The sequence below is a fragment of the Citrobacter sp. NCU1 genome (assembly GCF_010231475.1).
Taxonomy (GTDB): Bacteria; Pseudomonadota; Gammaproteobacteria; order Enterobacterales; family Enterobacteriaceae; genus Citrobacter_D.
In genome coordinates, this window is the sequence record NZ_NRDO01000034.1 from 57672 (window position 1) to 288357 (window position 230686).

Below are 230686 nucleotides of genomic sequence, written 5' to 3' on the forward strand. Positions count from 1 at the left end.
CGCCTGCAGCGGGTACATGCGGGCGAAACCGCCTTCCATTGTCCAGCGGCGACAGCGATCAAAATCGCGGTAGATCAGCACGTTTTCCCACGGGATCAGCACGTTATCCATCACCAGAATGGCATCGTTTTCGTCAAAACGGCTGGAAAGCGGGTAGTCATACGGAGAACCGGTTGCGCCAGCCACCATTTCATAGGAGGCGCGGGAAATCAGTTTCACGCCGTCGGCGTCCATCGGTGCGACGAACATCAGCGCGAAGTCCGGGTTTTCGCCCATCACCTGCGCAGAACCAAAGCCGATCATGTTGTAGTGGGTCAGCGCTGAGTTGGTCGCCACCACTTTCGCGCCGCTGACGATGATCCCGGCGTCGGTCTCTTTTTCCAGTTTGATGTAAACGTCTTTCACTTCGTCGGCCGGTTTATGGCGGTCGATCGGCGGGTTGACGATCGCGTGGTTAAAGTAGAGTCCGGTTTCCTGAATGCGGGTGTACCAGTTGCGGGCGTTCTGCTCAAACTGACCGTAAAACGCCGGATTGGCGCCCAGCGCGCAGCCAAAAGCGGCTTTGTAATCGGGCGTACGTCCCATCCAGCCGTAGCTCAGACGCGACCATTCAGCGATGGCGTCACGCTGCTGACGCAAATCGTTAGCGCTTTTCGCCACGCGGAAGAATTTGTGGGTGTAGCCGCCGCTGCCGGTGTCGGTGCCCCAGCAGAGGGCGTCTTGCATCTCTGGTTTGTGCAGTGCGTCGTAAAGTTGGGCAACGGATGCCGCTGCGTTGCGAAACGCCGGATGCGTGGTGACATCTTTCACACGCTCGCCGTAGATGTAGATCTCGCGGCCATCCTGCAGACTTTTTAAGTACTCTTCACCGGTTAATGGGCGTTTGGCGTCAGCGCGGAAATCTTCAGGTTTCATAGTCAGACTCTCTTTTCGTCATCGGATGGAAAGCCTGCGCCAACGGGCGTTTCAGGCTTTAATGTTAAATTTATGTTTTGTTTTTGTTGTTTAATTGAAGCGTGATAAGGCGACGACGTGAAGGGACGATTGCGACAACGGCAGGTACTTTTCGGACGGGATTGCGTTTTGTGATCTGAGTGGCTTTTTGGCGGGCGGCGCTGCGTTTACCCGCCGGAGATTCACGATACCGGTACTTTACTTGCCCGATACGCACTTGGCGAACATCCCACCAGCCGATTAAAGAAACGGGCGAAATAGGCGGGATCTTTAAACCCCAGTTGCCAGGCGATCTCATTGACCGCGCTGTCAGAAAACAGCAGTAGCCGTTTGGCCTCGCGCAGTTGTCGGTCAAAGATCAGCCGTTTCGGGGAGCGATTGGCGAAACGGCGGCAGATATCGGTCAGACGAGACTCTGTCAGATGCAGATCGCTGGCATAGTCCGGTACGCTCCAGTGCTGGTGGAAGTGCGTATCGATCATCTGGGTGAAACGCTGGAATACCTTCAGTTCGCCGCGCATCCCGCTTGCCGCATGGTCGTCGAGTTTGGCGTTACGTAGCAGCAGGGTGAAGACCGCCTGCGCCAACAGGACCAGCGTGTGCTCGCGTCCGGGCAGTTGTGCTGTCGATTCCCGCTCAATCAGCTGCCAGTAGTGGGCGAGCGCGGCGAGTTCATCGGGTTTATCCGCCAGCGAAAGGCAAATCCCCGGCAGGCCAAATGTCTCCCGCGTGCCGGGGTAGAGCACTTCTAACAGCGGCCAGATCAGCGCTTCCCGCACTGTCAGCACGTGACCGTCGCTGTCGGATTCGGTGATAAACGCATGCGGAACCGAGGGCGGCGTCAGGACAAACAGCGGCGCCTGGACCGAATAGCGGTGATCGTCGAGCTGGAGTTCGATCTGTCCGGTATCAAGAAAGTGCATCTGAAAGAACTGGTCATGGCGATGTGCCTGCATATCGCGGCCAAAAAATGCCGCCATGCGGGCGAATGACTGGTAATGCACATCGTCGCTGCCCAGGCTTTCGTCATACTCTTTGCTGATGTCGATATTGGTGATCGAACTCTGGCACATATTCGCTCCTTACGGGGTGGCGCGTGGGCGCGATGACTGCATGGGAATTAACCAGATAATGATGGCGCCGACAACCAGCAGCGAGGCCACAAACCACAATCCGCTGTTAAAGCTGCCGGTAATATCTTTCAGCCAGCCGATCATAAAGGGGCTGAGCGCCGATCCAATATTGCCGGTGGCGTTGATCACTGCAATCCCGATCGCTCTTGCCCGCAGGCTGATCGACTGATCCGGCGTAGTCCAGAAAATGGCCATGGCGCAGAACGATCCGGTCGATGCCATGATAATCCCCAGCATCTGGAGCACACTGTTACCGGTGGCGGAGGCCAGCAGCCAGCCCGCAGCGGCAAAGAGATACGGCAGGGCGGTGTGGTGTTTACGCTCCTGACGGCTGTCCGAATGGCGACTCCAGAAGATCATCCCGAAAATCGTACACACCTGCGGAATGGCGGCCAGTAGCCCGATAGTGATGTTGCTGCTGCCCTGGTTAAAACTTTGCAGGATCTGCGGCGTCCAGATGCCGATAGCGCTCAGCGTATTGGTCAGGCAGAAATAGGCCAGCGTATACATCATCACAATCGGGGTGAAGATTTCGCGCCACAGGCTGCGCTGCTGCATGGCGTGATGACTCGCGGCGCCTTCCGGCTGCACCAGCGTCAGGCGGTCATTGTCCATCATCTCCTGCAAACATTTTTTGTCTTCTGCCGTCAGCCATTTGGCCTTTGACGGGGAATCGTCCAGCCAGAACCAGACCAGGATGCCCAGCAGTACCGACGGGAACCCTTCCAGCAGGAACAGCCATTGCCAGCCGCGAAGGTCAAACAGGCCGTCCATCGCCAGAATATAGCCAGAGACAATCGAGCCGAGCGCCGTGGTGACGGGCATGGCTATCATAAACAGGGCGTTGGCGCGGGCGCGGAAAAACGCCGGAAACCAGTAGGTTAAATAGAGCAGTATGCCCGGTAAAAAACCGGCCTCGGTGATGCCGACCAGAATACGCAGTATGTACAGACTGTTCGGCCCGGTGGCAAACAGGGTCGCGGTGGACGCAATTCCCCACAGCACCATAATGGTCGCGATCCAGCGGCGAGCGCCGACGATACTGAGCATGATATTGCTGGGAATACCGAAAATAACGTAAGCGGCGTAAAACAGAGTGGTCGCCAGGCCGAACATGGTGGCGTTTAGCCCCAGATCACGGCCCATCGTTAATCCGGCAAAGCCAATGTTGATGCGATCGAGGAAGGAAAAGATAAACAGCACGAACAGAAATACGATCAGGCGGCGAAACAGCTTGTTGATTACCGACTGTTGCTGTGCCGTCAGTTGTTTATGCTGACTGGCAGGGTTTTGTTTCTCAGGGATTGCAGATGACGTGTCGCTCATTGTTTTTCCTCTAATGGGAATTTTGTAGGGTACGACATGGATTGTGCCGGAGGGCGACAGCGCCTGCTCCGACCTACGTTTCGGTACTGCTGTTTGCCGGATAGCGGCGATGCCTTATCCGGCCTGCGTTTCGGTACTGCTGTTTGCCGGATGGCGGCGATGCTTTATCCGGCCTGTGTTTCGGTACTGCTGTTTGCCGGAGAGCGGCGATGCTTTATCCGGCCTGCGTTTCGGTACTGCTGTTTGCCGGAGGGCGGCGATGCCTTATCCGGCCTGTGTTTCGGTACTGCTGTTTGCCGGAGGGCGGCGATGCCTTATCCGGCCTGCGTTTCGGTACTGCTGTTTACCGGATGGCGGCGATGCCTTATCCGGCCAGCGGGATGCATCGTAGGCCGGATAAGCGCAGCGCCATCCGGCATTAATACACACCGGGTTCTGCGGGTTTGGCGTTGGCGCGTGCGCCAAACCGCTCCGCTAACGCTTCGGCAGCGCGGGCGAGCAGGGTGGTGTCGACGCCGACGGCGACAAACAGCGCGCCGAGTTCAAGATAGCGCTTCGCCAGTTGCTCATTGGCCATCAGAATACCCGGCGCTTTGCCTGCGGCACGAATTTGCGCAATGGCATTTTCAATCGCCGCCTGCACTTCCGGGTGCTGCGGATTTCCGGCAAAGCCCATGTCGGCGCTCAGATCTGCCGGGCCGATAAACACCCCATCCACCCCTTCAACGTCGAGAATCTGCGGCAAATTCTTCAGCGCCTCGCGGGTTTCAATCTGCACCAGCACACACATTTCATCGTTGGCCTTTTGCAGATAATCCGGGATGCGATTCCAGCGCGAGGCGCGCGCCAGAGCGCTGCCGACACCGCGAATACCGGCGGGAGGATAACGTGTGGCGCTCACTGCCAGGCGTGCTTCGTCGGCGTTTTGCACCATCGGCACCAGCAGCGTTTGTGCGCCAACATCCAGCAACTGTTTGATCTGCACTGGATCGTTCCACGACGGACGCACCACCGGCTGGCTGGCATAGGGCGCAATCGCCTGGAGTTGCGTCAATACCGTTTGCACGTTATTCGGCGCATGTTCTCCGTCGATAAGCAGCCAGTCGAAACCCGCGCCCGCCAGCAGTTCCGCACTGTAATTGCTGCACAGTCCCAGCCACAGACCGATTTGCGGACGGCCCGCTTTCAGCGCCGTTTTGAATGCATTTTGCATGGTCGTCTCCTTACACAAAGCGGCAACTGATAGAGCCCATGTTGCCGTAGTCCACATGGAAGGTATCGCCCTTGCTTGCCGTGACCGGGCGAGTGAATGAGCCGCCGAGGATTATCTGCCCTGGCTCCAGTTGCACGTCATACGGTGCCAGCTTGTTGGCGAGCCATGCCACGCCGTTCGCTGGATGGTTAAGTACGCCAGCGGCAACACCAGTCTCTTCAATTACGCCGTTGCGATAGAGCAGGGCGGAGATCCAGCGCAGATCTAACGCATCGGGTTTAATCGGACGACCGCCGAGGATAACGCCTGCGTTGGCGGCGTTATCGGAGATGGTGTCGAACACTTTGCGCGGCCGCTGTGTTTCCGGGTCGATGTTGTGACAGCGGGCGTCGATCAGCTCCAGCGCCGGGATCACGTAATCGGTGGCGTTGTAGACGTCGAACAGCGTGCAGTTCGGGCCGCGCAGCGGTTTTGCCAGTACGAAAGCCAGTTCGACTTCAATACGCGGCACGATAAAACGATCGGTTGGGATATCGCTGCCGTCGTGGAAAAACATGTCGTCGAGCAACGCGCCGTAATCCGGTTCGCTTATCTGCGAACTGGCCTGCATCGCTTTCGAGGTCAGGCCGATTTTATGACCTTTCAGCACGCGGCCTTCGGCGATTTTCAGGCGTACCCATTCGCGCTGAACGGCATAAGCATCGTCAATGGTGATCGCCGGATAATCCAGCGAGATCTGGCGGATCTGTTCGCGGGATTGCTCCGCCTGATGCAGACGCTGCGCAATCAGGGTATGAGTGTGTTTATCGAGCATGATCGTTTCCTTTGTGCTGCTGTTGCCGGGTGGCGCTTCGCTTACCCGGCCTACGGTTTAGCGCGACACCTTACCCGGATTACGGTTTGGTGCTGCTGTTGCCGGGTGGCGCTTCGCTGACCCGGCCTACGGTTCGGCGCTACACCTGATCCGGACTACGGTTTGGTGCTGTTGTTGCCGGGTAGCGCTTCGCTTACCCGGCCTACGGTTTGGCGCGACACCTTATCCGGATTACGGTTGGTGCTGCTGTTGCCGGGTGGCGCTTCGCTTACCCGGCCTACGGTTCGGCGCTACGCCTGATCCGGATTACGGTTTGATGCTGCTGTTGCCGGGTGGCGCTTTGCTTACCCGGCCTACGGTTTGGCGCGACACCTTATCCGGATTACGGTTGGTGCTGCTGTTGCCGGGTGGCGCTTCGCTTACCCGGCCTACGGTTCGGTGCGACACCTTATCCGGATTACGGTTTGGTGCTGTTGTTGCCGGGTGGCGCTTTGCTTACCCGGCCTACGGTTCGGCGCTACGCCTTATCCGGATTACGGTTTGGTGCTGCTGTTGCCGGGTGGCGCTTTGCTTACCCGGCCTACGGTTCGGCGCTACGCCTTATCCGGATTACGGTTTGGTGCTGCTGTTGCCGGGTGGCGCTTCGCTTACCCGGCCTACGGATCGGCGCGACACCTTATCCGGATTACGGTGTGGTGCTGCTGTTGCCGGGTGGCGCTTCGCTTACCCGGCCTACGGTTCGGTGCGACACCTTATCCGGATTACGGTTTGGTGCTGCTGTTGCCGGGTGGCGCTTTGCTTACCCGGCCTACGGTTTGGCGCGACACCTTATCCGGATTACGGTGTGGTGCTGCTGTTGCCGGGTGGCGCTTCGCTTACCCGGCCTACGGTTCGGCGCTACACCTGATCCGGACTACGGTTTGGTGCTGTGTAGGCCCGGTAAGCGCCGCGCCACCGGGCAAAAAGCGCGCTACTTAAATAGCGCGTGCACATTGTTTTGTTTGTAATTCAGCGTCGGGTGCAGCTCGTCGAGTTCAAACGACAGCGCCAGATAGCGGTTGGCCATCAACTCCGCGAAATGGGTTTTGATCAGCGCAAACAGCATCTCGCCCACGGCCTCGCGGCTTTCCAGACTGCGCCCGGCACCGATTTTCAGCGTCATATGGACAAATGCATAGTCGTGCTGACCGTCGGCCATCTGCCAGGTATCCAGCCAGTGCGCGCGGCTGCGGATTCCGCCGAGCGGGAAAATACCCGTGGCGGCCAGCGCCTCGTTCACTTTGGCAAACAGCCCTGGCAAGTCGGCCTGTTCACGGATGTTGTCGGTACATTCAGCGATAAAGTGCGGCATTTTCTCTCCTTAGGTGGGCAGCGGGAAAACGGCGTTCACCTGACCGGTGCCGGAACTGGCGAATAACTCGGTGAGGAACTCCACCTTGCCGTCGTATTTGTCCCAGCCGAGCATCCCCAGCAGCATCACCGTGTCGTGCATATTGCCCTCGCCGTAGCAGTAGTCGGCGTACTCCGGCAGCATGCTGCAAAATTCTTTGAACTGCCCTTCGCGCCACAGCTTGACCACGCGCTCGTCCATCTGGCGATCAAACTCACGGGTGTAGCTGTTCATCCCTTCTTCCGCGCGCTGGTCATCAATGAAACGGTGCGACAGCGAACCGCTGGCCAGCACCGCCACGGTGCCGTCGTACTTTTCAATCGCACTGACGATCGCCTCGCCAAGCCGGCGGCTGTCGGCGAAATCATGCACGGTACAAAAGGCGGAGATTGACACCACTTTGAAATGCTTATCGCTGTTCATGTAGCGCATCGGCACCAGCGTGCCGTACTCCAGCTTGAGGCTCGGGATGTTGTGCGCTTTGGCGCGCACGCCCAGTTTGACCGCTTCGTCAGCAATCAACTGACCCAGCTCCGGGTTGCCGTCGTAGTCGTAGGTCATGTCGCGGATAAAATGCGGCAGTTCGTTACTGGTGTAGATGCCGGAAAAATGGTCCGCACAGTTAATGTGATAGGCGCTGTTCACCAGCCAGTGGGTGTCGAACACGATAATGGTGTCGACCCCCATCTCGCGGCAGCGATGGCTGATCTCTTTGTGTCCGTCGATCGCTGCCTGACGACAACCGTGGTTTTTCCCCGGCAGTTCAGAGAGATACATCGACGGAACATGTGTGATTTTTGCGGCTAACGCTAATCTGCCCATATCAGACTCCCCATTTCGGGATCGGATGGTCGCCCATAGAAATGCAGACGTTCTTCATTTCGGCGAACACCTCAAAGCTGTATTCCCCGCCCTCACGCCCGGTGCCGGAGGCTTTTACGCCGCCAAACGGCTGGCGCAGGTCGCGCACGTTCTGGGTATTCACAAACACCATGCCGGCTTCGATATTGCGCGCCAGGCGCAGTACTTTGCTGACATCCTGGGTCCAGATATAAGAGGCAAGGCCGTACTCCACGTCGTTGGCCAGACGCAGACCTTCCGCCTCGTCTTTGAACGGCAGCAGACACGCGACCGGCCCGAAGATCTCTTCCTGCGCCACGCGCATCCGGTTGTTGACGTCTGCCAGCACCGTCGGGCGCAGGAAGTTACCGTTTCTGAGATGCGCAGGCAGATCGGTCGGTTTGTCCGGACCGCCTGCCAGCAGGGTTGCCCCTTCTTCAATGCCGAGGCGGATATAACCGGAGACTTTTTCCCAGTGCTGCTGGCTAATCAGCGCGCCGACCTGGGTGTTGGGATCGTTCGGATCGCCCACGCGCAGGCGGTTGGCGCGTTCGGCAAAACGTTTGACGAATTCCGGGTAGATACTCTGCTGAATAAAGATGCGTGAACCGGCGGTGCAGCGTTCGCCGTTGATCGAGAAGATGGTGAACAGGGCGGCGTCCAGTGCGCGCTCAATGTCGGCATCTTCAAAAATCAGCACCGGCGATTTGCCGCCCAGCTCCATCGAATATTTCTTCAGTCCGGCGTTTTTCATGATGTTGCGCCCGGTGGCGGTGCCGCCGGTAAACGACACGGCACGCACATCGTGATGGCGCACCAGCGCGTCACCTGCACTGGCACCATAACCCTGCACCACGTTCAGCACACCCGCCGGAATGCCCGCTTCCAGCGCCAGTTCGCCCAGACGGTCGGCGGTCAGCGGCGACAGTTCAGACATCTTCAGCACCGCCGTGTTACCCAGCGCCAGGCATGGCGCAACCTTCCAGGTGGCGGTCATAAACGGCACGTTCCACGGCGACACCAACGCGCAAACGCCCACCGGCTGCACCAGTGTGTAGTTGAGCATCTTGTCGTCGACCGGGTAGGTCTTACCGTTCATCTGCTGGCAGACTTCGGCGAAAAATTCGAAGTTGTGGGAGGCGCGCGGGATCAGCACGTTTTTGGTCTGATGGATTGGCAAACCGGTGTCGGCGGTTTCCATCGCGGCGATCTCCGGCACGTTTTGATCGATCAGATCCCCGAGACGGCGCATCAGGCGCGCACGCTCTTTCATCGGCAGATTCGCCCATTTCGGGAACGCCTCTTTCGCTGCCGCCACGGCCTGGTTGATCTCCGCTTCACCGCCGGAGGCCACTTCCGCCAGCACGTCGCCGCTCGCGGGATTGGTGGTGTGGAAATAGTCGGTGCCTGCAACGTTTTTGCCGTTGATCCAATGGTTTATTTTTTTCATTTCGTGGTTTCCTCACTCACAATTCGGTTGACCAGCCGACCCACGCCTTCCACTTCCACGACGACTTCATCACCCGGCACCACGTCGGAAAGCCCCTTTGGCGTGCCAGTGGCGATCATGTCGCCCGGTTGCAGGGTCATAAATTCGCTTAGATAAGCGATCAAATACGGGATGTTGAAGATCAGATCGGCAGTGGTGCCTTGCTGGCGCAATTCGCCGTTGACGAAGGTGCGTAGGGCTAAGTTGTGCGGGTCCGGGATCGCGGCTTTATCAACGATCCACGGCGCAATCGGGGTCAGACCGTCGCGGCTTTTCACTCGCAGGTTGGGGCGGTAGTAGTTTTCCAGGTAGTCGCGGATGGCGTAGTCGTTACAGATCGTGTAGCCCGCGACATAGTCCATCGCGTCGGCTTCGGTTACGTTGCGCGCGGTTTTGCCGATCACCACCACCAGTTCTGCTTCGTAGTGCATGTACTCGATGTTGTCCGGGCGCACCGAGGTCTGGTTATCGCCGTTAAAAGTGTTCGGCGCTTTGATAAACACCAGCGGCTCTTCCGGCGGTTTGAAGTCCAGTTCACTGGCGTGGTCGGCGTAGTTCAACCCCAGCGCGAACAGGGTGCCGTTAGGGTGCGCAAGCGCAGGGCGGGTTTTGACTTCCGTGATGTCGCGCGCGTTCACCACCGGGTTTTCCAGCGGCGGGAAACCGTCTGCCAGAATCCGCACCTGGTCGCCGGGATGAATGTCCGCGCGAGCGTGCGGGGTGCCGATCAAAATAGCGTCGCCTGGGTTGAGGGTGGCGAATTCGCTGAGTGCGCTGAGCAGTTCGGCCGCGCTGCGTTGCAGGTCGGCGGTGTTCCAGCGGTCGGCTTCGCGACCGTTGATTTCGGTGATAATCGTCAGGTTATCGACGTTTTTCAGCGCCACTGTTTCGCCCATCGGGCAGAAACCGTCGCGGCATTTTGCTTTGATGGCCGGGCGGTAGAAGCTCTCTTCCGGCAGACTAACCTCGTTGGCCAGTGCGTAACCGGCGATATAGTTTTTCGCCTCTGCAACTGAAACGTTACGGGCTGTTTTGCCAACCACCAGCGCGATCGTCGCACCGCTTTGCACCGTCTCGCCCTGTGGATGAGGGATGGCCTCACCGTGACGAATCACGGTGTTTTGCGGTTTGATAAACCAGACAGCCGTCTTCGGCGGCGCTTTATACGGGGCCTGCGTAAACGCGTCGCGCCAGGCATCAAGCTGGCTGCGATGGTTTAACGCGACGGCAAAAACAGTACCTTTCATACACAAACTCCTCAGGGTGAAATACCACACTGTGATTTCATTAATATATTAATGATTTGGTTGTATGCTTTTGCTGCGCGATTGGCAAATGGAAGTGAAATATTTGTGATATCAATAACAATAAATTTACATATGAAATTTAATGTTTATACTTATCATGTGATTAAGAAAATGGTGTGATTTCTGTTAGACTTTTTCGCCTAAAACGGGTTGTTTATAAAAGCATCAAATATGAATTGTTTATCTGTTAATGATTTTTCCAGGGGAAGACCATGCATGACTCTTTAACCATTGCGCTGTTGCAGGCGCGAGAAGCGGCAATGTCTTACTTTCGGCCCATTGTGAAGCAACATAATCTGACGGAACAGCAGTGGCGCATCGTGCGTGTGCTGGCGGAATATCCGTCGATCGACTTTCACGAGCTGGCGTTTCGTACCTGTATTTTGCGCCCGAGCCTGACCGGCATTTTGACGCGGATGGAACGCGATGGACTGGTCCTGCGTTTAAAACCGGTGAATGACCAGAGAAAGCTGTATGTGTCGCTGACGAAAGCGGGCAATGCGCTGTATGAACATGCGCAGTCGCAGGTGGAAGAGGCGTACCGGCAAATTGAAGCGGAATACACGTCAGAGAAGATGCGACAACTGACGGCGCTGTTGGGCGAGTTTATCGCGCTCGGCAATCGCCATATTGCCGAACGCGGGGAAGAAGAGTAACTACGCGTCCGGGTTTGCCAGATGGATAAGCGTTTCGGTTCTGGCTGGGGAAAGCGGTTCACGGGGTTGCGGGAGCGGCCAGTGATAGAGCCAGCGGGCGCTGGTGGCGCAGGTTTTTCCCTGACAGGCGCCCATCCCGCAGCGTGACGCCAGCTTTGCGGTTTGCCAGTTCTTCGCGTCGGCAACGTCGCCACAGCGAACATCTTCACAGCGGCAGAGTAATGTCTGCGGTGTAACGACCTCTTTGAGCGTGTCGGGCAGGGCGAACGTGGCATTGAGCGCGTTGGCAAAACGTTGCCAGTGGTCGCGTTTTTTGAGCGCTTTAGCCGCGCGGTCCGCACAATCCGCCGCAACATATCCGGCAATTTCCCCTTCCGCCAACGCCAGTTCGCTACCGCCAAACCCCGTACACTCACCGGCGGCGAAAATATCCGGCTGACTGGTGCGTTGTTGCGCATCCACGGTGATGGCATTGTCTGCCGTCGCACAGCCAAAAATCAGCGCCGGTTCGAGGTTGGGTACCAGGCCATAGCCAATGGCCAGGCGGTCACAGGCGATTTCGCGGATTTTACCGTGTTGACGCACGGTGACGGCCCGCAGCGTCTCGTCGCCCTGCGCCTGCGTGACCTGGCTTGCCATGCAGTAATGCACTGGCGCGATGCCGAAAAGTTGACGCAGTTTGGCTGGCCAGCGCCACAGTCCCATCGCAAAACGAACCAGCGCAGTACGTGGTGCCTGCTCCACGATCGCGACAACCTGACCGCCCGCTTTACGTACCGTATCGGCAACTGCCAGCAACAGCGGGCCGCTACCGGCAATGACCACCCGTTCACCGTTGAGCGGTAAACCATACTTGATTTGCGCCTGCAAACCGCCAGCGCCGGTGACGCCAGGCAGCGTCCAGCCGGGAAAGGGCAGTGACAGCTCGCGCGCGCCGCAGCATAAAATGAGCCGCTGCCAGTGGACAATCCCGCAACTTTCTGCGGTTTCAAACAGTACGCTGTGTGAGGAGGGACGGGCGATCAGACGGGCGGCGGGCAAATGGGTGATCCGCGAGTCGCTATCGACGGCGTCACGGTAGTGTCTGGCCAGCGGCGGGAGCGCAACCTGTGGCCCGTCGCGCCAGATTTGCCCGCCGGGGCGCGGATTATCATCCAGGATTACCACCTGCTTGCCGCTTTGCGCTGCCGCCAGCGCTGCCGCCAGCCCGGCAGGACCGGCGCCAAGGATCAAAATGTCACAATGCAGTGTGCGCATGGTCGCTCCTTTCTATTTTCATCTCCGGCTGGCAAATCGCCTGGCAGGCCAGTACCCGGTGTCCATTCACCGTGACGCGACACTCCTGACAGACGCCCATTCCACAAAACGGGGCGCGTGGGCTGTTGTGAACCGAGCGGCGCGTCACGGGGTTGCCGCTGATCGCCAGCGCGGCCGCGACGCTGATGTCCGCCGGAACCTGGCAGGGCTGACCGTCAATAAACAACGTGATGATTTTCATGCGCTGGCCTCCTGGCGGATCAGGCGTGCGGGCAGCCAGGCGTCTGGCGCAAAAGCAGGGCGTTCGCCGAGGATCTGTGCGCAGAGCAGCTCGGCGGTTGCCGGTGCGGTGGTCACGCCCAGCCCTTCATGACCGAGCGCCAGCCAGACGCCAGGTCGGGAAGGATGTGGGCCAATCAGCGGATTGCCGTCTGCGGAGGCGGCGCGAAAACCGCTCCAGCAACGGATGATATTCACACTGGCGATGGCCGGTAAAAAATGGCGTGCGCGCTGTAACATCGTCGCCAGCAGCGGCAGATCCAGCTCACGGTCGAGGGTATCGAACTGGCGTGATGAACCAATCAACCACTGTCCGGTAGGGCGCGGCTGCACATTAAACGCCACCGAGGTTCCACCGGCGTGGGCGCTGGCGCCGTAACCCAGTTCCACCAGTTGATGGTTCAGTGTGGCGCTGTAACGATCGGTAATAGCCAGTTGGCCTTTCTTGGGACGCAGCCAGTTTTCCTGCAACAGCGTATTTGCGCCTAAACCGCAGGCGACCACAATCGCGCGCGCCCGCAGACGTTTGCCGCTTTCCAGCACCACCTGGGGCGCGTCTATCGAGATGGCTCCCTCGTTGACACAGGTGATGGCCTGCGCCGCATCGTCAATAAACCAGCGTGCCACATTGGGGGCGTAAACAATGCCATCGCCCGGCACCCACAAGCCTCCCGCCAGATTCGGCGTCAGCAGCGGTTCGCGGGCGGCAACCTGCGCGCGGGTCTGCATTTCGCTGACGACCTCGTACGCTGCCATGCGCTGTTGTTTTTCTTGCGCCAGGGCCAGTTCCTGTTCGTTTTCCGCCAGCCATAACGTTCCGCAGCCACGCCAGGCGCAGGTTTGCGGCATTCGTGGCGTGAGTTCCCGCCAGCGCGCCAGCGACCAGGCCGACAGCGTTAGTTCGGCGGGATCGTCATCCATACAGACCAGATGTCCCATTCCGGCGGCGGTTGCGCCGACGTGCCCGTCGTCAATGAGGGTGACGCGTTGCCCGCGTTTCGCCAGTTGCCAGGCACAGGCTGCGCCCACTATCCCGGCACCGATGACAATGACGTCGCTTTCTGTCACAGCGTGATCCCCCAGCAGAAAGGATCGTCTGGATTGAGGATCAAGCGGTTGTCACCGCACACCCACGCTTCACCGCGGATGGTGGGGATTATCTGAGCGCCAGCGCGGGCATAGTGGGCGGTAAACTGGCTGCCGATAATGCTCGCCTGTCGCCAGATTTCTCCGGGTTGCAATTTGCCGTCATCGGCAAGGCAGGCCAGTTTGGCGCTGGTGCCGGTGCCGCACGGCGAACGATCCCACGCTTTTCCTGGACAGAGGACAAAGCTGCGGCTGTCGGCACGATCGTCACTGGCAAACAACTCGATATGATCGATAACACCGCCATTTTCACCGCAGATCCCTGCCGCATCCAGTCCTTCACGGATGGCCCACGCATAATCGGTGAGGGCGGGGATCTGCGCTGGCGTGATATCAAAGGGATGATCGTTGACGAGGAAAAACCAGTTACCGCCCCAGGCGATATCGCCGCTGACGGCACCGTGTTGGGTGTTCACGCTGACCTGTTTACGCCAGCGATATGACGGCACGTTTTCGACTGAAACGCTACCGTCGTCGTGGAGGGTGGCGGTGACATCGCCCACCGGAGTTTCAATGCGGTGTTGACCGGGTTTAATGTGCCCAAGCCAGGCCAGAGAGGCAATCAGCCCTATTGTGCCGTGACCACACATATTCAGGAATCCGGCGTTGTTGAAAAAGATAACCCCGGCGGTGGCCTCGGGGGAAACGGGTTCGCACAGCAGCGCGCCGACCAGCACATCATTTCCGCGAGGCTCCAGGATGATGGCTTTGCGCCACGCATCGTACTCTTTAGCAAAGCGTTCCCGACGCTGCGCCATCGTGCCATTACCGAGATCCGGAAAACCCGCAACCACCAGACGCGTCGGTTCGCCGCCGGTATGTGAATCAATCACCCTGAGTTCGCTTTCCTGCTGTGTCGTTGCCATGAGATCTCCGAAACGTTAAGTGTTTGTTGCTAAATGCTGGCGCAACCTCTGCGTTCCGGCTTGACTGCTTTCATCACCTGAGATGACGAAATCGGCACAGTGCATCAGTGGGTTTTTGCATGGTGAGTATAATTATTGCTTATTAATCAATTTATTATTTATGTGGTAAACCAAAAGATGTCTCTGCGCCAGTGCGTGAATCAGGGGAAGTTGTAAACCACTGGCAGGATCGCAAAACGCGCGATCGGCGCTTGATTGGTTAATAAAAAGTTAATAAATATCCCTCGTCACTTATTGTGAGGAAGCGTTATGTCCTGTGTTTCTGACGACGTGTCGGGGAAAGCCCCGGCGCAAGAAGTGGGGCTGGAGGTGGGTGAACTCAGCCAGATATGCGAAGGGCTGGCCCGCCAGCGCCCGGAAAACATTCAGACCTTGCTGAATGCGATGGCGCTGATTGCGCCATTGCTCAACGCCATTCCCAACGTGGTCTTTTTTATCAAAGACGTGCAGGCAAGATACCTGCTGGTGAATATGACGCTGGCCCGTCGTTGCGGGTTCAAGAATGTGGTTTCGTTGCTGGGAAAAACCTCGGCGGATGTGTTTCCTTCTGCGCTGGGACAGGGCTATACCGAGCAGGATCTGCGGGTTCTGCGCGACGGTGTGACGCTGCGCGATCAGCTGGAGATGCATCTGTATAACGGTCGCGAGCGGGGCTGGTGTCTGACGCAAAAGCTGGCGCTGCGCGATATTCAGGGGCGGGTGATCGGGATGGCCGGGATCTCCCACGATCTGCTGGAGACACAGGCGCGTCATCCTGCATGGCAGAGGCTGGCGATCGTGGATGATCATATCCGCAAGCACTACCACCGCCCGATCGCAATGGAAGAATTGACCATGCTGAGCGGGATGTCGGTGGCGCAGATCGAACGCTACTGCAAACGCATTTTTCATCTGACGCCGCGGCAAATGATCCACAAAGTCCGTCTCGAAAAAGCCACCGAGTTACTGGCGGGCACGACGCCCATCACCGATATCGCATTGCAATGCGGCTATACGGATCACAGCGCTTTTAGCCGCCAGTTCAAAGCGATGACCGGCTCCACGCCGCGGGATTTTCGCCTGACGCTGGCAAGCTGATCCCCGGTTTGCCCCCTCCCTCAGGGAAGAGGGGAGAATCGCCACTGTGCTAATTTCGTCATCCTGGCAAAGGAAAACCCACAAGCCGCCGAACGCCTTAGCCGTCAATCTGTCAGTGAATATTCACCATTCATTCACCAATGTTTAACAAATTGACGACAAGGAATCGAAAATGAGCAAAAAAGCTATTCACTGGAGCGGCGTATTTCCGGCAGTCAGCACACAGTTTCGCAGCGATTACTCACTGGATTTAGACGCCACCCATACAGTAATGAAAAACCTGGTCAAAGATGGTGTTTCAGGTCTGGTGGTGTGCGGCAGCGTCGGGGAAAACACCTCGCTGACCACCCAGGAAAAATTACAAATTATCGAAGTGGCAAAAGACGCGGCTGGCGGCCAGATCCCCGTGATTGCCGGGGTGGCGGAATTCACCACCGCCTTTGCCCAGAAGATGGCGAAAGAGGCTGAGAAGGTGGGCGTTGATGGCATTATGGTGATGCCTGCGCTGGTCTACTCTTCAAAACCGCATGAAACTGCCGCCCACTTTCGCAGCGTCGCGACCGCCACCGACCTGCCGATTATGGTCTACAACAACCCACCGATTTACAAAAACGATGTCACGCCAGACATCCTGGCGACCCTCGCCGACTGTGACAACATCGTCTGCTTTAAAGATTCCTCTGGCGATACCCGTCGCTTTATCGATCTGCGTAATGCCGTAGGCGACCGTTTTGTGCTGTTCGCCGGGCTGGACGATGTGGTGGTGGAGAGTATTGCGGTGGGCGCTGAAGGCTGGATCTCCGGGATGTCGAACGCCTTCCCGCGTGAAGGCGAGACGCTGTTTCGTCTGGCCAAACAGCAACGCTACGAAGAGGCGATGGCGCTGTACCGCTGGTTTATGCCGCTGCTGCACCTCGATGCGCGTCCGGATTTGGTGCAGTGCATCAAGCTGTGCGAAGAGTTGCTGGGACGCGGTAGCGCCGTGACCCGTCCGCCGCGCCTGGCGCTGGAAGGTGAAACGCGCGCGCAGGTCGTGGCAGTGGTTGAACAGGCGCTGGCAACCCGTCCACAGCTGCCGGATGTCGGCCTCTGAACGCAGGAGTGAACATGACATTACGACAGACTGAACAGGGCTTGCAGTTTATTGCCGGTCAGCGTGTTGGGGGTGGCGACGCCACCCTGCTCAGCCTGCGCGCCGAAGATGGCGAAGCCACCGGTTATCGTTTCCTGACGGCCACCCGTGAGGAGGCCGCACAGGCGGCGCAGGCGGCAGAACGGGCATTCGCCGTCTATTCGCAGACTACGCCTGAAGCGCGGGCGCGGTTTCTGGAGGCTATCGCCAGTGAACTGGACGCGCTGGGCGAGGCGTTTTTTGCCATCGCGCATCAGGAAACGGCGTTGCCACTGGCGCGTTTGCAGGGTGAGCGGGCGCGTACCAGCGGTCAGTTGCGAATGTTTGCCGGGGTGCTGCGTCGCGGTGATACGCACGGCGTGCGAATTGATACGGCGTTACCAGACCGCCAGCCGTTGCCGCGTCCGGATTTGCGCCAGTATCAGGTGGCGCTCGGACCGGTCGCTGTTTTTGGCGCCAGTAATTTTCCGCTCGCCTTTTCAACCGCCGGAGGCGACACCGCCGCAGCGCTGGCGGCGGGTTGCCCGGTGGTGGTGAAGGCGCATCCAGGTCATATGGCGACCGCGGAATACACCGCGCTGGCTGTGTTGCGCGCGGCAGACGCGTGCGGCATGCCGGCGGGCGTTTTCAACATGCTGTTCGGCACCGATATTGGCGCTGAACTGGTGAGGCATCCGGCGATTCAGGCGGTCGGCTTTACCGGTTCGCTGCGCGGCGGGAAAGCGCTGCAACAACTGGCGCAGCAGCGCCCGCAGCCGATTCCGGTGTTTGCAGAGATGTCTGCCATTAATCCGCTGATTATTCTGCCTCAGGCGCTGGCGAAAAATGCCGTCACGCTTGCCAACGATCTGGTGGCCTCTTTCACGCTGGGTAGCGGTCAGTTTTGTACCAAGCCAGGGCTGATTCTGGTGATGCAGGGAGAAGGAGAGAGCCGTTTCTCCGGGGCGTTAGTGGCGGCGGTGGAGCGTGCTCCGGCGCAAGTAATGCTCAATGCCACGACGCTGGCGCATTACCAGCAAGGCGTCAGCGCGCTGGACGCTCACCCGAATATTCAACGCATTGCAGGCCGCAATGAGAACGTCACCGGACGCGCGCAGGCACGCTTATACAACGCGCCGGCTTCGTTACTGTTGGCGAAAGATCCGCTGTTGCAGGAGGAGGTGTTCGGGCCGCTGGCGGTTGTGGTGAGCGTGGCGGATGAGGCCGAACTGTGCGCCATTTTGCGGGTGATTCAGGGACAGCTCACCGTCACCGTTCATGCCGAAGCGGACGACCGACAACTGGCGGCGCAACTGTTACCGATGCTGAGTGAGAAAGCCGGGCGCGTGCTGTTTAACGGGTATCCCACCGGTGTGGAGGTGTGTGACGCAATGGTACATGGCGGCCCGTGGCCGGCGACCACCGATGCGCGCGGCACGTCGGTAGGCAGCAAAGCCATCGAGCGTTTTCTGCGCCCGGTGTGTTTACAAAACGTCCCTGGCGCGCTGTTGCCGCCTGCCGTGCAGGATGCCAATCCATTAAACCTGCTGCGCCTGGTGAACGGGCAGTGGACCCGGGAAGCGATTTCCCCCTCTGTTAACTGAAGGGCACAATCATGACGATTCACTCTACACCGCAAACTCAGACCCGGGTTGTTGAGTCGGGGAAATTTAAAAAGCAGCTGACGTTAACGGATCTGACGTTTATTGGACTGGGGGCGATTTTTGGCTCTGGCTGGCTGTTTGCCGCCAGCCATGTCGCCTCGATTGCCGGACCTGCCGGCATTGCCTCGTGGGTGATCGGCGGTATCGCCGTGTTACTGCTGGGCATTGTGTATTGTGAGCTGGGCGCGGCGTTGCCGCGTGCCGGGGGCATTATTCGTTATCCGGTGTTTTCTCACGGCGAGTTGATGGGGTATTTGCTTGGCTTTATTACGCTTATCGCGTTTTCCAGCCTGATCTCCATCGAAATCGTCGCGGCGCGTCAGTATGCCGCGGCCTGGTTCCCGGCACTGACGCAGCCCGGTTCCAGCGACCCGACGCTGCTCGGCTGGGTGGTGCAATTCTTGTTGCTCTGCTTTTTCTTTGCGCTGAACTACTACAGCGTCAAAACGTTCGCCCGTTCGAACAACATCATCAGCATATTGAAATTTCTGGTGCCGTTGGTGGTGGTGATCACCCTGTTTGCCTTCTTTAAACCCGAAAACCTGCACGCGCAGGGGATAGCACCGTTTGGTATGTCGGGCGTCGAGGCGGCGATCAGTGCCGGTGGGATTATTTTTGCCTATCTGGGGCTGACGCCGATTATCTCGGTTGCCAGTGAAGTGCAAAACCCGCAGCGAACCATTCCGGTGGCGCTGATTTTGTCGGTGGTGCTGTCGACCATTATCTATGTGCTGCTGCAACTGGCGTTTCTGGGCAGTATCCCGACGGAGATGTTAAATGGCGGCTGGGCGGAAGTCAGTAAGCAGTTCTCTTTGCCGTATCGCGATATCGCCATTACGTTGGGGATGGGCTGGCTGGCATTTATGGTGGTCAGTGACGCGATTGTCTCTCCGAGCGGCACCGGCAATATTTATATGAATGCGACGCCGCGCGTGATTTACGGTTGGGCGAAAGCGGGAACCTTCTTTAAAGCATTTACCCACATTGATAAAGAGTCCGGCATTCCCCGTCCGGCGTTGTGGCTGACGTTTGGTTTATCGATTTTCTGGACGCTGCCGTTCCCGTCATGGGAGCAGTTGATCAGCGTCGTGTCCGCCGCGCTGGTGCTCAGTTACGCCATCGCGCCGGTGACGGCGGCAGGGCTGCGCCGAAATTCACCGGATCTGCCGCGTCCGTTCCGCGTTCGTGCATTTCATATTATCGGCCCACTGTCGTTTGTGATCTCCGCGCTGATTGTCTTTTGGTCCGGCTGGGGAACGCTGTCGTGGTTGTTGGGGCTGCAGATCGTCATGTTCGTTGTTTATGTGTTGTGTAAATCCAAAGTGCCGGTGCATACCGTGAGTCTGGCGCAGCAGGTGAAGTCTTCGCTGTGGCTGGTGGGTTTTTACGCGCTGATTATGCTGTTCTCCTGGTTAGGCAGTTTTGGCGGTACAGGGGTGATTGGCCATCCGTGGGATACGGTGATTGTTGCGGTGATGTCGCTGGGAATTTACTACTGGGGCGAGCGCACTTGTCTACCACAAGCTAACTTTACTGGAGACGAAGAAGAGTAAAGTAGAGGAGAAGGCAATGACAATGGTAAACCTCTCGTTAACAGAGGCTTACTCGCTGGCACTTCAGGTGTTACGCGGGAATGGATTCAGTGAAGAGCATGCCACGGTGGTGGCGCGCAATGTGACCAACGGGGAGCGCGATGGCTGCGCTTCCCACGGTTTATGGCGGTTGCTGGGTATTGTCGATACGTTACGCAAAGGCAAAGTGTCGCCAGACGCGCTGCCGGTCGTGACCGACAACGCCCCGGCGATTGTGAAGGCGGATGCCGGCGGCGCGTTTTCGCTGCTGGCATTTGAACAGGCGTTGCCGTTATTGATTGAGAAAACGCGGCATTGCGGAATTGCTGCGCTGGCTATCAATCGTTGCGTCCATTTTTCGGCGCTGTTTGCCGACATTGAACCGCTAACGGATGCCGGACTGGTGGGCTACGCCTGCACGCCAAGCCACGCCTGGGTCGCGCCTGCCGGGGGCACGCGCCCGCTGTTTGGCACCAACCCGATTGCGTTTGGCTGGCCGCGTGGCGAAAGGCCGCCGTTTATCTTTGATATGGCGACCAGCGCGGCGGCGCGGGGAGAGATCCAGCTTCATTTACGTGCCGGAAAACCGATCCCCGAAGGCTGGGGGATCGACAGCGACGGACAGCCGTCAACCGATCCGCAGGCGGTGCTGGATGGCGCGATGCTGACCTTTGGCGGGCATAAAGGCTCGGCGTTTGCCGCGATGGTCGAACTGTTGGCCGGACCGTTGATTGGTGACATGACCAGTGCGGAGTCGCTGGCCTGGGATAACGGCGCCGGAGGGTTACCTTATGGCGGCGAACTGATCCTGGCATTTGATCCGACACGTTTTCTCGGCCAGGAAGCGCATGTTCATCTGGCGCGGGCGGAAACGTTGTTCGATGCGATGCAGAGTCAGGGGGCACGTTTGCCCGGCGAGCGGCGTTTTGAGGCGCGGGCAAAGGCAGAACAGGAAGGCGTGGTCATTACCCGTACGTTGTACGATGACATCTGCGCGCTCCGGTAGGGTCATCAGGCGGTAGTCTGTCATGGCGTTTTTTGCCAACGTTTTGCGCAAAATACCTGTGACAGACATCGCTATTGCATAAAGTTTTCTCATTCCAGGCCGACAACCAGAGTATCTGTCTAGCGGAATGAGAAAACATGTTAAAACGAATTAAGATTGTGACCAGCTTACTGCTGGTGTTGGCAATATTTGGCCTTTTACAACTGACCTCGGGCGGTTTGTTCTTTAACTCATTGAAAAATGATAAAGAAAACTTCACCGTTCTACAGACCATCCGCCAGCAGCAATCCACGCTGAATTCCAGTTGGGTCGCGCTGCTGCAAACACGTAATACCCTCAACCGGGCGGGTATCCGCTACATGATGGATCAGAACAATATCGGCAGCGGCGCGACCGTTGTCGACCTGATGCAGATTGCAAGCACGTCCCTGAAGCAGGCGGAAAAACACTGGGCCGATTACGAAGCACTGCCGCGCGATCCGCGTCAGAGCGAGGCTGCGGCTGTCGAGATCAAACGTAGCTACGATATCTATCACAATGCGCTGGCGGAACTGATCCAGTTGCTGGGCGCGGGTAAGATCAATGAGTTCTTTGATCAACCGACGCAGGGTTATCAGGACGGTTTTGAAAAACCGTATATGGCCTATATGCAGCAGAACGATCACCTGTATGACATTGCGGTCGAAGACAACAATAGCTCCTATAGCCAGGCGATGTGGGTGCTGGTCAGCGTGTTGATCGCGGTGATGCTGGTGATTGTCGCCGTCTGGTTCGGCATTAAACTCTCTTTAATCGAACCCATGAACCGCCTGATCGAAAGCATTCGTCATATCGCCGGGGGCGATCTGGTGAAGCGTATTGATGTGGAAGGTTCTAACGAAATGGGGCAACTGGCAGAAAGCCTGCGCCACATGCAGGGTGAACTGGTGCGCACCGTCGGCGATGTGCGTAATGGCGCTAACGCAATTTACAGTGGCGCCAGCGAAATCGCGATGGGCAACAACGATCTTTCTTCCCGTACCGAACAGCAGGCCGCCTCTCTGGAAGAGACCGCTGCCAGTATGGAAGAGCTGACAGCCACCGTGAAACAGAACGCCGAGAACGCGCGTCAGGCCAGCCATCTGGCGCTGAGTGCCTCAGAAACCGCGCAGAAGGGCGGTAAAGTGGTGGATAACGTGGTGCAAACCATGCGTGATATCGCCTCCAGTTCACAGAAAATTGCCGATATTATCAGCGTGATCGACGGTATTGCTTTCCAGACTAACATCCTGGCGTTGAACGCAGCGGTAGAAGCGGCGCGTGCAGGGGAACAGGGACGCGGTTTTGCGGTGGTTGCCGGAGAAGTGCGTAATCTGGCGCAACGCAGTGCGCAAGCCGCGCGTGAGATTAAGAGCCTGATTGAAGATTCCGTAAGCCGTGTTGATGTCGGTTCAACGCTGGTCGAAAGCGCGGGCGAAACCATGGATGAGATTGTTAACGCGGTGACCCGCGTGACCGATATCATGGGTGAAATCGCCTCTGCGTCTGATGAGCAGAGTCGCGGCATTGACCAGGTGGGTCTGGCCGTCGCGGAGATGGATCGCGTGACGCAGCAGAACGCTTCGTTGGTAGAAGAGTCCGCCGCTGCCGCTGCCGCGCTGGAGGAGCAGGCCAGTCGTCTGACCCAGGCCGTCTCCGTCTTCCGTATTCAGCAGGAACAACAGCGTTCTCGTGACGTGATCGCCGCGAAAAGCGCTTCTGCGCCGGTAGTGCCGCGCAAAGTCGCTGCTACCGATGCCGGTGAGAACTGGGAAACGTTTTAATCGTGCGTTGATGCGCCCTGGTAAACAGGGCGCATCAAAAAAGTATCCCCTGTTATTATTACGTTTATGCTTATTCCTTCGCACGTTTACCTGTCCCGAAAATAATGACCTTATTATTACGACCCGCTTCTTTGGCTATATAGCGCGTTAAAAACAAGGTCACTGCAAGTTTCGGATTGTCATGACTTTCAATCAATTCTCCTCCAGTAATATATCTCTAACTTATTGATAATACATAAAACACTGGCTGGCAAAGATGCCATGCTGGTCGTGTATAACGCTGATATCTTGCTAAAAGGCATTCTTATAAATATTCAAAAAAACTGAGGGTATAATTCGTTTTTTCCTGATTGGTTTGTGTTTTTTATTGTTTTATAGTGAGCGAAGCATAAGGAACTATGCGATATGGCAACTGTTGAAAATACCCCTTAACGACAGACAAACGATAAAGGATTTCATATGACCTTCTCAACTCCCGTCTATTCCAGATAGATAAATTAAGTATCTTTCTGAGTTACTAATATATTGAAGCTTAAGTTTTTATAAGTTTTCAATCTCTGACGTTCATTGATTACACTTTTTTACGAACAGGACTTTACAGGATGTATATCTCAGTCCGTAAAAACAGTCTCGGTACAAAGTGGGCGCTTAATATCTTTACCTCAATGTTATTTGCGTTCAGCCCGGCTGCGATTTCTGACATAAACAGTCAGTATGATATGCTGATTATTGAAGCCCGTAAGGGAAATACTCAACCCGCGTTAACCTGGTTTTCTAAAAATACTGATCTGAATAATAATCAGATTGCTGACTGGTTGCAGATTAGTGCCTGGGGCGGGCAAGACCATCAGGTTGTTGAAATATATAACCGCTATCGTAATCATCATTTACCTGTGCGTGGATACGCTGCAGTTGCTGTCGCGTATCGCAACCTGCAGCAGTGGCAGAAGTCACTCGCCTTGTGGAAGAAGGTTGTCATCCAGGAACCACAAAATAAGGATTATCGGCGGGGGCAGATTCTAACACTGGCTGATGCGGGAAAATACGATGAGGCGCTGAATAAGCTCCAGCAGTTGAAGCGTGAATATCCTGACAATGATAACTTCCTCACGGAAGCCTATATCTACAAACTGGCTGGACGTCACCAGGATGAATTACTGGCTATCACCGAGTCATTACCCGCATCTACTTCACCTGTACGTTATTCCCCGGAGTATGTGCAGGCATTGCGTAATAACCATCTTTCTGCGGCTATAGATGTCAAGAATTTAAACCCGGATGTTCGCGCAGATATTCATGCTGAACTGGTCAGACTCTCATTTATGCCGACCCGCAGTGAGAGCGAGCGGTACGATATTGCCGACCGTGCGCTCGCACTGTACGCGGAATTAGACGCACAGTGGAAAAATAACCCAGAGGTTGCTCATCAGTATCAGCGAATCCAGATTGATCATCTCGGGGCGTTATTAACCCGCGATCGCTATAAAGAGGTCATTGCGCAGTATCAACGCGTAAAACACGCCGGTGAGGTGATTCCGCCCTGGGCACAATATTGGGTTGCTTCGGCTTATCTCCGGGATCATCAACCAGAAAAAGCCCAGGCGATGATGACGGCGCTCTTTTATCGCCAGGATCAACTCGTCACAGGGTTATCAGAAGAGGAGAGCGCGGATCTTTTTTACAGCCATCTGGAAAGTGAAAACTATTCCAGTGCGTTAACGGTCACCCAGCATTCGCTCGATACCACTCCCGCTTACCGCCGGGTCATGGGCTCGCCGCTGGCCATTCCCAATGACAAATGGTTGCAGAGTTATTCATTTCTCTCCGCTATTTCACAATATGGGAATGATTTACCGCACGCTGAAGTACTGACCCATGACCTTGCCAGCAAGGCTCCGGGCAATCAGGGACTACGTATCAATCACGCCAGCGTATTGCAGGCGCGGGGTTTACCGCGCGCGGCAGAAACGGAATTAAAAAAGGCAGAAGTGCTGGAACCTGGCAACATCACACTCGAAGTTGAACAAGCCTGGACCGCGTTAACTCTGCAGGAGTGGCAACAGGCAAAGGTACTCACCGAGGATGTTGTGACCCGCAAACCGCAAGATCCCGCCGTTCAACGCTTACAGCGTGCGGTTGACGTGCATGATCTTGCGGAGCTTCGCGTCGCGGGGTCAGTTGGGCTGGATTCCGATGGCCCGGATAACGGTAATCATGATGTCAATTTAACCAGTGTGGTTTACTCGCCGCCGATCAATGAAAACTGGCGCGGATTTGCCGGTTTTGGTTTTGCGGATGGGCAATTTAGTGAAGGAAAAGGCATCGTTCGCGACTGGTTAACCGGCGTCGAATGGCGTTCTCGTGATCTCTGGTGGGAAGCTGAGTTCTCCGGGCGTTATTTCAATCATGAAACCAAACCCGGTGCACGCCTGTCCGGCTGGTATGATTTTAACGACAACTGGCGTATTGGCACGGAGTTTGAGCGAATCTCTCACCGTGTTCCTTTGCGGGCGATGAAAAACGGCATTACCGGCAACAGTGCACAGGCATATTTGCGCTGGTATCAGAATGAACGTCGCCAGTATACCGGAGGCTGGGCGTTCACCGATTTTTCTGACGGTAACGAGCGTAATGAAGCGTTTATTAGTGGGCAGGAACGGGTGTGGTCCTCACCCAATTTAATTGTCGATTTCCAGCCTTCAATCTGGTACGGGCAGAATACGAAAAAAGACACCCCTTATTACAACCCGGAGAAAACGCTCGATATCGTTCCGGCATTTGAAGTCAACCATTTATTGTGGCGTAACTATGAGAATAGTTGGCAGCAAACATTTAGCGCGGGTGTCGGTACTTCCTGGCAAAAAAATTATGGCACGGATCTGATAACGCAAGTCGGCTATGGGCAACGAGTGGCATGGAATGATGTTATTGATGCCGGTGCAACGTTGCGCTGGGAAAAACGACCTTATGACGGCGACAGGGAACATAATTTATATGTTGAATTTGATATGACATTCAAATTTTAAGGAATATTATGTTACGTAAAGGATTCAAATATCTATTTATGCTGATTAGCATCATTATGCTGTCCGCATGTTTACATCAGCCAAAACACAAATTTACGCCGCCGCAGAATCGAGAAACATTACAGGCCGAACGTCCGTGGCCGCATAATCATTTTGTGGCTATTTCATGGCATAACGTCGAAGACGAAGCGGCTGACCAGCGTTTTATGTCGGTGCGCACGTCGGCCCTGCGCGAGCAGTTTGCCTGGTTGCGTGAAAATGGCTACCAGCCCGTCAGCGTTGCACAAATTCGTGAGGCGCACCGTGGTGGTACTCCTCTGCCGAAAAAAGCGGTACTGCTCTCTTTTGATGATGGCTTCCGGAGTTTTTACACCCGCGTCTTCCCTTTGTTGCAGGCTTTTCAGTGGCCTGCATTGTGGGCGCCGGTGGGCAGTTGGGTAGATACCCCCCTCGATCAGAAGGTACTCTTTGGTGATGAAAAAGTGGATCGTGATTATTTTGCTACCTGGCAACAGGTACGCGAATTATCACGCTCACCGCTGGTTGAGATCGCGTCTCATACCTGGAATTCTCACTATGGTATTCAGGCTAATTCTGCCGGTAGCTTATTACCCGCTTTTGTTAATCGCGCGTATTTAACCCACAGCGGTCGTTACGAAACAGAAGCTGAATACCGCAAAAGAATTCGTCAGGATGCGGTAAAAATGACGGAACAACTGCGTAAACATACGGGGAAAACACCGCAGGTATTTGTCTGGCCTTATGGCGAAGCCAGCGGCATTTCCATTGAGGAATTAAAAAAACTGGGTTATGACATGTTTTTTACCCTTGAACCAGGACTGGGCTCCACAAAGCAACTGGATTCCATTCCACGGGTATTAATCGCCAATAATCCTTCATTAAAAGAGTTTGCCCAATCCATTATCAGCGTTCAGGAAAAATCACCTGAGCGGGTTATGCATATCGATCTTGATTACGTGTTTGATAATGACCGTCAACAGATGGAACGCAATCTTGATCGGTTAATACAGCGGGTCAAAGATATGCAAATTTCCACCGTCTATTTGCAGGCATTTGCCGATCCTGCTGGCGATGGTCTGGTCAAAGAAGTCTGGTTCCCGAATCGTCTGCTACCGATGAAAGCGGATCTGTTTAACCGTGTCGCCTGGCAATTACGTAACCGAGCGGACGTTAGGGTATATGCCTGGATGCCAGTATTAAGTTGGGATTTAGATCCCACATTAGCGCGAGTCGAGTATACGTCGGCAGGAAACCAGACGGCACAGATACACCCGACGCAATATCGCCGTCTTTCTCCTTTCGATGCGAAAGTCAGGGAGCAAGTCGGCTTACTGTATGAAGATTTAGCCGGGCACGCTTCATTTGATGGCATCCTTTTTCATGATGATGCGCTGATGTCCGACTTTGAAGACGCCAGTGCGCCCGCGATTGCGGCATATCAGAAAGCGGGATTTGCAGGTAGCCTGGATGCTATTCGCCAAAACCCTGAGCAATTTAAGCGGTGGACGCGTTTTAAAAGTCAGGCGCTGACAAACTTCACTTTAGAACTTAGCGCGAAAGTTAAAGCAATACGCGGTCCGCAGATTAAGACTGCGCGCAATATTTTTGCACTTCCTGTCATACAACCGGAAAGTGAAGCGTGGTTTGCGCAAAATTATGCCGATTTCTTGCAGAGTTACGACTGGACGGCAATTATGGCGATGCCTTATATGGAGGGCATTGATGAGAAGTTCGCCGATAAATGGCTAACGCAACTGGTGGATCATATCAAAGCGATCCCTCAGGCAAAGGATAAATCAATTTTAGAATTACAGGCACAAAACTGGAAAAGTAATGGTCAGCACGAGGCTATTCGTTCCCGGCAGCTTGCTCATTGGATGAGTCTTTTACAACTGAATGGAATTAAAAACTATGGCTATTATCCCGATGATTTTCTTCGCAACGTCCCTGCAATAGACGTTATTCGCCCTGAGTTTTCCACTGCCTGGTACCCGAAAAATGACTAATCGCATCGTCTCTTTTTTTATATTGTGTCTGGTGTTATTTATTCCTTTAAGTATCGCGTTGTTCCACTCTGGCGAATTAATGATGAGATTCGTCTTCTTCTGGCCATTTTTTATGTCCATCATGTGGATAGCTGGCGGCGTCTATTTCTGGGTATACCGTGAACGCCACTGGGCATGGGGAGAAAATGCTCCCGCCCCGCAACTTAAAGATAATCCGCCAATCTCCATTATCATCCCCTGTTTTAACGAGGAGAAAAATGTCGAGGAAACCATTAATGCTGCGTTAGCTCAACGCTACGAAAATATTGAAGTTATTGCTGTTAACGATGGTTCATCGGATCAAACCGGGGCGATATTAGATCATTTGGCCACGCAATACTCCCGACTGCGGGTTATTCACCTGGAACAAAATCAGGGCAAAGCCATTGCGCTTAAAACTGGGGCCGCCGCGGCGAGAAGTGAATATTTAGTGTGCATTGATGGTGATGCTCTGTTGGATCGCGATGCGGCAGCCTATATTGTCGAACCAATGTTGTTTAACCCTCGCGTTGGGGCCGTTACCGGTAATCCGCGCATCCGCACACGCTCTACCCTGGTGGGTAAGGTGCAGGTCGGTGAGTTTTCCTCCATTATTGGTTTGATTAAGCGGACCCAGCGTGTTTACGGAAACGTTTTTACCGTTTCCGGTGTTATCGCCGCCTTCCGTCGCAGCGCGCTGGCTGACGTGGGTTACTGGAGCGATGATATGATCACGGAAGATATTGATATTAGCTGGAAGCTGCAGCTGAATCAGTGGACTATTTTTTACGAGCCACGGGCGCTGTGCTGGATATTAATGCCGGAAACATTAAAAGGCCTCTGGAAGCAGCGACTGCGCTGGGCCCAGGGCGGTGCGGAAGTGTTCCTGAAAAATCTGACCAAACTGTGGCACTGGAAAAACCATCGTATGTGGCCGCTTTTTTTCGAATATTGTCTGACCACTGTATGGGCTTTTACCTGTCTTATCGGTTTTATTATTTTTGCTATTCAGCAATTTGGTGCACCCGTGAATGTGGAACTGACACATATCGCCGCGACACATACTGCCGGAATATTGCTGTGTGCCCTTTGTCTGCTGCAGTTTATTATCAGTCTGATTATTGAGAATCGCTATGAGCATAATCTGACATCATCGCTATTTTGGATTATCTGGTTCCCGGTTATTTTCTGGATGCTGAGTCTGGCGACCACGCTGGTTTCATTTACCCGGGTTATGCTGGTCCGAAAAACCAGGCGCGCCCGCTGGATAAGCCCCGATCGCGGTATTATGAGAGGTTAATATGAATACGTTAATTATCACGACCCGGCAAAGCACTGCACGGCAAGCTATTGATTATTTTGCAACTTTTCTGCTATGGGCTGCGTTTGCTTTTTTTGCCGTCCATTTCTTCATCGGTCTGATGAATGACTATTTATGGGAAAGCGAAGCCAAAGGCAGGCTGCAGTTCTATTTTTTACTGGCGGTTGCCAATGCCATCGCGTTAATTCTATGGGCTCTCTACAATAAAATACGTTTTCAGAAACACCAGAAAACGAAAGCTATCCGATTTACCCGTCAACAATTGGCTAAAAGTCTGGATATCTCTGAGGACCTTTACCAAAAGATACAGGATAGCCAAAAGTTACATGTGCATGTCAACAGTCATGGGACAATACAAAAAGTGGTATCAGAGACAAGTGCGAAAACGCTATAAATGAGATGCTAAAAAGACCATTAACAGGGTCAGGCATTGATGAAAAATACAGGCGTAGGGTTTTATATTTAATGAACCGATTAAATAATCGTGACTGCCTGTGTCTGATCTGAACAATCGGATACCGGGAGGGTTATCCATACGGATGTGATTGATTGCGCCCTGGTAAACAGGGCGCGACTCTTTTTTACAGTGCGGGCAGGAAAGTTGTCAGTGCCGGAATAAACGTCACCATCAACAACACGAAGATCAGTGCGGTTAACAGCGGTAGCACTTCACGAAGGAAATCAGCAATTTTTGTTCCGGTAATGGAGGTCGCTACGAACATGACCGTTCCCATCGGTGGTGTCAGGCAACCGATGGCCAGGTTGAGGATCATCATCACACCGAAGTGAATCGGATCAATACCCAACATGCGTACCGTTGGCATCAGTAACGGAACCAGTACGATGATGGCAGCATTCCCTTCAATAAACATCCCGAGAAACAGCAAGACCAGGTTCACAATCAGCAAGAAGATGTAAGGATTATCAGAGAATCCTGTCATCACCACCGCCAGATCCTGCGCAATTTGCTCGTTGGTCAGCACCCATGCCAGCGCTGAGCAGGTCATAATGATGAGCATGACGCTGGCTGTTGAGCGTGCCGTTTCCAGTAACGATGCCGCGATATCTTTTACCGTCATTTCGCGATAGAAAAACGCGCCGATAATAATCACAAACACAACGGCAATTGCGCCTGCTTCTGTCGGGGTAAAGATCCCAAAGCGGATCCCGCCGATAATCACCAGAATCAAAATTAATGCTGACGTGGCGCCTTTACCTGCTTCCCAAAGTTCGCGGCAAGTTGGGCCGTGGGCACGGGCGGGGAGGTAACCGCGTTTTTTCGAGATCAAATAGATCGTGAACATCAGTGCGACGCAGCACAAGAGTCCCGGAATGATCGCCGCCATAAACATTTTTCCGATGGAGACATCGGCGACAAAACCGTAAATGATCAGGGCGATACCCGGCGGGATGATCGGCGTGATAAGCGATCCGGCAGCGGTGACGGCGGTAGAAAAACTTTTGCTGTAGCCGAGTTTGGTCATCTCCGGCACCAGCATTTTTGACAACATCGCGCAGTCAGCCAGGTTAGATGCCGACAACCCTCCCATCATGGTACTGAGCAGGACGTTGGACTGGGCGAGTCCACCCGGATAGTGACCGGAGAGCACGCCGGTGAAGCGCAACATGCGGTGTGTAATGCCGGTATAGTTCAACAAGTTACCGAGTAAAATAAAGAATGGGATCGCCAGTAATGTGACGTTTTCCCCCGCGCCGATGATACGTTGAACAGCGATCAGCGGTGAAATGTCGCCCGCCATATAAAAGTAAGTCAGTATGGCGACCAGTACGCTGATGAAAATCGGCGTATTCAGAATAAACAGAAACAATAAGACAATACACGCGATCGCTACTGACATACGACCTCCCTGCGTTTCAGTTTTTGAATATCTTGCCAGAGGTGCTGCAGGCAGAACATCACCATGATCCCAGCGCCTGTCGGCACAGCAAAATCGATGTACAGATAGGAGACTCCAAGAATGGGGGTGATTTTATCGACGGCGATAAGCGACAGTTCATAGCCGAGATAGCCAAATGTTGACAGTGAGACTATGGCAATCATGTGGGTGATGATGGCGCAGGATAAACGCCAGTTTTCCGGCAGCATGGAGGTGAAGGCATCAATACTGACGTGCATACGATGGCCCATTGCTGAGGCCGCTCCGATCATAATCAACCAGATGTAACAGATAATCAGCGCTTCCTCACCCCAGATCAGTGGGGCGTTAAGCAGCCAGCGCATCAAAACGGCCACTACCGTAATGAGCACAATCCCACCTGCCATCAGGCAGGCCAGAATATCGCTGAATTTATTGAGAAACCGAAACATAGTCATACCTATACGGCGATACTTTTCAGGGAGAGGAAAACGCGCAGACAGTGTGCTGCGCGATTACTCCGTTACTGTGCAATGATTTCCTGTGTTTTTTCATACAGTCCTGGCGTCCATTCCGGGAACTTCGTGTAGAACGGTTTTGACGCTTCACGGAACAGATTGCGGTCAACTTCCACGACAGTGACGCCTTCTTGCTTCATCTTCTCAATCAGATCTTTTTCTTCTTTCTGAACGAGTTCAGTCAAGTATTTCCCTGCCTGATCGCCGGAGTTCACCAGTGCGGCCTGAATGTCTGGCGGGAGTTTCTTGTTGGTAGCGCTGCCCATGACCAGGTTGGTCACGTTCTCTACGTGGCCCGTGAGGATCAGGTATTTAGCCGCTTCATGATGTTTTTGTCCGTACAGCACAGGAATCGGGTTTTCTGCGCCATCAATCACTTTCAGGTTCAGCGAGGTGTAGACTTCAGCGAGTGGCAGTGGCGTTGGGGTTGCGCCCATTGCTTTCATGCCTTCAATTTGAATGCGGTTGTTCGGAACGCGAATTTTGAGGCCTTTTAAATCTTCCGGTTTGGTAACCATTTTGGTGGTCAGCATATGGCGCGTACCATACAGCCAGTCTTTAGAGACGATGTGCAGACCTTTGGCATCCAGTTTAGTTTCCAGATCCTTGTACCAGTCTGACTGGTTGAGTTTGAAGATATCTTTATAGCTAGTGCCGACGTAAGGACCAAACATAATGCCGAAATCAGGCACATAGTCAGAGAAGAATGCGCCATCAGCAAGGGTAATCAGCGGACTACCCAGTTTCATTTGTTCAATGACATCCTTTTTCGAGCCTAATTGTGAACTGGGATAAGCAACGAGTTCACCTTTACCGCCGGTTTGTTCATTAAATAAACGTGCCCATTCGCGGATCGCTTTATCAAAAGGTTCTCCTGGATTGTTTTCGTAGGCAACTTTCAACGTATATTCGGCAGCGGCTATCGCAGAATTACTAAAAGAGACAGTGGCGAGTATAGAGCCAACGGCGAATGCTAGTAACGAATTTCTTTTTTTAGACATCAGACTCATTATTACTCTCCATTTTTGTAGTGGGTACTGAGGATATTATTATATTGCCCGGATTTTCCGGGGTGTATTACAGAGTTTCTAAACTATTTATTATTATGCGTGTTGATTATCTTAAAATGTTTATCAGAGCCTAAAATGCTTTATTAATGGATGGTTACTTTTATTAAGAAATTGTGGCTAGGGTAATGGTTTGCTGTTTTTAATCGGTATTTAAAGCCTCGTGGATTTGCGACTTGTTGCGTTGATTGAGTGGATCATGGTCTGCCGGGCGGTTTGCAAATGCTGGCGTAATGCGGCTGTAGCGCTAAGGTCGTTGCGGCAGATAAGGGCGCTGAGAATCGTCATATGCTCATTGACGGCAACGATATTTCTTTGCTTGAGATCGCTCTCATCCCATTGATAATGAAAGTGAAAAATGACAGAGATAATCTCCAGCGATTGATCGAAAAAGACATTTTCGGCGGCGCTGAGAATCAGGTTGTGAAAGTCCCGGTCCAGCAGGGAAAACATGCGATAGTTGTCGCTGATGGTGTCGCGTAATGCACGGTGACGATCGAGTAAATCTCGCGCTTTCTGCCAGCGAATATCCGTGACGGGGAGATTGAGAAAGTGTTGCAGGGCGTGGGTCTCCAGCATTTCCCGTAATTCGAAAAGCTGTTCGGCATAGCGTTGGTCGAACTGTTGCATACGCCACAGGCCGCGTCGTTCGCTGATGATCAGATTGTAACGCCCGAATTTTAAAAGATATTCTCGCACAACGACCGGGCTGACGCCGGCGGCGCGCGCCAGCTGCAGTTCGGAAAATGTTTCACCGGCGCGTAGCTGTCGTTGGTTAATCATGGTGAAAAAGGCGTGCTCGAAAATACGGTTCTGCTCCGCCAGCGAGGCGGTGGTACAGGCGAAACCGTCATCATTATTGGGCTTGCGGGCGATCACGTAGTCGTTGCCAACTGGCGTCAGTACGCCACATTCGCTTAAGTGGCTTAGCATATGGCGCACCGTGGTGCGGCTGATGTTGTACATCTCCGCCAGTGCGCTTTGCGAGGGGAGCGGAGAAGGGATATGGCCGCGAGCCATATCATCGATCATCTGGTTAATGACATTGTGACGTAAATTTTGCGAGCGGCTCATCGGTCTCTCCTTTTGGGCGTATTAAAACCCGATTTAAAACATTTTAATGCGTCGGTATTCACAAATTACGTTTCCTGTCTCTTCGATATTTTTATTTTCATCGATATCTGATGCAACGAAAAACAGGAGAGCAGAATCATGTCAACGATGAACACGCTGATTTGCCAGGAACCGAAACAATTAGTTTGGGAAGAACGTCAAGTTCCTATTCCTGGTGAGGGAGAAGCATTAATAAAAATTAAATCCGTAGGGATTTGCGGTACTGATATTCATGCCTGGGGCGGTAATCAACCTTTTTTCAGTTATCCCCGCGTGTTGGGCCATGAAATATGTGGCGAAATTGCTGGGTTAGGTAAAAATATTCCGCATCTGAAAGTGGGTCAACAGGTTGCTGTTATTCCTTACGTGGCGTGTCAGCAATGTCCGGCGTGTAGCAGTGGGCGTACCAACTGCTGTGAGAAAATTTCGGTGATTGGCGTGCATCAGGATGGCGGTTTTAGCGAGTATTTGTCTGTTCCTGTGACTAACCTGCTGGCAGCGGATGGGATTGATCCGCAGGCGGCGGCGTTGATCGAGCCTTATGCTATCAGCGCACATGCGGTACGCCGGGCGGCGATTGCGCCAGGCGAGCAGGTGCTGGTAGTGGGGGCAGGGCCGATAGGGCTAGGGGCGGCGGCCATCGCCAACGCCGACGGCGCGCAGGTCGTCGTCGCCGATACCAGCCCCGCTCGTCGGGAGCATGTGGCTTCTCGCCTGAAACTCCCGGTAATTGATCCGTCTGCCGACGATTTTGATGCACAGTTACGCGCGCAATTCGGCGGCTCCCTGGCGCTAAAAGTCATTGATGCGACGGGGAATCAGCACGCGATGAACAATAGCGTTAACCTGATTCGCCATGGCGGCAGCATCGTTTTCGTTGGGTTATTCAAGGGGGACTTGCAGTTTTCCGACCCTGAGTTCCACAAGAAAGAGACCACGATGATGGGCAGTCGCAACGCTACGCCGGAGGATTTCGCCAAAGTAGGGCGTCTGATGGCGGAAGGTAAACTGACCGCAGAGATGATGTTGACGCACCGCTACTCCTTCACCACGCTGGCGGAGATCTACGAAAGTGATGTGATTAACAACCACGAGCTGATCAAAGGCGTGATTACGTTCTGACAGGGATAGAGCAATGAAGACATTGAATCGACATGATTTTCCGGGACAGAGCTATCCGACGAAAGTGATTCAGTTCGGCGAAGGCAATTTTCTGCGCGCGTTTGTGGACTGGCAACTGGATATCCTCAATGAGACGACGGATTTGCAGGCGGGTATCACCCTCGTCCGCCCTATTAATACGGATTTTCCGCCGTCGTTAAATACTCAGGACGGGCTGTACACCACGGTGATCCGTGGCCTGAACGAGCAAGGTGAGGCCGTCAGCGACGCGCGTCTGATCCGGTCGGTGAATAACGAGATTAACCCGTATCAGGATTTTGCCGGATATCTGGCGATGGCGCATAACCCCGATATCCGCTTTGTGTTTTCTAACACGACTGAAGCAGGGATCAGCTATCACGCAGGCGACAGTATCGATGATGCCCCGCCAGTGAGTTTCCCGGCGAAACTGACACGTCTGTTACTGGAGCGTTTTAACCACTTCAACGGCGCGCCAGATAAAGGCTGGGTGATCATTCCCTGCGAACTGATCGACTATAACGGTGACACGCTCAAAACGTTAATTCAGCGTTATGCGCAGGAGTGGCAGTTGTCTCCGGCGTTTCTCGACTGGCTGGAGACGGCAAACACATTTTGCTCCACCCTGGTGGACAGAATCGTGACCGGTTACCCGCGCGAGGAGGCACCTGCGCTGGAAGCGCAACTGGGGTATCACGATGCGTTTCTCGACACCGCCGAGCATTTTTATCTGTTTGTGATTCAGGGACCGGCCTGGCTGGCAGACGCACTGAGATTAACGGAATGTTCGCTGAATATTCGCATTGTTGACGACATCAAACCGTATAAAGAGCGTAAGGTCGCCATTCTCAATGGCGCGCATACCGCACTGGTTCCGGTGGCGTGGCTGTGCGGGCTGGAGACGGTTGGCGAAGCGATGCAGGACGAGGACGTGCGCCACTTTGTAGAAAAAGCGATTTATCAGGAGATTATTCCGGTACTGGATCTGCCTGCCGCTGAACTGCGTGAATTTGCCGATGCGGTGACAGGGCGTTTCCAGAATCCGTATATCCGCCATCAGCTACTTTCTATCGCGCTCAACGGGATGACCAAATTCCGCACGCGTATTTTGCCTCAGTTGCTGGCAGGGCAGCAGGGCAATAAATATCCCGTGCGACTCACGTTTGCGCTTGCGGCGCTGATTGCGTTTTACCGCGGCGAACGGGTGGGAGAGACGTATCCGCTCCAGGACGATGAACAGTGGCTCACTCGCTATCAACAGATGTGGCCGCGTGTGGGGGTCGATCTGTCGTTGCAGGAACTGGTCGATGCCGTCCTTCGCGATAACGCGCATTGGGGCGAGGATTTAACGTTGCTGCCAGGGATCACCACCCAGGTGACGGCCTGCCTGGAAAATATCCTGGTACACGGGATGCGCCAGGCGGTGAAAACGCTGGATTAAGGTTGCCATGCAGCGCCCGGAGCCGTGTTGGGCGCTGTTTTTTTCACGGATAAGGAGAGGCACGGTGGCGTAACGCTATCGGGCCAACGTTTTTTACTCGGGGTTATCCTTCGGCATTCACCACTTTGATTTCCACCATGCCGATCCCCAGTTTACGTGGCGAATGCCCTAAAATATTACCCTCGTTGGTAGATTGCGGGTCGGGTGGTGTGATCACCAGCGTGCTGGCCGCGTCCGGATTATCAAAATGCAGTGTGGTCGTGGTGATATCGTTACCTAACCGCAGTATCTGTTCTTCTCTGCCTACACGTACCGGTATGGGGCGATTGGCATTTGCGCCGTAGGCTTTGGCAGTGATCACCAGATCGAATTTTTTGGGCAACGGCGTCTTGTACTCGATTTTGACTTCTTCTCCCAGTTGCGCGTTGGACCAGCGCCCCCAGGATTCCGGGCGAGAGATACCGCTGAACTGCTTCACCTCTTCCGGCGCGCCGGCGACGTTAAAGACAAAGCTGTCTGCTTTGTAGCGAATATCGTTATCGACGATTTTCAGTGTATCCACGTTACCTTTGTAACGTTCCATATCGATGATGGTGTTCTTAAACGCCGTTTTGCCCTTCCACTGTGCTTTATTCACATTCTGTACGACTTGCTCTCCGCCCAACTGACCCTGTGAAACACACCAGTCGGTGGAGAGGGCCAGTTCCGGCGACCACAGTTGTGCCATTTTGTAGCAGCGGTCAACCCAGACAAAGTTGTCGCGCGGGGCGAAATCCGCCAGTTGAAAACGTAGTGGGGCGGAGTATTCGCTTTCTGGCAGCGGTTCAACGCGATTGTCTGAGACGCGCAGCAGTAGCGGCAATCGGAAATGGCTGCCCGAGAAGGCGATCATGTTTTTATCCCGATCGATGGTGAACGTTTTCATCTCTTTGGGGAAATTCCACAAGCGGATGATGTCGGGTTTCCACGCCAGAACTTTCTCTTTAATGTTCAGGAACACCAGAGACATTGATTCGCCGGACAAGCTGCTGCGCCCGAGTCCAATAAAGTTGTCCCCGCCGAGAATATCAAGCACCGTCGCGCCGTTATCCATTGTGTTGCGTTTGACCGCCAGTGTCTCTTGCTGAGGCTGGTCGCCGCGCAGAACGAAAAACAGGTTGCTACGATCTTGCTGATTCAGGTACTTCCATGCGGTGTTGTTCATCGCCAGATGATCGGAAGAGACGACGATGACGGTGTCTTTAAACCACGGCGATGCTTTGATCTTATTGATAAACTGAGCAATGTTTTCCTGGCTGCAACTGACGGCGCTAAATGACTGGTTGGGCTTGCCGTCGACGTCGTAACGTTTACGGTTGCAGGTGCGCGAGATAAATCCATCCGGGTGATGGGTATCGACGGTCAGCGTAAACAGAGAGAAACGCTGACCGGAGCGAGAGAGTTCTTCAAACTTTTTCCAGGCTTCGTCGAGCACTGTATCGTCGTAAAAACCCCAGTCATTACGATACGCAGGGTCCGCGACCACGGTTTTTAACTCTTCGGCGCCGTAGAGATGATCGAAGCCGTGGGATTTCAGGAATACATCTTTGCCTGCAAAACGCAGGTTAGCCCCCTGAACAAAGTAGTTTTGGTAGCCGGAGTTCTTCAGGATATCGCCAAGGCAGATATTCTGCGGGAAAAAGCTGGAAACCGATGCCGAGGCGTTGCCTTCAAAGGGCGCAAACAGAGGAATACCGCACTGAGAGGCGACCATCCCGGCAATGGTGTAATCCGTGCCCGGCAATTGCATGGTTTGACTGAAATCCAGCCCTTCGTTTTTCAGCGCTCCCAGTTCCGGGGTGAGATCCGGGAAGGCGTCATTGTCAAAATAGGTGCGCTCCAGGCTTTCCCCATAGATATAAACCAGATTCAGTTTGGGGTTGGGGATCGTTTTCGATGGCTCTTTGTAATACGCCGAGAAATCAGGATCGCCATCGCGGGACTGTGATTTCATCAGTTCAGTAATTTGGCGAAACGCCGGACTGGCATCTACCGAACCCAGCGCCAGCAACAGGGCCAGCAGGCTATAACCCACATGGTGAGGATGGTGTCGACGGCGGCGAAGAACCCAGCCCAACGCACCAAAAACCAGCGTCAGTGCGAGGATAATTCCCACGCCCGGAAGAATGTATTTACTGACGCCCGCGCCTGTCAGGCTGTTGGTCAACGTGTAGAGCACCGCATCGTTAATGCCGTCGCCGGTAAAGTAGTCGCTGGCATAGAGTGTAATGTTCAGGACAACAAACAGACCCAGCACCGTCAGGGTGGCGGCAAACCACCAGGTGTTACGACCCGCTTTCCAGGCATAAATTAGCACAGAGGCGAGAAACAGAGCGATAGACAGGAATTCAGACAACTCACGATCCTCAGTTATAGCCTGCTCCTCCCGGCTACCTATCAGGAGGGCTAATCTTTTAAGGGGTATATAATGTAATCGCGATGTTACACTGCTGCAATTCTAGTGACATTAAATTACGTTGTTATTCAGAATTGGTTTAGAAAGCGTATTTTTTGATCGCTATCACTGTCCGCGATTCCCGCGAATATCAAGGGGTGAGAGGAAAAAAGAGAGGATTAAGGCCGCGTTTCTTACTGACGCGCTAAAACGCGGCGTATGGAGCCGATCAGGAAATGAAACTCATGCCTTGCTTAAGTACCAAATCGCAGGCTTTGGTTTTGACTTGCTCCGCCAGCGGCGTGCTGCCGATGTTGCTCAGGTTCAACTGTTGCCCATCTTTGGTATTCAGCAGACCCTGAATACCGTCCAGATAGTTGGTATCCTGTTTTTGTTCGGCACTGCTCAGACCCAGTTTATCCAGAACCTGATTTTTGACGTTTTCCGCATCGGTGACGGACGCGAGTTTTTGTTTGGCGCAATACTGCAAAATCCCCGCCGCGTTGTTCATATTGCTGGCGCTCAGCGCGTCAGTGCTGCCATTTAGCAGACTGGTGAGGGAGGAAAGCGACGTGCTGCTTTGTCCTGAGGTGGTGGTGCTTTTGGTGAGTTCGTTGGCTGCGCTGGAGAGCGAATCCTGCCAGGATGAGGCGAAAATGCTGGTGGAGATGAGTGCGCTGGCGGCGATCGCACAGCGCAGAATGCGTTTTGTTGTTTTCATAATAGTAACTCGTATGTGCCTTTTCAGCGAAGTATAGCGCTGCTCGTATTAAGAATGGTCTTAATACTCTTTCCCGGTCACACGGCTACGGTAGCTATCCCAGTTGAAATTTACCCACAAACTGTTGCCCAAACGCATACGATCCATCACACGTTCGCCGAGCAATTTGCTCATCTCTTCCATATTGCTGTTGGTTAACATGCCAGTAGGTCGTTTTGAGGATGAGCGACGATCGACGATCTGATTGATGATCACTTTTTCATAGCGGGATTCGGTTTGCACGCCAATTTCATCGATCACCAGCAGATCGACATTGCTCAGGTCGTTGAGTAACTGTTCCTCACTGGTTTCACGATTCGTGAAGGTTTCTTTCATCGCCGACATAATATCGGCAACGGTAATGATCAGAACGGATTTTCCCCGCAGCAGCAGTTCATTGCAGATTGCCGCCGCAAGGTGGTTTTTTCCGGTGCCGGGCTTACCCGAAAAGATAAAACTGGCGATGTTGCCATCGAACTCTTCTACATACTGCCGGGCTTTGCTGAGCGCATTCATTTGACCGTCGCACTCGACCCGATAGTTCTCGAAAGAGCAGTTTTGATGCAGCGGGCGGATCCCTGAACGATTGAATGTACGCTGCATTTTCATCGCCCGGTTTTCACGGGCCAGCGCGGCAGCGCGAATTTCACCTTGCTCTTTCTGCCATGCCAGCAGTTCTTCGCCTGTTTTAAATGCCGGCACTACATTCGGCGGCATCATTTTTTGCAGACGTTTCATCAGATCGCCAACGTTTTTCATCGTTACCCTCTAAATCCCGGTGGTATGTGGTTGTCAGGTTCGCTAATGCTATTCACATCACGTTTGGGTAGACCACCATTGTTGGCCCGGCCGATCTGGAGGCTGCGTGCCAGCTTTTGCTGCCACTGAACATGATGAAAGACTTTGCCTTCCGCCTGCCAGTAAGCCACGAATGACGCTAACTCTTCCGCTGTCACCGGCTCTCTTAATGCAACGCCCCATAATGCCGCCTGACGCTGAAAATCGGCATCTGGCTGCCAGTCAGGATACATCGCAAATTTCCCCATCGGTACCGCCACGGGCGTGGCCTGTGGTTCTTCGTAAAACTGCGCGTCCAGCGTGACGTCGCTTCCCGGGCGCGCCAGTTTTTCTTCAAGCGCCAGCAATTCTGCCAGACGGGCAGGTGTGACGGCATAAAATGCAGGCACATTATTGGCAAATACCGCAACGGCGCCGCCAGCCGATTTCGTCAGCACCGTGTGGTGATCGTGGACTAATGCGTCAATACCGATGACGTCCGGGGTTAAAATTCTGCAAGACATAATGTTTCTCAATACGGAACAACAACCGAGAAGGGAGACTGTTTTTATAGTAACACACCGATGACCAGAAGCGGCAGGGAGGCGGGATGACCGCCTCTTACTCGTGAAGTGATGTCAGAGGAGGGCCAATCAAACGCGTGGACGTTTGCGGTATAACCATAGTCCCGGAACGGAAAGCCCGATGGACAGCGCGCCAACAATGGAAGATGCTTTCAGGAAATTCGTCAGCAACGTGATCATCAGAGGATCGCTGTAACCAAAATGGCCGATCTTAACGGCGGAAATCATCGCAGTGTAGGCGGAGATCCCCGGGAACATCGGGATAACTGCCGCCACGGTGAAGACCTTCGGGTGCGCCAGATACCAGCGTGACCACTGGATACCGATACTGCCGACCAACAGCGAAGCCATAAAGGTCGACCATTCAATGTTAAACCCGGCGGTCATCATCGCCATCCGCGAGCCGTGGCCCAGCGCACCCAGCAGGGCGCACCAGGGCAGCGCCCGGTGGGGGACGTTAAATACCATCGCGAACCCGACGGCGGGGATTGCCGACAAAATCATGTCCTGCATAAGCGCGAGAACAAACTCGATCACACCCATCCGCGAAGCCCCCATAGCGTTAAAGACATAACGACGCCCACGCAGGTCGCTAGCGTCAACAAGCTGGCGATCGCCCAGCGCGCCAGCCCGGTATTGATGTGGCCCTTAAACATATCTGCGACAGAGTTGATCAGGGGAAATCCCGGTACCAGCAGCAGTACGCTGGCCGCCATCGCGATCGTCGGGGTTTGGCTGAACGTGTCCAGACGCAGTAACAGGCCCGAGATGGTCGTTGCAACAAAGGCGGTAATACAAAAGTTGATTTGCGGGTGGAGATGTCGGTGCGCCAGAAACTGGCGGATATACATAGCTACCATGCTGGCGAAAAAGGTGATCACGGCACCGTCCCATCCGCCCTTATTCAGTTTGCAGAAACAGGCGCAGGAAAGGCCGACCATGAAAGCCACCAGCCATCGCGGATAACGCAGGGGTCTGATTTGGCTAAAACGCTTCTCGACTCCCCGATAGTCCAGGAGTTTGTGTTCGGCCAGAATCACAATGTGTTGAACTTCCGTGACAACGTGCATATTAATGCCACGATCCTGATTCTTCCGCGTCGTCGTTAGACATTGGCCGTCTTTAATGGTGGTGAGTACGATGGCGTTAGAAGAGATGGCGCTTTCTACGTTGTCCATCCCTAGCGCCAGACCCAGACGCGTAGAGAGTTCATCAACCAGTGCGCTTTCTGCTCCGTGCTGTAATAAAAAAAGCCCGCATTGAATACATAACCGTGTAACCGTTCGTTGTAACAACTGCTCTGTTTGCATGACTCGCCCTGATTGAAAGACGGGTAAAAATGACAAAGTCTTCTTTGTAACACGAAGTATAAGTTCGTTGGCTCTGGCCCGGATCAATCTTTGTGTTGAAAAAAACGTCAGGGCGATGGGTTTGCTCATTTGAACGGTGTCGTGACCTGCCCTCTGTTTTTCGGAGTGATTTATCATTGCAGTGCATTGATCAGGTTATGTCAACGAGGAAGGTTGATGCGAAGCGCACCGACGATTTTTCACAACCACATGTTGGTAGCATTATGATTATACGAGGATTACTGATACGACAAACGCCCTCTTTATTCATCATGGAAAATAAGTAAATGTTGATAAAAACATAATGTGAATTTATTAAACGAAATTAATCCGCCTTAAAATATCAGATGATTCAAATGGATTAATTTAATTGTGCGGGAATTGTTTTTATAAAAAATTGTGTGATAATGTTAAGAAGGAACCATACTATGGGGGTTCTGGTATGGTTGCAGTCATAATGCATAAAAAATCATGGAATAATTCACGTCATTAATTAATTTTATTTTTATCTCGTTATTTTTATCTCGTTATTTATATGTGTGATTTATTAATGGCGGTGGAAATAAGAAAGGATGTGAATATGGAGGGAGTATGTTGCCAGGACGCTACAAAAATGCAATTGTTATCAGTAAAATACCCGTTATTCAGGCTGGACTAAGAGGTATCATTCTGGGTCACCTTCCCGATCATGAGTTAACATTCTGCCGTTCGGTCGAAGAGCTCACGTTGTTGCAGCTACGCTGCACTGAACTGGTATTGGTTGATTTAACGGGGGAGAGCAATCAACCTCGCGCTGTTTGTGAACAGTTTTATGCATTGTTAACGCAATATAATGATATTAAATGGATTTTTATCATTCCTCACAAGTACTACCCTTCGGCCGTTGAGATATTGACAGGACCTTCCACGACGTTGCTTTCTGACGAAGATCCGGTTGAAAGCGTGGTTAATGCTATTCGCTCAGGTAATTATAGCGCGGAGCACATCAGTAAAGAGCTTATGTTTCCAGTACTGCAAGACATGACTGAATATGGCGGACAGTCGATGGTTCTTACTTTATCGGAGCGAAAAGTATTACGGCTTCTCGGAAAAGGGTGGGGAATTAATCAAATAGCGTCATTGTTGAAAAAGAGTAATAAAACTATCAGTGCCCAGAAAAACAGTGCCATGCGTCGTTTGTCCATACACAGTAATGCCGAAATGTACGCATGGATTAACAGTTCTCAAGGAGCAAGAGAACTGAATTTACCTTCAGCATATGGAGATACCACGGAATGGAAAAAAGAATCATCAAGAGAAATGTTGCGCTGGTAGAAAAGTGCGCAATGAGCAGTATTGGTATTAAGAGTTTGTTTAATTCAGATCCTGAATGTCTCTATCAACTTCATCTATTTTCTAATCAGTCTGAATTTAAAATGGCGATGGTAAATACGCCTTTTTCTGCGGTTATCTTCTCACTTTCCGCGATACGAGAAGATCGTCGGGTAGGATTGGCGTGCCTGACGGAACTGGCGATTGACTTCCCGCGGATGCGTCGACTGGTCATCGCCGACGACGATAATGAAGCTCGTCTTATTGGTTCTCTGTCGCCATCGCAACTGGATGGCGTATTAAGTAAGTCATCGTCGCTGAGTTGTTTACGAGAACAGCTGTTTTTAGCACTGAACGGTGTACGCCGGGTGACGGAAAACAGCACTAATCTTTGGTGCACCAGTCAGAGTCGTACAATAAGTCCTACTGAACGTGAAATATTACGGTTTATGTCGCACGGTTATTCGATGGTTCAGATAGCCGTGCAGCTTGAACGTAATATCAAAACGATCCGGGCACATAAATTTAATGTAATGTCCAAGCTGGGCGTGAATTCAGATGCCGGATTGCTGGATGCGGCGGATATTTTGCTGTATCTACGCGCCATAGAACCCCGTTCCGCACTGCACACAGCATAGTGCGGTATACCTGGAATGGCGAACGAGGCGTCCCCTTCAGGCTTGACGGCAGATCACTGGCAGACATCAATCCAGGTTGCTGAAGTCAGCTCGGCCATCCTTTCAGGTGCGATTCTTATTGCGCTATGCGTTGCGCCAGCAGCGGGCAATACCTCTGTGTAGTTTCTGAGGGAGACATCGCAATAGACTGGCAGGGGTGTTTCCAGACCAAAAGGGCAGACGCCTCCTGGCGGATGACCTGTTGCACTCATCACCTCATCAAAACTGAGCATACGCGCTTTCGCGCCAAACGTTTCTTTGAGCTTTTTATTGTCCAGGCGGACATCGCCTTTGGCGACAACCAAAATAATGTTGTCCTTCACCTTTAGTGAAAGTGTTTTTGCAATTTGTCCCGGCTCCACATTGTGGGCTTTCGCTGCCAGCTCAACCGTTGCAGTGCTCTGATCCAATTCGATAATTTCAATATCCGGGGCATATTCGGCCAGAAATTGCCGTACAGATTGCAGACTCATTCATTCCTCCTGACACGGTGTAAGCAGCCCTGATCTTCGGATAACTACGAGGCGTAATTTGTCATAAGGACAGTATCGCTGTAAATATTTTAATGTAACAAAGCAGCAACATACTCAAATATTAGATCCTCTTCACAATCGCAGAAACCGGTTACAGTAACCGGTTGCGGTAAGGGTGGTAGAGATTAATACTAAAATTGTCACTTCCTCTGTACTACATAATAAGAGCCATCTATGAAACTTGATTCTCTACGCTGCATCGCGGGTCTTTATTCCGGCACGGTTGCGAAAAGTAGTAATGGATTCTTACGTGGCGGTGTTGTTGCTGCCTGCACGTCTACGTTGTTTTGACAGACTGGAGAACGGATATGTCTACCAACCATGCTGTGTTTAATGTGATTTTTCGGTTTGTTGAAAACTATGTTAGCCCCGTTGCCGGGCGTATATCCTCACAGCGTCACGTGATGGCGATCCGCGATGGGTTTATCTCGGCAATGCCGTTTATGATTGTCGGCTCGTTCCTGCTGGTGTTTGCCTATCCTCCCTTTTCTCCGGATACCACCTGGGGATTTGCCCGTGCGTGGTTGGATATGGCAAAACAGTTCGAAGGTCAGATACTCACGCCGTTTGATATGACGATGGGGATCATGTCCATCTACATTTGCGCAGCCATCGCATACAACCTGGGGAAACACTACGTCAAGTCGTATCAGTTAGATCCTTTTATGTGCGCAATGCTTTCGATCATGGCGTTTTTACTGATTGCAGCACCGAAAACGAAAGGTTCCCTGCCGGTTGACAGCCTCGGAGGCACCGGTATTTTTACCGCGATTCTGGTGGCGATTTACTGCGTTGAAATGATGCGTTTCCTGAAAGCGCACAATATAGGTATTCGGCTGCCAGATCAGGTCCCCCCGATGATCAAAAACTCTTTTGATCTGTTGATTCCTGTGTTGGTTGTTGTCCTCACGCTTTATCCTCTGAGTCTGCTGATCCAGGCGCAGTTCGATATGCTGATCCCACAAGCCATCATGGCGATCTTTAAGCCATTGGTCTCTGCGGCTGACTCCCTGCCTGCGATTTTGCTCGCGGTATTGATTGGCCATCTATTGTGGTTTGCGGGGATACACGGCGCAGCGATTGTCTCCGGAATGTTGCAAATGTTCTGGTTGACCAATCTTGGGATGAACCAGACCGCGTTGGCGCAGGGGGCACCGTTGCCGCACATCTTTATGGAAGCGTTCTGGACATTCTTTATTGTTGTAGGCGGGTCCGGTGCGACAATGGGACTGGTGATCTGTTATCTACGTAGCCGTTCTGTGCACCTGCGCTCCATTGGGCGTTTGAGTGTGGTTCCCAGCATTTTCAACATTAACGAACCTGTCATTTTCGGGACGCCGATAGTGATGAACCCAGTATTTTTTATTCCGTTCCTGCTTGCGCCGATGGTTAATGCGGTCCTGGCCTGGGCTGCAATGAAACTCGACTTGATTGGGCGCGTGATTTCCGTTGTTCCGTGGACCGCGCCAGCACCGGTAGGCGCCGCCTGGGCGTTAGGTTGGGATTACCGTGCTGCAGTGCTGGTGGTGTTGCTGGCGTTGGTGTCCGCCATTATTTATTTCCCGTTCTTCAAAGTTTACGAGAAACAGTTGCTGGAGCAGGAAGCTGAAGAAGCTCAGCGTTCGGAAGAGGAAAGTCAGCAGGTTGCATAAAGAGAAAAAGCAAGGGGCGATGGCTCCTTGCTTATTTTAACGTACAGTCGCCACATTGCTGAACATCAGGAAGGCGATAGCGCTGGCAGCAGGTTCTGCGGACCAAAAGACCTTCGCGTGGAACGACGGTTCGCCACAGAGGGTTATCTTCGCCGCCAGACAGCTTTTTCTCGAAAAAGCAGCTCTGTCGGAGTGTTGCCAACAGCTCTTCTCCCAGTAACGGTTTCATTTCTGTCAGATACCAGTGGATCAAATACCCGGTGTTGCTCCAGATGAGTTTACTATTGATCTCTCCGGTGGCTTCCAGTGCCTGAACGATGGGCATTAGCGCCCGGAGAATCAGCGTTTCCAGCCGTTGCGGGGGAGTGCGTAACGTCGCCTGGTGATCCTGGTGTACGTCAATCCAGAAACAGGCTGCCCGCCCTGTTTCATGAAACTCAACGCTGACATATTCAGGATAAACATCAATCGCTTTTTCCTGAGTGAGCAGGGCAAGCATCAGCGGGGGAACCATCAGTCCGATATACCATTGCGCCCACAGAGAAATCAGTGGTTTATTTTCGCGTGGCTGTGTGGGGTGATTGCGATAGATGTGATCGGAATACACCGCCAGCAATGAGCTCAGAGCGCTGGGGCGGGACCACTGGGCAAGCGTCATGACGCCTTGCGGGGCAGGTTCATCGAGACGAATAAAATCCAGTAAATGCGCTCGGGTTTGCGCGATCGTTTCACGCACAGCATCAGCAAGCGTTAGCTCCCCCGACGGGAGATGAGCTTGCCAGATGATCTCTTCAATCATGGGAGCAGTGCGATAGGCCATAGCGCTATATCTGGATAGTAATCTAAATGAGAATGATTACGAATCCTAGCGATAGAGCGAAACGATGGCAAGTGCTTTGTCGCTATCCTCTGCGTAGTAGCACGATTAAACCATCAGGTGTGGGGTAACTCATCGAAGACCAGCGTGTTATTTCGCCCCTGATTTTTCGCTTCATACAGCGCTTTATCGGCTCGGGAGATCGCGCCATCAATGCCCTGACCGACCAATGGTGCAATGCCGATGCTGATAGTGACATTCGTCGCGGTACTCTGATTAAACATATGCGGAATATCGAGATCGTAGACTTTTTGTCGAATCTGTTCGGCGGTGGCTCGCGCTTGTTGCTGATCGACAGCAGTCAGCAGAACCATAAATTCTTCACCGCCAAAACGCGTAACAACATCCCGTGAACGAACGGCGTCACGAATCGCCGCAGAGACACGAATCAGCGCCTGATCGCCCATCATATGCCCGTAATGATCGTTGTAGGCTTTGAAATGGTCGATATCGAGGAGTAGGACATAGTGCTCGCGGTTGTCCAGGACCAGCAGGGTATCCAGCTTATTTTGCAGACCGCGACGATTGTACAAACCAGTCAACGGATCCAACATGCTCAGACCGTTCAGCGTCTCCCTCTCTTCCAGCAATTTGTACATCAGCTGTTGGGCGAAGCGATCATAGCGTTTTTGGATCACATGCTGAATGGCAATGCCTGCCATCGGCAATGCCATCAAATAGAGGATCCGTAATCCGTGTTGATCGCCGTTAAACCATAAGCAGGCAAATACCGAAGGTAACGAGTGAAGCGTAAACGCGATGATGTTGTTAGCAAAAGCAATGGAGCCAATAAATAACACGCTCAGTAAGGATATGATTAAAAATGAAAAATCGCTGTGCTCTAATATCTTGTATTTCATTGTGATATGGAACGCCCACAGTATTCCAAATATCAGAGATACAAATGGGAGGCTGATTCGTTTATCACTGTATTTTCCATGCCAGACCAGTAATAGCGAGCCTGTGATAATGATAAGAATCGCAGGGACGGAAAGTGTGCTGGTCTCATAAAGAGGAAATGCTAATACAAACAGTGCAGATGCAGCGTTAAGAAACAGAAAAAGGCGGAGTGAAAACTGATATTTCTTGGTGCGCAGTGTTCGCCAGGATTGTGCTGTCATATATAAGTATCGTTATTAATCTGCAGGATACGTTGAGTGGGTTACTAAAATGAAAAATAACGTGCGAGGAGGAAACTCACCTGGGTGTACGTTTTATAGTGTTCGTAAGTTAACCAGTGAGCAATTTAGCACCTTACTAAATTTATGTCATCTATTGTGAGGTTAAACACATGGAAGCGATGAATGCGGCGAGCTGACAGATAAGAAAATATATCATATGATATTGCTTATCATTATCGATTGAAGAGGTGAAACCATGTTGCAACGTGCGCTGGGCAGTGGATGGGGGATATTGTTGCCGGGAGTGGTTATTACCGGACTGGCATTTACCGACCTGTCTCTCGCAGCATGGAAAGCGATGGTTGTGTCAGGATTGCTGTTGACTTCTTTGATGTTATATCACAAACAGTTACGACACTTTGTGTTGCTGCCTTCATGTGTGGCATTAGCGAGTGGCATTATGCTGGTGATGATCAAGGTGAGCCGGGGATAAAACGCAGAGGGGAAAACAACGCGGAAAATAAGATAATTGGTGCGAGGGGGGGGACTCGAACCCCCACATCCTAAGGACACTAACACCTGAAGCTAGCGCGTCTACCAATTCCGCCACCTTCGCACAGTCATCTTACTTTTTGATATCGCCTCGTTGGTGCGAGGGGGGGGACTCGAACCCCCACATCCTAAGGACACTAACACCTGAAGCTAGCGCGTCTACCAATTCCGCCACCTTCGCCCAGTGCGAGCAATATCAACGTGGTTTATGGTGCGAGGGGGGGGACTTGAACCCCCACGTCCGTAAGGACACTAACACCTGAAGCTAGCGCGTCTACCAATTCCGCCACCTTCGCATACCATCGATTCTTAAAAAAGAATCACTACCACGGAGGCGCATTCTAGTGGTTTTCAGCTATTCGTCAATAGTTAATTACGCGGGATGAATTAATTGCTGTAAAAATGGCCTGGCATGAGGCGACCGGACGACAGGCGCGAGCATCAGGTCCGGTCTTCACATTCAGTCACTCAGGCTTTCTTCGCCTGACGGGTCATCACCGTGCGGTACACCTTAAAACGGCCGGTTTGCGCAATGACTTCGTGGAAACCAAATGTCTCATCCAGCACTTTCGGGTACGGCAGGAAGGCGTTGGCGACAATCCGCAGTTCTCCGCCGCTGTTCAAATGGCGAACGGCACCGCGAATTAGTGTTTGTGCAGCGTCAAGACTGGTCTGGATTCCGTCATGGAAAGGCGGGTTGGAGATGATCATGTCAAAACGCCCTGTCACTTCCGAGAACACATTGCTGGCGAATACGTCACCTTCAATGCCGTTTGCTGCAAGCGTTGCACGGCTGGCTTCAACTGCAGGCGCGGAAACATCGCAAAGGGTCAGGCGTACTTTCGGAGAGTGGCTTGCTAGTGCGGCAGACAGCACGCCTGCGCCACAGCCAACATCCAGAACTTTACCTTTAGTGTGTGGTGTCAGCGTTGAGAGCAAAAGTTGACTGCCGACATCCAGACCGTCACGGCTAAACACGCCAGGCAGAGTTTTAATGGCCAGCCCTTCGTAAGGATATTCGCCCCAGAATGCGTCGGCATTAAAGACCGGCTGTTTTTCCAGGCGACCGTGGTACAGACCGCAGCGGCGCGCGCTATCGATTTTATTCAATGGCGCGTATTCAGCCAGCATCTGCTCTGCGCTGCGAACACCGCTACGGTTTTCACCCACCACGAAAATGTCTGTGCCGACAGGCAGCAGTGACAGTATGTTCATCAACTGGAACTGCGCTTCCGGTTTGTTCTTCGGCCAGTAGTAGATAAATGTGTCGCAGTCGGCGACATCGCTGGCTTCTGCCACCAGGCTAAAACGCGCCTGGTCGCCCATCTGACGGCTGAGTGCCTGCCAGTGGTGAAATTGTTGAGTATGCACGCGGCTGGCGGCACTTTCGAAGCAGGCAGGCAGGGAATCCTGCAAATCTCCGGCAAACAGAATACGGCTTTGTTCGAAATCATCACTGTGACGCAGCAAGACTTCACTTGCCGGGGTAAAAGCAGACATGAAAAATTCCTCTATTGTTCCAGGCGGCGATTATAGTTGTTTGTTGGCGCAGATTCGACGAATTTGCTATATTTGCGCCCCTGATTACAGGAGCGTTTCGCTATGACATCCCGACGAGACTGGCAGTTACAGCAACTGGGCATTACGCAGTGGTCGCTGCGCCGCCCTGGTGCGCTGCAGGGTGAGATCGCGATTTCAATTCCTGCACACGTTCGTCTGGTTATGCTTGCCGCGGACTTACCGACGCTGAATGACCCGCTGATGAGCGATATTTTACGCGCGCTGACCCTCAGCCCGGACCAGGTACTGCAACTGACGCCCGACCGCGTCACGATGCTGCCGCAGGGGAGTCGCTGCAACAGCTGGCGGTTAGGGACTGAAGAACCGCTGTTACTGGAAGGCGCACAGGTCTCAACTCCTGCGTTTAATGAATTACGGGTAAACCCAACGGCACGCGCCGCACTATGGCAACAAATCTGCGCTTATGAACACGATTTCTACCCTCAATCCGACTGATCTCCCAGCAGCCTTTCAGATTGAAAAACGCGCCCATGCGTTTCCGTGGAGCGAACACACTTTTGCCAGTAATCAGGGCGAACGTTATCTCAACTATCAATTGACGGTAGACGGAAAGCTGGCGGCCTTTGCCATTACGCAGGTCGTACTGGATGAAGCTACGCTGTTTAATATCGCCGTAGACCCGGATTTTCAACGTCGGGGATTGGGACGGGCGCTGCTGGAACATCTCATTGATGAACTGGAAAAGCGCGGCATTCTGACGCTGTGGCTGGAAGTCCGCGCCTCTAACGTTGCCGCCATCGCGCTGTATGAAAGCTTAGGCTTTAACGAGGCAACGATCCGCCGCAATTATTATCCGACGGCGGACGGGCGTGAGGATGCCGTCATAATGGCACTTCCTATAAGTATGTAATAAAAGAGGCAAGGTGTAATGATGAAGTGGGACTGGATTTTCTTTGATGCCGATGAAACGCTGTTTACATTTGATTCCTTCACCGGCTTACAGCGGATGTTTCTCGACTATAGCGTGACCTTTACCGCTGAAGATTTTCAGGACTACCAGGCCGTCAATAAACCTCTGTGGGTGGATTATCAAAACGGTGCGATTACCTCATTACAGTTGCAACACACACGTTTCCAGGACTGGGCTGAACGTTTGAATGTGCCGTCAGGCCAGCTTAATGACGCGTTTATTAATGCGATGGCGGAAATTTGCTCGCCGTTACCGGGGGCCGTTTCTCTGCTCAATGCCATTCGAGGTAAAACGAAAATTGGCATTATTACCAATGGTTTTACCGCGTTGCAGCAAATCCGTCTGGAGCGTACCGGACTGCGCGACTATTTCGATCTGCTGGTTATCTCTGAGCAGGTTGGCGTGGCGAAACCGGACCCGCGTATTTTTGATTATGCGCTGGAGCAGGCGGGCAATCCTGACCGTTCTCGCGTGCTGATGGTAGGCGATACCGCAGAGTCCGATATTCTTGGTGGTATCAATGCCGGACTCTCTACCTGCTGGTTAAATGCACATCATCGTGAGCAGCCTGTGGGTATTGAACCAACATGGACGGTGACGTCGTTAAGCGAACTGGAGCAACTCCTGTGTAAACACTGATTGCCTCCCCCCTGTTGATGGGTAAAATAGCCGCATTTTTCGTATTCAACATGCGCGGCCTTAGCCGTGCTTACCTAAGAAGATTTGACTATGACGTTGTCTCCTTATCTGCAAGAGGTGGCCAAACGCCGCACTTTTGCCATTATTTCTCACCCGGATGCCGGTAAAACCACTATCACTGAAAAAGTGTTGTTGTTCGGACAGGCTATCCAGACTGCCGGTACCGTAAAAGGCCGTGGTTCTAACCAGCATGCAAAATCTGACTGGATGGAAATGGAAAAACAGCGTGGTATTTCTATTACCACTTCTGTGATGCAGTTTCCGTATCATGACTGTCTGGTGAATCTGCTGGACACCCCTGGGCACGAAGACTTCTCGGAAGATACTTATCGTACGCTGACGGCGGTGGACTGCTGCCTGATGGTGATCGACGCCGCGAAAGGTGTAGAAGACCGTACCCGTAAGCTGATGGAAGTGACCCGTCTGCGCGATACGCCGATCCTCACTTTTATGAACAAACTCGACCGTGACATCCGTGACCCGATGGAACTGCTGGATGAAGTGGAAAACGAGTTGAAAATCGGCTGTGCGCCGATCACCTGGCCGATTGGCTGCGGTAAGCTGTTTAAGGGTGTTTACCACCTCTATAAAGACGAAACCTACCTGTATCAAACCGGTAAAGGTCACACCATCCAGGAAGTGCGCATCGTTAAGGGGTTGAACAACCCGGAACTGGACACTGCTGTCGGTGAAGATCTGGCGCAACAACTGCGTGATGAGCTGGAGCTGGTTCAGGGCGCGTCGAACGAGTTCGACAAAGAGCTGTTCCTGGCCGGTGAAATTACCCCGGTCTTCTTTGGTACCGCGCTGGGTAACTTCGGTGTGGATCATATGCTGGACGGTCTGGTGGAATGGGCGCCTGCGCCGATGCCGCGTAAAACAGATACCCGCACCGTGGAAGCCGAAGAAGAGAAATTCACCGGGTTCGTCTTTAAAATTCAAGCCAACATGGATCCAAAACACCGCGATCGCGTTGCCTTTATGCGTGTCGTTTCCGGTAAATACGAGAAGGGCATGAAGATGCGCCAGGTACGTATCGGTAAAGATGTGGTGATTTCCGATGCGTTGACCTTTATGGCTGGTGACCGTTCTCATGTGGAAGAGGCATACCCTGGTGATATTCTGGGCCTGCATAACCACGGCACCATCCAGATTGGCGACACCTTCACGCAGGGCGAAATGATGAAGTTCACGGGGATCCCAAACTTCGCACCGGAACTGTTCCGTCGTATTCGCCTGAAAGATCCGTTGAAGCAAAAACAGTTGCTGAAAGGGCTGGTTCAGCTTTCTGAAGAGGGCGCGGTACAGGTGTTCCGTCCTATTGCTAACAACGATCTGATCGTGGGTGCGGTAGGCGTGCTGCAGTTTGATGTGGTCGTTGCGCGTTTGAAAAGTGAGTACAACGTTGAGGCGATTTATGAGTCTGTCAACGTGGCGACAGCGCGCTGGGTAGAATGCGCTGATGCGAAGAAATTCGAAGAGTTCAAACGTAAAAACGAAATTCAGCTGGCGCTGGATGGCGGTGATAACCTCACTTATATCGCCCCAACCATGGTTAACCTCAACCTGACACAAGAACGTTACCCTGACGTTCGGTTCCGTAAAACCCGCGAGCACTAATCTACCTTCCAGAGCGCGGTATATCCGCGCTCTGCGACGTTTTTCCTCTTCTCCTTCCGTTACGGAATGTTCTTAAATCCCTCTGTTTTCCTTATGGTTGTCTGTTTTTTAACCGCATTAGCAAGCGATTTTGCGATTGTGATCTATATTTAACAAAGTGATGACATTTTTGACGGACTTTATGACTGCATGGTTTGTTAATTCTGGTTGTTAAAACTGTCAATAATTTTAATCACGATATTAAAAACTGACTCAGAAGGTCTCGTGGCACAGATTCATCATAAGAATTGCTGATTGTGATCTTTGCCATTGACTTCTGAACTGGGTGATTTTCACCACATTCAGCAATGCAGCCTCGTGTTGCCTGAGCTCAAATTATGAGCAAACCATACAGGAATTAATCGATGACTATGACAAGACTTAAGATTTCTAAAACTCTGCTGGCCGTTATGCTGACTTCCGCTGTCGCAACAGGTTCTGCGTTTGCAGAAACCTCTACGATGGATAAGGCGCAATCCGGGGCTGAAAGCGCAGGGCAAAAGATCGATAGCTCTATGAATAAAGTCGGTAATTTCATGGATGACAGTACCATCACTGCGAAAGTTAAGGCCGCACTGGTGGACCACGAAAGCATTAAGAGCACTGATATCTCCGTCAAAACCGACCAGAAAGTGGTGACACTCAGTGGGTTTGTCGAAAGCCAGGCGCAGGCAGAAGAAGCTGTCAACGTCGCAAAAGGCATTGAGGGCGTGACCTCCGTGAGCGACAAACTGCATGTTCGTGATAGCAAATCAGATTCCGTGAAAGGCTATGCGGGCGATACGGCAACCACCAGCGAGATTAAAGCGAAGCTGCTGGCTGACGACATGGTTCCCTCCCGCAAAATCAAAGTCGAGACCACCGATGGCGTGGTTCAGCTCTCCGGTACCGTCGATTCTCAGGCGCAAAGCGAGCGTGCTGAGAGTATCGCCAAGGCGGTTGATGGCGTGAAAAGCGTCAAAAATGATCTGAAAACTCAGTAATTCTTCGTAATTTGCCCTCCTGACTTTGTCGGGAGGCGCACTGTGCACCACACTCAAACTATCGCAAATGAGCAGCCTGAGCGCTCATCTCAAGCGGTCGATATTAACTAGGGTAAGGAGAGGCTTATGTTTCGTTGGGGCATTATATTTCTGGTTATCGCGTTAATTGCCGCCGCTCTGGGTTTTGGTGGACTGGCTGGCACCGCTGCAGGCGCTGCGAAAATTGTCTTCGTTGTCGGGATTATCCTGTTCCTGATCAGTTTGTTTATGGGTCGTAAACGACCCTAGTGCTCAATCCGTAACGTTTTGTTGATACTAAGCCAGTCTGACAGACTGGCTTTTACGGTTTTAGCACAGGCAAAATTGCGTTACTTTGTCGCTCTATAATACAAAAAGAACAGGAAGGCAGAGGTGGGGCAGCGAATACCCGTCACGCTCGGCAATATAGCGCCGCTAACAATAAATGCATTTCGCCCAGGCAGCATGGCACTGGTGTGCGAAGGGGGTGGGCAGCGGGGGATTTTTACCGCTGGGGTGCTAGATGAGTTTATGCGCGCGCAGTTCAACCCCTTTGATCTCTACTTTGGTACATCCGCAGGGGCGCAAAACCTCTCCGCCTACCTCTGCAATCAGCCCGGCTATGGGCGCAAAGTCATTATGCGTTACACCACGAAGCGTGAATTCTTTGATCCGGTGCGCTTTGTGCGCGGGGGAAATCTCATCGATCTTGACTGGCTGGTGGAGTCGAGCGCCGGGCAGATGCCTTTGGCAATGGATAACGCATCGCACTTGTTTGAAATGGGGAAAAAGTTTTACATGTGCGCTTGTCGTGGCGATGACTACTCGCCGGTCTATTTTTCGCCAACGAAACAAAACTGGCTTGATCTGCTTCGCGCCTCCAGCGCCATTCCTGGATTCTACCGAACGGGCGTCGAGCTCGATGGCATCAGCTATCTGGATGGCGGCGTCAGCGATGCGATTCCTGTTCGTGAGGCGGCGAAGCAAGGGGCAAAAACGTTGGTGGTGATCCGCACCGTCCCCTCGCAGATGTACTATACGCCACAGTGGTTTAAGCGCATGGAACGCTGGCTGGGGGAAAGCAGTTTGCAGCCGTTGGTCAATCTGGTGAAGCATCACGAAGCCAGTTACCGCGCAATTCAGCGCTTTATAGAAAAACCGCCGGGTAAATTACGTATCTTTGAAATCTACCCACCAAAGCCTTTACAGAGCATGGCGCTGGGAAGTCGCATTCCGGCACTGCGTGAAGATTACAAAACAGGGCGTTTGTGCGGGCGATACTTTCTGGCGACGGTGGGTAAACTGCTGGCGGAAATACCGCCTCTGGTCCGTCATACGCCGAAGATTGTGGTTCCCGGAAAGGTGGTAGTGCCAGCCGCCCCGGTAGCCAACGACGCGCAGGTGAAAACCATGAGTAGTGCGCCGCAGGCCAATGACACAACGTTCAATAATGAGGATCTGGCGTGAGTGGGTGTTTTATTGATACGCACTGCCATTTTGATTTTCCGCCGTTTTGCGGCGATGAAGTGGCCAGTATTCAGCGCGCTGCAGATGCCGGAGTCGGGAAAATCATCGTCCCGGCAACGGAGTCGGCAAACTTCCCGCGCGTGCTGGCGCTGGCGGAACAGTTTACGCCGCTGTTTGCCGCACTCGGTCTACATCCTATTGTCATTGAACATCATACTGATCACTGCCTGGAGCAGCTCCAGCAGTTTCTGGATAAACGCCCACAGAAAGTGGTCGCGGTAGGGGAGATTGGTCTGGATCATTACCGGGACGATCCTCAGTTCGCAAGGCAAGAGTTCTTACTGGAGGCGCAACTGAAACTGGCGAAACGCTATGATCTGCCGGTGATCCTTCACTCCCGTCGCACGCACGACATTCTGGCGAGGCATCTTAAGCGTCAGAATTTGCCACGAACCGGCGTGGTACACGGTTTCTCAGGTAGCCTGCAACAGGCAGAACGCTTCGTGCAACTGGGCTATAAGATTGGCGTCGGAGGCACCATTACGTATCCTCGCGCCAGTAAAACGCGTGATGTCATGGCGCGGCTTCCGCTGGAGGCTTTACTTCTGGAAACCGATGCGCCGGACATGCCGCTGAACGGTTTTCAGGGTCAACCGAATCGCCCGGAACAGGCTGTCAGAGTGTTTGAGGCGTTATGCGAATTACGCCCGGAGCCTGAAGAGGTGATTGCCGCTGCGCTGTATCGCAATACGACAGCGCTTTTTCATCTCTGATTGCCAGATGGCGGCCGGTGCACGCTGTATCTGTAGGCCGGATAAGACGCACTGCGTCGCCATCCGGCAATTTAAAGATACAGCGCCGGGAAAATCAGGTTATTCACGCCGCGATCCTGTAAGGCGCTCGCCAGGGCCTCCACGTCGCCCGGCGTCGCACTCGGCCAGTTTCTGGCTTCGCCATACACTCCGTGGGCGTGGAAAGCATTCAATCGGATGGGAACATCTCCCAGAGTAGAGATAAACGCCGCCAGCGGGTCGATGTGTTGTAAATAATCACCCTCACCGGGAATGACCAGCAGGCGTAATTCCGCCAATTTGCCGCGCTCTGCCAACAGTATAATGCTGCGCTTAATCAGCGCATTATCCCGCCCTGTGAGCCGTTGGTGGCACTCATTTCCCCACGCTTTAAGATCGAGCATCACCCCGTCACACAGCGGCAGTAATTTCTCCCAACCGGTTTCGCTCAACATACCGTTACTGTCTACCAGACAACTCAGATGACACAGGTGCGGGTCGGCTTTGATTGCGGCAAAGAGTTGCAGGATGAACGGTAACTGCGTTGTGGCTTCCCCACCGCTGACGGTGATGCCCTCAATGAACAATGATGCTTTGCGGATATGGCTTAATACATCGTCAATGCGCATTTTCTGCGCCATGGGCGTGGCGTGTTGTGGGCACATCTGCAGACAAGTGTCGCACTGCTTGCAGACATCAGCCTGCCACACCACTTTCCCGGCAGCGAGACTCAGCGCCTGATGCGGGCAGTGAGCGACACATTCTCCGCAATCATTACAGCGTCCCATCGTCCACGGATTGTGGCAATTTTTGCAACGTAGATTACATCCCTGTAAAAACAAGGCCAGACGACTGCCCGGCCCGTCGACACAAGAGAAGGGAATAATTTTACTGACTAAAGCGCATTTGCTGTTCATGGCTCATCACGCGGGGCTGTCGTTCCAGAATACGTGTATTACGGGCGGCTTCCTCTCCCAGCCAGGTGGTGTTGGTACGGGAGCCTTCGGCACGGTATTTTTCCAGGTCAGACAAACGCACCATATAACCCGTGACGCGCACCAGATCGTTGCCGCTGACGTTGGCGGTAAATTCCCGCATTCCCGCTTTGAACGCCCCGAGGCAAAGCTGTACCAGCGCCTGTGGGTTACGTTTGATGGTTTCATCCAGCGTCAGAATGTCGCTGATCCCGGCGTGATACCACGTATGGTGCGGGGCGACGGTTTGCAGATGGGTAATGGGATCCGGTTCGTCTCCATAGGGCAGACGCGCGCCCGGCGTAGTGCCGATATCTGAACTGATGCCCGATTGCGCATGCAGCATCGCTCTTTGCTTCCAGCCGTGTTTCACCGGTGTCTTTTCGACAAAACCGGCCAGTTGCTCACTGATGCGGTAACCCAGGTCGTTTGCGGCCTCATCTTTTCCATATCGCGCTTTCAGCCCTGCTTTTTCACACAGCAGGTTGACGGCTTCCGCCAGACCATACATACCAAACATGGGCACAAAACGTTGTGGATCGATCAACCCTTCCTGCACCAGGAAGCTATTCTCAAAGAAATGTGATTGTTCGTAGAGGAAGTCACAGCGGGCATCAATGATGGAAATTTGTTTCTGGCAGTAGTGCGGTAGCGTGCGCGTAAAGAAGTCATCAACAGAGGTACTGCGCTCTGCAATCGCTTTCAGGTTGAGCCTGACCAGTGTGCTGCCACCCCCTGCAAGGGGTAAAGAGTTGTAACAGCTGACAACGCCATAACCTCCTTTTGTGAAAATTTTATCATTTTCGGGGCCGTTGGAAATATGGGGCTTGCTGCATTCGCAAATATTTTTCGCAACCTCCAGCAGCAAATCATCGGGTGTGATTTGCGGATCATAAATAAATGTCAGATTAGGCGATACCTGCTTTAGCTCTGCGTCTGCGCGTAAAATTGCTCGTGTGACAGGGGTATCGTCAGGGCCAATATTGGCATGCATAAACGCATCAGGGAGAGTTCTGTCGAGATAGCGCCAGAAACGTTTTATTCGAATGTCGATCTCTTCTTGTGTTAGAATTCTAACATATGGCTGGAGCAGCGTATCGAGCTGACCGAGGTAAACCGGCATCGATGTTACCGAAGGCACATGATGGTACAGAATGGTGAGCAAGGATAATGCGTCATCTAAATCCTGTGCGGCTTCCAGCTCCAGCCACTGTGAACCGTTGGCCAGAAAACGCGCGTAATCAGGCAATACATAGCGGGGTTTGAAGGGGGCATGTCCTTCAAACATATCGCAAATAACGCCGTCATCCAGTGCCTGGCGGGCATCAGCAGGGAGTGGCGGATAAGGCAAGTTGTTCTCGGCCTCCAGCGCCAGGAAATGGCGTTTTTGTTCAGGGCTGAGTACCGGGCTGACCACGATTTGCTGGCAACGTTGTTGCAGGGCGGTTTCGCTTGAAACAGGCATCTTCGTTTCCTTTTTGTACCGAAGGTTTAGCGGCATTGTAGAAAGTTACGCCACGATGGCTTTTGATCCTGATGCGCCTGTCGCATTCTCGTAGGGCCTGAAAAGGTCATTTATTTGAAGTTGATCTCATTAGAGTAATGCAAATTTGTACGTAGTTTTCATTAACTGTGATGTATATCGAAGTGTAATGGCGGGTGAATGTTAGAATACTAACAAATCCGCAAGGTGAAATTTTATACGGCGATGCCGTTGGAGAATCAAATGACCGATTTAAAAGCAAGCAGCCTTCGCGCGCTGAAACTGATGGACCTGACCACCCTGAACGACGACGACACCAATGAAAAAGTGATCGCGCTGTGTCATCAGGCGAAAACGCCGGTCGGCAACACGGCCGCCATCTGCATCTACCCGCGTTTCATTCCTATTGCACGTAAGACCCTGAATGCGCAGGGCACGCCGGAGATCCGTATCGCGACGGTGACCAACTTCCCGCACGGGAACGACGACATTGAGATCGCGCTGGCGGAAACCCGTGCAGCCATCGCCTACGGTGCGGATGAAGTGGATGTGGTGTTCCCGTACCGCGCGCTGATCGCAGGCAATGAGCAGGTCGGTTTTGATCTGGTGAAAGCCTGCAAAGATGCCTGTGCGGCGGCTAACGTGCTGTTAAAAGTAATCATCGAAACCGGTGAATTGAAAGAAGAAGCATTGATCCGTAAAGCGTCTGAAATCTCTATCAAAGCGGGTGCGGATTTCATCAAAACATCTACCGGTAAAGTGCCGGTAAACGCGACGCCGGAAAGCGCGCGCATCATGATGGAAGTCATTCGTGATATGGGTGTTGCCAAAACGGTTGGCTTCAAACCGGCAGGCGGCGTACGCACGGCTGAAGACGCACAGCAGTTCCTCGCGATTGCCGATGAATTGTTTGGCGCAGACTGGGCTGATTCTCGTCACTACCGTTTCGGCGCATCCAGCCTGCTGGCGAGCCTGCTGAAAGCACTGGGTCACGGCGACGGTAAAAGCGCAAGCAGCTACTAAGGTGCTAAGTGCCTGATGGCGCTTCGCTTATCAGGCCTACGACATATCACCGTAGGCCGTATAAGGCGTTAGCCGCCATCCGGCAAAACCGCCTTCAAACTCTTTTCCTCATGGAGGTTACCTTGTTTCTCGCACAAGAAATTATTCGTAAAAAACGTGATGGCCACGCGCTGAGTGATGAAGAAATTCGTTTCTTTATTAACGGGATTCGTGACAACACCATCTCTGAAGGGCAGATTGCCGCCCTGGCGATGACCATTTTTTTCCACGATATGACAATGCCAGAACGTGTCTCGCTGACGATGGCGATGCGGGATTCAGGAACCGTACTGGACTGGAAAAGCCTGAATCTGAATGGCCCGATTGTTGATAAACACTCGACCGGTGGCGTAGGCGACGTGACGTCCCTGATGTTGGGACCGATGGTGGCAGCCTGCGGTGGTTACATTCCGATGATCTCCGGACGTGGCCTTGGTCATACCGGCGGTACGCTCGATAAACTGGAAGCCATCCCGGGGTTTGATATCTTCCCGGATGACAGCCGTTTCCGGGAAATTATTCAAGACGTGGGTGTGGCGATCATTGGGCAAACCAGCTCGCTTGCACCGGCGGATAAACGTTTTTATGCCACGCGCGACATTACCGCGACCGTGGACTCTATCCCATTGATTACAGCATCTATTCTGGCCAAAAAACTGGCGGAAGGGCTGGATGCGTTGGTCATGGATGTCAAAGTGGGTAGCGGCGCCTTTATGCCGACCTATGAGCTTTCTGAAGCGTTAGCCGAAGCGATCGTTGGCGTGGCCAATGGCGCGGGAGTGCGAACTACGGCGCTGTTGACTGATATGAACCAGGTACTGGCTTCCAGCGCAGGTAACGCGGTAGAAGTCCGTGAAGCGGTTCAGTTCCTGACCGGAGAATATCGCAATCCACGTCTGTTTGACGTCACCATGGCGCTGTGCGTTGAGATGCTGATCTCCGGCAAGCTGGCCCGTGATGATGCAGACGCGCGTGCGAAACTGCAGGCCGTGCTGGATAACGGTAAAGCGGCGGAAATCTTTGGTCGTATGGTCGCGGCGCAGAAAGGGCCGACTGATTTCGTCGAAAACTACGCAAAATACCTGCCGACAGCGATGCTGAGTAAAGCGGTGTACGCGGACAGCGAAGGCTTTGTCGGGGCAATGGATACCCGTGCGCTCGGTATGGCGGTGGTAGCGATGGGCGGCGGTCGCCGTCAGGCATCGGACACTATTGATTACAGTGTTGGTTTTACCGACATGGCGCGACTGGGTGACAGTGTTGACGGACAACGCCCGCTGGCGGTGATCCACGCGAAAGATGAGGCCAGTTGGCAAGAAGCGGCGAAAGCGGTCAAAGCGGCAATCAGACTTGACAACGAAGCGCCTGAAATTACACCGACAGTGTATCGTCGAATCACCGAATAGCGATATACTGATCTGATCGCTTTTTTGCAGCGCAAGATGTATGGAGAACAAGATGAAACGTGCATTTATTATGGTGCTGGACTCCTTTGGTATTGGTGCAACTGAAGATGCGGATCGCTTCGGCGACGTAGGTTCCGACACTCTGGGCCATATTGCAGAAGCCTGCGCCAAAGGTGAGGCTGACAATGGTCGTAAAGGCCCACTGAATTTACCGAACCTGACTCGTCTGGGTCTGGCGAAAGCCCACGAAGGCTCTACGGGTAAAATTGCTGCCGGGATGGATGCTAACGCTGAAGTGATTGGCGCCTATGCGTGGGCGCATGAGCTCTCTTCCGGTAAAGATACCCCGTCGGGGCACTGGGAAATCGCTGGCGTACCGGTTTTATTTGACTGGGGTTACTTTAGCGACCACGACAATAGCTTCCCGCAGGAACTGCTGGATAAGCTGGTGAAACGCGGCAATTTGCCGGGTTACCTGGGTAACTGCCACTCTTCCGGTACGGTGATTCTGGACCAGTTGGGCGAAGAGCATATGAAAACCGGCAAACCGATTTTCTACACCTCTGCCGACTCCGTGTTCCAGATTGCCTGCCACGAAGAGACTTTTGGCCTGGATCGTCTGTACGAGCTGTGCGAAATCGCCCGTGAAGAGCTGACCGAAGGTGGTTACAACATTGGTCGTGTTATCGCACGTCCGTTTATCGGCGATAAAGCCGGCAACTTCCAGCGTACCGGTAACCGTCACGATCTGGCCGTTGAACCGCCAGCACCGACCGTGTTGCAAAAACTGGTCGAGGAGAAAGACGGTCATGTGGTTTCTGTGGGGAAAATCGCGGATATCTACGCCAACTGTGGTATCACCAAAAAAGTGAAAGCCACAGGGCTGGATGCGCTGTTTGACGCAACCCTGAAAGAGATGAAAGAGGCGGGTGACAAGACTATCGTCTTTACCAACTTTGTTGACTTCGACTCTTCCTGGGGCCACCGTCGCGATATCGCAGGATATGCGGCGGGTCTGGAACTGTTCGACCGCCGCTTGCCGGAACTGATGGAGCTGGTAGGGGAAGATGACATTCTGATCCTGACCGCTGACCACGGTTGTGATCCAAGCTGGCAGGGCACCGACCATACCCGTGAGCACATTCCGGTTCTGGTATATGGTCCGAAAGTGAAACCCGGTTCGCTTGGCCACCGTGAAACGTTTGCGGATATCGGCCAAACACTGGCGAGCTATTTCGGCACGTCTGCAATGGACTACGGCAAAAACATGCTTTAAACCTGTTGCCCGGCGGCGCGTTGCTTGCCGGGCCTACGATTTTGTAGGTCGGGTAAGGCGTAGCCGCCACCCGACAAAACAACACTTTTAAAAGGATCTGAAGATGGCTACCCCACACATTAATGCAGAAATGGGCGATTTCGCAGACGTAGTTCTGATGCCGGGCGACCCGCTGCGCGCAAAGCACATTGCAGAAACTTTCCTCGAAGATGTTCGTGAAGTAAATAACGTTCGCGGCATGCTGGGTTTCACCGGGACGTATAAAGGCCGTAAGATCTCCGTTATGGGTCACGGTATGGGTATCCCGTCCTGCTCTATCTACACCAAAGAGCTGATCACCGATTTCGGCGTGAAAAAAATCATTCGTGTCGGTTCCTGCGGCGCAGTACGTACTGATGTCAAACTGCGTGACGTGGTGATCGGTATGGGTGCCTGCACCGACTCCAAAGTGAACCGCATTCGTTTTAAAGATCATGATTTTGCCGCGATTGCTGATTTCGGCATGGTGCGTAACGCCGTTGACGCTGCGAAAGCCTTGGGTGTTGACGCTCGCGTCGGCAACCTGTTCTCCGCAGACCTGTTCTACTCTCCGGACGGCGAAATGTTCGACGTGATGGAAAAATACGGCATTCTGGGCGTGGAAATGGAAGCGGCGGGCATTTACGGCGTGGCAGCTGAGTTTGGCGCGAAAGCGCTGACCATCTGTACGGTATCCGACCATATCCGTACCCATGAGCAGACCACTGCGGCTGAGCGTCAAACGACTTTCAACGATATGATCAAGATCGCGCTGGAATCTGTACTGCTGGGCGACCAGGAGTAAGTTTGTTTTGTGCCCGGTGGCGATAACGCTTACCGGGCCTACAAACTCTGTAGGCCGGATAAGGCGTAGCCGCCATCCGGCAACTATTGCAGTAAATTAACGCACTGCCCTGGCGATCCACGCCGACAGTTCCCGCAACACTTCTTCCTGCTCCGGGAAGTCGACTAACAGCGCATCACATTCTTGTTGCAGTACATCTGAACGATACAAACAGCCCTGCAAACGTGCAGCCAGAGCTTCTAACGGCGCCGGGTTCAGGCTATCGGTAAAGATCTGTGTTCGGGTAATGTGGCCTTTCTCAACATCAAAGTGCAACTCTACGCCGCCCCAGCTAAAGCGTTCATCCAGCAGATGCGAAAACGCCGGCGCCTGGCCAAAGTTCCATTCCCAACTGCTTTGACGGGCAAACGTTTCGGCAAAGTTTGGCAGATCTGGCACTTTATCCGGCGAAATCATTTCGGCTTCCACACGCTCACCGTAGTGGGCGAAAAAGGCGTCAGTTATCGCCTCGCACACCTGAGCATGGGTAATGCCCGGCAACAGTTCGGCCAGATTCGCGACCCGCGCCCGCACGGAGGTAATTCCTTTGGCTTCAAGCTTCTTTTTATCCGGATTCAGATAGTTCGCCAGACGACTCAGGTCGGCGTTGAGCAACAAAGTACCATGATGAAAACCACGATCTTTCGTTTCACGATAGGCGGAGCCGGATACTTTGCGCTCCCCATCGGGGGTTTTAACGATCAGGTCGTTACGCCCGGAAGCCTCGGCGGCAACGCCGAGTGAATTCAGCGCATGCAGCACAATGGCCGTTGAAATGGTTTTGTCGTATTCCGGCTTCCCTGCCATAAAGGTAAAACAGGTATTCCCGAGATCGTGGAATACCGCGCCACCCCCGCTGCTACGGCGCGCCAGACGGACGTTGTCTTCCTCCATGCGTCGGGTATTGCACTCCTTCCACGGATTTTGCGCCCGGCCAATCACCACGGTATCCGCGTTACGCCACAGGAACAAAACGCGCTGAGTGGCGGGCATCTGGCGGAAAATACACTCTTCGACAGCGAGGTTGAACCAGGGATCGTAAGAGTCTGAGATAAGCAAGCGTAGTGTCGACATGGCAGATTTCCTTTCTATAACTGACATCTATAGTAATGCTAACGTACTGGCGCTGCACTTTCGCGGCTTACGGATCCTTTTTCTCGTTCTCTTCCTCTTCGGGGATGGACTTGCTGGCGGTAAGCAGGAAAGGGGATTGTTGCCAGCGCGTGCGTTTTCCCTGGAGAAGGGTTCGGGTTAATACCACGCCAATAGCCAGTGACAGGAGCAACATCAGGCGTAGAATATTGGTGGTGTTATCAACCTGCTTTGCTTCGGTGGCTAAGGTGTGCGTGTCGAGCGTCAGACGCAGATAACCCAGTGGGCCATTTTTCCCCTGGATGGGTTCGACAATCTGCTGGTTAAAATAGCCGCCTGCTTTTTTGCCATCCAGCGCCAGCCTGTCGCGCACATTAATGCTTTCGCCTGCGCGGGTAATGAGATCGCCCTGCTCATCGTAAACCCCGGCATCCAGAATACGACTCTCTTCAGTGAGCTGGCGGAGCACACTGGCGATACGTTTTTCATCTGGCGTTTCAGTGCGCATGAACGGTGCGATGTTAAGCGTCACCTGATGCGCCAGCGTACGAGCCAGTTCTTCCAGTTGCGGATTTCGTTGTCGCTGATGGTTTTGACTGAACCAGGACGCACCCTGCATCAGCGCGACAAGCAGTGCGAGACAGAACAAGACAATCACTGCACGATGAAGCCGGAATTTGAGTTTTGCGCGAGCCATATTCCACCTGCTGAAAATTTGAGGCTTAATGTTGCCAGAAGCGATGGTTACAGGGTAGCCTCATGCGTTATTTTCCCCTGGATGTTTCCCGACCCGTACGATTTTACAGGAGCTTTAATGCCTAATATTACCTGGTGCGACCTGCCTGAAGATGTCTCTCTGTGGCCAGGTTTGCCCCTCTCATTAAGTGGTGACGAGGTGATGCCACTCGATTACCACGCAGGCCGTAGTGGCTGGCTGCTGTATGGTCGCGGGCTGGACAAACAGCGTCTGACGCAATACCAGAGCAAGCTGGGCGCGGCGATGGTGATTGTCGCTGCCTGGTGTGTCGAGGATTATCAGGTTATTCGTCTGGCGGGTTCGCTAACGCCGCGCGCAACGAAACTGGCGCACGATGCAAAACTGGATGTCGCTCCTCTGGGCAAGATCCCGCACCTGCGTAAACCTGGTCTGCTGGTAATGGACATGGATTCCACTGCGATCCAAATCGAGTGCATTGACGAAATCGCGAAGCTGGCGGGTACGGGTGAAATGGTGGCGGAAGTGACCGAACGGGCAATGCGTGGGGAACTGGATTTTACCGCCAGCCTGCGTAGCCGCGTGGCGACGCTGAAAGGCGCGGATGCCGATATTCTGCGCCAGGTTCGTGAAAACCTGCCTCTGATGCCGGGTTTGACACAGCTGGTGCTGAAGCTGGAAACGCTGGGCTGGAAAGTGGCTATCGCTTCGGGCGGGTTCACGTTCTTTGCCGAATACCTGCGTGACAAGCTACGTTTGTCGACGGTGGTGGCGAACGAACTGGAGATCATGGACGGGAAATTCACGGGGAATGTGGTTGGCGACATCGTTGATGCGCAGTACAAAGCGAATACACTGACACGCCTTGCGCAGGAATATGAGATTCCGCCCGCGCAGACTGTGGCTATCGGCGACGGCGCCAACGATCTGCCGATGATCAAAGCGGCAGGGCTGGGTATTGCGTACCACGCCAAGCCGAAAGTGAATGAAAAGACGGAAGTCACTATCCGTCATGCCGATCTGATGGGAGTGTTCTGCATTCTCTCTGGCAGCATGAATCAGAAATAACGAGGTAAACCGTGGCAAAAGCTCCAAAACGCGCCTTTGTTTGTAATGAATGCGGGGCCGATTATCCGCGCTGGCAGGGGCAATGTAGCGCTTGCAACGCCTGGAACACCATCACTGAGGTGCGCCTTGCGGCATCGCCGACGGTGGCGCGTAACGAGCGACTCAGCGGCTATGCCGGTAATGCGGGTGTGGCAAAAGTGCAGAAGCTGGCGGATATCAGCCTTGAAGAACTGCCACGTTTTTCGACCGGTTTTAAAGAGTTTGACCGCGTACTGGGCGGTGGTGTCGTGCCAGGTAGCGCCATTCTGATTGGGGGAAATCCCGGCGCGGGGAAATCTACGCTGCTGTTGCAAACGCTGTGTAAACTGGCGGAACAGATGAAAACCCTGTATGTCACGGGGGAAGAGTCTTTGCAGCAGGTGGCGATGCGTGCGCATCGGCTTGGCCTGCCGACGGCAAATCTGAATATGCTGTCGGAGACCAGTATTGAACAGATCTGCCTGATTGCAGAAGAAGAACAACCGAAATTGATGGTCATCGACTCCATTCAGGTGATGCACATGGCGGATATTCAGTCTTCGCCAGGCAGTGTTGCACAGGTTCGTGAAACGGCGGCGTATCTGACGCGCTTTGCCAAAACACGCGGTGTCGCTATCGTGATGGTCGGTCACGTGACGAAAGACGGTTCACTGGCAGGGCCAAAGGTACTGGAGCACTGCATCGACTGCTCTGTATTGCTCGATGGCGATGCCGACTCCCGTTTTCGCACCTTGCGCAGCCATAAGAACCGTTTTGGCGCGGTGAATGAGTTGGGTGTTTTTGCCATGACCGAACAGGGATTGCGGGAAGTCAGTAACCCTTCCGCGATTTTCTTAAGCCGTGGTGATGAAGTGACTTCTGGCAGTTCGGTGATGGTGGTCTGGGAAGGTACGCGCCCTCTACTGGTGGAGATTCAGGCGCTGGTCGATCACTCCATGATGGCCAACCCGCGTCGCGTTGCCGTGGGGCTGGAACAAAATCGCCTGGCCATTTTGCTGGCGGTACTGCACCGTCACGGCGGTTTGCAGATGGCCGACCAGGATGTGTTCGTCAACGTGGTGGGCGGTGTCAAAGTGACGGAAACCAGCGCGGACCTGGCGTTGTTGCTGGCGATGGTTTCCAGCCTGCGTGACAGACCATTGCCGCAGGATCTGGTGGTGTTTGGCGAAGTCGGGCTGGCGGGGGAAATTCGCCCCGTGCCAAGCGGCCAGGAACGCATTTCTGAGGCGGCGAAACACGGTTTCCGCCGCGCCATTGTTCCGGCGGCCAATGTCCCGAAAAAAGTGCCTGAGGGGATGCAAATCTTCGGTGTCAAAAAACTCTCAGATGCGTTAGGCGTGTTTGACGACTTATAATTGCCTATATGTACTCACCTCCCGGGCCTGAAAAGCGTAGCGCCATCAGGCATGGGGTGGTGAAAGTGCTGGACGGCGGTGATGCCTTATCCGGCCTACGATTTTTTTCAGCAGGAGGCACTTTTGTCAGCGTTCGACTACTTAAAAACCGCCATTAAGCAAAAAGGCTGCACCTTGCAGCAGGTGGCCGATTCCAGCGGAATGACCAAGGGGTATTTAAGTCAGTTGCTGAATGCCAAAATTAAAAGCCCCAGCGCACAAAAGCTGGAGGCGTTGCATCGTTTTCTGGGGCTGGAATTCCCCCGTATGCAGAAAAATATCGGTGTGGTGTTTGGTAAATTTTACCCCTTGCACACCGGGCATATTTATTTGATTCAACGCGCCTGTAGCCAGGTGGACGAACTGCATATCATCATGGGCTATGACGACGCGCGTGACCGCGCCTTGTTCGAAGATAGTGCGATGTCCCAGCAGCCGACGGTTTCCGATCGTCTGCGTTGGTTATTACAGACCTTTAAGTATCAAAAGAACATTCGTATTCATGCTTTTGATGAGGCGGGCATGGAACCGTATCCGCATGGCTGGGATGTCTGGAGCAACGGCATTAAGACGTTCATGGAAGAAAAAGGCATTCAGCCTAACTGGATATACACGTCCGAAGAGAACGACGCACCGCGGTTTCTTGAGCATCTGGGTATTGAAACCGTGCTGGTGGATCCGAAACGCACCTTTATGAGCATCAGCGGGGCGCAAATTCGTGAAAACCCTTTCCGCTACTGGGAATACATTCCTACCGAAGTGAAACCGTTTTTTGTGCGCACCGTGGCGGTACTGGGCGGCGAGTCGAGCGGTAAATCGACGCTGGTGAATAAACTTGCCAACATCTTCAATACCACCAGCGCCTGGGAGTACGGGCGTGATTATGTCTTTACTCACCTCGGTGGCGATGAGATGGCGTTGCAATATTCCGATTATGACAAAATTGCCCTTGGTCACGCACAATACATTGATTTTGCTGTTAAGTACGCCAATAAAGTGACGTTTATCGACACTGACTTTGTCACGACCCAGGCGTTCTGTAAAAAGTATGAGGGGCGCGAACATCCTTTCGTACAGGCATTGATTGATGAATACCGTTTCGATTTGGTGATCCTGCTGGAAAACAACACGCCGTGGGTGGCGGATGGTTTGCGTAGTCTGGGGAGTTCGGTCGATCGCAAAGAGTTTCAGACGCTGCTGGTATCGATGCTTGAGAAGAACAATATTGAGTTTGTGCACGTCGAAGAAGCGGATTACGACTCGCGGTTCCTGCGCTGTGTGGAACTGGTCAAAGAGTTGATGGGCGAGCGAGGATAAAAAAATGGCCCTCCGAAGAGGGCCATTCCGATTACTTCGCGATACGCTTGTACTTGATACGCTTCGGCTCCAGCGCGTCTGCGCCCAGCGTGCGTTTCTTATATTCTTCGTATTCGGTGAAGTTACCTTCGAAGAATTCGATCTTACCTTCATCCTGATAATCCAGAATGTGGGTAGCGATACGGTCGAGGAACCAGCGGTCGTGCGAGATAACCATCGCGCAACCCGGGAATTCCAGCAAGGCGTTTTCCAGCGCGCGCAGGGTTTCGATATCCAGGTCGTTGGTGGGTTCATCGAGCAGCAGCATGTTGCCGCCAACCTGCAGCAGCTTCGCCAGGTGCAGACGACCACGCTCACCGCCGGAGAGTTCGCCGACGCGTTTACCTTGATCAACACCTTTAAAGTTAAAGCGGCCCACGTAGGCGCGGCTTGGCATTTCGGTGTTGCCGATCTTCATGATATCCAGCCCGCCGGACACTTCTTCCCATACGGTTTTGCTGTTATCCATCGCGTCGCGGAACTGGTCAACAGAGGCCAGCTTCACGGTTTCACCCAGCGTAATGGTGCCGCTGTCTGGCTGCTCCTGACCGGACATCATACGGAACAGCGTGGATTTACCCGCGCCGTTTGGACCGATGATGCCGACAATCGCCCCTTTCGGTACTGAGAAGCTCAGATCGTCGATCAGTACGCGATCGCCGTAGGACTTACGCAGGTTACTGACTTCAACAACCTTATCGCCCAGACGCGGTCCCGGTGGAATAAACAGTTCGTTGGTTTCGTTACGTTTCTGGTATTCGGTGCTGTTCAGCTCTTCAAAGCGTGCCAGACGTGCTTTGCCTTTGGACTGACGGCCTTTCGCGCCCTGACGCACCCACTCCAGCTCTTTCTCAATGGATTTACGGCGAGCCGCTTCCTGAGAGGCTTCCTGCGCCAGACGTTGGTCTTTCTGTTCCAGCCAGGATGAATAGTTACCTTCCCACGGAATACCTTCGCCGCGGTCAAGTTCGAGGATCCAACCCGCAACGTTATCAAGGAAGTAACGGTCGTGGGTGATGGCCACAACAGTCCCTTCGAAGTCGTGCAGGAAGCGTTCCAGCCAGGCCACGGATTCAGCATCCAGGTGGTTGGTTGGTTCGTCGAGCAGCAGCATGTCTGGTTTTTCCAGCAGCAGACGGCAAAGCGCCACACGGCGACGCTCACCACCAGAAAGGGTAGCCACTTTCGCATCCCAGTCTGGCAGACGCAGCGCGTCAGCCGCGCGTTCCAGTTGTACATTCAGGTTGTGACCATCATGCGCCTGGATTATCTCTTCCAGCTTGCCTTGTTCCGCAGCCAGCTTGTCAAAATCAGCATCCGGGTCAGCGTACAGCGCGTACACTTCATCCAGTCGTTTCAGGGCACCAACCACTTCGGCAACCGCTTCTTCGATAGATTCGCGAACGGTATGTTCCGGGTTCAGCTTTGGTTCCTGCGGCAGATAGCCAATTTTAGTGCCAGGCTGTGGACGCGCTTCGCCTTCGATATCGGTATCAATGCCAGCCATGATACGTAACAGGGTCGACTTACCGGCACCGTTCAGGCCCAGTACGCCGATCTTAGCGCCAGGGAAGAAGCTCAGAGAAATGTTTTTCAGAATATGACGTTTCGGCGGAACCACTTTGCCGACACGATGCATGGTATAAACGAATTGAGCCACGTTGGACTTCGCCTCTATGTTTATCGTGATGAATAAGAGTTTTCAAAGGCGAAGTGTAGCTGTTTTCACTGTCCAATCCCAGCTAGCAGATCTCACTCGCAGTAAAAGTAAAAAAGTGTCCGCAACGTGGCGCAAATGCTGATGACTGGTTAGCATAAATTTATTACGTGGCATGAAGCTGCATTGACGCACATTGATTAGAGGAAGAGCTTGTGGACAAAGCCAAACAATTTACCTGGCGTCTTCTGGCGGCCAGCGTATGCCTGCTGACGGTGAGTAGCGTGGCAAGGGCTGATTCACTGGACGAGCAGCGTAACCGCTATGCGCAAATTAAACAGGCCTGGGATAACCGACAGATGGATGTCGTTGATCAGATGATGCCAGGACTGAAGAATTACCCGCTATATCCCTACCTTGAATACCGTCAGATCACTGACGATTTGATGAATCAACCGGCCGTGACGGTCACCAATTTTGTTCGTGCTAATCCGACGCTGCCACCGGCGCGCACGTTGCAATCGCGTTTTGTGAATGAGCTGGCGCGACGTGAAGACTGGCGAGGGCTCCTCGCATTCAGCCCTGAGAAACCTGGAACCACCGAAGCGCAATGCAATTATTACTACGCGAAATGGAATACCGGGCAACCCGAAGAAGCATGGACCGGCGCAAAAGAACTTTGGTTGACGGGGAAAAGCCAGCCGAATGCCTGTGACAAATTATTTAGCGTATGGCGGGCTTCTGGCACGCAGGATCCGCTGGCCTATTTAGAGCGAATCCGACTGGCGATGAAGGCGGGCAACACGGGGCTGGTAACGGTGCTGGCCGGACAGATGCCCGCGGAGTACCAGACCATTGCCTCTGCCATTATCTCTCTGGCGAATGATCCCAACAGCGTGATGACATTTGCGCGCACCACCGATGCGACCGATTTTACCCGTCAAATGGCGGCGGTCGCTTTTGCCAGCGTGGCGCGTCAGGACGCTGAAAATGCCCGGCTGATGATCCCTTCTCTGGTGCAGGCGCAACAGCTGAATGAGGATCAAACTCAGGAGTTACGTGACATCGTCGCATGGCGACTGATGGGCAATGACGTCACCGATGAACAGGCGAAATGGCGTGATGACGCCATTATGCGATCGCAGTCGACGACGCTGGTCGAGCGCCGTGTCCGTATGGCGTTAGGAAATGGCGATCGCCGGGGGCTGAACACCTGGCTGGCGCGTCTGCCAATGGAAGCCAAGGAAAAAGACGAGTGGCGTTACTGGCAGGCCGATCTGTTGCTGGAGCGGGGCCGCGATGCGGAGGCGAAAGAGATCCTGCATGCGCTGATGCAGCAGCGTGGTTTCTACCCCATGGTGGCTGCACAGCGTTTAGATGAAGAGTACGTCCTGAAAATCGATAAAGCACCTGATAATGTGGATTCGGCGCTAACCCAGGGGCCGGAAATGGCGCGGGTCAGGGAACTGATGTACTGGAATATGGACAACACCGCGCGTAGCGAATGGGCGAATCTGGTGAGCAGCAAAACCAAATCCGAACAGGCACAGCTGGCGCGTTATGCTTTTAACAACCACTGGTGGGATCTCAGCGTGCAGGCGACGATCGCCGGCAAGTTGTGGGATCATCTGGAAGAGCGTTTCCCGTTGGCCTATAAAGATCTCTTTACGCGCTATACCAGCAGCAAAGATGTGCCGCAGAGCTACGCGATGGCCATTGCGCGTCAGGAAAGCGCGTGGAATCCGAAAGTGAAATCCCCGGTGGGTGCCAGCGGGTTGATGCAAATCATGCCGGGAACGGCAACGCATACGGTGAAAATGTTCTCCATTCCGGGGTACAGCAGTCCAAATCAATTGTTAGATCCGGAAACCAATATCAATATTGGCACCAGTTACTTACAGTATGTCTACCAGCAGTTCGGCAATAACCGCATTTTCTCCTCTGCGGCTTATAACGCCGGGCCTGGGCGCGTACGTACATGGCTTGGCAATAGCGCCGGGCGCATTGATGCCGTTGCGTTTGTGGAAAGCATTCCATTTTCTGAAACGCGCGGCTATGTGAAGAATGTGCTGGCTTATGACGCTTACTATCGCTACTTCATGGGTGGTAAGCCGACGTTGATGAGCGACACAGAATGGCAGCGCCGTTACTGATCGCTTTGGTTGTGGTATGCTATCGTACTCGTTAAAGAGTACAATCAGGGGGAGCAAATTCGTTTCCCCCAGCAATATGGCGATATTTTATGACCCAGCAATCCCCCTATTCAGCTGCGATGGCAGAGCAACGTCACCAGGAATGGTTACGTTTTGTTGAGCTGTTAAAACGCGCCTACGAGCAAGATCTGCATTTTCCACTCCTGAATTTGATGTTGACGCCGGACGAGCGCGAAGCGCTGGGGACGCGCGTGCGTATTATTGAAGAACTGTTGCGCGGCGAGATGAGCCAGCGTGAGCTGAAAAACGAACTGGGGGCGGGGATCGCGACGATCACGCGCGGTTCAAACAGCCTCAAGTCCGCGCCGGTTGAACTGCGTCAGTGGCTGGAGCAAGTACTGCTGAAAAACGCCTGACTGGTGATTGCCGGATGGCGGCCTTCTTGCTGCGCGCCGTCAGGCAAAATATTATTGATACACCGCATTATGGAACGGACTTAGCGCCAGAATCACCGCCTGGTGATAGACGCTGGCGCGCGTTAACGTTCCGGCGGTAAACACGCCAATCGCCCCCTCTTTACGCCCAATCTCATCAATGCCGGTATAGTGTGACATCACCGGGCCGAGCGCGTCTCCTGCCTGTACTTTCTCCAGAATGACGGCGGGTAACGGCAGGGTGGCTGAGCGTGATTCCCCGCGTTGTTCGCGGTTTTCGATAACGACCCAACTGAATGTACTGCCTTCATCAATACCCGCTTCAATGGCGACCCAAAAGTCAGCCTGCGGGCACAGAGCGCGCGCGTTTTCTACGCGATTTCGTGCGCCAGCACGCGTTTCCTGACTTCCAAAGGGTTGTTCTGGTACCCCGCTCTCGACGGAGACGGATTCAATATGGCAGGATCCTTCACCGAAAATCTCGTTAAATGCCTGCAGAATTGCCTGAATTTTGGCGGGATTGGTGGTTGCTGAGACAACATGGTGCATAATCAGATTTACTCAGAAAAGAATGTCATCGCAGTATAACGGATAAAAAGCATGTTACAGGTATACCTTGTTCGCCACGGTGAGACGCAGTGGAACGCCGAGCGACGTATTCAAGGCCAGTCTGACAGTCCGCTGACCGCTAAGGGTGAGCAACAAGCAATGCAGGTGGGCGCGCGCGCCAAAGAGCTTGGCATTACGCATATCGTGAGCAGTGATTTAGGTCGCACGCGTCGCACGGCTGAGATAATCGCCCAGGCGTGTGGCTGTGATATCACCTTCGACGCTCGTCTGCGTGAGCTGGATATGGGCGTGCTTGAAAAACGGCACATCGATTCACTCAATGAAGAAGAAGAGAACTGGCGGCGCCAACTGGTTAATGGCACGGTCGATGGTCGTATTCCGGATGGCGAATCCATGCAGGAACTGGGTGAGCGTGTTAACGCAGCACTGATGTCTTGCCTGGAACTCCCGCAAGGCAGTCGACCTCTGCTGGTCAGCCACGGCATTGCGCTGGGTTGTCTGGTGAGTACGATTCTGGGGTTGCCAGCCTGGGCGGAACGTCGGTTACGTCTGCGTAACTGCTCTATTTCCCGCGTCGATTATCAGGAAAGTTTGTGGCTGGCGTCTGGCTGGGTTGTTGAAACCGCAGGGGACATATCGCATCTGGACGCCCCTGCGTTGGATGAGCTACAGCGTTAACGACGAATCGGAATCAGGAATTCGCAGCGCAGGTTAATAGGGCGATCGGCTGCTTTGGCATCATCTGCCGGGAAGTATCGCTCTATATCCTGCCCTTTACGGCGAGTCAGATTCAGTGTTGGCATGCATGTACCGTAGACCGTCAGGATAAAGTCCTGAACGCCGGTACCCAACCCTTCATAAGTGAACATCACGTATTCACCACCTTGCAGCATGACAGGGTGTCCGGCCTGTACATAACCGTCGGCCTGCTCTCGTGGTAAGGCGGTGGTGTAAAACACTTCCTGCTCGTCATCTTTCTCAAGGCTTGGCCGCGACTCGTTAAGCCCGTACAGCACCGGAGGGATCGTCGGCGCCTGACTCAGGAAGTCTCGCCAGAACTGAACACGCATCTCGTGGCGGAAATCGGAAATTTGTTCCAGCGAACAGGAATAGCTCTGTGTGATGCCGAGCAGATTGGTGTCTTCCAGCGTGACAAACTGGTGTTCAGGCAGGGTAAATTCGCCCAGTCGCAGAGGAGGGCGGATCCCGAAGGAGCTCCACTCTGGAGAACGGCGATACAACGCTGGCGTTTGAGAGAATTGTTTCTTAAAAGCGCGTGTAAAAGTTTGTTGAGAATCGAAGCGGTATTGCAGAGCGATATCCAGGATCGGACGCGCCGTCAGGCGCAACGCCACAGCGGATTTCGATAATCGACGGGCGCGGATATAGGCGCCAATAGCATGGCCCGTCACGTCCTTGAACATTCTCTGCAGATGCCACTTGGAATAACCCGCTTTTGCCGCCACATTGTCAAGCGACAGGGGCTGATCCAGATGACCTTCCAGCCAGATTAAGAGGTCGCGAATAATGCCAGCCTGATCCATAAAATATCCTCATCCTTTCAACAACGAGTACCTGACATCAGGTATTCGGATAATAGCATTTTTTGCTGTTTTAGCATTCAGTGTTTTTTTTGCGCATAAATGCTTTTTTTGGTCAGTCGAAAGCGTGATTATTGTAATCCTGTGATCTGTAAACATTTTATTCTAAAATGTTTAATAATTGCACAGCGTAACATTTAGAAATGGTAACAATATGAAATATAAGAGCTTAGTAATATCCTCAATTCTGCTCATGCTGACACAGGTTGCGCATGCCGAGCAGATTGGTTCAGTCGATACCGTCTTCAAAGTGCTGGGGCCGGACCATAAAATTGTCGTGGAAGCGTTCGATGATCCCGATGTCAAAAACGTCACCTGCTATGTGAGTCGTGCAAAAACAGGGGGCATTAAAGGGGGGCTGGGACTCGCTGAAGACACCTCTGATGCCGCTATTTCGTGTCAGCAGGTGGGACCGATTGAACTGAGCGAAAGAATTAAAAACGGTAAGGCAGAAGGTGAAGTGGTCTTTAAAAAGCGGACTTCGCTGGTGTTTAAGTCATTACAGGTCGTCCGTTTTTATGATGCGAAACGCAACACGCTGGCCTATCTGGCATACTCTGACAAGGTTGTCGATGGGTCGCCTAAAAATGCCATTAGCGCGGTACCCATTATGCCGTGGCAGGGATAACAAGGAAGTCTATGCAACAGGAACGGGTCTGGCTGGTTGAGGATGAGCAAGATATTGCCGATACGCTCATCTACATGCTGCAACAGGAAGGATTTACCGTCGAGGCGTTTGAACGCGGGTTTCCCGTACTGGAACAAGCACGTTCCAGGCAGCCCGATGTTGTCATTCTGGATGTTGGGTTACCCGATATCAGTGGTTTTGAGTTATGTAGAAAATTGCTGGAACGCCACCCGGCATTACCGATCCTCTTTTTAACTGCACGCAGTGACGAAGTGGATCGGCTTCTCGGGTTGGAAATTGGCGCAGATGACTATGTCGCGAAACCCTTTTCTCCACGGGAAGTGTGCGCCAGAGTGCGCACACTGCTCCGGCGCGTGAAGAAGTTTTCAACCCCTTCACCGGTTTTGCGTATTGGACAATTTGAGCTGGATGAACCCGCGGCGCAAATTGCCTGGTTCGGCATGCCGCTCAACCTTACGCGCTATGAATTTTTGCTACTGAAAACGTTATTGGTGTCGCCCGGGCGCGTTTACTCTCGTCAGCAACTGATGGATCTGGTTTGGGCCGATGCGCAGGATACCTTTGACAGGACGGTCGATACGCATATCAAAACGCTGCGGGCAAAGCTTAGGGCGATCAATCCGGACGTTTCTCCCATTAATACTCATCGTGGTATGGGATACAGCCTGAGGAGCGCCTGATGCGCATCGGTATGCGATTGCTGCTCGGCTATTTTCTGATCGTGGCCGTCGCCGCCTGGTTTGTACTGTCGATATTTGTTCAGGAGATAAAACCCGGTGTGCGCAGGGCAACGGAAGGAACCCTGATCGATACCGCGACGCTGCTGGCGGCGCTGGCGCGGGATGATGTGCTCTCTGGCGATCCAGCTCATGGCAGACTGGCGCAGGCGTTCAGCCATCTACAGAATCGTCCCTTTCGCGCCAATATCAGCGGTATTAACAAAGTGCGCAATGAGTACCATGTCTACATGACCGATACCCAGGGTAAGGTACTGTTTGATTCCGCAAACAAAGCGGTGGGCAAAGACTACTCTCGCTGGAATGATGTGTGGCTCACGCTGCGCGGGCAGTATGGCGCGCGCAGCACGCCGCAAAATCCGGATGACCCGGAAAGCACAGTGATGTATGTCGCGGCGCCCATTACCGACGGCGGCAATATCATCGGCGTACTCAGCGTGGGTAAACCCAATGCGGCGATGGCTCCGGTCATTAAACGTAGTGAGCGGCGAATATTGTGGGCGAGCGCCATTTTGTTGGGCATCGCATTAGTGATTGGCGTTGGGATGGTCTGGTGGATCAACCGCTCCATTGCCAGACTGGCGCGCTATGCCGATTCGGTGACGGAGAATCACCCCGTCGCCTTACCGGAGCTGGGCAGCAGTGAGCTGCGTAAACTGGCACAGGCGCTGGAAAGTATGCGTCTGAAGCTGGAGGGTAAAAACTACATTGAACAGTATGTGTATGCATTAACTCACGAATTGAAAAGCCCGCTGGCGGCGATTCGCGGTGCTGCGGAAATCTTGCGAGAGGGACCGCCTCCCGATGTTGTCGCGCGGTTTACCGGGAATATACTGAAGCAAAACGCCCGCATGCAGGTGTTGGTTGAGACCCTGCTACGCCAGGCGCGACTTGAAAACCGGCAGGATATTGCGTTGAGGCCGGTGGCGGTAGACCCGTTGTTGGCTCAGGTGGGCGATGCCCGCAGCATCCAGCTGGCGGCGAAAAATATTACTCTGCATATTAGTCCTTCGCCATTTGTGGTTTCCGCCGATCCGGCATTGCTGGAGCAGGCGCTGGGGAATTTGCTTGATAACGCGATCGATTTTACTCCCTTGCAAGGGGAGATTTTCCTGAAGGCGGAAGCCAATGCGGAATTTGTCACCCTCCTGATTTGCGATACCGGCAGCGGAATTCCTGATTTTGCGCTCCCGCGTATTTTTGAACGTTTCTACTCGTTACCGCGTGAAAATGGGCACAAGAGCAGCGGTCTGGGACTGGCGTTCGTGAGCGAAGTGGCGCGTTTACTCAAAGGCGAAGTGGCATTGAAGAACCGCCCGGAAGGGGGTGTTCAGGCATCGCTGACACTTCACCGTCACTTCACATAACTTCAAATTCTCCCCACATAGCCGCTCTACTCTGCTGTCATTGCAAAGGAGAAAGGCTATGTTTAAATCCCCCCTGTTCTGGAAAATGGTCACGTTAAGTGGCGCGATATTACTGCTGATGATTCCGTTGATGATGGTCAGAGGGATCATTGTGGAGCGGGCTGACTACCGCAGCACCGTCGAGGACGCGATTCGTCAAAGTACCAGTGGGCCGCAAAAAGTGGTCGGCCCGCTGATTGCCGTTCCCGTGACAGAGTTGTACACCGTGCTGGAAAATGAGAAAGAAGTTCAGCACAAACGCAGCTACATCCATTTCTGGTTGCCGGAATCCTTGATGGTGGAGGGAAATCAGAACGTTGAGTCCCGCAACATCGGTATTTATGACGCTCAGGTCTGGCATAGCGATTTGTCGGTGAAGGCAGAGTTTGATGCCACTCGCCTGAGTGAATTAGAAAGGCCGAATATCACGCTTGGAAAACCGTTTATCGTTGTGGGAGTGGGCGATGCACGGGGGATCGGTGTAGTGAATGCGCCGCAGGTGAATGGGACCTCGCTGGCGGTTGAACCCGGTACCGGGCTTGCCGGAGGGGGACAAGGTATTCATATTCCATTGCCGAATGCACAATGGGTAAAGACCAATCTGAGTCTGGCGTTTTCGCTGAATCTGAGTGGAACCGGGAGTTTTTCAGTCGTGCCGGTTGGTCGAAATAGCGAAATGACGCTGGTCAGCAACTGGCCTCACCCCAGCTTTCTTGGCGATTTTTTACCGACAAACCGTGAGATGAGCGAGTCTGGGTTTCACGCTAAATGGCAGAGCAGCTGGTTTGCCAATAACCTTGGCGAACAGTTTACAGAGGTAGGCGAGACCGAAAAAATAGGCTGGTTTGACCTGCCGTCATTCAGCGTCGCCGTCACCACACCTGCCGATCAGTATCAATTAACCGATCGGGCGACCAAGTATGCCATTTTGCTGATTGCACTGACGTTCATGGCCTTTTTTGTCTTTGAAACCATGACGGCGCAACGGCTGCATCCCATGCAATATCTGCTGGTCGGAATGTCACTGATCATGTTTTACCTATTATTGCTGGCGCTGTCTGAACACATTGGTTTTACGGCGGCATGGAGCGCAGCGAGTCTGGTGGGCGCGTTAATGAACGGCGTTTATTTGCAGGCTGTGCTGAAAGGTTGGCGTAACAGCGTGTTGTTTACTCTGGCGTTATTGGCGCTGGATGGGGTGATGTGGGTACTGTTGAACTCTGCAGACAGTGCGTTACTGCTGGGAACCGGCGTTCTCCTGTTGGCGTTGAGCGGAGTGATGTTCCTGACGCGTCATTTTGACTGGTATTCGCTTTCGCGTCCGAAGACGAATGAATCCAAACCTGTCAGTGATGAGGAATTGCGTATCTGGAAGTAGTGCTGGTGAGAAATAAAAAACGGCGCCAGGAGCGCCGTTTTTCATACCGGAAGTGTCAGGATTAATCCTGCAGGTCGCCGCAGAAACGGTAGCCTTCGCCGTGGATGGTGGCGATAATTTCCGGAGTATCCGGTGTTGATTCGAAATGCTTACGAATACGACGGATGGTCACGTCAACAGTACGGTCATGCGGCTTCAGCTCGCGACCGGTCATTTTCTTCAGCAGTTCTGCACGAGACTGGATCTTACCCGGGTTCTCACAGAAGTGAAGCATGGCACGGAATTCGCTGCGTGGCAGTTTATACTGCTCGCCATCCGGACCAATCAAAGAACGGCTGTTGATATCGAGTTCCCAACCATTGAATTTGTAGCTTTCAACGCTACGGCGCTCTTCGCTGACGGTACCCAGGTTCATGGTACGAGACAGCAGGTTACGCGCGCGGATGGTCAGTTCGCGTGGGTTAAACGGTTTGGTGATGTAGTCGTCCGCACCGATTTCGAGGCCGAGGATTTTATCGACTTCGTTATCGCGGCCTGTCAGGAACATCAACGCAACGTTAGCTTGTTCACGTAGTTCACGTGCTAACAGAAGGCCGTTTTTCCCTGGCAAATTGATATCCATAATCACCAGGTTGATGTCATATTCAGAGAGGATCTGATGCATTTCCGCGCCATCTGTCGCTTCGAATACATCATAGCCTTCCGCTTCGAAAATACTTTTTAACGTGTTGCGTGTTACCAACTCGTCTTCAACGATAAGAATGTGCGGGGTCTGCATGTTTGCTACCTAAATTGCCAACTAAATCGAAACAGGAAGTACAAAAGTCCCTGACCTGCCTGATGCATGTCGCAAATTAACATGATCGGCGTAACATGACTAAAGTACGTAATTGCGTTCTTGATGCACTTTCCATCAACGTCAACAACATCATTAGCTTGGTCTGGGTACTTTCCCTCTGGACCCGACAGTGTCAAAAACGGCTGTCATCCTAACCATTTTAACAGCAACATAACAGGCTAAGTGATACCGGACACCCAATAAAACTACGCTTCGTTGACATATATCAAGTTCAATTGTAGCACGTTAACAGTTTGATGAAATCATCGTATCTAAATGCTAGCTTTCATCACAAAAATGCAGCAATCCAACTAGTTGCGCGACCTAACTAATAAATGTAATGAATCCAATAGATGCGCTTCATTTTAAATTAATTTATCCTAAATAAACAGAAGGATATGCAACTTTTATTAACATAAAAATCGTTAGTAAACACAGGAAACAGTTTAGCGTCTTTTACTGAATGTGAAATACTGATTCAGTGATTTTCGTTAAAAATTTGTAAATTCGCGCCGCGTAATATGATGATATGCATCACATTATTTCCCGCTGGCCAGTCAAAAAGAGTCTCATAAATGCGTTTAACAATCATCCTGGTCGCACCGGCCAGAGCGGAAAACATTGGTGCGGCGGCACGCGCCATGAAGACGATGGGCTTTACCGATTTACGTATCGTCGACAGCCAGGCTCACCTTGAGCCCGCCACGCGTTGGGTTGCGCATGGCTCAGGTGATATTATTGATAATATTAGCATTTTCCCCACCCTGGCGGAGGCTCTTCACGACGTTGAATTTACCATCGCGACGACAGCCCGCAGTCGCGCGAAATTTCATTACTATGCAACACCGGCAGAACTGGTGCCCTTATTGCAGGAAAAGTCGAGTTGGATGAATCACGCCGCCTTGGTTTTTGGACGCGAAGATTCCGGGCTGACAAATGAAGAATTGGCGTTGGCGGATGTGCTGACGGGGGTTCCGATGGTTGCTGATTACCCCTCGCTCAATTTAGGCCAGGCGGTGATGGTCTACTGCTATCAATTAGCAGGTTTAATGCAACAATCCATAAAAGAGACTGAAACATCTGATGAGTTTCAGTTGCAGGCATTACGCACGCGTATTGTAAGGTTATTGGGTTCGCTGGATGTGGCTGACGATATCAAACTGGCAGATTGGTTACAGCAACGCATTGGCATGTTAGGACAGCGGGACACCGTAATGTTGCACCGTTTGCTGCATGATATTGAGAAAAATATCACGAAATAAAATCTCAGATAAATTTTGATTGATGGGTTTTTACTCTGCTTTCAAGGGGGTTTTTGACTTTGTATTGGTTGAAAGTAAAGGCGCAGGCAGCAGCTCGTGAACAAGTTTCGGAAGGTTACCAAATTAAAAGTTTATTGACTTAGGTCATCAGATGCTTTAACCAATATAGGCAGACAGCACAGACAGATAAAAATTACAGAGAACACAACATCCATGAAACGCATCAGCACCATTATGACCACAACCATCACCATTACCACAGGTAACGGTGCGGGCTGACGCGTACAGGAAACACAGAAAAAAGCCCGCACCTAAACAGTGCGGGCTTTTTTTTCGACCAAAGGTAACGAGGTAACAACAATGCGAGTGTTGAAGTTCGGTGGTACATCAGTGGCAAATGCAGAACGCTTTCTGCGAGTTGCCGATATTCTGGAAAGCAATGCCAGGCAGGGGCAGGTCGCAACCGTGCTTTCTGCCCCTGCGAAAATTACTAACCATCTGGTGGCGATGATTGAGAAAACCATCGGAGGTCAGGATGCTTTACCCAATATCAGCGATGCCGAACGCATCTTTTCCGAACTTCTGACGGGACTCGCTGCCGCGCAGCCTGACTTTCCGTTGGCGCAATTGAAAGCCTTTGTCGAACAAGAATTTGCGCAGATTAAACATGTGCTGCACGGCATCAGTCTGCTGGGACAGTGCCCGGACAGCATCAATGCCGCGCTCATCTGCCGTGGTGAAAAAATGTCGATCGCCATTATGGCGGGCTTGCTGAATGCACGTGGCCACGGCGTAACGATCATTGATCCGGTTGAGAAGTTACTGGCGGTTGGGCATTACCTCGAGTCCACCGTCGATATCGCTGAATCCACGCGTCGAATTGCTGCCGGACGTATCCCCGCAGACCATATGGTGCTGATGGCAGGTTTTACCGCCGGGAATGACAAAGGTGAACTGGTCGTACTGGGGCGTAACGGCTCTGACTATTCGGCTGCCGTTCTGGCTGCCTGTTTGCGCGCGGATTGTTGTGAGATTTGGACTGACGTTGATGGCGTGTACACCTGCGACCCTCGCCAGGTTCCGGATGCCAGGTTACTGAAATCGATGTCTTATCAGGAAGCCATGGAGCTTTCCTACTTCGGCGCCAAAGTTCTCCATCCTCGCACGATTACCCCCATTGCTCAGTTCCAGATCCCATGCCTGATTAAAAATACCGGAAACCCCCAAGCACCTGGTACGCTGATTGGCGCCAGTTGCGATGATGACAATCTGCCGGTGAAAGGGATCTCGAATCTTAACAACATGGCGATGTTCAGTGTTTCCGGTCCTGGTATGAAAGGGATGGTGGGAATGGCGGCGCGCGTGTTTGCCGCCATGTCTCGCGCCGGTATTTCGGTCGTGCTGATCACGCAGTCTTCTTCTGAGTACAGCATCAGTTTCTGTGTGCCACAGGGTGACAGCGCGCGTGCCCAGCGCGCAATGCAGGATGAGTTCTACCTGGAGCTGAAAGAAGGTTTGCTGGAGCCATTGGCGGTGACTGACCATCTGGCCATCATCTCTGTGGTGGGAGATGGTATGCGTACGCTGCGTGGCATTTCGGCAAAATTCTTTGCTGCGCTGGCGCGCGCTAACATCAATATTGTTGCTATTGCGCAAGGCTCTTCCGAGCGTTCGATTTCTGTCGTGGTCAACAATGACGATGCAACCACCGGTGTCCGCGTAACACACCAAATGCTGTTCAATACCGATCAGGTCATTGAAGTGTTTGTCATCGGTGTGGGCGGTGTCGGTGGCGCATTACTGGAGCAACTCAAGCGCCAGCAGACCTGGCTGAAGAATAAACACATCGATCTGCGTGTTTGCGGTGTGGCGAACTCGAAGGCGCTGCTGACCAATGTGCATGGTTTGAATCTGGAAAACTGGCAGGCAGAACTGGCGGAAGCGAAAGAGCCATTCAACTTAGGCCGTCTCATTCGTCTGGTGAAGGAATATCACCTGTTGAACCCTGTCATTGTGGATTGCACTTCCAGTCAGGCCGTTGCGGATCAGTACGCCGATTTCCTGCGTGAAGGTTTCCATGTGGTAACGCCAAACAAGAAGGCGAACACTTCGTCGATGGATTACTACCATCAATTGCGTTATGCCGCAGAAAAATCGCGACGCAAATTTTTGTATGACACCAACGTCGGCGCGGGCTTGCCGGTGATTGAAAACCTGCAAAACCTGCTTAACGCGGGGGATGAGTTGCAAAAATTCTCCGGTATTCTCTCCGGCTCGCTCTCGTTCATATTTGGCAAACTGGACGAAGGAATGAGCCTCTCGCAGGCCACCACGCTGGCGCGTGAGATGGGCTACACCGAGCCAGATCCTCGCGATGATCTCTCTGGGATGGATGTTGCACGTAAGCTGCTGATCCTCGCCCGTGAAACGGGTCGGGCGCTGGAGCTTTCCGATATCGTGATCGAACCAGTGTTACCGGAAGGATTTGATGATTCTGGCGATGTGGCGGCGTTTATGACGAATCTGCCGCAGCTTGATGATGTGTTTGCGGCACGCGTGGCGAAAGTCCGTGATGAAGGCAAAGTGTTGCGCTACGTGGGTAACATTGAAGAAGACGGCGTTTGCCGCGTGAAAATTGCCGAAGTCGATGGCAACGATCCGCTGTTCAAAGTGAAAAACGGTGAAAACGCGCTGGCATTCTACAGCCACTATTATCAACCGCTGCCGCTGGTGTTGCGCGGTTACGGTGCGGGCAACGACGTCACGGCGGCGGGGGTCTTTGCCGATCTGCTGCGTACCCTCTCATGGAAGTTAGGAGTTTAACATGGTGAAAGTTTATGCTCCGGCTTCCAGCGCCAATATGAGTGTTGGATTTGATGTCCTTGGGGCGGCAGTGACACCCGTCGATGGTTCGCTCTTGGGAGATGTGGTCACTGTTGAAGCGTCGGACCGCTTTCGTCTGGAAAATCGGGGGCACTTTGCTGACAAACTGCCGCCAGAGCCGCGTGAAAATATTGTCTACCAGTGTTGGGAGCGTTTTTGCCAGGAGATTGGCAAGCAAATCCCGGTGGCGATGACGCTGGAAAAGAACATGCCGATAGGCTCCGGGTTAGGCTCCAGCGCCTGTTCCGTTGTTGCTGCGCTGGTGGCGATGAATGAATACTGCGGTAAACCGCTGAACGATACGCGACTGCTGGCCATTATGGGGGAGCTGGAAGGACGTATCTCCGGCAGCATTCATTACGATAATGTCGCGCCGTGTTTTCTGGGCGGCATGCAGTTGATGATTGAAGAAAACGGCATAATCAGCCAACAGGTGCCAGGCTTTGATGAGTGGCTATGGGTACTTGCCTATCCGGGGATCAAAGTGTCCACGGCGGAGGCCCGCGCGATCTTACCTGCGCAGTACCGTCGTCAGGACTGCATCGCCCACGGACGGCATCTGGCTGGGTTTATCCATGCCTGTTATTCCCGTCAGCCGCAACTGGCTGCAAAGTTGATGAAAGATGTGATTGCCGAGCCGTATCGTGCGCGTCTGCTGCCAGGTTTTAGTCAGGCGCGTCAGGCGGTGGGGGAGATCGGCGCGTTGGCCAGCGGTATATCCGGGTCTGGACCGACGTTGTTCGCGCTTTGCGATAAGCCGGATACCGCCCAACGCGTCGCGGATTGGCTGACTAAACATTACCTGCAAAATCAGGAAGGCTTTGTTCATATTTGCCGTCTGGACACGACGGGCGCACGAGTACTGGGATAATCAATGAAACTCTACAATTTAAAAGATCACAATGAACAGGTCAGCTTTGCGCAGGCCGTCACGCAGGGACTGGGCAAAAATCAGGGGTTATTCTTTCCGCACGAACTCCCGGAATTTAATCTGACCGAGATCGATGAGATGCTGAACCAGGACTTCGTTGTCCGCAGCGCTAAGATCCTCTCGGCATTTATCGGAGATGAGATCCCGCAGGAGATCCTTGAAGAGCGCGTACGTTCCGCGTTTGCCTTCCCGGCACCGGTGGCGCAGGTAGAAAGCGATGTCGGTTGTCTGGAGTTATTCCACGGCCCGACACTGGCGTTTAAAGATTTCGGTGGGCGTTTTATGGCGCAGATGCTAACGCATATCAGCGGCGATAAACCGGTCACCATCCTGACGGCGACCTCCGGGGATACCGGGGCGGCAGTGGCTCACGCTTTCTATGGCCTGAAAAATGTGCGCGTCGTTATTCTCTACCCGCACGGTAAGATCAGCCCGCTTCAGGAAAAACTGTTTTGTACCCTCGGCGGCAACATTGAGACCGTGGCGATCGACGGTGATTTTGATGCCTGTCAGGCGCTGGTGAAACAGGCGTTTGATGATGAAGCGCTGAAGAGCGCGCTGGGACTGAACTCGGCCAACTCCATTAACATTAGCCGTCTGTTAGCGCAAATTTGTTACTACTTCGAAGCGGTTGCGCAGTTGCCGCAAGAGGCGCGGAATCAACTGGTGGTTTCTGTTCCCAGCGGTAACTTCGGCGATCTGACGGCGGGTTTGCTGGCGAAATCGCTCGGCCTGCCGGTGAAGCGTTTTATCGCCGCTACCAACGTGAATGATACTGTACCGCGCTTCCTGCATGACGGGCAGTGGTCGCCTAAGGCAACGCAGGCGACGCTGTCGAATGCCATGGATGTCAGTCAGCCGAACAACTGGCCGCGTGTAGAGGAGTTGTTCCGCCGTAAGATTTGGCGCCTGAATGAACTGGGGTACGCGGCGGTAGACGACGCGACGACGCAAGAAACGATGCGTGAGTTAAAAGCGGTGGGTTACACCTCCGAACCGCATGCGGCGGTGGCTTATCGTGCGTTGCGCGATCAACTGCACCCTGGCGAGTATGGTTTGTTCCTGGGGACGGCACATCCGGCAAAATTTAAAGAGAGCGTGGAAGCGATTCTCGGTGAAACGTTGGATCTGCCAAAAGAGCTGGCGGACCGCGCCGATCTGCCGCTGCTCTCTCATCATTTGCCCGCCGATTTCGCGGCGTTACGTCAGCTGATGATGACGCGCGGGTAATAAGGTTGCCCGGTGGCGCTAGTGCGTACCAGGGCTACAGTTTGTACTCATTTACAGGTCGGATAAGGCGTTTGCCGCCTTATCCGACATTTATTACTGCTCGTGGCGTTTAAACACCAATTCACCTTGTCCTGACGCTTCTTCATCAAAGAAATAACCTTCGCTGTTAAATCCGGTGAGTTGCTCCGGTGTCGTCAGGCGATTTTCAATAATGAAGCGGCTCATCAGACCGCGCGCTTTTTTGGCGTAGAAACTGATGACCTTGAACTTGCCGTTTTTCTCATCAAGGAAAACAGGTTTGATAAGCTCGGCGTTCAGCGTTTTCGGCTTCACTGATTTAAAGTATTCGTCTGACGCCAGGTTGATGACAACCTGATCCCCTTGTGCTTTCAGGGCTTCATTGAGCTTTTCAGTGATTGTATCGCCCCAGAATTGGTAGAGGTCTTTCCCTTTCGCGTTTTCAAGGCGAATCCCCATTTCCAGACGATAAGGTTGCATCAAATCCAACGGGCGCAAAACGCCATACAAACCGGACAACATGCGTAAATGTTGCTGGGCGAAGTCAAAATCCGCATCGCTGAATGTTTCTGCGCGCAATCCGGTGTAAACATCCCCTTTGAACGCGAGAATAGCCTGACGCGCATTCTCGGGGGTGAAGTTGGGTTGCCAGTCGTGAAAACGAGTGGCGTTGAGGTCGGCCAGCTTGTCGCTGATCCCCATCAGTTTACCAATCTGTGGCGCAGAGAGTTTACGTGCCTCGCGGATAAGCTGCTGGGAATGATCCAGCAGTTCGGGCAGGGTATGACGCGTAGTCGCCAGCGGGCTCTGATAATCGAGCGTTTTTGCAGGTGAAATGAGAATCAGCATATCCAGTCCTTGCGGGAAATTTACTGCGACTTTAGCAAAAAAAACGACAGAATTGATCGATGGCTGCGATTACTGTGTGCCATCCCGATCGCCCGCAGCGTCCTCCCAGCTTCCCGGCGCCAACTGTTGGCTGATATCAGGATACCGTAGCGGATCAAATACGGGCTGTACGCCGAGTTTACGCTGACGCAGGTAATCTCCCGTCAGGGTATACACCACCGGAGAAAGTAACAATATTGCCGTCAGGTTGGTGATCGCCATGCAGGCCATAATAATGTCGGCCAGTTGCCATACAACAGGCAGGCTCAGTAGTGATCCCAGGACAACGATAAAGACGGTGGTTATGCGCAATATCCAGACATTCCGAACGTTGTTCAGTTGAAGAAAAATCAGGTTATTTTCGGCGTAGATATAGTTGGCGACGATCGAGCTGAAGGCAAACAGCACCACAATCGATGCGACGAATCCTGCTCCCCATTCTCCGATCAATGAGGTCATAGCCCGCTGAACAAGTTGAATACCTTCGGTTGGCATATAAGCAGTGCTGTGGCCGGCCAGTAAAATGATCATGGCGCTGGCTGTACAAATAATTACCGTATCGGTGAACACGCCAATCATTTGCACAATGCCCTGCGCGGCAGGATGGGGAGGCCATGACGCTGCTGCCGCAGCGGCATTAGGCGTAGATCCCATACCGGCTTCATTTGAGAACATGCCTCGCTGAAATCCACTGGTAATGGCCTGACTGAGCGTATAGCCCGCGACACCTGCTGTCGCTTCCTGCCAGCCGAAAGCACTCTTCACGATAGTGGTTATGATGCCGGGGAGTTGGTCGATATGCCAAACACAGATCGTCACACTGGCGGTCAGCCACAGCACGGCCATTACAGGGACAAACCACCGCATGATCCGTGCGACACCGTTGATCCCGCGAACGATCATCAACAATGCCAGAGACGCCAACACCAGACCGGAATAGAGGGGAGGTATGTCAAAGGCAAAATTCAGTGCCCGCGCAACAGAATTCGCCTGGACGCTGTTAAAAATAAGACCGTAGGCAATGAGTAAGAAGATGGCAAAGATAACGCCCATCCAACGCATGCCGAGACCTCGCGCCATATACCAGGCCGGACCGCCGCGAAACTGGCCTTTGCTGTCGCGTTCTTTATAGAGTTGGGCAAGTGAGCATTCAGCAAATGATGTCGCCATACCTATTAGCGCTGAAACCCACATCCAGAACACCGCGCCAGGGCCGCCAGCGGTGATTGCGACGGCGACGCCCGCTAAATTGCCGCTGCCGATACGGGCAGCAAGGCTGGTGCAGAGTGCCTGAAATGACGTTAAGCCGCCGGGTTGTGGGGTAAGGCTATTTTTCAGACTTTTGCCAAACTGGCGAATATTGCGAAACTGAACGAACCCGGTACGGTAAGTGAACCAACATCCTGCGCCAAAGAGCAGGTAGATCATTACCGATCCCCAAAGTATGTCATTAATAAATGATAAAAAATCAGGCATTAACATCCCTCTTGTTGATGCCGGTACGTTTCGATTTCTCTGTGTAAGCGTTACCAATTCATATGCAGTATATACCCTACCAGATGATTGATAACAGAATCCTATGATACACAAGACTGTGGCAAGCAATGCCGCGCAGGGTCAATGTCGTGTTAAAAACCGCGACGGGCGGATAACCGCATTGTCTTCGGTTGCGATGTCAGTACGTCGTGTTATCATCAGGGCAGACCGGTTACATCCCCCTAACAAGCTGTTTAAAGAGAAACACTATCATGACGGACAAATTGACCTCCCTTCGTCAGTTCACTACCGTGGTGGCTGACACCGGAGACATCGCGGCAATGAAGCTGTACCAGCCGCAGGATGCCACAACTAACCCTTCTCTCATTCTGAATGCAGCGCAGATCCCGGAATACCGTAAACTGATTGACGACGCTGTTGCCTGGGCTAAACAGCAGAGTCACGATCGCGCACAGCAAGTGGTTGATGCCACCGACAAGCTGGCGGTGAACATTGGTTTGGAGATCCTGAAACTGGTCCCTGGCCGTATCTCTACCGAAGTTGACGCGCGTCTGTCTTACGACACCGAAGCGTCTATCGCAAAAGCGAAACGTCTGATCAAACTCTACAACGACGCAGGTATCAGCAACGATCGTATTCTGATCAAACTGGCTTCCACCTGGCAGGGCATTCGTGCTGCGGAGCAACTGGAAAAAGAAGGCATCAACTGTAACCTGACGCTGCTGTTCTCCTTTGCGCAGGCGCGTGCATGTGCAGAAGCAGGCGTGTACCTGATTTCTCCGTTCGTTGGCCGTATTCTTGACTGGTATAAAACCAATACCGACAAAAAAGAGTACGCACCGGCTGAAGATCCGGGCGTGGTTTCTGTAACGGAAATCTACGAGTACTACAAACAGCACGGCTACGAAACAGTCGTGATGGGCGCAAGCTTCCGTAACGTGGGTGAGATTCTGGAGCTGGCAGGTTGCGATCGTCTGACTATCGCGCCGGCATTGCTGAAAGAACTGGCTGAAAGCGAAGGCGCTGTTGAGCGTAAACTGTCCTTCTCTGGCGAAGTGAAAGCGCGTCCGGAACGCATCACTGAGTCTGAATTCCTGTGGCAGCACAACCAGGACCCGATGGCTGTAGACAAACTGGCGGACGGTATCCGTAAGTTTGCTGTAGACCAGGGGAAACTGGAAAAAATGATCGGCGACCTGCTGTAATCATTTTTAGCGTGGCTCTGATACGGGTCACGCTAACCTCTTCTGAAACCTGTCTGTCTGTCCCATCGCAGTGTATCATTCTGTTTAACGAGACTGTTTAAACGGAATAATCATGAACACCTTACGTATTGGCTTAGTTTCCATCTCAGATCGCGCTTCCAGCGGTGTTTATCAGGATAAAGGTATCCCGGCTCTGGAAGAATGGCTGGCGGCCGCCCTGACGACGCCTTTTGAAGTGCAAACCCGACTGATACCGGATGAACAGGCGATTATTGAACAAACGCTGTGTGAACTGGTCGATGAGATGAGTTGTCACCTGGTGCTGACGACAGGCGGAACCGGGCCTGCGCGCCGCGATGTGACGCCAGATGCGACGCTCGCCGTCGCTGACCGTGAAATGCCCGGCTTTGGCGAACAGATGCGCCAGATCAGCCTGCATTTCGTACCAACAGCAATTCTTTCTCGCCAGGTGGGCGTCATTCGCAAACAGGCGCTGATCCTCAATTTGCCGGGACAACCTAAATCCATCAAAGAAACGCTGGAAGGGGTGAAAGATGCGGACGGCAAAGCGCTGGTGGCGGGGATTTTTGCCAGTGTACCGTATTGTATACAACTGCTGGATGGCCCGTATGTGGAAACTGCGCCCGAAGTTGTAGCATCATTTCGCCCGAAAAGCGCTATTCGCGATACAAATACCTGAAGTTAACCGTTTCGTGACATAAGCGGTGAAGTGAGTGGAGTATTGAATTGTTTACGGTATAGTAATTTTTGATTTACACGTGTCGCTAAATAAAATCAATAACTCCACTTTATTCATGGTTTGCTATGTCACAACACACACGACCTCTCAATCGTCAGGATTATAAAACCCTTACGCTCGCCGCTCTCGGTGGTGCGCTTGAGTTTTATGACTTCATTATTTTTGTCTTCTTCGCTGCTGTTGTTGGCGAACTGTTTTTCCCTGCTGATATCCCGGAATGGCTCCGCCAGGTACAAACTTTCGGCATCTTTGCTGCCGGTTACCTGGCGCGTCCGCTGGGGGGCATTATCATGGCGCATTTTGGCGACAGGGTGGGGCGTAAAAAAATGTTCACCCTGAGCATTTTGTTGATGGCCGTGCCGACGCTGGCGATAGGTCTGTTACCCACTTATACCACCCTGGGGATTCTGGCGCCGTTACTGCTGTTACTGATGCGCATTTTGCAGGGGGCGGCCATTGGTGGCGAAGTCCCTGGTGCGTGGGTGTTTGTGGCGGAACATGTTCCTGAACATCGAATAGGGATCGCCTGCGGGACGTTAACCGCGGGATTGACGGTGGGGATCTTGCTCGGCTCAGTCGTCGCGACGCTGATTAACACCAGCATGACTCAACAGGCTGTACACGATTATGGCTGGCGTATTCCCTTCTTGCTCGGGGGTGTTTTCGGTCTTGTAGCGATGTATCTACGTCGCTGGTTACAGGAAACGCCCATCTTTCTCGAGATGCAGCAGCGTAAGGCGTTGGCGCAGGAACTTCCGGTAAAATCCGTTGTGGTTAACCACCGAAAAGCGGTAGTGGTCTCGATGCTGCTAACCTGGCTTTTGTCGGCAGGTATTGTCGTGGTGATTTTGATGTCGCCCGTTTGGCTGCAAAAACAGTACGGCTTTGCGCCAGCGCTGACCCTACAGGCAAACAGCATCGCGACCATCATGTTGTGTGTGGGATGTTTGCTTGCTGGACTGGCCGCCGATCGTTTTGGCGCCAGTAAAACCTTCATTGTGGGGAGCCTGTTGCTGGCCTGCTCAAGCTGGTTCTTCTATCACTTATCAGGCTCACATCCGGAGCAGCTCTTCTTCCTCTATGGCATTGTAGGGTTGTGTGTCGGTGTGGTAGGGGCGGTGCCCTATGTCATGGTCAGAGCTTTTCCGGCGAAGGTTCGCTTCACCGGTATTTCATTTTCTTACAATGTCTCGTATGCGATTTTTGGGGGACTGACGCCGATTTTCGTCACCGTGCTGATGGGCGTTTCACCGATGGCGCCTGCCTGGTATGTGCTGGCGTTATCACTAATAGGGTTGGGATTAGGAATGTGGCTGCGTCAGGATATTTATTACCGTGACATCCATGAGGCGGCAAAACTGCAGCAAGAGTAAAAAATATCCCCCCCGGAGGGGGGATATCAAAAAATTAGTGCGCTTCGCCGATAGGCAGAATGGTGCGCCCAAACTGTTCGTTCAGCACTTCGCCCATGGCCAGATAGATGGCGCTGGAGCCGCAAACTAAGCCCACCCAGCCGGCAAAGTGGATCACCGCTTCATTACCGCCGATGTTGCCGACAGCCAGCAGAGCAAACAGCACAGTCAGACTCAGGAAGACAAACTGCAGAGCACGGTTGCCTTTCAGCGTACCGAAGAACATGAACAGCGTGAAGACGCCCCACAGTCCCAAATACACGCCGAGGAACTGCGTATTCGGTGCATCTGTCAGACCCATTTTCGGCATTAACAGGATCGCGACAAGCGTCAGCCAGAAAGAGCCGTAAGAGGTGAATGCGGTTAAGCCGAAGGTGTTGCCTTTCTTGTATTCCAGCAGGCCGGCAAAGATCTGCGCGATACCGCCGTAGAAAATCCCCATCGCGAGAATAATACCGTCAAGAGCAAAGAAACCCACGTTATGCAGGTTAAGCAGAATGGTCGTCATGCCGAAACCCATCAGGCCCAGCGGTGCCGGATTAGCCAACTTAGTGTTGCCCATAATTCCTCAAAAATCATCATTGATTGAATGGTGAAATAGTTTCCCCGAAAAAGCAGTATGAGTTCGGGGCGCGGCATAATAATCACGAGGATGGGGACTGTCTATGATCTATCATGGGTAAAATGAAGTATTTTTACCCAGGTGCGCGTATTCCTTTTGCGTGACGCTGATCACGCGGCTTTTACACCGTTGATGCCGCGACCGCAGGCCTGCGAAAAGAGACCGTGGCACCGTGTTTTTCATCAAGGATCTGTCTGGGTTTCGGTCTTATGAAGGTGCCAGAAGTGAGATAAAAGCACTTTTCAGGTCGAAGGACGGTCGTCTTAATATGCTTTTCTCGTGTTTATTTTCTCTTCGCAGTAAAAAAAATTTTCATGCCCCCCTTGATGACGTGGGTTACGACCCCATCTTGTAGTCAACCGCAGTGAGTGAGTCTGAAAAAAAACGATTCAGGGTAGTTGAAACCGCACGTTTCGCCCTTATTACAGATTCACAACCACATGATGACCGAATTTTTAGTGGAGACGTTTAGATGGGTAAAATTATTGGTATCGACCTGGGTACTACCAACTCTTGTGTAGCGATTATGGATGGAACTCAAGCACGTGTGCTGGAGAATGCCGAGGGCGATCGCACCACGCCTTCTATCATTGCTTATACCCAGGATGGTGAAACTCTGGTTGGTCAGCCGGCTAAACGTCAGGCAGTGACAAACCCGCAAAACACCCTGTTTGCGATTAAACGCCTGATTGGCCGCCGCTTCCAGGACGAAGAAGTACAGCGTGATGAAGCCATCATGCCGTACAAAATCATCGGTGCTGACAACGGTGATGCCTGGATTGATGTTAAAGGTCAGAAAATGGCACCGCCGCAGATCTCTGCTGAAGTGCTGAAGAAAATGAAGAAAACGGCTGAAGATTACCTGGGCGAGCCAGTAACTGAAGCGGTTATTACTGTACCTGCATACTTCAACGATGCTCAGCGTCAGGCAACCAAAGACGCCGGTCGTATCGCGGGTCTGGAAGTCAAACGTATCATCAACGAACCGACTGCAGCAGCGCTGGCTTACGGCCTGGATAAAGAAGTCGGCAACCGTACTATCGCGGTATATGACCTCGGTGGCGGTACTTTTGATATCTCTATTATCGAAATCGACGAAGTTGACGGCGAAAAAACCTTCGAAGTACTGGCAACCAACGGTGATACCCACCTCGGTGGTGAAGACTTCGACAGCCGTATGATCAACTATCTGGTTGACGAATTTAAGAAAGATCAGGGCATTGACCTGCGTAATGACCCGCTGGCAATGCAGCGCCTGAAAGAAGCCGCAGAAAAAGCGAAAATCGAACTTTCTTCTGCGCAGCAGACCGACGTGAACCTGCCGTATATCACTGCAGACGCGACCGGTCCGAAACACATGAACATCAAAGTGACCCGTGCGAAACTGGAAAGCCTGGTTGAAGACCTGGTTAACCGTTCTATCGAGCCGCTGAAAGTAGCTCTGCAGGATGCGGGTCTGTCTGTTTCCGACGTTCAGGACGTTATCCTGGTCGGTGGTCAGACGCGTATGCCGATGGTGCAGAAGAAAGTGGCTGAGTTCTTCGGCAAAGAACCGCGTAAAGACGTTAACCCGGACGAAGCTGTTGCAATCGGTGCCGCTGTTCAGGGTGGTGTACTGACTGGTGATGTGAAAGACGTGCTGCTGCTGGACGTTACCCCGCTGTCTCTGGGTATCGAAACCATGGGCGGCGTGATGACTCCGCTGATCGCTAAAAACACCACCATCCCGACCAAGCACAGCCAGGTGTTCTCTACCGCTGAAGACAACCAGTCTGCGGTAACCATCCATGTGCTGCAGGGTGAACGTAAACGTGCTGCTGATAACAAAGATCTGGGTCAGTTTAACCTGGATGGTATCAGCCCGGCACCGCGTGGTATGCCGCAGATCGAAGTGACCTTCGATATTGATGCCGATGGTATCCTGCACGTTTCCGCGAAAGACAAAAACAGCGGTAAAGAGCAGAAGATCACCATCAAAGCCTCTTCTGGTCTGAACGAAGAAGAAATTCAGAAAATGGTTCGCGAAGCAGAAGCGAATGCAGAATCTGACCGTAAGTTTGAAGAGCTGGTTCAGACCCGTAACCAGGGCGATCATCTGCTGCACAGCACGCGTAAGCAGGTTGAAGAAGCAGGCGATAAACTGCCGGCTGACGACAAAACTGCCATCGAATCTGCTCTGACTGCGCTCGAAGCATCTTTGAAAGGTGAAGACAAAGCAGACATCGAAGCGAAAATGCAGGCGCTGGCGCAGGTTTCCCAGAAACTGATGGAAATCGCTCAACAGCAGCATGCACAGCAGCAGGCTGGTTCAGCTGATGCTTCTGCAAACAACGCGAAAGATGACGATGTTGTCGACGCTGAGTTTGAAGAAGTGAAAGACAAAAAATAATCGCCCTTTGATTGGGTAATTACTGACACGGGCGAAGAGGTGTTTCCTCTCCGCCCGTTTATGCATGTTAAGGGCAGATAAAAAGAGATGGCTAAGCAAGACTATTACGAGATTTTAGGCGTTTCCAAATCAGCGGAAGAGCGTGAAATCAAAAAGGCCTACAAGCGCCTGGCCATGAAATTTCACCCAGACCGTAACCAGGGTGATAAAGAGGCCGAAGCCAAATTCAAAGAGATCAAAGAAGCCTACGAAGTCCTGACCGATGCGCAAAAACGTGCGGCTTACGATCAGTACGGCCATGCTGCATTTGAGCAAGGCGGAATGGGCGGCGGCGGTTTTGGCGGCGGGGCTGACTTCAGCGATATCTTTGGTGACGTGTTTGGCGATATCTTTGGCGGTGGTCGTGGCCGTCAGCGCGCTTCACGTGGTGCTGATTTACGTTACAACATGGATCTCACTCTGGAAGAAGCCGTGCGTGGCGTCACCAAAGAGATCCGGATTCCGACGCTGGAAGAGTGTGATTCTTGCCACGGCAGCGGCGCGAAATCAGGTACCAAGCCGCAGACGTGTCCAACCTGTCACGGCTCTGGCCAGGTACAGATGCGTCAGGGCTTTTTTGCCGTACAGCAGACCTGTCCGCACTGTCAGGGTCGCGGTACGTTGATCAAAGATCCGTGCAATAAATGCCACGGTCACGGTCGTGTTGAGAAAAGTAAAACGCTGTCCGTTAAAATCCCGGCTGGCGTGGATACAGGCGATCGCATTCGTCTTTCTGGCGAAGGTGAAGCCGGTGAGCATGGCGCGCCAGCAGGCGATTTGTACGTTCAGGTGCAGGTTAAACAGCACCCGATTTTCGAACGTGAAGGTAACAATTTGTACTGTGAAGTGCCAATCAACTTCACAATGGCGGCGATGGGCGGTGAAATTGAAGTCCCAACGCTGGATGGCCGTGTGAAGCTGAAAGTGCCTGGTGAAACGCAGACCGGCAAATTGTTCCGCATGCGCGGTAAAGGCGTGAAATCGGTTCGCGGTGGCGCACAGGGTGATTTACTCTGCCGCGTTGTCGTCGAAACGCCAGTAGGCCTGAATGACAAGCAGAAGCAGCTGTTGAAAGATCTACAGGATAGCTTTGGTGGCCCAACGGGCGAGAAAAACAGCCCGCGTTCAAAAAGCTTTTTCGACGGCGTGAAAAAATTCTTTGATGATTTGACTCGCTAGTTGCTTGCGTGAGATCGAACCAGGGCCTGAGGTTGAGAAATCTCAGGCCTTTTTTATTGAACGTATACAGAGGTTTCGGCAAGGTGTAAGGTATGATTTCATCGTAAAAAGCGAATTGTTAATCATATATAATCTAATTTTAACGATCGATCATGCAGGTTAATATAGGAATTACGAAGTATTCACCTGATTGAGAGAATAAAAAGTGAAACATCTGCACCGTTTCTTTAGCAGCGATGCCTCTGGGGGCATCATTCTTATCATCGCCGCGGCCCTGGCTATGTTGATGGCGAACCTGGGGGTGACCAGTGGCTGGTATCACGCATTTCTGGAAACGCCGGTACAACTAAAGGTCGGCGCATTAGAGATCAATAAAAACATGCTGTTGTGGATCAACGATGCACTGATGGCAGTATTTTTCCTGTTGATCGGGCTTGAGGTCAAGCGTGAACTGATGCTGGGGTCGCTGGCCAGTTTGCGTCAGGCAGCTTTCCCGATCATTGCCGCCATTGGCGGGATGGTTGTCCCGGCCTTGCTCTACCTGGCGTTTAACTACGCAGATCCTGTTACACGTGAAGGGTGGGCCATTCCAGCGGCAACCGATATCGCTTTTGCTCTGGGCGTACTGGCGCTGTTGGGGAGTCGTGTCCCTCTGGCGCTGAAAATATTCCTGATGGCGTTGGCGATTATCGACGATCTGGGCGCTATTGTGATTATCGCGCTGTTCTACACCAGTGACCTTTCTGTGATGTCATTAGGTGTTGCCGCGTTTGCGATTCTGGTGCTGGCAATCCTGAATATGTGCGGGGTAAGACGTACCGGTATTTATATTCTGGTAGGTATGGTGTTGTGGACCGCAGTGCTAAAGTCTGGAGTACACGCAACGCTTGCTGGCGTGATTGTCGGCTTCTTTATACCGCTCAAGGAGAAGCACGGGCGCTCTCCGGCTAAACGTCTGGAACACGTTTTGCATCCGTGGGTGGCATATCTGATTTTGCCGCTGTTCGCTTTTGCCAATGCCGGCGTCTCGTTACAGGGGGTGACGATGGACGGACTGACCTCCATGCTTCCGCTGGGGATTATTGCGGGTCTGTTAATCGGTAAACCGCTGGGTATCAGCGTGTTCTGCTGGCTGGCTCTGCGTCTCAGGTTGGCTCAATTACCTGAAGGGACGAACTTTCAACAGATTATGGCCGTTGGGATCTTGTGCGGTATCGGTTTTACCATGTCGATTTTTATCGCCAGTCTGGCATTTGGAAATGTCGATCCGGAGTTGATTAATTGGGCAAAACTGGGAATTCTGATTGGATCGTTGTTGTCGGCGATTGTGGGTTATAGTTGGCTTCGTGCCCGCTTAAATGCAACTGCTTAACGGGCGTAGAATGACAAGGGAGTCACAGGTGGCTCCCTTTGCGACATTGTTCAGGGAGAGAAATGAGCATGCCCCATATTAATTACAACCATCTTTATTACTTCTGGCATGTCTATAAAGAAGGTTCTGTTGTTGGTGCTGCAGAGGCGCTGTATCTGACCCCGCAAACCATTACCGGTCAGATTAAGGCCCTTGAAGAGCGTTTACAGGGAAAATTGTTTAAGCGGAAGGGGCGTGGTCTGGAGCCCAGCGAGTTAGGGGAACTGGTTTTTCGCTACGCGGACAAAATGTTCACGCTTAGCCAGGAAATGCTGGATATCGTGAATTACCGCAAAGAGTCCAATCTACTGTTTGACGTTGGCGTGGCGGACGCGCTTTCCAAGCGTCTGGTCAGCAGCGTGCTGGATGCCGCTGTAGCTGAGGGGGAACAGATCCACCTTCGGTGTTTTGAATCTACACATGAGATGTTACTCGAACAACTGAGCCAGCATAAGCTGGATATGATCATCTCTGATTGCCCGATAGACTCCACGCAGCAGGAAGGACTCTTCTCGGTGAAGATTGGTGAATGCAGCGTCAGCTTCTGGTGTACTCATCCGCTCCCCGAAAAACCGTTTCCAGCATGCCTGGAGGAACGCCGGGTGTTGATCCCTGGGCGCCGCTCAATGTTGGGACGCAAACTGCTGAACTGGATTAACTCCCAGGGATTAAACGTTGAGATCCTGGGGGAGTTTGATGATGCTGCGTTGATGAAGGCATTTGGTGCCACTCACAATGCGATTTTTGTGGCGCCAACGCTCTATGCGAATGATTTTTATGCAGACAATTCGATTGTAGAAATCGGGCGCGTAGAGAATGTCATGGAAGAGTACCATGCTATTTTTGCGGAGAGGATGATTCAGCATCCTGCGGTACAGCGAATTTGTAACACGAACTACAGTGCGCTCTTTGCCCCTGCGAGCAAGTAAGGCGTGCGTGCCGGACAGACATAAAAAAACCCGCTTTCGCGGGTTTTTTTACAAAGCTTCAACACACAGGCGATTAAGCCAGTTTGTTGATTTGTGCAGTCAGGTTAGCTTTATGACGTGCAGCTTTGTTTTTGTGGATCAGACCTTTAGCAGCCTGACGGTCCACGATTGGTTGCATTTCGTTAAATGCTTTCAGTGCAGTAGCTTTGTCGCCAGCTTCGATAGCTGCGTATACTTTCTTGATGAAAGTACGCATCATAGAGCGACGGCTTGCGTTGTGCTTACGAGCCTTTTCAGACTGAACGGCGCGCTTCTTAGCTGATTTGATATTAGCCAAGGTCCAACTCCCAAATGTGTTCTATATGGACAATTCAAAGGCCGAGGAATATGCCCTTTCAGCCTTCTTTTGTCAATGGATTTGTGCAAATAAGCGCCGTTAAAATTGCAGCACTCGTTGCGTAGTGATGGCGCAGGATTCTACCAGCTTGCGGACTGTGAATACAGCTTTTCCGCGATAAAAATTGAACCGGACGGCCAGTTTTTTGTATTGATTTGGTCATAACAATGAAAACAAACCTCTTTATGTTTCGCTGCATCAATCGCCGGTTAACCTTGACCGCTGTACAAGGTATACTTTGGCGATTTTCACTGTTTTGAGCCAGACATGAAGCTGATACGCGGCATACATAATCTCAGTCAGGCCCCACATGGGTGTGTGCTGACTATTGGTAATTTCGACGGCGTGCACCGTGGCCATCGCGCGTTGCTGCATGGCTTGCAGGAAGAAGGGCGTAGACGTGGTTTACCGGTCATGGTCATGATTTTCGAGCCGCAACCGCTGGAGTTGTTTGCAACTGAAAAGGCGCCTGCGCGTCTGACCCGTCTACGGGAAAAACTACGCTACCTGGCAGAGTGTGGCGTCGAATACGTGTTGTGCGTGCGTTTTGACCGACGGTTTGCCGCACTTACGGCGCAAATGTTTATCAGTGACCTGCTGGTAAAACGTCTCGGCGTACAATTTCTGGCCATTGGCGACGATTTCCGCTTTGGCGCTGGTCGCGAAGGCGATTTCTTGTTATTACAGAAAGCGGGCGCTGAGTATGGTTTTGACATCACCAGCACCCAGACGTTTTGTGAAGGCGGTGTGCGAATCAGCAGTACCGCAGTGCGCCAGGCGTTGGCAGAAGATAACCTGTCGCTTGCTGAAAGTTTACTGGGACGCCCCTTTACCATCTCCGGGCGCGTTGTTCACGGTGATGAATTAGGTCGCACTATCGGTTTCCCGACGGCGAATTTACCGCTGCGTCGTCAGGTTTCCCCAGTTAAAGGGGTTTATGCGGTTGAAGTGATGGGCCTTGGCGACAAGCCGTTACCCGGCGTCGCTAACATTGGCACTCGCCCAACGGTGGCGGGCGTGCGTCAACAGCTGGAAGTGCATCTGCTGGACGTTGCAATGGACCTCTACGGTCGCCATATCGATGTAATACTGCGTAAAAAAATACGCAATGAGCAGCGGTTCGCTTCTCTTGATGAGTTGAAAGCGCAGATCGCGCGTGATGAGTTAACAGCCCGCGAATTTTTTGGGCTATCAAACCCGGCGTAAGCCTACGTGATAAATACGGAAACGAGAATCTGATGAGTGACTATAAATCAACCCTGAATTTGCCGGAAACAGGGTTCCCGATGCGTGGCGACCTCGCCAAACGCGAACCGGGAATGCTGGCGCGTTGGACTGATGATGACCTGTACGGCATCATTCGTGCGGCCAAAAAAGGCAAAAAAACCTTCATTCTGCATGATGGCCCTCCTTATGCGAATGGCAGTATTCATATTGGTCACTCAGTTAACAAGATTCTGAAAGACATTATCGTGAAGTCCAAAGGACTTGCGGGATTTGACTCACCTTATGTTCCGGGCTGGGACTGCCATGGTCTGCCCATCGAACTGAAAGTTGAGCAGGAATACGGTAAACCGGGCGAGAAATTCACCGCGGCAGAATTCCGCGCGAAATGCCGCGAATACGCGGCGGCGCAGGTCGATGGACAGCGTAAAGACTTCATCCGTCTGGGTGTGCTGGGCGACTGGTCGCACCCGTACCTGACGATGGATTTCAAAACCGAAGCCAACATCATTCGCGCGCTGGGTAAAATCATCGGTAACGGCCATCTGCACAAAGGCGCGAAGCCGGTGCACTGGTGCGTAGACTGCCGCTCTGCACTGGCGGAAGCGGAAGTTGAGTATTACGACAAGACCTCTCCGTCTATCGACGTGGCTTTCCACGCCGCCTCTCAGGATGCCGTAAAAGAAAAATTCGGCGTCACTTCCGTGAATGGCCCGATTTCACTGGTTATCTGGACCACCACGCCGTGGACGCTTCCGGCTAACCGTGCGATTTCTCTGGCGGCTGATTTCGACTATGCGCTGGTACAAATTGAAGGTCAGGCGCTGATTCTGGCGAAAGACCTGGTTGAAGGCGTGATGCAGCGTGTCGGCAGCGCACATTACAGCATCCTCGGCACGGTAAAAGGTGCGGAACTGGAATTGCTGCGCTTTACTCACCCGTTTATGGGCTTTGATGTTCCTGCGATTTTAGGTGAACACGTCACGCTGGACGCGGGTACAGGTGCGGTACATACCGCCGGTGGCCACGGTCCTGACGACTACACTATCAGCCAGAAATACGGTCTGGAAATCGCCAACCCGGTCGGGCCGGACGGCGCTTACCTGGCAGGAACGTATCCAGGTCTGGACGGTGTTAACGTATTCAAAGCCAACGACAAAATCGTTGAGATGCTGCGTGAGAAAGGCGCATTGCTGCACGTTGAGAAGATGCAGCATAGCTATCCGTGCTGCTGGCGTCACAAGTCGCCGATCATCTTCCGTGCGACACCGCAGTGGTTTGTCAGCATGGATCAAAAAGGTCTGCGCGCGCAGTCGCTGAAAGAGATCAAAGACGTGCAGTGGATCCCGGACTGGGGTCAGGCACGTATCGAATCTATGGTCGCGAACCGTCCTGACTGGTGTATCTCCCGTCAGCGTACCTGGGGCGTGCCGATGTCTCTGTTTGTACATAAAGACACTGAAGAGCTGCACCCTCGCGCCATTGAACTGATGGAAGAAGTGGCGAAACGCGTTGAAGTTGACGGCATTCAGGCCTGGTGGGATCTCGACCCGAAAGAAATTCTGGGCGATGACGCTGACCAGTATGTGAAAGTACCGGATACGCTGGACGTCTGGTTTGACTCTGGTTCTACCCACTCTTCCGTCGTGGATGTACGTCCTGAGTTTGCCGGTCACGCCGCAGATATGTATCTGGAAGGTTCTGACCAGCATCGTGGCTGGTTCATGTCTTCTCTGATGATCTCCACCGCCATGAAAGGCAAAGCGCCGTACCGCCAGGTACTGACCCACGGATTTACCGTGGATGGTCAGGGGCGCAAGATGTCCAAATCCATCGGTAATACCGTTTCTCCTCAGGATGTGATGAACAAACTGGGCGCGGATATCCTGCGTTTGTGGGTGGCATCTACCGATTATACCGGTGAAATGGCGGTTTCTGATGAGATCCTGAAACGCGCTGCCGACAGCTATCGTCGTATTCGTAACACCGCACGCTTCCTGCTGGCGAACCTGAACGGTTTCGATCCGGTAAAAGACATGGTGAAACCGGAAGAGATGGTCGTCCTGGATCGCTGGGCGGTTGGCTGTGCGCAAGCCGCACAGGAAGACATCCTGAAAGCGTATGAAGCCTACGATTTCCACGAAGTCGTGCAGCGCCTGATGCGTTTCTGCTCCGTTGAAATGGGGTCGTTCTACCTCGATATCATCAAAGATCGCCAGTACACCGCGAAATCAGACAGCGTCGCGCGTCGTAGCTGCCAGACAGCCCTGTATCACATTGCAGAAGCGCTGGTACGCTGGATGGCGCCGATCATGTCCTTCACTGCGGACGAAATCTGGGGCTACCTGCCGGGCGACCGCGAGAAATACGTGTTCACCGGCGAGTGGTACCAGGGGCTGTTTGGCCTGGCAGGTGCCGAAGCCATGAACGATGCCTTTTGGGACGAGCTGCTGAAAGTTCGCGGTGAAGTCAACAAAGTCATCGAACAGGCACGAGCGGACAAGAAAGTGGGCGGTTCCCTGGAAGCAGCGGTGACGCTGTATGCCGAGCCGGAACTGGCTGCGAAGCTGACTGCGTTGGGCAACGAATTGCGATTTGTCCTGTTGACCTCTGGCGCTGCTGTCGCGGAGTATGCAAGTGCGCCTGCTGATGCCCAGCAGAGCGAACTGCTGAAAGGGCTGAAAGTCGTATTGAGCAAAGCCGAGGGTGATAAGTGCCCGCGTTGCTGGCATTACACGACCGATGTCGGCCAGGTGGCGGAACACGCAGACATCTGCGGACGCTGTGTCAGCAATATCGCCGGTGATGGCGAACAACGTAAGTTTGCCTGATGAGTAAGCCTATCTGTTCAACAGGACTGCGCTGGCTGTGGCTGGTGGTGGTCGTGCTGATTATCGATTTAGGCAGTAAATACCTGATCCTCCAGAATTTTGCTCTGGGGGATACGGTGTCGCTGTTCCCATCGCTTAATCTGCATTATGCGCGTAACTACGGCGCGGCGTTCAGTTTCCTTGCCGATAGTGGCGGCTGGCAACGTTGGTTCTTCGCCGGTATCGCGATTGGTATCTGCGTGATTCTGATGGTGATGATGTATCGCACAAAAGCTTCGCAAAAGCTGAATAACATTGCTTATGCGTTGATTATTGGCGGCGCGCTGGGCAATTTATTTGATCGTTTGTGGCACGGCTTTGTCGTCGATATGATCGACTTCTACGTCGGCAACTGGCACTTCGCCACGTTCAACCTCGCAGATACCGCAATTTGTGTCGGCGCGGCGATGATTGTGCTGGAAGGCTTTTTGCCTTCGAAAGAGAAAAAAGCCGCATAAAAAAATTGCCGGATGGCGGCGTAAACGCCTTATCCGGCCTACACTACATCGCGATCCTTGTAGGCCCGGTAAGCGCTGCGCCACCGGGCAAACAGGCGGCAATTTAAAGAGCAACCTGCATGTCTAAATCAGTACAGAGTAACAGTGCGGTGCTGGTGCACTTCACCTTAAAGCTTGACGATGGCTCCACCGCAGAGTCGACCCGCAATAATGGCAAACCTGCGCTATTCCGCCTGGGTGATGGTTCTCTGTCTGAAGGACTGGAACAGCATCTTCTTGGCCTGAAAAATGGCGAAAAAACCACATTTGCTCTGGAGCCGGATGCCGCCTTTGGCGTACCTAGCCCGGACTTGATTCAGTATTTCTCGCGTCGGGAATTTATGGACGCGGGCGAACCCGAAATCGGGGCAATTATGCTCTTTACCGCAATGGACGGCAGTGAAATGCCTGGCGTGATCCGTGAAATTAATGGCGATTCCATCACCGTTGATTTCAACCATCCGCTGGCTGGGCATATCGTTCATTTTGATATTGAAGTGCTGGAAGTCGATCCGGCACTGGAGGCGTAAAATGCAGATCCTGTTGGCCAACCCGCGCGGATTTTGCGCAGGTGTAGACCGCGCTATCAGCATTGTTGAAAACGCGCTGGCGATTTATGGCGCGCCAATTTATGTTCGTCACGAAGTGGTGCATAACCGTTATGTGGTGGACACCCTGCGCGAGCGAGGGGCGATTTTTATTGAGCAAATCAGTGAAGTACCGGACGGTGCGATCCTGATTTTCTCTGCCCATGGCGTTTCTCAGGCGGTGCGTAACGAGGCGAAAAACCGTGATCTCACGGTTTTTGACGCGACCTGTCCGCTGGTAACGAAAGTACATATGGAAGTGGCGCGCGCCAGCCGTCGCGGCGAAGAGTCGATCCTGATCGGCCATGCAGGCCACCCGGAAGTCGAAGGTACGATGGGTCAGTACAGCAACCCGGAAGGGGGGATGTACCTGGTCGAATCGCCTGAAGATGTCTGGACGCTGAATGTCAAAAATGAGGGGAAACTCTCCTTTATGACGCAAACCACGCTTTCCGTAGATGACACCTCAGACGTTATTGATGCGCTGCGTAAGCGATTCCCGAAAATCGTCGGGCCGCGTAAAGATGATATCTGTTATGCGACGACGAACCGTCAGGAAGCGGTGCGTGCGCTGGCTGAACAGGCCGACGTGGTGTTAGTGGTCGGTTCCAGGAACTCCTCAAACTCCAACCGTCTGGCTGAACTGGCGCAGCGAATGGGAAAAACGGCATTTCTCATCGACGATGCGACCGATATCCAGGAAGACTGGGTGAAAGAGGCTAAATGCGTGGGTGTCACCGCGGGAGCCTCCGCACCGGACATTCTGGTGCAGAATGTCATTTCGCGTCTGCAGGAGCTTGGCGGCGGCGAGGCGATTCCGCTGGAAGGCCGTGAAGAGAACATCGTTTTTGAAGTGCCGAAAGAGTTACGGCTCGATATTCAGCAGGTCGATTAAAAAATGGGGAGCGTGGCTCCCCATTTTTACTATGCATCGTCTTCATCCTGCATGATGGCGCTGCGCCCACCGTCCATGACAATGGTGGTTCCTGCAATAAACCCTGCTTTCTCACTACTCAAAAACAGGCAACGTTCGCCCACTTCGCGTTTGTGCATGGTTAACGAACTGCGCAATCTGTTCTGTCCGCATCACATCAGAGGAAAAATAGTTCTGCGGGTGTTTTGTCGGTCTCAGCATAGATGGAATTCGTCAATAAACCGTGTGAGACTTTTTCTGTCGTCCGGCGTCAACTCCCACCCCGGACGGCGGCAATAATCAGTGGCAATAATGCCGCGTTGCATCAGCAGCGTTTTTTCCGCCTGAATAATGTATTCACAGTGGCTCATCCAGCGCTGGATGTAGGGCAGAAGGCGCTGATGCAGGGCTTCAGCTTGCATATACTCCCCAGCCTGCCAGTGGCGATAAATCTGCACATACACCTCGGTGAATGAACATCCTGGCATCACGCCTTTTCCACCCGCGTCCAGCATTTTCAACATATACAGCCCGGCATAACCGTTCAGCACGCTGGCCTGCGGGGCGTAGCGCAGGAACTCACGTGTGTAATCCACAGGTGGATTGCACTCAATTTTAAACACGGCGTGCGGATACCTTTCCGCCACTTCAGCAAGTTGCTGCGGAGTGATCGGCAATCCGGTTTCCCCTGGTGCATATTGCACCATCACCGGAATATCAACCGCCTCCAGTACCGCAAAGATATGCGCCTGGACTGCCTCGGGGCTGGGCGATAGAAAGAACGGCGGCAACAACATCAGCGCATCTGCGCCCAGCGCGCTGTAACGCCTGGCGCGCTTTACGGCAAGTTCGGTGCTGTGGTCGGTAACGGACATCGCGCGATACAGCGACCCGCCTGCCAGCGTGCTGATGAAGAGTTGAGACAACCTGTCTCGTTCATTGTCGTCCAGTTTAGGAAATTCGCTGGCGATGCCAAACAGCGTCACACCGTGGGCACCAGTACCCGCGAGATGTTCCAACAGGCGGACAAAGCTACGCTCATCAATGTCACCCTGCGACGTAAACGGCATCGCAACGATAGGATTTACGCCACAAATTTCGGCGGCGGTGTATTGGGCGTTCATTCCATATCCTCCCGATCAGCCAGTACAGCGCCTTGTGCAGCGGGTAGCGCCCAGCGACGGTAAAGGCGTAAAAATCCGCGCGGTACCTCTTTTTTCACCGGTTGCCAGGTTTCGCGACGCGCAGCCAGTACCTCATCAGCGACATGCAACGTTAAGGCGCGAGTCGGGATGTCGATGCTGATCATGTCGTTGTTTTCCACCAGACCGAGTGCACCGCCTTCGGTCGCTTCCGGTGAGATATGGCCGACAAACAGGCCACGATTGGATCCAGAAAAACGCCCGTCGGTGATCAGTGCGCAGCTGTCGGATAACCCCATGCCTTCCAGACATTTCATCGGCTTGTACATTTCCGGCATTCCCGGACCGCCTTTTGGTCCTTCGTAACGTAATACCAGTACGCTACCCGGCTGGATCTGCCCGGACATAATCGCATCGACAGACTCTTGTTCGCTGTTAAACACCACCGCAGGGCCGCTAAACGTCATCAGATTTTCTGGGACAGCCGCGGGTTTCACCACGCACCCGAGAGGGGAGAGATTTCCATGCAGTACAGCGACGCCCGCTTCGTTACGTACCGGAATCGCGAGCGTATGGATCACCTCCGGTCGCGATGAGCGATGTCCTTGTTGCAAAAGTTCGCCCTTGGTTTTACCCACCACCGTCAGGGTATTCGGCTTCATTAGCGCGGCAATTTCGTGCTCTACCGCCGGTACACCACCCGCCTCCCAGAAATCAATCATGTCGTACTCTGATGCCGGGTAAAGCGAGGCGACCAGCGGCACGTGGTGGCTTAATTCATCAAACGCCGACAGTGGCAGGTGACCCAGTTCCGCTTCATAGTGAATCGCCTGGAGATGCAAAATGGCGTTCGTTGAACCGCCCGTTGCCAGCAGATAAACCATGGCGTTATGAATTGCATCCGGGGTGATAATTTTGCGGGCGTTAATGCCTTCGCGTACCAGCGTTACTGCTTGTTTTCCCGTCTGAAGGGCACAAGCGCGTCTTGCATCCGAAACAGCGGGTAACATGCTGCTGCCCGGCAGACTCATACCCAGCACTTCTGCAATACTGCACATCGTATTGGCGGTGCCGTACATGGTGCAGGAGCCCGGACCCGGTTCGGCGATATTTTCAATATGTGCAAACTCGGCTTCGTCGATTTCGCCACGCTTTTTCCAGCCTATGGCTTCGGTAACAATATTGCCGTCCCAGTGTTTGCCTTTGTATTCCGCCGGATACATGGGGCCACCGTTCACCATGATGGCAGGAATATCCAGGCGCGCAGCGGCCATTAACATGGCCGGAACGATTTTGTCGCAAGAGCCGAGCAGCACCATACCGTCGAAGCGGTGGGCGCGCATCATGCTCTCAATTGACATCGTGATGACTTCGCGTGCGGCGAGAATGTAGCGCATCCCCAGATGCCCTTCGGCAATGCCATCGCAGGGAGCGATGGTGCCGAAGACCATGCCGACACCGCCAGCTTCATCAATCCCCTTCAACACATGAGCGGTCAGCTCGTTAAGATTGGCGTGTCCGGCGGTGGCGTTGGTGTAGCTATTTACTACTGCAATGACCGGGCGGCGCAACTGTTCGTCCGTATGGCCCATGGATTTATACAGAGCACGTTTTAACGCACCGTCATCGCCCTCGAGGATTGGGCTGAAATGCGTGCCACAATTGGCACATCCTCCACATTCACTCTTCATAGCAAGTCTCTTTCTTTATTATCGATAAGTGTGTTGAGTGGCGTTTTGTTGCCCGTCGGTTTGTTCCGTGACGGGGCGCCGTACTGGGTTAGCGAGTCGTGCAGGTAACGCCATGATCAGCGGCGCGACCAGCAGTAAGAAACCCGCAAGGATGTACAACCCGCTGTCCGTGCTGCCGGTAGTGTCTTTCAGCCAACCAAGAACCGTCGGGCCAAAGAAACCTGCGAGGTTGCCGACGGAGTTAACTAGCGCGATGCCCGCCGCTGCCGCCGTACCAGACAGCATGGCGCCAGGCAGGCTGATGTAGGTTGGAATTAATGCCAGGGTTCCTGACATGGCAAGGCAGATCCACGTCATCATCCAGAAGGTCGAGCCGCTGCAATAGGCGCTGAGTGTCAGGCCCACGCAGCCGATGATGGCAGGAATGGCGATATGCCAGCGGCGTTCTTGTTTTAAATCGGAGTGGCGACTGTTCCAGACCATGAACGCTGCGCCGAAGATATACGGAAGTGCCGCGAGAAGACCAATCTGGAAATCATCATTGATACCGGAGCTTTTGATAATGGAGGGCAACCAGAAGTTGATGCCGTAGTAGCCAATATTGAAGCTAAAGAAGATTAACGCCAGTAACCAGACGTAGCCATTTTTGAACATGGCGCTAAGAGAGCTGTCGACTTTTCCGTCGGCGCTTTGTGTACGATTTAATGCGTCTTTTGCCAGGTCGTCCAGAATCACCTGCTTTTCGGCATCATTCAGCCATTTTGCTGATTTCACATCGTTATCCAGATAACGCAGGACAACAAACGCCAACAAGAAAGACGGGATGGCTTCAATCAGGAACAGCCACTGCCAGTTATGCAGTCCGCCAACATCCTCGAACAGCTTGAGAATCAGTCCAGATAAAGGGCTACCGATGATCGTGGAAAGCGGAGTGACAAGGATAAACAATCCCAACGTGCGCGCAGAGCGCCAGGACGGGAACCACAACGTGAGATAAAAGACGATCCCTGGAAAGAACCCGGCTTCCGCGACACCCAGCAGGAAGCGAAGCACGTAGAATTGCGTGGGTGTGGTAACAAACATCATCCCCGCCGAGAGTACAGCCCAGGTCGCCATAATGCGTGCGATCCAGAAACGAGGGCCGAAACGCTGCATCAGCAGGTTACTTGGCAGTTCAAACAGGAAATAGCCGATAAAGAAGATCCCTGCACCCAGTCCGTAGACCGTGTCGCTAAAACTGAGCGCATCCTGCATATGCAGTTTGGCGAAACCCACGTTTACGCGGTCAAGATAGGCAAAAAAGTAGCAAAGGATCAGAAACGGGATCAGTCTTCGGGTAACTTTGCTGTAAACGGCATTCTCAAAAACATTGTGCTTACTCATCGTTATGATCTCAGGTTAGTGGGTCGCCAGATGCGAGGCTGCACGCTTATCATTCTGACCAATATGGCACAGGGCTGTACTGTTCATCAGATTGCGTCCAATGTGTTCCAGTGAAATATTTGTATCTTGCCGTGAAGGACGCTCGCCATTTTATTACTCCGTCGTTTCATTCCAGGCGTTGCGCCAGGCGCTGGCGCGTATGGCCAGCTCATCGGTGCTCATTCCTGCCTGATAAATGCCGCTACCGAGACCGAATCCATTAGCGCCGTTTTGTATGTATCGCCGCATTTGCTGGCTGTCCGGGCGGATCCCGCCAACCGGCAGGCAGGCAACGTCCGGCGGCAGCACGGTTCGAAAGGCTTTCATTAATTCAGGGGTGAGAAATTCCGCAGGAAACAGTTTCAACGCGCTGGCGCCCGCATCCAGAGCAGTAAAGGCCTCTGACGGCGTCATCACCCCTGGCAGGCTGACCAGCCCGAGTTGACGAGTGCGACGAATGACATCAGGGTTGCAGTTTGGCGATACGATCAACTGTCCGCCACAGGCGGCGACCTCATCGACCTGCGCGGGCGTCACCACCGTACCCGCCCCCACAAAGGCACGATCGCCAACGTAATCACGCATCAGGCGGATGGATTCATACGGCGAGGGGCTGTTCAACGGGACTTCCAGCCAGCGGAAACCATTGGCTAACAACATTTCTGCGGCTTCGCGCGCCTGCTCAGGTTTGATGCCACGCAGAATGGCAACCAGCGGTAAAGGTTCCAACCGCCATTGCGTCATAAATATTTTGTGATTCATGGTGTAAGTTCCTGCAAGAGTGAACGAAGCACCGCCAGTCCATGTAAAAAACAGGCATCGCCGCTGACGGGCATCAGCTGCGTATGCGTAACGGTAGCGGCATATTGATAACGTGCGGTAAGCGATGCCGAACCCACAACCCAGGCCTGTTGCCCTTCAGGTAGCGTGGAAAGTTCGTAACCAATCAGGAGTCCAGAAAGGAAACTGAGCACATGCTCTGAGGCTATTTCCCCTGATAACCGCCGGGTACGGGCGGCGAAAATCAGATGGCTGAAAGGGATATTATTTTGCGCGGCGTTGACGCCAGCGAGAAAGCTGGCGTTGTCTTCATCTTGCGGTGGTAGCGCGCGACCTAACAGCGAGTGTTCGCTAAGTACAGAAAAGAGTTCACCTGTCATCAGCGTGGAAAACGCGGTGATACTGCCGTTCTTCATACGGGCATGTTTGCTGTGGGTGCCAGGAAGCAGGGCGTAGTGTTCTGCCGCCGGATGGAGGGCGTTAAGCCCCAGTAATTGGACTTCTTCGCCGCGCATTACGTCAGGTTGATTCCACGCGCTTTGTCCGCACAGGCCAGGAATAATCCACGCCGGGCTTCCCCAGGGCGTTTCAACGGCCTGCATTCCTGCTAACACATTCTGCGCACTGGCTGGAAGAGAGGCGTAAGGCACGTTGCGCCATCCCTGTTGAGAACCCACCATCCCCGCCATCAGCACTGGTACGGCACCCACATCAGTAAGCCAGGGGTGCAACTGTTGATGGAGCGTGACGGCAAATGCACCGTTCTCGATCGTCAGCAGCCCGCACGGCGCGGATGTGCGTGCGACAACGCGATGTTCATTCATTAAAAAGGCACGAAAGTTGGTCGTACCCCAGTCAACGGCAATCCAGTCTCTTTTCATATTCAAGTCATACAACAATGTTAATCTTGTAATACAAGAATGCTAGAGCAAAAGAAAACCGCGATCTGTGAGATTGATCGAAATTACATCAGAAGAAAGGGATCAGAGAATGCTGTCGATGAAAGCCGGGCGCTCCTGCCAGATACGTTTTTGCGCTGCGTGGAGAAGGATTGAGCGCATGCATTGACGGGCCTCATCCGCGTTGCGCAGACGGATCGCTTCGAAGAGGTGATAGTGTTCTTCAATGGCCGTTTTGGTCTGGCGAACATCTTCTTCAAGCGTCTGGCGGAATGACAGCACCATGGCGGCGCTTAATGCGTTACCTAAAGCCAGCAGAAAAGGGTTGTGTGCAGCGCGCAAGAGCGCCTGGTGAAATGCCATATCGCCCTCCTCAAACGACTCGCGTTCTGCCGCTGATTGCCCACGTCGCATCAGCGCCAGCGCATCCTCCAGCGCCGCGAGATCGTGCCCGTTAGCGTTCATCGCGGCAAGCGTCGCAACGTTAGGTTCGAAGATGAGGCGGGTGATCATCAACTGCTCGACCAACTGCGCATCGACATGGCCTTCAGAGAGCCAGTTAAGTACATCCAGATCGAGCAGACTCCACTGGTCACGACTGGTGATTGTGCTGCGTTTTTTTGCCTGAATAGAGATCAACCCTTTGGCCGCAAGCACAGCCAGCGCATTGCGAATGGAGGTGCGTGAAACGGCATACTCCGTTGCCAGCTCATTCTCACCCGGCAGTGACGTACCCGGAGCGAGCTCGCCTCGCAAGATGCGTCCAGCAAGGTGTTGGGTTACCGTTTCTGAAATACTGGCCTGTGGGACTTTCATTGCAATTCTCGGCTAAATACGTTCACAGTCATGTGCTACATAGTAAGCTAATCGGTGTCCAATTTGCTAATAAGGACAGGAGGAATAATCACTTATGGAACGCCTACCCATTATTCTCGACACCGACCCTGGTATTGATGATGCTGCCGCCATTGCTGCTGCGCTATTTTCTCCTCAGCTTGACCTGCGGTTGATGACCACCGTCGCCGGCAACGTCTCTGTGGAGAAAACCACCCGTAATGCCCTGCAACTGCTGCATTTCTGGAATGCTGATGTTCCCCTGGCTCAGGGGGCCGCTACACCGCTGTTACGTCCGTTGCGCGACGCCGCTTATGTTCACGGCGAATCCGGTATGGAAGGTTATGATTTTGTCGACCATGACCGACAGCCACTGGCGAAACCGGCTTTTATCGCCATTCGTGACGCGTTGATGAGCGCTCCGGAACCGATAACCCTGGTTGCTATTGGCCCGCTGACAAATATTGCGCTGCTGTTGATGCACTATCCGGAATGTACGTTCAATATCCGCCGTCTGGTGATCATGGGCGGTTCTGCCGGGCGAGGGAACTTCACCCCTAATGCCGAATTCAATATCGCTGTCGATCCGGAAGCTGCCGCCTGTGTGTTCCAGAGTGGAATTGAAATTGTGATGTGCGGACTGGATGTCACGAATCAGGCCATGCTGACGCCGGAGTATCTGGCGACGTTGCCCACGCTGAATCGTACCGGAAAGATGCTACATGCCCTGTTCAGTCACTATCGCAGCGGGACAATGCGCACTGGCGTGCGGATGCACGATCTGTGTGCCATCGCCTGGCTGGTTCGCCCGGATCTGTTTACCGTCAAGCCGTGCTTCGTGGCGGTAGAAACCCAAGGGGAATATACCTCAGGCACAACCGTTGTGGATATTGAAGGGCGTATGAACAGACCGGCAAACATGCAGGTCGCCCTCGATATAGATGTTATTGGTTTCCAACAATGGGTTGCTGAAATTCTGACATTGGCTCCGTAAATCCCGGTGTATAAAACGGTATGGTGCGACTTATTCCGATGCATCATGCCTTTTACTGATATTTCGCCTTGTTTAACATTAAATTCTAATTATCGACGTTTTTGGCTAGCGGTGCGACAGCGTGCTGGTTAATCTGAAAACGATTTACGCAAAATTAACAAAAGAGAATAGCTATGCATGATGCACATATCCGCGTTGCCATCGCGGGAGCTGGTGGACGCATGGGACGTCAGTTGATTCAGGCGACACTGAGCATGGAAGGCGTTCAACTGGGCGCAGCGTTGGAGCGGGAAGGTTCCTCATTGCTGGGCAGCGATGCCGGTGAACTGGCGGGGGCCGGAAAATGCGGTGTTACCGTACAAAGCAGCCTTGATGCAATTAAAGAAGATTTTGACGTCTTTATCGATTTTACCCGCCCGGAAGGGACGCTGACGCATCTTGCCTTTTGCCGCCAGCACGGCAAAGGCATGGTGATAGGCACGACCGGGTTTGACGAGGCAGGTAAACAGGCTATTCGCGACGCCGCTCAGGAGATAGGGATTGTGTTTGCGGCGAATTTTAGCGTGGGCGTCAATGTCATGCTGAAGCTTCTTGAAAAAGCGGCAAAAGTGATGGGCGACTACGCCGACATTGAAATTATTGAAGCGCACCATCGTCATAAAGTGGATGCGCCGTCAGGTACGGCACTGGCGATGGGGGAAGCGATTGCCCATGCGCTGGACAAAGATCTTAAAGACTGCGCCGTCTACAGCCGGGAAGGCTATACCGGGGAGCGAGTACCTGGCACGATTGGCTTTGCAACTGTACGTGCGGGTGACATTGTGGGTGAACACACTGCGATGTTTGCCGATATTGGCGAGCGCGTTGAGATCACTCATAAGGCATCCAGCCGTATGACATTTGCTAATGGAGCCGTAAAATCGGCAATTTGGTTAAAAGGAAAATCAAATGGTCTTTTTGACATGCGAGATGTACTTAATTTAAATGATTTATAAGCATAAGTTACCCTTAGTGATGTGGTCATTGTAGTCATAATTTATTGATTACATGGGGCAATATTTTATTGCCCTTTTATTTTATTGTTTTTAGTATTTGTTTTGTTTGAGTTGCTTAAAATTACGTGTTTTTGCATTTATTTTTGTTTGTTTTATGTGAATTTTGACCAAATGGTCCACTTTTTTCATCTCGACGGCATGTTTTCATGCTCTTTTCGTCACGCAAGCGTTTTCCGATACCACTTAGCTGATCTTTTTGCCTGTTAAATCACACGAATTCTCTCAGTGACTCAAAATAATAATAAAAATTCCCCTTTCAGGTAGACTTTTGTCTGCTCTGTCTCTAGAATGCCGCCGTTTGCCAGAAATACATGGGTAAGCAAATTTGCATTGATTCATGCAATCAAAATGAATTAATATGCAAATAAAGTGAGTGAATATTCTCTGGAGGGTGTTTTGATTAAGTCAGCGCTATTGGTTCTGGAAGACGGAACCCAGTTTCACGGTCGGGCCATAGGGGCAACGGGTTCGGCGGTAGGGGAAGTCGTTTTCAATACTTCAATGACCGGTTATCAAGAAATCCTCACTGATCCTTCCTATTCTCGCCAAATCGTCACTCTTACTTATCCCCATATCGGCAATGTCGGCACCAATGAAGCCGATGAAGAATCCTCTCAGGTACATGCGCAAGGTTTGGTCATTCGCGACCTGCCGCTGATTGCCAGCAACTTCCGCAATACCGAAGACCTCTCTTCTTACCTGAAACGTCATAACATCGTGGCGATTGCCGATATCGATACCCGTAAGCTGACGCGTCTACTGCGTGAGAAGGGCGCACAGAATGGCTGCATCATCGCGGATGAAAATCCTGATGCGGCTCTGGCGTTAGAAAAAGCGAAAGCATTCCCGGGGCTGAATGGTATGGACCTCGCGAAAGAGGTCACCACGAAGGAAGCCTACCGCTGGACGCAGGGGAGCTGGACGCTTTCAGGCGACCTGCCGGAAGCGAAAAAAGACGAAGAACTGCCGTTCCACGTTGTGGCTTACGATTTCGGCGCCAAACGTAACATTCTGCGTATGTTAGCGGACCGCGGCTGCCGCCTGACAGTGGTGCCAGCGCAGACCAGCGCAGAAGAGGTTCTGAAAATGAATCCGGACGGTATTTTCCTCTCTAACGGCCCTGGCGACCCGGCGCCGTGCGATTATGCCATTACCGCGATTCAGAAATTCCTCGAAACCGATATTCCGGTGTTCGGTATCTGCCTGGGTCATCAGCTACTGGCGCTGGCAAGCGGTGCGAAAACCGTCAAGATGAAGTTTGGCCACCACGGTGGCAACCATCCGGTTAAAGATATCGATAACAACACGGTGATGATTACTGCCCAGAACCACGGTTTTGCGGTGGATGAGGCGTCAATGCCTGCGTGTCTTCGCGTGACGCATAAATCCCTGTTTGACCATACTCTGCAGGGTATCCATCGTACCGACAAACCAGCGTTCAGCTTCCAGGGTCATCCGGAGGCCAGCCCAGGCCCGCACGATGCCGCGCCACTGTTCGATCACTTTATCGAACTTATTGAGCAGTACCGTAAGACCGCTAAATAAATAATCAGGAGCCGAGAAGAAAATGCCAAAACGTACTGATATAAAAAGCATCCTGATCCTTGGCGCTGGTCCGATTGTTATCGGCCAGGCCTGCGAATTTGACTACTCCGGCGCACAGGCTTGTAAAGCCCTGCGTGAAGAGGGTTACCGCGTTATTCTGGTGAACTCTAACCCGGCGACCATCATGACCGACCCGGAAATGGCCGATGCCACCTACATCGAGCCGATTCACTGGGAAGTGGTACGTAAAATCATCGAAAAAGAGCGTCCGGACGCCGTTCTGCCAACCATGGGCGGCCAGACAGCGCTGAACTGCGCGCTGGAACTGGAACGCCAGGGCGTACTGGAAGAGTTCGGCGTGACCATGATTGGCGCGACGGCTGATGCGATTGATAAAGCGGAAGACCGCCGTCGCTTCGACATCGCGATGAAGAAAATCGGTCTCGACACCGCACGCTCTGGTATCGCTCATACGATGGAAGAAGCGCTGGCAGTTGCCGCTGACGTCGGCTTCCCGTGCATCATCCGACCTAGCTTCACCATGGGCGGCACCGGCGGCGGTATTGCCTATAACCGTGAAGAGTTCGAAGAAATTTGCGAACGCGGGCTGGATCTTTCCCCTACCAATGAGCTGCTGATTGATGAGTCGCTGATTGGCTGGAAAGAGTACGAGATGGAAGTGGTGCGTGATAAAAACGACAACTGCATCATCGTCTGCTCCATCGAAAACTTTGACGCGATGGGCATCCATACCGGTGACTCCATCACCGTTGCGCCAGCCCAGACGCTGACCGACAAAGAATATCAAATCATGCGTAACGCCTCGATGGCGGTGCTGCGTGAAATCGGCGTGGAAACCGGTGGTTCTAACGTCCAGTTTGCGGTAAACCCGAAAAACGGTCGTCTGATTGTTATCGAAATGAACCCGCGTGTGTCGCGTTCCTCCGCGTTGGCCTCGAAAGCGACCGGCTTCCCGATTGCCAAAGTGGCGGCCAAACTGGCGGTAGGTTACACCCTCGATGAGCTGATGAACGACATTACCGGTGGACGTACCCCGGCATCGTTTGAGCCTTCCATCGACTACGTTGTAACGAAAATTCCACGTTTTAACTTCGAAAAATTCGTCGGCGCGAATGACCGCCTCACCACGCAGATGAAATCTGTCGGTGAAGTGATGGCAATTGGCCGCACCCAGCAGGAATCGCTGCAGAAAGCGCTGCGCGGTCTGGAAGTGGGCGCCACCGGTTTCGACCCGAAAGTGAGCCTGGATGACCCGGAAGCGCTGACCAAAATTCGCCGCGAGCTGAAAGACGCCGGTGCTGAGCGTATCTGGTACATCGCTGATGCCTTCCGCGCTGGCCTGTCTGTCGACGGCGTGTTTAACCTGACCAATATCGACCGCTGGTTCCTGGTACAAATTGAAGAACTGGTCCGTCTGGAAGAGAAAGTGGCGGAAGTGGGCATTAACGGCCTTGATGCTGACTTCCTGCGCCAGTTGAAGCGCAAAGGTTTTGCCGATGCGCGTCTGGCAAAACTGGCGGGCGTACGCGAGGCGGAAATCCGCAAGCTGCGTGACCAGTTCAACCTGCACCCGGTTTACAAGCGTGTGGACACTTGCGCGGCGGAATTCGCCACCGACACCGCCTACATGTACTCCACCTATGAAGATGAGTGCGAAGCGAATCCGAATCAGGATCGCGACAAGATCATGGTGCTGGGTGGTGGTCCAAACCGTATCGGTCAGGGGATCGAGTTCGACTACTGCTGCGTACACGCTTCGCTGGCGCTGCGCGAAGACGGTTACGAAACCATTATGGTCAACTGTAACCCAGAAACGGTCTCTACCGACTATGACACCTCTGACCGTCTCTACTTTGAGCCAGTCACCCTGGAAGACGTACTGGAAATCGTCCGCGTCGAGAAGCCGAAGGGCGTTATCGTACAGTATGGCGGCCAGACGCCGCTGAAACTGGCGCGTGCGCTGGAAGCGGCAGGCGTACCGGTTATCGGTACCAGCCCGGATGCGATTGACCGTGCAGAAGACCGTGAGCGTTTCCAGAAAGCCGTTGACCGTCTGAAGCTGAAGCAACCGGCGAACGCCACCGTGACCGCGATTGAAATGGCGGTTGAGAAGGCGAAAGAGATTGGCTACCCGCTGGTGGTACGCCCGTCTTACGTACTGGGCGGTCGTGCGATGGAAATCGTCTACGATGAAGCCGACCTGCGTCGCTACTTCCAGACGGCGGTTAGCGTCTCTAACGATGCGCCGGTTCTGTTGGACCGCTTCCTGGACGATGCGGTTGAAGTGGACGTGGATGCTATCTGCGACGGCGAGATGGTGCTGATTGGCGGCATCATGGAACACATCGAGCAGGCTGGCGTTCACTCCGGTGACTCCGCGTGTTCTCTGCCTGCGTACACCCTGAGCAAAGAAATCCAGGACGTGATGCGCCAGCAGGTGCAGAAACTGGCCTTTGAATTGCAGGTTCGCGGTCTGATGAACGTGCAGTTCGCGGTGAAAGACAACGAAGTCTACCTGATTGAAGTCAACCCGCGCGCGGCGCGTACCGTTCCGTTTGTCTCCAAAGCGACAGGCGTACCGCTGGCGAAAGTGGCAGCGCGCGTGATGGCCGGTAAGTCACTGGCTGAACAGGGTGTCACCAAAGAGATTATCCCGCCGTACTACTCGGTGAAAGAAGTGGTACTGCCGTTCAACAAATTCCCGGGCGTTGACCCGCTGTTAGGGCCAGAAATGCGCTCTACCGGGGAAGTGATGGGCGTAGGCCGCACCTTCGCAGAAGCGTTCGCGAAAGCGCAACTGGGTAGCAGCTCTACCATGAAGAAATCCGGTCGCGCATTGCTCTCCGTTCGTGAAGGCGACAAAGAGCGAGTGGTGGATCTGGCCGCAAAACTGCTGAAACAGGGCTTTGAACTGGATGCCACCCACGGCACGGCGATTGTGCTGGGAGAAGCGGGCATCAACCCACGTCTGGTGAACAAGGTGCATGAAGGTCGTCCGCACATTCAGGACCGTATTAAGAATGGCGAATATACCTACATCATCAACACCACCGCAGGTCGCCAGGCGATTGAAGACTCCAAACTGATTCGCCGCAGCGCGCTGCAGTATAAAGTGCACTATGACACCACGCTGAACGGCGGTTTCGCCACGGCGATGGCGTTAAATGCGGATGCCACCGAGAAGGTGATTTCGGTGCAGGAAATGCACGCACAGATTAAAAAATAATCTCTGCTGGCGGGGACTTACCCGCCATCCGGCAACGCGGAATATTTTCCATTAATCTACACGGTTCCTGAAAAGGAACCGTTTTTTTTGGAGCTGATAAGTTAATTCCAGGATATTTATATTTCTTTAATCTTATTTACAATGTAACAAGCAAGATTTAGCTCACACTAATTAACCTCGAACTTGCATATTATCGCTGATATCCACGACTTTAATATGGCTAATGGCATTGTTTTTAATTCGTGCCGACAGAGCCTGAGTAAGAATTTTAATTAGTGAAAATGGTGTGCCTATGTGTGAAGAATATGTTGAAAAACCACTTTATTTGTTAATTGCTGATTGGGTGATGGCGCAAAATCGTTGGGTTAGCGCCAAAGAGATAGCTACGCATTTTGATATGGACCATTGCAAAGCGATTAATACGGTTTCTTATATTCTCTCTGAGGTTGGGGAAATATCCTGTGAAACCAAGACAATTCCAAACCAGCTTGAGGGGCGGGGGTGTCAATGTCAGCGACTGGTGCGTGTCAATAATATTGATGCTTCGCTCTATATCCGACTGGGTATCAGTACACAGAAAAAAGTGGTAAGTCCGGTGAGCCGCTCTTGTATGTCTGTACCGCCCAGGGAACTCAATCGCGAACAAAAATGGCAGATGATGCTCTCTAAAAGCATGCGTCGTTAAGAGTATGACCTGTTTGTCGGAGGGCGTTGTGAAACGCCTTATCCGACAAACACATTCCCCTTTCTGCACGACCGCAGACGTGCTGGCCAATCCAGCATGATTTACATTTCCGATTTTGGTTTCACCTCCGTTGTGCCTTTCAGTCGCGGCCGGTTTGCTTCAACCTCGGTTAACGGTTGTGTTTCATGGAGCGCGGCCCGACAGCGGACGGCGAGATCCTGATATTCTTTTGTATTGAGCCGCTTCCAGTGCAACTCGTCGTCCGTCACTGGACGGAGAAAGCGCGCGGGGCTGCCCACCAGTAGCTGGCGGGGAGCACCTGGGAATCCTGCTTTCACAAAACTCATTGCGGCGACGATGCTCTCTTCACCAATAACGGCACCGTCCATGATGACGCTGTTCATGCCGACCAGCGCGTCCCGCCCCACAATGCAACCGTGCAGAATCGCGCCGTGCCCAATATGCCCATTCTCATGCACAATGGTGTCGGTGTCGCAATAGCCATGCATAATGCAGCCATCCTGGAGATTGGCGCCTGCTTCAAGGATCAGACGGCCATAATCTCCGCGCAGCGAAGCGTGGGGGCCGATATATACCCCGGCCCCGACAATCACATCGCCAATAAGCACGGCGCTGGGATGGACATACGCCTCTGGGTGAACCACCGGAATCAGGCCTTCAAAGGCGTAATAGCTCATTAATATTCCTTTCTGTTTTTTGCCGGATGGCGGCGTAAATACCTTATCAGGCCTGAGAAACAGCACACTTCCCAGGCCTGATCAGCGTCAGCGCCATCGGGCATTAACGCCCTTTCCAGACCGGGTCGCGTTTTTCTGCAAACGCCAGTGGTCCTTCGACGGCATCTTCGGAATGCAGTACGGCAGGGTAATGTTTTAGCGCGCCGCTGCGGATGTGGCGATAGCCTTCTTCAACCGGCATTTCGCTGGTGGCGCGGTAAATTTCTTTGAGCGCGGCGATGGCCAGCGGTGCGCTGTCTACCAGCTGTTGCGCCAGTTCTCGGGCGCTGTCCATGAGTGCAGACTGATCGACGACGCGGTTTACGATCCCCCAACGCAGTGCTTCTTCAGCGTCCATGCGTCGACCGGTCATTACCATTTCATTGACGATGGCAGGCGGCAGCAGTTTAGGCAGACGCAGTACGCCGCCGCTGTCCGGCACGATCCCCAGTTTGGCTTCTGGCAAGGCGAAGCTGGCGTTTTCTGCGCAGACAATAAAGTCAGCCGCCAGCGCCAGCTCAAAACCGCCGCCAAACGCATAGCCGTTAACGGCAGCAATGACCGGTTTGTCGAGGTCAAAGATTTCGGTTAAACCCGCGAATCCGCCAGGACCAAAATCTGCGTCTGGCGCTTCACCTTCCGCGGCGGCTTTCAGGTCCCAACCGGCCGAAAAGAATTTTTCTCCGCCGCCGGTAATAATGGCCACGCGCAGCTCTGGATCGTCACGGAACTGGAGAAAAACTTCGCCCATTTCGAAGCTGGTTTTGGCGTCGATGGCATTCGCTTTTGGCCTGTCCAGGGTAATTTCCAGAATGGAGCCGTTGCGGGTCAGATGTAATGATTCACTCATATTTTCTCTCCTTAATTATTTTTATTCCGTCACAGAGGCAGCACAGATCCTGCAAGAGCGCTGCATCCATTTGGTCGTGATATTTGTTCCTGGCGGGTTATTTTCCCACCGTGTGCGTTATTTCAGATTTTTTTTGATTATTTTTCCTGAACAATTTCGTGGCAAATCAGTTCGTATCTCCATAAACGAGGGAACTTTAAATTTCGCCATATTCAATTCGCAAAAACTGAAAAATTCATCTTCGCTTAACGTTTCGCCTTCATTCAGTACCACAAAGGCTTTAATGGCTTCATCGCGAATAGAATCTTTAATCCCAACGACAACGATGTCCTGAATTTTCGGGTGTGCGGAAATAATATTTTCCAGCTCAACGCAGGAGACGTTTTCCCCTCCGCGTTTGATCATGTTGCAGCGTCGGTCGACAAAATAGAAAAAGCCTTCTTCATCTCTGTAGCCGGAGTCACCGGTATGCAACCAGCCCTCTGGCTCCAGCGCTTTTGCGGTCGCATCCGGGCGGTCGTAATACTCTTTGAAAATGGTTTTCCCCGGGATGCCTTTGATACAGATTTCACCTGTCTCACCCGGGGGAAGAGGGCGGTTGTTCTCATCACGAATTTCGGCTTCGTAGCAAAAACCGACTCGCCCGATAGAGGGCCAGCGTCGTTTGTCTCCCGGTCTGTCGCCAATGATCCCGACAATGGTTTCCGTCATTCCGTAGGAAGTCAGCAGCCGGACGCCGAAGCGCGCAATAAAGTCATCCTTTTCCTGTACCGACAAGTTGAGGTAGAACATCACTTCGCGCAGATGATGCTGCCGGTCTTGTGGCGATTCGGGTTGCACCATCAGCGTTCGGATCATCATCGGGATACATTCGGTGACGGTGGCACGGTATTTTCTTACCTGTTCCCAAAACGCGCGGGCGCTGTATTTCTCAAGCAATACAAAGGTACTGCCCGCTGAGAACGCGGCCATTGCCGCCGTACATTGACAGTCGATATGAAAAGCAGGCATGACCGTCAGGTAGATATCATCCTCGCGCAACGCGCACTGCCAGGAAGAGTAGTAACCTGCGAAGCGTAAATTATAGTGGGTGATGACCACCCCTTTAGGGCGTGACGTCGTGCCAGAGGTGAACAGAATTTCGGCAGTATCGTCCGTACTCAGTGGTGGGGCATACTGAAGCGTGGTGGATTGCTGCTGTCTCAACTGAGTGAAGTTGATAAGACCATCTACCGCGGGAATGTCCTGTCCAATAAGGCAAATACGTGTCAGCGGATTGTCGTCATCCTGCTGAATTTGTTGGTACATCGGATAGAACTGGCTGCTGGTGACTAACAGCTGCGCCTGGCTACTTTGCAAAATCCAGGTGCTTTCTTCACGCAGCAATCGGGCATTAATGGGCACCATGACAGCCCCCATTTTTGCCAGTCCGAACCAGCAAAAGATAAATTCCGGACAGTTATCCAGATGGAGTGCAACCTTATCGCCTTTTCGAATACCTAACGTATGAAACAGGTTTGCTGTACGGTTGATTTCCTCGTTCAGCGAGGCATAGCTGAATTGCTGTACGACGCCTTCGCTGGACTCGAAAATGAGCGCCATTTTATCATCATAGACGTCCGCAAGGTCGTCCCACATCTGACGTAAGTTTTGTCCGCCAACGATATCCATTGCACCTCTATCCGCTAATCACCGTGATGGCGCTAACTGGCAAAGCCAGTCAGCGCGACCGCGTTTAGTTCTCAACTTTGGCCAGACCTTTGCCGACCAGCTCATTAATGTCTGCTTCGCTATAACCGATATTTTTAAGAATAGCGGCGGTATCCATGCCGTGTGAAGGCATGCCTCGCCAGATTTTCCCAGGGTTGTTTTTGAATTTCGGCATCACGTTTGGCCCTTTACAGGTACGGCCGTCGATTGTTTGCCACTGTGTGATGGATTCACGGGCAACATATTGCGGGTTGCCTTCCAGTTCCGGGATTGTCAGTACTTTTGCACAGGCGATATTCAACTCGGCAAAACGTGCCTGTACCTCGGCGATGGTGTGCGTTGCCAGCCATGCATCCAGTTTTTCTTCCACTAAAGGTCCGTACGGACACTCGACGCGGTGAATCAGCTGAGTGCCTTCCGGGACTTCTGGCGTCCCCAGAATGTGCGCGAGGCCAATATCTTTAAAGCATTCGTTAATTTGGGTAATGCCGACCAGCTCCATGACGATATAGCCGTCCGCACATTTATAGAGTCCACACCCGGCGTAGTAGGGGTCTTTGCCTTTGGTCATTCGCGGGCAAATTTCGCCGCCGTTGAAGTGATCCATCATGAAGTACTGCCCCATGCGCAGCATGACTTCGTACATCGCGATATCAATACTTTCGCCTTTACCGGTTTCACGTACCCTGTGCAGTGCCGCCAGCGCCGAGGTGGTTGCGGTCATACCAGAAAAATAGTCCGCCGTGTAAGGGAAGGCTGGCATCGGTTGATCAACATCACCGTTTTGAATCAGATAGCCGCTGAATGCCTGGGCGATGGTGTTATACGCCGGGAGGTTGGTGTACTCCTCGGTGCCGTATTGGCCAAAACCGGAAAGATGGGCGATGACCAGCTTCGGGTTATGCTCCCAGAGCACTTCATCGGTGATCCCTCGGCGGGCAAATGCCGGGCCTTTACTGGCTTCGATGAAGATATCGGTGGTTTCCATGAGTTTAAGAAACGCTTCCCGGCCTTCATCTTTGAAAATGTTCAGGGAAAGCGCGTGCAGATTGCGACGCGAAAGTTGCGGATAGTTGGGCTGAACGCGGATCGTATCGGCCCAGGCCACGTTTTCAATCCAGATGACTTCAGCGCCCCACTCGGCAAACATTTGCCCGGCGAACGGTCCGGCGATTTCAATCCCGGAGAAGACAACCCTCAACCCGGTCAGTGGCCCAAAAGTGGGCATCGGTAAATGATTCATAATTTTTCTCCTGGCATTTATGGGTGTCCATGTAGGCCGGATAAGGCGCTCGCGCCGCCATCCGGCCTACAGGTTGTGCCGTTCTATCGGTACTGTTTCAGTACTGCACGACCCAGCGTCAGGATCTGCATTTCGTCAGAGCCGCCGGAAACGCGGTCAACGCGCAGGTCACGCCAGAAACGCGTGATACGGTGGTTGCCCGCAATCCCCACGCCACCCAACACCTGCATAGCACTGTCCACAACTTCAAACGCAGCGTTGGCGCAGAAGTACTTACACATTGCGGCATCACCGGAAGTAATGGTGCCGTTATCGCTCTTCCATGCTGCTTCCAACAGCATGTTTTTCATGGAGTTTAATTTAATCGCCATGTGAGCGAATTTTTCCTGAATCAACTGGAAGCGACCGATAGTTTCGCCAAACTGCACGCGCTGATTCGCATAGCGCGCAGCGTCTTCGAAGGCGCACATCGCGGTGCCGTAGTTGGTTAAGGCCACCAGGAAACGTTCGTGGTCGAACTCTTCTTTTACGCGGTTAAAGCCATTACCTTCACGACCGAACATGTCTTTCTCGTCCAGTTCGACGTCGTCAAAGTTGATTTCGCAGCAGCTGTCCATGCGCAGACCGAGCTTTTCAAGTTTGTTAACTTTAATGCCCGCTTTGCTCATATCGACACACCATTCGGTATAAACTGGTTTGTCCGGAGAGGCGGCGTCTCGTGCCATTACCACGACGTAAGGGGTATAGGCGCTACTGGTGATAAAGCACTTACTGCCGTTAAGATAAACCTTACCATTTTTGCGTGTATAAGTGGTTTTTAAACTACCAACATCAGATCCCGCTCCCGGTTCTGTGATAGCAGAGTTCCACATTTGCTTCCCGGTCCCCTGGAAAGCCATGATCTTATCGATCTGTTCCTGGGTACCTTCACGCAGGAAGGTGTTAAACCCGCCAGGAAGCTGGTACAGAACGTACGTTGGTGCGCCCAGGCGTCCCAGTTCCATCCAGACCGCCGCGACGGTGACAAAACCGGCTTCCAGTCCACCGTGTTCTTCCGGGATAAGCAGGCTATCAATGCCCATATCCGCCAGTGCTTTTACAAAACGTTCTGGATAGACGCTGTCGCGATCGCACTCGGCAAAATACGCTTCCCAGTTTTCACTGGCCATCAGTTCACGAATACCGGCGACAAACAGTTCTTGCTCGTCATTTAAATTAAAATCCATCTTCCAACCTCTTGATATATTGGGGTTAAAGTTACTTGTCTTTCCAGTGCACTTTGGCGTCTTTAATAAAGGACAGCGTCACCATGATATTGACGAAGAACAACGGACAGCCGCCGGCGATAATGGCGGTTTGAATCGGTTTCAGCCCACCAAGCGCCAGTAGCACAATACCGATCACGCCAACCAGCACTGACCAACCGATGCGAACCAGCAGTGGCGGTTCTTCGCCGTCGCGTACTTCGCGGCAGGTTGACATTGCCAGGGTGTAAGAACAGGCGTTAATCAGTGTTACGGTGGCGATAAAGCAGAGGATGAAGAATCCCCACATGGTGGCGGTACTGAGCGGCAGCGCGGCCCAGGTTTCGATGATGGCGCGAGCCACACCGTGTTGTTCGATCAACTGCGGAATGTTGACAATGTTTTTGTCCATCAGCAGCAGGGTGTTACTGCCGAGAACGGTCCACAGGATCCAGGTGGATGCGGTCAAACCAAGCACCATGCCGAAGCACAATTCACGTACGGTACGTCCACGGGAAATACGGGCGAGGAAGATACTCATCTGGATGGCATAAATAACCCACCATGCCCAGTAGAAGACTGTCCAGCCTTGCGGGAAGCCGCCTTTGCCGATGGCGTCGGTATAGAACAGCATACGTGGGAGATACATCAGCAACATGCCGACGGAATCAGTGAAGTAGTTCATGACGAAGCTGGCGCCGCAGACAATAAACACCCAGCCCAGCATCAGGAAGCTCAAATAGCTGCGAATATCACTGGCGATCTTCACCCCTTTTTGCAGGCCGCAGGCGACGCAAATCGCATTCAGGATGATCCAGCAGGTGATGATGATGGCGTCCAGTTGCAGCGTATGAGGGATGCCAAACAACCACTGCATACACTCGGTGACCAGCGGCGTCGCCAGCCCCAGACTGGTACCCATCGCAAAGATCAGCGCCACCAGATAGAAGTTATCGACGATGGTCCCGAATAAACCTTTTGCGTGTTTCTCTCCGACCAGCGGCACCAGCGTTGAGCTGGGACGAATCACATCCATCTTACGAACAAAGAAGAAGTAAGCGAATGCGACGGAGAGGAAGCTATAGGTTGCCCACGGTAACGGTCCCCAGTGGAACAGGCTGTATGCCAGACCCAGTTCTTTCGCACCCGTGGAATTAGGCGCAAGGGCAAACGGTGGTGTCGAGATGTAGTAGTAAATCTCAATCGAACCCCAGAACAAGACGGCGGCTGAGGTACAGGAGGCAAACATCATAAAAATCCAGCTGGGAGTGCTGAATTCAGGTGCTTCATCGCCTAATTTCTTTTTGGCGTAGGGGCCGAAAACCAACCAGCACCAACCAAAAAGCATGACGATCATGTACCATTCGAATGCCCAACCCCAGACATTTGTGACGTAACTAAATACGGCGTTAATAACGACATTTGCCGCATCCAGATCGCGAACGGTAAGCCAACATAGTATTCCAACAATTATTAATGGCGGAAAAAAAACCTTTGGTTCAATTCCAGACTTTTTCTTTTCATTTTTCATGAGTTAATTCCAGTGTCAAAACAGAATTTATTTTGTATTCCCGGATGTTATTTATTGTTTGTTTTTTGTAATAATAATTTAATGATTTATTAACCTCAGGAACGCGTTGGAAAGTACTTCATAATGGGTATTCGTTTCCCGGTGTGCCGTTACCAGCATCACAGTTTTATGTCGGGCATTTTTTGACGATAATTTGTTTATTTTTCATTTTAATTCAATGTGTTATGAGTAATTTTTTTACTTTCTTAACCCTCTGGCATTCAATATTGGTGATCAACAAAACAATATTGAAAGTTCTTCGTTTTGACGTCTGGTTTCAATATTAGTGAGGGGCTTAACCTTATTGAAGGTTGAAAATATCAGTGTGTGACATTTTCAATATTGGTGATTAATGTTCTATTTCAGAATTAAAGAGCGTGGTATCTGTATATTTAACACTGCCGATATGAACGACGTTTCCTTCATGATTTCTGGAGATGCAATGAAGATAATTACTTGCTACAAGTGCGTACCTGATGAACAGGATATTGTGATTAATAATGCTGATGGATCATTAGATCTCAGCAAAGCGGATGGCAAAATTAGCCAATATGATCTGAATGCGATCGAAGCCGCTGTTCAGTTAAAACAACAGACTGGCGAGGCGCAGGTGATTGCGCTGAGCGTGGGCGGCAAAGCGCTGACTAACGCAAAAGGGCGCAAAGACGTGCTCTCGCGTGGTCCTGATGAACTGATCGTGGTGATTGACGACCAGTTTGAACATGCATTACCGCAGCATACCGCAGCCGCACTGGCTGCAGCCGCGAAAAAATCCGGTTTTGACCTGATTATTTGTGGCGACGGTTCTTCAGACCTTTATGCACAGCAGGTGAGTCTGCTTGTGGGCGAAACGCTGCAGATCCCTGCTATTAATGGCGTCAGCAAGATCCTCTCGCTGGCGGATAACACCCTCACGGTGGAACGTGAGCTGGAAGATGAAATCGAAACCCTGAGCATTCCCCTTCCTGCGGTGGTGGCCGTTTCTACCGACATTAACTCTCCGCAGATTCCGTCCATGAAAGCCATTCTTGGCGCGGCCAAAAAACCGGTTCAAGTCTGGTCGTCAGCGGATATTGGATTCAATGCGGTTGAAGCGTATTCCGCTCAACAGGTTGCTGCGCCGAAACAGCGCGAACGTCAGCGCATCGTCATTGAAGGCGATGGTGAAGAACAGATCGCCGCGTTTGCCGATCATCTGCGCAAAATTATTCGTTAAAAGGGGATGTTATGAGCAAGTTTTCCAGTGTCTGGGTATTCAGCGATACCCCTTCTCGCCTGCCGGAACTGATGGGTGGCGCACAGGCTTTAGGTGAACAGATTAATGCGTTTGTGCTTAACGATACTGACGGCGTGACGGCGTTTCAGTCTGGTGCGAATCAGGTCTGGCAACTGAGCGGTAAGCCCGATGACCGCATGATGGAAGATTACGCCGACGTGATGGTGCAAACCATTCGTCAGCAAAGCGAGGCGGGAGTGGTACTGCTGCCTAATACCCGTCGCGGCAAACTGCTGGCGGCAAAGCTGGGGTTTCGTTTGTCGGCTGCCGTCTCTAACGACGCGAGTGCGGTAGAGCAAAAAGACGGTCATGCGGCCGTTAAGCACATGGTCTATGGCGGTCTGGCCATTGGTGAAGAGACGATCGCTTCGCCATTTGCCGTTATCACACTCAGCAGCGGGACGTTTGATGCAGCGGCTCAGGATAGCTCTCTGAGTGGGACTGCGCAGGTTGTACAGTGGCAGTCGCCTGAGATTGCGGTAACTCGCACCGCAACGCTGGCGCGTCAAAGCAACAGTGTTGATCTCGACAAAGCACGGCTGGTGGTCAGCGTTGGTCGCGGCATCGGCAGCAAAGAGAATATTTCTCTGGCGGTCGCGCTGTGCGAAGCCATTGGCGCGGAGCTGGCGTGCTCTCGCCCAGTGGCGGAAAACGAAAAGTGGATGGAGCACGAACGTTATGTCGGGATCTCCAACCTGATGCTTAAACCTGACCTGTACCTGGCGGTCGGGATTTCTGGGCAAATTCAGCACATGGTGGGAGCGAACGGCTCACAAACCATTTGTGCGATTAACAAAGATAAAAATGCCCCGATATTCCAATACGCTGATTACGGCATTGTCGGCGACGTCATGAAGATCCTGCCAGCGCTCACCAGCGCGTTAGCACGCTGATCCACCGGGCAGGGCCGGATCCCGGCCCTGCCATCGACAGGTTAATCTGGAGTTCTTATGTCCGAAGATATCTTTGATGCCATCATCGTGGGAGCAGGGCTGGCCGGTTCGGTTGCAGCGCTGGTGCTCGCCCGTGAAGGGGCACAGGTGTTAGTTATCGAGCGCGGCAATTCTGCAGGTGCGAAGAATGTCACCGGTGGGCGTATTTATGCCCATAGTCTTGAACGCATTCTCCCTGGGTTTGCTGAACAGGCCCCCGTCGAACGTGTGATTACCCACGAAAAACTCGCCTTTATGACGGATAAAGGGGCGATGACGGTGGATTATTTCAACGGTGAAGACGCCGCGCCTTCACAAGTTTCTTATTCCGTCCTGCGCAGTAAATTTGACGCCTGGCTGATGGAACAAGCGGAAGAAGCGGGCGCGCAATTGATCACTGGCATCCGCGTCGATAACGTCGTTAAGCGCGACGGGAAAGTGGTGGGTGTTGAGGCCGATGGCGATATTCTCGAAGCGAAGGTTGTGATCCTTGCTGACGGGGTGAATTCGCTGTTGGCGGAACAGTTGGGTATGGCAAAACGTGTTGAAGCAGAACATGTTGCGGTCGGGGTGAAGGAGCTTATCGAATTACCCAAATCGGTGATTGAAGATCGCTTCCAGTTGCAGGGCAACGAAGGGGCCGCCTGTTTGTTTGCCGGATCGCCAACCGATGGCCTGATGGGCGGCGGTTTCCTCTATACCAATGAAACCACCATTTCTCTGGGACTGGTGTGCGGGCTTCATCATCTGAAAGACGCCAAAAAATCGGTTCCACAAATGCTGGAAGACTTTAAACAACACCCGGCAGTCGCGCCGCTCATTGCTGGCGGCAAGATGGTCGAATACGCCGCGCACGTTGTTCCTGAAGCAGGAATGAACATGCAGCCTGAGCTGGTGGGTGATGGCGTGTTGATTGCCGGTGATGCCGCCGGAATGTGCATGAACCTGGGCTTTACCATTCGCGGTATGGATCTGGCGGTGTCGGCAGGTGAAGCCGCCGCGAAAACAGTACTTTCTGCCATGCGTAACAACGATTTCAGTAAGCAGGGCCTGGCGGAATACCATCAGCATCTGGACAACGGTCCGATGCGTGATATGCGAATGTACCAGCGTTTACCTGCGTTCCTCGACAATCCGCGCATGTTTACGCAATACCCCGAAATGGTGGTCGGCATTGCGCGCGATCTCTTCACCATTGATGGTAGTGCGCCAGTGCCGATGCGTAAAAAAATCCTTCGCCACGCTAAGAAAGTCGGCTTTATCAACCTGATGAAGGACGGCATTAAAGGAGTAACCGCATTATGACTTCTTCCGTCAACGTAGACGTCAAACTGGGCGTTAATAAATTCAATGTGGATGAAGAGAATCCACATATCATTCTGAAAACTGACCCCGATAAACAGGCGCTGGAAGTCCTGATTAAAGCCTGCCCTGCGGGACTGTATAAAAAACAGGATGACGGTAGCGTGCGTTTTGATTATGCAGGGTGCCTTGAATGTGGTACCTGCCGGATCCTCGGTTTGGGGACGGCGCTGGAAAAGTGGGAATACCCGCGCGGCACCTTTGGCGTGGAGTTTCGTTACGGCTAAACCCGATGCCGGATGACGCTGGCGCGCATCCGGCCTACTAAAATATGTAGATCTGTTGCCCGGATTAGACGTTTTGCGTCGCCATCCGGCAACGTTGCCGATGAAACAGGAAATCGCCATGCAGCAGCCAAGGAATTTTGACGACATCAAATTCTCATCCATTCACCGCCGCATCATGCTGTGGGGAAGCGGTGGACCCTTTCTGGATGGGTATGTGCTCGTCATCATTGGCGTGGCGCTGGAGCAATTGACGCCGACACTGGGCCTGAACGCCGAGTGGATCGGGATGCTCGGCGCCGCGACGCTGGCAGGGCTGTTTGTCGGTACTTCGCTGTTTGGCTATATTTGCGACAAGGTCGGACGCCGCAAAATGTTCCTTATCGATATCGTCGCCATTGGGGTGATATCGGTAGCGACGATGTTTGTTTCTACACCGTTTGAACTGCTCATCATGCGCGTGTTGATAGGGATTGTGATCGGTGCCGATTATCCTATTGCCACCTCGATGATCACTGAGTTTTCCAACACACGCCAGCGGGCGTTCTCCATCGGTTTTATTGCCGCCATGTGGTATGTGGGCGCGACCTGCGCCAACCTGGTTGGTTATTGCTTATACGAGGTTGAAGGCGGCTGGCGTTGGATGCTTGGCAGTGCGGCCATTCCCTGCCTGATAATTCTGATTGGCCGTTTTGATCTCCCGGAATCCCCACGTTGGCTGCTACGAAAAGGGCGGGTGGAAGAGTGCCAGCAGATGATGATCAAACTGTTTGGCGAACCGGTCTGTTTTGATGATGAACCGCCGAAGGAAACCCGCTTCCTGCAGTTGTTTAACCGCCGCCACTTTCCGTTTGTGCTCTTCGTTGCGGTCATCTGGACTTGTCAGGTGATCCCGATGTTTGCCATCTATACCTTTGGTCCACAGATCGTTGGCCTGCTCGGCTGGGAGCAGGGCCGGAGTGCGGCATTAGGTAATGTGGTGATCAGCCTCTTCTTTATGCTGGGCTGTGTTCCGGCTATGTTCTGGCTCAACAGCATTGGTCGTCGCCCGTTGCTTATCGGCAGCTTTGCGATGATGACGTTCGCCCTGGCGCTGCTTGGGTTTATCTCCAATTTAGGGATTGGTCTGGTGGTGGTGGCATTTGCGGTATATGCGTTTTTCTCCGGTGGACCGGGTATTTTGCAATGGCTTTACCCCAACGAACTGTTTCCCACTGACATTCGCGCTTCTGCGGTCGGTGTTATCATGTCGCTCAGCCGTATTGGGACGGTAGTCTCCACCTGGGCGTTACCGATTTTTATCACCCGCTACGGAATTAATAACGTAATGCTGATTGGAGCATTGATCTCGCTGATAGGTCTGGTTGTCTCCGTCATCTTTGCCCCGGAAACGCGTGGCCTGACGCTGATGCAGGCAGGGAATATGAAAATACGCGGTAAGCCATAGGTTGCCGGAACCTCTTGTTCAGAATTCTCATCCTGACCGCTCAAGAATATTGACTATAAGCCTGGTGAATAACTGACTACACTCTGTGGTAAAAGAGTGTCGCAAAATAACAGGCTAATCATGATTCTTATCATTTACGCGCATCCCTATCCGCACCATTCGCATGCGAATAAGCGGATGCTCGAACAGGCAAGGACGCTGGACGGGGTAGAAATTCGCTCTCTTTACCAACTCTATCCTGACTTCAATATCGATATCGCTGCAGAGCAGGAAGCGTTATCCCGCGCAGATCTGGTTATCTGGCAACATCCGATGCAGTGGTATAGCGTTCCCCCCTTATTAAAACTCTGGATGGATAAAGTCCTTTCTCACGGTTGGGCTTATGGGCACGGAGGAACCGCGCTTCGCGATAAACACCTGATGTGGGCCGTTACCACGGGCGGCGGCGAAAGCCACTTTGATATTGGCTCACACCCGGGTTTTGACGTGCTTTCTCAGCCTTTGCAGGCCACGGCAATTTACTGCGGGCTGACCTGGCTGCCGCCGTTTGCTATGCATTGCACCTTTATTTGCGATGACGAAACGCTACAGGCGCAGGCGCGTCACTATAAGCAGCGGTTGATGGAATGGCAGGAGGCGCACAATGGATAGCCACACGCTAATACAGGCGCTAATTTACCTGGGTTCCGCGGCGTTGATTGTGCCGATTGCCGTGCGGCTTGGCTTAGGATCGGTACTGGGGTATCTCATCGCCGGATGCATTATCGGCCCGTGGGGATTACGCCTGGTGACCGACGCCGAATCTATCCTGCATTTTGCTGAGATTGGCGTAGTGCTGATGCTGTTTGTTATCGGTCTTGAGCTGGATCCGCAGCGTTTGTGGAAACTGCGCGCATCGGTATTTGGTGGCGGCGCGTTGCAGATGGTGGTCTGTGGCGGCCTGATTGGGCTGTTCTGTATGTTTCTCGGTCTGCGCTGGCAGGTCGCCGAACTGATTGGCATGACGCTGGCGCTCTCTTCAACGGCCATCGCCATGCAGGCGATGAACGAACGTAATTTGACGGTTTCGCAAATGGGGCGTAGCGCCTTTGCGGTGTTGCTGTTCCAGGATATCGCGGCGATCCCACTGGTCGCGATGATCCCCTTGCTGGCGGCCAGCGGTGCTGCCACGACCCTGGGGGCGTTTGCGCTTTCTGCATTAAAAGTCGCGGGTGCCCTGGTGCTGGTGGTGTTGCTGGGGCGCTATGTTACGCGTCCGGCACTGCGTTTTGTGGCTCGCTCAGGTCTGCGGGAGGTCTTCAGCGCCGTGGCGCTGTTCCTTGTTTTCGGCTTTGGTTTATTGCTGGAAGAGGTGGGACTCTCAATGGCGATGGGCGCGTTTCTGGCGGGTGTGCTGCTGGCGAGCTCAGAATACCGACACGCGCTGGAAAGTGATATTGAGCCGTTTAAAGGGCTATTGCTGGGGCTGTTTTTCATTGGCGTCGGCATGTCGATTGATTTTGGCACGCTGATTGATAACCCGCTGCGTATCGTCATTTTGCTGGTGGGTTTCCTGGTTATTAAAATGGGCATGCTGTGGCTGATTGCCAGACCGTTGCAGGTTCCGAACAAACAACGTCGCTGGTTTGCCGTATTATTAGGGCAGGGGAGTGAATTTGCGTTTGTGGTGTTTGGCGCCGCGCAGATGGCGAATGTGCTGGATCCTGAATGGGCGAAAGCGCTGACGCTGGCGGTTGCTCTCTCTATGGCGGCGACGCCGATTTTGCTGGTGCTTCTGACCCGGATGGAAAAATCTGCGGCCGATGAAGAACGTGAAGCTGATGAAATTGATGAAGAACAACCGCGCGTGATCATCGCCGGGTTTGGTCGCTTTGGTCAAATAACCGGCCGTTTGTTGTTGTCGAGCGGTGTGAAAATGGTCGTTCTCGATCACGACCCTGACCATATTGAGACGCTGCGTAAATTTGGTATGAAGGTGTTTTACGGCGATGCGACGCGTATGGATTTGCTGGAATCTGCGGGGGCGGCAAAAGCCGAAGTGTTAATTAATGCCATTGACGATCCGCAAACCAGTCTTGAGCTGACTGAAATGGTGAAGACCCATTTCCCCGGTCTGCAAATTATTGCCCGAGCCCGTGATGTCGATCACTACATTCGTTTACGGCAGGCCGGGGTGGAGATGCCTGAACGTGAAACCTTTGAAGGCGCGTTAAAGACCGGGCGTCTGGCGCTGGAAAGTTTAGGGCTAGGCCGTTATGAAGCGCGTGAACGCGCGGATCTGTTCCGTCGTTTCAATACGCAAATGGTCGAAGAGATGGCAATGGGGGAAAATGACGCGACTGCCCGCGCGGCCGTGTACAAACGCACCAGCGCGATGCTGAGTGAAATCATCACCGAAGATCGCGAACATTTGTCCTTAATTCAACGCCATGGCTGGCAAGGCACGGATGAAGGTAAACATACGGGCGACGTTACCGATGAGCCGGAAGTGAAACCGTCAGTATAAGGTAAGAAATGTGATGTACTGCAAACTTTACTGCTAATTGATGGTTTTTGAACTATTGTAAGGCTGGCATTCCACTTTAAATGAGTGGGGTCGCCAGCAGAACGAAAAATTTTCGTGCTCATCTTCTTTCCGCCAGTCGACGAAAGATTGCGCTTTCCGTATAGTGGCGACAATTTTTTTGCATCCGGGAATTATTCAATGATCAGTCTGATTGCGGCGTTAGCGGTAGATCGCGTTATTGGCATGGAAAACGCCATGCCGTGGAACCTGCCTGCCGATCTCGCCTGGTTTAAACGTAACACGTTAAACAAGCCTGTCATTATGGGACGTCACACCTGGGAATCCATCGGTCGACCGTTGCCAGGACGTAAGAATATCGTTATCAGCAGCCAGCCTGGTACCGATGATCGTGTGCAGTGGGTGACCTCTGTTGACGACGCGGTGGCAGCCTGTGGTGATGCGCCAGAGATTATGGTGATTGGCGGTGGCCGCGTTTACGAGCAGTTCCTGCCGAAAGCGCAGAAGCTGTATCTGACGCATATTGATGCCGAAGTTGAAGGGGACACGCATTTCCCGGACTACGAGCCTGATGACTGGGAATCGGTATTCAGTGAGTTTCACGACGCCGATGAGCAGAACTCGCACAGCTACTGCTTTGAGGTTCTGGAACGCCGGTAAGACGGATAAGCGACCCGCTATCAGAATATCAGGTACATCGTGCGGATGATGACGCGGCAGCGTCGTCATCCGGCCTGTATTCCTGTCGCGCGATTACGACGCGACTGCCTCGTGTTCACCACGGTTTCGGTGGCGGTTTGACGGCTGCACAAAATATTTTTTATCTTCCCAACGCAGGCAGGTTAGGTCTCCGCCCCAGCAGCAACCCGTATCCAGCCCGTAGATTCCCTCTGGCGTTCCTCTTCCTTCCAGTGAGGCCCAGTGTCCGAACGCAATGCTGTACGCTTCGCTAACCGGTCCCGGAATGGCAAACCAGGGTTTCAGCGGTGCCGGCGCGTTTTCTGGTGACTCTTTGCTGTACATGTCCAGTTGGCCATTCGGAAAACAGTAGCGCATGCGGGTAAATGCGTTGGTGATAAAACGCAGTCGCGCCAGCCCCGTTAATTCGGGTGTCCAGTTGTTTGGCATATCGCCGTACATCGAGTCCAGAAAGAAAGGGTAAGAGTCGCTGGATAACACCGCTTCGACATCGCGCGCGCACTCTTTGGCTGTTTTTAGATCCCACTGCGGCGTAATGCCCGCGTGGGCCATGACCAGTTTCTTCTCTTCATCAACCTGTAAGAGCGGCTGACGGCGCAACCAATTGAGCAGTTCGTCTGCATCTGGCGCTTCGAGAAGCGGAGTAAGCCGGTCTTTGGGTTTATTGCGACTGATGCCAGCAAATACGGCCAGTAAATGAAGGTCGTGATTGCCCAGTACTAAGCGAACGCTGTCACCCAGTGATTTAACGTAGCGCAGTACATCCAGAGAACCTGGACCACGGGCGACCAGATCGCCCGTCAACCATAAGGTGTCATTCCCTGGGGTAAATTCTACTTGTTCTAACAATGCGACCAGTTCGTCGTAGCAACCGTGAACGTCGCCGATGAGGTATGTTGCCATCGCTCTAGTTTTAATGAATGAGTGTAGGAACAGCGAGTCGGAATACGGGGATATCGATCGTAAAGGCCACGCCATTTTCGTCGATCATTTCGTAATGACCCTGCATGGTGCCCAGCGGCGTTTCAATAACGGCACCGCTGGTATACTGATATTCTTCACCAGGCGCGATGTGCGGCTGTACGCCAACCACACCCTCACCCTGTACTTCAGTTTCACGGCCATGACCATTGGTAATCAGCCAGTAGCGACCTAACAGCTGTACTGGCGCTCGCCCCAAATTGCGGATGGTAACGGTATACGCAAAGACGTAACGTTCATCATCAGGTGTGGACTGCGCCTCAATATAGACGCTTTGTACCTGAATACACACTCGGGGCGAATTGATCATGCTTAACTCTCCTTCGACGGCGGGTTCTCTGACAGATAGTTCGCCATCTTGCAGTATTGCGCGACAGAAATATTTTCTGCCCGCATTGCCGGATCAACGCCCAGTTCGATCAGCAACTCAACGCTAAACACATTACCGAGGCTGTTACGAATCGTTTTGCGACGCTGGTTAAAGGCTTCGGTAGTAATACGGCTCAGTACGCGGACATCTTTGACCGGATGCGGCATCGTAGTATGCGGTACCAGACGTACGACGGCAGAATCCACTTTAGGTGGCGGCGTGAAGGCCGATGGCGGCACTTCAAGAACCGGGATCACCTGACAGTAATACTGCGCCATGACGGTTAATCGACCATACGCTTTACTGTTGGGTCCTGCAACCAGACGGTTCACAACCTCTTTTTGCAGCATAAAGTGCATGTCAGCAATGGCATCAGTATAGCTAAAGAGATGGAACATCAACGGTGTGGAGATGTTGTAGGGCAAGTTGCCAAACACACGCAGCGGCTGTCCCATTTTTTCGGAAAGCTCGCCAAAATTCATGGTCATGGCATCTTGCTGATAAATCGTCAGCTTTGGCCCCAGGAACGGGTGTGTTTGCAAACGTGCAGCCAGATCGCGGTCAAGTTCGATAACCGTGAGTTGATCCAGGCGTTCGCCTACCGGCTCCGTCAGCGCTGCCAGTCCAGGACCGATTTCGACCATGGCCTGACCCTTCTGCGGGTTGATAGCAGAGACGATACTGTCGATCACAAATTGATCGTTGAGAAAGTTTTGCCCGAAGCGTTTACGGGCTAAGTGGCCCTGATGGACTCGATTATTCATTGAGTATTAACAATCATTTTGATGGCGAGATTAAGCGCCGTAATAAAACTGCCGACGTCTGCTTGCCCACGACCCGCGAGTTCAAGCGCGGTGCCGTGATCAACAGATGTGCGAATAAAGGGTAGGCCCAACGTGATATTCACGCCACGCCCAAAGCCCTGGTATTTTAGCACGGGAAGCCCCTGATCGTGGTACATTGCCAGCACCGCATCGGCATTTTCGAGGTATTTAGGCTGAAAGAGCGTATCGGCAGGCAGTGGACCGCTTAAATGCATGCCCTGCGCGCGCAACGTATCCAGCACCGGAATGATTGTGTCGACCTCTTCCGTACCCATGTGACCGCCCTCTCCAGCATGCGGATTCAGCCCACACACCAGAATATGCGGATCGGCCAGGCCAAATTTCAGGCGCAGGTCGTGATGCAAAATGCCGATCACCTCTCGCAACAGGGCGGGCGTAATGGCATCAGCAACGGCTCTGAGCGGCAAATGCGTGGTGACCAACGCAACACGAAGTTCTTCGGTTGCCAGCATCATGACCACTTTCTTCGCCTGTGAGCGCTCTTCTAAAAACTCAGTGTGTCCGGTAAATGGCACGCCAGCATCATTAATGATGCCTTTGTGAACCGGGCCGGTAATCAGTGCCGCAAATTCGCCCTGCAGACAGCCATCGCAGGCGCGAGCCAGCGTATCTACCACATACTGCCCATTTTCAACTGCCAATTGACCCGCAGAGACAGATGCGCGCAGCGCGACAGGCAAGATGGTCAGCGTGCCGGCTGATTGAGGTCTGGCCGGAGAGTGGGGAGAATAAGGGCGTAGTGTGAGCGGTAAACCGAGCATGGCTGCCCGGTCTGTTAATAGTGTGGCATCAGCACAGACGACAAGTTCTACCGGCCACTCACGCTGTGCAAGCTGGACAACCAGGTCCGGACCAATCCCGGCGGGTTCGCCGGGAGTGATGACAACACGTTGAGCCCTTGTCATTAATTGCTCAGAATTTTAACGTATGCGCTGGCGCGCTGTTCCTGCATCCAGGTCGCTGCTTCTTCCGAGAATTTACGGTTCATCAGCATGCGATAGGCTCTGTCTTTCTGGGCCGCGTCGGTTTTATCGACGTTACGCGTGTCCAACAGTTCGATCAAATGCCAGCCAAAGGAAGAGTGCACTGGAGCGCTCATCTGGCCTTTATTCAGTTGGGTCAGTGCGTCGCGGAAGGCAGGGTCGAAAATGTCAGCCGCAGCCCAGCCTAAATCGCCACCCTGGTTGGCAGAACCCGGATCCTGAGAGAACTCTTTCGCTGCGGCGGCAAACGTGGTTTTGCCACTCTTGATGTTCGCAGCGATCTCTTCCAGTTTCAGGCGTGCCTGCTGATCGGTCATGATCGGCGACGGTTTCAGCAGAATATGACGGGCATGAACTTCAGTCACCGAAATGTTCTGGCTTTGACCACGCATGTCGTTCACTTTCAGAATATGGAAACCGACACCTGAACGAATCGGGCCGACGATATCGCCTTTTTTCGCTGTGCTCAGTGCCTGAGCGAAGATACCCGGCAGTTCCTGAATGCGGCCCCAGCCCATCTGGCCGCCATTCAGCGCCTGTTGGTCAGCAGAATGAGCGATGGCCAGTTTGCCGAAATCAGCGCCGCTTTGCGCTTGCTCAACGACAGAACGCGCCTGGCTTTCGGCTTCGTTCACCTGGTCGGATGTTGGGTTTTCCGGCAGCGGAATCAGAATGTGGCTCAGGTTAAGCTCGGTGCTGGCATCGTTTTGTTTACCCACCTGCTGGGCCAGCGCATCCACTTCCTGCGGTAAAATTGTCACACGACGGCGTACTTCGTTGTTACGCACTTCAGTGATGATCATCTCTTTGCGGATCTGACTACGGTAGGTCGAGTAGCTCAGACCGTCGTAAGCCAGACGGCTACGCATCTGGTCCGTCGTCATGTTGTTCTGTTTGGCAATGTTGGCGATGGCTTGATCCAACTGCTCGTCAGAGATTTTGATGCCCATTTTCTGGCCCATCTGCAGCAGGATCTGATCCATGATCAAACGTTCAAGGATCTGATGGCGCAGCGTAGCGTCATCCGGAAGCTGTTGACCCGCCTGACCCGCGTTGAGTTTTACTGACTGCATTAAACCATCGACGTCACTTTCAAGTACGACGCCGTTATTGACGACGGCTGCAACTTTATCGACTACCTGTGGGGCAGCGAAACTGGTATTCGCGATCATGGCGATACCGAGAAGCAGCGTTTTCCAGTTCTTCATACTTTTTCCATTTCAATTAACCGCAATGCGGATTACGTGGTAAATCAATCAGATCACAAAGAGTTCTGGTACGGCAGAATGTTCGAGCGCAGCATCTCTTGCGTGCCAAGACCATAATTGGAACTCAGGCCACGCAGCTCGATGTTAAAGCCGATCACGTTGTCATAGACAGACTCTTGTTTGTCACTATCCCAACCGTTCAGCTTACGTTCGTACCCGAAGCGCAGCGCATAACAGCAGGAGTTATACTGTAGAGCGAGCATCTGGTCGGCAGCTTTATTCACATTGGTGTCATAGTAGTAGGCACCAACAATGGACCACCGGTCAGCAATCGGCCAGCTTGCTACCATACCGACCTGATTAATCCCGTCTTGATACTGCGGGGCGTTCCAGTGAGTATCGTCACTATTTCTGGGCAATGTTGCCTGAATATATTCCGGGCTGGCATATCGGTAGTTTAGCTGTACCAGGCGATTTTCATCCCGACGGTATTCAATGCTGCTGCTGCTGGTGGCGACGCTGTCCAGACGCGTGTCATATTGCACCCCACTGCGTAAACCCCAACGTTCGGAAATACGCCAGTAGGTGTCGCCCGCCCAGACCAGTGAGCCCGTTTCGTCATCATTCTCCCATTTGATGTTGTCATCGCCAGTGCGAGACTCCGTGAAATAGTAGATTTGACCCACTGAAACGTTAAAACGTTCAACGGCGGCGTTATCATATACACGAGATGTGACGCCGGTCGTGACCTGGTTTGCAGAAGCTATGCGGTCCAGACCGCCATAAGTTCGGTCGCGGAACAGACCAGAATAGTCAGACTGCAGTAAAGATGAATCGTAGTTGTAGATACCGCTCTGGTCACGGAATGGCACATACAGATACTGCGCACGAGGCTCCAGCGTCTGGGTGTAGCCAGGGGCGAAGGTGGCCATGTCGCGTTCAAAAATCATCTTACCGTCGACTTTGAACTGCGGCATCACGCGGTCAGCAGACTCATCCAGCTTATTCAAGTTCTTTGGATTGTTATTGTACGAATCCAGATTGGTCTGCTGGTAGTGGGTTGCCATCAACTTGGCTTCCGTATTGATACTGCCCCACTGATTCGACAACGGTAAATTGATGGTCGGTTCCAGATGCAGACGGGTCGCTTCCGGCTGATCGTCTTTGGTGTTCACAAAATGCACCGCCTGACCATAGATACGCATATCAAAAGGACCGACGTCATTCTGATAGAGGTTAACGTCTAACTGGGGTTCTGCCGAGTAACTACTGGTGTTCTGATCGCTAAAGACCTGGAATTGTTTGGTCGACACGGTGGCGTCAAAGTTTTCTACCGCATAGCCAACGCTAAATTTCTGCGTCGCGTAGCCGTCAGTACTGGAACCGTACTTGTTATCAAAGTCATTGAAATATTGTGAGTCGCTGACTTTGGTGTAGTCGACGTTGAAACGCCACACCTGGTCCATGACGCCTGCGTGTTGCCAGTAGAACAACCAGCGGCGCGAGTTGTCATCGTCAGGATGTTCGTCACTGTAGACATCATCGGAGTTCAGGTAGTCAAACTCCATCAAACCGGCGCCCGCATGGGTGAGGTAGCGGAATTCGTTCTCCCACATAATGCCGCCACGGCGGTGCATGTAGTGTGGCGTGATTGTGGCGTCCATATTGGGCGCGATGTTCCAGTAATACGGCAGATAAAACTCAAAATAGTTATTACTGCTGTACTGCGCATTCGGGATCAGGAAGCCTGAGCGGCGTTTGTCGCCTACCGGCAACTGCAAATACGGGCTATAGAAGACCGGAACAGGACCGACTTTAAAACGGGCATTCCAGATTTCCGCCACCTGCTCTTCGCGGTCATGGATAACTTCACTGCCTACCACGCTCCAGGTATCCGCGCCGGGTAAGCAGGAGGTGAAGCTGCCGTTTTCAAGGATGGTATATCGGTTTTCGCCACGCTGTTTCATCAGATCCGCTTTACCGCGCCCCTGACGACCGACCATCTGATAGTCGCCTTCCCAAACGTTTGTATCTTTGGTATTCAGGTTCGACCAGCCTTTCGGCCCCTTCAGGATGACCTGGTTGTCATCATAATGGACGTTACCCAGCGCATCGACAGTACGAACAGGCTCGGGGAGTCCTTGCGCTTCTTTCTGATGGAGTTGCACCTCATCAGCCAGAAGACGGCTATTGCCCTGAGCAATATCCACATTACCGGTAAACACAGCATCATCAGGGTAGTTCCCTTTGGCGTGATCGGCAGTAATGGTCACGGGTAACTCGTTCGTCTCGCCCTGCACCAGTGGACGGTTATAGCTCGGCACGCCCAGCAAACACTGTGAGGCGAGATCGGCTGCGGCGCCCTGCTGGCTATAAAGGGCGCTGGCAATCATGGTGGCCAGAAGAGTGGGAATACGTTTTTTCATACGTTGTATTTATTGTTCCATCATCGGTAGCGTTGCGCGTGACAAACGGTCAGAGACTAACGTACTCATCTTCACTGCGCTAGTGTTAATCCTGTCCGTTTTATGCCCGCCGTCTTTCTGGCTGCATCTTCTCGGGCAGTACGTTACTGCCTTGTTGCAACTCGAAATCCAACGGATATAGCGTCTGTGGTGTTAGGCACGGCATTGAATGACAGGTATGATAATGCAAATTATAGGCTATGTCCCACAATTGACCGTAGCGTTCATTACCGAAAAAGCACCTTATATTGTGGGACATAGCCTCACTGACCGCGTAACGATTTGGGGAGTCTATGCAATACTGGGGAAAAATAATTGGTGTCGCCGTGGCTCTAATGATGGGCGGAGGCTTCTGGGGCGTGGTTTTAGGCCTGCTGGTCGGGCATATGTTCGACAAAGCCCGCAGCCGTAAAATGGCGTGGTTTGCGAACCAACGTGAGCGTCAGGCGCTGTTTTTTGCCACGACGTTTGAAGTCATGGGACACTTAACCAAATCGAAAGGGCGCGTCACCGAAGCCGATATTCATATCGCCAGTCAGTTGATGGATCGGATGAATCTGCACGGTGAATCACGTACGGCGGCGCAACATGCCTTCCGCGTCGGAAAATCAGACAATTACCCATTACGTGAAAAAATGCGTCAGTTTCGTAGCGTCTGTTTTGGGCGATTCGATCTGATTCGCATGTTTCTGGAGATTCAGATTCAGGCGGCGTTTGCCGATGGCACTTTGCATCCGAACGAGCGGGAAGTGTTGTATGTCATCGCCGAAGAGTTAGGGATTTCCCGCACGCAGTTTGACCAGTTTCTGCGCATGATGCAGGGCGGGGCGCAGTTTGGCGGCGGATATCAGCAGCAATCTGGTGGCGGATGGCAACAGGCGCAGCGAGGGCCGACGCTTGAAGATGCCTGTAATGTGCTCGGGGTGAAACCTGGCGACGATGCGACGACGATCAAACGAGCCTATCGTAAGCTGATGAGCGAGCATCATCCTGACAAACTGGTGGCGAAAGGTCTGCCGCCGGAGATGATGGAGATGGCGAAGCAAAAAGCCCAGGAAATTCAAAAGGCGTATGAGTTGATCAAAGAGCAGAAAGGCTTTAAGTGATTGTTTTGCCGGATGGCGACGCCACGCGTTTTATCCGGCCTACGTTCATGAACTCTGTAGGCCGGATAAGCGTAGCGTTATCAGACGGTTATGCTAAAAATCTGCCGGGGCTTTAAAGGTCATGCTGTTGCCGTACGCGGGATGCGTAATGGTGAGCATTTCGGCGTGCAGCAATAAACGCGGTGCCATCGCCAACGCTTCCGGAGACGCATAAAACCGGTCGCCTAAAATAGGATGTCCAAGCGCCAGCATGTGTACGCGTAGCTGATGAGAACGTCCGGTAATCGGTTTGAGTACGACCCGGGCGGTATTATCCGCCGCGTAATCCACCACTTCATACCCGGTTTGCGCCGTTTTTCCCGTCTCATAACACACTTTTTGTTTTGGCCGGTTCGGCCAGTCACAAATCAGGGGCAAATCGACCACCCCCTCGCCAGGGGCGGGATGGCCCCAGACACGCGCAACATACTGCTTTTTAGGCTCGCGCTCGCGAAACTGGCGTTTGAGTTCACGTTCAGCCGCTTTTGTGAGCGCCACTACAATCACGCCGCTGGTCGCCATATCAAGACGATGCACTGACTCTGCCTGCGGGTAGTCGCGTTGGATACGCGTCATTACGCTGTCTTTGTGCTCTTCCTGACGTCCCGGCACAGACAACAAGCCGCTCGGCTTGTTGACCACCATAATGTGCTCATCCTGATACAGGATAACCAGCCAGGGATCCTTCGGCGGATTGTAGTTTTCCATTCCCATTTTCAGCTCCGTTATTGATGCGTGACGACAATAAGGCGCAACGCATCCAGACGCCAGTTCGCCTGCTCGAGGCTTTCCAGAACCTGCTGACGGTTGGTGTCGATAGCCGTCAGTTCGTCATCACGGATGTTAGGGTTTACTGCGCGCAGTGCTTCCAGACGTGACAACTCTGCAGAAAGTTTTTCGTCGGCTTCGTTACGCGCGGCATCGATCAACGCACGGGCAGATTTCTCTATCTGCGCTTCACCCAGTTGTAAAATCGCGTGGACATCCTGTTGAACCGCATTGACCAGCTTGCTGCCCGTGTGACGGTTCACGGCGCTTAACTGGCGGTTGAAGGTCTCGAACTCGACCTGCGCCGCCAGATTATTGCCGTTTTTGTCCAGCAACATACGCACCGGCGTTGGCGGCAGGAAGCGGTTAAGTTGCAGTTGTTTCGGTGCCTGGGCTTCGACCACATACACCAGTTCAACCAGCAAGGTGCCAACTGGCAATGCTTTGTTTTTCAACAGAGAAATCGTACTGCTGCCGGTATCGCCCGACAATATCAGATCCAGGCCGTTACGGATCAGCGGGTGTTCCCAGGTGACAAACTGCGCATCTTCGCGCGACAGCGCCACGTCGCGCTCGAAGGTAATGGTACAGCCGTCTTCAGGTAAACCCGGGAAGTCCGGTACCAGCATGTGATCGGAGGGGGTCAAAACAATCAGATTCTCACCGCGATCGTCCTGATTAATACCCACGATATCAAACAGATTCATAGCAAACGCAATCAGGTTGGTATCGTCATCCTGCTCTTCAATACTTTCGGCCAACTGTTGCGCTTTTTCACCGCCGTTGGAGTGAATTTCGAGCAGACGGTCGCGACCCTGCTCCAGCTGTGCTTTCAGCGCCTCATGTTGTTCGCGGCAGGATTTAATCAGCTCATCGAAGCCATCGCTGTTTTCAGGCGCGGCCAGGTAGGTGATCAGATCGTTATACACCGTATCATAGATAGCACGCCCGGTCGGGCAGGTGTGTTCAAACGCATCCAGACCTTCGTGATACCAGCGAACCAGTACCGACTGCGCGGTTTTTTCCAGGAAAGGCACATGGATCTGAATATCGTGCGCCTGGCCAATACGGTCGAGACGACCGATACGCTGTTCCAGCAGGTCCGGGTTAAACGGCAGGTCAAACATCACCAGGTTACTGGCGAACTGGAAGTTACGGCCTTCTGAGCCGATTTCAGAGCACAGCAGAACCTGAGCACCGCTATCCTCTTCTCCAAACCAGGCGGCTGCGCGGTCGCGCTCAATAATTGACATGCCTTCGTGGAACACAGCGGCGCGAATACCTTCACGCTCGCGCAGAACCTGCTCCAGCTGTAATGCGGTGGTGGCTTTCGCGCAGATGACCAGCACTTTCTGCGAACGGTGGCTGGTCAGATAGCCCATCAGCCATTCCACGCGGGGGTCGAAGTTCCACCATGTGCCCGTATCGCCTTCGAATTCCTGATAAATCTGCTCCGGGTAGAGCATGTCGCGGGCTCTGTCTTCCGCGCTTTTACGTGCGCCCATAATCCCGGAGACTTTAATCGCCGTTTGATACTGCGTCGGCAGCGGGAGTTTAATGGTGTGCAGCTCGCGTTTCGGGAAGCCTTTAACACCGTTACGGGTGTTACGGAACAGCACGCGGCTGGTGCCGTGGCGGTCCATCAGCATGGAGACCAGTTCCTGACGGGCACTCTGCGCGCCTTCACGATCGCTGTTGGCGGTTTGCAGCAGCGGTTCGATATCCTGTTCGCCAATCAGCTCGCCGAGCATATTGAGTTCGTCATTGCTCAGCTTATTGCCTGCCAGCAGCATCGCAACGGCATCCGCAACCGGACGGTAATTTTTCTGCTCTTCAACAAATTGCGCGAAGTCGTGGAAACGGCTTGGGTCCAGCAGACGCAGACGTGCGAAGTGACTTTCCATCCCCAGTTGTTCCGGCGTTGCGGTAAGCAGCAAGATACCCGGAACGCGTTCCGCCAGTTGTTCGATAGCCGCATATTCACGGCTGGGCGCCTCTTCGCTCCACACCAGGTGGTGCGCTTCATCGACAACCATCAGATCCCATTCGGCGTCGCACAGGTGTTCCAGTCGCTGCTTACTGCGGCGGGCGAAGTCCAGCGAGCAGATAACCAGTTGTTCGGTTTCAAACGGGTTATAGGCGTCATGCTGGGCTTCTGCGTAACGTTCATCATCAAACAGCGCGAAACGCAGATTAAAACGACGCAGCATTTCCACCAGCCACTGATGCTGTAACGTCTCAGGCACGATAATCAACACACGCTCTGCCGCACCGGACAACAATTGCTGATGCAGGATCATTCCCGCTTCAATGGTTTTTCCTAAGCCTACTTCGTCCGCTAACAGTACGCGCGGGGCGTGGCGACGACCAACGTCATGAGCAATATTGAGCTGATGCGGGATCAGGCTGGTACGCTGGCCGCGCAGGCCGCTCCACGGCATGCGATACTGTTCGCTCTGAAATTTACGCGCGCGATAGCGCAGCGCGAATCGATCCATGCGGTCGATTTGACCCGCGAACAGACGATCCTGCGGTTTACTGAAGACCAGTTTACTGTCGAGCAGTACTTCACGCAGCATGACACCCGTTTCTTCGTTATCAAGTCGAGTACCAACGTAGGCGAGCAGACCGTTTTCTTCTTTTACTTCATCGACTTGCAACTGCCAGCCTTCATGGCTTGTAATCGTATCACCGGGATTAAACATCACGCGGGTCACGGGGGAGTCACTACGCGCATACAGACGGTTTTCACCTGTAGCCGGGAAAAGTAAGGTGACGGTTCGCGCATCCATCGCGACAACAGTTCCAAGTCCCAGTTCGCTTTCTGTATCGCTGATCCAGCGTTGACCAAGTGTAAAAGGCATATGTGTTTGGCTCTATATCTTTAATTGCAGGCAATAATCACCCACTGCCAGGCTAAAGTGGCAGCAGGGTTATATGGGTCCAGGAGTGGAAAGGGCGCTATGGTACTGGATGGCGGCGCGTTCGTCACGCGTCAAAATAACCCCAGTTGCCCTGTCAGTAGTGTAGCAAAATTATCATCAATAAAGGGAAGAATTCCCTCCGCCACAGGCTGTAGCTGGCGCGTCAGGTAGTGCTCGTAATCCAACGGTGAGTGTTGATAATCCACAGGTTCAGGGCCGTTCGTGGTCCACACATATTTTATGGTGCCGCGATTTTGATACTGCGCAGGTCGCCCGCGCGCCAGGTTCTGCTCATCGGCGAGTCGGGCGGCGCGAACGTGTGGGGGGACATTTCGTTGATATTCACTTAATGGACGGCGCAGACGTTTACGATAGACCAGCCGATCGTCCAGCTCTCCCGCCATAAGTTTATCGATGGTTTCCCGCACGTAATCCTGATACGGCTCGTTACGAAAAATCCGCAGATACAACTCCTGTTGGAACTGTTGTGCCAGAGGCGTCCAGTCAGTGCGTACCGTTTCCAGGCCTTTGAACACCATTCGTTGTGTATCGCCTTCCTGAATCATCCCGGCGTAGCGTTTTTTGCTGCCGGTATCCGCCCCGCGGATGGTAGGCATCAGAAAGCGGCAGAAGTGGGTTTCAAACTCGAGTTCCAGCGCGCTGGTTAACCGCTGTTGTTGTAGAGAGTGCGCCCACCATGCATTGACATGTTGTACCAGTGAACGGCCAATTTTCGCCGCCTCCTCTTCCGGGTGCGCGCCTTTCAGCCAGACGAATGTGGAGTCAGTATCGCCATAGATAACGTCATAACCTTGTTCTTCAATGAGCGCTTTGGTCTGGCGCATGATCGCGTGGCCGCGCATGGTGATCGAGGAGGCGAGGCGGGGATCGAAAAAGCGACAAGCGGTGGTGCCGAGCACGCCGTAAAACGCATTCATGATGATCTTCAGCGCTTGCGAAAGCGGTTTATTACCGTGACGTTTGGCCTCGTCACGCCCGAGCCAGATCTGGGTAACGATCTCTGGCAGGCAGTGTTTTTCCCGCGAGAACCAGGCGTCGAGAAATCCTTCGGTGCTGTGTGCAGGATCGGGCTGCGCCATGCCTTCCACCAGGCCGACGGGATCAATGAGAAAAGTACGGATGATTGAGGGGTACAGACTTTTGTAATCCAGTACCAGCACCGAGTCATACAAGCCGGGACGAGAGTCCATCACATAACCGCCTGGGCTGGCTAAGGGCGGCACTTCCCCCAGATTGGGCGCAACATAACCGGCGCGGTGCATACGGGGAAAATAGAGATGCCCAAAGGCAGCAACCGAACCGCCGTGGCGGTCTGCGGGCAAACCGTTGACCGTTGCGCGTTCCAGTAAAAACGGCATGATTTCCGTTTTGTGAAAAATCCGCGTGACCAGCTCGCAATCTTTCAGATTATAGGTGGCAAGCGCGGGTTTATCTTCGGCGAAGCGGCGGTCAATTTCGTCCATACGATCCCAGGGGTTATCGATGGATTTGCCTTCGCCGAGCAACTCCTGTGAAACGGTCTCCAGAGAAAATGAGGAGAAATTCCAGAACGCGGATTTCAGCGCTTCAATGCCGTCAATAATGAGTCGTCCCTTTGCCTGAGCGAAGAACACCCCGTTTTTAAAGCCGTGCTCGCGCCATTCCAGCTCCGTCTTCTCGCGCCCCAGACACAAAGGAATGCGATAGCGCTCGGCGTGTTTTTGCAAGACGCGTAAATCGAACTGCACCACATTCCAGCCAATGAGCACGTCAGGATCATGTTGGGCAAACCAGGCGTTGAGCTTTTCCAACAGCTGAGGGCGGCTCGCCACATATTCGAGATTAAAATCCAGCGCACGGGCATCGCCATTCTCCGGACCGAGCATATACACAGTACGTTGGCCGCAGCCTTCCAGACCAATGCAGTAAAGCTCGCCGTGGCGATTGGTTTCAATGTCCAGCGACACCCATTTCAGCGGCGGGCGATAGTGCGGGTTTGGCTTCAGGCGTGCATTAATGATGCCGTCACGGTGGTTGTCGCCATCGACCCACACCGGAGAGGTGATAAACCGCTCCATCAGATAGCGTTCCGGCGGGCGTACATCGGCTTCATAGACCGTGATGCCGTTTTCTTTCAGCCGTTTTTCCAGACGCATAAGCTGTCGATGGGAGCGGCAGTACAGACCTGAAACCGGCTGGCGGTGAAAATCTCGCAAATTGAGCGGCGCGATACGATAGCCATTTTCAGTGCTTAACAGTGCAGCCGCGCGGGGAATGTGATCGACGGGGATAAAGGCTACCGACTCCTGCGGCGCGAGCGTGACCTGCAATGGGCCATTGTCCGTCGCCAGCCAGAATGAGACTTCGGTTCCCTGCGGGGTATCCCGCCAGTGCCGGGTTAAAATAAAACCTGCCTGCGCCACGCTGTGTACCCATCAAAAAAACCAGGCCTGAGTATAGCCTGGTTCTGTCCGTTTTACTGATTTTTTATACAGCAGTTTATGCAATGGGTTGCGGTAGAATGCGTAAGACAAGATATCCGCTGTACCAGATTGTTTCACTCAGCAAAAAAGTACTTTTCGCTGTTAATGACCTATAACGACTGGTTGGCGTTGGCGAAGTCCACGCTACGATGCCGTTGTCCTGGACGATGGTCATCAGACGTCGCATATGAAGAGGATCGCTGACGATAAGCGCAGAGTGTAATTGATGTTCCTGCATCAGCATTTTGGCAAAGCGGACATTTTCACGGGTGAGAGTGGATTGCTCTTCAATCAATACAGCGCTCGCAGGGATCCCTTTGGCAAGCACATATCGCAGAGCCACCGCAGCATCTGAACGGGTAGCGTTTGGGCTGAGTCCCCCCGTCAGAATTAGTGTGTGGACTCGTCCTTGCTGATAAAGCGTGATTGCATGGTTCAGCCTCTCCCTGAATACCGCAGAGGGGAGTTCACCCGCGATACCCGCACCCGCCACAATGGCGCAATCAGCGCTCCGGGTTTCATCCTTATGACTGTAAAGGACGATGCTAACCGCATTAAAAAGAAAGAAACACAGGAGAGTGAAGATGAGGAAAATTACAGCGCAGGTCGAGAATTTGTACATGCCCGGACGTCCTTGTGAATGAGGCATGACTATAACGCCAACCGATGCGGCTGGCGATGATCCGTTTATTGTCCGTAATAGGCTTTTGCACCGTGCTTGCGCAGGTAATGCTTATCGAGCAGCGTCTGTTGCATATCCGGCAGCAGCGGTGTGAGCTGGCGACAGAAAATGCCCATATAGGCCACTTCTTCCAGCACAATGGCGTTATGAACCGCGTCTTCTGCTGTTTTTCCCCACGCAAAAGGGCCGTGGGAGTGCACCAGCACACCGGGCATCTGCGTCGCACTAATTCCCTGTTTCTCAAAGGTTTCTACGATCACGTTACCGGTTTCCCATTCATATTCGCCATTGATTTCCGCATCGGTCATTTTACGGGTACAGGGTATGGCGCCATAGAAATAGTCAGCGTGCGTCGTTCCTGTGGCTGGGATCGACTGGCCCGCCTGCGCCCAGATGGTGGCATGGCGTGAATGGGTGTGGACGATTCCGCCGATTGTCGGAAACGCCTGATACAGCAGCCGGTGGGTTGGCGTGTCGGAGGAGGGTTTCTTCGTACCTTCAACGACCTCTCCGGTGGCGATGCTCACGACGACCATATCTTCAGCGGTCATCACGCTGTAATCAACGCCAGAAGGCTTGATCACCATTACGCCTTGTTCCCGGTCAACCGCGCTGACGTTCCCCCAGGTGAGAGTGACCAGGTTGTGTTTCGGTAGCGCCAGGTTGGCTTCCAGTACCTGACGTTTGAGATCTTCTAACATGTTGGCTCCTGTGTGCCGGATGGCGCTGCGCTTATCCGGCCTACAATGCTTGCGTAGGCCCGGTAAACGCAGTGCCACCGGGCATTCCGATACGACGCTTAACGTTTAAAGCCGTAATAAACCTCGTTCCAGCGCAGCGCATCTTTAAACGCAGGCAAGCGGGTATCGTTATTGATCACGCTGATTTCGATGTCGTGCATTTCAGCGAACTGGCGCATGTCGTTCAGATCCAGCGCATGGCTGAAGACGGTATGGTGTGCGCCACCGGCGAGGATCCAGGCCTCGGACGCCGTCGGCAGGTCGGGTTGCGCTTTCCACAGGGCGTTGGCCACCGGCAGTTTCGGGAGGTCATGCGGTGTTTTTACCGTGTCGATGCAGTTAACCAACAGGCGGTAACGATCGCCCAGATCAATCAGGCTGGCGACGATTGCCGGGCCGGTTTGGGTATTGAAGATCAGGCGGGCAGGGTCATCTTTTCCGCCAATGCCGAGGTGTTGTACATCGAGGATCGGTTTTTCCTCAATGGCAATTGATGGGCACACTTCCAGCATATGCGAGCCGAGCACCAGATCGTTGCCTTTCTCGAAGTGGTAAGTGTAATCCTCCATAAAAGAGGTGCCGCCCTGCAGACCGGTTGACATCACCTTCATGATGCGAAGCAGGGCGGCGGTTTTCCAGTCGCCTTCACCGGCAAAGCCGTAGCCTTGCTGCATCAGACGCTGCACGGCAAGGCCAGGAAGCTGTTTCAGGCCGTGTAAATCTTCAAACGTGGTGGTGAAGGCATGAAATCCGCCTTGCTCGAGGAAACGCTTCATGCCCAGCTCAATGCGCGCCGCTTCACGCACGTTCTGGCGTTTATCACCGTGGATCTGCGTGGCGGGAGTCAGGGTATAGCTGCTTTCGTACTCGTCGATGAGCGCGTTAATGTCGCCGTCGCTGATGGCGTTCACCACCTGCACCAGATCACCCACCGCCCAGGTGTTAACGGAAAAACCGAACTTGATCTGCGCGGCCACTTTATCGCCGTCCGTCACCGCGACTTCACGCATGTTATCGCCAAAACGGCACACTTTCAGATGACGGGTATCCTGTTTGGAAACGGCATGGCGCATCCACGAACCAATACGCTCGTGTGCCTGTTTGTCCTGCCAGTGGCCGGTGACAACGGCGTGCTGCTGACGCATACGTGCGCCGATAAAACCGAACTCACGACCGCCGTGTGCGGTCTGATTCAGGTTCATAAAGTCCATATCGATGCTGTCCCACGGCAGAGCAGCATTGAATTGAGTGTGGAATTGCAGCAGCGGTTTGTTGAGGATCGTCAGACCGTTGATCCACATTTTGGCCGGGGAGAAGGTGTGCAACCACACCACCATACCGGCACATTTGTCGTCATAATTGGCGTCACGGCAGATGGCGGTGATCTCATCCGGGCGCGTGCCCAGTGGTTTAAGGACCAGTTTGCACGGCAGTTTGGCTTCGGTATTCAGTGCTTTTACGACGTGCTCGGCATGCTGAGTCACCTGACGTAGGGTTTCAGGACCATACAGATGCTGGCTACCAATCACAAACCACACTTCATAATTATCAAAAATCGTCATTGTCGTGTCCTTAATGAGTCAGGGTTGCCTGAGTTTCCGGGGCTTTTGGCGCCGGGGTGGCAGTCGGGAGATAGTGTTGTTCAGCACTTATCGCCCACTGTTGGTAGCGACGATAAAGCTGTTCGAAACGTTGGGCCTGTTCCGGGCGAGGTTGTAACGTGTGCTCGACAGCGCTCGCCATTTTGTCCTGCGCGGCAGGAATGTCGGCGTGCACCCTGGCGGCGACGGCGGCAAAAATCGCTGCGCCGAGGGCGCAACATTGGTCAGAGGCAACAATTTGTAGTGGGCGGTTGAGCACGTCGCAGCACGCCTGCATCACGCTGACGTTTTTACGGGCGATACCGCCGAGCGCCATCACGTTATTGACCGCAATGCCTTGTTCGGTAAAGCATTCCATGATGGCGCGTGCGCCAAAGGCCGTGGAGGCGATCAGGCCGCCAAACAGCGCTGGCGCGTCTGTGGCAAGATTCAGGTCGGTAATCACCCCTTTCAGACGCTGGTTAGCGTTTGGCGTACGGCGGCCGTTAAACCAGTCGAGCACCACCGGCAGGTGATCCAGCGACGGATTTTTTGCCCACGCTTCGGTCAGCGCGGGTAACAGCTGTTTCTGGCTGACTTTGATCTGATCTTTCAGCTCAGGATGCGAAGCGGCAAGCTGTTCTAACGGCCAACTGAGAATGCGACCAAACCAGGCGTAGATATCGCCAAAGGCGGATTGACCCGCTTCCAGACCGATAAAACCGGGCACCACGCTACCGTTGACCTGCCCGCAAATCCCTTTCACCGCGCGCTCGCCGACGCTGTTTTTGTCTGCAATCAGAATGTCGCAGGTGGACGTCCCGATCACTTTCACCAGCGCATTCGGCTGCGCGCCAGCGCCGACGGCGCCCATATGGCAGTCAAACGCGCCACCGGAAATCACCACGCTTTTCGGCAAACCGAGGCGCTGTGCCCATTCGGCGCAGAGCGTACCGACGGGAATGTCGGCAGTGAACGTTTCGCTAAACATCGGGTAGGACAAGTGGCGATTAAGCAACGGATCGAGTTCGTCGAAGAAACTGGCGGGCGGCAGGCCTCCCCAGCTTTCATGCCACAGCGATTTGTGTCCGGCGCTGCAGCGGCCGCGGCGAATGTCCTGTGGGCGGGTGGTACCGGAAAGCAGGGCGGGCACCCAGTCACACAGCTCAATCCAGGAGACGGCGGCTTGCGCGACGGCGCTATCTTTGCGGCTGACATGCAGGATTTTTGCCCAGAACCATTCACTGGAATAAATACCGCCAATGTAACGGGAGTAATCAATCTTGCCCGGTGTATGACACAGGCGAGTGATCTCTTCTGCTTCTTCCACCGAGGTGTGGTCTTTCCACAGTACAAACATCGCGTTTGGGTTGTCGGCGAACTCCGGGCGCAGGGCCAGGATATGACCGTCGGCATCAATGGGGGCTGGCGTGGAGCCGGTGCTGTCAACGCCAATCCCGACCACCTCCGCACGCTGTGATGCGCTGAGTTCAGCCAGCACGGTTTTCAACGCCGATTCCATCGACTCAATGTAGTCGCGTGGGTGATGGCGAAACTGGTTATTCGGACCGTCGCAATAACGCCCTTCCTGCCAGCGCGGATACCACTCTACGCTGGTGGCGATCTCTTCGCCGGTGGCGCATTCCACCGCCAGCGCTCGTACTGAATCACTGCCAAAATCGAGGCCAATTGCAATCGCCATCGTCTTACTCCATCCAAAAAAACAGGTATGGAGAAACAGTAGATAGTGGGGATAAAAACCGTCAGGCAGGATCCGCTAATCTTATGGATTAAAGAGCTATGTCATCGCAAAGTGTGACGCTGTGCAAATAATCAATGTGGACATTTCTGCCGTCTTTATAGACACTTTTGTTACCCGTTTTCGTCGCCTCGATAGTGTGTCTTTGTTACAAGATGCTTTTCACACGCGGGTTGGTGCTCCGCCACTGAAATCACGGCGGCCAGGAGCGGTGAAACAGAAGGTGTCTCCTGGAATATGGACAATTTGTTTCTTCATTTAACGCCTGGAGTAATGAATTTATGGCTGAAACGCAAAATGATCCTCTGCTGCCGGGGTACTCGTTTAACGCACATCTGGTGGCGGGGTTAACCCCTATCGAAGCGAACGGATATCTGGATTTTTTTATTGACCGACCGTTGGGGATGAAGGGTTACATTCTTAATCTGACCCTGCGTGGCGAAGGGGTCATCAATAACCACGGGAAACAGTTTATCTGTCGCCCGGGGGATATTTTGCTGTTTCCGCCAGGCGAAGTTCACCATTACGGACGCCATCCCGACGCCAGCGAATGGTATCACCAATGGGTTTACTTTCGTCCGCGCGCTTATTGGCAAGAATGGCTGGCCTGGCCGACAATTTTTGCTCAGACGGGATTTTATCGTCCGGATGAGGCCCATCAGCCCCATTTCAATGACATGTTTGGCCAGATTATTAGCGCCGGGCAGGGGGAAGGGCGTTACTCTGAACTCCTGGCGATCAATCTGCTGGAGCAATTGTTGTTGCGCCGCATGGAAGCGATCAACGAATCGCTACACCCGCCGATGGACAACCGTGTGCGTGACGCCTGCCAGTACATTAGCGATCACCTGGCGGACAGCCATTTCGATATTGCCAGCGTGGCGCAACATGTTTGCCTGTCGCCTTCTCGCCTGTCACACCTGTTCCGTCAGCAACTCGGTATCAGCGTGTTAAGCTGGCGTGAAGATCAGCGTATCAGTCAGGCGAAACTGTTGCTCAGTACAACCCGGATGCCGATTGCTACCGTAGGGCGCAATGTCGGGTTTGATGATCAACTCTATTTCTCCCGCGTTTTCAAGAAATGCACCGGGGCCAGTCCGAGCGAGTTTCGCGCCGGATGTGAATAAAAAGTGAATGATGTGTCTGCAAAATTGTCATATCCCGTAAACTATTCAGATAAATGATGGCTTGACGAAGTGAGAGAGGGTTAGCAGAATCCCTGCTTCGTAAAACTGACGGGCATACTATGCAAGCATTGCTGGAACACTTCATTCTCCAATCCACCCTCTACTCGTTAATTGCGGTCCTGCTGGTGGCTTTTCTGGAATCGCTGGCGTTGGTCGGGCTGATTTTACCGGGTACGGTGTTGATGGCAGGGCTGGGAGCGCTCATCGGCAGCGGAGAAGTGAATTTCTGGCATGCCTGGCTCGCGGGCATTGTGGGATGTTTACTGGGCGATTGGATCTCTTTTTGGCTGGGGTGGCGTTTTAAAAAGCCGCTGCACCGCTGGTCATTTATGAAAAAGAACAAAGCGCTGCTGGATAAAACCGAGCATGCGCTGCATCAGCACAGCATGTTCACCATTCTGGTCGGGCGTTTTGTCGGCCCTACGCGTCCGCTGGTGCCGATGGTGGCGGGAATGCTGGATCTGCCGATCGCAAAATTCGTCGTGCCTAATATTATTGGCTGCGTGCTGTGGCCGCCTTTCTATTTTTTACCGGGGATCCTGGCCGGTGCGGCGATCGACATTCCCGAGGGCATGCAGAGCGGTGGTTTCAAATGGTTGTTACTGGCGACGGCGTTGCTGCTGTGGGTCGCAGGCTGGCTGTGCTGGCGGTTGTGGCGTTTTGGTAAGGCTGCCCCCGATCGACTGACCTCCTTTTTATCCCAGGGCCGCTTATTGTGGCTGACGCCGGTCATCTTTGCTCTCGGCGTGATGGCGCTGGTGACGTTGCTACGCCATCCGCTGATGCCGGTTTACATTGCAATTTTACGGAAAGTCGTGGGTTACTGAGTTCGTTTTATGCCGGATGGCGGTTTCACCTTATCCGGCCCACACGCTGCCATCCGGCAATACTATTTATGCGTTAATCCCCAACAGCGCTGAAGCGCTGGCCCTGCCGCTAAGCAATTCATCGGTCTCACCCTGCCACGCGATGCGTCCGTCGGCCACCACAACGGAACGTGTCGCAATGCGCGCCGCGTCCTCTATGCTGTGAGACACCATTAGCAGCGTCAATTGCCGTTCGCGACACACGTCGCTGACCAACGCCAGCATTTCCTGGCGCAGGGCGGGGTCGAGTGCGGAAAACGGTTCGTCGAGCAGCAGCACCGGCTGTTCACGGACCAGGCAGCGCGCCAGCGCCGCACGTTGGCGCTGACCGCCGGAAAGCTCGCCCGGTAACCGCGCCATCAGGTTATCGATGCCCATCTGGCGGGCGATGTGCTGAATTTTCTCCCGTTGAAGCGCATTGAGCTTCAACCCCGGATCAAGCCCAAGACCGATGTTTTGTTGCACCGTGAGATGGTTGAACAGGTTGTTTTCCTGAAACAGCATAGAAACCGGGCGATGGGCGGGGGGCGTAGTGGTGTGATCCTCTCCTTCAATCAGCAGGGTACCGCTGGCGGGCGCGAGGAATCCCGCAACGAGGTTCAACAAGGTACTTTTCCCGGCGCCGCTAGGTCCCAGCACTGCCACCTGTTCGCCGCGCTCTACAGAAAGCGTAAAACGCATCGGCAAATGGTGATACAGCCAGGTGATATCAGTCAGTGTTAACATGTCGCCCCGGTAGTTTTTCAATCACAGTAAAGAGCATAAAGCAGAGTATCAGCAGCAATAGCGCGGTTACTGCGCCGTCCTGACTGCGGTAAGAGCCAATCTGCTGGTACAAATAAAAAGGCAGCGTGCGGAAATCATCGTTGCCAAACAGGGCGACGACGCCAAAATCGCCAATAGACAGTACGCAGGCAAATGCCAGCGCCTGCGCCAGCGGCCGTTTCAGCGCGCGCAGTTCAACCACATTCAGACGTGACCATCCCTCGATCCCCAGCGACTGGCACAGCCTGCTGTACCGCGCCGTCACGTCTCGCATTGGGTTTTCCAGCACTTTCAATGCGTAAGGTATCGCCATTAGCGCATTGGTGAAAATCACAATCCCGTCTGCAGATTCCGGCAAACCGATGCTGTTGTTCAACAGCAGAAAAAAGCCTGTCGCCAGGACAATGCCGGGCATGGCAAGAATCAACATGCCACTCAATTCTAGCGTCTGACCCGCGACGATCTGTTGCCGTGCCCGCAGTTCGCGACTGCTCCACAACAGCATCATGGTCAGAATAACGCACAGCAAACCGGCGGCCAGTGCGATGCGCAGCGATGTCCACAGGGCCTGCCAGAGAACCGGTTGTGCGAGTACATCCAGCAATTGGCGGTTGAAACCGTCAATAATGACCGCCAGGAGCGGGGGCAGCAATAGCAGTAGCGCCAGAATAATCAGCGCCGCGTCAGCCAGGCGGCTACGCAGGCGATCGTCCGGATCACGCCAGCCTTGTACCAGCGTCGTTCCCGGCGCAATAGCCTTGCTTAAGCGTTGGCTCAGCAGTACCAGCGCCAGGCAGCATGTCATCTGGATCAACGCCAGTATTGCCGCCCGCGCAGGATCGAAGTCGTAACTGAGAGCCTGATAAATCGCCAGTTCGATGGTGGTTGCCTGAGGGCCGCCGCCGAGTGAGAGAACGGTAGCAAAGCTGGCGAAGCAGAGCATGAAAATGAGCGCCGCCACCGGAGGGATTTGCCGACGCAACCACGGCCACTCCACATAGCGGAAAAAATTCCAGCCACGCATGCCTAACTGCGCAGCGAGCTGTCGTTGTTCACCGGGGATGTTTTCCAGCGCCTGTAGCAGTAAGCGGCTGGCCATCGGCAGATTAAAAAAAACGTGCGCCAGCAGAATGCCCTGCAACCCGTAAGGCGAGAAACGCCACTCCACGCCCAGCGTTTGCCAGAGAGTGGCGAGCCATCCCTGGCGACCATAGACGCTGAGAATACCGAAAACAGCGACCAGAACCGGCAGAATCAGGGTCATGGCGCACAATCGTAATAATGCCAGACGACCGGGGAAACGGCGTCGGTAAAGCGCCCTGGCAAGGAAAATCGCCGGAACCACGGATAACAGCGCCGAGAGAAACGCCTGCCAGAACGAAAAACGCACCACATGCCACAGGTAGCTGTCCTGCCAAAGCGAGAGCCATTCCCCCTGCGGCGCGTTAAGCCAGAGCGCCAGAAATGCGGCCAGGGCGACAGCCACCATCAGCGTGGCGGCACAAAGTCCGGGTATCAGCCAGCCGGGAATTAACGGCTGACGGCGCGTTGCCATTCGCTGATCCAGGCCTGACGTTGAGATGCCACCTCAGCAGGAGTGAACTCCAGCGTGGTGGCCGGTTTGGTCAACTGATCAAACCCGGCGGGTAGCGTGACGTTGGTGACAGGGTACATCCAGTTGCCCGTGGGGATGGCGTTCTGGAATGCCGGAGAAACCATAAATTTGAGGAATTTCTCTGCCAGTTCCGGCTGCTTGCTGGCCGCGGTACGGGCGGCGACTTCTACCTGCAGATAGTGGCCTTCGCTGAAGTTTGCCGCGGCGTAATGGTCTTTCTTCTCTTCGATAATGTGATACGCCGGAGAGGTGGTGTAGCTCAGCACCAGATCGCTTTCCCCTTTCAGGAACAGGCCATAGGCTTCGCTCCAGCCTTTGGTGACGGTGACCGTTTTGGCCGCCAGTTTCTGCCAGGCTTCGGGCGCTTTATCGCCATACACTTTCTGCATCCACAGCATCAGCCCAAGACCCGGCGTGCTGGTGCGCGGGTCCTGATAAATCACGCGCCATTTCTGGTCGCTTTCGACGAGCTCCTTCAGACTTTTCGGCGGGTTTTTCAGCTTGTTTTTGTCATAAACAAACGCGAAATAACCGTAGTCGAAGGGGACAAACGTTTCGTTTTTCCAACCGCCAGGTACGTTGACGGCATCAGGCGCAATGCCGCTTTTCGCAAACAGTTTGGTTTGCGTGGCGGCGTCGATCAGGTTGTTGTCCAGCCCAAGTACCACATCGGCTTTGCTGTTCTTCCCTTCCATGCGCAGGCGATTAAGTAATGAGACGCCATCTTCCAACGCGACCATTTTCAGTTCGCACTGGCAGTCGGCTTCAAAGGCTTTCTTGATGGTGGGACCGGGGCCCCAGTCGGCGGCGAAGGAGTCGTAGGTATACACAGTCAGCACGGGTTTAGCGAAGGCCGGTGCAGCACACAACACCAGTAAGGGAAGACATTTTTTTAACACTTTGCACCTCATTAAAAGAGTGGCAAAGGACTTGAGCGTTAGCCTCAAATCCCTTCGCCGGCGTTATCCGGATCAGGTTCGACGGGTATTTTCTCAGCCCACGCACCTGGCGCAGCACCCCGTTGAGAACGGCACATTGTAATGATTACGTGAAGAGATCAAAAGGGTTAAGGATCTGGTGGGGCAAACCACGCCGATTTAAAGTCGAACCAGCCGAGCGTGTTCATCCGTAAGCCGCGCATACTGCGCTGCCCCTGAATGATCAGCCAGTGGTGAATGAGTGGCACAATCGCTTTGCTGGCAAGCAACTGCTGGCACCATGTGGCCAGATTCATCTCGCCTGCGTGCCACTGCGCGGCATCTTCTTTCCAGTCTCGAGGGATACAGTTTTGCAGCAGCGGTACTTCGCATAAGTGAGCGAACAGCGAGAAGTCGAGCGGCAAGGTAAAGTTAGCGCTGTTGAGCCAGATATCGCTCTCGATCTCACCCGTGTGCCACTGATCGTAGTCGATCTCCTGAATAGTCAACTGAACCTGATGCTCGGCAAGCAGGGCGCTCATGATCTGTGCAATAACCCGGTGTTCAATGTGTTCGCGATAGTAAGTCAGCGTCAGCGTTTCCAGACCCGCAGGCTTTTCACCGTGTCCCGGTCGGGCATGGTGCCATCGGGGCAGTAATCCATACGCGGGGAACCACAGGCGCTGGTACTGCTCATTGGCGTGGTAAAGCAAATGGGTGGGGGAAAGCACGTGGCTTACCCATTCTCTGACCTGCTGATTGGCGCCGCGATGGGTTCGCGCATCAAAGAGTAAATAGTAACAGCCTTCTTCAAGACGACTTTCAATGGCCTTTTCACTTTCCACCGTGCCTTCGAGCATCAAGCCGCAGGTCGGTTCTTCGCTAATGTCCGGTAACACCCAAACATTCACTTCATCAATGAGCGCCCGGTAGCCGAAGTAATCGTCAAAGGCGTGGATTTTAAGTTGATTACGCGTATTGCGCATGACGGCATAAGGGCCAGTGCCTATCGGATGGCTGGAAAAATTGTTCAGGGTTTCCCATTCTCGCGGCAGGATCATCGCCGGAACCTGGCCTAACAACCACGGAAGCCAGCGATCGGGATGCGAAAGATGCACATCCAGTGTCCAGGTCGTAGGAGAGACAATCTGCGTAATGTGCGAGTAGAGCGGTAGGGTGTTGATGCGTGTGAGAGACGACACCACATCTTCCATTTCCAGCTCTCGCCCGTGGTGAAAGTGAATCCCCGGTCGCAGAAAGAATCGCCATTGCAAAGGGGAAATTTGTTGCCAGTGGTGGGCAATATCGGCTTCCAGTTCCCCATTTTCCTCATTTACGCGGGTCAGCGCACTGAAGATTTGCCGGACGATATGGGTTTCAGAGCGGCGCAATGCGCTACCTGGCAGCAGATTGTGCATGGGGCGATAGTAAAGCACGCGCAGGATATGTCGGCCCTGGCGGAAGCTGCGCCCCAGATGCGAGACCAGCATTTGCCGGACGGCTGTTTTGTCACCGACTAATTGCACCAGTTGGTCTATGCGATCCTGCTCCAGTAGGTCCTCGGCCCGTTGTTGCTGTAGCGCAAGTCCGGTGTAGAGAAAGGTCAGGCGTGAGCGTTTACCGCGACCGACTTCGGCTTCCCATGTCAGCCAGCCGCGCTCCTGCATCGTGTTCAACAGTGTACGCATATGGCGGCGGGAGCAACTGAGCAGTTCCGCCAGCTCGTTCAACGTGGTGTCTTGCGTTTTTCCGTCACAGCATTGCCACAGACGGATGAACTGTTGTTGCAGACGACCTGAAGACATAAAAGAGGAACTCCTGCGCAAAACTCAGCAATTTTATAATCCTCATATTAGGCCAATAATGGATTCCGATGAAGCAATATGGAGAGGTCGTCTATGCGTCCGTTTTTTCTGCACTACTTTACCGCGACTGAAGGGGTGTCCTGGTTGGCTTGCCTGAGCGCGCCGCAGCGCTTAAAGATGCTTGAAGAACTGATGCAATGGGAGGTGACAGCCTGATCTCTGAGTTCCACTTTGCAGACATCATGTGTGACTGAGTATTGGTGTGGGCTCTGGCCTAAAATCACCCGCCAGCAGATAATACCTGCTGGCTTTTTTCGTTTCAGCAGCGCGAGTAAGGAACGGTATGCTCTGGATTATGACGATGGGACGGCGTCTGAATGGTGTTTACGCGGCATTCATGCTGGTGGCTTTTATGATGGGGGTGGCAGGTGCGCTTCAGGCGCCGACGTTGAGCCTGTTTTTGAGCCGCGAGGTGGGGGCGCAGCCATTTTGGGTCGGGCTGTTTTATACGGTCAACGCCATTGCCGGGATCGCGGTGAGTCTGGGGCTGGCAAAACGTTCAGATAACCGGGGTGACCGCCGTCGACTGATCATGTTTTGCTGCCTGATGGCCATCGGTAATGCGCTGTTGTTTGCGTTTAATCGTCATTACCTTACGTTGATAACCTGCGGCGTACTGCTGGCATCGCTGGCGAATAGCGCCATGCCGCAACTGTTTGCTTTGGCGCGGGAGTATGCGGACAGCTCGGCGCGCGAAGTGGTCATGTTCAGTTCGGTGATGCGTGCCCAGCTCTCTCTGGCGTGGGTGATTGGTCCGCCGCTGGCGTTTATGCTGGCGCTGAATTATGGCTTCACCACCATGTTTGCTATCGCAGCGGGGATTTTTGCCATTAGCCTGGTGCTGATTGCGTTCATGTTGCCTTCAGTGGCACGTGTCGAACAACCCGCAGACGCGCCTGAGACACAGACCAGCGGCTGGCAGGATAAAAACGTACGCATGTTGTTTATTGCGTCCACCTTAATGTGGACCTGCAACACCATGTACATCATTGATATGCCGCTCTGGATTAGCAGCGAGCTTGGGCTACCGGATAAACTGGCGGGGATCCTGATGGGGACGGCGGCAGGGCTGGAAATTCCGGCAATGATCCTTGCGGGCTATTATGTGAAGCGCTTTGGCAAGCGGCGCATGATGCTCACCGCAGTCGCAGCAGGCGTCTTGTTCTATCTCGGACTTATCTTCTTTCACAGCCACGCGGCGCTGTTGGTGCTGCAACTGTTTAATGCTGTGTTTATTGGCATTATCGCGGGCATCGGGATGTTGTGGTTTCAGGATCTGATGCCGGGGCGAGCTGGGTCGGCAACCACGCTGTTCACCAACAGTATCTCGACGGGGGTGATCCTGGCGGGTGTTATCCAGGGCGCGGTAGCGCAAAGTTTTGGACATTTTGCCGTCTATTGGGTGATTGCGGCGATTTCTGTGGTGACGCTGGCGATGACGGGGCGGGTGAAAGATGTATAAAAATGCCGGATACGACGCTTTTGCGTCATCATCCGGCATTATCAGGATCAGCGCATAAATGCCGGTTGCTGCTCTTCATATGCCGTAATGGCATCTTCGTGTTGCAGTGTCAGCCCGATGCTGTCCAGCCCGTTCATCATGCAGTGGCGGCGAAACGCGTCGAGCGCGAAGGGGTAGGATTTGTCTCCTGCGTTAACCACCTGCGCCTCCAGGTCCACGTCGAATGTGATGCCCGGATTCGCCTGCACCAGGGTAAACAGTTCATCCACTTCAGCATCGCTTAACGTCACGGGCAGCAACTGGTTGTTGAAGCTGTTGCCGTAGAAAATATCCGCGAAGCAGGGGGCGATGACGACTTTAAACCCGTAATCGGTCAGCGCCCAGGGCGCGTGCTCGCGTGAAGAGCCGCAGCCAAAGTTTTCCCGCGCCAGAAGAATGGAAGCCCCTTTATATTGCGGGAAGTTCAGGACGAACTCTGGATTGGGCTGCTGACCCTGTTCATCCAGGAAGCGCCAGTCGTTAAACAAATGTGCGCCAAAGCCGGTACGGGTGACTTTCTGCAAAAACTGCTTAGGGATAATGGCGTCGGTGTCGACGTTGGCGGCATCCAGCGGGACAACCAGGCCGGTATGTTGAATAAATTTCTCTGCCATGGTGGTTTCCTTATTTGATGCTGCGAATGTCGGCAAAATGACCGGTAACGGCGGCGGCGGCGGCCATCGCCGGGCTGACTAAGTGTGTACGCCCACCGCGTCCCTGACGACCTTCAAAATTACGGTTACTGGTGGAGGCGCAACGCTCACCCGGATTCAGGCGGTCGTTGTTCATGGCCAGACACATGGAGCAACCGGGTAAACGCCACTCAAAACCGGCTTCGATGAAGATTTTGTCCAGACCTTCCGCTTCCGCCTGGGCTTTCACCGGGCCGGAGCCTGGCACCACCAGCGCCTGGACGCCAGGTGCGACTTTTCGCCCTTTGGCAATTTCAGCCGCCGCACGTAAATCTTCAATGCGTGAGTTGGTGCAAGAGCCGATAAACACTTTATCAATCGCCACTTCCGTTAACGGAATACCGGGTTTTAACCCCATATAGGCCAGCGCTTTTTCGGCAGAGGCGCGTTCGACCGGATCGGCAAATGACGCGGGATCGGGAATGTTCTCCGTTACGGAGATGACCTGGCCTGGGTTAGTGCCCCAGGTGACCTGCGGCGCGATCTCTTCCGCTTGCAGGGTCACGACGGTATCAAATGTGGCGTCATCGTCGGTCTTCAGGGTCTTCCAGTATTCCACGGCGTCGGTAAACGCTTTCCCCTTCGGCGCATGCAGACGCCCCTGTACATAGTTGAACGTGGTGTCATCTGGCGCGACCAGACCGGCTTTCGCACCCATTTCGATAGCCATGTTGCACAGCGTCATACGGCCTTCCATGCTCAGGGCCTGGATTGCTTCACCACAAAATTCAACCACATGCCCGGTACCGCCTGCGCTGCCGGTTTTGCCAATAATCGCCAGTACGATATCTTTGGCCGTAATCCCTGGGGCCGCCGTGCCATTAACGACGATTTTCATGGTTTTGGCGCGGCCCTGTTTCAGGGTCTGCGTCGCCAGTACGTGTTCAACTTCAGAGGTCCCGATCCCGAACGCCAGTGCGCCAAATGCGCCGTGGGTCGCCGTGTGGGAGTCGCCACAGACAATGGTCATGCCCGGCAAGGTGACGCCTTGTTCTGGCCCCATGACATGGACAATGCCCTGATAAGGGTGGTTCAGATCGTACAATTCCACGCCGAACTCGTTGCAGTTCTTTATCAATTCTTGCATCTGAATGCGGGCCATTTCGCCGGACGCGTTGATATCTTTCGTTTGCGTAGAGACGTTATGATCCATTGTTGCGAAGGTTTTACCTGGCTGGCGAACCGGACGGCCATGCGCGCGCAGGCCGTCAAATGCCTGCGGGGAGGTCACTTCATGCACCAGATGACGGTCGATATATAACAGCGGGGTTTCGTTCGGCGCTTCATAGACCACGTGTGCATCGAACAATTTTTCATACAATGTTTTAGCCATGATTACACCCCTTCTGCGACGTAGCGGGCGATGATGTCGCCCATCTCATCGGTACTGACTGCGGCTGCGCCACGGGCTAAGTCACCGGTGCGGATACCTTCTTCTAACGCGCGATTAATCGCGCTTTCTATCGCGGTTGCGGCGTCATTTGCGTCCAGACTGTAGCGCAACAGCAGTGCCAGAGAGAGGATTTGCGCAATCGGATTGGCAATGTTTTTCCCGGCGATGTCTGGCGCCGAACCTCCCGCAGGTTCATACAGACCGAAACCGTGTTCATTCAGGCTGGCGGAAGGCAACATGCCCATGGAGCCGGTGATCATGGCGCATTCGTCAGACAGGATGTCGCCAAACAGGTTGGAACACAGCAGCACGTCGAACTGAGACGGATCTTTGATCAACTGCATCGTGGCGTTGTCGATGTACATGTGCGCCAGTTCAACGTCCGGATACTCTTTCGCGATTTCATTGACGATTTCACGCCACAGAATGGAGGTTTGCAGCACGTTCGCTTTATCAATCGAGGTCACTTTATGACGGCGCTTACGTGCCGACTCAAAAGCAATGTGCGCAATACGCTCGATTTCAAAGCGGTGATAGACCTCGGTATCAAAGGCTTTTTCATACTGGCCGTGACCTTCACGGCCTTTTGGCTGGCCGAAATAGATCCCGCCGGTTAACTCGCGCACGCACAGAATGTCGAAACCGTTGGCGGCAATATCCGCACGCAACGGGCAAAATGCCTCCAGTCCTTGATACAGTTTGGCTGGGCGCAGGTTGCTGAATAATTTGAAATGTTTACGCAACGGCAGTAAGGCGCCACGCTCAGGTTGCTGGTCCGGCGGCAGTTTTTCCCATTTTGGACCGCCGACCGAGCCAAACAAAATGGCGTCCGCTTGCTCGCACCCTTCAACCGTGGCCTGCGGCAGCGGCTGACCGTGATTGTCGATGGCGGCGCCGCCTACGTCGTAATGGCTGGTGGTAATGCGCATGGCAAAGCGGTTGCGAACGGCGTCCAGTACTTTCAGGGCTTGCGCCATCACTTCCGGGCCAATACCGTCGCCCGGCAAAACAGCAATATGGTAATTCTTCGACATCACACGGTTTCCTTGTTGTTTTCGTTGTTCTGAGCTTTGCGTTGCAACTCTTTTTCGACTTCAGCCGCACGCCAGATGTTGTTCAGGACGTGCACCATCGCTTTGGCGGAGGATTCGACGATATCTGTCGTCAGGCCGACACCGTGGAAACGGCGACCGTTATAGTTGGCGACGATATCCACCTGGCCCAGCGCATCTTTGCCATGGCCTTTTGCCGTTAAGCTGTATTTCACCAGCTCGACGTTGTAATCAGTGATACGGTTGATGGCCTGATAGATAGCATCAACGGGACCGTTGCCGTTGGCCGCTTCTGCCTTCACCTCATTACCGCAGGCCAGCTTGACGGACGCCGTGGCGATATCGTTCGAGCCGGACTGCACGTTGAAATAATCCAGACGGAAATGCTCCGGCTCTTCCTGCTGTTTGTTAATAAAGGCCAACGCTTCCAGGTCGTAGTCGAATACCTGACCTTTTTTATCTGCCAGTTTCAGGAACGCGTCATACAGATTGTCCAGGCTGTATTCGTCCTCTTTATAACCCATTTCATCCATACGGTGTTTTACCGCCGCGCGTCCTGAGCGTGATGTCAGGTTCAACTGAACCTGATTCAGACCGATAGATTCCGGGGTCATGATTTCGTAGTTTTCACGATTTTTCAGCACGCCATCCTGATGGATGCCGGAGGAGTGGGCAAAGGCGCCGCTGCCGACAATCGCTTTGTTCGCCGGAATCGGCATGTTACAGATTTGGCTGACTAACTGGCTGGTACGCCAGATTTCCTGATGATGAATGCGGGTCTGTACGTTCAGGATATCTTTACGCACTTTAATCGCCATGATCACCTCTTCCAGTGAACAGTTACCGGCACGTTCGCCGATACCGTTCATGGCGCCTTCGACCTGACGCGCTCCGGCATGCACCGCTGCCAGCGCGTTACCCACGCCCAGACCTAAGTCATCGTGCGTGTGTACGGAGATGATGGCTTTATCGATATTAGGAACTCGCTCATACAGCCCGGAAATAATACCGGCAAACTCGAAGGGCATGGTGTAACCGACGGTGTCCGGAATATTAATCGTTTTTGCTCCGGCGTTAATGGCCGCTTCTACCACGCGAGCCAGATCGGCAATCGGCGTGCGGCCCGCGTCTTCGCAGGAGAATTCCACGTCATCAGTGTAATTGCGCGCACGTTTAACCATGTAAACCGCGCGTTCAATGACTTCGTCCAGCGTGCTGCGTAATTTGGTGGCGATATGCATCGGCGAGGTGGCGATAAACGTATGGATACGAAACGCCTCTGCGACTTTCAGCGATTCCGCCGCGACATCAATATCTTTTTCTACGCAGCGGGCCAGAGCACACACACGGCTATTTTTGACCTGGCGCGCGATGGTCTGTACAGACTCAAAATCGCCAGGGGAAGAGACAGGAAAGCCGACTTCCATCACGTCAACGCCCATACGCTCGAGAGCCAGGGCAATCTGCAGTTTTTCTTTCACGCTCAGGCTTGCCTGTAACGCTTGTTCACCGTCGCGTAATGTCGTATCGAAAATAATGACTTGCTGGCTCATGGTTTAGGTCCTTGTCTCTGAGAGCGCCTTGCACCAGGCATAAAAAAACCCGCGCAACGGCGCGGGTTTTTTGTCTTACTGGAAGATGACTTAATGTTGAATGTCGCTCACCAGTCTACCGCGCAACGAGGATGCGTTTAGTAGTAGTAGGCTGAGGAGACGAACGTTACGAATCATTAATCAAACTCCAGGTGAAAGCGATATGCTTTTAGTGGTACTGGATACGTTGTCTAATGTCAACCCTGTGTCCTGTAAAATGCCGCTGTAACGCGGAGGATTTTGTTTTTTACTTTAGCTAATTGTGCTGAGCATTTAGTCCAATAAAGGACAAATTAGTTGTTGGGTGTTCATACTTTTCATTGTTTGAAACAATTGGGTATGATTTTTTTCATTTGCCTGTGAGGAAAGGTCTTTGGAAGGTATTGTAAAGGCGTTGCTTATCTTTATGATTTACATTGTTTTTATATTCCCAGCGAATGGGTTCTTATCCTATCCATCATTATATTGATAAATTAATGTTAAGAATAAGGGTTCTGTTAATATAAATATTTAATTAAAACTTAAATGATCATTAACTGAATGCCTGATTGTATATTCGCCTGGCTTATGGTTATATTGCTTTCGTAATTTGAATCTTATGAACTATTGGGTGTGACATTCATCACGTTATGTTTGCCATATCTATCACCGTTTTCTAAACGATGCCTTTATGTTTTCCTAATTTTTATATTTTTCTTTTTCTTATTTTATATGCATGGTAAATGATATTTTTGAATTTATTTCTGCATTCCCCAAGGAAAAGGAAGTGTAGTGTGATAGTGGAGTTAAATATGCCAGAGGTAAAAAATAAACCGCATCTTTTAGAGATGGGGAAGCCGCAACTTAGAATGGTTGATCTCAATTTATTAACCGTTTTTGATGCGGTGATGCAGGAACAGAATATCACGCGAGCAGCACATTCTCTGGGGATGTCACAACCTGCGGTGAGTAACGCAGTCGCGCGCTTAAAAGTCATGTTTAATGACGAATTATTTGTTCGGTACGGGCGCGGAATTCAGCCGACAGCACGCGCATTTCAGTTATTCGGCTCCGTTCGGCAGGCGCTGCAACTGGTGCAGAATGAATTACCGGGTTCGGGCTTTGAACCTACCAGCAGCGAACGTGTGTTCAATCTATGTGTCTGCAGTCCGTTGGACAATATTCTGACATCTCTTATTTATAATCGTGTAGAACAAATTGCCCCGAATATACATGTTGTTTTTAAATCATCACTAAATCAGAACACAGAACATCAATTACGTTATCAGGAAACGGAATTTGTTATTAGCTATGAGGAATTTCGCCGTCCCGAGTTCACCAGCATTGCGTTGTTTAATGATGAGATGGTATTAGTTGCCAGCAGAAAACACCCGCATATCAATGGTCCATTGCTGGAAAGCGATGTGTATAATGAACAACACGCTGTTGTTTCTCTTGATCGCTTTGCTTCTTTTAGTCAACCCTGGTATGACTCGGCGGATAAACAAGCCTGTGTCGCCTATCAAGGTATGGCGATGATCAGTGTGCTTAATGTTGTTTCGCAAACACATCTGGTTTCTATTGCTCCCCGCTGGCTGGCAGAAGAATTTGCCGATTCACTGGAATTACAAATATTACCTTTGCCGTTAAAGCTGAATAACCGGACGTGTTATCTTTCCTGGCATGAAGCTGCGGGTCGCGATAAAGGACATCAGTGGATGGAAGAGTTATTGGTTTCTGTCTGCAAGCGATAAAACAATTGGGCAGGATAAATCAGAGTGAGACATCTGGTTTATTCTGCATTTTTTAATAAGTGTGAAATTTTATACTGAATTCGCTTTCAGGCCTCATTTTTAACATCCCGAAAAATAGAGAAATTGCGATAACTCCTCATTTTTAAGCGATTAATTGTCACCATGAATGCGTAACATAGTGTAATCCGCCATTAAACCCATTCATTCTTCTTATTTATTCTGATCTCACTCCGTTTGCGGGCGTCTGCCCGAATTGCCTGCATAAGGGCAAGCGGTTAATGTGTTTAACAAATGTTATTCATCATACAGTGAGGCAAGCCATGGAGATGTTGTCTGGAGCCGAGATGGTCGTGCGATCGCTCATCGATCAGGGCGTGAAACAGGTTTTCGGCTATCCTGGGGGCGCAGTTCTCGATATTTATGATGCACTGCATACGGTAGGGGGGATCGATCACGTCCTGGTGCGTCATGAGCAGGCAGCCGTGCATATGGCGGATGGTTTGGCACGAGCGACCGGCGAGGTTGGCGTGGTGCTGGTGACTTCAGGTCCCGGCGCGACAAATGCGATTACGGGCATTGCTACGGCCTATATGGATTCGATTCCGCTGGTGATCCTGTCCGGCCAGGTGGCGACCTCGTTGATTGGCTACGATGCGTTTCAGGAATGCGATATGGTGGGGATCTCCCGCCCGGTGGTAAAACACAGTTTCCTGGTCAAGCAGACGGAAGATATTCCTCAGGTGCTTAAAAAGGCGTTTTGGCTGGCGGCGAGTGGGCGACCTGGTCCTGTCGTGGTGGATTTACCGAAAGATATTCTAAGCCCGGCGAAAAAACTCCCTTATGTCTGGCCGGACGCCGTCAGTATGCGTTCGTATAATCCGACGACGACGGGACATAAAGGGCAAATTAAGCGAGCGTTGCAAACCCTGGTGGCAGCGAAAAAACCGGTGGTCTACGTGGGCGGTGGGGCGATAAATTCAGCCTGCCACGAGCAGCTACGCCAGACAGTTGAGACGCTTAATCTCCCGGTTGTCTCTTCATTAATGGGACTTGGCGCATTTCCGGCAACGCATCAACAGTCCTTAGGTATGTTGGGTATGCATGGTACGTATGAAGCGAATATGACCATGCATAACGCGGATGTGATTTTTGCAGTAGGTGTTCGGTTCGACGATCGCACCACCAATAACCTGGCAAAATATTGTCCGAATGCGACCGTTTTACATATTGATATCGACCCTACGTCTATCTCAAAAACTGTGACAGCCGATGTGCCTATCGTGGGCGACGCGCGTCTGGTACTGGAGCAGATGCTGGAATTGCTACCGCAAGAGTCCTCAGCACAGCCGTTGGATGACATTCGCGACTGGTGGCAACAGATTGAGCGCTGGCGCGCCCGCCAGTGTCTGAAATATGACACGCAAAGTGAGAGTATCAAACCGCAAGCGGTGATTGAGGCAATCTGGCGTCTTACCAAAGGTGAGGCGTACGTCACTTCCGACGTCGGTCAGCACCAGATGTTTGCCGCGCTTTACTATCCGTTTGATAAACCGCGCCGCTGGATTAACTCCGGCGGGCTGGGCACCATGGGATTTGGTCTGCCTGCCGCGCTGGGGGTGAAGATGGCTCTGCCCGAAGAAACGGTCGTTTGTGTGACCGGTGACGGCAGTATCCAGATGAACATCCAGGAGCTGTCGACCGCGCTGCAGTATGAATTGCCTGTTCTGGTACTCAACCTGAATAACCGATATTTGGGGATGGTCAAACAGTGGCAGGACATGATCTACTCGGGGCGGCATTCACAATCTTACATGCAGTCATTGCCTGATTTTGTGCGTCTGGCGCAAGCCTATGGTCATGTTGGGATCCAGATTAACCATCCGGGCGAGCTGGAAAGCAAACTGAGCGAGGCCCTGGAGCACGTGCAGAACAATCGCCTGGTCTTCGTCGACGTGACGGTAGACGGCAGTGAGCATGTCTACCCTATGCAGATTCGCGGGGGCGGGATGGATGAAATGTGGTTAAGCAAAACGGAGAGAACCTGATTATGCGCCGGATATTATCTGTACTGCTGGAAAACGAGTCAGGGGCATTATCGCGCGTGATCGGCCTCTTTTCTCAGCGTGGCTACAATATTGAAAGCCTGACCGTCGCGCCGACTGACGATCCGACGTTATCGCGTATGACCATCCAGACGGTGGGCGATGAAAAAGTCCTCGAACAAATCGAAAAACAATTGCACAAGTTGGTCGATGTGTTGCGGGTGAGCGAGCTTGGGCAAGGGGCGCACGTTGAACGTGAAATCATGCTGGTGAAGATTCAGGCCAGCGGCTACGGGCGCGAAGAGGTCAAGCGCAATACTGAGATCTTCCGTGGACAGATCATCGACGTCACTCCGTCTATTTATACTGTTCAACTGGCGGGTACCAGTGAAAAACTGGATGCTTTCCTGGCAACGTTGCGCGAAGTGGCGAAGATTGTCGAAGTTGCGCGTTCAGGCGTGGTCGGCCTTTCGCGCGGCGATAAAATCATGCGTTAAGGAATACCTTACGCCTATTTCACAGGCCCAACATTACCGGTTGGGCCTTTTTTTGCGAAATCCGCAATAACCAGAGACAAAAGCGGTTGCCGCAGTGCTTATTCTGCGATTAGATGTTAATTAATTTTACCCATGCCGTCTCAGTGGTTATGGTTTGTACTTTTTACGCAAGGGGCAATTGTGAAACTGGATGAAATCGCTCGGCTAGCCGGTGTATCGCGAACAACTGCAAGCTACGTTATTAACGGAAAAGCAAAGCAATATCGCGTGAGCGACAAGACCGTTGAAAAAGTCATGGCGGTGGTGCGCGAGCATAATTATCACCCCAATGCTGTGGCTGCCGGGCTGCGTGCGGGACGCACTCGCTCTATTGGCCTGGTCATTCCTGACCTTGAGAACACAAGTTATACCCGCATAGCAAATTATCTGGAACGTCAGGCGCGCCAGCGGGGTTATCAACTGCTGATCGCCTGTTCTGAAGATCAGCCGGATAACGAAATGCGCTGTATCGAACACCTTTTGCAGCGCCAGGTGGATGCGATTATTGTCTCCACTTCTTTACCGCCGGAGCATCCTTTCTATCAGCGCTGGGCGAATGATGCTTTCCCAATTGTCGCGCTGGATCGTGCCCTCGATCGTGAGCATTTTACCAGTGTCGTTGGCGCTGACCAGGATGATGCGGAAATGCTGGCTGGAGAGCTTCGCAAATTCCCTGCGGAAACGGTGCTCTATTTAGGTGCGCTGCCAGAACTCTCGGTAAGCTTCCTGCGTGAGCAGGGATTCCGTACCGCGTGGAAGGATGATCCGCGTGAAGTGCATTTCTTGTATGCCAACAGCTACGAGCGGGCTGCCGCGGCGCAGCTGTTTGAAAAATGGCTGGAAACGCACCCGATGCCGCAGGCACTGTTTACCACCTCTTTTGCGTTGCTGCAGGGCGTAATGGATGTGACATTGCGCCGCGATGGAAAATTACCCTCCGAACTGGCTATCGCCACTTTTGGTGATAATGAACTGCTCGATTTTCTGCAATGTCCGGTGCTTGCCGTAGCGCAACGCCATCGTGATGTCGCCGAGCGTGTTCTTGAGATTGTTCTGGCGAGTCTGGATGAACCCCGTAAGCCAAAACCGGGTTTAACCCGGATCAAACGTAATTTGTATCGCCGCGGCGTCCTCAGCCGTAGTTGAGTTAATACCCCCGCGCCAGAAAATGCTTAGGTGCGGGGGAAATAAAAAAAACGGAAATCAATAACCGCATCAGAATTAAGATTATTCCTTAAAGTCTTCCTGCGATGTCTTATAAATAATGCTGATTGTACTCTCGCAAACATTTTTCAGGTTATTGGGTGGTAACGGCAGATTGCTCTTGTATTATTTTGTTACATGGTTGTGGAGATTCGCCGAATTAACAAACACTTTCCTTCCCTGTTGTGGTAACGCATCGTACTCCTTGGCTACAAGGGGCATAGCGACCCATAAACAGGTACTGTTATCCCGCTGCAATATGTCCTAAAATGCCGCTCGCGTCGCAAACTGACACTTTATATTTTCTTCAGATGGTATTGAGTCGTTTTAAACGGTGATGAGTTTTTGTTTTTTTTTCTTACAAATATTCATGATGTTAATTTGCTTCGTTCGTTGGACGTAATTTAATCAACGCTGATATTAGCCGTAAACATTGGGTTTTTTGCTCCGGTAAGCGTTGCTACTGGCTTGACAAGCTTTTCCTCCGCTCCGTAAACTCCTTTAAGTGGGATTTTGTGGGATAAAGTGGTAATTGGGGGTGAGGCTGGCATGTTCCGGGGAGCAACGTTAGTCAATCTCGACAGTAAAGGGCGCTTATCTGTGCCTACCCGTTACCGGGATCAACTGATCGAGAGCGCTACCGGTCAAATGGTGTGTACCATTGACATTCATCACCCGTGCCTGCTGCTGTACCCCCTGCCTGAATGGGAAATTATCGAGCAAAAATTATCGCGTCTGTCGAGCATGAATCCGGTTGAGCGCCGCGTGCAGCGCTTACTATTGGGACATGCCAGCGAATGTCAGATGGACAGTGCCGGTCGTCTATTGATCGCGCCGATTCTGCGGCAACACGCCGCACTGACGAAAGAAGTGATGCTGGTTGGACAGTTCAACAAATTTGAACTGTGGGATGAAACGACCTGGTATCAACGGGTCAAGGAAGATATCGACGCTGAGCAGTCTGTTACCGAAACCTTGTCGGAGCGACTGCAGGACTTGTCTCTATAATGATGATGGAAAATTTTAAACATACAACGGTGCTGCTGGACGAGGCCGTAAACGGTCTGAACATTCGCCCCGACGGCATTTACATTGATGGGACATTTGGTCGCGGTGGTCACTCACGTCTGATCCTTTCGCAACTTGGCGACAACGGACGTTTACTGGCAATCGATCGCGATCCGCAGGCTATTGCCGTTGCCCAAACCATCAATGACCCCCGCTTCTCCATCATTCATGGACCTTTCTCTGCGCTGGCTGAGTATGTCGCTGAGCGTGGACTGACCGGTAAGATCGACGGAATACTTCTCGATCTTGGCGTCTCTTCTCCGCAACTTGATGATGCCGAACGCGGTTTTTCCTTCATGCGAGATGGTCCGTTGGATATGCGAATGGACCCCACGCGTGGTCAGTCTGCCGCCGAATGGCTGCAAACGGCTGAAGAAGCGGATATCGCCTGGGTTATCAAAACGTTTGGCGAGGAGCGTTTTGGTAAACGCATTGCCCGCGCCATTGTTGAGCGTAACCGCATTGAACCGATGACCCGCACTAAAGAACTCGCCGAAGTGATTGCGGCAGCGACGCCGGTGAAGGACAAACACAAACATCCCGCGACCCGTACCTTCCAGGCGGTGCGCATTTGGGTGAACAGTGAACTAGAGGAGATAGAGCAGGCGCTAAAAAGCTCGCTCAGCGTGCTGGCCCCAGGCGGGCGACTTTCCATCATCAGTTTCCACTCGCTGGAAGACCGCATTGTGAAGCGCTTTATGCGTGAGCAAAGCCGCGGTCCGCAAGTACCGGCAGGATTGCCGATGACGGAAGAACAGCTCAAAAAACTGGGTGGTCGCGAGTTGCGAGCGTTAGGCAAGTTGATGCCGGGCGAAGAAGAGGTGGCAGAGAATCCACGTGCCCGTAGTTCAGTTCTGCGAATTGCAGAGAGGACGAACGCATGATCAGCAGAGTGACAGATGCCCTCAGCAAAGTTAAGGGATCAATAGGAAGCAACGAGCGTCATGCTTTGCCTGGCGTAATCGGTGACGATCTTTTGCGGTTCGGGAAGCTGCCACTCTGCCTGTTCATTTGCATCATTTTGACCGCGGTGACTGTCGTCACCACGGCGCATCACACGCGACTATTGACCGCGCAGCGAGAGCAATTGGTTCTGGAGCGGGATGCGTTGGATATCGAATGGCGCAACCTGATCCTTGAAGAGAATGCGCTCGGCGATCATAGCCGGGTGGAACGGATCGCAACGGAAAAACTGCAGATGCAGCATGTTGATCCCTCACAAGAAAATATCGTAGTGCAAAAATAAGGATAAACGCGACGCATGAAAGCAGCGGCAAAAACGCTCAAACCAAAACGTCAGGAAGAACAGGCCAACTTTATCAGTTGGCGTTTTGCGTTGCTGTGCGGCTGCATTTTACTGGCACTGGTTTTTCTGTTGGGTCGCGCGGCCTGGCTGCAAATCATCGCGCCGGATATGCTGGTGCGCCAGGGAGACATGCGTTCTCTGCGTGTGCAGGAAGTCGCAACATCACGCGGAATGATCACCGATCGTTCTGGTCGCCCGCTGGCAGTGAGTGTCCCGGTAAAAGCTATCTGGGCGGATCCGAAAGAGTTGCATGATGCAGGCGGCATTACGCTGGATAATCGCTGGAAAGCGCTGGCTGACGCGCTGAAAATGCCGCTCGATCAACTGGCGGCACGCGTTAACGCGAATCCTAGAGGCCGCTTTATTTATCTGGCGCGTCAGGTAAACCCGGATCTTGGCGATTACATCAAAAAACTGAAGCTTCCCGGTATTCATCTGCGCGAAGAATCCCGCCGTTACTATCCTTCCGGAGAAGTGACCGCTCACCTCATTGGTTTTACCAACGTCGACAGTCAGGGTATCGAAGGCGTTGAAAAGAGCTTTGATAAATGGCTTACGGGCCAGCCGGGCGAACGCATCGTGCGTAAAGATCGCTATGGCCGCGTCATTGAGGATATCTCTTCTACCGACAGTCAGGCGGCGCATAACCTGGCGTTGAGCATTGATGAACGCTTACAGGCGCTGGTGTATCGCGAACTGAATAACGCGGTGGCCTTTAACAAGGCGGAGTCGGGTAGCGCCGTGCTGGTGGATGTGAATACCGGTGAAGTGCTGGCGATGGCGAACAGCCCCTCCTACAACCCGAACAACCTGACCGGCACGCCGAAAGACGCGATGCGTAACCGTACTATCACCGACGTGTTTGAGCCGGGTTCAACCGTCAAACCGATGGTGGTGATGACCGCGCTACAACGCGGCGTCGTGCGTGAAAATACCGTACTCAACACGATTCCCTACCGAATTAACGGTCACGAAATCAAAGACGTGGCGCGTTACAGCGAACTGACCCTTACCGGGGTTTTACAGAAGTCGAGTAACGTCGGTGTTTCTAAGCTGGCGTTAGCGATGCCGTCCTCAGCGTTAGTAGATACTTACTCACGTTTTGGGCTGGGAAAAGCGACCAATTTGGGGTTGGTCGGAGAACGCAGTGGCTTATATCCTCAAAAACAACGGTGGTCTGACATAGAGAGGGCCACCTTCTCTTTCGGCTACGGGCTAATGGTAACGCCGTTACAGTTAGCGCGAGTCTATGCAACGATTGGCAGCTACGGCGTCTATCGCCCACTCTCAATTACCAAAGTTGACCCGCCCGTTCCGGGCGAGCGTATCTTCCCGGAATCTACGGTTCGTACCGTCGTACACATGATGGAAAGTGTGGCGTTACCGGGGGGCGGCGGTGTGAAGGCCGCGATCAAAGGGTACCGCATCGCCATTAAAACCGGTACGGCAAAAAAAGTCGGGCCGGACGGGCGCTATATCAATAAATACATTGCTTATACCGCAGGCGTTGCGCCTGCGAGTCAGCCGCGCTTTGCACTGGTTGTTGTTATCAACGATCCGCAGGCGGGTAAATACTATGGCGGCGCCGTTTCTGCGCCGGTCTTTGGTGCCATCATGGGGGGCGTACTGCGCACCATGAACATCGAACCGGACGCACTGGCAACGGGCGAGAAAAGTGAATTCGTAATTAATCAAGGCGAGGGAACAGGTGGCAGATCGTAATTTGCGCGACCTTCTTGCTCCATGGGTGCCGGGCGCACCGGAGCGAGCTCTGCGGGAGATGACACTCGACAGCCGTGTGGCTGCATCGGGCGATCTCTTTGTGGCAGTGAAAGGTCATCAGGCGGACGGGCGTCGATATATCCCGCAGGCGATAGCGCAAGGTGTGGCTGCCATTATTGCAGAGGCAAAAGATGAGGCAACCGACGGTGAGATCCGTGAAATGCACGGCGTTCCGGTCATCTACCTCAGCCAGCTCAACGAGCGTTTATCTGCACTGGCTGGCCGCTTCTATCACGAACCCTCTGAAAGAATGCGTTTGGTGGGCGTGACCGGCACGAACGGTAAAACGACGACCACCCAGTTGCTGGCGCAATGGAGCCAATTGCTCGGCGAAACCAGCGCGGTGATGGGAACGGTAGGCAATGGTCTGCTGGGTAAAGTGATCCCGACGGAAAATACCACCGGTTCAGCGGTTGATGTCCAGCATGTGCTGGCGGGACTGGTAGAACAGGGCGCGACACTCGGCGCGATGGAAGTCTCGTCTCATGGCCTGGTGCAACACCGCGTCGCAGCGCTGAAATTTGCAGCGTCAGTCTTTACCAATTTAAGCCGCGACCACCTTGACTATCACGGTGACATGGAGCATTACGAAGCCGCGAAATGGCTGCTGTACTCCACGCATCACTGCGGCCAGGCGATCATTAACGCCGATGACGAAGTGGGGCGTCGCTGGCTGGTGAAACTGCCAGACGCCGTTGCTGTTTCGATGGAAGACCATATTAATCCCAACTGTCATGGTCGTTGGTTGAAAGCGGTTGAGGTGAATTATCACGACAGCGGCGCAACCATTCGCTTTGCGTCCAGTTGGGGTGAAGGCGAGATTGAAAGCCGCCTGATGGGCGCGTTTAACGTCAGCAACCTTCTGTTGGCGCTGGCCACGCTGCTGGCGCTGGGCTATCCGTTGGCAGAACTGCTAAAAACAGCCTCCCGCCTGCAGCCCGTTTGCGGCCGCATGGAAGTCTTCAGTGCGCCGGGTAAACCGACCGTCGTGGTTGACTACGCCCATACGCCGGACGCGCTGGAAAAAGCGCTCGAAGCGGCGCGCCTGCATTGTGCAGGAAAATTGTGGTGCGTCTTCGGCTGCGGCGGCGATCGCGATAAAGGCAAACGTCCGTTAATGGGTGCGATTGCTGAACAATTTGCAGATGTGGCTGTAGTGACTGACGACAACCCGCGTACTGAAGAGCCGCGTGCCATTATCAACGATATTCTTGCCGGAATGCTGGACGCCGGGCATGCGAAGGTGATGGAAGGTCGCGCCGAAGCGGTTACTAACGCCATTATGCAGGCGAAAGAAGACGACGTCGTACTGATTGCAGGTAAGGGCCATGAAGATTATCAGATCGTCGGCTCTCAGCGTCTCGACTATTCCGACCGCGTGACTGCCGCGCGTCTGCTGGGGGTTATCGCATGATTAGCGTAACGCTCAGCCAACTGGCCGGGGTTCTGCATGGCGAGTTGCATGGTGCCGATCTAACGCTGGATGCGGTAACGACCGATACGCGTAAATTGACGCCGGGCTGCTTGTTTGTCGCGCTGAAAGGCGAACGCTTCGACGCCCACGATTTTGCTGATAAAGCGAAAGCGGGCGGCGCGGGGGCGTTACTGGTCAGTCGTCCGCTGGATATCTCCCTTCCGCAACTGATTGTCAAAGACACTCGTTTGGCGTTTGGTGAACTGGCAGCGTGGGTCCGCGCGCAGGTTCCGGCTCGCGTGGTGGCATTAACCGGTTCATCCGGTAAAACATCTGTTAAAGAGATGACTGCGGCCATTCTGAGTCAGTGCGGAAACACCTTATATACCGCTGGCAATCTGAATAACGACATCGGCGTGCCGATGACGTTATTACGTCTGAATCAGGATTATGACTATGCGGTGATTGAATTAGGCGCTAACCACCAGGGTGAAATTGCCTGGACCGTCGGCCTGACGCGTCCGGAAGCGGCGCTGGTGAACAATCTCGCGGCTGCGCACCTGGAAGGGTTCGGCTCGCTGGCAGGCGTGGCGAAAGCCAAAGGTGAGATCTTCAGCGGCCTGCAGGAAAATGGCATTGCCATCATAAATGCGGATAACAACGACTGGCTGAACTGGCAGGGTGTTATCGGCAATCGTAAGGTCTGGCGCTTTTCGCCCAATGCCGCCAACAGTGATTTTACGGCAACCAATATCAACGTGACGCTGCGCGGTACGGCGTTTTCTCTGCAAACGCCAATGGGCAGCATTGATGTTCTGTTGCCATTACCCGGTCGCCACAATATCGCCAATGCGCTTGCTGCGAGCGCGCTGGCGATGGCGGTTGGCGCGCCGCTGGAGGCGATTAAAACAGGGCTGGCTAACTTAACTGCCGTACCTGGCCGTTTGTTCCCAATCCAACTGGCCGAAAACCAGTTGCTGCTTGATGACTCCTACAACGCCAATGTGGGGTCGATGACCGCCGCCGTACAGGTTCTGTCTGAAATGCCGGGTTTCCGTGTGTTGGTGGTCGGCGATATGGCGGAGCTGGGGGCGGAAAGCGAGGCGTGCCATGTGCAGGTCGGCGAGGCGGCGAAAGCGGCAGATATCGATTGTGTATTGAGTACAGGGAAACTGAGCCAGGCCATCAGTAATGCCAGCGGCGTCGGCGAACATTTTGCCGACAAATCTGCGTTGGTAGCGCGTCTTAAGGCGCTGGTTACAGAGCATCAGACAATGACTGTTTTAGTGAAAGGTTCACGTAGTGCCGCCATGGAAGAGGTAGTACGCGCATTACAGGAGAATGGGACATGTTAGTTTGGCTGGCCGAACATTTGGTCAAATATTATTCCGGCTTTAACGTCTTTTCGTATCTGACGTTTCGCGCCATTGTCAGCCTGCTGACTGCGCTGTTCATCTCTTTATGGATGGGCCCGCGCATGATTGCCCGTTTACAAAAATTGTCGTTTGGCCAGGTTGTGCGTAACGACGGTCCGGAGTCGCATTTCAGCAAGCGCGGTACGCCGACGATGGGCGGCATTATGATTTTGACCGCGATTGTCGTTTCTGTGCTGCTGTGGGCTTACCCGTCTAACCCGTATGTCTGGTGTGTGTTGGTCGTGCTGGTTGGCTACGGCATTATTGGTTTCGTCGATGACTATCGCAAAGTGGTACGCAAAGACACGAAAGGCCTGATTGCGCGCTGGAAGTATTTCTGGATGTCCGTCATTGCATTAGGCGTGGCATTTGCCCTCTATCTGGTGGGCAATGATACGCCAGCCACTCAACTGGTGGTGCCGTTCTTTAAAGACGTGATGCCTCAGTTGGGGCTGTTCTACGTTTTGCTGGCGTACTTTGTGATTGTGGGGACGGGGAATGCGGTTAACCTGACCGATGGCCTTGATGGTCTGGCGATTATGCCGACGGTATTTGTTGCGGCCGGTTTTGCGCTGGTGGCGTGGGCGACCGGTAACATGAATTTCGCCAACTACCTGCACATTCCATATTTACGTCATGCCGGTGAACTGGTGATCGTCTGTACGGCGATTGTCGGCGCGGGGTTAGGCTTTCTGTGGTTTAACACCTATCCGGCACAGGTCTTCATGGGTGACGTTGGCTCACTGGCGCTGGGCGGCGCGCTGGGGATTATCGCCGTGCTGCTGCGCCAGGAGTTCCTGCTGGTGATTATGGGTGGGGTGTTTGTGGTAGAAACCCTGTCGGTCATCCTGCAGGTCGGCTCCTTTAAGCTGCGCGGACAACGTATTTTCCGTATGGCGCCGATTCACCATCACTATGAATTGAAAGGCTGGCCGGAGCCGCGCGTTATTGTGCGCTTCTGGATTATTTCGCTGATGCTGGTGCTGATTGGCCTGGCAACGCTGAAGGTACGTTAATCATGGCTGATTACCAGGGTAAAAATGTCGTCATCATTGGTCTGGGGTTAACCGGACTTTCTTGCGTGGACTTTTTCCTGGCTCGTGGCGTGACACCGCGTGTGATGGATACCCGAGCGACACCGCCGGGACTGGATAAATTGCCTGAAGCGGTTGAACGCCACGTTGGCAGCCTGAACGACGAGTGGCTGCTGGCGGCGGATCTGGTGGTTGCCAGCCCGGGTATTGCCCTTGCACACCCCTCATTACGTGCCGCCGCCGATGCGGGCATTGAGATTGTCGGAGACATTGAGCTGTTCTGTCGCGAAGCGCAGGCTCCCGTGGTGGCCATCACCGGGTCGAACGGTAAAAGCACGGTAACGACGCTGGTCGGCGAAATGGCGAAAGCGGCGGGTGTTAATGTCGGCGTGGGGGGCAATATCGGTCTGCCAGCCCTGATGCTGCTGGATGACGATCGCGAACTCTATGTGCTTGAACTGTCCAGTTTCCAACTGGAAACCACGTCCAGTCTACAGGCGGTTGCCGCGACGATTCTGAACGTGACGGAAGATCATATGGACAGATATCCATTTGGTCTTCAACAGTATCGCGCGGCGAAACTGCGCGTGTACGAGAATGCGAAAGTGTGTGTGGTCAATGCAGATGATGCGCTAACCATGCCGGTACGCGGTGCGGATGAGCGCTGTGTGAGTTTTGGCGTCAATATGGGTGACTATCACCTTAACCGTCAGCAGGGCGAAACCTGGCTGCGAGTGAAGGGAGAGAAAGTGCTGAATGTGAAAGAGATGAAGCTTTCCGGTCAGCATAACTACACCAACGCGCTGGCGGCACTGGCGCTGGCTGACGCAGCAGGATTACCGCGTGCGAGCAGCCTGAAAGCGCTAACGACGTTTACCGGTCTTGCTCATCGCTTCCAACTGGCGCTGGAGCATAACGGCGTTCGCTGGATCAACGATTCTAAAGCGACCAATGTAGGCAGTACTGAAGCGGCGTTGAATGGTTTGCATGTCGATGGCACGCTACATCTGCTACTCGGTGGCGATGGTAAATCAGCCGATTTTTCTTCGCTGGCGCGTTATTTGTACGGCGATCGTGTTCGTCTGTACTGTTTTGGCCGCGATGGTGCGCAACTCGCGGCGCTGCGTCCTGACGTTGCTGAACAAACTGAAACGATGGAGGAGGCGATGCGGTTGATCGCTCCACGCGTGAAGCCGGGTGATATGGTGCTTTTGTCACCCGCCTGCGCCAGCCTCGATCAGTTCAAGAATTTTGAGCAGCGGGGTGATGAATTTACCCGCCTGGCGAAGGAGTTGGGTTGATGCGTTTCTCTCTCCCTCGCCTGAGAATGCCGCGCCTGCCGGGATTGGGTCTCCTGGCGAAGGGCTTTGCTGCGCTTAAGGGCTGGGTGATGGCTTCGCGTGAGAAAGACGCAGACAGCCTGATTATGTACGACCGCATGTTGTTGTGGTTAACCCTGGGGCTTGCGGCTATTGGTTTCGTGATGGTGACGTCTGCGTCAATGCCCGTCGGGCAGCGACTGGCGAACGACCCGTTCCTGTTTGCCAAGCGTGATGCGCTGTATATCTTCCTCGCATTTTGCCTGGGACTTGTCACGCTGCGTTTGCCGATGGAGTTCTGGCAAAAGTACAGCACCACGATGCTGATTGCGTCGATCATCATGCTGTTGATCGTACTGGTGGTGGGGAGTTCTGTTAACGGGGCATCGCGCTGGATTGCACTGGGGCCGCTGCGTATTCAGCCTGCGGAATTCACCAAGCTGTCGCTGTTCTGCTACCTCGCGAACTACCTGGTGCGTAAGGTCGACGAGGTACGTAATAACCTGCGCGGCTTCTTAAAACCGATGGGTGTGATCCTGGTGCTGGCGGTACTTTTGCTGGCGCAGCCTGACCTCGGTACGGTGGTGGTGTTATTTGTAACCACGCTGGCAATGCTGTTTCTTGCCGGGGCGAAACTCTGGCAGTTCATAGCCATCATCGGGATGGGGATATCGGCGGTTGTTCTGCTGATCCTCGCCGAGCCTTATCGTATCCGCCGTGTGACCTCTTTTTGGAACCCCTGGGAAGATCCCTTTGGCAGTGGTTATCAGTTGACGCAATCGCTGATGGCATTTGGTCGCGGTGAAGTCTGGGGGCAAGGGCTGGGGAATTCGGTCCAAAAACTGGAGTACCTGCCGGAGGCGCATACTGACTTTATCTTCGCCATCATTGGGGAAGAACTGGGTTATATCGGTGTGGTATTGGCGCTTTTAATGGTATTCTTCGTCGCTTTTCGTGCGATGTCGATCGGGCGTAAAGCGCTGGAAATTGACCACCGTTTTTCAGGTTTTCTCGCCTGTTCTATCGGTATCTGGTTTAGTTTCCAGGCACTTGTCAACGTTGGCGCGGCTGCCGGTATGCTGCCGACCAAAGGTCTGACGCTGCCGCTGATTAGCTATGGTGGTTCGAGTTTGTTGATTATGTCGACAGCTATCATGTTTTTGTTACGTATTGATTATGAAACGCGTCTGGAAAAAGCGCAGGCGTTTACACGAGGTTCACGATGAGTGGTCAACCGAAGCGGTTAATGGTGATGGCAGGCGGTACCGGCGGACATGTGTTCCCGGGATTGGCTGTTGCTCACCATTTAATGGCCCAGGGCTGGCAGGTTCGCTGGCTGGGTACCGCCGATCGTATGGAAGCGGATTTAGTGCCAAAACATGGCATTGAGATTGACTTCATTCGTATCTCCGGTTTGCGTGGCAAAGGGATCAAGGCATTGCTTGCTGCCCCGCTGCGTATTTTTAACGCCTGGCGTCAGGCGCGCGCCATCATGCAACAGTTCAAACCCGACGTGGTGCTGGGTATGGGTGGCTATGTTTCCGGTCCCGGCGGCCTTGCCGCCTGGTCTTTAGGGATCCCGGTGGTGCTGCATGAGCAGAATGGTATTGCCGGTTTGACCAATAAATGGTTGGCGAAGATCGCGACCACGGTTATGCAGGCTTTTCCTGGCGCCTTCCCGAACGCGGAAGTCGTGGGTAATCCTGTGCGTACGGACGTACTGGCGCTGCCTCTGCCGCAGGAGCGTTTGGCGGGGCGTGAAGGCCCGATTCGTTTGCTGGTGGTTGGTGGCTCTCAGGGCGCTCGCGTCCTGAATCAGACGCTACCGCAGGTTGCTGCAAAACTTGGCGATGCGGTAACGATCTGGCATCAGAGTGGTAAAGGCGCGCAGCAGACGGTTGAACACGCTTATGCACAGGCGGGGCAATCGCAGCATAAGGTGACCGAGTTTATTGACGACATGGCCGGCGCGTATGCGTGGGCGGATGTGGTGGTGTGTCGTTCGGGCGCATTAACGGTGAGCGAGATTGCTGCCGCGGGTTTACCTGCGCTGTTTGTGCCCTTTCAACATAAAGACAGGCAGCAGTACTGGAATGCGCTGCCGCTGGAAAAAGCGGGCGCAGCCAAAATTATCGAGCAGCCACAGTTTACCGTGGATGCCGTCGCCAGCACCCTTTCCGGGTGGTCGCGAGAAACTTTACTCACCATGGCAGAGCGTGCTCGCGCGGCATCGATTCCAGATGCCACAGAACGTGTTGCAAATGAAGTGAGCCGGGCTGCCCGGGTGTAATTGTGGCGGTGCCTTTTGCATCGCATGAAATTTCGACGTTAATGGCGTAAAGAATGAATACACAACAATTGGCGAAACTGCGTTCCATCGTGCCTGAAATGCGTCGCGTTCGGCACATTCACTTTGTCGGCATCGGTGGTGCTGGTATGGGCGGTATTGCTGAAGTTTTGGCCAATGAAGGGTATCAGATCAGTGGTTCCGATTTGGCGCCGAATCCGGTTACGCAACAGTTAACGAATCTGGGTGCCACTATCTTTTTCAATCATCGCCCGGAGAATGTCCGTGATGCGAGCGTGGTGGTGGTTTCCAGCGCTATTTCTGCGGATAACCCGGAGATTGTCGCGGCACATGAAGCGCGCATTCCGGTCATTCGCCGCGCAGAGATGCTGGCGGAGTTAATGCGTTTTCGTCACGGCATCGCCATTGCCGGGACGCATGGTAAAACCACAACCACGGCAATGGTTTCCAGTATTTATGCCGAAGCGGGACTGGATCCGACCTTTGTGAACGGTGGTCTGGTTAAAGCGGCGGGCGTACATGCGCGTCTGGGTCATAGTCGTTATCTGATTGCTGAAGCAGATGAGAGCGATGCGTCGTTCCTGCATCTGCAGCCGATGGTGGCGATTGTCACCAACATCGAAGCGGACCATATGGATACCTACCAGGGCGACTTCGAAAATTTAAAGCAGACGTTTATTAATTTTCTGCACAATTTGCCGTTTTATGGTCGTGCAGTGATGTGCGTTGATGATCCGGTGATCCGTGAGCTGCTGCCGCGCGTGGGGCGTCAGACCACGACCTACGGTTTTAGCGATGACGCGGATGTGCGTATTGAAGACTATCAGCAGATTGGTCCGCAGGGGCACTTCACGCTTCTGCGCCAGGACAAGCCACAGCTTCGCGTGACGCTGAATGCACCGGGTCGCCATAATGCGCTAAATGCGGCGGCTGCCGTGGCGGTGGCAACGGAAGAGGACATTGATGACGAGTCAATCCTGCGTGCGCTGGAGAGCTTCCAGGGAACAGGACGCCGTTTTGATGTTCTCGGCGAGTTCCCGCTTGAGCCGGTAAACGGTAAAGTCGGTACGGCGATGCTGGTCGATGATTACGGCCATCATCCAACGGAAGTTGACGCGACCATCAAAGCCGCGCGCGCGGGCTGGCCGGAGAAAAATCTGGTGATGCTGTTCCAGCCGCACCGTTTTACGCGTACGCGCGATCTGTACGATGACTTTGCCAACGTATTAACTCAGGTGGATACGCTACTGATGCTGGACGTTTATGCGGCGGGAGAGACACCGATCCCTGGCGCGGATAGCCGCTCACTGTGCCGTACCATTCGTGGACGCGGCAAGATTGACCCGATTCTGGTGTCTGATCCTACTCAGGTGGCGGAAATGCTGGCGCCGGTATTAACCGGCAACGATTTGATTCTGGTGCAGGGTGCGGGAAATATCGGCAAAATCGCACGTTCCTTAGCTGAAATCAAACTGAAGCCGCAAACTCAGGAGGAAGAACAACATGGCTGATAAGATCGCGGTCTTGTTGGGAGGAACCTCCGCTGAACGTGAAGTTTCGCTGAACTCCGGCGCAGCCGTGCTGGCAGGGTTACGCGAAGGTGGTGTGGATGCGCATCCGGTGGATCCGCAAGAGAGTGACATCACTCTTCTGAAATCGATGGGTTTTCAGAAGGTGTTCATTGCGCTGCACGGGCGTGGTGGCGAAGATGGCACTTTGCAGGGGATGCTGGATCTGATTGGCCTGCCGTACACCGGTAGTGGCGTGATGGCATCTGCCATTTCAATGGATAAACTGCGTAGCAAATTGCTGTGGCAAGGGGCTGGATTACCGGTCGCGCCGTGGGTGGCGTTAACGCGCGCTGAGTTCGAAAAAGGGCTTAGTGATGACATGATGACGCAAATTTCGGCATTGGGTTTACCACTGATAGTGAAGCCGAGCCGTGAAGGCTCCAGCGTGGGAATGTCAAAAGTTGAAGAACAAAATGCTTTGCAAAGCGCATTAGCATTGGCTTTTCATCATGATGAAGAAGTATTGATTGAAAAATGGCTCAGCGGCCCGGAATTTACGGTAGCGATGCTCGGTGAAGAAATTTTACCGTCAATCCGTATCCAACCCGCTGGAACCTTCTATGATTATGAGGCGAAGTATCTGTCTGATGAGACACAATATTTCTGCCCTGCGGGTCTGGAAGAGGATCAAGAGGCTGCGTTACAGGCATTAGTGCTGAAAGCGTGGACCGCGTTGGGCTGCAAAGGTTGGGGTCGTATCGATGTCATGAAGGACAGCGATGGCCAGTTTTATCTGCTGGAAGCCAATACCTCTCCGGGTATGACCAGCCACAGTCTGGTGCCTATGGCGGCACGTCAGGCGGGTATGAGCTTCTCGCAGTTGGTGGTACGAATTCTGGAGTTGGCGGACTGATATGTCGCAGGCTGCACTGAACACGCGAAACAGTGAAGAAGAACTCTCATCTTCACGCCGCAGTAATGGAACGCGTCTTGCAGGTATTCTTTTCCTGCTGACAGTGTTGTGCACCGTGTTTGTCAGCGGCTGGGTGGTGTTGGGCTGGATGGAAGACGCGCAGCGTTTACCCTTGTCGAAACTGGTGCTGACCGGCGATCGGCATTACACGCGCAATGATGATATCCGACAGTCAATTCTGGCTCTCGGGGCGCCTGGCACCTTTATGACCCAGGACGTGAACATCATCCAGAGTCAGATTGAACGTTTACCGTGGATCAAACAGGCCAGTGTCAGAAAACAGTGGCCCGATGAATTGAAGATTCATCTGGTTGAATATGTGCCGATTGCGCGTTGGAATGATCAGCATATGGTGGATGCGGAAGGAAATGCCTTCAGTGTACCAACCGATCGAACCAGCAAGCAGGTTTTACCCATGTTGTACGGCCCGGAAGGCAGCGCAAGTGAAGTGTTGCAAGGGTACCGTGAAATGGGGCAGGTGCTGGCTAAGGATAGATTCACCCTGAAGGAAGCGGCAATGACCGCTCGTCGTTCCTGGCAGTTGACGCTGAATAACGATATTAAGCTCAATCTGGGTCGGGGCGACACCATGAAACGTTTGGCTCGCTTTGTAGAACTCTATCCGGTTTTACAGCAGCAGGCGCAAACCGATGGCAAACGGATTAGCTACGTTGATTTGCGTTATGACTCAGGGGCGGCAGTAGGGTGGGTTCCCTTACCTCCTGAGGAATCTAATCAGCAACAGAATCAGGCACAGGCAGAACAACAATGATCAAGGCGACGGACAGAAAACTGGTAGTTGGACTGGAGATTGGCACCGCGAAGGTTGCCGCTTTAGTAGGGGAAGTTCTGCCCGATGGTATAGTCAATATCATTGGTGTAGGTAGTTGCCCGTCGCGCGGTATGGATAAAGGCGGAGTGAACGATCTTGAGTCAGTGGTAAAGTGCGTACAGCGCGCCATTGACCAGGCTGAACTGATGGCGGATTGCCAGATTTCCTCGGTGTATCTGGCGCTTTCTGGGAAGCATATTAGCTGTCAGAATGAAATCGGCATGGTGCCGATCTCCGAAGAGGAAGTGACGCAGGAAGATGTGGAAAACGTGGTGCACACCGCCAAGTCGGTTCGTGTTCGTGATGAACATCGTGTACTGCACGTTATTCCGCAAGAGTATGCGATTGACTACCAGGAAGGCATCAAAAATCCTGTCGGTCTTTCCGGCGTGCGCATGCAGGCAAAAGTGCATTTGATTACGTGTCACAACGATATGGCGAAAAACATTGTTAAAGCCGTGGAACGTTGTGGCCTGAAAGTTGACCAATTGATATTTGCCGGACTGGCGGCCAGTTATTCCGTGTTGACGGAAGATGAACGTGAACTGGGCGTCTGCGTTGTGGATATTGGTGGTGGTACAATGGACATCGCCGTTTATACTGGCGGGGCGTTGCGCCATACCAAAGTTATCCCTTACGCAGGAAATGTCGTCACCAGTGATATCGCCTATGCCTTTGGTACGCCACCGAGCGACGCCGAAGCCATTAAGGTGCGACACGGGTGTGCGTTAGGCTCCATCGTTGGGAAAGACGAGAGTGTGGAAGTCCCCAGCGTGGGTGGGCGACCGCCGCGCAGTCTGCAGCGTCAGACGCTCGCAGAGGTCATTGAGCCGCGTTATACCGAACTGCTCAATTTGGTCAATGAAGAGATACTGCAATTACAAGAACAGCTTCGCCAGCAAGGTGTGAAACATCATCTGGCGGCGGGGATTGTGTTAACCGGTGGCGCGGCGCAAATTGAAGGCCTTGCAGCCTGCGCCCAGCGCGTGTTCCATACGCAGGTGCGTATTGGGGCGCCGTTGAATATCACCGGACTGACGGATTATGCTCAGGAGCCGTATTATTCAACGGCGGTGGGGGTGCTTCACTACGGGGAAGAGTCCCATTTGAGTGGCGAAGCAGAAGTAGAAAAACGTGTAACGGCTTCAGTTGGCTCGTGGATCAAGCGACTTAATAGCTGGCTGCGAAAAGAGTTTTAATTTTTATGAGACCGGAGAAGATTAACGGTCTCAGGCGACAGGCACAAAACGGAGAGAAACTATGTTTGAACCTATGGAACTGACCAACGACGCGGTGATTAAAGTCATCGGCGTCGGTGGCGGCGGCGGTAATGCCGTTGAACACATGGTGCGCGAGCGCATTGAAGGTGTTGAATTCTTCGCAGTCAATACCGACGCTCAGGCGTTGCGTAAAACTGCTGTTGGCCAGACCATTCAGATCGGTAGCGGTATCACCAAAGGTCTGGGGGCGGGGGCAAACCCGGAAGTGGGTCGCAATGCGGCTGACGAAGATCGTGAGGCACTGCGTGCAGCGCTTGACGGGGCAGACATGGTGTTTATTGCAGCAGGCATGGGTGGCGGTACCGGTACAGGTGCTGCGCCAGTGGTTGCTGAAGTCGCAAAAGATTTAGGTATTCTGACCGTCGCTGTCGTGACTAAGCCTTTCAATTTTGAAGGCAAGAAACGCATGGCATTCGCGGAGCAGGGTATTACGGAGCTGTCCAAACATGTGGACTCTCTGATCACTATCCCGAATGACAAACTGCTGAAAGTGCTGGGGCGCGGTATCTCCCTGCTGGACGCATTTGGCGCAGCAAACGACGTGCTGAAAGGCGCGGTACAGGGGATCGCAGAGCTGATCACCCGTCCTGGTCTGATGAACGTCGACTTTGCAGACGTACGCACCGTGATGTCCGAAATGGGCTATGCGATGATGGGCTCCGGCGTGGCGAGCGGTGAAGACCGTGCGGAAGAAGCGGCTGAAATGGCTATCTCTTCTCCGCTGCTGGAAGATATCGATCTGTCTGGCGCGCGCGGCGTACTGGTCAACATTACGGCGGGCTTCGATCTGCGTCTGGATGAGTTTGAAACCGTGGGTAACACCATCCGTGCATTTGCCTCGGATAATGCAACCGTGGTTATCGGTACTTCTCTTGACCCGGATATGAATGACGAACTGCGTGTCACTGTTGTTGCCACTGGAATTGGTATGGACAAACGTCCGGAAATCACCCTGGTCACCAATAAGCAGGTGCAGCAGCCAGTGATGGATCGCTACCAACAGCACGGCATGGCGCCGTTGACGCAAGAGCAAAAACCGGTTGCTAAAGTGGTTAACGACAACACGCCGCAAACCACTAAAGAGCCGGATTATCTCGATATCCCTGCGTTCCTGCGCAAGCAAGCTGACTAAGAATAAGCTGGAATTTGGGTATCGTGGCTCTTTGTGCTAAACTGGCCCGCCGAATGTATAGTACACTTCGGTTGGATAGGTAATTTGGCGAGATTATACGATGATCAAACAAAGGACACTTAAACGTATCGTTCAGGCGACTGGTGTCGGTTTACATACCGGCAAAAAAGTCACCCTGACATTACGACCTGCGCCGGCCAACACCGGGGTCATCTATCGTCGCACCGACTTGAATCCACCGGTAGATTTCCCGGCCGATGCCAAATCTGTGCGTGATACCATGCTCTGTACGTGTCTGGTTAATGAGCATGATGTACGGATTTCAACCGTTGAGCATCTTAACGCTGCTCTGGCGGGCCTGGGCATCGATAACATTGTTATCGAAGTCAATGCTCCGGAAATCCCGATCATGGATGGCAGTGCCGCTCCGTTCGTCTACCTGCTGCTTGATGCAGGCATTGAAGAACTGAAAAGCGCCAAGAAATTTGTACGCATCAAAGAGACTGTTCGTGTCGAAGATGGCGACAAGTGGGCTGAGTTCAAGCCGTACAATGGTTTTACGTTGGATTTCACTATCGACTTTAACCATCCGGCGATTGACTCCAGTACGCAGCGCTATGCGATGAACTTCTCTGCGGACGCGTTCATGCGCCAGATCAGCCGTGCGCGTACTTTCGGCTTCATGCGTGATATCGAATATCTGCAGTCTCGTGGTTTGTGCCTGGGCGGCAGCTTCGATTGTGCCATCGTTGTTGACGATTATCGCGTATTGAACGAAGACGGCCTGCGTTTTGAAGATGAATTTGTTCGCCACAAAATGCTTGATGCTATCGGTGACTTGTTCATGTGTGGTCACAATATTATCGGTGCATTTACCGCGTATAAATCCGGTCATGCGCTGAATAACAAACTGCTACAGGCAGTCCTGGCTAAACAGGAAGCCTGGGAATTTGTGACCTTCCAGGACGACGCAGAACTGCCGTTGGCTTTCAAAGCGCCTTCGACCGTACTGGCATAACGACATACCCTGTCGCATAAATTCGACTGGTTAATCTGGCACTCTCTCCGGCCAGGTAAGCCAGTCGTTTTTTTTGTGGCGTACCCGCCATTTTTTCTGATGCGATTTTTATGTGTTGCTGAATCGAAACGCAGCGCGTTCGCTGCTTTCTTAAGCATTTTTACCCTTAGCTTTTTGTCATTCCTGCTGTAGTACAGCGGTATTAGTGATAAGATTTGTGCGCAAAAATAACGTTTAGAAAGCATAAACCCGACGATCGGGCTTTTAAGGTGGCAATGACGTGAGTGGAATACTGACGCGCTGGCGACAGTTAGGCAGACGGTACTTCTGGCCGCATCTCTTATTAGGGATGGTCGCGGCGAGTTTTGGTCTGCCCGCTCTCAGTAACGCTGCCGAGCCGAATACGCCAGCAAAAGCGACAGCCAGCAATCACGATCAATCTGCGAAGGTAAACTTTAGCCAGCTTGCGTTGCTGGAAGCCACCAACCGTCGCCCGAATTTTACCGTCGATTACTGGCACCAGCATGCGATTCGGACGGTTATTCGCCATCTTTCCTTCGCAATGGCGCCGCAAGCGCTACCCGTTGCTGAAGAACCACTACCACTTCAGGCACATCATCTCGCTTTACTGAATACGCTCAGCGCCATGCTGACTCAGGAAGGCCAGCCGCCTGCAATCGTGCGCCAACTGGCGTACGCCCATTTTACGCCTCAGGCCGTATTTAACGTTTCTGTCTGGATTAACCAGGCGCAAGGAATACGTGCTGGCCCTCAATGCCTCAGCTAAAAACAAAAAACCTTTAACTCATTTTTATGACTTCGCTTCGCGGGGCGTTTGAGATTTTATTATTATGCTAATCAAATTATTAACGAAAGTATTCGGTAGCCGTAACGATCGTACGTTACGTCGCATGCGCAAAGTCGTCGGCGTGATTAATGCCATGGAACCGGAGATGGAAAAACTCTCCGATGATGAACTGAAAGCGAAAACGACAGAGTTCCGTGCTCGTCTGGAAAAAGGTGAAAGCCTGGAAAGCCTGATTCCGGAAGCCTTTGCGGTTGTCCGCGAAGCCAGTAAACGCGTCTTCGGGATGCGCCACTTTGACGTTCAGTTGTTAGGCGGTATGGTCCTTAACGATCGCTGCATCGCGGAGATGCGTACCGGTGAAGGTAAAACCCTGACCGCAACGCTGCCTGCTTACCTGAACGCATTAAGCGGTAAAGGTGTGCACGTGGTGACCGTGAACGATTACCTGGCACAGCGTGACGCCGAAAATAACCGTCCACTGTTTGAATTCCTCGGCATGAGCGTCGGCATCAACATGTCTGGCCTGCCTGCACCTGCAAAACGTGAAGCATACGCGGCGGACATCACTTACGGTACCAACAACGAATACGGCTTTGACTACCTGCGCGATAACATGGCGTTTAGCCCTGAAGAACGCGTTCAACGTAAACTGCACTACGCGCTGGTGGATGAGGTGGACTCCATCCTGATCGATGAAGCACGTACGCCGCTTATCATTTCTGGTCCGGCTGAAGACAGCTCAGAAATGTATAAGAAAGTGAACAAAATCATTCCACGCCTGGTGCGTCAGGAGAAAGAAGACTCCGACACCTTCCAGGGTGAAGGCCATTTCTCCGTTGATGAGAAAGCCCGTCAGGTGAACCTGACCGAACGTGGTCTGGTGCTGATTGAAGAACTGCTGGTGAATGAAGGCATCATGGACGAAGGTGAGTCGCTGTACTCTCCGGGCAACATTATGCTGATGCACCACGTCACCGCTGCGTTGCGCGCGCACGTGCTGTTTACCCGCGACGTCGACTACATCGTGAAAGACGGTGAAGTTATCATCGTTGACGAACACACCGGTCGTACCATGCAGGGGCGTCGCTGGTCTGATGGTTTGCACCAGGCCGTTGAAGCGAAAGAAGGCGTGGATATCCAGAACGAAAACCAGACGCTGGCCTCCATTACGTTCCAGAACTACTTCCGTCTGTACGAGAAACTGGCCGGTATGACCGGTACAGCAGATACCGAAGCATTTGAATTTAGCTCTATCTACAAGCTGGATACCGTTGTGGTTCCGACCAACCGTCCGATGATCCGTAAAGACATGCCGGACCTGGTCTACATGACGGAAGCGGAAAAAATTCAGGCGATTATTGAAGATATCAAAGAGCGTACTGCGAATGGTCAGCCAGTGCTGGTCGGTACTATCTCCATCGAGAAATCCGAAGTGGTTTCTAATGAGCTGGTGAAAGCGGGTATCAAACATAACGTTCTGAACGCCAAATTCCACGCCAACGAAGCGGCGATTGTTGCACAGGCGGGTTACCCGGCTGCAGTGACCATCGCGACTAACATGGCGGGTCGTGGTACCGATATCGTGTTGGGGGGGAGCTGGCAGGCTGAAGTGGCTGAGCTGGAAAATCCAACACCGGAACAGATTGCACAGATTAAAGCTGACTGGCAGGTGCGTCATGATGCGGTGCTGGCATCGGGCGGTTTGCACATCATTGGGACTGAACGTCACGAATCTCGTCGTATCGATAACCAGCTTCGTGGCCGTTCTGGTCGTCAGGGTGACGCCGGTTCTTCTCGTTTCTATCTGTCGATGGAAGATGCGCTGATGCGTATCTTCGCCTCTGACCGTGTTTCAGGCATGATGCGCAAACTCGGCATGAAACCGGGTGAGGCCATTGAGCACCCGTGGGTCACCAAAGCGATTGCTAACGCCCAGCGTAAAGTAGAAAGCCGTAACTTCGATATTCGTAAGCAACTGCTGGAATATGATGATGTGGCAAACGATCAGCGTCGCGCTATCTACAGCCAGCGTAACGAACTGCTGGATGTGACCGATGTAAGCGAAACCATCAACAGCATCCGCGAAGATGTGTTCAAAGTCACCATCGATGCCTATATTCCGCCGCAGTCGCTGGAAGAGATGTGGGATGTCCCTGGGCTGCAGGAACGCCTGAAAAACGATTTTGATCTCGACATGCCGATTTCAGAGTGGCTGGATAAAGAGCCTGAATTGCACGAAGAAACGCTGCGTGAACGTATTCTGGCGCATGCTATCGATGTTTATCAGCGCAAAGAAGAGGTTGTCGGTGCAGAAATGATGCGCCACTTCGAGAAGGGCGTTATGCTGCAAACGCTCGATTCGCTGTGGAAAGAGCACCTGGCGGCAATGGATTACTTACGTCAGGGTATCCATTTACGTGGCTATGCGCAGAAAGATCCGAAGCAGGAATATAAACGTGAATCTTTCTCCATGTTTGCCTCTATGCTGGAGTCACTGAAATATGAAGTGATCAGCACGCTGAGCAAAGTTCAGGTTCGCATGCCGGAAGAGGTTGAAGCCATGGAACAGCAGCGTCGTGAAGAAGCTGAACGTTTGGCGCAAATGCAACAGCTTATCCATAAAGGTGATGATACCGCAGTGGCAGAAGAGTTGGCTGCGCAAACGGGCGATCGTAAAGTGGGTCGTAATGATCCCTGCCCTTGCGGTTCCGGTAAAAAATACAAACAGTGCCATGGTCGTCTGAGCTAAGGTCTGAATAAAAACGATAAAGGCGCAGATATCTGCGCCTTTTTTATGGATGTGAGAAAATGAAGATTCTGCAAATCGCCGTCGGGATAATTCGTAACCCGCAGAACGAAATTTTTATTACCCAGCGTGCCGCTGATGCCCATATGGCGAATAAACTGGAATTTCCGGGTGGGAAAATTGAGTTGGGCGAAACGCCGGAACAGGCGCTGATTCGTGAACTGCAGGAAGAAGTTGGTATTACGCCTCAAGGTGCGACGCTATTTGATACGCTGGAGTACCAGTTCCCGGATCGACAGATCACTCTCTGGTTCTGGTTGGTCGAAAACTGGGAAGGAGAGCCGTGGGGAAAGGAAGGGCAACCCGGTCAGTGGATCGCGCAGAGCAAGCTGGATGCAAAAAATTTTCCACCGGCAAATGAACCCGTCATTACGAAGTTAAAACAGATTAGGTAGGCCGTAAACCGGATAAGGCGTTGCCGCCATCCGGCAAGGAATGGCGGTGGTGCCACCCGACCGCTCAATAGCAGATTTACCGCTGTTCTTCGCTCCAGTCATCACTCTCTGACAGATCGCCAGAACTGGGAATACGTTTTTCTTCGGCTGCCCATTCCCCTAAATCGATCAATTGACAGCGTTTGGAACAGAATGGACGAAATGGACTGATTTCGCCCCAGACAACATTTTTACCGCAGGTTGGGCAGTTTACGATGGTTTGTTCAGACATTTTCACTCCTTAAACTCACTTCTTAACAACATGCCAGTTCAAAGTCCAGGCGTTCAGGAACCTGGCCATTTTCACTGTCCAGCGGCATAAAACGGATCGCAAAACGGCTTTTGTGCCCTGAAATTTGTGGATAAAGCTGTGAGTCCAGCGCCAGATGTAGACGCAACAGGTCTGCATCGTCACCGTTATCCTGATAGAAACCATTCAGGCTGGTTTGCTTACGGAAGGGCGCGGAGTTACGGATTAGATCCAGGATCAGCGTCAATGCCTGATTCAGTGGATTCAGGCTCGCAAGCCATGTTTCAACCAGAGCATCACGTTGCGATTGCGGCAGATGCAGCCAGATGTGCAGCGTTGGCAGATCAAAACTGCAGCAGCCGCCTGGAATGCTCAGACGCTGGCGTACCAGAGCGATGAGGCGATCTTCACGCAGTTCCTGTCCAATTCGTGGCGCTGAAATCAAAATGCTGCCAGCCGTTTTTAATTGCTGGCGAAGGGCATCAATTCGACTTTGATCAACACCAGGCACTTCCATCCAGGCCTTAAGCTTACGCTGCTGGCGTTCAAGCTCTTTGAGAAGTTCTGTGCGCACTTCTCCGCGCTCAAACACATCCAGCAAGTCACCGATATTACGGAAGAAATGCAGTGCTCCAGCATGATCTGCAATAGGGAGTTTGGCGGAGAGTTGTTGGATCAGAAACTCAATGCGCAGCCATGTACGCATCTTCTCATTGAGAGGGTGTTCAAAAAGGACCTGGGTGTGCATTACGGTTTTTCCTGTGAGACAAACTGCGACGCAAGTTGTAAATAGTGCGCATGCAGGCGGGCGACATCTGATGCAATGGCATCCGGCGCGCCGTTATTATCAATAACATCGTCCGCCACGGCAAGACGCGCTTCACGCGTTGCCTGGGCAGCCAGAATTTGTTCAACATGCTCACGCGTCACGTCGTCGCGTTGCATGGTTCTAAGGCGTTGCGTCTCTGGGGTGACATCGACCACAAGCACACGATCGGCCTTTTTGTACAACGCGTTTTCAACTAGCAGCGGCACCACCCAAAGTATGTAAGGCGACGTCGTTTGCTGAAATTGCCGCTGAGTTTCCTGCTGAATGAGGGGGTGCAGTAAGCTATTTAGCCAGGACTTCTCTTCTGGTGCGGCAAATATGCGTTCGCGTAAAACCCGCCGTTGCAATGAACCGTCCGCAGCGATAACGTCTGAACCAAAATGTTCCGCGATCGCGGTAAGGGCGGGTTGGCCTGGTTCAACCACCTGGCGCGCAATAATATCTGCATCAATCACGTTTATTCCGAGGTCAGCAAATGCATTTGCAACGGTGCTTTTACCACTGCCGATGCCGCCTGTTAAGGCTACCGTATACCTCATATAATTTGATCCCGGGAAATTGATTTTGATAATCAAATGGTTAAAAGTTAAACATGCGAAAGCGGTGCTGTTGTGAGGGGTGCCCACTGTTCGCCAGGTAAATTTATGGGATTGTAGCGTAAAAAAAGAGAATTTCGCAGTCTTGCGAAGCCATGATTAGTGCGTATGATAACGTCACTGGAGTTGTGCTCTCATTCTTATAGCCATTAACCCCAGGAATCCGCACATGCGTATCGAAGAAGATCTGAAGTTAGGTTTCAAAGACGTTCTTATCCGCCCTAAGCGTTCTACTCTCAAAAGTCGTTCCGATGTTGAACTGGAACGTGAATTTACCTTTAAACACTCAGGTCAGACTTGGTCTGGCGTCCCGGTTATTGCTGCGAATATGGACACCGTTGGTACATTTTCGATGGCTACCGCTTTGGCCTCTTTCGGTATTCTGACCGCTGTTCACAAGCACTACTCCGTTGCAGACTGGAGCGCGTTTGTCAGCGAAGCCTCTGCCGATGTGGTTAAGCACGTGATGGTCTCTACCGGGACTTCTGATGCTGATTTTGAAAAAACGAATCAGATTCTGGCGCTGAATCCGGCACTGAACTTTATCTGTATTGATGTGGCAAACGGTTACTCTGAACATTTCGTACAGTTTGTGGCGAAGGCGCGTGAAGCATGGCCAACAAAAACCATCTGTGCAGGTAATGTGGTCACCGGTGAAATGTGTGAAGAACTGGTTCTTTCCGGCGCGGATATTGTGAAGGTCGGGATTGGCCCTGGTTCTGTATGTACAACCCGAGTGAAAACCGGTGTTGGCTATCCGCAGCTTTCTGCTGTGATTGAATGTGCCGATGCGGCACATGGTCTGGGCGGCATGATTGTCAGCGATGGCGGCTGCACGATGCCAGGCGATGTTGCCAAAGCTTTTGGCGGTGGCGCGGACTTCGTAATGTTAGGCGGAATGCTGGCAGGCCATGAAGAAAGCGGCGGGAGAATTGTTGAAGAGAACGGCGAGAAGTTCATGCTTTTCTACGGTATGAGCTCAGAGTCTGCAATGACTCGCCACGTAGGTGGCGTTGCGCAATACCGCGCTGCAGAGGGTAAAACCGTTAAGCTGCCGCTGCGTGGTCCGGTTGAAAACACCGCGCGTGATATCCTCGGTGGTTTGCGTTCTGCCTGTACTTATGTTGGGGCATCCCGTCTGAAAGAGCTGACCAAACGCACCACCTTTATTCGCGTTCAGGAACAAGAAAACCGCGTTTTCAATAGCCTGTAATCGCTTGTGCTGGCGCGGCATTCAGCGCCAGCTTCTCACTACCCTCCACTCATTGCATCCCCAAGATGGAAAATGGGTAAATACATTGCCACCACCAACGTTCCTATAATTAACCCGGTTATCACCAACAGCGTGGGTTCCAGCAATGCCGCCAGGTTATCTGCCAGGGAGAGCGTATTTTCACTGTGATGTCGGGAAAGGTTATGCAACATCGTATCCAGTGAGCCAGAGGCTTCTCCGGTTCTCACCAGTTGCAGGCATAATGGACTAAATTCTCCGGCATTTTTGAACGCCAGCCAGATTGGGTGCCCTGCGGTAATGTCGTGCTGTATTTGCATCAGTCGTTGCGACCACCAGGGGCATACTATCGTTTCTCTCACGCTCTCCAGCCCTTGTAAAAACGTGATACCCGCACTTTGCGTCAGCGCCAGAATGGTAAATATTTGAGTGAGCTTCTGTCCCCGCACCAGACGACCAATCACCGGCGTTCGCAGCAGAAGGCGCTGGCGCAAGATCTGCCAGGACGGTTTTCGCCGTAGTATCGTATTTGCTATCGCTAACACGATACAAAGCAACGCCAGTAGCCATCCCGAGGACGCCGTAAAATCAGCGAATGCCATCACCCCTCGAGTCAAAGAGGGTAGCGGTGTATTGAACGTTTTATAGATGGCAGCAAATTCCGGTAGAACAAAGTGCAGCATGGCGAGAACGACCAGGAACGCCATAGTTAAAATGATGATGGGATAGCGCAGTGCTTTTTTCACTTTCTCCGTGAGTAGTTGCTGTGCCTTCTGCTGGCGGGCCAGTTCAAAACAGCATTCATCAAGTTTACCCGTCAGTTCTCCGGTACGAATCATCGCCTGATAAAGAGGGGGAAAGACATTTGCCCATTGCGAGAGCGCGCTGGAAAACGGTATTCCCTGTTCCAGGTCGTGCGCCAGAACGTGGAGTAATGCTCGCCATTGCCCACTGGGATGTTGTCCGGCAAGTAACGTTAGCCCTTCGGAAAGTGTTAAGCCTGCATTGAGGAGCGTTGCCAGTTGGTAGATAAGTTCTGCCGTTTTTTCTGCACGCCATTGGGCTGTTTTCACGCTTATGCGCCTGATACGAAGCGGTGTAATCCGTTGTTGCGCCAGAGCCACAAGCAACAATCCCCGGTTTTCAGCCCACAATGTGCCGTCTGCAGAGACGCCTTCGTCGTTAAGACCCTGCCAACGCCAGAGTTGTTTAGCCGCCATGAGGCATACCCAGTACACGGATCAACTCTTCAAATGTCGTTAATCCTTGTTCAACGGCCTCGCAGCCATTGTCAAAAAGCGAACGCATACCGGCCTGTTGAGCATGGGATTCAAGAGTTTCAATATCGGTTTCGTTAGCGATGAGTTGCCTGAGCGCTGGTGTGACGGGCAGAACTTCGAACAGTGCCGTACGCCCATAGAACCCATGGTGACAATGTTCGCAGCCGGGCGCCTGCCAGCGCGGGAGCCACGTGGGCCATAGTGTGGCCGGGAGTACAATGGAATCTCCCGTGACATGTCGGCAGTGCGGGCACAGTTTTCGCACCAGACGTTGTGCAACCACCAGCGTCAGCGCAGAGGAAAGCATCCAACGTGCCACGCCCATTTGCTGCAACCGGACCAATGTTTCAATGGTTGAGTTGGTATGCAGCGTAGAGAGAACCAGATGACCAGTTTGTGCCGCTTTAATGGCAATTTCCGCCGTTTCTCCGTCGCGGATTTCCCCAACCATGATGATATCGGGGTCCTGGCGCAGTAATGCACGTAATTCATTTAGGAAGCTGAGACCCGCACGAGGGTGGATTTGTGTCTGGTTGAGACCTTCGATGGGGATCTCGATCGGATCTTCCACGCTACAGAGGTTAAGGTCTGGCATGTTGCGTGTTTGCAGTGCGCTGTAGAGTGTGACTGTTTTTCCGCTCCCGGTCGGGCCTGTGACCAACACCAGACCCTGCGGTTGCTGTAGCGCCTGCATGAATTCAGTTAGCTGGTGTTCCTGCATCCCCAGCATTTTTATGTCCAGCGCCTGATTGACCTGGTGTAAAAGGCGGAGCACCACTTTCTCTCCGCCCCGACAGGGAAGCGTGGCGATGCGAAATGAGACTGCGCTACCGCTTAATTCGATGGCGAACTGCCCATCCTGCGGGAGACGGTGTTCCGCGATGTCCAGATGACCCAGCACTTTCAGTCTTGCAGTCAGCGCCGTACCCGTTTCCGACGATATGTTCGGCAAGGCGTGTAACACACCGTCCACGCGAAGTCTGATTCGGTAATGGTTTTCAGTCGGTTCAATGTGAATATCAGAGGCGCGTTTTGCCAGTGCAGTCTGTAAGGTCTGATGCAGCAATCCGGCAGCGGTCTGGCCATTTTCCGGGATAGCTGTCGACGACGCTTGTTGGGGTTTGTGCAGATGGCTTTCCATTTGTTGTTGAGTCCAGCATGCGAGATCGATCCGTTTTTGCGTCGCGAACCGCAGAGCATCCAACAATCCCTGAGAGGGCGAGTCGACCACGGCGATATGGACAGTATCGCTATCCACATTGATGAGTACAGCCTGATGGCGCTGGCACAAGGCCCGAAGTTGTGCGTCTTTCATTATTGAACCTCAATTGGCGTCAAAGCGAAAAACGTCTTCGCAGGCTTGCTGCAATGCGCTGTCATTCTGGATCGCGCAAACACGTGTCCAGCCAGTAATACCATTAGCGTTATCCCAGCCAGGCGTCATGGTGACGCTCAGACCATTGAGGCTTTCTTGTCCGGTGAGGATGACGACGCCTTTCGCTACGCTCATTTCAGAGACATAGCGAGTGGTCGTGGGGGAGGGAATACCATTCGTGCCGGCATTGCACGTATCCGTCCCGCCGTGGTCCAGCGCACACAGTTCCACTGCGGTGCGATAGGGGACGAAGGTTTGCAGCATGTCGGTCAGTGCCGCTTTACGCAGGTAATTCTGGTAAGCCGGAATACCAATTGCACTTAAAATAGCGATGATGCCAATGACGACCATCAATTCGATAAGCGTGAAGCCGCGTTGCTTGTCCATTGTCTGCTCCTTGAGTTAGCTGGCGCTACTGTGGCAGACGCAGGACGCTGCATACGAGAGGTAAAAAGCAAAACAGGAAGGCGGGTTCAGGCGTATTTATGTTGGTTTCAAAGCCAGGCAGAGCATTTGCGAAGAGGCTCGAAGAAAATGCCGGATGGCGGCGTAAATGCTTTATCCGGCCTACAAAAGAAGCGAGGATGCCAGGCCCGATAAGCGAAGCGCCATCGAGCAATGCAATCAGCGATTAACGAAAACGCATGGAGAGATCCAGGGCGCGCACATGCTTGGTGAGTGCGCCTACGGAGATGAAATCGACACCCGTTTCGGCAAATTCACGCAGGGTTTCATGGGTCACATTACCTGAAACTTCCAGTCTCGCCTGACCGTGAGTGCGTTTAACCGCCTCGCGCATTTGAGAAATGTCGAAATTGTCCAGCATGATGATATCTGCGCCCGCGTTCAGTGCGTCGTCCAGCTCATCCAGATTTTCAACTTCGACTTCTACCGGAACATCCGGGTGCAGCCAGAACGCTTTTTCAACAGCCTGGCGTACGGAACCAGAGGCAATAATGTGGTTCTCTTTGATCAAGAATGCGTCAGAAAGACCTAACCGATGGTTCGCCCCGCCACCGCAGAGTACCGCATATTTTAGCGCAGTACGCAGACCTGGCAGCGTTTTACGCGTATCCAACAACTGGGTATTCGTGCCGGCAAGCAGATCGACATATTCGCGTACCACACTGGCAACGCCAGAGAGGGTTTGAACGAAATTGAGCGCAGTGCGTTCACCCGTTAGCAAAATACGAGACGGGCCATCAAGTTCAAATAGCGGCTGATTGGCTTTGATGCTGTCGCCATCTGCGACATGCCAGGTGAGGTTTACATCGTCGCCCGCCAGTTGAATAAAGACCTCTTCAACCCAGCGTTTGCCACAAAATACGCCGTCTTCGCGGGTAATAACGACGGCATGAGAACGTGTGTTCTCCGGCAGAAGTTGCGCGGTAATATCGTTACTGGCGTCAACTTCTCCGCCTAAATCTTCGCGCAGTGCCTGGGCAACAGCGGCAGGGATATCCAGATTTATGCGTTCCAGCAGCGCGTCACGTCGGTAGTCAGGGTTATAGCGGCGAGGCGGCATGATAAAACTCCAAATTGCTAACGAATCATAAGGTAGAAACATGCTACTCTGAACCGGATATCAGCACCACATTTAAGGAGCTCTTGCATGTTGTTAGACAAGGGATGGCTGGTTGAGGCGCGACGTGTCCCCTCTCCGCATTTCGATTGCCGCCCGGATGACGAAGTCCCTTCATTATTGGTGGTGCACAATATCAGCTTACCGCCCGGTGAGTTTGGTGGTCCCTGGATTGATGCGTTATTCACAGGCGTTTTGGATCCCAATGCCCACCCTTTTTTTGCCGGGATTGCGCAACTGCGTGTTTCTGCCCATTGCCTGATTCGCCGTGACGGTGAAATCGTGCAGTATGTGCCTTTCGATAAACGAGCATGGCATGCAGGTGTTTCGAATTATCACGGGCGTGAACGCTGTAATGATTTTTCTATCGGTATTGAGCTGGAAGGTACGGACACGTTGGCCTATAGCGAGGAGCAGTATCAGCAACTGGCCGCGGTGACACGTACGCTCATCGCGCTTTACCCGGCAATAGCCAATAACATGACCGGACATTGCGATATCGCGCCTGAGCGTAAAACCGATCCTGGCCCGTCGTTTGACTGGGTGAAGTTTCGTGCTCTGGTCACCCCCTCGTCGCACAAGGAGATGACATGACGCTGTTTACAACATTATTGGTGCTGATTGTTGAGCGCCTGTTTAAGCTCGGTGAACATTGGCACCTCGATCACCGACTGGAGGCGTTATTCCGTCGCGTTAAGCATTTTTCGATGCTGAGAACGCTGGGGATGACGGCGATTGCAATGGGCATCACCTTTTTGCTGCTGCGCGCGCTGGACGGTTTACTGTTCAATGCCCTAACGCTGGCAGTCTGGATCCTGATAGGCCTGCTCTGTGTCGGTGCTGGTAAAGTGCGCCTGCATTATCATGCATATCTAAACGCGGCTTCTCGCGATGACGCACATGCGCGTGAGGCGATGGCCAGCGAGTTGACGCTTGTCCACGGTGTTCCACCGGAGTGCAATGAGCGCGAGTTTCTGCGTGAACTGCAAAATGCGCTGTTATGGATTAACTTTCGTTTCTATCTGGCACCACTGTTCTGGTTTATTGTCGGTGGCTCGTGGGGGCCCGTGACGCTAATGGGATACGCCTTTTTACGTGCCTGGCAATCCTGGCTGGCGCGTTATCAAAACCCGCATCAGCGTCTGCAATCGGGGGTTGATGCCATTCTGCATGTGGTTGACTGGATCCCTGTGCGTCTTGCTGGCGTGGTTTACGCCTTGTTGGGGCACGGTGAGAAGGCGCTGCCAGCCTGGTTTGCTTCTCTGGCGGATCTGCGCACCTCGCAGTATCAGGTTCTGACGCGTCTGGCGCAGTTCTCACTGGCGCGGGAGTCACATACGGACAAAGTGGAAACGCCGAAAGCCGCGGTTTCTATGGCGAAGAAGACGTCGTTTGTGGTGGTGGTAGTGATAGCACTGCTGACGATTTATGGGACGCTGATTTAGCGCCGTTATCGCCGGATGATGCTGCACATATCCGGCCTACGACAAGCGTAGGCACGGTAAGCGCAGCGCCATCGGGTGGTGAGTTAAAGTGTATCCGCAGGCGGGATGCCAAAATCAGGCATCCCGTTTTCCTTCCAGTGAACTAACTTCAGACGCGTGTGACGATTAGGATCGTAGAGCGGATCGCCTTCGATTTCGGTGTAGTTACGTGCGTGATAAATCAGCACATCTTCTCCATCCGGTGTTTTTGTAAAACTGTTGTGTCCTGGACCGTACTGGCGGTTCTTATCGCTGGTGGTAAAGACAGGATGCGGTGATTTTTGCCAGTTATCCGGGTTCAGCGGATCGGCATCTGCCTTAATCCATAGCAACCCCATACAGTAGTTTTCATCAGTGGCGCTGGCCGAATAACTGATGAACAGCGTATTGTCATGTTGTAAAACGGCGGGGCCTTCGTTGACCAGGAAGCCGCGGCATTCCCAGTCATACTCGGGTTTGCTCAGCATGACCGGCTCACCTTTGATCGTCCACGGATTGGACAGTTCGGCAAGATAGATATTTGAGTTTCCGGCAATATCAGGCGATTTTTGCGCCCACAGATACCACTGTTTGCCGTGATGATTAAACGTGGTGGCATCCAGTGCGAAGGTGTCGAACGGTGTTGTGATCTGACCTTTTTCAACCCAAACGCCAGTGAGTGGGTCTGCATTTGCACACTCGAGAGCGAACATGCGGTGCTGGAACATGCCTAAAGTGTCGAGCGCCTGGGTATGCGCGGCGGCAAAATAGATATACCACTTATTCTCAATGTGGTGCAGTTCTGGCGCCCAGATCAGTTCGCTCATTGGGCCGCTTTCTGGCTTGCGCCACACCACAACGGGCGTGGCGTCACGCAATCCTTCCAGTGAATTAGCCCGACGGATCTCCAGGCGATCGTATTCCGGTACGGAAGCAATGAAGTAGTAATCGCGGCCATCCTGGAGGATAAACGGATCGGCGCGTTGCTCAATAAACGGATTTGGCCAGGTGTGCATTAGGCTTTCCTTACTGTTTCTGCAGATTGAATGTCCTGATATTCGTTGAGTTCGCGGTAGTTGATGCGACGTTTTTCCAGATCGGCCTGAATCCGCTGCATAAATTCGCGATCGACTTTCAGCAGGCGAACCACGCCCGCAGTGATCAGGTAACCAATGCCTGGAATGATTGTGAACAGCAGCATAATGCTATTGATGGCATTTTCACTTTGCGCTTTTGCTCCCGCGTCGTAGCCGTACCAGGAGAGTAAAAAACCCACCATCGCCCCGGCAATCGCCAGACCTAATTTCAGGAAAAACAGATTGCCGGAAAAACTGATCCCGGTAATACGTTTACCTGTTTTCCATTCGCCGTAGTCATCGACGTCCGCCATCAGTGACCAGTGCAGCGGGGAAGGGATCTGATGAAGAATATTGAGCAGTACGTACAGTACGACAATCATTGTTGTCGCATGCGGGTCGAGGAAGTAAAAGGCGCAGGAGAAAATAGCCAGTATGATGTTGGTCCAGAAGAATACCTTCAGTTTACACCAGCGATCCGTCAGCACTTTCGCCAGCATACTGCCCCCCATCATGCCGACCACGCCCAGGCTGATAAACAGCGTTGCGAAATGGGTACTCTGTTGCATAACCCAGGTGACGTAATACATGGTTGCCGCCATGCGAATAAATCCAGGGCAAACATTGCATAGGGTTAATAGCAGGATTTTAACCCACTGGTCGTTCTTCCAGACGTCTTTGAGGTCCGCTTTTAAATCATCGTTGGTCGGGACCGCCGGACGTACACGCTCGCGCACGGTGGCGAAGCAAAATAAGAACATGCACATACCGATAAAGGCCAGCACGGTCATCGCCATCTGATAACCTTTGGCTTTGTTTTCGCCGCCAAACCAGTCGGCCATCGGCAACAGCGTGAGCGACAGCAGCAGGGTGGCGATACCCACCAGTACAAAGCGATAAGACTGACAGGCGACGCGCTCTTTCGGGTCGTTGGTGATGACACTACCTAACGAGCAATAGGGAATGTTGATGGCGGTGTAAGTGATAGATAACAGGAAATAGGTGACAAACGCATAGATAACCTTGCTGTTGTAGCTCCACTCAGGCGTGGTAAACATCAGTACACTAAACAGGGCGTAGGGGAAGGCAATCCACAGTAGCCAGGGGCGAAAACGCCCGTATTTGCTGCGCGTTCGGTCAGCCAGAGCCCCCATAATCGGGTCAGTGACGGCGTCAATGATGCGCACAGAAAGCAGCAATACGCCGACCAGCGCCGGAGCCAGACCAAAAATATCCGTATAAAAATAGTTAACAAACAGCATAATAGCGCCAAAGATGATATTACATCCGGCGTCACCCATGCCATAACCGATCTTTTCTCTTACAGACAGCTTACGCGTTTCCATTGAGAATTCTCCCCTATCAGGTGTAAAGAGGATTATTCGCCCCGGTATGGATAATTGCGTTGCAGGAAAAGGTTACTGATATGGATAAAATAGCTATGCGCGGGAAAGTGTGAGGCAGGTAACAACCCTCACCCGGGCGGGTGAGGGTGGAGAGGATTAATGCGCTTTTACGGCTTTAGCGGTTTTCTGTTTGCACAGATAACCGACGCCAAGAATGACCAGCCAGACGGGGATCAGCCAAACGGAGATCGCCATACCAGGCGTCATCAGCATAATCACCAGCACTGCCGCCATGAAAATCAGGCAGATCCAGTTACCTAAAGGATAAAACATCGCGGGGAAGCGGGTGGTGACACCCTGTTGTTCTTTGGCGCGACGGAACTTGATATGCGCGAGGCTTATCATGGCCCAGTTGATGACCAGCGCAGAAACCACCAGCGCCATCAACAGACCAAACGCAGATTCAGGTGCCAGGTAGTTAATCAGTACGCACAGCGCGGTGACCAGCGCAGAAACCAGAATGGTGTTCACTGGCACGCCGCGTTTATCGACAGTCATCAACGCTTTCGGCGCATTACCCTGTTGAGCCAGGCCGAAAAGCATACGGCTGTTGCAGTACACGCAGCTGTTATAGACAGAAAGAGCGGCGGTCAGTACTACCACGTTCAGCGCGTTCGCCACAAAGGTATCGCCCAATTCGTGGAAGATCAGGACGAACGGGCTGACGTCAGCGGTAACGCGCGTCCATGGCATCAGAGAGAGCAGGACGGCCAGCGAACCCACATAGAAAATCAGGATACGGTAGATAACCTGGTTAGTGGCTTTCGGGATGCTTTGTTCCGGGTTATCCGCTTCTGCGGCAGTGATCCCCACTAATTCAAGACCGCCAAACGAGAACATGATGATGGCCATCATCATGACCAGTCCGGTGAAGCCGTGCGGAAGGAAGCCGCCTTGATCCCACAAGTTGCTGACGCTGGCCTGCGGGCCGCCGTTGCCGCTGAACAGCAACCAGCCGCCGAACAGGATCATCGCCACAACAGCAATTACCTTAATAATGGCGAACCAAAACTCCATTTCACCGAACACTTTCACGTTGGTCAGGTTAATGGCGTTGATGGCAATAAAGAAGACGGCCGCTGAAACCCAGGTCGGGATTTCCGGCCACCAGAACTGGACATACTTCCCAACGGCGGTCAGTTCCGCCATCGCAACCAGCACGTACAGCACCCAGTAGTTCCATCCGGAGGCAAAACCTGCGAATCCGCCCCAATATTTGTAGGCAAAATGGCTAAAGGAGCCTGCAACTGGCTCTTCAACGACCATTTCACCTAACTGACGCATGATTAAAAACGCGATAAAACCGGCGATCGCATAACCCAGAATAATGCCGGGCCCTGCAGACTGAATAACGGAAGCGCTACCCAGGAACAGCCCGGTGCCTATTGCGCCACCCAAAGCGATGAGCTGGATATGGCGGTTTTTAAGGCCGCGCTTTAGCTGCTCGCCATGCTGTTGACCATCCATCATGAAACCTCGTGTGTGGTTTTACTCTTCATAATTCCAGGCGGCGTTGGCGCAGCCCGCACTATTTTGAGTCATTATTTTTGAACTACGCAGTGATGCGTGTGTAAGTTTGCAATTCCGTTTGTTGTATTGATTTGTTTACGGTCGTGAATTCTAAAATGTTAAACAAAGACTTTTGTCTTATTCAGAATAATGGTATGCGGACGCGAATGCACCTGCTTTATGAAGGGGGGGTGACGACTTGAATAAAAAGAAACCATTTGTAAATGCCATCTCACCGAAGTCCTGGTTTGCTATATGCATATTTATTCAGTGTTTAGGCGATAAAAATCGATAAGCAAGCAGGTGAATCGGTTCAGATGGGATATTTTTTCGTTTCAATTACGTTAAATTTTCTTAATCGTGGGTAAATTTAACATTTGTGCATAGTTACATGTTTGAAACGTTATTTCTGTAATCTTGTTAAAATGTGCTTGGTTTACTGATTTCAATCAAAACCTGTATGGACAGAAGGTGAATACTTTGTTACTTTAGCGTCACGAACGTGAAATTGGTAAGACCAATTGACTCCGGGCAAATGGCTTAAGACAGGGAATCATGGCCTACAGCAAAATTCGCCAACCTAAATTATCCGATGTGATTGAGCAGCAACTGGAGTTTTTAATTCTTGAGGGGACCTTACGCCCCGGCGAAAAACTCCCACCGGAACGCGAACTGGCAAAGCAGTTCGATGTCTCCCGACCCTCCTTACGCGAGGCGATCCAACGTCTCGAAGCGAAGGGTCTGCTGCTTCGTCGCCAGGGCGGCGGAACTTTTGTTCAGAGCAGCTTGTGGCAAAGTTTTAGCGACCCACTGGTAGAACTGCTCTCCGATCACCCTGAATCCCAGTTTGACCTGCTCGAGACGCGTCATGCGCTGGAAGGCATTGCTGCATACTACGCGGCACTGCGCAGTACGGATGAAGACAAGACTCGCATTCGTGAACTCCACCATGCCATTGAACTGGCGCAACAGTCCGGCGATCTGGACGCAGAGTCCGACGCGGTTCTCCAGTATCAAATTGCGGTCACTGAAGCGGCGCACAATGTGGTGTTGCTCCATTTACTGAGATGTATGGAGCCGATGCTGGCGCAAAACGTTCGCCAAAACTTTGAATTGCTGTATGCGCGTCGGGAGATGCTGCCGCTGGTAAGCGGTCACCGTACCCGTATTTTTGAAGCGATTATCGCCGGGAATCCCGAAGAGGCGCGTGAAGCGTCGCACCGTCACCTGGCGTTTATCGAAGAAATTCTCCTGGACCGAAGCCGTGAGGAAAGCCGTCGTGAACGCGCCTTACGCCGCCTGGAGCAGCGAAAGAATTAGTGATTTTTCTGGTAGAACGTTAACCAGAAGATGTTGTAAATCAAGCGCTATTTAAGGCGCGGCAACTAAACGCAGAACCTGTCTTATTGTGTTTTCCCGCGAAAATGCAATGGGACAGGTTCCAGATAACTCAACGTATTAGATAGATAAGGAATACCCCCATGTCAGAACGTTTCCCAAATGACGTGGATCCGATCGAAACTCGCGACTGGCTACAGGCGATCGAATCGGTCATCCGTGAAGAAGGTGTTGAGCGTGCTCAGTATCTGATTGACCAGCTTCTTTCTGAAGCCCGCAAAGGCGGCGTGAAAGTAGCGGCAGGTGCAGGGGCCAGCAATTATGTAAACACTATTGCCGTTGAAGATGAGCCGGAATACCCGGGCAATCTGGAGCTGGAACGCCGTATTCGTTCTGCTATCCGCTGGAACGCCATCATGACCGTGCTGCGTGCATCTAAAAAAGACCTTGAGTTGGGTGGCCACATGGCATCCTTCCAGTCTTCCGCAACCGTTTATGATGTTTGCTTCAACCACTTCTTCCGTGCACGCAACGAGCAGGATGGCGGCGACCTGGTGTACTTCCAGGGTCACATCTCCCCAGGCGTCTACGCACGTGCGTTCCTCGAAGGCCGTCTGACTGAAGAGCAGATGGACAATTTCCGTCAGGAAGTGAATGGCAAAGGCCTGTCTTCCTACCCGCACCCGAAACTGATGCCGGAATTCTGGCAGTTCCCGACCGTCTCTATGGGTCTGGGCCCAATCGGTGCGATCTACCAGGCTAAGTTCCTGAAGTATCTGGAACACCGTGGCCTGAAAGATACCTCTAAACAAACCGTTTACGCGTTCCTGGGCGACGGCGAGATGGATGAGCCGGAATCCAAAGGTGCGATCACCATCGCCACCCGTGAAAAACTGGACAACCTGGTCTTTGTTATCAACTGTAACCTGCAGCGTCTTGACGGACCGGTCACCGGTAACGGCAAGATTGTCAACGAACTGGAAGGCATCTTCGCAGGTGCTGGCTGGAATGTGATTAAAGTGATGTGGGGCGGTCGTTGGGATGAGCTGCTGCGTAAAGATACCAGCGGTAAACTGATCCAACTGATGAACGAAACCCTTGATGGTGACTACCAGACCTTCAAATCCAAAGATGGCGCTTACGTTCGAGAGCACTTCTTCGGTAAATACCCGGAAACCGCTGCGCTGGTCGCTGACTGGACTGATGAGCAGATCTGGGCACTGAACCGTGGTGGTCACGATCCGAAGAAAGTTTACGCTGCACTGAAAAAAGCGCAGGAAACCAAAGGCAAAGCAACGGTCATCCTCGCCCATACCATTAAAGGTTACGGCATGGGCGACACCGCCGAAGGTAAAAACATCGCGCACCAGGTGAAGAAAATGAACATGGACGGCGTGCGTCATATCCGCGACCGTTTCAACGTTCCAGTTACCGATGAGCAGGTTGAAAAACTGTCTTACATTACCTTCCCGGAAGGTTCTGAAGAACACACTTATCTGCACGCTCAGCGTCAGAAACTGCACGGCTACCTGCCGAGCCGCCAGCCGAACTTCACTGAGAAGCTGGAACTGCCGACCCTGGAAGACTTCGGTGCGCTGCTGGAAGAGCAGAACAAAGAGATCTCCACCACTATCGCTTTCGTTCGTGCCCTGAACGTGATGCTGAAGAACAAGTCGATCAAAGATCGTCTGGTGCCGATCATCGCTGACGAAGCGCGTACTTTCGGTATGGAAGGTCTGTTCCGTCAGATCGGTATTTACAGCCCGAACGGCCAGCAGTACACCCCGCAGGACCGTGAGCAGGTTGCTTACTACAAAGAAGACGAGAAAGGTCAGATTCTGCAGGAAGGTATCAACGAGCTGGGCGCAGGTTCTTCCTGGCTGGCTGCTGCGACTTCTTACAGCACCAACGATCTGCCGATGATCCCGTTCTACATCTACTACTCCATGTTCGGGTTCCAGCGTATCGGCGACCTGTGCTGGGCAGCTGGTGACCAGCAGGCGCGCGGCTTCCTGATCGGTGGTACTTCCGGTCGTACGACGCTGAACGGCGAAGGTCTGCAGCACGAAGATGGTCACAGCCATATTCAGTCTCTGACTATCCCGAACTGTATCTCTTACGATCCGTCTTACGCGTACGAAGTTGCGGTCATCATGCACGATGGTCTGGAGCGCATGTACGGTGAGAAACAAGAGAACGTTTACTACTACATCACCACGCTGAACGAAAACTACCACATGCCGGCAATGCCAGCAGGTGCCGAGGAAGGTATCCGTAAAGGTATCTACAAACTCGAAACCCTCGAAGGTAGCAAAGGTAAAGTTCAGCTGCTGGGCTCCGGTTCTATCCTGCGTCACGTCCGTGAAGCAGCGCAGATCCTCGCGAACGACTACGGCGTAGGTTCTGACGTTTATAGCGTCACGTCCTTCACTGAACTGGCGCGTGATGGCCAGGATTGTGAGCGCTGGAACATGCTGCACCCGCTGGAAACGCCGCGCGTTCCGTACATCGCTCAGGTGATGAACGACGCTCCGGCTGTGGCATCTACTGACTATATGAAACTGTTTGCCGAACAAGTTCGTACTTATGTACCGGCTGATGATTACCGCGTACTGGGTACCGACGGTTTCGGTCGCTCTGACAGCCGTGAAAACCTGCGTCACCACTTCGAAGTTGATGCTTCCTATGTGGTAGTAGCGGCACTGGGCGAACTGGCTAAACGTGGCGAAATCGATAAGAAAGTGGTTGCGGACGCAATCGCCAAATTCAACATCGATGCAGAAAAAGTTAACCCGCGTCTGGCGTAAGAGGTAAAAGAATAATGGCTATCGAAATCAAAGTACCGGACATCGGCGCAGATGAAGTTGAAATCACCGAGATCCTGGTCAAAGTGGGCGACACCGTTTCCGCAGAACAGTCGCTGATCACCGTAGAAGGCGACAAAGCCTCTATGGAAGTTCCGTCTCCGCAGGCAGGTATCGTTAAAGAGATCAAAGTCTCTGTCGGCGATAAAACCGAGACCGGTAAACTGATCATGATTTTCGATTCCGCCGACGGTGCAGCAGCTGCTGCACCTGCTCCGGCAGAAGCGAAAAAAGAAGCGGCTCCGGCAGCAGCACCAGCAGCTGCAGCGGCGAAAGACGTTCATGTACCGGACATCGGTGGTGACGAAGTTGAAGTGACTGAGATCATGGTGAAAGTGGGCGACACCGTTGCCGCTGAACAATCCCTGATCACCGTAGAAGGCGACAAAGCCTCTATGGAAGTCCCGGCTCCGTTCGCGGGCGTGGTTAAAGAGATCAAAATCAACACCGGCGACAAAGTGTCTACTGGGTCGCTTATCATGGTCTTCGAAGTGGCGGGTGCTGCACCTGCTGCCGCGCCTGCACAGGCTGCTGCTCCGGCAGCGGCAGCTGCACCAGCGGCTTCCGGTTCTAAAGAAGTGAACGTACCGGACATCGGCGGCGACGAAGTTGAAGTCACTGAAGTGATGGTGAAAGTGGGCGACAAAGTTGCCGCTGAACAATCACTGATCACCGTAGAAGGCGACAAAGCCTCTATGGAAGTTCCGGCACCGTTTGCGGGCACCGTGAAGGAAATCAAAATCAGCACCGGCGATAAAGTGAAAACCGGTTCTCTGATTATGGTCTTTGAAGTGGAAGGCGCTGCGCCTGCTGCGGCTCCGGTTGCTGCTCCAGCACCTGCTGCTGCACCGGCTCAGGTTGCTAAACCCACTGCGGCTCCGGCTGTGAAAGCGGAAGGCAAATCTGAGTTTGCTGAGAACGACGCTTACATTCACGCGACCCCGCTGATTCGCCGTCTGGCGCGCGAGTTCGGTGTGAATCTGGCGAAAGTGAAGGGCACTGGCCGTAAAGGTCGTATCCTGCGCGAAGACGTTCAGACTTACGTGAAAGAGGCTATCAAGCGCGCTGAAGCGGCTCCGGCTGCTGTCGCGGGTGGCGGTATCCCGGGCATGCTGCCGTGGCCGAAAGTGGACTTCAGCAAGTTCGGCGAAATCGAAGAAGTGGAACTGGGCCGCATCCAGAAAATCTCTGGTGCTAACCTGAGCCGTAACTGGGTGATGATCCCGCACGTTACGCACTTCGACAAAACCGATATCACCGATCTGGAAGCGTTCCGTAAACAGCAGAACGCCGAAGCTGAGAAGCGCAAACTGGACGTGAAATTCACCCCGGTTGTCTTCATCATGAAAGCCGTTGCGGCGGCGCTTGAGCAGATGCCTCGCTTCAACAGCTCTCTGTCCGAAGACGGTCAGCGCCTGACGCTGAAGAAATACATCAACATTGGTGTGGCGGTTGATACCCCGAATGGCCTGGTGGTTCCGGTCTTTAAAGACGTGAACAAGAAGAGCATCACCGAGCTGTCTCGTGAACTGACCACCATCTCCAAAAAGGCGCGTGATGGTAAACTGACCGCTGGCGAAATGCAGGGCGGTTGCTTCACTATCTCCAGCATCGGCGGCCTGGGTACCACCCACTTCGCGCCGATTGTGAACGCGCCGGAAGTGGCAATCCTCGGTGTTTCTAAATCGGCAATGGAGCCGGTATGGAACGGGAAAGAGTTTGTACCGCGTCTGATGATGCCAATCTCTCTCTCCTTCGACCACCGTGTGATCGACGGTGCTGATGGTGCACGCTTTATCACCATCATCAACAACACGCTGTCTGATATTCGCCGCCTGGTGATGTAATCGAAAAGCCGGCCTGACGGCCGGCTTTTTTCTGGTAATCTCATGTAGGTTATGGGGTTATTGGGTGACAAAGACAATTCGTTCGCCGTTTGTTGTTTCAAAATTGTTAACATTTTTGTACACTACGGGCGGATAGAACGACCCGGTGGATGATGGGCGACAAGACCAGGGATCGCCGGAAATAAATTAAGAGGTCATGATGAGTACTGAAATCAAAACTCAGGTCGTGGTACTTGGGGCAGGCCCGGCAGGTTATTCCGCGGCCTTCCGTTGCGCTGATTTAGGTCTGGAAACCGTAATTGTAGAACGTTACAGCACCCTCGGCGGTGTTTGTCTGAACGTGGGCTGTATCCCTTCTAAAGCGCTGCTGCACGTTGCAAAAGTTATCGAAGAAGCCAAAGCGCTGGCTGACCACGGTATCGTCTTCGGCGAGCCAAAAACCGATATCGACAAGATTCGTACCTGGAAAGAAAAAGTGATCACTCAGCTGACTGGCGGTCTGGCCGGTATGGCGAAAGGCCGTAAAGTGAAAGTGGTCAACGGTCTGGGTAAATTCACCGGGGCGAACACCCTGGAAGTGGAAGGTGAGAACGGCAAAACCGTCATCAACTTCGACAACGCGATCATCGCGGCGGGTTCCCGTCCGATCGAACTGCCCTTTATTCCGCATGAAGATCCGCGCGTATGGGATTCCACTGACGCACTGGAGCTGAAAACCGTACCAAAACGCCTGCTGGTTATGGGCGGCGGTATTATCGGTCTGGAAATGGGTACCGTGTACCATGCGCTGGGTTCAGAGATTGACGTGGTTGAAATGTTCGACCAGGTTATTCCGGCCGCAGACAAAGACGTTGTGAAAGTCTTCACCAAGCGTATCAGCAAGAAATTCAACCTGATGCTGGAAACCAAAGTGACTGCCGTTGAAGCGAAAGAAGACGGTATTTACGTTTCCATGGAAGGCAAAAAAGCGCCTGCTGAAGCACAGCGTTATGATGCCGTGCTGGTGGCTATCGGTCGTGTGCCGAACGGTAAAAACCTCGACGCGGGCAAAGCGGGCGTGGAAGTGGACGAGCGTGGTTTCATCCGCGTAGACAAGCAGCTGCGTACCAACGTACCGCACATCTTTGCTATCGGCGATATCGTCGGTCAGCCGATGCTGGCGCATAAAGGTGTTCACGAAGGTCACGTTGCCGCTGAAGTTATCGCCGGTAAGAAACACTACTTCGATCCGAAAGTGATCCCGTCCATCGCGTACACTGAACCAGAAGTTGCATGGGTCGGTCTGACTGAGAAAGAAGCGAAAGAGAAAGGCATCAGCTACGAAACCGCCACCTTCCCGTGGGCTGCTTCTGGCCGTGCTATCGCTTCCGACTGCGCAGACGGTATGACCAAACTGATTTTCGACAAAGAATCTCACCGTGTGATCGGTGGCGCGATTGTCGGCACCAACGGCGGCGAGCTGCTGGGCGAAATCGGTCTGGCGATCGAAATGGGCTGTGATGCTGAAGATATCGCGCTGACCATCCACGCGCACCCGACTCTGCATGAGTCCGTGGGCCTGGCGGCAGAAGTGTTCGAAGGTAGCATCACCGACCTGCCGAACCCGAAAGCGAAGAAGAAGTAATCTTCTGACTTTTGTGAAAACGCCTCTTCGGAGGCGTTTTTTTTGCCTGAAAACTACCTGTTCTGGTAGTCATCTTATTGATTTTAACGCTAAAAAAAACCTCTCTTCTGCCGATAATCCTTTCACCCTTGTGTGGCTTCTGGCCGCGCGGTTACTGGGATCTGGACACTTATTACACGAAGAAAGGAAAAATCATGTCTTTAAAAAAAATCGCAGTTGTTGGCATGGTCGTTGCGGCGATGACGCTGACCGGCTGCGGCGCAATGACCACCGCGGTGAAAAAACGTAATCTGGAAGTGAAAACGCAGATGAGTGAAACCATCTGGCTGGAGCCTTCCAGCGAGAAGACCGTCTACATTCAGGTAAAAAACACGTCTGATAAAGACATGAGCAACCTGCAAACCCTGCTGGCAAATGATCTGTCAGCGAAGGGCTATAAAGTGACCAGTTCACCGGACAGCGCATACTATTGGGTACAGGCAAACGTGCTGAAAGCGGACAAAATGGATCTGCGCGAGGCTCAGGGATTCCTGAAAACCGGCTATGAAGGCGCCGCGATGGGAGCGGCTCTGGGCGCGGGGATCACCGCTTATAACAGCAATTCCTCCGGCGCTGCGCTGGGCGTGGGACTGGCGGCGGGTCTGATCGGGATGGCCGCTGACGCGATGGTCGAAGACGTGAACTACACCATGGTAACCGACCTGCAAATTTCCGAGCGTAGCAAAGCGAAAGTCACCACGGATAACGTTGCTGCGCTGCGCCAGGGCACCTCCGGTATCAAGTTGCAAACCAGCAGTGAAAAGGGCGAGCGTGCGAAATACCAGACTCGCGTTGTGTCTAATGCCAACAAAGTTAACCTGAAGTTTGAAGAGGCGAAACCGGTGCTGGAAGCGCAGCTGGCAAAATCTGTTGCCAACATTCTGTAATCTGGCTCTGCACCCGTAAAAAGGCGAAACGCCTGAGCCATTCTGGGGGCTATAGACAATAATCCCCGTGTAAAAACACGGGGATTATGAGTCATCAGCAGTAGCGTAACGCTGCTTTTTTTATGTCGGTTATTCTACCGGTGTCCAGGGCGCATCCTGGGTATATTGGGTGATAGCCGTCACTTTCTCTACGGTATCGTCGCCTAAATCAGCCTGATAAACCCGATCATCCTGATTTACTATAAAGCTCATCACGCCCGTTTCTCCCCACTCCACCGGCCACGCCAGTAGTGCGAATCCTTTCTCATCATTGCTTTTGACGATGCGAAAGTGATAGCCATGATAACCCGTACCTGGCACCACCGGGCTGAATGCCGGTCCTAATGGGCTTGGGTCTTCTCCTGGTTTCATCGGCCAGTACAGGCCATCCTGCTTGCCTTCGCTACTGATCAATTTCGTGGCGAAAACCTGTTTGCGCTGCCAGTAGTCGTACTGAGCGTCAACATAGGCGCGCATTGCTTGTATGGCTGACAGTTCATTACGACCGATGGCGCGGGTGAGGATCTCATCCTCTGCGGCAGCCATATCGAAATGCCAGCCTTTGCTGGTTTTGACGATAGGGACGGGCAGTTGCCAGTCTTCTTGCCCGACATTCAGATGTGCAATGTTCTCTTGTTTTACAATGCGATGACTGACCTTCCAGTCACGGTTAAAGCGAGCGACCGCTTCCGGGTCGGCTCCTTCCGGCGGGAGATATTGTTGCCAGTTGTCGCCTAACACTGCATTAAGATGCGTTTCATTTTGCTGAGCAACAGCATCAGCAAAAGCCTTTGCCGCCTCTTCAGGAGAAGAGAACAACTGCTGCGCGTGGCTCATCAGAGGCAATGACAACAGCAGGGCACTTAACATGATTTTTTTCATCATTTGCTCCGATTAACGACGGCGTTCGTGACGCTCAGACATATTTCCACGCGCCTCGGCACGTTGTTGGGTATTTGCACGGCTCACACGGCGGCTTTCCTGACCCCGCGATTGCTGAGATTGCCAGGAAGGCGAGCGGCTGTCATTCCCACTGAATGCGTTAGAACGATTACTCTGTACACGTGCCTGACGTTGTTCCGTCGAGACAGTGCTTCGCCGCTGCGTTGTGGACGACTCCACGCGCTGGCGAGCGTTATCGCGTTGCTGCTGAGAGACCTGCTGTTGGGCTTTCGCTCTCTGCTCACTGCGATTCTGCTGCTGGTTCTGCGTTGTCGATTTTTGTAGCGTTTTTTGCGCGGCTTCCCGACGCGTACTGTTTTGCGGAGTATCGTAACCGCGATAGTTGTTACGTTGGGCAACTTGGTTCAGTTGCTGTGACGCCGCTTTGCGTTGCATATCGCGAGAAGAAACCGACTGCTGGGCCGTTTTGGGGGCGGTGTTGTTGCGCTGCTGGAGCTCTGTCATCGCCGCCTGGCGCTGGCTGTCGCGGGATGCCGTTGTGGCCAGTGATTGCTGCGTTGTACGTACCCCACCACTGACATTAGTCTGATTAAAACGTTGCGAGACCGCGTTACTCTGGTAAGGCACGCCGCCGCGATAAGCAGGGTTGTGCTGCCAGTTCATATTCCGGTCTTTAAGGTTTTGACCGGAGATGCGGTTGAGGTTTTCCACATCAATATTGATGTTGTTGTCCCCGTTACGTTCATAATGGCCGCCACCACCGTGGTAGTCATCATCGTGATCGTGGTGATAATCGTCGTCGTCATCATCCCAGTCAATGTCACTGAACAAGGCATAGGTCGTAGCTACTCCCAGGCTAAAACCAAAACCGTTTACAAAACTGCTGGCGAATTGTTGCCCCGGAGGAGGTGGCATATACACCGGCGGATAGGACGTATTTGGCCAGGTGCCGTAAACCGTTGAAGGGTTATAGCTTGGGACATAGACGACCTGCGGGTCAGTGGGCTCAATTTTGATAACGGTCGGTGCCGGGGCTTGCGTTGTCGTATTTGTGGTGTTGTTGGTGGTTGTAGTGGTAGTGGTCTGTGTCGCGGCAACTGTTTTCTTCGGCTCGCTGGTCACCGTTTGCTGCGGTGAAGATTTCAGCGCACCGGTTTGTTGCGCCAGTAATCGCAGGCGCTGAACGGAGTCCATCACATCCTGCGGCTGCGCCAGGAAGGCATCACCCAGGTTTTGTACCCACGGAGGATTCTCACCCATCATCGCCATTAGCTGAGGAAACGCGACCAGCGATTTGACGCTCGGATCCCACGGTTGACCCGCCACCGCCTGAATTGCGGCATCTCCTTGCAAATTCGGATTATCACGCGACCATTGCACAGCCTGAACCACGTTCGCCGGGTAGGTCGACGCCATCAGTACCTGAGAAAGCAGCGGATCAGGAAAGAGCGCAATAGGCGCAACCCACTGATCAATTTGGGCAGTGGTGAAGGTCGGTTTTGCGACAGGCGCAGCGGCTGCGGCAGGGTCTTGAGGCGCCGTCGCGACAGGGGCGGTCTGAACAGGGGCAGGCGCCGGCGCGGGCGCTTCGGGGGTCTGGCTTTTGATATACAACACGCCCGAAGCGGCGAGCAATCCAGTGCAACACACCAGAGCAATCACATAGGGCTTAAAGGGCAACTTCATCTTCTCTCTCCCGATTCCTGCGGAATCGCCAGGGTCATAATACCTGCCGCATGACGTTGCGGTGTGGCATGAGTATAGAGAGACAATAGTTTAATTTTTAACTTATCTTGGGATCGATACCGCAAGATGACTATCAGTAGCCGAAATTATGTGACCAAACGTAACGGGTGAAAATAATTTCTTGTCCTCATGATGAAGGGCATTAGACCATACGTATCGATTCAGCCACTTTTTTATGTTGCTTTTTTGTAAACGCATTAACACCCCACTAAAATCCTGCTATTCTGCCGATTGCGGTATCGGGCATTTACCCTACTAACTGCTGTCTCACAGGAGCGTGAAGAGAATCGCCCATATACAAAAGCGCCGCATTATGACAATGAGAGCGAGGAGAACCGTCGTGCTAGAAGAATACCGTAAGCACGTAGCTGAGCGTGCCGCCGAGGGGATTGTACCCAAGCCCCTGGATGCGACCCAAATGGCTGCGCTTGTCGAGCTGCTGAAAAACCCGCCTGCTGGCGAAGAAGAATTCCTGTTAGACCTGTTGATTAACCGTGTACCGCCGGGTGTTGACGAAGCTGCCTACGTCAAAGCCGGATTCCTTGCTGCTGTCGCCAAAGGCGAAGCGACTTCCCCTCTTGTGACCCCTGAAAAAGCCATTGAACTGCTGGGCACCATGCAGGGTGGCTACAACATTCATCCGCTGATCGACGCGCTCGACGACGCCAAACTGGCGCCGATCGCTGCCAAAGCGCTTTCCCACACCCTGCTGATGTTCGACAACTTCTACGACGTAGAAGAGAAAGCGAAAGCGGGTAACGCCTTTGCTAAGCAGGTGATTCAGTCCTGGGCCGATGCCGAGTGGTTCCTGAACCGCCCGCAGTTGGCTGAAAAAATCACCGTAACCGTCTTCAAAGTGACCGGTGAAACGAACACCGATGATCTCTCTCCGGCACCGGATGCGTGGTCCCGTCCTGATATTCCACTGCACGCGCTGGCGATGCTGAAAAACGCCCGTGAAGGGATCGAGCCGGATCAGCCGGGCGTGGTTGGTCCGATCAAACAGATCGAAGCCTTGCAACAGAAAGGTTATCCGTTGGCCTATGTTGGCGACGTTGTGGGAACCGGTTCTTCGCGTAAATCCGCAACTAACTCCGTACTGTGGTTCATGGGGGACGACATTCCTCATGTGCCGAACAAACGCGGCGGCGGTCTGTGCCTCGGTGGCAAAATTGCCCCTATCTTCTTTAATACCATGGAAGATGCAGGCGCACTGCCGATCGAAGTGGACGTCAATAACCTGAACATGGGTGACGTGATTGACGTTTACCCGTTCAAAGGCGAAGTGCGTAACCACGAAACCGGCGAGTTGCTGGCAAGTTTTGAACTGAAAACTGACGTGCTGATTGACGAAGTACGTGCCGGTGGTCGTATCCCGCTGATTATCGGTCGCGGCCTGACCACCAAAGCACGTGAGTCTCTCGGCCTGCCGCACAGCGATGTGTTCCGTCAGGCGAAAGACGTGGCGGAAAGCAACCGTGGCTTCTCGCTGGCGCAGAAAATGGTGGGTCGCGCCTGTGGCGTGAAAGGGATTCGTCCGGGCGCGTACTGCGAACCGAAGATGACCTCCGTGGGTTCCCAGGACACCACCGGCCCAATGACCCGTGATGAACTGAAAGACCTGGCGTGTCTGGGCTTCTCTGCTGACCTGGTCATGCAGTCTTTCTGTCACACTGCGGCGTATCCGAAGCCGGTTGACGTCACCACGCACCATACTCTGCCAGACTTCATCATGAACCGTGGTGGTGTTTCCCTGCGTCCGGGCGATGGCGTTATCCACTCCTGGCTGAACCGTATGCTGCTGCCGGATACCGTGGGTACCGGTGGTGACTCGCATACCCGTTTCCCGATTGGTATCTCCTTCCCGGCGGGCTCTGGTCTGGTGGCGTTTGCTGCTGCGACCGGCGTAATGCCGCTGGACATGCCGGAATCCGTGCTGGTGCGCTTTAAAGGCAAAATGCAGCCGGGCATCACCCTGCGCGACCTGGTTCACGCCATCCCGCTGTACGCCATCAAACAAGGTCTGCTGACCGTTGAGAAGAAAGGGAAGAAAAACATCTTCTCTGGTCGTATCCTGGAAATTGAAGGTCTGCCGGATCTGAAAGTAGAGCAGGCGTTCGAGCTGACGGATGCCTCCGCTGAGCGTTCCGCTGCCGGTTGTACCATCAAGCTGAACAAAGAGCCGATCGTTGAGTATCTCAGCTCTAACATCGTCCTGCTGAAGTGGATGATCGCGGAAGGTTACGGCGACCGTCGTACGCTGGAGCGTCGTGTGCAGGGCATGGAAAAATGGCTGGCGAACCCTGAGCTGCTGGAAGGCGACGCAGATGCAGAGTACGCGGCGGTGATCGACATCGATCTGGCCGATATCAAAGAGCCGATTCTGTGCGCGCCAAACGATCCGGACGACGCGCGTCTGCTCTCTGACGTGCAGGGCGAGAAGATTGACGAAGTGTTTATCGGTTCCTGCATGACTAATATCGGTCACTTCCGTGCGGCAGGTAAACTGCTGGATGCGCACAAAGGCCAGTTGCCGACGCGCCTGTGGGTGGCTCCGCCAACCCGTATGGACGCCGCGCAACTGACTGAAGAAGGCTACTACAGCGTCTTTGGTAAGAGCGGTGCGCGTATCGAAATCCCTGGCTGTTCACTGTGCATGGGTAACCAGGCGCGTGTGGCGGACGGTGCGACGGTGGTTTCTACTTCCACCCGTAACTTCCCGAACCGTCTGGGTACTGGCGCGAACGTCTTCCTGGCCTCTGCGGAGCTGGCTGCTGTTGCAGCACTGATCGGCAAACTGCCGACCCCGGAAGAGTATCAGACCTACGTGGCGCAGGTAGATAAAACCGCTGTCGACACTTACCGTTATCTGAACTTCGATAAGCTCTCTCAGTACACCGAGAAAGCGGACGGCGTGATTTTCCAGACCGCGGTATAAGGCGTTACGCGCTGTTAAAGGCCGGGTGAATTTACTACCGCCCGGCAATAGGCCTGGAAGCGCTCCGCTTACTGGTCAGTAAAACCCCACTTCTTTCGAAGCGGGGTTTTTTATTTGCATTCCTTCCACCTGGGGCGCTTTTTTTCTGCGACCAGGCTGCGATAATTACAGCATGGCGCAGTGCGAGATTGACGCATTGCCGGGAGCAGAGGAACACATTATGGATTACGAATTTCTGCGTGATGTTACCGGAGTCGTAAAGGTGCGGATGTCCATGGGCCACGAAGTGGTGGGGCACTGGTTTAATGAAGAAGTGAAAGAAAACCTGGCCTTGCTTGATGAAGTGGAACAGGCGGCGCATGCGGTGAAAGGCAGCGAACGTTCCTGGCAACGGGCAGGGCATGAATACACGCTCTGGATGGATGGCGAAGAGGTGATGGTTCGCGCCAATCAGCTTGAGTTTTCTGGCGACGAAATGGAAGAAGGGATGAGCTACTACGACGAAGAGAGTCTGTCACTTTGTGGCGTGGAGGATTTTCTACAGGTCGTTGCGGCATATCGTGAATTCGTCGGGCAACGCTAGTTAAGGAATACCTTATACAGCGGAGCCTCCGTGCTCCGCGACTACGCTTACACCGTAGGAATATTACGGCCGTAATAAATCTCGCGCATTTCCTTCCATAGCGCAGCGGTAATTTCTTTGCGCTCGGTATCTGTCAGATCTTCTGGTTTGGTGTGAAACATGTAGTGCTTAAGGTCGAACTCTTTAAGCAACATTTTGGTATGGAAGATATTTTCCTGATAAACGTTCACATCCACCATGTCATACAGCGACTTCATATCCTCGGACATAAAGTTCTGGATTGAATTAATCTCATGATCGATAAAGTGCTTCATGCCATTGATATCACGTGTAAAACCCCGTACACGATAATCAACAGTCACGATATCGGACTCAAGCTGGTGGATAAGGTAATTCAGCGCATTCAGCGGTGAGATTACGCCGCAGGTAGAAACTTCAATATCGGCGCGAAAAGTACACAATCCGCCCTCCGGGTGACTCTCCGGATAGGTGTGGACACAGATATGGCTTTTATCAAGATGAGCGACGACCGCTTCCGGCAAAGGGCCAGGATGTTCGGTTTTATCGATAAGTTTTGGGTCCATCGGCTCTTCGCTCACCAGAATGGTGACGCTGGCACCCTGTGGTTCGTAGTCCTGACGGGCAATGTTCAGGATGTTTGCGCCGATGATGGAACAGGTTTCTGAGAGAATTTCAGTCAGACGGTTGGCGTTGTAGAGTTCATCGATATAGGCGATGTAGCCGTCACGCTCTTCGGCGGTTTTGGCATAGCAGATATCGTAAATACAAAAACTCAGGCTTTTGGTCAGGTTATTAAAGCCATGCAGTTTCAGCTTTTTCAATTTTTATCACATCCTTAGATTCACTGCGCGGACAGTGCATCTTGCAAGTATTGGGGTAAGGCAAAGGCTGCCGTGTGAATTGCCGGATTGTAGTAACGGCATTTCAGACCAGAAGTGTGGAATCGGGCCTGAATAATCTCGGTCGAAAGATGACGCAGAGCTTCGTTATCGGTCGCCCAGGCAAAGGTCATGATTCCGCCATAGTAGGTCGGAATGGCGGCCTGATAGAAACCGACGTCACCAAAGTAGTGGCTGAGCTTACGATGGCTGTCGAGAGCTTCATCTTGTTGCAGGAAGCAGACGCCATTCTGGGCGACAAAAATCCCGCCAGGGTTCAGGCAGCGTTTGCAGCCTTCATAGAATGCCGAGGTGAACAGGCTTTCGCCGGGCCCAATAGGATCGGTGCAGTCGGAAATGATCACATCGAAGGTCTGGCGGGACTGATTCACGAAGTTGACCCCGTCGTCGATCACCAGTTTAAATCGTGGATCGTCGTAGCTGCCTGCGTTGTGGTTCGGCAAATACTGTCGGCAAAATGAGACCACGCCTGCATCGATCTCCACCATCGTAATGGTTTCAATGTTTTTGTGGCGGGTCACTTCACGCAGCATTGCCCCGTCGCCACCGCCGATGATCAGCACATGTTTAGCGTGACCGTGTGCCAGCAAAGGCACGTGGGTCATCATTTCGTGATAGATAAATTCATCGCGCTCGGTGGTTTGCACCACACCGTCCAGCGCCATCACGCGACCAAACGCGGCGTTCTCGAAAATGATCAAATCCTGATGGTCGGTTTTCTCATGATAGAGCACGTTATCCACGGCAAAGTACTGACCAAACTGGTCGTGTAGCGTTTCATGCCACGAGGGATTTTCGGCCATGGGTTGATACCTCCATTTGTTGACGCCCGTGAAAAAGGGCGCAACATCATAGCTAACAATGACCGGTGTTGCACGGTCATTACTTCAGCATTTTGGTATCGGGGAGTTTATTTGACGTAGGCCAACAGACTGAGGGAATCTCGTGCCAGCGCTTTGCATTTTTTTGCGACCGGGATACCAATTCCGCTGAGATCCCGATAGCTGTCTTCACCAAGGGATTTCATGTCAAAGGTGTCGTAATTACTGAGATCCCACTGGTTTTGCTGGGCAAAAAAGACCAGTGCGCGACGAATCTGCCCATTGGGTAAATTCTGGTATCCACAGTCATTTTTCAGAAATACAAAAACTGCCGTTAAATCGGCCATATCTTCGGCTTCGGACTCACTGAGCGCATAGCTGTTTGCACATACGGCCATCAGGCTGCCGAACAACACGGTTCTGAAAAACGTCTTCATTGCTTCTACCACTGCATCACGGAAATTAAACGTTAGCATACTGCGAGCGAGGCGACGACCTTTATTATTGCATTCGATGCTGTCTCTGACTTGACCTTCCTGTAGGGGGAGGGTCTATGCTCAAGTTTTAGGCTGAGTCCGGCCAGCTGAGAATAAGGAAGTGAAAATGCAACGTCGTGATTTCTTAAAATATTCTGTGGCACTTGGGGTCGCATCTGCATTGCCGCTGTGGAGCCGGAGTGTCTTTGCCGCCGGGCGCCCCGCGTTACCGATTCCCGATCTGCTAACCGCCGATGCACGCAATCAAATACAGTTGATCGTTAAAACCGGGCAATCGACCTTCGCGGGCAAGACGGCCACGACCTGGGGTTACAACGGTAATCTGCTGGGACCGGCGTTAAAACTGCACAGGGGTAAAGCCGTTACCGTCGACATTCATAATCAGCTCGCTGAAGAGACCACATTACACTGGCATGGCCTGGAAATTCCCGGTGAAGTGGACGGCGGTCCGCAAGGTGTTATTCCTGCCGGTGGCTCGCGCTCTGTCACGTTCACGCCTGAGCAGCGTGCCGCCACCTGCTGGTTTCATCCGCATCAGCATGGAAAAACGGGGCGCCAGGTTGCGATGGGGCTGGCGGGACTGGTGCTTATCGAAGATGAGGATATTCGTAAGCTGCTGCTCCCTACGCAGTGGGGTATTGATGATGTCCCGGTGATAATCCAGGACAAACAGTTTTCCGCTGACGGCCAGATTAATTACCAACTGGATGTGATGACCGCCGCAGTGGGGTGGTTTGGAGACACCCTGCTGACCAACGGGGCGATTTACCCTCAACACGCCGCGCCAAAAGGCTGGTTACGACTGCGTTTACTTAATGGCTGTAACGCGCGTTCGCTCAACATCGCCGCCAGCGATGGCCGCCCTCTGTATGTGATCGCCAGTGACGGCGGATTGCTGGCTGAGCCTGTCAAAGTGAATGAACTCCCCTTGTTGATGGGGGAGCGGTTTGAAGTGCTGGTGGATATCAGCGATGGTAAAGCGTTTGATTTGGTGACACTGCCGGTCAGCCAGATGGGGATGGCGGTTGCGCCTTTTGATCAACCGCATCCGGTCATGCACATCCAGCCGCTGGTGATAACGGCTTCCGGAACGTTGCCGGATACGTTAACCAACATGCCGGCATTACCGTCGCTTGATGGTCTGACGGTACGCAAGTTGCAGCTCTCCATGGACCCCATGCTCGACATGATGGGCATGCAAATGCTGATGCAAAAATACGGTGATCAAGCGATGGCCGGGATGGAGAGTGGGCATATGACGGGGCATATGGGCAATGGCAAAATGAATCACGGCAATATGAATCATGGCAGCATGGGACATATGAATCACGGCGGGCAATTTGATTTCCATAATGCCAACAAGATCAATGGTCAGGCCTTCGATATGAACAAGCCGATGTTTGCGGCGGCGAAAGGGCAGTACGAGCGGTGGGTCATCTCCGGCGAAGGCGATATGATGCTGCATCCGTTCCACATCCACGGCACTCAGTTCCGTATTTTGTCGGAAAACGGCAAAACACCGGCTGCGCATCGTACGGGATGGAAAGATACGGTACGCGTTGAAGGCGGCGTCAGTGAGGTGTTGGTCAAGTTTGATCATGATGCCCCGAAAGAGCATGCTTATATGGCGCACTGTCATCTGCTAGAGCACGAAGACACAGGAATGATGCTTGGATTTACCACTGCGTAAAACGTCGCGCCCGTGTGTTCAGGCGGGCGCGACGCCGAAAATTGCCCAACCTGATGCCTGAGGTTTTTTACCTCTGAGACGCTGTACAGAAAAAAGACCTGGCCTGTCATCATCCAGGTAGTAAAAGTAGCAAGCATTATCCATTCTCGCTTTACTACCTGGCGTTGCTATTATCGGTTTTTTTGAATAATTTCGTTTTTTATCTTCATAAAAAGAATTGAACCTGCCAGTACTAAAGTAATCAAATTGGGGATGATAACGGGGAGGGCGCCCGACAAAATTCCATAGAGCAACCATAAAGAAATGCCGAAAACAAAAACAGAGTACATCATCAACGAAATATCTTTTGTTGATTTTGTCTTTAGCACTAAAGCCACCTGAGGAATAAAGGAAATGGTAGTGCAACCGCCGCCAATAAAACCAATGATATTAATGTAGTCCATCTATAACTTCCGCAAATATATATGTATTGTTAATTTCTTGAAGCCATTTCATGTGTAGAACCTGGATTTCCACAACGCGTGATCAGGTTTTACTGCATTATAGTTATCATACCAATTTTATTTGAAGTATATACCTTTTGCGCTGTGTTTAAAGGGGGTCTTGAGATTGTGTGATCTTCAGCACTCCTTCTTGATGTCATACCAATTATTCTTTGTCGCGAAAATGTGTCGTACCAAATGTGTTTTTAGATAGTACATCTTTTTATTACCCAGACTATCAGATTGTATACATAATTTTTGTGAATAATACGTGTGAGGAGTTGGCATGACGGTTCGAGATGAACATATCATCGAAAGTAATAAAAGTATTAATATCAGACCTTTCGGGTTTAGAGATAAATTTGGTTATATGTGCGGTGACCTGGGTAACTGTTTTATTCTGGGTTTGGTAAACAGTTTCTTAATGATTTATTACACCAATGTGCTGGGTATTTCTGGCGTTATCGTTGGGTCGCTCTATTTTGTGACCAAACTCTTTGATGCGTTTGTCGATGTGGCCGTGGGGCGTTTATGCGATACCTCTAAGCTAACCGCCAAAGGGCGTTTTAACCCCTGGGTTAGTCGCATGAAGTATCCTTTTTGCGCCATTGCGGTATTGCTGTTCCTGCCATTTGTGAGTGAATTTTCATATACCGCGAAAATCATTTACATTTGCGGCTCCTATTTTGTCTACGGTGCGCTGTTATCGACAGTTAACATTCCTTATGGCGCAATGTCGGCGGCTATCAGCTCCAATCCGGACGACCGTGTTTCGCTCTCTACGTATCGTAGCATTGGGTCCGCTATCGGGGGCGGGGCGACCGGCTTCTTTATTCCTATCCTGATGTACACCACCCTTGTTGACGGTAGCCAGGTTATTTCCGGTGAGCGTTTCTTGTGGATTTCGATTGGATGTTCGGTGCTGGCTTTCATCTTCTTAACTCTGACGTGTCACTTGACGACGGAACGTGTGCGCGTTGAAACAAAAGAGAACGTGCCGGTTTCTGTTTTACTGAAGGGATTGTTACGCAATAAAGCGCTGATCGTTTTAGTTATTGTCGATCTGCTGATTGTGATTAACCAGGGACTCTCTGGTACCAACATGACCTATCTGTTTAATGACTACTTCCACAACAAAGAGGCGATGTCTGTCGCATTACTGTTTACCTTCGGTTCTCTGGTTCTGCTGGCGCCATCAGCGTCCTGGCTCACGAAGCGCTTTGGTAAAAAAGAAGCAAGCGTAGGCGCTCTGCTCTTTTCGGTAGGCATGTATCTGGTTATGTACTTCTGCCATATCACGGATGCGAAAACCTATCTGGTCTTCCTTTTCCTGGCGACCCTGGGCGCTGGGTTATTCAACCTGATGATTTGGGCATTCATGACGGATGTTTGTGATTATCACCAATATGTCACCGGCGACCGCGAGGATGGCACCGTATATGGTGTGAACTTCTTTGCCCGCAAAGTGGGTCAGGCGTGTGCGGGGGCAATTGGTGGTTTCATGTTGGCCATAATCGGTTATCAGTCCTCTTCAACGGGGGGCATCATCCAGAGCAGTGCGGTGCAGGAAAATATCTACGCGATGGCGAACCTTTTGCCTGCTGTATGCCTGTTTTTGGCTGCAATGACGTTGATTTACTTCTATCCATTGAACCGTAAACAAACGCTCGAAATGGAAAAAACGCTGAATAAATTAAATGGTATTAGCAAATAACCCCGAGAATGAGAGAAGGACTGAATTAATGCCTGTACAAATTGAAGTGAAAGATTTTGGTGCGATGGGTATCGGTGTTGTGAAAGACACTCTGGCGATTCAACGGGCTATTGATGCTGGTGCTGAACAGGGGCTCCCTGTCGTGATTTCACCAGGGGATTATCTGGTAGGTTCGC

Annotated in this window: 202 protein-coding genes, 3 tRNA genes, 2 pseudogenes, 1 riboswitch and 1 other annotated feature (2 of these 209 only partly in view); of the genes and pseudogenes, 113 read left to right on the plus strand and 94 right to left on the minus strand. The window is 53.0% G+C overall.

Annotated elements, in window-relative coordinates:
* From hpaB to hpaH, 5 genes are all read right to left on the minus strand, one after another.
* Nucleotides 1-915 carry the 5' portion of a 4-hydroxyphenylacetate 3-monooxygenase, oxygenase component gene (hpaB, locus tag CJP72_RS10220; RefSeq protein WP_162380751.1) on the minus strand. Its footprint begins 648 nt before the window's first position, so 915 of the gene's 1563 nt are visible here — the first part of the coding sequence; it begins with the start codon at nt 913-915; its stop codon lies beyond the left edge, outside the window.
* Nucleotides 916-1136: 221 nt separating this feature from the next.
* Nucleotides 1137-2027 carry a 4-hydroxyphenylacetate catabolism regulatory protein HpaA gene (hpaA, locus tag CJP72_RS10225; RefSeq protein WP_162380752.1) on the minus strand — a complete coding sequence of 297 codons (891 nt, stop codon included), beginning with the start codon at nt 2025-2027 and terminating at the stop codon, nt 1137-1139.
* Nucleotides 2028-2036: 9 nt separating this feature from the next.
* On the minus strand, nt 2037-3413 hold the full coding sequence (gene hpaX / locus CJP72_RS10230; RefSeq protein WP_162380753.1) for a 4-hydroxyphenylacetate permease: 1377 nt from the start codon (nt 3411-3413) through the stop codon (nt 2037-2039).
* Nucleotides 3414-3831: 418 nt separating this feature from the next.
* Complete coding sequence (hpaI, locus tag CJP72_RS10235; protein WP_162380754.1) at nt 3832-4626, minus strand: 4-hydroxy-2-oxoheptanedioate aldolase; 795 nt, start codon at nt 4624-4626, stop codon at nt 3832-3834.
* Nucleotides 4627-4636: 10 nt separating this feature from the next.
* Entirely contained in the window at nt 4637-5440 is an 804-nt protein-coding gene (gene hpaH, locus CJP72_RS10240) for a 2-oxo-hept-4-ene-1,7-dioate hydratase (protein ID WP_162380755.1), read from the minus strand.
* Between the two features lie 256 nt (nt 5441-5696).
* On the opposite strand from hpaH, the gene CJP72_RS10245 reads away from it, so the two are divergent.
* The gene (locus CJP72_RS10245) at nt 5697-6347 is read left to right on the plus strand and encodes a hypothetical protein (RefSeq protein ID WP_162380756.1); all 651 of its coding nucleotides are present in this window, start codon (nt 5697-5699) and stop codon (nt 6345-6347) included.
* 63 nt (nt 6348-6410) lie between these two features.
* On the opposite strand, the gene CJP72_RS10250 is transcribed toward CJP72_RS10245, so the two are convergent.
* The 4 genes from CJP72_RS10250 to hpaG are packed head-to-tail and all read right to left on the minus strand — an operon-like array spanning nt 6411 to nt 10406.
* The gene (locus CJP72_RS10250; RefSeq protein ID WP_162380757.1) at nt 6411-6791 is read right to left on the minus strand and encodes a 5-carboxymethyl-2-hydroxymuconate Delta-isomerase; all 381 of its coding nucleotides are present in this window, start codon (nt 6789-6791) and stop codon (nt 6411-6413) included.
* Nucleotides 6792-6800: 9 nt separating this feature from the next.
* Complete coding sequence (gene hpaD / locus CJP72_RS10255; RefSeq protein WP_162380758.1) at nt 6801-7652, minus strand: 3,4-dihydroxyphenylacetate 2,3-dioxygenase; 852 nt, start codon at nt 7650-7652, stop codon at nt 6801-6803.
* A gap of 1 nt (nt 7653) precedes the next feature.
* Nucleotides 7654-9120, minus strand: a complete 1467-nt coding sequence (hpaE, locus tag CJP72_RS10260) for a 5-carboxymethyl-2-hydroxymuconate semialdehyde dehydrogenase (protein ID WP_162380759.1) — start codon at nt 9118-9120, stop codon at nt 7654-7656.
* Nucleotides 9117-10406 carry a 4-hydroxyphenylacetate degradation bifunctional isomerase/decarboxylase gene (gene hpaG, locus CJP72_RS10265; protein WP_162380760.1) on the minus strand — a complete coding sequence of 430 codons (1290 nt, stop codon included), beginning with the start codon at nt 10404-10406 and terminating at the stop codon, nt 9117-9119. Before hpaG ends, hpaE begins: the two co-directional genes overlap by 4 nt.
* 272 nt (nt 10407-10678) lie before the next feature.
* Between hpaG and hpaR the strand changes: the two genes are divergently transcribed.
* Nucleotides 10679-11122 (plus strand): homoprotocatechuate degradation operon regulator HpaR, encoded by a 444-nt coding sequence (gene hpaR / locus CJP72_RS10270; RefSeq protein ID WP_162380761.1) that lies wholly within the window; start codon nt 10679-10681, stop codon nt 11120-11122.
* On the opposite strand, the gene CJP72_RS10275 is transcribed toward hpaR, so the two are convergent.
* From CJP72_RS10275 to CJP72_RS10290, 4 genes are read right to left on the minus strand one after another with little or no spacing between them, the layout of a single operon-like run.
* Nucleotides 11123-12379, minus strand: coding sequence for an NAD(P)/FAD-dependent oxidoreductase (locus tag CJP72_RS10275; protein WP_162380762.1), 1257 nt, complete (start codon nt 12377-12379; stop codon nt 11123-11125). It lies immediately after the preceding gene.
* Nucleotides 12360-12620, minus strand: a complete 261-nt coding sequence (locus tag CJP72_RS10280) for a (2Fe-2S)-binding protein (protein ID WP_162380763.1) — start codon at nt 12618-12620, stop codon at nt 12360-12362. The genes CJP72_RS10275 and CJP72_RS10280 overlap by 20 nt, the downstream gene beginning before the upstream one ends.
* Complete coding sequence (locus CJP72_RS10285) at nt 12617-13726, minus strand: FAD-dependent oxidoreductase (protein ID WP_162380764.1); 1110 nt, start codon at nt 13724-13726, stop codon at nt 12617-12619. The genes CJP72_RS10280 and CJP72_RS10285 overlap by 4 nt, the downstream gene beginning before the upstream one ends.
* Nucleotides 13723-14670, minus strand: coding sequence for a 4-hydroxyproline epimerase (locus CJP72_RS10290; protein ID WP_162380765.1), 948 nt, complete (start codon nt 14668-14670; stop codon nt 13723-13725). The genes CJP72_RS10285 and CJP72_RS10290 overlap by 4 nt, the downstream gene beginning before the upstream one ends.
* Nucleotides 14671-14979: 309 nt before the next feature.
* Between CJP72_RS10290 and CJP72_RS10295 the strand changes: the two genes are divergently transcribed.
* The 6 genes from CJP72_RS10295 (at nt 14980) to tsr (ending at nt 22961) form a co-directional block, all read left to right on the plus strand.
* On the plus strand, nt 14980-15807 hold the full coding sequence (locus tag CJP72_RS10295; RefSeq protein ID WP_193568675.1) for an AraC family transcriptional regulator: 828 nt from the start codon (nt 14980-14982) through the stop codon (nt 15805-15807).
* Between the two features lie 172 nt (nt 15808-15979).
* Nucleotides 15980-16900: a dihydrodipicolinate synthase family protein gene (locus CJP72_RS10300; protein WP_162380766.1), complete on the plus strand. Its 921-nt coding sequence runs from the start codon at nt 15980-15982 to the stop codon at nt 16898-16900.
* A 14-nt stretch (nt 16901-16914) separates the two neighbouring features.
* Entirely contained in the window at nt 16915-18522 is a 1608-nt protein-coding gene (locus CJP72_RS10305; protein WP_162380767.1) for an aldehyde dehydrogenase (NADP(+)), read from the plus strand.
* 11 nt (nt 18523-18533) lie between these two features.
* Nucleotides 18534-20135 (plus strand): APC family permease, encoded by a 1602-nt coding sequence (locus CJP72_RS10310; protein WP_162380768.1) that lies wholly within the window; start codon nt 18534-18536, stop codon nt 20133-20135.
* Nucleotides 20136-20151: 16 nt separating this feature from the next.
* Nucleotides 20152-21159, plus strand: a complete 1008-nt coding sequence (locus tag CJP72_RS10315) for an Ldh family oxidoreductase (RefSeq protein WP_162380769.1) — start codon at nt 20152-20154, stop codon at nt 21157-21159.
* A gap of 137 nt (nt 21160-21296) precedes the next feature.
* Complete coding sequence (gene tsr / locus CJP72_RS10320; RefSeq protein ID WP_162380770.1) at nt 21297-22961, plus strand: methyl-accepting chemotaxis protein; 1665 nt, start codon at nt 21297-21299, stop codon at nt 22959-22961.
* Nucleotides 22962-23031: 70 nt separating this feature from the next.
* Here tsr and CJP72_RS25855 read toward each other — a convergent pair whose 3' ends face one another.
* Nucleotides 23032-23157, minus strand: coding sequence for a hypothetical protein (locus tag CJP72_RS25855; protein ID WP_255498276.1), 126 nt, complete (start codon nt 23155-23157; stop codon nt 23032-23034).
* A gap of 406 nt (nt 23158-23563) precedes the next feature.
* Here CJP72_RS25855 and pgaA point away from each other — a divergent pair, with 406 nt between their 5' ends.
* Genes pgaA through pgaD form a run of 4 tightly spaced genes read left to right on the plus strand, consistent with a single transcriptional unit; the run spans nt 23564 to nt 29747 of the window.
* Complete coding sequence (gene pgaA / locus CJP72_RS10325) at nt 23564-25987, plus strand: poly-beta-1,6 N-acetyl-D-glucosamine export porin PgaA (protein WP_162380771.1); 2424 nt, start codon at nt 23564-23566, stop codon at nt 25985-25987.
* A gap of 8 nt (nt 25988-25995) precedes the next feature.
* Nucleotides 25996-28014: a poly-beta-1,6-N-acetyl-D-glucosamine N-deacetylase PgaB gene (gene pgaB, locus CJP72_RS10330; RefSeq protein WP_162380772.1), complete on the plus strand. Its 2019-nt coding sequence runs from the start codon at nt 25996-25998 to the stop codon at nt 28012-28014.
* Entirely contained in the window at nt 28007-29332 is a 1326-nt protein-coding gene (gene pgaC, locus CJP72_RS10335; protein WP_162380773.1) for a poly-beta-1,6-N-acetyl-D-glucosamine synthase, read from the plus strand. The genes pgaB and pgaC overlap by 8 nt, the downstream gene beginning before the upstream one ends.
* A gap of 1 nt (nt 29333) precedes the next feature.
* Nucleotides 29334-29747 carry a poly-beta-1,6-N-acetyl-D-glucosamine biosynthesis protein PgaD gene (gene pgaD, locus CJP72_RS10340; protein ID WP_162380774.1) on the plus strand — a complete coding sequence of 138 codons (414 nt, stop codon included), beginning with the start codon at nt 29334-29336 and terminating at the stop codon, nt 29745-29747.
* Between the two features lie 187 nt (nt 29748-29934).
* Here pgaD and CJP72_RS10345 read toward each other — a convergent pair whose 3' ends face one another.
* The 4 genes from CJP72_RS10345 to CJP72_RS10360 all read right to left on the minus strand — a co-directional run bounded on the left by CJP72_RS10345 (nt 29935) and on the right by CJP72_RS10360 (nt 33889).
* Nucleotides 29935-31212: a TRAP transporter large permease gene (locus CJP72_RS10345; RefSeq protein WP_162380775.1), complete on the minus strand. Its 1278-nt coding sequence runs from the start codon at nt 31210-31212 to the stop codon at nt 29935-29937.
* Entirely contained in the window at nt 31203-31682 is a 480-nt protein-coding gene (locus CJP72_RS10350) for a TRAP transporter small permease (RefSeq protein ID WP_162380776.1), read from the minus strand. The genes CJP72_RS10345 and CJP72_RS10350 overlap by 10 nt, the downstream gene beginning before the upstream one ends.
* A 71-nt stretch (nt 31683-31753) precedes the next feature.
* Nucleotides 31754-32749 carry a C4-dicarboxylate TRAP transporter substrate-binding protein gene (locus tag CJP72_RS10355; RefSeq protein WP_162380777.1) on the minus strand — a complete coding sequence of 332 codons (996 nt, stop codon included), beginning with the start codon at nt 32747-32749 and terminating at the stop codon, nt 31754-31756.
* A 219-nt stretch (nt 32750-32968) separates the two neighbouring features.
* Nucleotides 32969-33889, minus strand: coding sequence for a GntR family transcriptional regulator (locus tag CJP72_RS10360; protein WP_162380778.1), 921 nt, complete (start codon nt 33887-33889; stop codon nt 32969-32971).
* Nucleotides 33890-34027: 138 nt separating this feature from the next.
* Between CJP72_RS10360 and CJP72_RS10365 the strand changes: the two genes are divergently transcribed.
* A complete protein-coding gene (locus CJP72_RS10365) occupies nt 34028-35050 on the plus strand; it encodes a zinc-binding alcohol dehydrogenase family protein (protein WP_162380779.1) in 1023 nt (340 codons plus the stop codon).
* 13 nt (nt 35051-35063) lie between these two features.
* Nucleotides 35064-36509, plus strand: coding sequence for a tagaturonate reductase (locus CJP72_RS10370; protein WP_162380780.1), 1446 nt, complete (start codon nt 35064-35066; stop codon nt 36507-36509).
* Between the two features lie 103 nt (nt 36510-36612).
* Here CJP72_RS10370 and opgB read toward each other — a convergent pair whose 3' ends face one another.
* The 6 genes from opgB to CJP72_RS10400 all read right to left on the minus strand — a co-directional run bounded on the left by opgB (nt 36613) and on the right by CJP72_RS10400 (nt 42374).
* Nucleotides 36613-38904 (minus strand): phosphatidylglycerol--membrane-oligosaccharide glycerophosphotransferase, encoded by a 2292-nt coding sequence (gene opgB, locus CJP72_RS10375; protein ID WP_162380781.1) that lies wholly within the window; start codon nt 38902-38904, stop codon nt 36613-36615.
* A 268-nt stretch (nt 38905-39172) separates the two neighbouring features.
* Nucleotides 39173-39667 carry a DUF2501 domain-containing protein gene (locus CJP72_RS10380; RefSeq protein ID WP_162381200.1) on the minus strand — a complete coding sequence of 165 codons (495 nt, stop codon included), beginning with the start codon at nt 39665-39667 and terminating at the stop codon, nt 39173-39175.
* A gap of 57 nt (nt 39668-39724) precedes the next feature.
* Nucleotides 39725-40462: a DNA replication protein DnaC gene (gene dnaC / locus CJP72_RS10385; protein WP_162380782.1), complete on the minus strand. Its 738-nt coding sequence runs from the start codon at nt 40460-40462 to the stop codon at nt 39725-39727.
* A gap of 2 nt (nt 40463-40464) precedes the next feature.
* Nucleotides 40465-41004 (minus strand): primosomal protein DnaT, encoded by a 540-nt coding sequence (gene dnaT / locus CJP72_RS10390; protein ID WP_162380783.1) that lies wholly within the window; start codon nt 41002-41004, stop codon nt 40465-40467.
* Nucleotides 41005-41133: 129 nt separating this feature from the next.
* Nucleotides 41134-41607, minus strand: a complete 474-nt coding sequence (locus tag CJP72_RS10395) for a threonine/serine exporter (protein WP_162380784.1) — start codon at nt 41605-41607, stop codon at nt 41134-41136.
* Nucleotides 41598-42374, minus strand: a complete 777-nt coding sequence (locus CJP72_RS10400) for a threonine/serine ThrE exporter family protein (RefSeq protein ID WP_162380785.1) — start codon at nt 42372-42374, stop codon at nt 41598-41600. Before CJP72_RS10400 ends, CJP72_RS10395 begins: the two co-directional genes overlap by 10 nt.
* 630 nt (nt 42375-43004) lie before the next feature.
* Between CJP72_RS10400 and CJP72_RS10405 the strand changes: the two genes are divergently transcribed.
* On the plus strand, nt 43005-43727 hold the full coding sequence (locus CJP72_RS10405) for a helix-turn-helix domain-containing protein (RefSeq protein WP_162380786.1): 723 nt from the start codon (nt 43005-43007) through the stop codon (nt 43725-43727).
* Nucleotides 43688-44362, plus strand: a complete 675-nt coding sequence (gene bglJ, locus CJP72_RS10410) for a DNA-binding transcriptional activator BglJ (RefSeq protein ID WP_162380787.1) — start codon at nt 43688-43690, stop codon at nt 44360-44362. The genes CJP72_RS10405 and bglJ overlap by 40 nt, the downstream gene beginning before the upstream one ends.
* A gap of 53 nt (nt 44363-44415) precedes the next feature.
* Here the strand turns inward: bglJ and CJP72_RS10415 are convergent, their stop codons facing one another.
* Nucleotides 44416-44874 carry a YbaK/EbsC family protein gene (locus tag CJP72_RS10415; RefSeq protein WP_162380788.1) on the minus strand — a complete coding sequence of 153 codons (459 nt, stop codon included), beginning with the start codon at nt 44872-44874 and terminating at the stop codon, nt 44416-44418.
* Between the two features lie 368 nt (nt 44875-45242).
* Between CJP72_RS10415 and CJP72_RS10420 the strand changes: the two genes are divergently transcribed.
* Nucleotides 45243-46586: a PTS sugar transporter subunit IIC gene (locus CJP72_RS10420; RefSeq protein WP_162380789.1), complete on the plus strand. Its 1344-nt coding sequence runs from the start codon at nt 45243-45245 to the stop codon at nt 46584-46586.
* Nucleotides 46587-46617: 31 nt separating this feature from the next.
* On the opposite strand, the gene fhuF is transcribed toward CJP72_RS10420, so the two are convergent.
* Together fhuF and CJP72_RS10430 are read right to left on the minus strand one after the other, a co-directional pair.
* Nucleotides 46618-47406: a siderophore-iron reductase FhuF gene (gene fhuF / locus CJP72_RS10425; RefSeq protein WP_162380790.1), complete on the minus strand. Its 789-nt coding sequence runs from the start codon at nt 47404-47406 to the stop codon at nt 46618-46620.
* Nucleotides 47407-47519: 113 nt separating this feature from the next.
* Nucleotides 47520-48584 carry a GGDEF domain-containing protein gene (locus CJP72_RS10430; RefSeq protein WP_162380791.1) on the minus strand — a complete coding sequence of 355 codons (1065 nt, stop codon included), beginning with the start codon at nt 48582-48584 and terminating at the stop codon, nt 47520-47522.
* Nucleotides 48585-48840: 256 nt separating this feature from the next.
* On the opposite strand from CJP72_RS10430, the gene CJP72_RS10435 reads away from it, so the two are divergent.
* Nucleotides 48841-49077, plus strand: a complete 237-nt coding sequence (locus CJP72_RS10435; protein ID WP_162380792.1) for a DUF1435 domain-containing protein — start codon at nt 48841-48843, stop codon at nt 49075-49077.
* 37 nt (nt 49078-49114) lie between these two features.
* Here CJP72_RS10435 and CJP72_RS10440 read toward each other — a convergent pair.
* The 4 genes from CJP72_RS10440 to rsmC form a co-directional block, all read right to left on the minus strand.
* Nucleotides 49115-49200 (minus strand) — tRNA-Leu (locus CJP72_RS10440).
* Between the two features lie 31 nt (nt 49201-49231).
* A tRNA-Leu gene (locus tag CJP72_RS10445) sits at nt 49232-49317 on the minus strand.
* A gap of 28 nt (nt 49318-49345) precedes the next feature.
* Nucleotides 49346-49432, minus strand: a tRNA-Leu gene (locus tag CJP72_RS10450).
* A 172-nt stretch (nt 49433-49604) separates the two neighbouring features.
* Nucleotides 49605-50636: a 16S rRNA (guanine(1207)-N(2))-methyltransferase RsmC gene (gene rsmC, locus CJP72_RS10455; protein WP_162380793.1), complete on the minus strand. Its 1032-nt coding sequence runs from the start codon at nt 50634-50636 to the stop codon at nt 49605-49607.
* A gap of 102 nt (nt 50637-50738) precedes the next feature.
* On the opposite strand from rsmC, the gene CJP72_RS10460 reads away from it, so the two are divergent.
* The 8 genes from CJP72_RS10460 (at nt 50739) to CJP72_RS10495 (ending at nt 57226) form a co-directional block, all read left to right on the plus strand.
* Nucleotides 50739-51152, plus strand: a complete 414-nt coding sequence (locus CJP72_RS10460; RefSeq protein ID WP_162380794.1) for a DNA polymerase III subunit psi — start codon at nt 50739-50741, stop codon at nt 51150-51152.
* Nucleotides 51121-51567 carry a ribosomal protein S18-alanine N-acetyltransferase gene (rimI, locus tag CJP72_RS10465; RefSeq protein WP_162380795.1) on the plus strand — a complete coding sequence of 149 codons (447 nt, stop codon included), beginning with the start codon at nt 51121-51123 and terminating at the stop codon, nt 51565-51567. The genes CJP72_RS10460 and rimI overlap by 32 nt, the downstream gene beginning before the upstream one ends.
* 21 nt (nt 51568-51588) lie before the next feature.
* Complete coding sequence (gene yjjG, locus CJP72_RS10470) at nt 51589-52266, plus strand: pyrimidine 5'-nucleotidase (protein ID WP_162381202.1); 678 nt, start codon at nt 51589-51591, stop codon at nt 52264-52266.
* 90 nt (nt 52267-52356) lie between these two features.
* A complete protein-coding gene (gene prfC, locus CJP72_RS10475; RefSeq protein ID WP_162380796.1) occupies nt 52357-53946 on the plus strand; it encodes a peptide chain release factor 3 in 1590 nt (529 codons plus the stop codon).
* A 404-nt stretch (nt 53947-54350) separates the two neighbouring features.
* Nucleotides 54351-54968, plus strand: coding sequence for a molecular chaperone OsmY (osmY, locus tag CJP72_RS10480; RefSeq protein ID WP_162380797.1), 618 nt, complete (start codon nt 54351-54353; stop codon nt 54966-54968).
* Nucleotides 54969-55094: 126 nt separating this feature from the next.
* The gene (locus CJP72_RS10485; protein WP_162380798.1) at nt 55095-55256 is read left to right on the plus strand and encodes a DUF1328 domain-containing protein; all 162 of its coding nucleotides are present in this window, start codon (nt 55095-55097) and stop codon (nt 55254-55256) included.
* Between the two features lie 123 nt (nt 55257-55379).
* Nucleotides 55380-56453 carry a patatin-like phospholipase family protein gene (locus CJP72_RS10490; protein WP_162380799.1) on the plus strand — a complete coding sequence of 358 codons (1074 nt, stop codon included), beginning with the start codon at nt 55380-55382 and terminating at the stop codon, nt 56451-56453.
* The gene (locus tag CJP72_RS10495) at nt 56450-57226 is read left to right on the plus strand and encodes a metal-dependent hydrolase (protein WP_162380800.1); all 777 of its coding nucleotides are present in this window, start codon (nt 56450-56452) and stop codon (nt 57224-57226) included. Before CJP72_RS10490 ends, CJP72_RS10495 begins: the two co-directional genes overlap by 4 nt.
* Before the next feature lie 71 nt (nt 57227-57297).
* Here the strand turns inward: CJP72_RS10495 and CJP72_RS10500 are convergent, their stop codons facing one another.
* Entirely contained in the window at nt 57298-58161 is an 864-nt protein-coding gene (locus CJP72_RS10500) for a YjjW family glycine radical enzyme activase (protein ID WP_162380801.1), read from the minus strand.
* Nucleotides 58133-59683 carry a YjjI family glycine radical enzyme gene (locus CJP72_RS10505; RefSeq protein ID WP_162380803.1) on the minus strand — a complete coding sequence of 517 codons (1551 nt, stop codon included), beginning with the start codon at nt 59681-59683 and terminating at the stop codon, nt 58133-58135. Before CJP72_RS10505 ends, CJP72_RS10500 begins: the two co-directional genes overlap by 29 nt.
* 261 nt (nt 59684-59944) lie before the next feature.
* Between CJP72_RS10505 and deoC the strand changes: the two genes are divergently transcribed.
* The 4 genes from deoC (at nt 59945) to deoD (ending at nt 64268) form a co-directional block, all read left to right on the plus strand.
* Nucleotides 59945-60724 (plus strand): deoxyribose-phosphate aldolase, encoded by a 780-nt coding sequence (gene deoC, locus CJP72_RS10510; protein WP_202882572.1) that lies wholly within the window; start codon nt 59945-59947, stop codon nt 60722-60724.
* 122 nt (nt 60725-60846) lie between these two features.
* Nucleotides 60847-62169: a thymidine phosphorylase gene (gene deoA / locus CJP72_RS10515; RefSeq protein ID WP_162380805.1), complete on the plus strand. Its 1323-nt coding sequence runs from the start codon at nt 60847-60849 to the stop codon at nt 62167-62169.
* A 52-nt stretch (nt 62170-62221) separates the two neighbouring features.
* The gene (deoB, locus tag CJP72_RS10520; RefSeq protein WP_162380807.1) at nt 62222-63445 is read left to right on the plus strand and encodes a phosphopentomutase; all 1224 of its coding nucleotides are present in this window, start codon (nt 62222-62224) and stop codon (nt 63443-63445) included.
* 103 nt (nt 63446-63548) lie between these two features.
* Nucleotides 63549-64268 (plus strand): purine-nucleoside phosphorylase, encoded by a 720-nt coding sequence (deoD, locus tag CJP72_RS10525; RefSeq protein ID WP_162380809.1) that lies wholly within the window; start codon nt 63549-63551, stop codon nt 64266-64268.
* Nucleotides 64269-64364: 96 nt separating this feature from the next.
* Here the strand turns inward: deoD and lplA are convergent, their stop codons facing one another.
* Entirely contained in the window at nt 64365-65381 is a 1017-nt protein-coding gene (gene lplA, locus CJP72_RS10530; protein ID WP_162380811.1) for a lipoate--protein ligase LplA, read from the minus strand.
* A gap of 67 nt (nt 65382-65448) precedes the next feature.
* On the minus strand, nt 65449-66096 hold the full coding sequence (locus CJP72_RS10535) for a YtjB family periplasmic protein (RefSeq protein ID WP_162380813.1): 648 nt from the start codon (nt 66094-66096) through the stop codon (nt 65449-65451).
* A gap of 117 nt (nt 66097-66213) precedes the next feature.
* Between CJP72_RS10535 and serB the strand changes: the two genes are divergently transcribed.
* From serB to nadR, 3 genes are all read left to right on the plus strand, one after another.
* The gene (gene serB, locus CJP72_RS10540) at nt 66214-67182 is read left to right on the plus strand and encodes a phosphoserine phosphatase (protein ID WP_162380815.1); all 969 of its coding nucleotides are present in this window, start codon (nt 66214-66216) and stop codon (nt 67180-67182) included.
* 11 nt (nt 67183-67193) lie between these two features.
* Nucleotides 67194-68576, plus strand: coding sequence for a DNA repair protein RadA (gene radA / locus CJP72_RS10545; RefSeq protein WP_162380816.1), 1383 nt, complete (start codon nt 67194-67196; stop codon nt 68574-68576).
* A 123-nt stretch (nt 68577-68699) separates the two neighbouring features.
* Nucleotides 68700-69932, plus strand: a complete 1233-nt coding sequence (nadR, locus tag CJP72_RS10550) for a multifunctional transcriptional regulator/nicotinamide-nucleotide adenylyltransferase/ribosylnicotinamide kinase NadR (protein ID WP_162380818.1) — start codon at nt 68700-68702, stop codon at nt 69930-69932.
* A 31-nt stretch (nt 69933-69963) separates the two neighbouring features.
* On the opposite strand, the gene ettA is transcribed toward nadR, so the two are convergent.
* Nucleotides 69964-71631, minus strand: coding sequence for an energy-dependent translational throttle protein EttA (gene ettA / locus CJP72_RS10555; protein WP_162380820.1), 1668 nt, complete (start codon nt 71629-71631; stop codon nt 69964-69966).
* Nucleotides 71632-71843: 212 nt separating this feature from the next.
* Between ettA and sltY the strand changes: the two genes are divergently transcribed.
* Complete coding sequence (gene sltY, locus CJP72_RS10560; protein ID WP_162380822.1) at nt 71844-73781, plus strand: murein transglycosylase; 1938 nt, start codon at nt 71844-71846, stop codon at nt 73779-73781.
* Between the two features lie 89 nt (nt 73782-73870).
* Nucleotides 73871-74197, plus strand: coding sequence for a trp operon repressor (gene trpR, locus CJP72_RS10565; RefSeq protein WP_162380824.1), 327 nt, complete (start codon nt 73871-73873; stop codon nt 74195-74197).
* Between the two features lie 51 nt (nt 74198-74248).
* On the opposite strand, the gene yjjX is transcribed toward trpR, so the two are convergent.
* Nucleotides 74249-74764 carry an inosine/xanthosine triphosphatase gene (gene yjjX / locus CJP72_RS10570; RefSeq protein WP_162380826.1) on the minus strand — a complete coding sequence of 172 codons (516 nt, stop codon included), beginning with the start codon at nt 74762-74764 and terminating at the stop codon, nt 74249-74251.
* A gap of 51 nt (nt 74765-74815) precedes the next feature.
* Between yjjX and gpmB the strand changes: the two genes are divergently transcribed.
* On the plus strand, nt 74816-75463 hold the full coding sequence (gene gpmB, locus CJP72_RS10575) for a 2,3-diphosphoglycerate-dependent phosphoglycerate mutase GpmB (RefSeq protein ID WP_162380828.1): 648 nt from the start codon (nt 74816-74818) through the stop codon (nt 75461-75463).
* On the opposite strand, the gene robA is transcribed toward gpmB, so the two are convergent.
* Nucleotides 75460-76329 (minus strand): MDR efflux pump AcrAB transcriptional activator RobA, encoded by an 870-nt coding sequence (robA, locus tag CJP72_RS10580; RefSeq protein WP_162380829.1) that lies wholly within the window; start codon nt 76327-76329, stop codon nt 75460-75462. The genes gpmB and robA overlap by 4 nt on opposite strands.
* A gap of 211 nt (nt 76330-76540) precedes the next feature.
* On the opposite strand from robA, the gene creA reads away from it, so the two are divergent.
* The 4 genes from creA to creD are packed head-to-tail and all read left to right on the plus strand — an operon-like array spanning nt 76541 to nt 80556.
* Complete coding sequence (creA, locus tag CJP72_RS10585) at nt 76541-77014, plus strand: protein CreA (RefSeq protein ID WP_162380831.1); 474 nt, start codon at nt 76541-76543, stop codon at nt 77012-77014.
* 11 nt (nt 77015-77025) lie between these two features.
* Complete coding sequence (gene creB / locus CJP72_RS10590) at nt 77026-77715, plus strand: two-component system response regulator CreB (RefSeq protein WP_162380833.1); 690 nt, start codon at nt 77026-77028, stop codon at nt 77713-77715.
* Entirely contained in the window at nt 77715-79139 is a 1425-nt protein-coding gene (gene creC / locus CJP72_RS10595; protein ID WP_162380835.1) for a two-component system sensor histidine kinase CreC, read from the plus strand. The genes creB and creC overlap by 1 nt, the downstream gene beginning before the upstream one ends.
* A gap of 58 nt (nt 79140-79197) precedes the next feature.
* A complete protein-coding gene (creD, locus tag CJP72_RS10600) occupies nt 79198-80556 on the plus strand; it encodes a cell envelope integrity protein CreD (protein WP_162380837.1) in 1359 nt (452 codons plus the stop codon).
* A gap of 61 nt (nt 80557-80617) precedes the next feature.
* Here creD and arcA read toward each other — a convergent pair whose 3' ends face one another.
* The gene (gene arcA, locus CJP72_RS10605) at nt 80618-81334 is read right to left on the minus strand and encodes a two-component system response regulator ArcA (RefSeq protein ID WP_001194359.1); all 717 of its coding nucleotides are present in this window, start codon (nt 81332-81334) and stop codon (nt 80618-80620) included.
* Nucleotides 81335-81429: 95 nt separating this feature from the next.
* On the opposite strand from arcA, the pseudogene yjjY reads away from it, so the two are divergent.
* The 6 genes and pseudogenes from yjjY (at nt 81430) to thrC (ending at nt 87700) form a co-directional block, all read left to right on the plus strand.
* Nucleotides 81430-81569: pseudogene (yjjY, locus tag CJP72_RS10610) on the plus strand (YjjY family protein).
* Between the two features lie 400 nt (nt 81570-81969).
* Nucleotides 81970-82656 (plus strand): tRNA/rRNA methyltransferase, encoded by a 687-nt coding sequence (locus tag CJP72_RS10615; RefSeq protein ID WP_162380839.1) that lies wholly within the window; start codon nt 81970-81972, stop codon nt 82654-82656.
* A 213-nt stretch (nt 82657-82869) separates the two neighbouring features.
* A complete protein-coding gene (thrL, locus tag CJP72_RS10620; RefSeq protein ID WP_162381205.1) occupies nt 82870-82935 on the plus strand; it encodes a thr operon leader peptide in 66 nt (21 codons plus the stop codon).
* Nucleotides 82871-82991 (plus strand) — a sequence feature (Thr leader region). It overlaps the preceding gene by 65 nt.
* A gap of 25 nt (nt 82992-83016) precedes the next feature.
* Nucleotides 83017-85479 carry a bifunctional aspartate kinase/homoserine dehydrogenase I gene (gene thrA / locus CJP72_RS10625; RefSeq protein ID WP_162380840.1) on the plus strand — a complete coding sequence of 821 codons (2463 nt, stop codon included), beginning with the start codon at nt 83017-83019 and terminating at the stop codon, nt 85477-85479.
* A 1-nt stretch (nt 85480) separates the two neighbouring features.
* The gene (thrB, locus tag CJP72_RS10630) at nt 85481-86410 is read left to right on the plus strand and encodes a homoserine kinase (RefSeq protein WP_162380842.1); all 930 of its coding nucleotides are present in this window, start codon (nt 85481-85483) and stop codon (nt 86408-86410) included.
* Between the two features lie 3 nt (nt 86411-86413).
* Complete coding sequence (gene thrC, locus CJP72_RS10635; protein WP_162380844.1) at nt 86414-87700, plus strand: threonine synthase; 1287 nt, start codon at nt 86414-86416, stop codon at nt 87698-87700.
* Between the two features lie 93 nt (nt 87701-87793).
* Here thrC and yaaA read toward each other — a convergent pair whose 3' ends face one another.
* Together yaaA and CJP72_RS10645 are read right to left on the minus strand one after the other, a co-directional pair.
* The gene (gene yaaA / locus CJP72_RS10640; protein WP_162380846.1) at nt 87794-88567 is read right to left on the minus strand and encodes a peroxide stress protein YaaA; all 774 of its coding nucleotides are present in this window, start codon (nt 88565-88567) and stop codon (nt 87794-87796) included.
* A 69-nt stretch (nt 88568-88636) separates the two neighbouring features.
* Nucleotides 88637-90082, minus strand: a complete 1446-nt coding sequence (locus CJP72_RS10645; RefSeq protein WP_162380848.1) for an alanine/glycine:cation symporter family protein — start codon at nt 90080-90082, stop codon at nt 88637-88639.
* A 272-nt stretch (nt 90083-90354) separates the two neighbouring features.
* Here CJP72_RS10645 and tal point away from each other — a divergent pair, with 272 nt between their 5' ends.
* The 3 genes from tal (at nt 90355) to CJP72_RS10660 (ending at nt 93441) form a co-directional block, all read left to right on the plus strand.
* A complete protein-coding gene (gene tal, locus CJP72_RS10650; protein ID WP_162380850.1) occupies nt 90355-91308 on the plus strand; it encodes a transaldolase in 954 nt (317 codons plus the stop codon).
* A 112-nt stretch (nt 91309-91420) separates the two neighbouring features.
* A complete protein-coding gene (mog, locus tag CJP72_RS10655) occupies nt 91421-92008 on the plus strand; it encodes a molybdopterin adenylyltransferase (protein ID WP_162380852.1) in 588 nt (195 codons plus the stop codon).
* Nucleotides 92009-92133: 125 nt separating this feature from the next.
* Nucleotides 92134-93441, plus strand: coding sequence for an MFS transporter (locus CJP72_RS10660; RefSeq protein ID WP_162380854.1), 1308 nt, complete (start codon nt 92134-92136; stop codon nt 93439-93441).
* Nucleotides 93442-93475: 34 nt separating this feature from the next.
* On the opposite strand, the gene satP is transcribed toward CJP72_RS10660, so the two are convergent.
* Entirely contained in the window at nt 93476-94042 is a 567-nt protein-coding gene (gene satP / locus CJP72_RS10665) for an acetate uptake transporter (protein ID WP_162380856.1), read from the minus strand.
* A 532-nt stretch (nt 94043-94574) separates the two neighbouring features.
* Between satP and dnaK the strand changes: the two genes are divergently transcribed.
* The 4 genes from dnaK to nhaR all read left to right on the plus strand — a co-directional run bounded on the left by dnaK (nt 94575) and on the right by nhaR (nt 100049).
* Nucleotides 94575-96491 (plus strand): molecular chaperone DnaK, encoded by a 1917-nt coding sequence (gene dnaK / locus CJP72_RS10670; protein WP_162380858.1) that lies wholly within the window; start codon nt 94575-94577, stop codon nt 96489-96491.
* A gap of 87 nt (nt 96492-96578) precedes the next feature.
* Nucleotides 96579-97709, plus strand: coding sequence for a molecular chaperone DnaJ (gene dnaJ, locus CJP72_RS10675; protein ID WP_162380860.1), 1131 nt, complete (start codon nt 96579-96581; stop codon nt 97707-97709).
* Between the two features lie 205 nt (nt 97710-97914).
* The gene (nhaA, locus tag CJP72_RS10680; RefSeq protein ID WP_162380862.1) at nt 97915-99081 is read left to right on the plus strand and encodes a Na+/H+ antiporter NhaA; all 1167 of its coding nucleotides are present in this window, start codon (nt 97915-97917) and stop codon (nt 99079-99081) included.
* A 68-nt stretch (nt 99082-99149) separates the two neighbouring features.
* On the plus strand, nt 99150-100049 hold the full coding sequence (gene nhaR / locus CJP72_RS10685; RefSeq protein ID WP_162381207.1) for a transcriptional activator NhaR: 900 nt from the start codon (nt 99150-99152) through the stop codon (nt 100047-100049).
* A gap of 73 nt (nt 100050-100122) precedes the next feature.
* Here nhaR and rpsT read toward each other — a convergent pair whose 3' ends face one another.
* Complete coding sequence (rpsT, locus tag CJP72_RS10690) at nt 100123-100386, minus strand: 30S ribosomal protein S20 (protein ID WP_003018940.1); 264 nt, start codon at nt 100384-100386, stop codon at nt 100123-100125.
* Nucleotides 100387-100491: 105 nt separating this feature from the next.
* Here rpsT and CJP72_RS25500 point away from each other — a divergent pair.
* The 6 genes and pseudogenes from CJP72_RS25500 to ispH all read left to right on the plus strand — a co-directional run bounded on the left by CJP72_RS25500 (nt 100492) and on the right by ispH (nt 106519).
* Nucleotides 100492-100706: pseudogene (locus CJP72_RS25500) on the plus strand (DUF2575 domain-containing protein).
* A 7-nt stretch (nt 100707-100713) separates the two neighbouring features.
* A complete protein-coding gene (ribF, locus tag CJP72_RS10700) occupies nt 100714-101652 on the plus strand; it encodes a bifunctional riboflavin kinase/FAD synthetase (protein WP_162380864.1) in 939 nt (312 codons plus the stop codon).
* Nucleotides 101653-101684: 32 nt separating this feature from the next.
* Nucleotides 101685-104501, plus strand: a complete 2817-nt coding sequence (gene ileS / locus CJP72_RS10705) for an isoleucine--tRNA ligase (RefSeq protein ID WP_162380866.1) — start codon at nt 101685-101687, stop codon at nt 104499-104501.
* On the plus strand, nt 104501-104998 hold the full coding sequence (gene lspA, locus CJP72_RS10710) for a signal peptidase II (RefSeq protein WP_162380868.1): 498 nt from the start codon (nt 104501-104503) through the stop codon (nt 104996-104998). The genes ileS and lspA overlap by 1 nt, the downstream gene beginning before the upstream one ends.
* 119 nt (nt 104999-105117) lie before the next feature.
* A complete protein-coding gene (gene fkpB / locus CJP72_RS10715; RefSeq protein ID WP_162380870.1) occupies nt 105118-105567 on the plus strand; it encodes an FKBP-type peptidyl-prolyl cis-trans isomerase in 450 nt (149 codons plus the stop codon).
* A gap of 1 nt (nt 105568) precedes the next feature.
* Nucleotides 105569-106519, plus strand: a complete 951-nt coding sequence (gene ispH, locus CJP72_RS10720; protein WP_162380872.1) for a 4-hydroxy-3-methylbut-2-enyl diphosphate reductase — start codon at nt 105569-105571, stop codon at nt 106517-106519.
* Between the two features lie 29 nt (nt 106520-106548).
* Here ispH and CJP72_RS10725 read toward each other — a convergent pair whose 3' ends face one another.
* The 7 genes from CJP72_RS10725 to CJP72_RS10755 all read right to left on the minus strand — a co-directional run bounded on the left by CJP72_RS10725 (nt 106549) and on the right by CJP72_RS10755 (nt 113287).
* Nucleotides 106549-106695, minus strand: a complete 147-nt coding sequence (locus CJP72_RS10725) for a hypothetical protein (protein WP_238340042.1) — start codon at nt 106693-106695, stop codon at nt 106549-106551.
* A gap of 57 nt (nt 106696-106752) precedes the next feature.
* Nucleotides 106753-107661: a dihydrodipicolinate synthase family protein gene (locus CJP72_RS10730; RefSeq protein WP_162380874.1), complete on the minus strand. Its 909-nt coding sequence runs from the start codon at nt 107659-107661 to the stop codon at nt 106753-106755.
* Complete coding sequence (ilvD, locus tag CJP72_RS10735; RefSeq protein WP_162380876.1) at nt 107658-109370, minus strand: dihydroxy-acid dehydratase; 1713 nt, start codon at nt 109368-109370, stop codon at nt 107658-107660. Before ilvD ends, CJP72_RS10730 begins: the two co-directional genes overlap by 4 nt.
* A gap of 18 nt (nt 109371-109388) precedes the next feature.
* The gene (locus CJP72_RS10740; protein WP_162380878.1) at nt 109389-110753 is read right to left on the minus strand and encodes an MFS transporter; all 1365 of its coding nucleotides are present in this window, start codon (nt 110751-110753) and stop codon (nt 109389-109391) included.
* Between the two features lie 153 nt (nt 110754-110906).
* Nucleotides 110907-111554, minus strand: a complete 648-nt coding sequence (locus CJP72_RS10745) for a 2-dehydro-3-deoxy-6-phosphogalactonate aldolase (protein ID WP_162380880.1) — start codon at nt 111552-111554, stop codon at nt 110907-110909.
* On the minus strand, nt 111551-112453 hold the full coding sequence (locus CJP72_RS10750; protein ID WP_162380881.1) for a 2-dehydro-3-deoxygalactonokinase: 903 nt from the start codon (nt 112451-112453) through the stop codon (nt 111551-111553). Before CJP72_RS10750 ends, CJP72_RS10745 begins: the two co-directional genes overlap by 4 nt.
* Before the next feature lie 102 nt (nt 112454-112555).
* A complete protein-coding gene (locus CJP72_RS10755; protein ID WP_162380883.1) occupies nt 112556-113287 on the minus strand; it encodes a FadR/GntR family transcriptional regulator in 732 nt (243 codons plus the stop codon).
* A 94-nt stretch (nt 113288-113381) separates the two neighbouring features.
* On the opposite strand from CJP72_RS10755, the gene rihC reads away from it, so the two are divergent.
* From rihC to caiF, 5 genes are all read left to right on the plus strand, one after another.
* Nucleotides 113382-114299, plus strand: a complete 918-nt coding sequence (rihC, locus tag CJP72_RS10760; protein WP_162380885.1) for a ribonucleoside hydrolase RihC — start codon at nt 113382-113384, stop codon at nt 114297-114299.
* A gap of 173 nt (nt 114300-114472) precedes the next feature.
* Nucleotides 114473-115294, plus strand: a complete 822-nt coding sequence (gene dapB, locus CJP72_RS10765; protein WP_162380886.1) for a 4-hydroxy-tetrahydrodipicolinate reductase — start codon at nt 114473-114475, stop codon at nt 115292-115294.
* 456 nt (nt 115295-115750) lie between these two features.
* Nucleotides 115751-116899 (plus strand): glutamine-hydrolyzing carbamoyl-phosphate synthase small subunit, encoded by a 1149-nt coding sequence (gene carA / locus CJP72_RS10770; protein ID WP_162380895.1) that lies wholly within the window; start codon nt 115751-115753, stop codon nt 116897-116899.
* 22 nt (nt 116900-116921) lie between these two features.
* Entirely contained in the window at nt 116922-120146 is a 3225-nt protein-coding gene (gene carB, locus CJP72_RS10775; RefSeq protein WP_162380904.1) for a carbamoyl-phosphate synthase large subunit, read from the plus strand.
* Nucleotides 120147-120438: 292 nt separating this feature from the next.
* The gene (caiF, locus tag CJP72_RS10780) at nt 120439-120831 is read left to right on the plus strand and encodes a carnitine metabolism transcriptional regulator CaiF (RefSeq protein WP_162380906.1); all 393 of its coding nucleotides are present in this window, start codon (nt 120439-120441) and stop codon (nt 120829-120831) included.
* A gap of 101 nt (nt 120832-120932) precedes the next feature.
* Here the strand turns inward: caiF and caiE are convergent, their stop codons facing one another.
* From caiE to caiT, 6 genes are all read right to left on the minus strand, one after another.
* A complete protein-coding gene (gene caiE / locus CJP72_RS10785; protein WP_162380908.1) occupies nt 120933-121529 on the minus strand; it encodes a carnitine operon protein CaiE in 597 nt (198 codons plus the stop codon).
* A gap of 103 nt (nt 121530-121632) precedes the next feature.
* A complete protein-coding gene (caiD, locus tag CJP72_RS10790) occupies nt 121633-122418 on the minus strand; it encodes a crotonobetainyl-CoA hydratase (protein WP_162380910.1) in 786 nt (261 codons plus the stop codon).
* A gap of 117 nt (nt 122419-122535) precedes the next feature.
* The gene (gene caiC / locus CJP72_RS10795) at nt 122536-124089 is read right to left on the minus strand and encodes a crotonobetaine/carnitine-CoA ligase (protein ID WP_162380912.1); all 1554 of its coding nucleotides are present in this window, start codon (nt 124087-124089) and stop codon (nt 122536-122538) included.
* 64 nt (nt 124090-124153) lie between these two features.
* Nucleotides 124154-125371 carry an L-carnitine CoA-transferase gene (gene caiB, locus CJP72_RS10800; protein WP_162380914.1) on the minus strand — a complete coding sequence of 406 codons (1218 nt, stop codon included), beginning with the start codon at nt 125369-125371 and terminating at the stop codon, nt 124154-124156.
* Nucleotides 125372-125454: 83 nt separating this feature from the next.
* Nucleotides 125455-126597: a crotonobetainyl-CoA dehydrogenase gene (gene caiA / locus CJP72_RS10805; protein ID WP_162380916.1), complete on the minus strand. Its 1143-nt coding sequence runs from the start codon at nt 126595-126597 to the stop codon at nt 125455-125457.
* 31 nt (nt 126598-126628) lie between these two features.
* Nucleotides 126629-128146 (minus strand): L-carnitine/gamma-butyrobetaine antiporter, encoded by a 1518-nt coding sequence (caiT, locus tag CJP72_RS10810; protein ID WP_162380918.1) that lies wholly within the window; start codon nt 128144-128146, stop codon nt 126629-126631.
* 481 nt (nt 128147-128627) lie between these two features.
* Here caiT and CJP72_RS10815 point away from each other — a divergent pair, with 481 nt between their 5' ends.
* The 8 genes from CJP72_RS10815 (at nt 128628) to folA (ending at nt 136610) form a co-directional block, all read left to right on the plus strand.
* Nucleotides 128628-129401: an electron transfer flavoprotein FixA gene (locus tag CJP72_RS10815; RefSeq protein ID WP_162380920.1), complete on the plus strand. Its 774-nt coding sequence runs from the start codon at nt 128628-128630 to the stop codon at nt 129399-129401.
* Between the two features lie 11 nt (nt 129402-129412).
* The gene (locus CJP72_RS10820; RefSeq protein ID WP_162380922.1) at nt 129413-130354 is read left to right on the plus strand and encodes an electron transfer flavoprotein subunit alpha/FixB family protein; all 942 of its coding nucleotides are present in this window, start codon (nt 129413-129415) and stop codon (nt 130352-130354) included.
* 57 nt (nt 130355-130411) lie between these two features.
* Nucleotides 130412-131698 carry an FAD-dependent oxidoreductase gene (locus CJP72_RS10825; protein WP_162380923.1) on the plus strand — a complete coding sequence of 429 codons (1287 nt, stop codon included), beginning with the start codon at nt 130412-130414 and terminating at the stop codon, nt 131696-131698.
* Entirely contained in the window at nt 131695-131982 is a 288-nt protein-coding gene (gene fixX / locus CJP72_RS10830; RefSeq protein ID WP_162380925.1) for a ferredoxin-like protein FixX, read from the plus strand. Before CJP72_RS10825 ends, fixX begins: the two co-directional genes overlap by 4 nt.
* Before the next feature lie 118 nt (nt 131983-132100).
* Nucleotides 132101-133426 (plus strand): MFS transporter, encoded by a 1326-nt coding sequence (locus tag CJP72_RS10835; RefSeq protein WP_162380927.1) that lies wholly within the window; start codon nt 132101-132103, stop codon nt 133424-133426.
* Nucleotides 133427-133546: 120 nt separating this feature from the next.
* Nucleotides 133547-134077, plus strand: coding sequence for a glutathione-regulated potassium-efflux system oxidoreductase KefF (gene kefF, locus CJP72_RS10840; protein WP_162380929.1), 531 nt, complete (start codon nt 133547-133549; stop codon nt 134075-134077).
* Entirely contained in the window at nt 134070-135932 is a 1863-nt protein-coding gene (gene kefC, locus CJP72_RS10845; RefSeq protein WP_162380931.1) for a glutathione-regulated potassium-efflux system protein KefC, read from the plus strand. Before kefF ends, kefC begins: the two co-directional genes overlap by 8 nt.
* A 198-nt stretch (nt 135933-136130) precedes the next feature.
* Nucleotides 136131-136610, plus strand: coding sequence for a type 3 dihydrofolate reductase (folA, locus tag CJP72_RS10850; protein ID WP_162380932.1), 480 nt, complete (start codon nt 136131-136133; stop codon nt 136608-136610).
* Nucleotides 136611-136703: 93 nt separating this feature from the next.
* Here folA and apaH read toward each other — a convergent pair whose 3' ends face one another.
* Genes apaH through lptD form a run of 6 tightly spaced genes read right to left on the minus strand, consistent with a single transcriptional unit; the run spans nt 136704 to nt 143462 of the window.
* Complete coding sequence (gene apaH / locus CJP72_RS10855) at nt 136704-137552, minus strand: bis(5'-nucleosyl)-tetraphosphatase (symmetrical) ApaH (protein WP_162380934.1); 849 nt, start codon at nt 137550-137552, stop codon at nt 136704-136706.
* Between the two features lie 10 nt (nt 137553-137562).
* Nucleotides 137563-137940, minus strand: a complete 378-nt coding sequence (apaG, locus tag CJP72_RS10860) for a Co2+/Mg2+ efflux protein ApaG (RefSeq protein ID WP_162380936.1) — start codon at nt 137938-137940, stop codon at nt 137563-137565.
* Nucleotides 137941-137942: 2 nt separating this feature from the next.
* Nucleotides 137943-138764 carry a 16S rRNA (adenine(1518)-N(6)/adenine(1519)-N(6))-dimethyltransferase RsmA gene (rsmA, locus tag CJP72_RS10865; RefSeq protein WP_162380938.1) on the minus strand — a complete coding sequence of 274 codons (822 nt, stop codon included), beginning with the start codon at nt 138762-138764 and terminating at the stop codon, nt 137943-137945.
* A complete protein-coding gene (gene pdxA / locus CJP72_RS10870; RefSeq protein WP_162380940.1) occupies nt 138761-139750 on the minus strand; it encodes a 4-hydroxythreonine-4-phosphate dehydrogenase PdxA in 990 nt (329 codons plus the stop codon). The genes rsmA and pdxA overlap by 4 nt, the downstream gene beginning before the upstream one ends.
* Nucleotides 139750-141036, minus strand: coding sequence for a peptidylprolyl isomerase SurA (gene surA, locus CJP72_RS10875; RefSeq protein WP_162380942.1), 1287 nt, complete (start codon nt 141034-141036; stop codon nt 139750-139752). The genes pdxA and surA overlap by 1 nt, the downstream gene beginning before the upstream one ends.
* 53 nt (nt 141037-141089) lie before the next feature.
* Entirely contained in the window at nt 141090-143462 is a 2373-nt protein-coding gene (gene lptD, locus CJP72_RS10880; RefSeq protein ID WP_162380944.1) for an LPS assembly protein LptD, read from the minus strand.
* Between the two features lie 332 nt (nt 143463-143794).
* Here lptD and djlA point away from each other — a divergent pair, with 332 nt between their 5' ends.
* Complete coding sequence (gene djlA, locus CJP72_RS10885; protein ID WP_162380946.1) at nt 143795-144607, plus strand: co-chaperone DjlA; 813 nt, start codon at nt 143795-143797, stop codon at nt 144605-144607.
* A gap of 93 nt (nt 144608-144700) precedes the next feature.
* Here the strand turns inward: djlA and rluA are convergent, their stop codons facing one another.
* The 7 genes from rluA to araB form a co-directional block, all read right to left on the minus strand.
* Nucleotides 144701-145360 carry a bifunctional tRNA pseudouridine(32) synthase/23S rRNA pseudouridine(746) synthase RluA gene (gene rluA / locus CJP72_RS10890; protein WP_162380948.1) on the minus strand — a complete coding sequence of 220 codons (660 nt, stop codon included), beginning with the start codon at nt 145358-145360 and terminating at the stop codon, nt 144701-144703.
* A gap of 11 nt (nt 145361-145371) precedes the next feature.
* On the minus strand, nt 145372-148278 hold the full coding sequence (gene rapA, locus CJP72_RS10895; RefSeq protein WP_162380950.1) for an RNA polymerase-associated protein RapA: 2907 nt from the start codon (nt 148276-148278) through the stop codon (nt 145372-145374).
* Nucleotides 148279-148409: 131 nt separating this feature from the next.
* The gene (gene polB / locus CJP72_RS10900; RefSeq protein ID WP_162380952.1) at nt 148410-150761 is read right to left on the minus strand and encodes a DNA polymerase II; all 2352 of its coding nucleotides are present in this window, start codon (nt 150759-150761) and stop codon (nt 148410-148412) included.
* Nucleotides 150762-150837: 76 nt separating this feature from the next.
* A complete protein-coding gene (locus CJP72_RS10905) occupies nt 150838-151443 on the minus strand; it encodes a YdcF family protein (RefSeq protein ID WP_162380953.1) in 606 nt (201 codons plus the stop codon).
* Nucleotides 151444-151508: 65 nt separating this feature from the next.
* A complete protein-coding gene (gene araD / locus CJP72_RS10910; RefSeq protein WP_162380955.1) occupies nt 151509-152204 on the minus strand; it encodes an L-ribulose-5-phosphate 4-epimerase in 696 nt (231 codons plus the stop codon).
* Between the two features lie 98 nt (nt 152205-152302).
* Nucleotides 152303-153805, minus strand: a complete 1503-nt coding sequence (gene araA / locus CJP72_RS10915) for an L-arabinose isomerase (protein ID WP_162380957.1) — start codon at nt 153803-153805, stop codon at nt 152303-152305.
* Between the two features lie 10 nt (nt 153806-153815).
* A complete protein-coding gene (gene araB / locus CJP72_RS10920; protein WP_162380959.1) occupies nt 153816-155525 on the minus strand; it encodes a ribulokinase in 1710 nt (569 codons plus the stop codon).
* A gap of 338 nt (nt 155526-155863) precedes the next feature.
* On the opposite strand from araB, the gene araC reads away from it, so the two are divergent.
* Both araC and CJP72_RS10930 read left to right on the plus strand, forming a co-directional pair.
* Complete coding sequence (gene araC, locus CJP72_RS10925) at nt 155864-156709, plus strand: arabinose operon transcriptional regulator AraC (protein ID WP_162380961.1); 846 nt, start codon at nt 155864-155866, stop codon at nt 156707-156709.
* A 119-nt stretch (nt 156710-156828) separates the two neighbouring features.
* The gene (locus tag CJP72_RS10930) at nt 156829-157596 is read left to right on the plus strand and encodes a DedA family protein (RefSeq protein ID WP_162380963.1); all 768 of its coding nucleotides are present in this window, start codon (nt 156829-156831) and stop codon (nt 157594-157596) included.
* A gap of 66 nt (nt 157597-157662) precedes the next feature.
* On the opposite strand, the gene thiQ is transcribed toward CJP72_RS10930, so the two are convergent.
* The 4 genes from thiQ to sgrR all read right to left on the minus strand — a co-directional run bounded on the left by thiQ (nt 157663) and on the right by sgrR (nt 162737).
* Complete coding sequence (gene thiQ, locus CJP72_RS10935; protein WP_162380965.1) at nt 157663-158361, minus strand: thiamine ABC transporter ATP-binding protein ThiQ; 699 nt, start codon at nt 158359-158361, stop codon at nt 157663-157665.
* Nucleotides 158345-159955 carry a thiamine/thiamine pyrophosphate ABC transporter permease ThiP gene (gene thiP, locus CJP72_RS10940; RefSeq protein ID WP_162380967.1) on the minus strand — a complete coding sequence of 537 codons (1611 nt, stop codon included), beginning with the start codon at nt 159953-159955 and terminating at the stop codon, nt 158345-158347. Before thiP ends, thiQ begins: the two co-directional genes overlap by 17 nt.
* Nucleotides 159931-160914 carry a thiamine ABC transporter substrate binding subunit gene (thiB, locus tag CJP72_RS10945; RefSeq protein WP_162380968.1) on the minus strand — a complete coding sequence of 328 codons (984 nt, stop codon included), beginning with the start codon at nt 160912-160914 and terminating at the stop codon, nt 159931-159933. Before thiB ends, thiP begins: the two co-directional genes overlap by 25 nt.
* 31 nt (nt 160915-160945) lie before the next feature.
* Nucleotides 160946-161046: riboswitch (TPP riboswitch) on the minus strand.
* 35 nt (nt 161047-161081) lie between these two features.
* Nucleotides 161082-162737, minus strand: a complete 1656-nt coding sequence (gene sgrR, locus CJP72_RS10950) for an HTH-type transcriptional regulator SgrR (RefSeq protein WP_162380970.1) — start codon at nt 162735-162737, stop codon at nt 161082-161084.
* 93 nt (nt 162738-162830) lie between these two features.
* On the opposite strand from sgrR, the gene sgrT reads away from it, so the two are divergent.
* Together sgrT and CJP72_RS10960 are read left to right on the plus strand one after the other, a co-directional pair.
* On the plus strand, nt 162831-162953 hold the full coding sequence (gene sgrT / locus CJP72_RS10955) for a glucose uptake inhibitor SgrT (protein ID WP_162380972.1): 123 nt from the start codon (nt 162831-162833) through the stop codon (nt 162951-162953).
* A 127-nt stretch (nt 162954-163080) separates the two neighbouring features.
* The gene (locus CJP72_RS10960) at nt 163081-164259 is read left to right on the plus strand and encodes a sugar efflux transporter (protein WP_162380974.1); all 1179 of its coding nucleotides are present in this window, start codon (nt 163081-163083) and stop codon (nt 164257-164259) included.
* A 47-nt stretch (nt 164260-164306) separates the two neighbouring features.
* Here the strand turns inward: CJP72_RS10960 and leuD are convergent, their stop codons facing one another.
* From leuD to leuL, 5 genes are all read right to left on the minus strand, one after another.
* Nucleotides 164307-164912 carry a 3-isopropylmalate dehydratase small subunit gene (gene leuD, locus CJP72_RS10965; protein WP_162380975.1) on the minus strand — a complete coding sequence of 202 codons (606 nt, stop codon included), beginning with the start codon at nt 164910-164912 and terminating at the stop codon, nt 164307-164309.
* Between the two features lie 10 nt (nt 164913-164922).
* Nucleotides 164923-166323: a 3-isopropylmalate dehydratase large subunit gene (gene leuC, locus CJP72_RS10970; RefSeq protein ID WP_162380977.1), complete on the minus strand. Its 1401-nt coding sequence runs from the start codon at nt 166321-166323 to the stop codon at nt 164923-164925.
* Nucleotides 166324-166325: 2 nt separating this feature from the next.
* Complete coding sequence (leuB, locus tag CJP72_RS10975) at nt 166326-167417, minus strand: 3-isopropylmalate dehydrogenase (protein WP_162380978.1); 1092 nt, start codon at nt 167415-167417, stop codon at nt 166326-166328.
* On the minus strand, nt 167417-168988 hold the full coding sequence (leuA, locus tag CJP72_RS10980; protein WP_162380980.1) for a 2-isopropylmalate synthase: 1572 nt from the start codon (nt 168986-168988) through the stop codon (nt 167417-167419). The genes leuB and leuA overlap by 1 nt, the downstream gene beginning before the upstream one ends.
* A gap of 90 nt (nt 168989-169078) precedes the next feature.
* A complete protein-coding gene (gene leuL, locus CJP72_RS26315) occupies nt 169079-169165 on the minus strand; it encodes a leu operon leader peptide (RefSeq protein ID WP_162381209.1) in 87 nt (28 codons plus the stop codon).
* Between the two features lie 653 nt (nt 169166-169818).
* Here leuL and leuO point away from each other — a divergent pair.
* From leuO to mutT, 23 genes are all read left to right on the plus strand, one after another.
* Nucleotides 169819-170760, plus strand: a complete 942-nt coding sequence (leuO, locus tag CJP72_RS10990; RefSeq protein WP_162380981.1) for a transcriptional regulator LeuO — start codon at nt 169819-169821, stop codon at nt 170758-170760.
* Nucleotides 170761-171080: 320 nt separating this feature from the next.
* Nucleotides 171081-172805, plus strand: a complete 1725-nt coding sequence (gene ilvI / locus CJP72_RS10995; protein ID WP_162380983.1) for an acetolactate synthase 3 large subunit — start codon at nt 171081-171083, stop codon at nt 172803-172805.
* A 2-nt stretch (nt 172806-172807) separates the two neighbouring features.
* Nucleotides 172808-173299 carry an acetolactate synthase small subunit gene (ilvN, locus tag CJP72_RS11000; protein ID WP_162380992.1) on the plus strand — a complete coding sequence of 164 codons (492 nt, stop codon included), beginning with the start codon at nt 172808-172810 and terminating at the stop codon, nt 173297-173299.
* 180 nt (nt 173300-173479) lie between these two features.
* Nucleotides 173480-174484, plus strand: coding sequence for a catabolite repressor/activator (gene cra, locus CJP72_RS11005; RefSeq protein ID WP_162380994.1), 1005 nt, complete (start codon nt 173480-173482; stop codon nt 174482-174484).
* A gap of 606 nt (nt 174485-175090) precedes the next feature.
* Nucleotides 175091-175549, plus strand: a complete 459-nt coding sequence (gene mraZ, locus CJP72_RS11010; protein WP_162380996.1) for a division/cell wall cluster transcriptional repressor MraZ — start codon at nt 175091-175093, stop codon at nt 175547-175549.
* A 2-nt stretch (nt 175550-175551) separates the two neighbouring features.
* The gene (gene rsmH, locus CJP72_RS11015) at nt 175552-176493 is read left to right on the plus strand and encodes a 16S rRNA (cytosine(1402)-N(4))-methyltransferase RsmH (RefSeq protein WP_162381211.1); all 942 of its coding nucleotides are present in this window, start codon (nt 175552-175554) and stop codon (nt 176491-176493) included.
* Nucleotides 176490-176855: a cell division protein FtsL gene (ftsL, locus tag CJP72_RS11020; protein WP_162380998.1), complete on the plus strand. Its 366-nt coding sequence runs from the start codon at nt 176490-176492 to the stop codon at nt 176853-176855. The genes rsmH and ftsL overlap by 4 nt, the downstream gene beginning before the upstream one ends.
* A 15-nt stretch (nt 176856-176870) precedes the next feature.
* Nucleotides 176871-178637 carry a peptidoglycan glycosyltransferase FtsI gene (gene ftsI / locus CJP72_RS11025; protein WP_162381000.1) on the plus strand — a complete coding sequence of 589 codons (1767 nt, stop codon included), beginning with the start codon at nt 176871-176873 and terminating at the stop codon, nt 178635-178637.
* Nucleotides 178624-180111 (plus strand): UDP-N-acetylmuramoyl-L-alanyl-D-glutamate--2,6-diaminopimelate ligase, encoded by a 1488-nt coding sequence (gene murE, locus CJP72_RS11030; protein WP_162381002.1) that lies wholly within the window; start codon nt 178624-178626, stop codon nt 180109-180111. The genes ftsI and murE overlap by 14 nt, the downstream gene beginning before the upstream one ends.
* Nucleotides 180108-181466, plus strand: a complete 1359-nt coding sequence (gene murF, locus CJP72_RS11035) for a UDP-N-acetylmuramoyl-tripeptide--D-alanyl-D-alanine ligase (RefSeq protein WP_162381004.1) — start codon at nt 180108-180110, stop codon at nt 181464-181466. The genes murE and murF overlap by 4 nt, the downstream gene beginning before the upstream one ends.
* Nucleotides 181460-182542, plus strand: coding sequence for a phospho-N-acetylmuramoyl-pentapeptide-transferase (gene mraY / locus CJP72_RS11040; RefSeq protein WP_162381006.1), 1083 nt, complete (start codon nt 181460-181462; stop codon nt 182540-182542). Before murF ends, mraY begins: the two co-directional genes overlap by 7 nt.
* A gap of 2 nt (nt 182543-182544) precedes the next feature.
* Nucleotides 182545-183861 (plus strand): UDP-N-acetylmuramoyl-L-alanine--D-glutamate ligase, encoded by a 1317-nt coding sequence (murD, locus tag CJP72_RS11045; RefSeq protein ID WP_162381008.1) that lies wholly within the window; start codon nt 182545-182547, stop codon nt 183859-183861.
* The gene (ftsW, locus tag CJP72_RS11050; protein WP_162381010.1) at nt 183861-185105 is read left to right on the plus strand and encodes a cell division protein FtsW; all 1245 of its coding nucleotides are present in this window, start codon (nt 183861-183863) and stop codon (nt 185103-185105) included. The genes murD and ftsW overlap by 1 nt, the downstream gene beginning before the upstream one ends.
* The gene (gene murG / locus CJP72_RS11055) at nt 185102-186169 is read left to right on the plus strand and encodes an undecaprenyldiphospho-muramoylpentapeptide beta-N-acetylglucosaminyltransferase (protein WP_162381012.1); all 1068 of its coding nucleotides are present in this window, start codon (nt 185102-185104) and stop codon (nt 186167-186169) included. Before ftsW ends, murG begins: the two co-directional genes overlap by 4 nt.
* Before the next feature lie 53 nt (nt 186170-186222).
* The gene (gene murC / locus CJP72_RS11060) at nt 186223-187698 is read left to right on the plus strand and encodes a UDP-N-acetylmuramate--L-alanine ligase (RefSeq protein ID WP_162381014.1); all 1476 of its coding nucleotides are present in this window, start codon (nt 186223-186225) and stop codon (nt 187696-187698) included.
* A complete protein-coding gene (locus tag CJP72_RS11065; protein ID WP_162381016.1) occupies nt 187691-188611 on the plus strand; it encodes a D-alanine--D-alanine ligase in 921 nt (306 codons plus the stop codon). The genes murC and CJP72_RS11065 overlap by 8 nt, the downstream gene beginning before the upstream one ends.
* 1 nt (nt 188612) lies before the next feature.
* On the plus strand, nt 188613-189443 hold the full coding sequence (gene ftsQ / locus CJP72_RS11070; RefSeq protein WP_162381018.1) for a cell division protein FtsQ: 831 nt from the start codon (nt 188613-188615) through the stop codon (nt 189441-189443).
* Nucleotides 189440-190702, plus strand: a complete 1263-nt coding sequence (ftsA, locus tag CJP72_RS11075) for a cell division protein FtsA (RefSeq protein WP_162381020.1) — start codon at nt 189440-189442, stop codon at nt 190700-190702. Before ftsQ ends, ftsA begins: the two co-directional genes overlap by 4 nt.
* 61 nt (nt 190703-190763) lie before the next feature.
* Entirely contained in the window at nt 190764-191915 is a 1152-nt protein-coding gene (gene ftsZ / locus CJP72_RS11080) for a cell division protein FtsZ (RefSeq protein WP_003018753.1), read from the plus strand.
* 100 nt (nt 191916-192015) lie between these two features.
* Complete coding sequence (gene lpxC / locus CJP72_RS11085) at nt 192016-192933, plus strand: UDP-3-O-acyl-N-acetylglucosamine deacetylase (RefSeq protein ID WP_162381022.1); 918 nt, start codon at nt 192016-192018, stop codon at nt 192931-192933.
* A 280-nt stretch (nt 192934-193213) separates the two neighbouring features.
* Complete coding sequence (gene secM / locus CJP72_RS11090) at nt 193214-193720, plus strand: secA translation cis-regulator SecM (RefSeq protein ID WP_162381024.1); 507 nt, start codon at nt 193214-193216, stop codon at nt 193718-193720.
* A 64-nt stretch (nt 193721-193784) separates the two neighbouring features.
* On the plus strand, nt 193785-196490 hold the full coding sequence (gene secA, locus CJP72_RS11095) for a preprotein translocase subunit SecA (RefSeq protein WP_162381025.1): 2706 nt from the start codon (nt 193785-193787) through the stop codon (nt 196488-196490).
* A gap of 59 nt (nt 196491-196549) precedes the next feature.
* Nucleotides 196550-196942, plus strand: coding sequence for an 8-oxo-dGTP diphosphatase MutT (gene mutT / locus CJP72_RS11100; RefSeq protein WP_162381027.1), 393 nt, complete (start codon nt 196550-196552; stop codon nt 196940-196942).
* 76 nt (nt 196943-197018) lie between these two features.
* Here mutT and yacG read toward each other — a convergent pair whose 3' ends face one another.
* Genes yacG through coaE form a run of 3 tightly spaced genes read right to left on the minus strand, consistent with a single transcriptional unit; the run spans nt 197019 to nt 198599 of the window.
* Entirely contained in the window at nt 197019-197213 is a 195-nt protein-coding gene (yacG, locus tag CJP72_RS11105; protein ID WP_162381029.1) for a DNA gyrase inhibitor YacG, read from the minus strand.
* A 22-nt stretch (nt 197214-197235) separates the two neighbouring features.
* Nucleotides 197236-197979: a cell division protein ZapD gene (gene zapD / locus CJP72_RS11110; protein ID WP_162381031.1), complete on the minus strand. Its 744-nt coding sequence runs from the start codon at nt 197977-197979 to the stop codon at nt 197236-197238.
* Complete coding sequence (coaE, locus tag CJP72_RS11115; protein ID WP_162381032.1) at nt 197979-198599, minus strand: dephospho-CoA kinase; 621 nt, start codon at nt 198597-198599, stop codon at nt 197979-197981. The genes zapD and coaE overlap by 1 nt, the downstream gene beginning before the upstream one ends.
* 226 nt (nt 198600-198825) lie before the next feature.
* Between coaE and CJP72_RS11120 the strand changes: the two genes are divergently transcribed.
* Nucleotides 198826-199869, plus strand: coding sequence for a GMP reductase (locus CJP72_RS11120; protein ID WP_162381034.1), 1044 nt, complete (start codon nt 198826-198828; stop codon nt 199867-199869).
* Between the two features lie 38 nt (nt 199870-199907).
* Here the strand turns inward: CJP72_RS11120 and hofC are convergent, their stop codons facing one another.
* The 4 genes from hofC to nadC form a co-directional block, all read right to left on the minus strand.
* Entirely contained in the window at nt 199908-201107 is a 1200-nt protein-coding gene (gene hofC, locus CJP72_RS11125; protein WP_162381036.1) for a protein transport protein HofC, read from the minus strand.
* A complete protein-coding gene (gene gspE / locus CJP72_RS11130) occupies nt 201097-202482 on the minus strand; it encodes a type II secretion system protein GspE (RefSeq protein WP_162381037.1) in 1386 nt (461 codons plus the stop codon). Before gspE ends, hofC begins: the two co-directional genes overlap by 11 nt.
* A 9-nt stretch (nt 202483-202491) precedes the next feature.
* Complete coding sequence (gene ppdD, locus CJP72_RS11135; protein WP_162381038.1) at nt 202492-202929, minus strand: prepilin peptidase-dependent pilin; 438 nt, start codon at nt 202927-202929, stop codon at nt 202492-202494.
* A 244-nt stretch (nt 202930-203173) separates the two neighbouring features.
* Nucleotides 203174-204067: a carboxylating nicotinate-nucleotide diphosphorylase gene (gene nadC, locus CJP72_RS11140; protein ID WP_162381040.1), complete on the minus strand. Its 894-nt coding sequence runs from the start codon at nt 204065-204067 to the stop codon at nt 203174-203176.
* 87 nt (nt 204068-204154) lie between these two features.
* On the opposite strand from nadC, the gene ampD reads away from it, so the two are divergent.
* Together ampD and ampE are read left to right on the plus strand one after the other, a co-directional pair.
* Nucleotides 204155-204718 carry a 1,6-anhydro-N-acetylmuramyl-L-alanine amidase AmpD gene (gene ampD, locus CJP72_RS11145; RefSeq protein WP_162381042.1) on the plus strand — a complete coding sequence of 188 codons (564 nt, stop codon included), beginning with the start codon at nt 204155-204157 and terminating at the stop codon, nt 204716-204718.
* Nucleotides 204715-205569, plus strand: a complete 855-nt coding sequence (gene ampE, locus CJP72_RS11150; protein WP_162381044.1) for a beta-lactamase regulator AmpE — start codon at nt 204715-204717, stop codon at nt 205567-205569. Before ampD ends, ampE begins: the two co-directional genes overlap by 4 nt.
* A gap of 83 nt (nt 205570-205652) precedes the next feature.
* Here the strand turns inward: ampE and CJP72_RS11155 are convergent, their stop codons facing one another.
* From CJP72_RS11155 to aroP, 3 genes are all read right to left on the minus strand, one after another.
* On the minus strand, nt 205653-206603 hold the full coding sequence (locus tag CJP72_RS11155) for a glycoside hydrolase family 43 protein (protein ID WP_162381045.1): 951 nt from the start codon (nt 206601-206603) through the stop codon (nt 205653-205655).
* Nucleotides 206603-208009, minus strand: a complete 1407-nt coding sequence (locus tag CJP72_RS11160; RefSeq protein ID WP_162381047.1) for a glycoside-pentoside-hexuronide (GPH):cation symporter — start codon at nt 208007-208009, stop codon at nt 206603-206605. The genes CJP72_RS11155 and CJP72_RS11160 overlap by 1 nt, the downstream gene beginning before the upstream one ends.
* A 156-nt stretch (nt 208010-208165) precedes the next feature.
* A complete protein-coding gene (gene aroP, locus CJP72_RS11165; RefSeq protein ID WP_162381049.1) occupies nt 208166-209539 on the minus strand; it encodes an aromatic amino acid transporter AroP in 1374 nt (457 codons plus the stop codon).
* A gap of 594 nt (nt 209540-210133) precedes the next feature.
* Here aroP and pdhR point away from each other — a divergent pair.
* The 5 genes from pdhR (at nt 210134) to traT (ending at nt 218177) form a co-directional block, all read left to right on the plus strand.
* Complete coding sequence (gene pdhR / locus CJP72_RS11170; RefSeq protein WP_162381051.1) at nt 210134-210898, plus strand: pyruvate dehydrogenase complex transcriptional repressor PdhR; 765 nt, start codon at nt 210134-210136, stop codon at nt 210896-210898.
* A gap of 161 nt (nt 210899-211059) precedes the next feature.
* On the plus strand, nt 211060-213723 hold the full coding sequence (gene aceE / locus CJP72_RS11175) for a pyruvate dehydrogenase (acetyl-transferring), homodimeric type (protein ID WP_162381052.1): 2664 nt from the start codon (nt 211060-211062) through the stop codon (nt 213721-213723).
* Nucleotides 213724-213737: 14 nt separating this feature from the next.
* Nucleotides 213738-215627, plus strand: coding sequence for a pyruvate dehydrogenase complex dihydrolipoyllysine-residue acetyltransferase (aceF, locus tag CJP72_RS11180; protein WP_162381054.1), 1890 nt, complete (start codon nt 213738-213740; stop codon nt 215625-215627).
* Nucleotides 215628-215826: 199 nt separating this feature from the next.
* Nucleotides 215827-217251, plus strand: a complete 1425-nt coding sequence (gene lpdA, locus CJP72_RS11185) for a dihydrolipoyl dehydrogenase (RefSeq protein WP_162381056.1) — start codon at nt 215827-215829, stop codon at nt 217249-217251.
* 194 nt (nt 217252-217445) lie between these two features.
* Nucleotides 217446-218177, plus strand: coding sequence for a conjugal transfer complement resistance protein TraT (traT, locus tag CJP72_RS11190; protein ID WP_162381058.1), 732 nt, complete (start codon nt 217446-217448; stop codon nt 218175-218177).
* 129 nt (nt 218178-218306) lie between these two features.
* On the opposite strand, the gene CJP72_RS11195 is transcribed toward traT, so the two are convergent.
* Both CJP72_RS11195 and CJP72_RS11200 read right to left on the minus strand, forming a co-directional pair.
* Nucleotides 218307-219098 (minus strand): DUF2950 family protein, encoded by a 792-nt coding sequence (locus CJP72_RS11195; RefSeq protein ID WP_162381213.1) that lies wholly within the window; start codon nt 219096-219098, stop codon nt 218307-218309.
* Between the two features lie 12 nt (nt 219099-219110).
* Nucleotides 219111-220805: a DUF3300 domain-containing protein gene (locus CJP72_RS11200; protein ID WP_162381059.1), complete on the minus strand. Its 1695-nt coding sequence runs from the start codon at nt 220803-220805 to the stop codon at nt 219111-219113.
* Nucleotides 220806-221205: 400 nt separating this feature from the next.
* Here CJP72_RS11200 and acnB point away from each other — a divergent pair, with 400 nt between their 5' ends.
* Both acnB and yacL read left to right on the plus strand, forming a co-directional pair.
* Nucleotides 221206-223803, plus strand: a complete 2598-nt coding sequence (acnB, locus tag CJP72_RS11205; protein ID WP_162381061.1) for a bifunctional aconitate hydratase 2/2-methylisocitrate dehydratase — start codon at nt 221206-221208, stop codon at nt 223801-223803.
* A gap of 220 nt (nt 223804-224023) precedes the next feature.
* On the plus strand, nt 224024-224386 hold the full coding sequence (yacL, locus tag CJP72_RS11210; protein WP_193568679.1) for a protein YacL: 363 nt from the start codon (nt 224024-224026) through the stop codon (nt 224384-224386).
* Between the two features lie 47 nt (nt 224387-224433).
* On the opposite strand, the gene speD is transcribed toward yacL, so the two are convergent.
* The 3 genes from speD to CJP72_RS11225 all read right to left on the minus strand — a co-directional run bounded on the left by speD (nt 224434) and on the right by CJP72_RS11225 (nt 226564).
* A complete protein-coding gene (gene speD, locus CJP72_RS11215; RefSeq protein WP_162381065.1) occupies nt 224434-225228 on the minus strand; it encodes an adenosylmethionine decarboxylase in 795 nt (264 codons plus the stop codon).
* 20 nt (nt 225229-225248) lie between these two features.
* Complete coding sequence (gene speE / locus CJP72_RS11220; protein ID WP_162381067.1) at nt 225249-226109, minus strand: polyamine aminopropyltransferase; 861 nt, start codon at nt 226107-226109, stop codon at nt 225249-225251.
* Nucleotides 226110-226216: 107 nt separating this feature from the next.
* The gene (locus CJP72_RS11225) at nt 226217-226564 is read right to left on the minus strand and encodes a YacC family pilotin-like protein (RefSeq protein ID WP_000846617.1); all 348 of its coding nucleotides are present in this window, start codon (nt 226562-226564) and stop codon (nt 226217-226219) included.
* A gap of 166 nt (nt 226565-226730) precedes the next feature.
* On the opposite strand from CJP72_RS11225, the gene cueO reads away from it, so the two are divergent.
* The gene (gene cueO, locus CJP72_RS11230) at nt 226731-228314 is read left to right on the plus strand and encodes a multicopper oxidase CueO (RefSeq protein WP_162381069.1); all 1584 of its coding nucleotides are present in this window, start codon (nt 226731-226733) and stop codon (nt 228312-228314) included.
* A 170-nt stretch (nt 228315-228484) separates the two neighbouring features.
* Here the strand turns inward: cueO and CJP72_RS11235 are convergent, their stop codons facing one another.
* Nucleotides 228485-228757, minus strand: a complete 273-nt coding sequence (locus CJP72_RS11235; RefSeq protein WP_162381078.1) for a SemiSWEET transporter — start codon at nt 228755-228757, stop codon at nt 228485-228487.
* A gap of 325 nt (nt 228758-229082) precedes the next feature.
* Between CJP72_RS11235 and CJP72_RS11240 the strand changes: the two genes are divergently transcribed.
* Together CJP72_RS11240 and CJP72_RS11245 are read left to right on the plus strand one after the other, a co-directional pair.
* Nucleotides 229083-230510: an MFS transporter gene (locus CJP72_RS11240; RefSeq protein ID WP_162381080.1), complete on the plus strand. Its 1428-nt coding sequence runs from the start codon at nt 229083-229085 to the stop codon at nt 230508-230510.
* A 28-nt stretch (nt 230511-230538) separates the two neighbouring features.
* On the plus strand, nt 230539-230686 hold the 5' portion of the coding sequence (locus tag CJP72_RS11245; RefSeq protein ID WP_162381082.1) for a glycoside hydrolase family 28 protein. Its footprint extends 1157 nt past the window's final position; the window shows 148 of its 1305 coding nt (coding positions 1-148); the start codon lies at nt 230539-230541; its stop codon lies beyond the right edge, outside the window.

Coding starts and splice junctions, on each gene's coding strand:
- hpaA (WP_162380752.1), bottom strand. CDS start 2,027: ATGTGCCAGAGTTCGATCACCAATATCGACATCAGCAAAGAGTATGAC.
- hpaX (WP_162380753.1), bottom strand. CDS start 3,413: ATGAGCGACACGTCATCTGCAATCCCTGAGAAACAAAACCCTGCCAGT.
- hpaI (WP_162380754.1), bottom strand. CDS start 4,626: ATGCAAAATGCATTCAAAACGGCGCTGAAAGCGGGCCGTCCGCAAATC.
- hpaH (WP_162380755.1), bottom strand. CDS start 5,440: ATGCTCGATAAACACACTCATACCCTGATTGCGCAGCGTCTGCATCAG.
- CJP72_RS10250 (WP_162380757.1), bottom strand. CDS start 6,791: ATGCCGCACTTTATCGCTGAATGTACCGACAACATCCGTGAACAGGCC.
- hpaD (WP_162380758.1), bottom strand. CDS start 7,652: ATGGGCAGATTAGCGTTAGCCGCAAAAATCACACATGTTCCGTCGATG.
- hpaE (WP_162380759.1), bottom strand. CDS start 9,120: ATGAAAAAAATAAACCATTGGATCAACGGCAAAAACGTTGCAGGCACC.
- hpaG (WP_162380760.1), bottom strand. CDS start 10,406: ATGAAAGGTACTGTTTTTGCCGTCGCGTTAAACCATCGCAGCCAGCTT.
- hpaR (WP_162380761.1), top strand. CDS start 10,679: ATGCATGACTCTTTAACCATTGCGCTGTTGCAGGCGCGAGAAGCGGCA.
- CJP72_RS10275 (WP_162380762.1), bottom strand. CDS start 12,379: ATGCGCACACTGCATTGTGACATTTTGATCCTTGGCGCCGGTCCTGCC.
- CJP72_RS10280 (WP_162380763.1), bottom strand. CDS start 12,620: ATGAAAATCATCACGTTGTTTATTGACGGTCAGCCCTGCCAGGTTCCG.
- CJP72_RS10290 (WP_162380765.1), bottom strand. CDS start 14,670: ATGGCAACGACACAGCAGGAAAGCGAACTCAGGGTGATTGATTCACAT.
- CJP72_RS10295 (WP_193568675.1), top strand. CDS start 14,980: ATGTCCTGTGTTTCTGACGACGTGTCGGGGAAAGCCCCGGCGCAAGAA.
- CJP72_RS10300 (WP_162380766.1), top strand. CDS start 15,980: ATGAGCAAAAAAGCTATTCACTGGAGCGGCGTATTTCCGGCAGTCAGC.
- CJP72_RS10305 (WP_162380767.1), top strand. CDS start 16,915: ATGACATTACGACAGACTGAACAGGGCTTGCAGTTTATTGCCGGTCAG.
- CJP72_RS10310 (WP_162380768.1), top strand. CDS start 18,534: ATGACGATTCACTCTACACCGCAAACTCAGACCCGGGTTGTTGAGTCG.
- CJP72_RS10315 (WP_162380769.1), top strand. CDS start 20,152: ATGACAATGGTAAACCTCTCGTTAACAGAGGCTTACTCGCTGGCACTT.
- tsr (WP_162380770.1), top strand. CDS start 21,297: ATGTTAAAACGAATTAAGATTGTGACCAGCTTACTGCTGGTGTTGGCA.
- pgaA (WP_162380771.1), top strand. CDS start 23,564: ATGTATATCTCAGTCCGTAAAAACAGTCTCGGTACAAAGTGGGCGCTT.
- pgaB (WP_162380772.1), top strand. CDS start 25,996: ATGTTACGTAAAGGATTCAAATATCTATTTATGCTGATTAGCATCATT.
- pgaC (WP_162380773.1), top strand. CDS start 28,007: ATGACTAATCGCATCGTCTCTTTTTTTATATTGTGTCTGGTGTTATTT.
- pgaD (WP_162380774.1), top strand. CDS start 29,334: ATGAATACGTTAATTATCACGACCCGGCAAAGCACTGCACGGCAAGCT.
- CJP72_RS10345 (WP_162380775.1), bottom strand. CDS start 31,212: ATGTCAGTAGCGATCGCGTGTATTGTCTTATTGTTTCTGTTTATTCTG.
- CJP72_RS10350 (WP_162380776.1), bottom strand. CDS start 31,682: ATGTTTCGGTTTCTCAATAAATTCAGCGATATTCTGGCCTGCCTGATG.
- CJP72_RS10355 (WP_162380777.1), bottom strand. CDS start 32,749: ATGTCTAAAAAAAGAAATTCGTTACTAGCATTCGCCGTTGGCTCTATA.
- CJP72_RS10360 (WP_162380778.1), bottom strand. CDS start 33,889: ATGAGCCGCTCGCAAAATTTACGTCACAATGTCATTAACCAGATGATC.
- CJP72_RS10365 (WP_162380779.1), top strand. CDS start 34,028: ATGTCAACGATGAACACGCTGATTTGCCAGGAACCGAAACAATTAGTT.
- CJP72_RS10370 (WP_162380780.1), top strand. CDS start 35,064: ATGAAGACATTGAATCGACATGATTTTCCGGGACAGAGCTATCCGACG.
- dnaC (WP_162380782.1), bottom strand. CDS start 40,462: ATGAAAAACGTTGGCGATCTGATGAAACGTCTGCAAAAAATGATGCCG.
- dnaT (WP_162380783.1), bottom strand. CDS start 41,004: ATGTCTTGCAGAATTTTAACCCCGGACGTCATCGGTATTGACGCATTA.
- CJP72_RS10395 (WP_162380784.1), bottom strand. CDS start 41,607: ATGGGTGTGATCGAGTTTGTTCTCGCGCTTATGCAGGACATGATTTTG.
- CJP72_RS10400 (WP_162380785.1), bottom strand. CDS start 42,374: ATGCAAACAGAGCAGTTGTTACAACGAACGGTTACACGGTTATGTATT.
- CJP72_RS10405 (WP_162380786.1), top strand. CDS start 43,005: ATGTTGCCAGGACGCTACAAAAATGCAATTGTTATCAGTAAAATACCC.
- bglJ (WP_162380787.1), top strand. CDS start 43,688: ATGGAAAAAAGAATCATCAAGAGAAATGTTGCGCTGGTAGAAAAGTGC.
- CJP72_RS10415 (WP_162380788.1), bottom strand. CDS start 44,874: ATGAGTCTGCAATCTGTACGGCAATTTCTGGCCGAATATGCCCCGGAT.
- CJP72_RS10420 (WP_162380789.1), top strand. CDS start 45,243: ATGTCTACCAACCATGCTGTGTTTAATGTGATTTTTCGGTTTGTTGAA.
- fhuF (WP_162380790.1), bottom strand. CDS start 47,406: ATGGCCTATCGCACTGCTCCCATGATTGAAGAGATCATCTGGCAAGCT.
- CJP72_RS10430 (WP_162380791.1), bottom strand. CDS start 48,584: ATGACAGCACAATCCTGGCGAACACTGCGCACCAAGAAATATCAGTTT.
- CJP72_RS10435 (WP_162380792.1), top strand. CDS start 48,841: ATGTTGCAACGTGCGCTGGGCAGTGGATGGGGGATATTGTTGCCGGGA.
- rsmC (WP_162380793.1), bottom strand. CDS start 50,636: ATGTCTGCTTTTACCCCGGCAAGTGAAGTCTTGCTGCGTCACAGTGAT.
- CJP72_RS10460 (WP_162380794.1), top strand. CDS start 50,739: ATGACATCCCGACGAGACTGGCAGTTACAGCAACTGGGCATTACGCAG.
- rimI (WP_162380795.1), top strand. CDS start 51,121: ATGAACACGATTTCTACCCTCAATCCGACTGATCTCCCAGCAGCCTTT.
- yjjG (WP_162381202.1), top strand. CDS start 51,589: ATGAAGTGGGACTGGATTTTCTTTGATGCCGATGAAACGCTGTTTACA.
- prfC (WP_162380796.1), top strand. CDS start 52,357: ATGACGTTGTCTCCTTATCTGCAAGAGGTGGCCAAACGCCGCACTTTT.
- osmY (WP_162380797.1), top strand. CDS start 54,351: ATGACTATGACAAGACTTAAGATTTCTAAAACTCTGCTGGCCGTTATG.
- CJP72_RS10485 (WP_162380798.1), top strand. CDS start 55,095: ATGTTTCGTTGGGGCATTATATTTCTGGTTATCGCGTTAATTGCCGCC.
- CJP72_RS10500 (WP_162380801.1), bottom strand. CDS start 58,161: ATGAACAGCAAATGCGCTTTAGTCAGTAAAATTATTCCCTTCTCTTGT.
- CJP72_RS10505 (WP_162380803.1), bottom strand. CDS start 59,683: ATGCCTGTTTCAAGCGAAACCGCCCTGCAACAACGTTGCCAGCAAATC.
- deoC (WP_202882572.1), top strand. CDS start 59,945: ATGACCGATTTAAAAGCAAGCAGCCTTCGCGCGCTGAAACTGATGGAC.
- deoB (WP_162380807.1), top strand. CDS start 62,222: ATGAAACGTGCATTTATTATGGTGCTGGACTCCTTTGGTATTGGTGCA.
- deoD (WP_162380809.1), top strand. CDS start 63,549: ATGGCTACCCCACACATTAATGCAGAAATGGGCGATTTCGCAGACGTA.
- lplA (WP_162380811.1), bottom strand. CDS start 65,381: ATGTCGACACTACGCTTGCTTATCTCAGACTCTTACGATCCCTGGTTC.
- CJP72_RS10535 (WP_162380813.1), bottom strand. CDS start 66,096: ATGGCTCGCGCAAAACTCAAATTCCGGCTTCATCGTGCAGTGATTGTC.
- serB (WP_162380815.1), top strand. CDS start 66,214: ATGCCTAATATTACCTGGTGCGACCTGCCTGAAGATGTCTCTCTGTGG.
- trpR (WP_162380824.1), top strand. CDS start 73,871: ATGACCCAGCAATCCCCCTATTCAGCTGCGATGGCAGAGCAACGTCAC.
- yjjX (WP_162380826.1), bottom strand. CDS start 74,764: ATGCACCATGTTGTCTCAGCAACCACCAATCCCGCCAAAATTCAGGCA.
- gpmB (WP_162380828.1), top strand. CDS start 74,816: ATGTTACAGGTATACCTTGTTCGCCACGGTGAGACGCAGTGGAACGCC.
- robA (WP_162380829.1), bottom strand. CDS start 76,329: ATGGATCAGGCTGGCATTATTCGCGACCTCTTAATCTGGCTGGAAGGT.
- creA (WP_162380831.1), top strand. CDS start 76,541: ATGAAATATAAGAGCTTAGTAATATCCTCAATTCTGCTCATGCTGACA.
- creB (WP_162380833.1), top strand. CDS start 77,026: ATGCAACAGGAACGGGTCTGGCTGGTTGAGGATGAGCAAGATATTGCC.
- creC (WP_162380835.1), top strand. CDS start 77,715: ATGCGCATCGGTATGCGATTGCTGCTCGGCTATTTTCTGATCGTGGCC.
- creD (WP_162380837.1), top strand. CDS start 79,198: ATGTTTAAATCCCCCCTGTTCTGGAAAATGGTCACGTTAAGTGGCGCG.
- arcA (WP_001194359.1), bottom strand. CDS start 81,334: ATGCAGACCCCGCACATTCTTATCGTTGAAGACGAGTTGGTAACACGC.
- CJP72_RS10615 (WP_162380839.1), top strand. CDS start 81,970: ATGCGTTTAACAATCATCCTGGTCGCACCGGCCAGAGCGGAAAACATT.
- thrA (WP_162380840.1), top strand. CDS start 83,017: ATGCGAGTGTTGAAGTTCGGTGGTACATCAGTGGCAAATGCAGAACGC.
- thrB (WP_162380842.1), top strand. CDS start 85,481: ATGGTGAAAGTTTATGCTCCGGCTTCCAGCGCCAATATGAGTGTTGGA.
- thrC (WP_162380844.1), top strand. CDS start 86,414: ATGAAACTCTACAATTTAAAAGATCACAATGAACAGGTCAGCTTTGCG.
- yaaA (WP_162380846.1), bottom strand. CDS start 88,567: ATGCTGATTCTCATTTCACCTGCAAAAACGCTCGATTATCAGAGCCCG.
- CJP72_RS10645 (WP_162380848.1), bottom strand. CDS start 90,082: ATGCCTGATTTTTTATCATTTATTAATGACATACTTTGGGGATCGGTA.
- tal (WP_162380850.1), top strand. CDS start 90,355: ATGACGGACAAATTGACCTCCCTTCGTCAGTTCACTACCGTGGTGGCT.
- mog (WP_162380852.1), top strand. CDS start 91,421: ATGAACACCTTACGTATTGGCTTAGTTTCCATCTCAGATCGCGCTTCC.
- CJP72_RS10660 (WP_162380854.1), top strand. CDS start 92,134: ATGTCACAACACACACGACCTCTCAATCGTCAGGATTATAAAACCCTT.
- satP (WP_162380856.1), bottom strand. CDS start 94,042: ATGGGCAACACTAAGTTGGCTAATCCGGCACCGCTGGGCCTGATGGGT.
- dnaK (WP_162380858.1), top strand. CDS start 94,575: ATGGGTAAAATTATTGGTATCGACCTGGGTACTACCAACTCTTGTGTA.
- dnaJ (WP_162380860.1), top strand. CDS start 96,579: ATGGCTAAGCAAGACTATTACGAGATTTTAGGCGTTTCCAAATCAGCG.
- nhaR (WP_162381207.1), top strand. CDS start 99,150: ATGCCCCATATTAATTACAACCATCTTTATTACTTCTGGCATGTCTAT.
- ribF (WP_162380864.1), top strand. CDS start 100,714: ATGAAGCTGATACGCGGCATACATAATCTCAGTCAGGCCCCACATGGG.
- ileS (WP_162380866.1), top strand. CDS start 101,685: ATGAGTGACTATAAATCAACCCTGAATTTGCCGGAAACAGGGTTCCCG.
- lspA (WP_162380868.1), top strand. CDS start 104,501: ATGAGTAAGCCTATCTGTTCAACAGGACTGCGCTGGCTGTGGCTGGTG.
- fkpB (WP_162380870.1), top strand. CDS start 105,118: ATGTCTAAATCAGTACAGAGTAACAGTGCGGTGCTGGTGCACTTCACC.
- ispH (WP_162380872.1), top strand. CDS start 105,569: ATGCAGATCCTGTTGGCCAACCCGCGCGGATTTTGCGCAGGTGTAGAC.
- CJP72_RS10730 (WP_162380874.1), bottom strand. CDS start 107,661: ATGAACGCCCAATACACCGCCGCCGAAATTTGTGGCGTAAATCCTATC.
- ilvD (WP_162380876.1), bottom strand. CDS start 109,370: ATGAAGAGTGAATGTGGAGGATGTGCCAATTGTGGCACGCATTTCAGC.
- CJP72_RS10740 (WP_162380878.1), bottom strand. CDS start 110,753: ATGAGTAAGCACAATGTTTTTGAGAATGCCGTTTACAGCAAAGTTACC.
- CJP72_RS10745 (WP_162380880.1), bottom strand. CDS start 111,554: ATGAATCACAAAATATTTATGACGCAATGGCGGTTGGAACCTTTACCG.
- CJP72_RS10750 (WP_162380881.1), bottom strand. CDS start 112,453: ATGAAAAGAGACTGGATTGCCGTTGACTGGGGTACGACCAACTTTCGT.
- CJP72_RS10755 (WP_162380883.1), bottom strand. CDS start 113,287: ATGAAAGTCCCACAGGCCAGTATTTCAGAAACGGTAACCCAACACCTT.
- rihC (WP_162380885.1), top strand. CDS start 113,382: ATGGAACGCCTACCCATTATTCTCGACACCGACCCTGGTATTGATGAT.
- dapB (WP_162380886.1), top strand. CDS start 114,473: ATGCATGATGCACATATCCGCGTTGCCATCGCGGGAGCTGGTGGACGC.
- carB (WP_162380904.1), top strand. CDS start 116,922: ATGCCAAAACGTACTGATATAAAAAGCATCCTGATCCTTGGCGCTGGT.
- caiF (WP_162380906.1), top strand. CDS start 120,439: ATGTGTGAAGAATATGTTGAAAAACCACTTTATTTGTTAATTGCTGAT.
- caiE (WP_162380908.1), bottom strand. CDS start 121,529: ATGAGCTATTACGCCTTTGAAGGCCTGATTCCGGTGGTTCACCCAGAG.
- caiD (WP_162380910.1), bottom strand. CDS start 122,418: ATGAGTGAATCATTACATCTGACCCGCAACGGCTCCATTCTGGAAATT.
- caiC (WP_162380912.1), bottom strand. CDS start 124,089: ATGGATATCGTTGGCGGACAAAACTTACGTCAGATGTGGGACGACCTT.
- caiB (WP_162380914.1), bottom strand. CDS start 125,371: ATGAATCATTTACCGATGCCCACTTTTGGGCCACTGACCGGGTTGAGG.
- caiA (WP_162380916.1), bottom strand. CDS start 126,597: ATGGATTTTAATTTAAATGACGAGCAAGAACTGTTTGTCGCCGGTATT.
- caiT (WP_162380918.1), bottom strand. CDS start 128,146: ATGAAAAATGAAAAGAAAAAGTCTGGAATTGAACCAAAGGTTTTTTTT.
- CJP72_RS10815 (WP_162380920.1), top strand. CDS start 128,628: ATGAAGATAATTACTTGCTACAAGTGCGTACCTGATGAACAGGATATT.
- CJP72_RS10820 (WP_162380922.1), top strand. CDS start 129,413: ATGAGCAAGTTTTCCAGTGTCTGGGTATTCAGCGATACCCCTTCTCGC.
- CJP72_RS10825 (WP_162380923.1), top strand. CDS start 130,412: ATGTCCGAAGATATCTTTGATGCCATCATCGTGGGAGCAGGGCTGGCC.
- fixX (WP_162380925.1), top strand. CDS start 131,695: ATGACTTCTTCCGTCAACGTAGACGTCAAACTGGGCGTTAATAAATTC.
- CJP72_RS10835 (WP_162380927.1), top strand. CDS start 132,101: ATGCAGCAGCCAAGGAATTTTGACGACATCAAATTCTCATCCATTCAC.
- kefF (WP_162380929.1), top strand. CDS start 133,547: ATGATTCTTATCATTTACGCGCATCCCTATCCGCACCATTCGCATGCG.
- kefC (WP_162380931.1), top strand. CDS start 134,070: ATGGATAGCCACACGCTAATACAGGCGCTAATTTACCTGGGTTCCGCG.
- folA (WP_162380932.1), top strand. CDS start 136,131: ATGATCAGTCTGATTGCGGCGTTAGCGGTAGATCGCGTTATTGGCATG.
- apaH (WP_162380934.1), bottom strand. CDS start 137,552: ATGGCAACATACCTCATCGGCGACGTTCACGGTTGCTACGACGAACTG.
- apaG (WP_162380936.1), bottom strand. CDS start 137,940: ATGATCAATTCGCCCCGAGTGTGTATTCAGGTACAAAGCGTCTATATT.
- rsmA (WP_162380938.1), bottom strand. CDS start 138,764: ATGAATAATCGAGTCCATCAGGGCCACTTAGCCCGTAAACGCTTCGGG.
- pdxA (WP_162380940.1), bottom strand. CDS start 139,750: ATGACAAGGGCTCAACGTGTTGTCATCACTCCCGGCGAACCCGCCGGG.
- surA (WP_162380942.1), bottom strand. CDS start 141,036: ATGAAGAACTGGAAAACGCTGCTTCTCGGTATCGCCATGATCGCGAAT.
- lptD (WP_162380944.1), bottom strand. CDS start 143,462: ATGAAAAAACGTATTCCCACTCTTCTGGCCACCATGATTGCCAGCGCC.
- djlA (WP_162380946.1), top strand. CDS start 143,795: ATGCAATACTGGGGAAAAATAATTGGTGTCGCCGTGGCTCTAATGATG.
- rluA (WP_162380948.1), bottom strand. CDS start 145,360: ATGGGAATGGAAAACTACAATCCGCCGAAGGATCCCTGGCTGGTTATC.
- rapA (WP_162380950.1), bottom strand. CDS start 148,278: ATGCCTTTTACACTTGGTCAACGCTGGATCAGCGATACAGAAAGCGAA.
- CJP72_RS10905 (WP_162380953.1), bottom strand. CDS start 151,443: ATGTACAAATTCTCGACCTGCGCTGTAATTTTCCTCATCTTCACTCTC.
- araD (WP_162380955.1), bottom strand. CDS start 152,204: ATGTTAGAAGATCTCAAACGTCAGGTACTGGAAGCCAACCTGGCGCTA.
- araA (WP_162380957.1), bottom strand. CDS start 153,805: ATGACGATTTTTGATAATTATGAAGTGTGGTTTGTGATTGGTAGCCAG.
- araB (WP_162380959.1), bottom strand. CDS start 155,525: ATGGCGATTGCAATTGGCCTCGATTTTGGCAGTGATTCAGTACGAGCG.
- araC (WP_162380961.1), top strand. CDS start 155,864: ATGGCTGAAACGCAAAATGATCCTCTGCTGCCGGGGTACTCGTTTAAC.
- CJP72_RS10930 (WP_162380963.1), top strand. CDS start 156,829: ATGCAAGCATTGCTGGAACACTTCATTCTCCAATCCACCCTCTACTCG.
- thiQ (WP_162380965.1), bottom strand. CDS start 158,361: ATGTTAACACTGACTGATATCACCTGGCTGTATCACCATTTGCCGATG.
- thiP (WP_162380967.1), bottom strand. CDS start 159,955: ATGGCAACGCGCCGTCAGCCGTTAATTCCCGGCTGGCTGATACCCGGA.
- sgrR (WP_162380970.1), bottom strand. CDS start 162,737: ATGTCTTCAGGTCGTCTGCAACAACAGTTCATCCGTCTGTGGCAATGC.
- sgrT (WP_162380972.1), top strand. CDS start 162,831: ATGCGTCCGTTTTTTCTGCACTACTTTACCGCGACTGAAGGGGTGTCC.
- CJP72_RS10960 (WP_162380974.1), top strand. CDS start 163,081: ATGCTCTGGATTATGACGATGGGACGGCGTCTGAATGGTGTTTACGCG.
- leuD (WP_162380975.1), bottom strand. CDS start 164,912: ATGGCAGAGAAATTTATTCAACATACCGGCCTGGTTGTCCCGCTGGAT.
- leuC (WP_162380977.1), bottom strand. CDS start 166,323: ATGGCTAAAACATTGTATGAAAAATTGTTCGATGCACACGTGGTCTAT.
- leuB (WP_162380978.1), bottom strand. CDS start 167,417: ATGTCGAAGAATTACCATATTGCTGTTTTGCCGGGCGACGGTATTGGC.
- leuA (WP_162380980.1), bottom strand. CDS start 168,988: ATGAGCCAGCAAGTCATTATTTTCGATACGACATTACGCGACGGTGAA.
- leuL (WP_162381209.1), bottom strand. CDS start 169,165: ATGATTCGTAACGTTCGTCTCCTCAGCCTACTACTACTAAACGCATCC.
- leuO (WP_162380981.1), top strand. CDS start 169,819: ATGCCAGAGGTAAAAAATAAACCGCATCTTTTAGAGATGGGGAAGCCG.
- ilvI (WP_162380983.1), top strand. CDS start 171,081: ATGGAGATGTTGTCTGGAGCCGAGATGGTCGTGCGATCGCTCATCGAT.
- ilvN (WP_162380992.1), top strand. CDS start 172,808: ATGCGCCGGATATTATCTGTACTGCTGGAAAACGAGTCAGGGGCATTA.
- mraZ (WP_162380996.1), top strand. CDS start 175,091: ATGTTCCGGGGAGCAACGTTAGTCAATCTCGACAGTAAAGGGCGCTTA.
- rsmH (WP_162381211.1), top strand. CDS start 175,552: ATGATGGAAAATTTTAAACATACAACGGTGCTGCTGGACGAGGCCGTA.
- ftsL (WP_162380998.1), top strand. CDS start 176,490: ATGATCAGCAGAGTGACAGATGCCCTCAGCAAAGTTAAGGGATCAATA.
- ftsI (WP_162381000.1), top strand. CDS start 176,871: ATGAAAGCAGCGGCAAAAACGCTCAAACCAAAACGTCAGGAAGAACAG.
- murF (WP_162381004.1), top strand. CDS start 180,108: ATGATTAGCGTAACGCTCAGCCAACTGGCCGGGGTTCTGCATGGCGAG.
- mraY (WP_162381006.1), top strand. CDS start 181,460: ATGTTAGTTTGGCTGGCCGAACATTTGGTCAAATATTATTCCGGCTTT.
- murD (WP_162381008.1), top strand. CDS start 182,545: ATGGCTGATTACCAGGGTAAAAATGTCGTCATCATTGGTCTGGGGTTA.
- ftsW (WP_162381010.1), top strand. CDS start 183,861: ATGCGTTTCTCTCTCCCTCGCCTGAGAATGCCGCGCCTGCCGGGATTG.
- murG (WP_162381012.1), top strand. CDS start 185,102: ATGAGTGGTCAACCGAAGCGGTTAATGGTGATGGCAGGCGGTACCGGC.
- murC (WP_162381014.1), top strand. CDS start 186,223: ATGAATACACAACAATTGGCGAAACTGCGTTCCATCGTGCCTGAAATG.
- CJP72_RS11065 (WP_162381016.1), top strand. CDS start 187,691: ATGGCTGATAAGATCGCGGTCTTGTTGGGAGGAACCTCCGCTGAACGT.
- ftsQ (WP_162381018.1), top strand. CDS start 188,613: ATGTCGCAGGCTGCACTGAACACGCGAAACAGTGAAGAAGAACTCTCA.
- ftsA (WP_162381020.1), top strand. CDS start 189,440: ATGATCAAGGCGACGGACAGAAAACTGGTAGTTGGACTGGAGATTGGC.
- ftsZ (WP_003018753.1), top strand. CDS start 190,764: ATGTTTGAACCTATGGAACTGACCAACGACGCGGTGATTAAAGTCATC.
- lpxC (WP_162381022.1), top strand. CDS start 192,016: ATGATCAAACAAAGGACACTTAAACGTATCGTTCAGGCGACTGGTGTC.
- secA (WP_162381025.1), top strand. CDS start 193,785: ATGCTAATCAAATTATTAACGAAAGTATTCGGTAGCCGTAACGATCGT.
- mutT (WP_162381027.1), top strand. CDS start 196,550: ATGAAGATTCTGCAAATCGCCGTCGGGATAATTCGTAACCCGCAGAAC.
- yacG (WP_162381029.1), bottom strand. CDS start 197,213: ATGTCTGAACAAACCATCGTAAACTGCCCAACCTGCGGTAAAAATGTT.
- zapD (WP_162381031.1), bottom strand. CDS start 197,979: ATGCACACCCAGGTCCTTTTTGAACACCCTCTCAATGAGAAGATGCGT.
- coaE (WP_162381032.1), bottom strand. CDS start 198,599: ATGAGGTATACGGTAGCCTTAACAGGCGGCATCGGCAGTGGTAAAAGC.
- CJP72_RS11120 (WP_162381034.1), top strand. CDS start 198,826: ATGCGTATCGAAGAAGATCTGAAGTTAGGTTTCAAAGACGTTCTTATC.
- hofC (WP_162381036.1), bottom strand. CDS start 201,107: ATGGCGGCTAAACAACTCTGGCGTTGGCAGGGTCTTAACGACGAAGGC.
- gspE (WP_162381037.1), bottom strand. CDS start 202,482: ATGAAAGACGCACAACTTCGGGCCTTGTGCCAGCGCCATCAGGCTGTA.
- ppdD (WP_162381038.1), bottom strand. CDS start 202,929: ATGGACAAGCAACGCGGCTTCACGCTTATCGAATTGATGGTCGTCATT.
- nadC (WP_162381040.1), bottom strand. CDS start 204,067: ATGCCGCCTCGCCGCTATAACCCTGACTACCGACGTGACGCGCTGCTG.
- ampD (WP_162381042.1), top strand. CDS start 204,155: ATGTTGTTAGACAAGGGATGGCTGGTTGAGGCGCGACGTGTCCCCTCT.
- ampE (WP_162381044.1), top strand. CDS start 204,715: ATGACGCTGTTTACAACATTATTGGTGCTGATTGTTGAGCGCCTGTTT.
- CJP72_RS11155 (WP_162381045.1), bottom strand. CDS start 206,603: ATGCACACCTGGCCAAATCCGTTTATTGAGCAACGCGCCGATCCGTTT.
- CJP72_RS11160 (WP_162381047.1), bottom strand. CDS start 208,009: ATGGAAACGCGTAAGCTGTCTGTAAGAGAAAAGATCGGTTATGGCATG.
- aroP (WP_162381049.1), bottom strand. CDS start 209,539: ATGATGGATGGTCAACAGCATGGCGAGCAGCTAAAGCGCGGCCTTAAA.
- pdhR (WP_162381051.1), top strand. CDS start 210,134: ATGGCCTACAGCAAAATTCGCCAACCTAAATTATCCGATGTGATTGAG.
- aceE (WP_162381052.1), top strand. CDS start 211,060: ATGTCAGAACGTTTCCCAAATGACGTGGATCCGATCGAAACTCGCGAC.
- aceF (WP_162381054.1), top strand. CDS start 213,738: ATGGCTATCGAAATCAAAGTACCGGACATCGGCGCAGATGAAGTTGAA.
- lpdA (WP_162381056.1), top strand. CDS start 215,827: ATGAGTACTGAAATCAAAACTCAGGTCGTGGTACTTGGGGCAGGCCCG.
- traT (WP_162381058.1), top strand. CDS start 217,446: ATGTCTTTAAAAAAAATCGCAGTTGTTGGCATGGTCGTTGCGGCGATG.
- CJP72_RS11195 (WP_162381213.1), bottom strand. CDS start 219,098: ATGAAAAAAATCATGTTAAGTGCCCTGCTGTTGTCATTGCCTCTGATG.
- CJP72_RS11200 (WP_162381059.1), bottom strand. CDS start 220,805: ATGAAGTTGCCCTTTAAGCCCTATGTGATTGCTCTGGTGTGTTGCACT.
- yacL (WP_193568679.1), top strand. CDS start 224,024: ATGGATTACGAATTTCTGCGTGATGTTACCGGAGTCGTAAAGGTGCGG.
- speE (WP_162381067.1), bottom strand. CDS start 226,109: ATGGCCGAAAATCCCTCGTGGCATGAAACGCTACACGACCAGTTTGGT.
- CJP72_RS11225 (WP_000846617.1), bottom strand. CDS start 226,564: ATGAAGACGTTTTTCAGAACCGTGTTGTTCGGCAGCCTGATGGCCGTA.
- cueO (WP_162381069.1), top strand. CDS start 226,731: ATGCAACGTCGTGATTTCTTAAAATATTCTGTGGCACTTGGGGTCGCA.
- CJP72_RS11235 (WP_162381078.1), bottom strand. CDS start 228,757: ATGGACTACATTAATATCATTGGTTTTATTGGCGGCGGTTGCACTACC.
- CJP72_RS11240 (WP_162381080.1), top strand. CDS start 229,083: ATGACGGTTCGAGATGAACATATCATCGAAAGTAATAAAAGTATTAAT.